Annotated in this window: 219 protein-coding genes, 1 tRNA gene, 3 rRNA genes and 1 riboswitch (2 of these 224 cut by a window edge); of the genes, 149 read left to right on the top strand and 74 right to left on the bottom strand. The window is 67.8% G+C overall.

Going from position 1 to position 226,836, the window contains the following annotated elements:
* Both OG474_RS05070 and OG474_RS05065 read left to right on the top strand, forming a co-directional pair.
* A protein-coding gene (locus OG474_RS05070; protein WP_405064543.1) for a pyrimidine reductase family protein crosses the window boundary here: on the top strand, positions 1–642 show its 3' portion. 84 nt of this gene lie to the left of the window's left edge; the window shows 642 of its 726 coding nt (coding positions 85–726); its start codon lies beyond the left edge, outside the window; the stop codon is at positions 640–642.
* Between the two features lies 1 nt (position 643).
* Positions 644–1,321 (top strand): hypothetical protein, encoded by a 678-nt coding sequence (locus tag OG474_RS05065; protein ID WP_405061016.1) that lies wholly within the window; start codon positions 644–646, stop codon positions 1,319–1,321.
* Here OG474_RS05065 and OG474_RS05060 read toward each other — a convergent pair.
* Complete coding sequence (locus OG474_RS05060) at positions 1,314–1,841, bottom strand: PadR family transcriptional regulator (protein WP_405061015.1); 528 nt, start codon at positions 1,839–1,841, stop codon at positions 1,314–1,316. The two genes, OG474_RS05065 and OG474_RS05060, sit on opposite strands and share 8 nt — an antisense overlap.
* An 81-nt stretch (positions 1,842–1,922) precedes the next feature.
* Between OG474_RS05060 and OG474_RS05055 the strand changes: the two genes are divergently transcribed.
* Positions 1,923–3,371, top strand: coding sequence for an FAD-dependent monooxygenase (locus OG474_RS05055; RefSeq protein WP_405061014.1), 1,449 nt, complete (start codon positions 1,923–1,925; stop codon positions 3,369–3,371).
* Here the strand turns inward: OG474_RS05055 and OG474_RS05050 are convergent.
* Together OG474_RS05050 and OG474_RS05045 are read right to left on the bottom strand one after the other, a co-directional pair.
* Positions 3,351–3,995 (bottom strand): hypothetical protein, encoded by a 645-nt coding sequence (locus tag OG474_RS05050; protein WP_405061013.1) that lies wholly within the window; start codon positions 3,993–3,995, stop codon positions 3,351–3,353. The two genes, OG474_RS05055 and OG474_RS05050, sit on opposite strands and share 21 nt — an antisense overlap.
* 9 nt (positions 3,996–4,004) lie before the next feature.
* Complete coding sequence (locus OG474_RS05045) at positions 4,005–5,015, bottom strand: ABC transporter substrate-binding protein (RefSeq protein WP_405061012.1); 1,011 nt, start codon at positions 5,013–5,015, stop codon at positions 4,005–4,007.
* Between the two features lie 56 nt (positions 5,016–5,071).
* Here OG474_RS05045 and OG474_RS05040 point away from each other — a divergent pair, with 56 nt between their 5' ends.
* From OG474_RS05040 to egtD, 10 genes are all read left to right on the top strand, one after another.
* On the top strand, positions 5,072–6,067 hold the full coding sequence (locus tag OG474_RS05040; RefSeq protein ID WP_405061011.1) for a FecCD family ABC transporter permease: 996 nt from the start codon (positions 5,072–5,074) through the stop codon (positions 6,065–6,067).
* Positions 6,064–7,092: a FecCD family ABC transporter permease gene (locus OG474_RS05035; protein WP_405061010.1), complete on the top strand. Its 1,029-nt coding sequence runs from the start codon at positions 6,064–6,066 to the stop codon at positions 7,090–7,092. Before OG474_RS05040 ends, OG474_RS05035 begins: the two co-directional genes overlap by 4 nt.
* A 1-nt stretch (position 7,093) precedes the next feature.
* Positions 7,094–7,870 carry an ABC transporter ATP-binding protein gene (locus OG474_RS05030; protein WP_405061009.1) on the top strand — a complete coding sequence of 259 codons (777 nt, stop codon included), beginning with the start codon at positions 7,094–7,096 and terminating at the stop codon, positions 7,868–7,870.
* Positions 7,867–8,526 (top strand): (2Fe-2S)-binding protein, encoded by a 660-nt coding sequence (locus tag OG474_RS05025; RefSeq protein ID WP_405061008.1) that lies wholly within the window; start codon positions 7,867–7,869, stop codon positions 8,524–8,526. Before OG474_RS05030 ends, OG474_RS05025 begins: the two co-directional genes overlap by 4 nt.
* A 73-nt stretch (positions 8,527–8,599) precedes the next feature.
* Entirely contained in the window at positions 8,600–11,242 is a 2,643-nt protein-coding gene (locus OG474_RS05020; protein ID WP_405061007.1) for a glycoside hydrolase domain-containing protein, read from the top strand.
* Positions 11,243–11,336: 94 nt separating this feature from the next.
* Positions 11,337–14,951, top strand: a complete 3,615-nt coding sequence (locus OG474_RS05015; protein ID WP_405061006.1) for a glycoside hydrolase domain-containing protein — start codon at positions 11,337–11,339, stop codon at positions 14,949–14,951.
* 159 nt (positions 14,952–15,110) lie between these two features.
* On the top strand, positions 15,111–16,337 hold the full coding sequence (locus OG474_RS05010; RefSeq protein WP_405061005.1) for a glutamate-cysteine ligase family protein: 1,227 nt from the start codon (positions 15,111–15,113) through the stop codon (positions 16,335–16,337).
* Positions 16,334–17,674, top strand: a complete 1,341-nt coding sequence (gene egtB / locus OG474_RS05005) for an ergothioneine biosynthesis protein EgtB (RefSeq protein ID WP_405061004.1) — start codon at positions 16,334–16,336, stop codon at positions 17,672–17,674. The genes OG474_RS05010 and egtB overlap by 4 nt, the downstream gene beginning before the upstream one ends.
* Complete coding sequence (egtC, locus tag OG474_RS05000) at positions 17,674–18,417, top strand: ergothioneine biosynthesis protein EgtC (protein WP_405061003.1); 744 nt, start codon at positions 17,674–17,676, stop codon at positions 18,415–18,417. Before egtB ends, egtC begins: the two co-directional genes overlap by 1 nt.
* Positions 18,414–19,394, top strand: a complete 981-nt coding sequence (gene egtD, locus OG474_RS04995) for an L-histidine N(alpha)-methyltransferase (protein WP_405061002.1) — start codon at positions 18,414–18,416, stop codon at positions 19,392–19,394. Before egtC ends, egtD begins: the two co-directional genes overlap by 4 nt.
* Here the strand turns inward: egtD and OG474_RS04990 are convergent.
* From OG474_RS04990 to OG474_RS04975, 4 genes are all read right to left on the bottom strand, one after another.
* Positions 19,391–20,425: a TRM11 family SAM-dependent methyltransferase gene (locus OG474_RS04990; RefSeq protein WP_405061001.1), complete on the bottom strand. Its 1,035-nt coding sequence runs from the start codon at positions 20,423–20,425 to the stop codon at positions 19,391–19,393. The two genes, egtD and OG474_RS04990, sit on opposite strands and share 4 nt — an antisense overlap.
* 700 nt (positions 20,426–21,125) lie before the next feature.
* Complete coding sequence (locus OG474_RS04985; RefSeq protein ID WP_405061000.1) at positions 21,126–22,421, bottom strand: ABC transporter substrate-binding protein; 1,296 nt, start codon at positions 22,419–22,421, stop codon at positions 21,126–21,128.
* A 10-nt stretch (positions 22,422–22,431) separates the two neighbouring features.
* A complete protein-coding gene (locus OG474_RS04980) occupies positions 22,432–23,313 on the bottom strand; it encodes a carbohydrate ABC transporter permease (protein ID WP_405060999.1) in 882 nt (293 codons plus the stop codon).
* Positions 23,294–24,229 carry a carbohydrate ABC transporter permease gene (locus OG474_RS04975; RefSeq protein ID WP_405060998.1) on the bottom strand — a complete coding sequence of 312 codons (936 nt, stop codon included), beginning with the start codon at positions 24,227–24,229 and terminating at the stop codon, positions 23,294–23,296. Before OG474_RS04975 ends, OG474_RS04980 begins: the two co-directional genes overlap by 20 nt.
* Before the next feature lie 125 nt (positions 24,230–24,354).
* Here OG474_RS04975 and OG474_RS04970 point away from each other — a divergent pair, with 125 nt between their 5' ends.
* A complete protein-coding gene (locus OG474_RS04970) occupies positions 24,355–25,356 on the top strand; it encodes a LacI family DNA-binding transcriptional regulator (protein ID WP_405060997.1) in 1,002 nt (333 codons plus the stop codon).
* A 29-nt stretch (positions 25,357–25,385) separates the two neighbouring features.
* Positions 25,386–26,099 carry an alpha/beta fold hydrolase gene (locus tag OG474_RS04965; RefSeq protein ID WP_405060996.1) on the top strand — a complete coding sequence of 238 codons (714 nt, stop codon included), beginning with the start codon at positions 25,386–25,388 and terminating at the stop codon, positions 26,097–26,099.
* 215 nt (positions 26,100–26,314) lie between these two features.
* Here the strand turns inward: OG474_RS04965 and OG474_RS04960 are convergent, their stop codons facing one another.
* The gene (locus tag OG474_RS04960) at positions 26,315–27,010 is read right to left on the bottom strand and encodes a CHAP domain-containing protein (RefSeq protein ID WP_405060995.1); all 696 of its coding nucleotides are present in this window, start codon (positions 27,008–27,010) and stop codon (positions 26,315–26,317) included.
* A gap of 123 nt (positions 27,011–27,133) precedes the next feature.
* Entirely contained in the window at positions 27,134–27,622 is a 489-nt protein-coding gene (locus OG474_RS04955; RefSeq protein ID WP_405060994.1) for a CHAP domain-containing protein, read from the bottom strand.
* Positions 27,623–27,826: 204 nt separating this feature from the next.
* On the opposite strand from OG474_RS04955, the gene OG474_RS04950 reads away from it, so the two are divergent.
* Positions 27,827–28,471, top strand: coding sequence for an NBR1-Ig-like domain-containing protein (locus tag OG474_RS04950; RefSeq protein ID WP_405060993.1), 645 nt, complete (start codon positions 27,827–27,829; stop codon positions 28,469–28,471).
* Positions 28,472–28,569: 98 nt separating this feature from the next.
* On the top strand, positions 28,570–30,438 hold the full coding sequence (locus OG474_RS04945) for an alpha/beta fold hydrolase (RefSeq protein WP_405060992.1): 1,869 nt from the start codon (positions 28,570–28,572) through the stop codon (positions 30,436–30,438).
* Positions 30,439–30,508: 70 nt separating this feature from the next.
* Here OG474_RS04945 and OG474_RS04940 read toward each other — a convergent pair whose 3' ends face one another.
* Together OG474_RS04940 and OG474_RS04935 are read right to left on the bottom strand one after the other, a co-directional pair.
* A complete protein-coding gene (locus tag OG474_RS04940) occupies positions 30,509–31,471 on the bottom strand; it encodes a hypothetical protein (RefSeq protein ID WP_405060991.1) in 963 nt (320 codons plus the stop codon).
* Between the two features lie 137 nt (positions 31,472–31,608).
* Positions 31,609–32,112, bottom strand: coding sequence for a GbsR/MarR family transcriptional regulator (locus OG474_RS04935; protein WP_405060990.1), 504 nt, complete (start codon positions 32,110–32,112; stop codon positions 31,609–31,611).
* Positions 32,113–32,186: 74 nt separating this feature from the next.
* On the opposite strand from OG474_RS04935, the gene OG474_RS04930 reads away from it, so the two are divergent.
* The 6 genes from OG474_RS04930 to OG474_RS04905 all read left to right on the top strand — a co-directional run bounded on the left by OG474_RS04930 (position 32,187) and on the right by OG474_RS04905 (position 37,782).
* On the top strand, positions 32,187–33,086 hold the full coding sequence (locus OG474_RS04930) for an ATP-binding cassette domain-containing protein (RefSeq protein ID WP_405060989.1): 900 nt from the start codon (positions 32,187–32,189) through the stop codon (positions 33,084–33,086).
* Entirely contained in the window at positions 33,083–34,681 is a 1,599-nt protein-coding gene (locus tag OG474_RS04925; protein WP_405060988.1) for an ABC transporter permease, read from the top strand. The genes OG474_RS04930 and OG474_RS04925 overlap by 4 nt, the downstream gene beginning before the upstream one ends.
* Before the next feature lie 87 nt (positions 34,682–34,768).
* Positions 34,769–35,152, top strand: a complete 384-nt coding sequence (locus tag OG474_RS04920; protein WP_405060987.1) for a TIGR03618 family F420-dependent PPOX class oxidoreductase — start codon at positions 34,769–34,771, stop codon at positions 35,150–35,152.
* Positions 35,142–36,332: a precorrin-6y C5,15-methyltransferase (decarboxylating) subunit CbiE gene (cbiE, locus tag OG474_RS04915; RefSeq protein ID WP_405060986.1), complete on the top strand. Its 1,191-nt coding sequence runs from the start codon at positions 35,142–35,144 to the stop codon at positions 36,330–36,332. The genes OG474_RS04920 and cbiE overlap by 11 nt, the downstream gene beginning before the upstream one ends.
* A complete protein-coding gene (gene cobM / locus OG474_RS04910; protein WP_405060985.1) occupies positions 36,329–37,069 on the top strand; it encodes a precorrin-4 C(11)-methyltransferase in 741 nt (246 codons plus the stop codon). Before cbiE ends, cobM begins: the two co-directional genes overlap by 4 nt.
* Positions 37,066–37,782: a cobalt-precorrin-6A reductase gene (locus OG474_RS04905; RefSeq protein WP_405060984.1), complete on the top strand. Its 717-nt coding sequence runs from the start codon at positions 37,066–37,068 to the stop codon at positions 37,780–37,782. The genes cobM and OG474_RS04905 overlap by 4 nt, the downstream gene beginning before the upstream one ends.
* On the opposite strand, the gene OG474_RS04900 is transcribed toward OG474_RS04905, so the two are convergent.
* Entirely contained in the window at positions 37,707–38,465 is a 759-nt protein-coding gene (locus tag OG474_RS04900; RefSeq protein ID WP_405060983.1) for a class I SAM-dependent methyltransferase, read from the bottom strand. The genes OG474_RS04905 and OG474_RS04900 overlap by 76 nt on opposite strands.
* Positions 38,466–38,544: 79 nt before the next feature.
* On the opposite strand from OG474_RS04900, the gene rpe reads away from it, so the two are divergent.
* From rpe to OG474_RS04885, 3 genes are all read left to right on the top strand, one after another.
* Positions 38,545–39,207: a ribulose-phosphate 3-epimerase gene (gene rpe, locus OG474_RS04895; RefSeq protein ID WP_405060982.1), complete on the top strand. Its 663-nt coding sequence runs from the start codon at positions 38,545–38,547 to the stop codon at positions 39,205–39,207.
* Entirely contained in the window at positions 39,204–39,995 is a 792-nt protein-coding gene (locus OG474_RS04890; RefSeq protein WP_405060981.1) for an HAD-IIA family hydrolase, read from the top strand. Before rpe ends, OG474_RS04890 begins: the two co-directional genes overlap by 4 nt.
* Before the next feature lie 70 nt (positions 39,996–40,065).
* Entirely contained in the window at positions 40,066–42,045 is a 1,980-nt protein-coding gene (locus tag OG474_RS04885) for a prolyl oligopeptidase family protein (RefSeq protein WP_405060980.1), read from the top strand.
* Here the strand turns inward: OG474_RS04885 and OG474_RS04880 are convergent.
* From OG474_RS04880 to OG474_RS04865, 4 genes are all read right to left on the bottom strand, one after another.
* Positions 42,018–42,746, bottom strand: coding sequence for a polysaccharide deacetylase family protein (locus OG474_RS04880; protein ID WP_405060979.1), 729 nt, complete (start codon positions 42,744–42,746; stop codon positions 42,018–42,020). The two genes, OG474_RS04885 and OG474_RS04880, sit on opposite strands and share 28 nt — an antisense overlap.
* Positions 42,747–42,962: 216 nt before the next feature.
* Positions 42,963–43,721, bottom strand: a complete 759-nt coding sequence (locus tag OG474_RS04875; protein WP_405060978.1) for an amino acid ABC transporter ATP-binding protein — start codon at positions 43,719–43,721, stop codon at positions 42,963–42,965.
* Positions 43,705–44,463 (bottom strand): amino acid ABC transporter permease, encoded by a 759-nt coding sequence (locus tag OG474_RS04870; protein ID WP_405060977.1) that lies wholly within the window; start codon positions 44,461–44,463, stop codon positions 43,705–43,707. Before OG474_RS04870 ends, OG474_RS04875 begins: the two co-directional genes overlap by 17 nt.
* Positions 44,463–45,317, bottom strand: coding sequence for an ABC transporter substrate-binding protein (locus OG474_RS04865; protein WP_405060976.1), 855 nt, complete (start codon positions 45,315–45,317; stop codon positions 44,463–44,465). The genes OG474_RS04870 and OG474_RS04865 overlap by 1 nt, the downstream gene beginning before the upstream one ends.
* A 202-nt stretch (positions 45,318–45,519) precedes the next feature.
* Here OG474_RS04865 and OG474_RS04860 point away from each other — a divergent pair, with 202 nt between their 5' ends.
* The 7 genes from OG474_RS04860 (at position 45,520) to ribH (ending at position 50,507) form a co-directional block, all read left to right on the top strand.
* A complete protein-coding gene (locus OG474_RS04860) occupies positions 45,520–45,825 on the top strand; it encodes a hypothetical protein (protein WP_405060975.1) in 306 nt (101 codons plus the stop codon).
* Positions 45,822–46,145 (top strand): type II toxin-antitoxin system PemK/MazF family toxin, encoded by a 324-nt coding sequence (locus tag OG474_RS04855; protein WP_405060974.1) that lies wholly within the window; start codon positions 45,822–45,824, stop codon positions 46,143–46,145. Before OG474_RS04860 ends, OG474_RS04855 begins: the two co-directional genes overlap by 4 nt.
* A 74-nt stretch (positions 46,146–46,219) precedes the next feature.
* Positions 46,220–46,354: riboswitch (FMN riboswitch) on the top strand.
* A 135-nt stretch (positions 46,355–46,489) separates the two neighbouring features.
* Positions 46,490–47,518 carry a bifunctional diaminohydroxyphosphoribosylaminopyrimidine deaminase/5-amino-6-(5-phosphoribosylamino)uracil reductase RibD gene (gene ribD, locus OG474_RS04850; RefSeq protein WP_405060973.1) on the top strand — a complete coding sequence of 343 codons (1,029 nt, stop codon included), beginning with the start codon at positions 46,490–46,492 and terminating at the stop codon, positions 47,516–47,518.
* Positions 47,519–48,127 carry a riboflavin synthase gene (locus OG474_RS04845; protein WP_405060972.1) on the top strand — a complete coding sequence of 203 codons (609 nt, stop codon included), beginning with the start codon at positions 47,519–47,521 and terminating at the stop codon, positions 48,125–48,127.
* Entirely contained in the window at positions 48,124–48,798 is a 675-nt protein-coding gene (pnuC, locus tag OG474_RS04840; protein ID WP_405060971.1) for a nicotinamide riboside transporter PnuC, read from the top strand. The genes OG474_RS04845 and pnuC overlap by 4 nt, the downstream gene beginning before the upstream one ends.
* The gene (locus OG474_RS04835) at positions 48,799–50,037 is read left to right on the top strand and encodes a bifunctional 3,4-dihydroxy-2-butanone-4-phosphate synthase/GTP cyclohydrolase II (RefSeq protein ID WP_405060970.1); all 1,239 of its coding nucleotides are present in this window, start codon (positions 48,799–48,801) and stop codon (positions 50,035–50,037) included. It abuts the gene before it with no gap.
* Complete coding sequence (gene ribH / locus OG474_RS04830; protein ID WP_405060969.1) at positions 50,037–50,507, top strand: 6,7-dimethyl-8-ribityllumazine synthase; 471 nt, start codon at positions 50,037–50,039, stop codon at positions 50,505–50,507. The genes OG474_RS04835 and ribH overlap by 1 nt, the downstream gene beginning before the upstream one ends.
* Positions 50,508–50,575: 68 nt before the next feature.
* Here the strand turns inward: ribH and OG474_RS04825 are convergent, their stop codons facing one another.
* Positions 50,576–50,893, bottom strand: coding sequence for a helix-turn-helix domain-containing protein (locus OG474_RS04825; RefSeq protein WP_405060968.1), 318 nt, complete (start codon positions 50,891–50,893; stop codon positions 50,576–50,578).
* A 58-nt stretch (positions 50,894–50,951) separates the two neighbouring features.
* Positions 50,952–51,317 carry a type II toxin-antitoxin system RelE/ParE family toxin gene (locus tag OG474_RS04820; RefSeq protein WP_405060967.1) on the bottom strand — a complete coding sequence of 122 codons (366 nt, stop codon included), beginning with the start codon at positions 51,315–51,317 and terminating at the stop codon, positions 50,952–50,954.
* A 122-nt stretch (positions 51,318–51,439) separates the two neighbouring features.
* Between OG474_RS04820 and OG474_RS04815 the strand changes: the two genes are divergently transcribed.
* Complete coding sequence (locus OG474_RS04815; RefSeq protein WP_405060966.1) at positions 51,440–51,760, top strand: helix-turn-helix domain-containing protein; 321 nt, start codon at positions 51,440–51,442, stop codon at positions 51,758–51,760.
* A 72-nt stretch (positions 51,761–51,832) separates the two neighbouring features.
* Here the strand turns inward: OG474_RS04815 and OG474_RS04810 are convergent, their stop codons facing one another.
* Complete coding sequence (locus OG474_RS04810; protein WP_405060965.1) at positions 51,833–52,795, bottom strand: hypothetical protein; 963 nt, start codon at positions 52,793–52,795, stop codon at positions 51,833–51,835.
* Positions 52,796–52,856: 61 nt separating this feature from the next.
* Between OG474_RS04810 and OG474_RS04805 the strand changes: the two genes are divergently transcribed.
* From OG474_RS04805 to OG474_RS04790, 4 genes are read left to right on the top strand one after another with little or no spacing between them, the layout of a single operon-like run.
* Positions 52,857–53,867, top strand: a complete 1,011-nt coding sequence (locus OG474_RS04805; protein WP_405060964.1) for a helix-turn-helix transcriptional regulator — start codon at positions 52,857–52,859, stop codon at positions 53,865–53,867.
* A gap of 12 nt (positions 53,868–53,879) precedes the next feature.
* Positions 53,880–54,143, top strand: coding sequence for a phosphoribosyl-ATP diphosphatase (locus OG474_RS04800; RefSeq protein WP_132167079.1), 264 nt, complete (start codon positions 53,880–53,882; stop codon positions 54,141–54,143).
* A gap of 57 nt (positions 54,144–54,200) precedes the next feature.
* Entirely contained in the window at positions 54,201–55,049 is an 849-nt protein-coding gene (hisG, locus tag OG474_RS04795) for an ATP phosphoribosyltransferase (protein ID WP_405060963.1), read from the top strand.
* A gap of 7 nt (positions 55,050–55,056) precedes the next feature.
* Positions 55,057–55,518: a PH domain-containing protein gene (locus OG474_RS04790; RefSeq protein ID WP_405060962.1), complete on the top strand. Its 462-nt coding sequence runs from the start codon at positions 55,057–55,059 to the stop codon at positions 55,516–55,518.
* On the opposite strand, the gene OG474_RS04785 is transcribed toward OG474_RS04790, so the two are convergent.
* The gene (locus OG474_RS04785; protein WP_405060961.1) at positions 55,493–56,380 is read right to left on the bottom strand and encodes an aldose 1-epimerase family protein; all 888 of its coding nucleotides are present in this window, start codon (positions 56,378–56,380) and stop codon (positions 55,493–55,495) included. The genes OG474_RS04790 and OG474_RS04785 overlap by 26 nt on opposite strands.
* Positions 56,381–56,557: 177 nt before the next feature.
* On the opposite strand from OG474_RS04785, the gene OG474_RS04780 reads away from it, so the two are divergent.
* The 4 genes from OG474_RS04780 to OG474_RS04765 are packed head-to-tail and all read left to right on the top strand — an operon-like array spanning position 56,558 to position 59,227.
* Complete coding sequence (locus OG474_RS04780; protein ID WP_405060960.1) at positions 56,558–56,911, top strand: YciI family protein; 354 nt, start codon at positions 56,558–56,560, stop codon at positions 56,909–56,911.
* The gene (locus OG474_RS04775) at positions 56,908–58,143 is read left to right on the top strand and encodes an RNA polymerase sigma factor (protein ID WP_405060959.1); all 1,236 of its coding nucleotides are present in this window, start codon (positions 56,908–56,910) and stop codon (positions 58,141–58,143) included. The genes OG474_RS04780 and OG474_RS04775 overlap by 4 nt, the downstream gene beginning before the upstream one ends.
* Complete coding sequence (locus OG474_RS04770) at positions 58,143–58,736, top strand: maleylpyruvate isomerase family mycothiol-dependent enzyme (protein ID WP_405060958.1); 594 nt, start codon at positions 58,143–58,145, stop codon at positions 58,734–58,736. Before OG474_RS04775 ends, OG474_RS04770 begins: the two co-directional genes overlap by 1 nt.
* Positions 58,737–58,780: 44 nt before the next feature.
* Entirely contained in the window at positions 58,781–59,227 is a 447-nt protein-coding gene (locus OG474_RS04765; protein ID WP_405060957.1) for an oxidoreductase, read from the top strand.
* On the opposite strand, the gene OG474_RS04760 is transcribed toward OG474_RS04765, so the two are convergent.
* Both OG474_RS04760 and OG474_RS04755 read right to left on the bottom strand, forming a co-directional pair.
* Positions 59,206–59,856 carry a uridine kinase gene (locus tag OG474_RS04760; protein WP_405060956.1) on the bottom strand — a complete coding sequence of 217 codons (651 nt, stop codon included), beginning with the start codon at positions 59,854–59,856 and terminating at the stop codon, positions 59,206–59,208. The genes OG474_RS04765 and OG474_RS04760 overlap by 22 nt on opposite strands.
* Complete coding sequence (locus OG474_RS04755) at positions 59,843–60,349, bottom strand: hypothetical protein (RefSeq protein ID WP_405060955.1); 507 nt, start codon at positions 60,347–60,349, stop codon at positions 59,843–59,845. The genes OG474_RS04760 and OG474_RS04755 overlap by 14 nt, the downstream gene beginning before the upstream one ends.
* Positions 60,350–60,437: 88 nt before the next feature.
* Between OG474_RS04755 and OG474_RS04750 the strand changes: the two genes are divergently transcribed.
* A complete protein-coding gene (locus OG474_RS04750; protein WP_405060954.1) occupies positions 60,438–60,941 on the top strand; it encodes an SseB family protein in 504 nt (167 codons plus the stop codon).
* Here the strand turns inward: OG474_RS04750 and OG474_RS04745 are convergent.
* From OG474_RS04745 to OG474_RS04735, 3 genes are read right to left on the bottom strand one after another with little or no spacing between them, the layout of a single operon-like run.
* The gene (locus tag OG474_RS04745; RefSeq protein ID WP_405060953.1) at positions 60,927–63,395 is read right to left on the bottom strand and encodes an FtsX-like permease family protein; all 2,469 of its coding nucleotides are present in this window, start codon (positions 63,393–63,395) and stop codon (positions 60,927–60,929) included. The genes OG474_RS04750 and OG474_RS04745 overlap by 15 nt on opposite strands.
* 20 nt (positions 63,396–63,415) lie before the next feature.
* On the bottom strand, positions 63,416–64,156 hold the full coding sequence (locus OG474_RS04740) for an ABC transporter ATP-binding protein (protein WP_405060952.1): 741 nt from the start codon (positions 64,154–64,156) through the stop codon (positions 63,416–63,418).
* Positions 64,153–64,578, bottom strand: coding sequence for a DUF1707 domain-containing protein (locus tag OG474_RS04735; RefSeq protein WP_405060951.1), 426 nt, complete (start codon positions 64,576–64,578; stop codon positions 64,153–64,155). Before OG474_RS04735 ends, OG474_RS04740 begins: the two co-directional genes overlap by 4 nt.
* 148 nt (positions 64,579–64,726) lie before the next feature.
* Here OG474_RS04735 and OG474_RS04730 point away from each other — a divergent pair, with 148 nt between their 5' ends.
* A complete protein-coding gene (locus OG474_RS04730) occupies positions 64,727–65,428 on the top strand; it encodes a TetR/AcrR family transcriptional regulator (RefSeq protein WP_405060950.1) in 702 nt (233 codons plus the stop codon).
* Between the two features lie 49 nt (positions 65,429–65,477).
* Here OG474_RS04730 and OG474_RS04725 read toward each other — a convergent pair whose 3' ends face one another.
* Together OG474_RS04725 and OG474_RS04720 are read right to left on the bottom strand one after the other, a co-directional pair.
* Positions 65,478–66,638 (bottom strand): glycosyl hydrolase, encoded by a 1,161-nt coding sequence (locus OG474_RS04725; protein WP_405060949.1) that lies wholly within the window; start codon positions 66,636–66,638, stop codon positions 65,478–65,480.
* A 40-nt stretch (positions 66,639–66,678) separates the two neighbouring features.
* Positions 66,679–67,695: a LacI family DNA-binding transcriptional regulator gene (locus tag OG474_RS04720; RefSeq protein WP_405060948.1), complete on the bottom strand. Its 1,017-nt coding sequence runs from the start codon at positions 67,693–67,695 to the stop codon at positions 66,679–66,681.
* 251 nt (positions 67,696–67,946) lie between these two features.
* Here OG474_RS04720 and OG474_RS04715 point away from each other — a divergent pair, with 251 nt between their 5' ends.
* The 3 genes from OG474_RS04715 (at position 67,947) to OG474_RS04705 (ending at position 71,169) form a co-directional block, all read left to right on the top strand.
* Complete coding sequence (locus OG474_RS04715) at positions 67,947–69,242, top strand: ABC transporter substrate-binding protein (protein WP_405060947.1); 1,296 nt, start codon at positions 67,947–67,949, stop codon at positions 69,240–69,242.
* 24 nt (positions 69,243–69,266) lie between these two features.
* Positions 69,267–70,145 (top strand): carbohydrate ABC transporter permease, encoded by an 879-nt coding sequence (locus tag OG474_RS04710; protein WP_405060946.1) that lies wholly within the window; start codon positions 69,267–69,269, stop codon positions 70,143–70,145.
* 112 nt (positions 70,146–70,257) lie between these two features.
* Positions 70,258–71,169, top strand: a complete 912-nt coding sequence (locus tag OG474_RS04705) for a carbohydrate ABC transporter permease (RefSeq protein ID WP_405060945.1) — start codon at positions 70,258–70,260, stop codon at positions 71,167–71,169.
* A gap of 342 nt (positions 71,170–71,511) precedes the next feature.
* Here OG474_RS04705 and OG474_RS04700 read toward each other — a convergent pair whose 3' ends face one another.
* Positions 71,512–72,384, bottom strand: a complete 873-nt coding sequence (locus OG474_RS04700) for a LysR family transcriptional regulator (RefSeq protein ID WP_405060944.1) — start codon at positions 72,382–72,384, stop codon at positions 71,512–71,514.
* A gap of 76 nt (positions 72,385–72,460) precedes the next feature.
* On the opposite strand from OG474_RS04700, the gene gabT reads away from it, so the two are divergent.
* From gabT to OG474_RS04670, 6 genes are all read left to right on the top strand, one after another.
* Positions 72,461–73,783 (top strand): 4-aminobutyrate--2-oxoglutarate transaminase, encoded by a 1,323-nt coding sequence (gabT, locus tag OG474_RS04695; RefSeq protein ID WP_405060943.1) that lies wholly within the window; start codon positions 72,461–72,463, stop codon positions 73,781–73,783.
* Positions 73,780–75,153 (top strand): NAD-dependent succinate-semialdehyde dehydrogenase, encoded by a 1,374-nt coding sequence (locus OG474_RS04690; protein ID WP_405060942.1) that lies wholly within the window; start codon positions 73,780–73,782, stop codon positions 75,151–75,153. The genes gabT and OG474_RS04690 overlap by 4 nt, the downstream gene beginning before the upstream one ends.
* Positions 75,154–75,504: 351 nt before the next feature.
* Positions 75,505–78,087: a class III lanthionine synthetase LanKC gene (gene lanKC / locus OG474_RS04685; RefSeq protein ID WP_405060941.1), complete on the top strand. Its 2,583-nt coding sequence runs from the start codon at positions 75,505–75,507 to the stop codon at positions 78,085–78,087.
* Positions 78,077–78,631, top strand: coding sequence for a flavoprotein (locus tag OG474_RS04680; RefSeq protein WP_405060940.1), 555 nt, complete (start codon positions 78,077–78,079; stop codon positions 78,629–78,631). The genes lanKC and OG474_RS04680 overlap by 11 nt, the downstream gene beginning before the upstream one ends.
* Positions 78,628–79,860, top strand: a complete 1,233-nt coding sequence (locus tag OG474_RS04675) for an MFS transporter (protein ID WP_405060939.1) — start codon at positions 78,628–78,630, stop codon at positions 79,858–79,860. Before OG474_RS04680 ends, OG474_RS04675 begins: the two co-directional genes overlap by 4 nt.
* An 11-nt stretch (positions 79,861–79,871) precedes the next feature.
* Positions 79,872–81,077, top strand: coding sequence for a JmjC domain-containing protein (locus OG474_RS04670; protein WP_405060938.1), 1,206 nt, complete (start codon positions 79,872–79,874; stop codon positions 81,075–81,077).
* Between the two features lie 36 nt (positions 81,078–81,113).
* Here OG474_RS04670 and OG474_RS04665 read toward each other — a convergent pair whose 3' ends face one another.
* Positions 81,114–81,479 carry a DUF1844 domain-containing protein gene (locus OG474_RS04665; protein ID WP_405060937.1) on the bottom strand — a complete coding sequence of 122 codons (366 nt, stop codon included), beginning with the start codon at positions 81,477–81,479 and terminating at the stop codon, positions 81,114–81,116.
* A gap of 292 nt (positions 81,480–81,771) precedes the next feature.
* On the opposite strand from OG474_RS04665, the gene infC reads away from it, so the two are divergent.
* The 4 genes from infC to OG474_RS04645 all read left to right on the top strand — a co-directional run bounded on the left by infC (position 81,772) and on the right by OG474_RS04645 (position 84,096).
* Complete coding sequence (gene infC, locus OG474_RS04660; protein ID WP_405060936.1) at positions 81,772–82,494, top strand: translation initiation factor IF-3; 723 nt, start codon at positions 81,772–81,774, stop codon at positions 82,492–82,494.
* A gap of 84 nt (positions 82,495–82,578) precedes the next feature.
* On the top strand, positions 82,579–82,773 hold the full coding sequence (gene rpmI / locus OG474_RS04655; protein WP_132169842.1) for a 50S ribosomal protein L35: 195 nt from the start codon (positions 82,579–82,581) through the stop codon (positions 82,771–82,773).
* A 94-nt stretch (positions 82,774–82,867) separates the two neighbouring features.
* On the top strand, positions 82,868–83,254 hold the full coding sequence (gene rplT / locus OG474_RS04650) for a 50S ribosomal protein L20 (protein WP_405060935.1): 387 nt from the start codon (positions 82,868–82,870) through the stop codon (positions 83,252–83,254).
* 29 nt (positions 83,255–83,283) lie between these two features.
* Positions 83,284–84,096, top strand: coding sequence for a TrmH family RNA methyltransferase (locus OG474_RS04645; protein WP_405060934.1), 813 nt, complete (start codon positions 83,284–83,286; stop codon positions 84,094–84,096).
* A gap of 45 nt (positions 84,097–84,141) precedes the next feature.
* Here the strand turns inward: OG474_RS04645 and OG474_RS04640 are convergent, their stop codons facing one another.
* Entirely contained in the window at positions 84,142–84,513 is a 372-nt protein-coding gene (locus OG474_RS04640; protein WP_405060933.1) for a hypothetical protein, read from the bottom strand.
* 98 nt (positions 84,514–84,611) lie between these two features.
* On the bottom strand, positions 84,612–85,316 hold the full coding sequence (locus tag OG474_RS04635) for a TetR/AcrR family transcriptional regulator (protein WP_405060932.1): 705 nt from the start codon (positions 85,314–85,316) through the stop codon (positions 84,612–84,614).
* A gap of 57 nt (positions 85,317–85,373) precedes the next feature.
* On the opposite strand from OG474_RS04635, the gene OG474_RS04630 reads away from it, so the two are divergent.
* A complete protein-coding gene (locus OG474_RS04630; RefSeq protein ID WP_405060931.1) occupies positions 85,374–86,927 on the top strand; it encodes an MFS transporter in 1,554 nt (517 codons plus the stop codon).
* Here OG474_RS04630 and OG474_RS04625 read toward each other — a convergent pair.
* The gene (locus OG474_RS04625) at positions 86,844–88,361 is read right to left on the bottom strand and encodes an alpha/beta hydrolase (protein WP_405060930.1); all 1,518 of its coding nucleotides are present in this window, start codon (positions 88,359–88,361) and stop codon (positions 86,844–86,846) included. The genes OG474_RS04630 and OG474_RS04625 overlap by 84 nt on opposite strands.
* Positions 88,362–88,505: 144 nt before the next feature.
* On the opposite strand from OG474_RS04625, the gene pheS reads away from it, so the two are divergent.
* Genes pheS through OG474_RS04600 form a run of 5 tightly spaced genes read left to right on the top strand, consistent with a single transcriptional unit; the run spans position 88,506 to position 96,785 of the window.
* Positions 88,506–89,615 carry a phenylalanine--tRNA ligase subunit alpha gene (pheS, locus tag OG474_RS04620; RefSeq protein WP_405060929.1) on the top strand — a complete coding sequence of 370 codons (1,110 nt, stop codon included), beginning with the start codon at positions 88,506–88,508 and terminating at the stop codon, positions 89,613–89,615.
* Positions 89,615–92,200: a phenylalanine--tRNA ligase subunit beta gene (locus OG474_RS04615; protein ID WP_405060928.1), complete on the top strand. Its 2,586-nt coding sequence runs from the start codon at positions 89,615–89,617 to the stop codon at positions 92,198–92,200. The genes pheS and OG474_RS04615 overlap by 1 nt, the downstream gene beginning before the upstream one ends.
* A gap of 54 nt (positions 92,201–92,254) precedes the next feature.
* Positions 92,255–93,802 carry a gamma-glutamyltransferase gene (locus tag OG474_RS04610; protein WP_405060927.1) on the top strand — a complete coding sequence of 516 codons (1,548 nt, stop codon included), beginning with the start codon at positions 92,255–92,257 and terminating at the stop codon, positions 93,800–93,802.
* A gap of 59 nt (positions 93,803–93,861) precedes the next feature.
* On the top strand, positions 93,862–94,830 hold the full coding sequence (locus OG474_RS04605; RefSeq protein ID WP_405060926.1) for a glycosyltransferase family 2 protein: 969 nt from the start codon (positions 93,862–93,864) through the stop codon (positions 94,828–94,830).
* A complete protein-coding gene (locus OG474_RS04600; protein WP_405060925.1) occupies positions 94,827–96,785 on the top strand; it encodes a hypothetical protein in 1,959 nt (652 codons plus the stop codon). The genes OG474_RS04605 and OG474_RS04600 overlap by 4 nt, the downstream gene beginning before the upstream one ends.
* Before the next feature lie 16 nt (positions 96,786–96,801).
* Here the strand turns inward: OG474_RS04600 and OG474_RS04595 are convergent, their stop codons facing one another.
* Positions 96,802–97,158 carry a nuclear transport factor 2 family protein gene (locus tag OG474_RS04595; RefSeq protein WP_405060924.1) on the bottom strand — a complete coding sequence of 119 codons (357 nt, stop codon included), beginning with the start codon at positions 97,156–97,158 and terminating at the stop codon, positions 96,802–96,804.
* Positions 97,159–97,267: 109 nt separating this feature from the next.
* Between OG474_RS04595 and OG474_RS04590 the strand changes: the two genes are divergently transcribed.
* Entirely contained in the window at positions 97,268–98,311 is a 1,044-nt protein-coding gene (locus OG474_RS04590) for a LuxR family transcriptional regulator (protein ID WP_405060923.1), read from the top strand.
* Between the two features lie 169 nt (positions 98,312–98,480).
* Positions 98,481–104,264 carry an Ig-like domain-containing protein gene (locus OG474_RS04585; protein WP_405060922.1) on the top strand — a complete coding sequence of 1,928 codons (5,784 nt, stop codon included), beginning with the start codon at positions 98,481–98,483 and terminating at the stop codon, positions 104,262–104,264.
* Between the two features lie 684 nt (positions 104,265–104,948).
* Here the strand turns inward: OG474_RS04585 and OG474_RS04580 are convergent.
* The 4 genes from OG474_RS04580 to OG474_RS04565 all read right to left on the bottom strand — a co-directional run bounded on the left by OG474_RS04580 (position 104,949) and on the right by OG474_RS04565 (position 107,029).
* The gene (locus tag OG474_RS04580) at positions 104,949–105,467 is read right to left on the bottom strand and encodes a GNAT family N-acetyltransferase (protein WP_405060921.1); all 519 of its coding nucleotides are present in this window, start codon (positions 105,465–105,467) and stop codon (positions 104,949–104,951) included.
* 28 nt (positions 105,468–105,495) lie between these two features.
* Positions 105,496–106,386, bottom strand: coding sequence for an RNA polymerase sigma-70 factor (locus OG474_RS04575; protein WP_405060920.1), 891 nt, complete (start codon positions 106,384–106,386; stop codon positions 105,496–105,498).
* Positions 106,387–106,457: 71 nt separating this feature from the next.
* Complete coding sequence (locus OG474_RS04570) at positions 106,458–106,736, bottom strand: hypothetical protein (RefSeq protein ID WP_405060919.1); 279 nt, start codon at positions 106,734–106,736, stop codon at positions 106,458–106,460.
* Positions 106,736–107,029, bottom strand: coding sequence for a hypothetical protein (locus OG474_RS04565; RefSeq protein ID WP_405060918.1), 294 nt, complete (start codon positions 107,027–107,029; stop codon positions 106,736–106,738). Before OG474_RS04565 ends, OG474_RS04570 begins: the two co-directional genes overlap by 1 nt.
* 105 nt (positions 107,030–107,134) lie before the next feature.
* On the opposite strand from OG474_RS04565, the gene argC reads away from it, so the two are divergent.
* The 10 genes from argC to OG474_RS04515 all read left to right on the top strand — a co-directional run bounded on the left by argC (position 107,135) and on the right by OG474_RS04515 (position 116,290).
* Positions 107,135–108,169 (top strand): N-acetyl-gamma-glutamyl-phosphate reductase, encoded by a 1,035-nt coding sequence (argC, locus tag OG474_RS04560; protein WP_405060917.1) that lies wholly within the window; start codon positions 107,135–107,137, stop codon positions 108,167–108,169.
* Positions 108,166–109,368, top strand: coding sequence for a bifunctional glutamate N-acetyltransferase/amino-acid acetyltransferase ArgJ (argJ, locus tag OG474_RS04555; RefSeq protein ID WP_405060916.1), 1,203 nt, complete (start codon positions 108,166–108,168; stop codon positions 109,366–109,368). The genes argC and argJ overlap by 4 nt, the downstream gene beginning before the upstream one ends.
* On the top strand, positions 109,365–110,246 hold the full coding sequence (gene argB / locus OG474_RS04550) for an acetylglutamate kinase (RefSeq protein ID WP_405060915.1): 882 nt from the start codon (positions 109,365–109,367) through the stop codon (positions 110,244–110,246). The genes argJ and argB overlap by 4 nt, the downstream gene beginning before the upstream one ends.
* On the top strand, positions 110,243–111,445 hold the full coding sequence (locus OG474_RS04545; RefSeq protein WP_405060914.1) for an acetylornithine transaminase: 1,203 nt from the start codon (positions 110,243–110,245) through the stop codon (positions 111,443–111,445). Before argB ends, OG474_RS04545 begins: the two co-directional genes overlap by 4 nt.
* The gene (gene argF / locus OG474_RS04540) at positions 111,442–112,377 is read left to right on the top strand and encodes an ornithine carbamoyltransferase (protein ID WP_405060913.1); all 936 of its coding nucleotides are present in this window, start codon (positions 111,442–111,444) and stop codon (positions 112,375–112,377) included. The genes OG474_RS04545 and argF overlap by 4 nt, the downstream gene beginning before the upstream one ends.
* Positions 112,374–112,913, top strand: coding sequence for an arginine repressor (locus tag OG474_RS04535; RefSeq protein ID WP_405060912.1), 540 nt, complete (start codon positions 112,374–112,376; stop codon positions 112,911–112,913). The genes argF and OG474_RS04535 overlap by 4 nt, the downstream gene beginning before the upstream one ends.
* A 69-nt stretch (positions 112,914–112,982) precedes the next feature.
* Positions 112,983–113,522 (top strand): RNA polymerase sigma factor, encoded by a 540-nt coding sequence (locus tag OG474_RS04530; RefSeq protein WP_405060911.1) that lies wholly within the window; start codon positions 112,983–112,985, stop codon positions 113,520–113,522.
* Positions 113,519–114,229 (top strand): hypothetical protein, encoded by a 711-nt coding sequence (locus tag OG474_RS04525; RefSeq protein ID WP_405060910.1) that lies wholly within the window; start codon positions 113,519–113,521, stop codon positions 114,227–114,229. Before OG474_RS04530 ends, OG474_RS04525 begins: the two co-directional genes overlap by 4 nt.
* A gap of 16 nt (positions 114,230–114,245) precedes the next feature.
* Positions 114,246–115,661 (top strand): argininosuccinate lyase, encoded by a 1,416-nt coding sequence (gene argH, locus OG474_RS04520; RefSeq protein ID WP_405060909.1) that lies wholly within the window; start codon positions 114,246–114,248, stop codon positions 115,659–115,661.
* 23 nt (positions 115,662–115,684) lie between these two features.
* A complete protein-coding gene (locus OG474_RS04515) occupies positions 115,685–116,290 on the top strand; it encodes a DNA-3-methyladenine glycosylase (protein WP_405060908.1) in 606 nt (201 codons plus the stop codon).
* Here the strand turns inward: OG474_RS04515 and OG474_RS04510 are convergent.
* Complete coding sequence (locus tag OG474_RS04510; RefSeq protein WP_405060906.1) at positions 116,287–117,246, bottom strand: LLM class flavin-dependent oxidoreductase; 960 nt, start codon at positions 117,244–117,246, stop codon at positions 116,287–116,289. The two genes, OG474_RS04515 and OG474_RS04510, sit on opposite strands and share 4 nt — an antisense overlap.
* A gap of 99 nt (positions 117,247–117,345) precedes the next feature.
* On the opposite strand from OG474_RS04510, the gene OG474_RS04505 reads away from it, so the two are divergent.
* The 11 genes from OG474_RS04505 to OG474_RS04455 all read left to right on the top strand — a co-directional run bounded on the left by OG474_RS04505 (position 117,346) and on the right by OG474_RS04455 (position 134,186).
* The gene (locus tag OG474_RS04505; RefSeq protein WP_405060905.1) at positions 117,346–118,383 is read left to right on the top strand and encodes an App1 family protein; all 1,038 of its coding nucleotides are present in this window, start codon (positions 117,346–117,348) and stop codon (positions 118,381–118,383) included.
* A 58-nt stretch (positions 118,384–118,441) separates the two neighbouring features.
* On the top strand, positions 118,442–119,773 hold the full coding sequence (gene tyrS / locus OG474_RS04500) for a tyrosine--tRNA ligase (RefSeq protein ID WP_405060904.1): 1,332 nt from the start codon (positions 118,442–118,444) through the stop codon (positions 119,771–119,773).
* Positions 119,774–120,321: 548 nt separating this feature from the next.
* Positions 120,322–121,839, top strand: a 16S ribosomal RNA gene (locus OG474_RS04495).
* A 501-nt stretch (positions 121,840–122,340) separates the two neighbouring features.
* Positions 122,341–125,466, top strand: a 23S ribosomal RNA gene (locus OG474_RS04490).
* A gap of 163 nt (positions 125,467–125,629) precedes the next feature.
* A 5S ribosomal RNA gene (rrf, locus tag OG474_RS04485) occupies positions 125,630–125,747 on the top strand.
* Together the 16S, 23S and 5S rRNA genes form the textbook arrangement of a ribosomal RNA operon.
* Positions 125,748–125,934: 187 nt before the next feature.
* Positions 125,935–128,268 (top strand): hypothetical protein, encoded by a 2,334-nt coding sequence (locus OG474_RS04480; protein ID WP_405060903.1) that lies wholly within the window; start codon positions 125,935–125,937, stop codon positions 128,266–128,268.
* 972 nt (positions 128,269–129,240) lie between these two features.
* The gene (locus OG474_RS04475) at positions 129,241–130,077 is read left to right on the top strand and encodes a CHAD domain-containing protein (RefSeq protein WP_405060902.1); all 837 of its coding nucleotides are present in this window, start codon (positions 129,241–129,243) and stop codon (positions 130,075–130,077) included.
* Positions 130,078–130,125: 48 nt separating this feature from the next.
* Entirely contained in the window at positions 130,126–130,830 is a 705-nt protein-coding gene (locus OG474_RS04470; protein ID WP_405060901.1) for a GntR family transcriptional regulator, read from the top strand.
* The gene (locus tag OG474_RS04465; RefSeq protein WP_405060900.1) at positions 130,827–131,843 is read left to right on the top strand and encodes an ADP-ribosylglycohydrolase family protein; all 1,017 of its coding nucleotides are present in this window, start codon (positions 130,827–130,829) and stop codon (positions 131,841–131,843) included. The genes OG474_RS04470 and OG474_RS04465 overlap by 4 nt, the downstream gene beginning before the upstream one ends.
* Positions 131,824–133,296 (top strand): purine-cytosine permease family protein, encoded by a 1,473-nt coding sequence (locus OG474_RS04460; protein ID WP_405060899.1) that lies wholly within the window; start codon positions 131,824–131,826, stop codon positions 133,294–133,296. Before OG474_RS04465 ends, OG474_RS04460 begins: the two co-directional genes overlap by 20 nt.
* Entirely contained in the window at positions 133,293–134,186 is an 894-nt protein-coding gene (locus OG474_RS04455) for a PfkB family carbohydrate kinase (protein ID WP_405060898.1), read from the top strand. The genes OG474_RS04460 and OG474_RS04455 overlap by 4 nt, the downstream gene beginning before the upstream one ends.
* Here OG474_RS04455 and OG474_RS04450 read toward each other — a convergent pair.
* Positions 134,173–135,333, bottom strand: coding sequence for a DUF1015 domain-containing protein (locus tag OG474_RS04450; RefSeq protein WP_405060897.1), 1,161 nt, complete (start codon positions 135,331–135,333; stop codon positions 134,173–134,175). The genes OG474_RS04455 and OG474_RS04450 overlap by 14 nt on opposite strands.
* A gap of 24 nt (positions 135,334–135,357) precedes the next feature.
* Here OG474_RS04450 and OG474_RS04445 point away from each other — a divergent pair, with 24 nt between their 5' ends.
* From OG474_RS04445 to recN, 6 genes are all read left to right on the top strand, one after another.
* Positions 135,358–136,467 (top strand): HAD-IIA family hydrolase, encoded by a 1,110-nt coding sequence (locus OG474_RS04445; RefSeq protein WP_405060896.1) that lies wholly within the window; start codon positions 135,358–135,360, stop codon positions 136,465–136,467.
* 85 nt (positions 136,468–136,552) lie between these two features.
* Positions 136,553–137,071, top strand: a complete 519-nt coding sequence (locus OG474_RS04440; protein ID WP_405060895.1) for a polyhydroxyalkanoate synthesis protein PhaF — start codon at positions 136,553–136,555, stop codon at positions 137,069–137,071.
* Position 137,072: 1 nt separating this feature from the next.
* On the top strand, positions 137,073–137,501 hold the full coding sequence (locus OG474_RS04435; protein WP_405060894.1) for a hypothetical protein: 429 nt from the start codon (positions 137,073–137,075) through the stop codon (positions 137,499–137,501).
* Positions 137,502–138,317, top strand: a complete 816-nt coding sequence (locus OG474_RS04430; protein WP_405060893.1) for a TlyA family RNA methyltransferase — start codon at positions 137,502–137,504, stop codon at positions 138,315–138,317.
* A 42-nt stretch (positions 138,318–138,359) separates the two neighbouring features.
* The gene (locus OG474_RS04425) at positions 138,360–139,289 is read left to right on the top strand and encodes an NAD kinase (RefSeq protein WP_405060892.1); all 930 of its coding nucleotides are present in this window, start codon (positions 138,360–138,362) and stop codon (positions 139,287–139,289) included.
* Positions 139,289–141,013, top strand: a complete 1,725-nt coding sequence (gene recN / locus OG474_RS04420) for a DNA repair protein RecN (RefSeq protein ID WP_405060891.1) — start codon at positions 139,289–139,291, stop codon at positions 141,011–141,013. Before OG474_RS04425 ends, recN begins: the two co-directional genes overlap by 1 nt.
* Here the strand turns inward: recN and OG474_RS04415 are convergent.
* The gene (locus OG474_RS04415) at positions 141,010–141,402 is read right to left on the bottom strand and encodes a hypothetical protein (RefSeq protein WP_405060890.1); all 393 of its coding nucleotides are present in this window, start codon (positions 141,400–141,402) and stop codon (positions 141,010–141,012) included. The two genes, recN and OG474_RS04415, sit on opposite strands and share 4 nt — an antisense overlap.
* The gene (locus OG474_RS04410; protein ID WP_405060889.1) at positions 141,399–141,875 is read right to left on the bottom strand and encodes a MarR family winged helix-turn-helix transcriptional regulator; all 477 of its coding nucleotides are present in this window, start codon (positions 141,873–141,875) and stop codon (positions 141,399–141,401) included. Before OG474_RS04410 ends, OG474_RS04415 begins: the two co-directional genes overlap by 4 nt.
* A 102-nt stretch (positions 141,876–141,977) precedes the next feature.
* Between OG474_RS04410 and steA the strand changes: the two genes are divergently transcribed.
* The 7 genes from steA to OG474_RS04375 are packed head-to-tail and all read left to right on the top strand — an operon-like array spanning position 141,978 to position 149,894.
* Positions 141,978–143,159 (top strand): putative cytokinetic ring protein SteA, encoded by a 1,182-nt coding sequence (gene steA, locus OG474_RS04405; RefSeq protein ID WP_405060888.1) that lies wholly within the window; start codon positions 141,978–141,980, stop codon positions 143,157–143,159.
* A complete protein-coding gene (locus tag OG474_RS04400; protein ID WP_405060887.1) occupies positions 143,156–144,103 on the top strand; it encodes a copper transporter in 948 nt (315 codons plus the stop codon). The genes steA and OG474_RS04400 overlap by 4 nt, the downstream gene beginning before the upstream one ends.
* 1 nt (position 144,104) lies before the next feature.
* Positions 144,105–144,917 carry a hypothetical protein gene (locus OG474_RS04395; protein ID WP_405060886.1) on the top strand — a complete coding sequence of 271 codons (813 nt, stop codon included), beginning with the start codon at positions 144,105–144,107 and terminating at the stop codon, positions 144,915–144,917.
* Positions 144,914–146,479: a murein biosynthesis integral membrane protein MurJ gene (gene murJ / locus OG474_RS04390; protein WP_405060885.1), complete on the top strand. Its 1,566-nt coding sequence runs from the start codon at positions 144,914–144,916 to the stop codon at positions 146,477–146,479. The genes OG474_RS04395 and murJ overlap by 4 nt, the downstream gene beginning before the upstream one ends.
* On the top strand, positions 146,476–147,501 hold the full coding sequence (locus OG474_RS04385; RefSeq protein ID WP_405060884.1) for a glycosyltransferase family 4 protein: 1,026 nt from the start codon (positions 146,476–146,478) through the stop codon (positions 147,499–147,501). The genes murJ and OG474_RS04385 overlap by 4 nt, the downstream gene beginning before the upstream one ends.
* A 21-nt stretch (positions 147,502–147,522) precedes the next feature.
* Positions 147,523–149,247, top strand: coding sequence for a CTP synthase (locus OG474_RS04380; protein WP_405060883.1), 1,725 nt, complete (start codon positions 147,523–147,525; stop codon positions 149,245–149,247).
* The gene (locus OG474_RS04375; RefSeq protein ID WP_405060882.1) at positions 149,247–149,894 is read left to right on the top strand and encodes an NUDIX domain-containing protein; all 648 of its coding nucleotides are present in this window, start codon (positions 149,247–149,249) and stop codon (positions 149,892–149,894) included. Before OG474_RS04380 ends, OG474_RS04375 begins: the two co-directional genes overlap by 1 nt.
* A gap of 199 nt (positions 149,895–150,093) precedes the next feature.
* Here OG474_RS04375 and OG474_RS04370 read toward each other — a convergent pair whose 3' ends face one another.
* A complete protein-coding gene (locus OG474_RS04370) occupies positions 150,094–150,444 on the bottom strand; it encodes a VOC family protein (RefSeq protein WP_405060881.1) in 351 nt (116 codons plus the stop codon).
* 131 nt (positions 150,445–150,575) lie between these two features.
* Between OG474_RS04370 and OG474_RS04365 the strand changes: the two genes are divergently transcribed.
* Positions 150,576–150,803 (top strand): hypothetical protein, encoded by a 228-nt coding sequence (locus tag OG474_RS04365; protein WP_405060880.1) that lies wholly within the window; start codon positions 150,576–150,578, stop codon positions 150,801–150,803.
* A 163-nt stretch (positions 150,804–150,966) separates the two neighbouring features.
* Here OG474_RS04365 and OG474_RS04360 read toward each other — a convergent pair whose 3' ends face one another.
* Genes OG474_RS04360 through OG474_RS04345 form a run of 4 tightly spaced genes read right to left on the bottom strand, consistent with a single transcriptional unit; the run spans position 150,967 to position 153,121 of the window.
* Entirely contained in the window at positions 150,967–151,503 is a 537-nt protein-coding gene (locus tag OG474_RS04360) for a flavoprotein (RefSeq protein ID WP_405060879.1), read from the bottom strand.
* A gap of 15 nt (positions 151,504–151,518) precedes the next feature.
* Positions 151,519–152,361, bottom strand: a complete 843-nt coding sequence (locus OG474_RS04355) for a helix-turn-helix domain-containing protein (protein WP_405060878.1) — start codon at positions 152,359–152,361, stop codon at positions 151,519–151,521.
* Complete coding sequence (locus tag OG474_RS04350; protein WP_405060877.1) at positions 152,358–152,927, bottom strand: DUF6879 family protein; 570 nt, start codon at positions 152,925–152,927, stop codon at positions 152,358–152,360. Before OG474_RS04350 ends, OG474_RS04355 begins: the two co-directional genes overlap by 4 nt.
* The gene (locus tag OG474_RS04345) at positions 152,927–153,121 is read right to left on the bottom strand and encodes a hypothetical protein (RefSeq protein ID WP_405060876.1); all 195 of its coding nucleotides are present in this window, start codon (positions 153,119–153,121) and stop codon (positions 152,927–152,929) included. The genes OG474_RS04350 and OG474_RS04345 overlap by 1 nt, the downstream gene beginning before the upstream one ends.
* A gap of 132 nt (positions 153,122–153,253) precedes the next feature.
* Here OG474_RS04345 and OG474_RS04340 point away from each other — a divergent pair, with 132 nt between their 5' ends.
* The 3 genes from OG474_RS04340 to OG474_RS04330 all read left to right on the top strand — a co-directional run bounded on the left by OG474_RS04340 (position 153,254) and on the right by OG474_RS04330 (position 157,882).
* Positions 153,254–153,589, top strand: coding sequence for a hypothetical protein (locus OG474_RS04340; RefSeq protein ID WP_405060875.1), 336 nt, complete (start codon positions 153,254–153,256; stop codon positions 153,587–153,589).
* 199 nt (positions 153,590–153,788) lie between these two features.
* The gene (locus OG474_RS04335) at positions 153,789–157,163 is read left to right on the top strand and encodes a GH92 family glycosyl hydrolase (RefSeq protein ID WP_405060874.1); all 3,375 of its coding nucleotides are present in this window, start codon (positions 153,789–153,791) and stop codon (positions 157,161–157,163) included.
* Positions 157,163–157,882 (top strand): peptidylprolyl isomerase, encoded by a 720-nt coding sequence (locus tag OG474_RS04330; protein WP_405060873.1) that lies wholly within the window; start codon positions 157,163–157,165, stop codon positions 157,880–157,882. Before OG474_RS04335 ends, OG474_RS04330 begins: the two co-directional genes overlap by 1 nt.
* Here the strand turns inward: OG474_RS04330 and OG474_RS04325 are convergent.
* A complete protein-coding gene (locus OG474_RS04325; RefSeq protein ID WP_405060872.1) occupies positions 157,865–158,473 on the bottom strand; it encodes a hypothetical protein in 609 nt (202 codons plus the stop codon). The two genes, OG474_RS04330 and OG474_RS04325, sit on opposite strands and share 18 nt — an antisense overlap.
* A gap of 78 nt (positions 158,474–158,551) precedes the next feature.
* Between OG474_RS04325 and OG474_RS04320 the strand changes: the two genes are divergently transcribed.
* Positions 158,552–159,295, top strand: a complete 744-nt coding sequence (locus OG474_RS04320) for an Imm49 family immunity protein (RefSeq protein ID WP_405060871.1) — start codon at positions 158,552–158,554, stop codon at positions 159,293–159,295.
* Positions 159,282–159,713 (top strand): cupin domain-containing protein, encoded by a 432-nt coding sequence (locus OG474_RS04315; protein WP_405060870.1) that lies wholly within the window; start codon positions 159,282–159,284, stop codon positions 159,711–159,713. The genes OG474_RS04320 and OG474_RS04315 overlap by 14 nt, the downstream gene beginning before the upstream one ends.
* Before the next feature lie 20 nt (positions 159,714–159,733).
* On the opposite strand, the gene OG474_RS04310 is transcribed toward OG474_RS04315, so the two are convergent.
* On the bottom strand, positions 159,734–160,564 hold the full coding sequence (locus tag OG474_RS04310; RefSeq protein WP_405060869.1) for an LLM class F420-dependent oxidoreductase: 831 nt from the start codon (positions 160,562–160,564) through the stop codon (positions 159,734–159,736).
* 102 nt (positions 160,565–160,666) lie between these two features.
* Positions 160,667–161,410 carry a phosphotransferase gene (locus tag OG474_RS04305; protein WP_405060868.1) on the bottom strand — a complete coding sequence of 248 codons (744 nt, stop codon included), beginning with the start codon at positions 161,408–161,410 and terminating at the stop codon, positions 160,667–160,669.
* 162 nt (positions 161,411–161,572) lie between these two features.
* Between OG474_RS04305 and ald the strand changes: the two genes are divergently transcribed.
* From ald to OG474_RS04265, 8 genes are all read left to right on the top strand, one after another.
* Complete coding sequence (gene ald, locus OG474_RS04300; RefSeq protein ID WP_405060867.1) at positions 161,573–162,688, top strand: alanine dehydrogenase; 1,116 nt, start codon at positions 161,573–161,575, stop codon at positions 162,686–162,688.
* A complete protein-coding gene (gene xerD / locus OG474_RS04295) occupies positions 162,685–163,617 on the top strand; it encodes a site-specific tyrosine recombinase XerD (RefSeq protein WP_405064542.1) in 933 nt (310 codons plus the stop codon). Before ald ends, xerD begins: the two co-directional genes overlap by 4 nt.
* 10 nt (positions 163,618–163,627) lie before the next feature.
* Positions 163,628–164,863: a low temperature requirement protein A gene (locus tag OG474_RS04290; RefSeq protein WP_405060866.1), complete on the top strand. Its 1,236-nt coding sequence runs from the start codon at positions 163,628–163,630 to the stop codon at positions 164,861–164,863.
* A 335-nt stretch (positions 164,864–165,198) separates the two neighbouring features.
* Positions 165,199–166,107 (top strand): ParA family protein, encoded by a 909-nt coding sequence (locus OG474_RS04285; protein WP_405064541.1) that lies wholly within the window; start codon positions 165,199–165,201, stop codon positions 166,105–166,107.
* Positions 166,092–166,457, top strand: a complete 366-nt coding sequence (locus tag OG474_RS04280; protein WP_132407981.1) for a hypothetical protein — start codon at positions 166,092–166,094, stop codon at positions 166,455–166,457. The genes OG474_RS04285 and OG474_RS04280 overlap by 16 nt, the downstream gene beginning before the upstream one ends.
* 2 nt (positions 166,458–166,459) lie before the next feature.
* Entirely contained in the window at positions 166,460–167,443 is a 984-nt protein-coding gene (locus OG474_RS04275; RefSeq protein WP_405060865.1) for a segregation and condensation protein A, read from the top strand.
* Positions 167,440–169,158, top strand: a complete 1,719-nt coding sequence (scpB, locus tag OG474_RS04270; protein ID WP_405060864.1) for an SMC-Scp complex subunit ScpB — start codon at positions 167,440–167,442, stop codon at positions 169,156–169,158. The genes OG474_RS04275 and scpB overlap by 4 nt, the downstream gene beginning before the upstream one ends.
* Positions 169,151–169,885, top strand: a complete 735-nt coding sequence (locus OG474_RS04265) for a pseudouridine synthase (protein ID WP_405064540.1) — start codon at positions 169,151–169,153, stop codon at positions 169,883–169,885. Before scpB ends, OG474_RS04265 begins: the two co-directional genes overlap by 8 nt.
* Positions 169,886–169,942: 57 nt before the next feature.
* Here OG474_RS04265 and OG474_RS04260 read toward each other — a convergent pair whose 3' ends face one another.
* Positions 169,943–170,287, bottom strand: a complete 345-nt coding sequence (locus tag OG474_RS04260; protein ID WP_405060863.1) for a glycosyltransferase — start codon at positions 170,285–170,287, stop codon at positions 169,943–169,945.
* Between the two features lie 136 nt (positions 170,288–170,423).
* Between OG474_RS04260 and pafA the strand changes: the two genes are divergently transcribed.
* The 4 genes from pafA to OG474_RS04240 all read left to right on the top strand — a co-directional run bounded on the left by pafA (position 170,424) and on the right by OG474_RS04240 (position 175,584).
* Entirely contained in the window at positions 170,424–171,785 is a 1,362-nt protein-coding gene (gene pafA / locus OG474_RS04255) for a Pup--protein ligase (RefSeq protein ID WP_405060862.1), read from the top strand.
* Between the two features lie 68 nt (positions 171,786–171,853).
* A complete protein-coding gene (locus OG474_RS04250; protein ID WP_405060861.1) occupies positions 171,854–173,128 on the top strand; it encodes a GNAT family N-acetyltransferase in 1,275 nt (424 codons plus the stop codon).
* Positions 173,129–173,192: 64 nt separating this feature from the next.
* Positions 173,193–174,467 (top strand): GNAT family N-acetyltransferase, encoded by a 1,275-nt coding sequence (locus tag OG474_RS04245; protein ID WP_405060860.1) that lies wholly within the window; start codon positions 173,193–173,195, stop codon positions 174,465–174,467.
* A gap of 142 nt (positions 174,468–174,609) precedes the next feature.
* Complete coding sequence (locus OG474_RS04240; protein ID WP_405060859.1) at positions 174,610–175,584, top strand: FKBP-type peptidyl-prolyl cis-trans isomerase; 975 nt, start codon at positions 174,610–174,612, stop codon at positions 175,582–175,584.
* A gap of 33 nt (positions 175,585–175,617) precedes the next feature.
* Here OG474_RS04240 and OG474_RS04235 read toward each other — a convergent pair whose 3' ends face one another.
* Complete coding sequence (locus tag OG474_RS04235; protein ID WP_405060858.1) at positions 175,618–176,025, bottom strand: hypothetical protein; 408 nt, start codon at positions 176,023–176,025, stop codon at positions 175,618–175,620.
* A 134-nt stretch (positions 176,026–176,159) separates the two neighbouring features.
* On the bottom strand, positions 176,160–177,203 hold the full coding sequence (locus OG474_RS04230; RefSeq protein WP_405060857.1) for a DUF3866 family protein: 1,044 nt from the start codon (positions 177,201–177,203) through the stop codon (positions 176,160–176,162).
* A 118-nt stretch (positions 177,204–177,321) separates the two neighbouring features.
* On the opposite strand from OG474_RS04230, the gene OG474_RS04225 reads away from it, so the two are divergent.
* Together OG474_RS04225 and OG474_RS04220 are read left to right on the top strand one after the other, a co-directional pair.
* Positions 177,322–178,278 (top strand): helix-turn-helix transcriptional regulator, encoded by a 957-nt coding sequence (locus OG474_RS04225; protein ID WP_405060856.1) that lies wholly within the window; start codon positions 177,322–177,324, stop codon positions 178,276–178,278.
* A complete protein-coding gene (locus tag OG474_RS04220) occupies positions 178,271–179,242 on the top strand; it encodes a helix-turn-helix transcriptional regulator (RefSeq protein WP_405060855.1) in 972 nt (323 codons plus the stop codon). The genes OG474_RS04225 and OG474_RS04220 overlap by 8 nt, the downstream gene beginning before the upstream one ends.
* Here OG474_RS04220 and OG474_RS04215 read toward each other — a convergent pair.
* Complete coding sequence (locus OG474_RS04215) at positions 179,239–180,429, bottom strand: winged helix DNA-binding domain-containing protein (RefSeq protein WP_405060854.1); 1,191 nt, start codon at positions 180,427–180,429, stop codon at positions 179,239–179,241. The genes OG474_RS04220 and OG474_RS04215 overlap by 4 nt on opposite strands.
* Before the next feature lie 118 nt (positions 180,430–180,547).
* Here OG474_RS04215 and OG474_RS04210 point away from each other — a divergent pair, with 118 nt between their 5' ends.
* From OG474_RS04210 to OG474_RS04180, 7 genes are all read left to right on the top strand, one after another.
* Positions 180,548–180,712, top strand: coding sequence for a hypothetical protein (locus tag OG474_RS04210; RefSeq protein ID WP_405060853.1), 165 nt, complete (start codon positions 180,548–180,550; stop codon positions 180,710–180,712).
* Between the two features lie 60 nt (positions 180,713–180,772).
* Positions 180,773–181,072: a twin-arginine translocase TatA/TatE family subunit gene (locus OG474_RS04205; protein WP_405060852.1), complete on the top strand. Its 300-nt coding sequence runs from the start codon at positions 180,773–180,775 to the stop codon at positions 181,070–181,072.
* A 22-nt stretch (positions 181,073–181,094) separates the two neighbouring features.
* Positions 181,095–181,919, top strand: a complete 825-nt coding sequence (gene tatC, locus OG474_RS04200; protein WP_405060851.1) for a twin-arginine translocase subunit TatC — start codon at positions 181,095–181,097, stop codon at positions 181,917–181,919.
* On the top strand, positions 181,919–182,791 hold the full coding sequence (locus tag OG474_RS04195) for a diacylglycerol/lipid kinase family protein (protein ID WP_405060850.1): 873 nt from the start codon (positions 181,919–181,921) through the stop codon (positions 182,789–182,791). Before tatC ends, OG474_RS04195 begins: the two co-directional genes overlap by 1 nt.
* A 139-nt stretch (positions 182,792–182,930) precedes the next feature.
* Positions 182,931–183,758 (top strand): chitosanase, encoded by an 828-nt coding sequence (locus OG474_RS04190; protein ID WP_405060849.1) that lies wholly within the window; start codon positions 182,931–182,933, stop codon positions 183,756–183,758.
* A gap of 270 nt (positions 183,759–184,028) precedes the next feature.
* Positions 184,029–184,901 (top strand): alpha/beta hydrolase, encoded by an 873-nt coding sequence (locus OG474_RS04185; RefSeq protein WP_405060848.1) that lies wholly within the window; start codon positions 184,029–184,031, stop codon positions 184,899–184,901.
* 118 nt (positions 184,902–185,019) lie between these two features.
* A complete protein-coding gene (locus OG474_RS04180; RefSeq protein WP_405060847.1) occupies positions 185,020–187,881 on the top strand; it encodes a DEAD/DEAH box helicase in 2,862 nt (953 codons plus the stop codon).
* Here OG474_RS04180 and OG474_RS04175 read toward each other — a convergent pair.
* Positions 187,878–189,914, bottom strand: a complete 2,037-nt coding sequence (locus tag OG474_RS04175; RefSeq protein WP_405060846.1) for an alpha-amylase family glycosyl hydrolase — start codon at positions 189,912–189,914, stop codon at positions 187,878–187,880. The genes OG474_RS04180 and OG474_RS04175 overlap by 4 nt on opposite strands.
* Positions 189,915–189,985: 71 nt before the next feature.
* On the opposite strand from OG474_RS04175, the gene OG474_RS04170 reads away from it, so the two are divergent.
* Positions 189,986–191,227, top strand: coding sequence for a serine hydrolase domain-containing protein (locus OG474_RS04170; protein WP_405060845.1), 1,242 nt, complete (start codon positions 189,986–189,988; stop codon positions 191,225–191,227).
* On the opposite strand, the gene OG474_RS04165 is transcribed toward OG474_RS04170, so the two are convergent.
* Entirely contained in the window at positions 191,224–191,688 is a 465-nt protein-coding gene (locus tag OG474_RS04165) for a MarR family winged helix-turn-helix transcriptional regulator (RefSeq protein WP_405060844.1), read from the bottom strand. The two genes, OG474_RS04170 and OG474_RS04165, sit on opposite strands and share 4 nt — an antisense overlap.
* A gap of 63 nt (positions 191,689–191,751) precedes the next feature.
* Here OG474_RS04165 and OG474_RS04160 point away from each other — a divergent pair, with 63 nt between their 5' ends.
* Positions 191,752–192,123, top strand: a complete 372-nt coding sequence (locus OG474_RS04160; RefSeq protein ID WP_405060843.1) for a cupin domain-containing protein — start codon at positions 191,752–191,754, stop codon at positions 192,121–192,123.
* A gap of 4 nt (positions 192,124–192,127) precedes the next feature.
* Here the strand turns inward: OG474_RS04160 and OG474_RS04155 are convergent, their stop codons facing one another.
* Positions 192,128–192,640 carry a TetR/AcrR family transcriptional regulator gene (locus OG474_RS04155; RefSeq protein ID WP_405060842.1) on the bottom strand — a complete coding sequence of 171 codons (513 nt, stop codon included), beginning with the start codon at positions 192,638–192,640 and terminating at the stop codon, positions 192,128–192,130.
* Positions 192,641–192,725: 85 nt separating this feature from the next.
* On the opposite strand from OG474_RS04155, the gene OG474_RS04150 reads away from it, so the two are divergent.
* From OG474_RS04150 to OG474_RS04135, 4 genes are all read left to right on the top strand, one after another.
* On the top strand, positions 192,726–193,121 hold the full coding sequence (locus tag OG474_RS04150; protein ID WP_405060841.1) for a nuclear transport factor 2 family protein: 396 nt from the start codon (positions 192,726–192,728) through the stop codon (positions 193,119–193,121).
* Positions 193,122–193,155: 34 nt separating this feature from the next.
* Positions 193,156–193,626: a GyrI-like domain-containing protein gene (locus OG474_RS04145; RefSeq protein WP_405060840.1), complete on the top strand. Its 471-nt coding sequence runs from the start codon at positions 193,156–193,158 to the stop codon at positions 193,624–193,626.
* A complete protein-coding gene (locus OG474_RS04140; RefSeq protein ID WP_405060839.1) occupies positions 193,626–194,681 on the top strand; it encodes a DUF5937 family protein in 1,056 nt (351 codons plus the stop codon). The genes OG474_RS04145 and OG474_RS04140 overlap by 1 nt, the downstream gene beginning before the upstream one ends.
* Before the next feature lie 213 nt (positions 194,682–194,894).
* Positions 194,895–195,434, top strand: coding sequence for a GrpB family protein (locus OG474_RS04135; RefSeq protein ID WP_405060838.1), 540 nt, complete (start codon positions 194,895–194,897; stop codon positions 195,432–195,434).
* On the opposite strand, the gene OG474_RS04130 is transcribed toward OG474_RS04135, so the two are convergent.
* The 3 genes from OG474_RS04130 to OG474_RS04120 are packed head-to-tail and all read right to left on the bottom strand — an operon-like array spanning position 195,431 to position 196,559.
* Positions 195,431–195,787, bottom strand: coding sequence for a VOC family protein (locus tag OG474_RS04130; RefSeq protein ID WP_405060837.1), 357 nt, complete (start codon positions 195,785–195,787; stop codon positions 195,431–195,433). The two genes, OG474_RS04135 and OG474_RS04130, sit on opposite strands and share 4 nt — an antisense overlap.
* 2 nt (positions 195,788–195,789) lie before the next feature.
* Positions 195,790–196,227 (bottom strand): SRPBCC family protein, encoded by a 438-nt coding sequence (locus OG474_RS04125; protein ID WP_405060836.1) that lies wholly within the window; start codon positions 196,225–196,227, stop codon positions 195,790–195,792.
* Positions 196,228–196,229: 2 nt separating this feature from the next.
* Positions 196,230–196,559, bottom strand: a complete 330-nt coding sequence (locus OG474_RS04120) for an ArsR/SmtB family transcription factor (protein WP_405060835.1) — start codon at positions 196,557–196,559, stop codon at positions 196,230–196,232.
* Between the two features lie 65 nt (positions 196,560–196,624).
* On the opposite strand from OG474_RS04120, the gene OG474_RS04115 reads away from it, so the two are divergent.
* From OG474_RS04115 to OG474_RS04105, 3 genes are all read left to right on the top strand, one after another.
* A complete protein-coding gene (locus OG474_RS04115; protein WP_405060834.1) occupies positions 196,625–197,014 on the top strand; it encodes a DUF6153 family protein in 390 nt (129 codons plus the stop codon).
* Positions 197,015–197,065: 51 nt separating this feature from the next.
* Positions 197,066–197,626: a DUF305 domain-containing protein gene (locus OG474_RS04110; protein WP_405060833.1), complete on the top strand. Its 561-nt coding sequence runs from the start codon at positions 197,066–197,068 to the stop codon at positions 197,624–197,626.
* A gap of 182 nt (positions 197,627–197,808) precedes the next feature.
* Positions 197,809–198,453 carry an alpha/beta fold hydrolase gene (locus tag OG474_RS04105; protein ID WP_405060832.1) on the top strand — a complete coding sequence of 215 codons (645 nt, stop codon included), beginning with the start codon at positions 197,809–197,811 and terminating at the stop codon, positions 198,451–198,453.
* Between the two features lie 574 nt (positions 198,454–199,027).
* On the opposite strand, the gene OG474_RS04100 is transcribed toward OG474_RS04105, so the two are convergent.
* The 6 genes from OG474_RS04100 to OG474_RS04075 all read right to left on the bottom strand — a co-directional run bounded on the left by OG474_RS04100 (position 199,028) and on the right by OG474_RS04075 (position 205,201).
* Complete coding sequence (locus OG474_RS04100; protein ID WP_405060831.1) at positions 199,028–200,077, bottom strand: FAD-dependent oxidoreductase; 1,050 nt, start codon at positions 200,075–200,077, stop codon at positions 199,028–199,030.
* Between the two features lie 59 nt (positions 200,078–200,136).
* Positions 200,137–200,730: a hypothetical protein gene (locus tag OG474_RS04095; RefSeq protein WP_405060830.1), complete on the bottom strand. Its 594-nt coding sequence runs from the start codon at positions 200,728–200,730 to the stop codon at positions 200,137–200,139.
* 78 nt (positions 200,731–200,808) lie between these two features.
* Positions 200,809–202,305 (bottom strand): precorrin-2 C(20)-methyltransferase, encoded by a 1,497-nt coding sequence (locus tag OG474_RS04090; RefSeq protein ID WP_405060829.1) that lies wholly within the window; start codon positions 202,303–202,305, stop codon positions 200,809–200,811.
* A complete protein-coding gene (locus OG474_RS04085) occupies positions 202,302–202,937 on the bottom strand; it encodes a precorrin-8X methylmutase (protein ID WP_405060828.1) in 636 nt (211 codons plus the stop codon). The genes OG474_RS04090 and OG474_RS04085 overlap by 4 nt, the downstream gene beginning before the upstream one ends.
* Positions 202,931–203,995: a precorrin-3B synthase gene (locus tag OG474_RS04080; RefSeq protein WP_405060827.1), complete on the bottom strand. Its 1,065-nt coding sequence runs from the start codon at positions 203,993–203,995 to the stop codon at positions 202,931–202,933. Before OG474_RS04080 ends, OG474_RS04085 begins: the two co-directional genes overlap by 7 nt.
* 42 nt (positions 203,996–204,037) lie before the next feature.
* Positions 204,038–205,201 (bottom strand): MFS transporter, encoded by a 1,164-nt coding sequence (locus tag OG474_RS04075; protein WP_405060826.1) that lies wholly within the window; start codon positions 205,199–205,201, stop codon positions 204,038–204,040.
* A 126-nt stretch (positions 205,202–205,327) separates the two neighbouring features.
* Between OG474_RS04075 and OG474_RS04070 the strand changes: the two genes are divergently transcribed.
* Complete coding sequence (locus OG474_RS04070) at positions 205,328–205,831, top strand: DinB family protein (RefSeq protein ID WP_405060825.1); 504 nt, start codon at positions 205,328–205,330, stop codon at positions 205,829–205,831.
* A gap of 50 nt (positions 205,832–205,881) precedes the next feature.
* Positions 205,882–206,352: a MarR family winged helix-turn-helix transcriptional regulator gene (locus tag OG474_RS04065; RefSeq protein ID WP_405060824.1), complete on the top strand. Its 471-nt coding sequence runs from the start codon at positions 205,882–205,884 to the stop codon at positions 206,350–206,352.
* 10 nt (positions 206,353–206,362) lie between these two features.
* Here OG474_RS04065 and OG474_RS04060 read toward each other — a convergent pair whose 3' ends face one another.
* Positions 206,363–207,025 (bottom strand): hypothetical protein, encoded by a 663-nt coding sequence (locus tag OG474_RS04060; protein ID WP_405060823.1) that lies wholly within the window; start codon positions 207,023–207,025, stop codon positions 206,363–206,365.
* Positions 207,026–207,165: 140 nt separating this feature from the next.
* On the opposite strand from OG474_RS04060, the gene cobF reads away from it, so the two are divergent.
* Both cobF and OG474_RS04050 read left to right on the top strand, forming a co-directional pair.
* Positions 207,166–207,918, top strand: a complete 753-nt coding sequence (gene cobF, locus OG474_RS04055; protein WP_405060822.1) for a precorrin-6A synthase (deacetylating) — start codon at positions 207,166–207,168, stop codon at positions 207,916–207,918.
* 70 nt (positions 207,919–207,988) lie between these two features.
* Positions 207,989–209,539 carry a carboxylesterase/lipase family protein gene (locus tag OG474_RS04050; protein ID WP_405060821.1) on the top strand — a complete coding sequence of 517 codons (1,551 nt, stop codon included), beginning with the start codon at positions 207,989–207,991 and terminating at the stop codon, positions 209,537–209,539.
* Here OG474_RS04050 and OG474_RS04045 read toward each other — a convergent pair.
* Both OG474_RS04045 and OG474_RS04040 read right to left on the bottom strand, forming a co-directional pair.
* A complete protein-coding gene (locus OG474_RS04045) occupies positions 209,532–210,146 on the bottom strand; it encodes a TMEM175 family protein (protein WP_405060820.1) in 615 nt (204 codons plus the stop codon). The two genes, OG474_RS04050 and OG474_RS04045, sit on opposite strands and share 8 nt — an antisense overlap.
* Before the next feature lie 55 nt (positions 210,147–210,201).
* On the bottom strand, positions 210,202–210,750 hold the full coding sequence (locus OG474_RS04040) for a helix-turn-helix domain-containing protein (RefSeq protein ID WP_405060819.1): 549 nt from the start codon (positions 210,748–210,750) through the stop codon (positions 210,202–210,204).
* Positions 210,751–210,824: 74 nt separating this feature from the next.
* Between OG474_RS04040 and OG474_RS04035 the strand changes: the two genes are divergently transcribed.
* Positions 210,825–212,408 carry a serine hydrolase domain-containing protein gene (locus tag OG474_RS04035; RefSeq protein ID WP_405060818.1) on the top strand — a complete coding sequence of 528 codons (1,584 nt, stop codon included), beginning with the start codon at positions 210,825–210,827 and terminating at the stop codon, positions 212,406–212,408.
* Here the strand turns inward: OG474_RS04035 and OG474_RS04030 are convergent.
* From OG474_RS04030 to OG474_RS04020, 3 genes are read right to left on the bottom strand one after another with little or no spacing between them, the layout of a single operon-like run.
* Positions 212,371–212,958 (bottom strand): maleylpyruvate isomerase family mycothiol-dependent enzyme, encoded by a 588-nt coding sequence (locus tag OG474_RS04030; RefSeq protein ID WP_405060817.1) that lies wholly within the window; start codon positions 212,956–212,958, stop codon positions 212,371–212,373. The two genes, OG474_RS04035 and OG474_RS04030, sit on opposite strands and share 38 nt — an antisense overlap.
* Before the next feature lie 18 nt (positions 212,959–212,976).
* Positions 212,977–214,164, bottom strand: a complete 1,188-nt coding sequence (locus tag OG474_RS04025; RefSeq protein WP_405060816.1) for an RNA polymerase sigma factor — start codon at positions 214,162–214,164, stop codon at positions 212,977–212,979.
* The gene (locus OG474_RS04020; protein WP_405060815.1) at positions 214,161–214,478 is read right to left on the bottom strand and encodes a YciI family protein; all 318 of its coding nucleotides are present in this window, start codon (positions 214,476–214,478) and stop codon (positions 214,161–214,163) included. The genes OG474_RS04025 and OG474_RS04020 overlap by 4 nt, the downstream gene beginning before the upstream one ends.
* Positions 214,479–214,561: 83 nt before the next feature.
* Here OG474_RS04020 and zwf point away from each other — a divergent pair, with 83 nt between their 5' ends.
* Entirely contained in the window at positions 214,562–216,058 is a 1,497-nt protein-coding gene (gene zwf, locus OG474_RS04015) for a glucose-6-phosphate dehydrogenase (RefSeq protein ID WP_405060813.1), read from the top strand.
* Positions 216,059–216,061: 3 nt separating this feature from the next.
* On the opposite strand, the gene OG474_RS04010 is transcribed toward zwf, so the two are convergent.
* On the bottom strand, positions 216,062–216,796 hold the full coding sequence (locus tag OG474_RS04010; RefSeq protein WP_405060812.1) for an MBL fold metallo-hydrolase: 735 nt from the start codon (positions 216,794–216,796) through the stop codon (positions 216,062–216,064).
* Positions 216,797–216,881: 85 nt separating this feature from the next.
* Here OG474_RS04010 and ligA point away from each other — a divergent pair, with 85 nt between their 5' ends.
* Positions 216,882–218,873, top strand: a complete 1,992-nt coding sequence (gene ligA / locus OG474_RS04005) for an NAD-dependent DNA ligase LigA (protein WP_405060811.1) — start codon at positions 216,882–216,884, stop codon at positions 218,871–218,873.
* A 3-nt stretch (positions 218,874–218,876) separates the two neighbouring features.
* Here the strand turns inward: ligA and OG474_RS04000 are convergent, their stop codons facing one another.
* Together OG474_RS04000 and OG474_RS03995 are read right to left on the bottom strand one after the other, a co-directional pair.
* Positions 218,877–219,059: a hypothetical protein gene (locus OG474_RS04000; protein WP_405060810.1), complete on the bottom strand. Its 183-nt coding sequence runs from the start codon at positions 219,057–219,059 to the stop codon at positions 218,877–218,879.
* A 1,226-nt stretch (positions 219,060–220,285) separates the two neighbouring features.
* Positions 220,286–220,357, bottom strand: a tRNA-Arg gene (locus tag OG474_RS03995).
* Positions 220,358–220,435: 78 nt separating this feature from the next.
* Between OG474_RS03995 and OG474_RS03990 the strand changes: the two genes are divergently transcribed.
* From OG474_RS03990 to thrC, 7 genes are all read left to right on the top strand, one after another.
* Positions 220,436–221,269 carry a hypothetical protein gene (locus OG474_RS03990; protein WP_405060809.1) on the top strand — a complete coding sequence of 278 codons (834 nt, stop codon included), beginning with the start codon at positions 220,436–220,438 and terminating at the stop codon, positions 221,267–221,269.
* Between the two features lie 383 nt (positions 221,270–221,652).
* Positions 221,653–221,841 carry a PspC domain-containing protein gene (locus tag OG474_RS03985; RefSeq protein WP_405060808.1) on the top strand — a complete coding sequence of 63 codons (189 nt, stop codon included), beginning with the start codon at positions 221,653–221,655 and terminating at the stop codon, positions 221,839–221,841.
* A gap of 11 nt (positions 221,842–221,852) precedes the next feature.
* Positions 221,853–222,377 carry a hypothetical protein gene (locus OG474_RS03980; protein ID WP_405060807.1) on the top strand — a complete coding sequence of 175 codons (525 nt, stop codon included), beginning with the start codon at positions 221,853–221,855 and terminating at the stop codon, positions 222,375–222,377.
* A gap of 62 nt (positions 222,378–222,439) precedes the next feature.
* Complete coding sequence (gene argS, locus OG474_RS03975) at positions 222,440–224,098, top strand: arginine--tRNA ligase (protein WP_405060806.1); 1,659 nt, start codon at positions 222,440–222,442, stop codon at positions 224,096–224,098.
* Entirely contained in the window at positions 224,095–225,501 is a 1,407-nt protein-coding gene (lysA, locus tag OG474_RS03970; RefSeq protein ID WP_405060805.1) for a diaminopimelate decarboxylase, read from the top strand. Before argS ends, lysA begins: the two co-directional genes overlap by 4 nt.
* A complete protein-coding gene (locus tag OG474_RS03965) occupies positions 225,498–226,790 on the top strand; it encodes a homoserine dehydrogenase (RefSeq protein ID WP_405060804.1) in 1,293 nt (430 codons plus the stop codon). The genes lysA and OG474_RS03965 overlap by 4 nt, the downstream gene beginning before the upstream one ends.
* A gap of 2 nt (positions 226,791–226,792) precedes the next feature.
* A protein-coding gene (gene thrC, locus OG474_RS03960) for a threonine synthase (RefSeq protein WP_405060803.1) crosses the window boundary here: on the top strand, positions 226,793–226,836 show its start. It continues 1,021 nt past the right edge of the window; the window shows 44 of its 1,065 coding nt (coding positions 1–44); its start codon is at positions 226,793–226,795; its stop codon lies beyond the right edge, outside the window.

Raw genomic sequence — 226,836 nt, 5'->3', positions numbered from 1 at the left:
AACTTCGTCAGCAGCCTGGATGGCGCGGTCGAGATCGACGGCCAGTCCAAGGCGTTGTCGAGTGACTCCGACAGTCGCGTCTTCAGCATGGTCCGTCGGCTGGCCGACATCGTCCTGGTCGGCGCCGGAACCATCCGCGACGAGGGCTACACCCCGCTGCGGCTGTCGAAGGCCAGCCGCGAATGGCGGACGGCGAACGGCCTGGCCGAGAACCCGACTCTGGCGGTCGTCTCGTCGCGGCTCGAGCTGAGCCCGGTGAACCCCATCTTCCGATCAGCCGAACGCCCGATCGTCATCACCCATGAAGCCTCCCCGCCGGACCGCCGCGAAGCGCTCGCCGAGGTCGCCGACCTGTTGGTGCTCGGTGATGCCGAGGTCGATCTGCCCGCGCTTGTCCAGGAGTTCGCCGATCGCGGTAAGCCGCAGATCCTCAGCGAAGGCGGCCCGCACCTGCTGGGCAGCCTCGCTGCCGCCGACCTGGTCGACGAATTCTGCCTGGCCCTGGCGCCCCTCCTGGCCGGCCCCGGCTCCGGCCGCGTCACCGCCGGCCCGCCCACCACGCTGACCCGCCGGCTGAAACTCGCCACTACTGTCGTCGCCTCCGACGACTACCTCTTCTTCCGCTACCTCCGGGAGTCCTGACGTGCCCGTGGTTTTTGCCGCCGTCTGCCCGCACCCGCCCCTGCTCGTTCCCGAGGTAGCCACCGGTGCTGCCGCTGACCTGGACACCCTCCGCGCCGCCTGTCTAACCGCGGTGGATCAGCTGGCGACCGCCGACCAGGTGGTCGTCGTGGGTTCCGGGGTTGAACGAACCTACGAGGGTTCAGTTGGTGGTGGGTTCGGCGCGTACGGCGCTGCGTCGGTTCGGTTCGGCGATGGGCCTGCGGTGCTGCCGCTGTCGCTGGCGATCGGTGGCTGGCTGCTCGAGCAGTCCAAGGCTGCCGGCGTACCGCGGAGCTATCGGGCGATCGACCCGGCGACGCCGCCTGCGGCCTGCGTGGACCTTGGTCGATCCATTGCTCAGGGCAACGATCGGGTCGGGTTGCTGGTGCTGGGCGACGGCGCTCCTCGGCGCAGTGAGCACTCGCCGGTGCATCTGCATCCGCGCGCGGAGATCTTCGACAGCACGGTGGCGCGAGCCCTCGCGGCGGCGGATGCCGACGTACTGGCTGCGCTCGATCCGGATCTGGCGGCTGAGCTCCAGGCGGCCGGGCGTGCGCCCTGGCAGGTGCTCGCGGGCGCGCTCGGTGGCCTGCAAGGCCAGCTGCTGTACGACGCTGCGCCGTACGGTGTCGGCTACTTCGTGGCGTCGTTCACTTGATGACGTCGTCGTCGAGTTGGGCGAGGCCCCACTCGGTCCAGTCGAGCAGTGCGGGCAGGGTCCGGCGGCCGCGCTCCGCGGCGAGGCGGCCGAAGGAGAGCGGGTTGTCATGCCACTCCGGCCCCGCCAGGGCGACCTGCGCTTCGATGCCGGCAAGTCGTCGGCGCGCCTGATCGGCGTACTGCTGCAGGAACACGCGCGCCTCGGCCGGCTCGAGTGATCCGACCATGAACAACCGCAGGGCGGCCGCGCTGCGGATGAGCTCGTCCTCCGGCTCCAGGATCCAGCGCCGCAGCTCGACCCGGCCGGTCTCGGTGATGCCGTAGGTCTTCCGGCCGCGGGAGGCCTCGCCGACGACCTCGATCAGGCCGGCCTCGGTCATCTTTCGTAGCTCCGGATAGATGTGGCTGTGCGAGGCGTGCCAGGCGAACTGGCTCAGCTGCTCGAACGCCTTGGTCAGCTCGTAGCCCGTGGCGGGTTCCTGGTCCAGCAGCCCGAGCAGTCCGTGACGCAACGACATGAACGGACCGTACCATGACATATGTACTGACTGACCTGTACAGCTTGACACTAATCCACCGTACGACGCACTGTGGATCCCATGGTGGATGTGCTGGTAGTGGGAGCAGGGCCGACCGGATTGACGCTCGCCCTGCAGCTGAGTCGCTGGGGTCTGGCGGTGCGGGTGGTCGACCAGGCGGACGGTCCGCAGCAGGGCGGCCGCGGGTTCGGGATCAAGCCGCGGACGCTGGAGGTGTTCGACGCCCTCGGGCTGGCCGATCAGTTCCTCGCCGCCGACGGAACCGCGCACCGGACGAAGGTGTATCTCGGTCAGGCCCTGCTGACAGACTTCACGACCAAGCAGGACGCACCGGCTCCGGCTCGGCCGTTCCCGAACTACGTGGCGCTGCCACAGTGGCGGACTGTGGAGATCCTCCGGGCCGGTCTGGCCGCGCAGGGCGTCGAGGTGGAGTACGGCGTGACGCTGGCGAGCTTCACCGATCACGGGTCGTCGGTCAGCGTGGAGTTCGCGGACGGCTCGCGCGCCAGTACGGCGTACCTGGTCGGCTGTGACGGTGGCCGCAGCACGGTCCGCAAGCAGCTCGGGATCGGCTTCGCGGGTAGCAGCGACACCGCGCGAGCCATGCTGGCAGACGTCGATGTGACCGGGCTCGCCGACCACGCCGTCCACCTGTGGGCTTCTGACCAGCAGATGCTCGTGCTCCGGCCGTATCGGGAGGGCGAGCCCTGGCAGGCGGTCGCCTCGCTGGGAGATGAAGCTGAGCCGTCGCTGGAGTGGTTGCAGCAGACGGTGGTCGAGCGGACCGGCATCCAGGATCTCCGGGTGAGCAATCTGCGCTGGACCTCGGTCTGGCGCTACAGCCTGCGGATAGCCGACCGGTACCGCGTCGGACGAGTGTTTCTCGCAGGCGATGCCGCGCACGTCCACAGCCCGTTCGGTGCGTTCGGCATGAACACGGGTGTGCAGGACGCGAACAATCTGGCCTGGAAGCTCGCACTGGTACTGCAAGGGGCCGGTGAGGAGCTGCTGGACACGTACGAAGCCGAGCGCCTGCCAGTGGGCCGGCAGGTCCTCGAAGAGAGCGACCGTCGGTTCTCGTCAGCCACTGCGCCGCCGCGGATCCTGCAGCCCTTCCTGCGCTTCCTGGTCAAGCCGTTCCTGGTCCGGCTGAACAGGCGCGGTCGCACGGACCATCCGTCGTACCCGACATCTCCACTGACTGTTCCGGGTGCAGGTGGCAGTGCGCCGGATGGAGTCGGTCTGACCGCGGCTGGGGAGAAGGTGCGGCTGTTCGAGCTGTTCCGGCACCCCGGATTCACCGTGCTGGCGTTCGGGGTCGACGTACCGGTGCTGCCCGGTCCAGTGCGCGGGTTCGTCGTCGGACGGGATCTGATCGATGTCGACGGCAACATCCGCCGCAGCTACCCGAAGCGTGCCTATGCGCTGATCCGGCCGGACGGCTACCTCGCGTCGCTCACCGATGACGCCGCTGAGCTCGAGTCCTACCTACGCCGCTGGAGCAAGTGACTCGACCGGTACGTCCGGCCAGCGCTCTGCGGTGGCGGCGAGATCGTCTCGGCCCGCTGCGCGCAGCTGCTCGACCAGCTCGCCCCGAGCAGCCTGTACGACGCCCGCTGCGGCCTCGGCCGTGTCATGCGGACCCGACCAGTTGCAGACCGCATCCCCGGCGTACCAGCCCGAGCTTGTACGCCGCACATGCGCCGCTGCGAGTCGACCAGCGGGAAGTGTGGTGGTCGCGAGCTCGATGACCGCCTCAACCGCGACAACCGGCGCAGTGAGGTCAAGCAGCGGCCGGAGCTCGACCGCATCCGTCAGCACGAACTCATAGCCGGCCGGAGCGCGTTCCGCGAGCCAGGACAGGGCTTCGGCGGCTGTCTGCTGGAGAAGCGCCGGGTCAGCGAGCGTGTGCACACCGCACTGCCGGGTGTGGGTCGGGCGCAGCTCGTTCTGCCACAACCGGACCTGCAGTTCGTCGCGACCGGACAACCGCCGGCCCAGAATGCGCGCCAGTCCGACGACGTCGAAATTCAGCTCGTCAGGAGTGCGCTTCCGTCCCGGCTCGAGTGGCATGCCCGGCAGTGTCCCCCGAGTGGTCCACGGCCCGACATGCCACCGAGTCAGAACAGTCACCCTACGACCCTAAGGCTTGGCGGGTGCATCCACACCAAAGGTCTTGGCGAGGTCGGTGAGGATGGACCAGGCGCCCTGCAGGCCGACCGCGGTCATCCAGGTCAGGTCCGGGACCTCGTGCACCTTCGGGGCGAGCGGCTTCCAGAGCGGGTTGGCCTTGAACTCGGCGGCGGTCTTCGCGCCCAGGCCCTTGTCGTCGGAGTAGGTGGTGACGAAGATCGCGTCCGCGTCGGCGTCCTTGATCCGCTCCGGGCCGATCTCGAGCGCGAACCCGTCGACGTCCTGCGACTTCGGCCGGGCGATGCCGGCGTCCTTCAGTACGATGCCGGAGTAGGTCGCCTTCTGGTACAGCCGGGTCGGGCCGTCGAGGAAGCGGACCACCGAGACGGTCGGGTTCTTCGCCTTCGCGTTGATCGCGGCGCCGACGGTCTTGGCCGCGGCCTCGTACGACGCGATCTCCTTGTCGGCCAGGGACTCCTCGCCGAGCGCCTTGCCCTCGAGCCGGATGTTGTCCTTCCAGGTCGGCCCGGTGGTCTCCGACATGATCGTCGGCGCGATCTTGGAGAGCTGGTCGTAGAGCTTCTCGTGCCGGACCTTGGCGGTGATGATCAGGTCCGGGTCGAGGTCCGCGATCTTCTCCAGGTTCGGCTCGGCGAGCGTGCCGACGGCCTGGGCGTCCTTGCCGAGCGTGTCGCGGTCGGTGCCGAGGTAGTCCGGCAGCTTGTCCTTGATGCTGCGGTAGTCGGTGTAGCCGACGACCGGGGTGTCCAGGATCAGCGTCGCGTCGACGAAGCTCGCGTCCAGGGCGACGACCCGCTTCGGCTTGGCCGGGATCTCGGTCTTGCCCATGGCGTGCTCGACGGTCCGCGGGAAGCCGGCGCCGGTCGAACCCGAGGCCTCCGGAGCCTTCCCGTCGTCCGACGAGCCGCAGCCGGCCAGGGCCAGCGCCGCGACAGCGAACAGGGCGGTGATGCGACGCAGGCCGGGGCGGTGGGGCGGGGAAGGTATCGGCGCAAGCACGGGTTACTCCAGGTAGGGTGTCTGACGACCTCTGACTAGTAAGGCAACCCTAACCTATGTCGCCCTCGGCTCGGCGCGCCGCATCCCTTGTGGTGCTGGCGGTCGTCCTCGTGCTGGTCTTCGTGGCCAGCCTGGCTTTCGGCTCCCGCTGGCTCGGTCCAGGCGCGCTGTGGCACGCGATGACGGCCAACAACGGCTCCGACGCCGACGTGATCGTCCGTAGCCTGCGGGCGCCGCGGACGATCGTTGCCATCCTCATCGGTCTGTGCCTTGGCGTCGCCGGGGCGCTGATGCAAGGCCACACTCGCAATGCGCTCGCGGAGCCGGGCATCTTCGGGGTGAGCTCCGGCGCTGCGTTTGCAGTAGTCCTGGGGTTACAGACCGGAGTGGTCGAGTCGGTCGGGTCCACCGTGTGGGTGGCGCTTGCGGGCGCGCTGGTTGCGACGTACGGCGTTCAGCGGCTCGCGTCGCGGGGGAGTGGTGCGACTCCGGTCGGGCTGGCGCTGACGGGTGCTGCGGTCGCCGCGATGCTCGGTGCGATGACGTCGGCGATCGTGTTGCTGGACAGCAACACCCTGGACGGATACCGCTTCTGGGCGGTCGGATCGGTGGCAGGGCGCGGCCTGGACGTTGCTGGTCAGGTGCTGCCGTTCGCGGTGATCGGTCTGGCGCTAGCCGCGTTCAACGCGCGTGACCTCGACCTGCTCGCTCTGGGCGACGATGTAGCTGCAGGACTCGGGCTGTCGATCCCCAGAGCTCGTCTGATCGGGCTGGGCGCGATCGGCTTGCTCACTGCGGCCGGAGTGGCCGCGTGTGGCCCGATCGGCTTCCTGGGCTTGCTATCCGGTCACGTTGCTCGGCAGATCTTCGGCTCTCGCAACACCTGGTTGATTCCAGGCGCCGGGCTGGTCGGTGCGAGCGCCATGGTGCTCGCAGACCTGGTCGGCCGGCTGATCGGCGGTGCGGGCGAGGTGCAGGCCGGTGTGGTGCTCGGCATCGTCGGTGCGCCCCTGTTCGTGCTGGTGGTACGTCGCCGGGCGGTGGTGCTGTGAAATCGCGCACTGTCGTGCTGAGCCTGCTCTTCGCGGTGCTGGCCATTGTCGTTGCCCTGCTGTCGTTAAGCATCGGTACGTCGAAGGTGCCGGTCGCCGACGTGATCGACGTACTGCTCGGTGGTGGGCGCCGTGGGCAACGGCTGATCGTGCTGGAGCTGCGGTTGCCGCGCGTCGCCACCGGACTGCTCGTCGGGATCGCGTTCGCGGTCTCTGGTGCACTACTGCAAACCCTGTCCCGCAACGCGTTGGCCAGTCCGGACATCGTCGGGGTGAACTCGGGTGCGTCGGCCGGGGCGGTCGCAGTGATCGTGCTGGCCGGCTCCGGCGGCGGCAACATCTCGGGCTTCGCGGGCAAGGTGGGGATCCCACTGGCTGCCATCCTCGGCGGACTACTCGCGACACTGATCGTGGGTGCGTTGTCGGTCCAGCGCGGTCAGGTCGACGGTGGGCGGGTAGTGCTGATCGGTGTCGGTATTGCGGCCGCAGCGAACTCGCTGGTCGCTTGGATGCTGGTGATCGGCGATGTGAACGACGCGGGCCGGGCTGCGGCCTGGCTGGCCGGTTCACTCAACGCACGCGCCTGGAGTGACGCCATCCCGGTGCTGATCGCGGTGGTGGCGCTGTTGCCGGTAGCAATCATGTTCAACCGGGACCTGTCCGCCATGGTGCTCGGCGACGATGTCGCCTCCTCGCTGGGCGTGCGCGTAGCCCGCATTCGCCTGCTCCTGCTGATCGTGGCGACGGTACTGGCCGCTATGGCGACTGCCGGCGCCGGTCCGATCGCTTTCGTTGCTCTGGTCGCTCCGCAGGTCGCACTGCGGCTGACCCGGATGGAGCGCCCGCCGCTGGTGACGTCAGCCCTGCTGGGCGCAGTGTTCGTCGTACTGGCTGATCTGATTGCGCGCAACGGCCTGGGCTGGCTCCACTTCGGTCCCTACGAGTTGCCCGTCGGCGTGATCACCGCCGCGGCCGGAGCGCCGTACCTGCTTCACTTGATCGGTCGCCAGCAGAAGGGGCGTTGATATGCACGTCGAGAACCTCACTCTGGCGTACGGCGCGGATGCGCCGGTGGTGTCCGGATTGACGCTGGAAGTGCCGGCTGGGCGGTTGACAGCGATCGTCGGGCCGAATGGCTCTGGCAAGTCGACGCTGTTGCGCGGGATGAGCAGACTGCTGCCCCCGCAGAGTGGTCAGGTGTTGCTGGACGGGGAGGACATCCACAAGCTGCCTGCTCGCGAGCTGGCGCGCAAACTCGGCGTACTGCCGCAGGGGCCGGTCACTCCGGAGGGCATCACTGCGGCTGAGCTTGTTTCGCGTGGTCGGCATCCGCACCGCGGTCTGTTCGGGCGGCTGACGTCCGAGGACGACGCAGCGATTGACCAGGCGCTGGCTGCGGTGGAGCTGACCGAACTGCGGGACCGTCCGGTCGATCAGCTGTCCGGCGGGCAGCGGCAGCGGGTCTGGATCGCCATGGTGCTGGCCCAGGGGACTGCGCACCTGCTGCTGGACGAGCCCACGACGTACCTCGATCTCGCGCACGCAGTGGACGTGATGAACGTGGTCCACGCCGCTGCGCATCTCTCCGGCCGCACAGTGGTGGTCGTGCTGCACGATCTGACGCTGGCAGCCCAGTACGCCGACCACCTGGTGGTGATGGGCGCCGGTGCGATCGCCGCCGAGGGACGTCCGGCCGCCGTACTGACCGAGGCGCTTCTGGACGAGGTGTTCGGGCTTCAGGCCACGGTGGTGGAGGTCGGTGGCGCACCTGTGGTGGTGCCGGATCGTAGGCTTGCTGGGTGACCCCCTCCGTTCGCTCCCTCGTGGACACCCTGGCCGACTCGGTCGACTGGTTGTCCGTGCGGACTGCGGACGCCGTACCGGGTCCGGAATGGATCTCCTGCGAACAGGTCATCGCTGAGCAGCAGGCCGGTGGTGATCCGACTCTCGGCTGGCGTAGCCGGGTGGCGGCCGACTATGCGCGTGAGCACGCCATTGATCCACCGGTCCAGGTCGCCGCGATGTTTACGCTGATGTGGTACGTCCAGGTGCCCGCGCTGGTGGCCGGAGTGCTCGGTGCAGCCGTCGGCGTCACGCCGGAGGTTTCACCTGCGGCATTGGCGTTTCGGGTACACCCGAAAGCGCATTACCCGGTCGAGGTCGCGCTGCTGTCCGACCGCGTCGTACCGGTTGAGACCACTGCTGTGCAGCTCAAGGACCACGCCAAGGCGTTCCTGGACTCGTTCCGGCCCGGTGTGAAGATCAGCTCCTTGCAACGGTTCGGAGCGGTCGACGACGAGGTGCGGTCCGCCCTTCGCCTGCCAGCACAGGCGCCGTACGCCGATGAAGCGGCTGCGGCCTTCGGAGTTTCGCTGGAGCAGAAGCTGCGGACGTCGTGCTGCTACTTCTACGTGTTGCCGAACGTCAACGCCTGCACGACTTGTCCCAGATTCCGCTGAATGGTCTATACCAACAGCATCTGATGCATTGCCGGGTCGCTGACTGGCCTTGAGGCTGTCTGGCATGCGGTGGATGCGAGTAGTGACAGCAGGCGCGCTCCTGGTGACAGCGGTCGCCCCGGTGCCGATGGCACAGGCACGGCAGGCAGCTGGTGCGAGACCGGGTATGTGGACCGAGACGGCGTACAACTCGGTCTTCAAGGACAGCGGGCGATCACCCGAGGCCCGTGACTACATCCAGCTCGACACAGCCAAGAACGACTACGAGAGTGCGCAGATCGTGCTGCGCGGCCCGGCTGCCTTCACGGTGAAGTCGGTCGACTTCACCCCGCTCGTCGGCGCCTCCGACGTGATCCCGGCCGCCGAGATCACGTACAACCCGGTCGGTTACGAGTACCTGAACAAGAATTCGATCTTCGACACCTACGGCAGCCATCAGCCCGTCTACCCGGTGACCCGGACCGCCCCGGGCGACTTCCCGGACCGGTTGCTGAACGAGAAGACGATCGCCGTACCGGCCGACCAGACCCAGTCGATCTGGGTCCGCGTGCACGTACCGGCCAAGGCGAAGGGCGGGCGCTACCTCGGCCTGGCGACCGTGCGGACCAGCAACGGCGACCTCCGGGTGCCGATCACGCTGGACGCGCGCAACGTCGTGATCCCGCCGGCCGAGCAGAGCGAATTCACCCAGACGATGTGGACGAACTTCCTCGGGCTGACCTCCTGGGACCCGCAGGCCGGTGACACGGTCAAGCTGTTCTACGGCTACGACCGGTACTCGCCGGACTGGTGGCAGCTGATCGACAACTGGGCCGACATGATGAAGCAGAACCGGCAGAACAACCTGCAACTGCCGTTGATCAACCTGCTGACCGACGGCGGCAGCAGTGTCGATGCGGCCGGCAACTACACGTTCAACTTCAGCAGGTTCGACCAGGTCGTCCAGCGCTTCCTGGACAAGGGCGTGGTGAACCGGCTCGAGGGCTTCACCGGTGCCGGGGAGCAGACCAAGGAGCGGAACCCGGACTGGCCGAACTGGTTGATCGAGGTCACTCCGAAGGAGACCGGTTCACAGATCCCCGACTACCTGCCGTGGGACTCCGCGCAGGCGCAGACCTGGTACTCGCAGTTCTACCCGGCTCTGAAGGCACACCTGGACGCCAAGGGCTGGACCCCGATGTACTGGATGCACGTCGGTGACGAGGCCAACGGCGCGGCCGCCGAGAAGGCCTGGCTGGGGATCAGCGACCAGCTCCGCAAGTACTTCCCCGGTGTGAAACTCGGTGACACCTCAGCGGGCGGCTCCGGACCGTTCGTCGCCCAGCGGTCCGACATCGTGATCCCGAACACGTACTTCTACACGTACGACAACGCGACCTACGACAACGAGCGGCGCAAGAATCACAAGGAGCTGTGGTTCTACAACTGCAACATCCCGGTCGGGAACCATCTGAACAGGTTCGTCGACCAGCCGGAGTGGAGTCAGCGGCAGACGATGTGGTTCGCCTATGGCAAGGGTGCGACCGGCTATCTGCACTGGGCCTACGGGAACTGGCAATACGCGATGAACGATCAGGAGGTCAAGGGCGACGGGTACATCGTCCGCCCCGACAAGGCACACCACACGATCGAGTCCTCGCCACGGTACGAGTCGCTCCGGGACGGGCTGGAGGACTGGGAGGTGCTCAACCTGCTGGGGAAGACCAACCCCGGTCTGGCGCACGACCTGGCCACCAGTGTGGTCCAGCAGAGCGACATGTACTCACCTGACGTGGACTACATGCAGCGGATCCGGCGGATCGCGCTGGATGCGGCCGCCGGCCGTCCGGTGACAGCCAAGGACCTCGCCCGGGCCAAGACCGCCACCGCGTCCAGCGGTGACGCGAGGAAGGCAGTGGACGGCAAGAGGTCCACCGCCTGGCAGCCGGCGTCCGGCACCGGTACGAACTGGACCCAGGTTGATCTGGGCCAGCAGGCGCAGGTCGACGCGGTTCGGCTGCACTGGGGCAGCACGTGGGCAAGTAAGTACCGGGTGCTGGTTTCCTTCGACGGGACGAAGTGGGCCGAGGCCGGTGCCCGCACCGACGTTCCGGCGAGTCAGGACGACCTGGCCAAGCCCGGTGGGGACGATCTGATCGGTATCAACGCGAAGGCCCGGTACATCCGGATCGAGGCCACCGCGTCCAGTGGCGGGGCGACGCCGTACGAGCTGACGGATCTCGAAGTGTCCGGCACCCCGCTGGCGCGGCAGAACATCGCCGCTGGGAAGGACTACGAGCGGACCGATCCGTGGGGCCGGTTCCCCGACGCGGCCAAGACCGAGGCGACCGACGGTGTGATCGGTGACAACTGGGGTGACGGCAAGAGCTTCGGCTACGAGCTCCCGGCCGTCGGCAGCAGCGTGCATCCGGTCGTGAACCTCGACCTCGGGCGCCCGCAGAAGGTCGGCACCGTCCGGGTGCACGCCTACGAGGACTATCCGGACTACCGGCCGGACCAGATCACCGTCTACACCAGCACCGACAACGTCAACTTCACCGAACGCGGACGCCTCGGCACCGTGAACGGCGCGTCCAATGTCTGGTACGACGTAGGCTTCGCGCCGGCGACCGCCCGGTGGGTGAAGGTCGTGTTCGACAAGACCATGCAGAACGGCAACCAGAGCGCGCTGTTCATCGACGAGATCGAGGCGTACGGCGCCAGGGCAGGCGGATGACGTGATTTCAGCCTCTGCCGAATGGTCTATACCAACAGCGTCCAAAGGATTGCCGCGCCGCCGGCCGGCCCTGAGGCTGTCTGGCATGCGGTGGATGCGAACAGTGATAGCAGGCGTACTCCTGGTGACAGCGGCAGCCCCGGCGCCGGTGGCACAGGCACGGGAGGCGGCCGGTGTGCTTCCGGGGATGTGGACCGAGACGGCGTACAACTCGATCTTCAAAGACAGTGTCCGGTCGCCCGAGGGCGCCGACTCCATCAAGCTGGACACGGCCAGGAACGACTACGAAGGCGCCCAGATCGTCCTGCGCGGCCCACAGGCGTTCACCGTCAACAGCCTTGCGTTCACCGATCTGGCCGGGCCGGCCGGCCAGATCCCCGCGAGCGAGATCACCTACAACCCGGTCGGCTACCAGTACCTGGAGGCGAACTCGAACTTCGCCGGGCAACCGATCTATCCCGAGTTGCGCCACGGGGCGGGCGACTACCCGGACCGGTTGCTCAATGATCCGGGCATCGCCGTACCGGCCAACCAGACGCAGTCGATCTGGGTCCGGGTGCATGTTCCGGGCGCGGCCGCGGGTGGCGTCTACAGCGGTCGCGCGACGGTGCGGACGACGGCCGGTGACCTGAGTGTGCCGATCTCGGTGAACGTGCGCGACGTGCTGATTCCGCAGGCGGACCAGAGCGAGTTCACCAACGTGATGTGGACGAACTTCCTCGGTCTCACGTCGTACGACATGCAGAAGGGTGACACGGTCAAGCTGTTCTACGGGCACGACCGGTACTCGCCGAAGTGGTGGGAGCTGATCGACAACTGGGCCGACACGATGAAGAAGTACCGGCAGAACGACCTGCAGCTGCCGTTGATCAACCTGCTGACCGACGGCGGCAGTTCGGTCGATGCCCAGGGCAAGTACACGTTCAACTTCAGCCGGTTCGACCAGGTTGTCCAGCGGTTCATGGACAAGGGTGTGGTGAAGCGGATCGAGGGATTCACCGGCGCCGGGCACCAGGGCCGGAAGGGGCTGCCGCGTTACCCCGAGTGGCTGATCGAGGTCACTCCGAAGCAGACCGGTTCCCAGAAGCCTGACTACCTCTTCTACAACGACCCTGAGGCAGCCAGTTGGTACGCCCAGTTCTATCCGGCGCTGAAGGCCCACTTGGACTCCAAGGGCTGGACCGACAAGTACTGGATGCACGTGGGTGACGAACCGGACCGGGATCTCGGCGGCGACGCCTGGTTCAAGATCATCGCCAAGCTTCGCCAGTACTTCCCTGGCGTCAAGGTGGCGGACCCGGCGGTGAACGCCACGGCCGCGGAGGTGGTGCAGAACTCCGACTTCGCGATCCCGAACCTGCACACCTACACGGACAACCCCGCACCCTTCGACGCGGAGCTTGCCAAGGGCAAGGAGTTGTGGTTCTACAACTGCAACATCCCGGTCGGCAACCACCTGAACCGGATGATCGATCAGCCGCAGTGGAGCCAGCGGCAGACGATGTGGCTGGCCTACGGCCGCGGTGCCACGGGCTACCTGCATTGGGCTTATGGCAACTGGCAGTACACCATGAACGCGGAGAACGGGATACGAGGCCAGGACGTGAAGGGCGACGGTTACATCGTCCGCCCGGACGTCGCGCGCAACACCTTGGAGAGCACACCTCGCTACGAGTCGTTGCGCGACGGGATGGAGGACTGGGAAGTCCTCAACAAGCTGGGCAAGACCGATCCCGGCCTGGCGAAGGACCTCGCGACCAGTGTGGTCGAGCGTAGCGACAGGTACTCCCCGGACGTCACCTTCATGCAGCAGGTTCGGGCGATGGCGCTGGATGCCGCGGCGGGTAAGCCGATCGTGGCCAAGGACCTCGCGAACCTGAAGAAGGCGACGGCGTCCAGTGGCGACGCGACCAAGGCCGTGGACGGCAACAGCTCGACCAGCTGGCAGCCGACGGCCGGTAGCGGTACGAACTGGGCCCAGGTCGACCTCGGCCGGCAGGCCCAGATCAGCGGCGTGCACCTGCGCTGGGGCTCGACGTACGCGAACAAGTACCGCGTGCTCACCTCCTTCAACGGCACGAACTGGGCGGAGGCGGCCAACGTCACCGGTAACGGCGGGGACGACTTCTCGGGCCTGAACGCCAAGGCGAGATACGTCCGCGTCGAGGCGACCAGCTCCAGCGGCGGCGCGACGCCGTACCAGCTGCTCGATCTCGAAGTCGCGGGTGACCTGTTGCTGCAGCAGAACCTTGCGGGCGGCAAGTCGTACGTCGGTGCCACCGCACCGTCGGGCGCCTACCCCGACAGCGGGCGGGAAGCGACCGATGGTGTGCTGGGCGACGAGTTCGGTGACGGACGGACGTTCGGCTACACAGTGGGGAACGGGAAGTACATCGCACCCGTCGTGCCCATCGATCTCGGTTACCCGCAGTCCGTCGGCACCGTCCGGCTCCACGCCTACCAGGAGTACCCGGACTATCGGCCGGACATGATCACTGTCGCCACCAGCATGGACGGCGTGAACTACACCGACCGTGGTCTGCTGAGCTTCGTCAACGGTGCTTCACGCATCTGGTACGACGTGGGCTTCGCGCCGGTGACGGCACGGTTCGTCCGGGTCACCTTCGGCAAGACCGGTACGGCCAAGGGCACTGTCGAGTTCGTGGACGACATCGAGGTCTACGGAGCAGGCCCGGGCGGAGCAGACGTGGTACCGGGCGCTACGGCGTACCGGTGGAACGAAGCAGGCGGCGCAGGGCATCAGGTGATCTTCGGGCCCTCCACTACCGGCACGATGTCGAGGTGGGACTGGTCCGGTGCGGCCGGGCTCAAGACCGCCGACTGGGGTGGCGGTCCGATCGCCGGGAAGACCAGCGGGTACGCCTGGTACAACCAGCAGCACGCAGTGGCCCGCAGTACGACGGGGAAGCTGCTGCACTGGTGGTGGATCGAGGGGGAGACCGCACCACACACCGCGGACTGGGGCGGTGACGCTGCGGGCGACCCGACCGCGGTGGTGTGGGCCGGGCAGCAGCATATTTTCGCTCGGTCGTCCTCCGGTGACCTCACGCATTGGTGGTGGGACCCGGCGGACAGCGAGCTCCGTATCGACAAGTGGGGTGGTGCTCCGGGGCCGATCGTCGGCACACCGTCGACGTACGTGTGGGGCAACCAGCTGCATGTGGTCGCCAGAGGCGCGAACAACCACCTGTACCACTGGTGGTGGGTGACGGGTGAGTTCGAGCCGCACTTCGCCGACTGGGGTGGTGAGGCCTATTCCGACCCGACGTCGTTCGTCTGGAACGGACAGCAGCACGTGTACACCCAGGCGGCTGACGGTCAGCTGTTCCACTGGTTCTGGGACGCGGGTAGCGGTCTGAACCTGGTCAAGTGGGGCGGTGCGCCGGGCAAGTTCGTGGGGGCGCCGTCCTCGTTCAAGACTGCGACCCAGCAGCACGTGGTGGCGCGCGGTCCGAACAACACCCTCTACCACTGGTGGTGGGACCAGGGCCTGGGCGTCGTGCAGTGGGAAGACCGCGGCGGTGAGGTGTACTCCGACCCGGTCGGCTTCGCCTACGAGAACCAGCACCAGTACTTCGCCCAGAGCAAGACGAACACCCTGGCGCACTGGTGGTGGGTCCCCGGTGACCCGAACAACGGCTGGCATTACAACGACTGGGGCGGGAGCGTGAAGTACCCGACGTCGTGATCGCTGATTGAAGCGCTTCCACCAGGAAGTTCTTGTCTGCAACGAAAATTGTCGATGGCGTCTAGCAGGATGTGGGCATGTCTCACATCCCGCAGGCGTCATCGACGAGTAATCAGATCTTGGTTGTTCAGGTCCGGAACGAGAGCTACGGTCGCTGACGTGACCTCGTCCGGCGGTTCTCCGGCGACGACCCCGATCGGCTCCCGGGCCGAGGCTGAGGGCTATGTCGCGATGGTCTGTTTCAAGCACGGCCCTCCGCAGCTGCACGGCGTCGAGCTGGAGTGGACCGTGCACCACGCGGATGATCCGCGCCGGCCGCTCGACGCCGGTCGGTTGCGCAAGGCGTTGGGCGTGCATGCGCCCCCCACCCTGGTTCCCGGCAGCCCACAGCTGCCGTTGGGCCGGGGTGCTCTGGTCACGGTGGAGCCGGGTGGTCAGGTGGAGGTTTCCGGCCCCGCTTCCGCGTCGATCCAGCAGCTGGTCGACGACACCGCCGCCGATGCGGCCGAGCTGGCCGCGCTGTTGGAGTCCGAGGGTCTCGTCCTCGGCGAGCACGGCCTGGACGCGTTCCGCAGTCCGCGCCGCATTCTCACCGTCCCGCGCTACGCGGCGATGGCGCAGGCCTTCGAGCGGATCGGGCCGCACGGCCCACGGATGATGTGCAGTACGGCGGGACTGCAGGTCTGCCTGGATGCGGGCGAAGCGGACCAGACCGCACTGCGCTGGCGTGCACTGCACGACCTGGGGCCGGCGCTCATTGCTCTGTTTGCTAACTCGCGCCGACGGGCCGGTGCGGACACCGGGTGGGCGTCCGCGCGGACGGAGGCGACGTTCGGGACCTGTGCGCCGTTCACCGAGCCACCGCCGCTGGATGCGGACCCGGCCGAGGTGTGGGCCCGGACTGCGATGGAGGCGCCCGTGCTGTGCCTGCGACGTGGCGACAGCTGGGACGCACCGGACGGACTGACCTTCGGCGACTGGGCGGATGGCCGGTTGCCTGGCGACAGGCCGACGTACGACGACTTGGAGTATCACCTGTCCACGCTGTTCCCGCCGGTGCGGCCGCGTGGCTACCTGGAGGTTCGCTACCTCGATACCCAGCCAGGGGACGGGTGGATCGCCCCGACTCTGCTGATCAGTGCGCTGATGTCCGATCCGGAGCGGCTGGACCAGGTGCTGGCCGCGGCTGAGCCTGCCGCCGGGCGCTGGTTGCAGGCGGCCCGCGACGGGCTCGACGACAAGCCGGTCGCGAAGGCGGCGACGGCGGTTGTTGACCTGGGCATCGAGCTGCTGGACCGGACCGGCGTCACCCCCGAGCTCTGTGCTGCGGGCGCAACCCGGCTGCAGCGCATCGTCGACGACACCCACGGAAGGCGAGCGTCATGAGTGAGCACCAACTCTCGGATCTGACCGATGAGGGGCTTCGGACCTTCGTGGCCGAGCAGCTGGACAGATCCCGGCGCCGGACCGCGCACCTGGCCGATGCGGTCGACCTCGACGACCTGATCAAGCAGCACTCGAAGCTGATGTCGCCGCTGATCTGGGACTACGCGCACATCGGCAACCAGGAAGAGCTGTGGCTGGTGCGCGACGTGGGCGGCCGCGAGCCGCTGCGGCAGGACATCGACGAGCTGTACGACGCGTTCATGCACCCGCGCGCGGATCGGCCGACGCTACCGTTGCTCGGGCCGGTGGAGACGCGCGCCTATGTCGAAGAGGTCCGGGACAAGGTGCTCGACGTGCTCGACCACGTGAAGTTCGACGGCGGCCGGGAGCTGGTCGACAACGGGTTCGCGTTCGGGATGATCGTGCAGCACGAGCAGCAGCACGACGAGACGATGCTGGCGACGCATCAGCTGCGCCGCGGCGTGCCGGTGCTGGATGCGCCGGCGCCGCCAGCTGGTCGCCGGTTGGCGGCTCCGGAGGTGCTGGTGCCCGGTGGAGTCTTCGAGATGGGTACGTCGGTTGAGCCGTGGGCGCTGGACAACGAGCGGCCGGCGCATGCGGTCCGGGTCGCGCCGTATGTGATCGACACCGCGCCGGTGAGCAATGCGGACTACCTGCGGTTCGTGACCGGTGGTGGGTATCAGGATCCGCAGTGGTGGTCCGAGGCAGGTTGGGCGCATGTCCAGAAGGGTTCGCTGACCGGGCCGCGGTCCTGGGAGGTCGTGGACGGGGAGTATCGGCAGCTGCGGTTCGGGAAGAGCGAGCTGCTGCCGCTGGACGAGCCGGTGATGCATGTCTGCTTCTACGAGGCCGAGGCCTATGCGAAGTGGGCCGGCAAGCGGCTGCCGACCGAGGAGGAGTGGGAGTTCGCAGCCCGCTTCGACCCGGCGACCGGGCGGACGCGGCGCTTCCCGTGGGGCGACGAGAGCCCCGGCTCGCAGCACGCGAACCTCGGCCAGCGCCACCTCGGCCCGGCGCCGATCGGTGCCTATCCGGCCGGCGCGTCCCCGCTCGGCGTCGAGCAGCTGATCGGCGATCTCTGGGAGTGGACCTCCAGCGACCTCACGCCGTACCCGGGCTTCCGTGCCTTCCCGTACGACGAGTACTCGCTGGTCTTCTTCGGGCCGGACTACAAGATCCTGCGGGGTGGTTCGTTCGCCACCGACGAGGTGGTCGCCCGCACCACCTTCCGCAACTGGGACTACCCGATCCGCCGGCAGATCTTCGCCGGCTTCCGCTGCGCCCGCGACCCGCGTCCCGAGGAGCTGCGCCCCTGATGTGCCGCCACCTCGCCTACCTAGGCCCACCCCTCACCCTCGCCGCCCTAGTCCTGGACCCCGAGCACTCCCTCTACGAACAGTCCTGGGCCCCGAACGACATGCGCGGCGGCGGCACCGTCAACGCCGACGGCTTCGGCCTCGGCTGGTACACCGACGACCGAGCTGCCCGCTATCGGCGGAATGTGCCGATCTGGACTGATGACAACCTGGGGGACCTGGCCGCCGGAATCACGTCCGGGGCGGTGATTGCCGCCGTACGGAACGGGACGGATCGGATGCCGCATGACGAGGCCGCGGTGGCGCCGTTCCGCAACGGGAAGTGGTTGTTCAGTCATAACGGCAGGATTCCGGGCTGGCCGGGGGCGACGGCGAAGCTTGCCGAGGAGCTGCCGGTGGCTGACCTGTTGACGCTCGGCGCACCGGTTGATTCCGCGTTGTTGTTCGCACTGATCGTGCATCGGCTCAACGACGGACAGGATGCGGCCGAAGCGGTCGCGTCCGTTGTGCACGAGGTGGAAGAGGCAGCGCCAGGTTCGCGGCTGAACGTGCTGCTGACCGACGGCGAGCAGCTGATCGCCACCACGTGGACGCATTCGCTCTGGGTGCGACGGACCTCCGACTCGACCACCGTCGGTTCGGAACCGTTCGGCGCCGGACACTGGGACGAGGTCCCCGACCGCTCTCTGCTCGTGGCTACCGCTACCACCGTGAGCATCACCCCGATGGAAGGACCGCAGTGACCCAGATCGACGTACACCTCACGCCGGACTATGCCGCTCGAACCCTCCGCGAGGACGTCCGCGCCGGACTCACCGCCGACGCGAAGTCGTTGCCGCCGAAATGGTTCTACGACGCGCGCGGCAGCGAACTGTTCGAGGAGATCACCCGCCTGCCCGAGTACTACCCGACCCGCGCCGAGCGCGAGATCCTGCAGGCGCGCAGCGGCGAGATCGCGGCCCTGACCAAGGCCCACACGCTCGTCGAGCTCGGGTCCGGCTCGTCGGAGAAGACCCGGCTGCTGCTCGACGGCCTAATACCCGACGGCCGGCGCGATCACGGCACGCTGACGACGTTCGTCCCGCTCGACGTCTCCGAGTCCGCGCTGCGCGAAGCGTCGGACGCGATCAACGCCGACTACCCGACCATCGACGTACACGGTGTCGTCGGCGACTTCACCGCGCACCTCGACAAGCTGCCCGGCGACTCGCCCCGCCTGGTCGCCTTCCTCGGCGGCACGATCGGGAACCTGCTCCCGGCCGACCGCGCCGCCTTCTACCGCTCGATCCGCGACGTCCTCGAGCCGGGCGAGTGGCTGCTCCTCGGCACCGACCTGGTCAAGGACCCGGCCACCCTGGTCGCGGCGTACGACGACGCGCAGGGCGTGACCGCGGAGTTCAACCGCAACGTCCTGCGGGTGATCAACCGGCAGCTCGGCGCGGACTTCGACGTCGACGCGTTCGAGCACGTCGCCCGCTGGGACGCCGAGAACGAGTGGATCGAGATGCGGCTCCGCGCGACCAGCGCGCAACGGGTCCTGATCCCCGAGGTCCACCTCGAGATCGACTTCGCCGAAGGCGAAGAGCTGCACACCGAGATCTCCGCCAAGTTCCGCCCCGAGGGCGTCGCCGCCGAGCTCGCGACCGGCGGCTTCACCCAAGCCGGCTGGTGGACCGACAGTGAAGCCCGCTTCGCACTCTCCCTCTGGCAAGCCGCCTAGGGCTTACGCGCGACCAGGATGTCCCGCACGATCGCCTGATCCACCCGATGCACAAAGTCCTGGTACGGCGGCTCGTCCAGCGGCTCCAGGCCCGCCGCGGCAAGAATCTCCGCGGCGGCCGGGCGGCGGGCGACGTTCGTGTTCCAAGCGATACCCAGCGCGCCACCGGAGCGCAGCAGCCCGGCCCAGACCGGAGCGGCCGCCTTGAGCAGGTCGATCGGGCTGCGGTGCAGTCCGCTCTCGGCCGTCCGGCTGCCGTGCTGCACGCCGTAGGGCGCGTCCGTGACGACGAGGTCGAAGCTCCCGGGACGATAGAACTCCAGCGCCTTGGTGGTGTCGGCGTTCACGTACGACAGGTTGAACTTCTCGCCCGCCTTCCAGTCCTCTTTCGTAAGCCCGAAGGAGGCCTGGAAGCGGTGCGCCACGACCTGGTGCTCACGGCGGACCCGGACCACCTCGGCGTCGTGTTTGAGCCGCTTGCGCTTGAGCCAGGTCTGCAGGAACGTCGCATACGCGTCGAAGTCCTTGCGGTCCACGTCGACCCCGGCGGCGTCGAAGCCGTACATCAGCGCCTGGTTCAGCGTCGTCCCCCGCCCGCAGAGCGGATCGATGACGCTGAACTTGCGCTTCAGCAGCTGATCACCGAAGGCCGACGACAGCATGGTCACGTTCAGCAGGAGCTTGGTGAACAGCTCATTGGTCTTGCCCTGGTACTTCTGGATCGTGATCAGGTCGCTGTCGAGCTTGTCCAGCGCGTTGAGCTCGACCGGCTCGAGAAGCTTCCCGTCCACTCGGAACAGCGCGTAGACCGACGCCATGTTCGACAGCTTCGCGGCGTCGTCGGACGGCAGTTCGCCGGCCTCGAACGTCACGTACGGAACCCCGCCGATCCGGGTCTCGCCGATGTCGGACACGTCCGCCGTGAGCGTCGTCTGCCCGAACAACCGCAGCTCGGCCATCGTCAGTGCGGTGGACGACTCGGCGTACACCCGATTGGTCGACGGCAGAATCAGTAGTGCGTAGCGAGCCATCTCTCCTGCAGTTCCCGAGATTCCAGTGAGCACCACAGTCTATGGCGGCCACCTCGGCTCCCTGCAGCGCCCCAGGCCGGCCAGACGCTTCCGCGCGAATCCAGCACGGCCTTGAGCACCGGTCAGTCACCTATCCGGCCGGAAAATGGTTGATAGGCGCTCAAAGCCGACCGACTGGGAAGCCTTGAGCACGGGTCAACCGTTTCGGCGGGTGCCGCGTGGATGGTGGGTGCTCAAGGTGCTGACGAGGTCTGGTAGCTGACCCGTTCGCGGTGGTCAGTGGCCGGCAGGCGCCACAAAGTGATGGCCGGAGACAGGAACTAGTGGGCGGAGACAGCGCACACCATGTCCCAAGCCACCACTTCATGTCTCCGGCCCGAACTCCCGGCCACAGCGGCCCGCGCCCCAACGGATTTCACCCGCCCACCTGTGCTGCCCGACCGGGCCGGTCAGCCGGCAATCCCCGTCGTCCACACCCGAACCATCCGACCGCCGCCTGCCGCCATGCACCCAAACATCCCAAGAAAACGCACACCACGCCGCGATCCTCGCCCGCGACCGAACCGCCGCTACCAACCACCCACCCGGCCCCAAAACTGTCACCCATGTCCTGAGACATCAACTGTTACCGATGTCCTGAGACATGACACGCGGACCACGTGCTCTGATCGTTCGGACGCTAGCGTGGCTACCGGCTATGTCAGCCGCCGGACTTGATCAGACCGTTGATCTTCTCGACATAGGCCGGGAGGTTGCCGATCGGCTTCTTGCCGCTCAGGATCGGCTGGTACTCGGCCGTGGTCAGGTCACCGACCTGCTGGGCCCACTGCGTGGTGAAGCGGACTCCGGCCGTCTTCTCCGCGCCGAGGTCGGCCTTGACCGTGTCGACGACCGTGCTCTGCTCGGCCTTGGTCAGCGCGTCGAAGTAGCTCGCCTGGGCCGGCGTGTAGGCCGGGGGAGCGACCGGCGAGGCCGGCAGCACGGCGTCCCACACCTTCGTGTTCAGGTACTCGAGCACCTTGAAGGTGGCGTCCTGGTTCTTCGTGTACTGCGGCGTGCAGATACCGACCGAGTCGTACAGCGTGGCCGGCGTCGTCACCTGCGGGAACGGTGCGAACCCGTACTTCACCTTCGGCTTGTCCACCTGGAAGCCGGCCGCGAGCCACTGCCCGCCGAGCATCATGGGCACCTTGCCGGCCGCGAACAGCGACTGGGCGTTCGAGGCGTCGTACCCGGGAGGTGCGACCGAGCCGTTCTTGACCGCGTCGGTCAGCTTCTGCACACCCTCGGTGTACTTCGCGTCCGCCTCGGCCTTGGTCGGGTGGTTCACGTCGTCGGTGAACGGCGCGCCACCGGCCGAGAGCGCGTACACGCTCATCGTGAACGGTCCGTCCGGTCCGGTGAGCTGATCGGCGACCAGCCCGTACTTCGCTCCGCTCTTGCCGGTGAGTTTGACGGCGGCGGCGTACATCTCGTCCCAGGTCCAGCCGGCCTTCGGGATTGTCAGCCCGGCCGCTGTGAACGCATCGGCGTTGTACCAGATGCCGTAGGCGTTCATGAGCGACGGGAGACCACCCATCTGGCCGTCCGCGGTGGTCCAGTTGGTGATCGACGACGGGACGAACTTGTCCGCCCCGAATTCGGAGCCACCCTTGAGCTTCGAAGTCCAGTCCACCAACAGGCCCTGCTGGGTGTACTGCTGCTCGGTGTCGTTCCCGCACCAGAACAGGTCCGGCAGCTTCTTCGCCTGGGTCAGCGACGACAGCTTGTCGCCGTACTGGCCGCTCGGGGTGTCGAGCAGCTCGACCTTGATGTTGTCGTCCTTGAACTCGGTCAGGGCCTTCTTGATCGCGGCGTTGGTCTGGGTCGACTCCCAGGTCATCACGGTCACGGTGACCGGGCCGTCACTCGCGCCGGAGTCCGAACCGCTACAGGCGGTTGCCGTCAGCAACCCGGCGCAGGCCAGCGCCGCGACGCCGATGAGCTTGGTCTTCACAGAGGTGCCCTCATTTCTGGGTGGTGCTGCCGAGCGAGCCGAGGCCCTGGATGAAATAGCGCTGCGCGACGAAGAAGAGGATCAGCGGCGGCAGCATGTAGAGCAGGTTGGTGGCCATGTAGTAGCTCCAGTCCGGCGTCTTGCCGGCGAACGGCGAGATGAACGCCGCCATCCCGACCGACAACGGCCACTTGCCCGAGGAGTAGAGGTAGACCAGCGGGTTCAGGTAGTCGTTCCAGGACGCCTGGAAGGCGAGGATCGCCATCGTGATCCAGGCCGGCCGGGTCAGCGGCAGCATCACCTGGGTGAAGATCCGCAGGTGCCCGGCGCCGTCGATCTTGGCCGCCTCGTCGATCGAGTACGGGATGGCCAGGAAGTACTGGCGGGCGAGGAAGATGAACAGCGGGTTCCCGCCGAGGAAGGCCGGGACGATCAGCGGCAGCCAGGTGTCGTACCAGCCGATGCTCTTGTACAGCTGGAAGAGCGGGATCAGCCCGACCACGCCGGGCAGCAGCATGCTGCCGACGAACAGGTAGAACCAGACCTTCCGGCCGGGGAACCGCAGCCGGGCCAGCGCATAGCCGGTCATCATCGCGGTCATCACGCCGCCGAGCACGCTGAGCGCGGTGATCACGGTCGAGTTCAGCAGCAGCCGCGGGAAATGGATCGCGTTCGGCCCGTCGATGAAGTTCCGCCAGGTCCACTCGCGCGGCAGCAACCGCGGTGGGATCTCGAAGACCGCCGACCCGCTCTTCAGGCCGATGGTGATCATCCAGAGCAGCGGCACGATCATCACCGCGGCCACGAACAACGCCGTCACGTACCACGCCGTCGTACCGATGAGACGACGCGGCGGCCGTGTCTTCGGGCGCTCAGTCGGGAGTGTTGTCACTGTAGGTCCAAAGGGAGGTGAACTTCGCGGCCAGGGCGATCACGGCGATGATGACGATGAACAGCACCCAGACCTGCGCCGACGCGTAGCCGAGCTGCGGGATCCGTCCGAGGTTGGGGAAGCCGTTGTTATAGATCGACAGCATCAGCACGTTGGTGCTGAAGCCCGGACCGCCGTTGGTCAGGATCTTGGGCTGGTTGAACGTCTGCAGCGCCGCGGTGGTCTGCAGGATCACCTGCAGCAGGATGATCGGGCTGATCGTCGGCACCGTGATCCGGAAGAACGCCGACCACGGACCGGCGCCGTCCACCTTGGCCGCCTCGTAGAGCTCGGCCGGGACGGCCTGCAGCGCGGCCAGGAAGATGATCATCGTGCCGCCGACGCCCCACAACATCATCAGTACGACGGAGGGCATCGCCATCGTCGGGCTCTGCAGCCACAGGCTGGTCGGCAGGCCGAGGCGGTCCAGGACCGTGTTGAGCAGGCCGACCTGGGGGTTCAGGATGAACTTCCAGAGCGTGATGGTGGCGACCGCGGGCAGGACGACGGGCAGATAGGCGAGCGTCCGGACGAACCGGACACCCCGGAAACGCTGGTTGCAGAACATCGCCAGCGCGAGTCCGAGGATCAGTGAGAGCGGCACGTACAGGACCACCAGGTACCCGGTCGCGCGCAGGGCCGGCCAGAAGGCCGGGTCGGTCGTGAAGAGCCGGCGGAAGTTGCCGAGGCCCACGAAGACCGGATCGGACAGCCCGTTGTACTTCGTCAGAGCCAGATAGAACGAGCGGATCAGCGGGTATCCGACGAACACGGTGAACCCGATGATCGCCGGTGCGATGAACAGGTACGCCGCCAATGTGTCGGAGCCGGCGCCACGGCTCGAGCCGCCCCGGGCGCGACGGCGGGATTCTTTCATCCGGCCTCCTGGACGGAAACGTTTCCAAGTTCTACTGTGGAGTGACGATGCCGTGTCGGGAAAAGGAAGTCAACCCTGTGTCCGAAACGTTTCCCACCAACTCCGGGTCCGCTCGGCAGCCCACGATGATCGATGTGGCCCGGCGGGCCGGGGTGGGGCTCGGCACTGTCTCCCGGGTGGTGAACGGCGGGCACGGTGTCCGGGACGAGACCGCCGAGCGGGTCCGGACCGCGATCGACGCGCTCGGATTCCAGCGCAACGAGGTGGCTCGCGCGCTGCGTCCGGGGAAGAAGTCGTCCAGCCTCGCGCTGGTGCTCGGCGACCTGACGAACCCGTTCTACGCGACCATCGCCAAGGCCTCGCTCGAGGTGGCCGGGCAGTCCGGCTTCGCCGTCGTACTGGGCAGTGTCGACGAGGATCCGGAGGGTGAGAAGCGGGCGATCCAGGAGCTGGTGAGCCGCCAGGTCGCCGGGCTGATGATCGTGCCGGACCAGGGCGACCACGCGTTCCTGGCGAGCGCGGGCGTGCCGGTGGTGTTCGTGGACCGGCCCGCGACCGGGATCGACGCCGACATCGTGATGGTCGACAACGAGGGCGGCGGGCGGCTCGCGACCGAGCACCTGCTGTCCCAGGGACACGAGCGGGTCGCGATCCTGCTGGCGCCGTCGTACTACACGACCGGCCGGCGACTCCGTGGCTACCGGCGGGCGCACCGAGCCGCCGGCATCGAGGTCGACGAGTCGCTCGTGGTGCAGCTGCCCGAGGGTAACGCGGAGTCCGCGGAGAAGGCGACGCGCGAGTTGATGCTGCGCCCCGACCCGCCGACCGCGATCTTCGCGTCCACCAACTTCCTCACCGAAGGCGTGCTGCGCGCGCTCGGTGAGCTCCGCCGCGAGCCTGCCGTCGTCGGCTTCGACGACTTCCGCCTCGCCGACATGCTGCCGACCCCGGTCACGGTCGTCGCCTCCGACATCGCCGAGCTCGGCCGCAGCGCCGCCCGGCTGTTGCTGGACCGCGCCGCCGGGACCGACCGCCGTCCGCCGCAGCGCATCGTCCTGCCGTGCGCGCTGATCCAGCGCGGATCAGGGGAGCGCCCGCCGTCTGCTGCGAAGAGAAAGGGACGCTGACCGGACCCTGCGCTGGTTACTGTCGGGGCGTGTACTACGAATCCATCGGCACCGGTCGCCCGATCGTCTTCCTCCCCGGTTGGGGCGGCAACAACGGCGAGACCCAGGCCGCTCACGAACCAGTCTTCGCCGATCGCCCCGGTTGGCGCCGCATCTACGTAGACCCGCCCGGCACCAACAACCGCCCCGGCGATCCGTTCATCACCGATCAGGACGGAATGCTCGACGCCATCGCGGACACCATCACAGAGGTGCTGGGAAGTGATCAGTACGCCGTCGCAGGCACCTCAGCAGGTGGTTTGCATGCGCGCGGCCTGATCAAGCGCGACCCGGACCGGGTGCTCGGCCTGATGCTCCGCGTCCCGGCCGTCGTCGTGGACCGCACTCTCCGCACCCTGCCGACCGATCAATATCTGCAGCGGACGCCTGCCTGGCAGACCAAGCAGGACAACTACTACGACGCGGCTGAGCAGACGGCTGATCTCGAGTTCCTCGGACGCATTCAGGCCGATCCGCGGACCTACGGGTTGCACGAGGAGCCGACTCTGCGGTTCGAGCGACCGACTCTGATCGTGACCGGTCGGCAGGACACGATGACCGGGTACGCCGATGCGTGGGGTCTGCTCGACGATTACCCGACCGCGACGTACGCCGTACTGGATCAGGAAGACCACGACCTACCAGTACGGCGACCAGCGCTCTACCACGCACTGGTCGCCGACTGGCTCGATCGGATGGAGTAACGCCTTGCAGGCGCGCGGGGCGGTGCGCGCATCCAAGGGGTCTGTCAGGCCCTAGTGGCGCGTCGCATCTAAAACTTGGCACTGGCGGCGCCCAGGCGGGCACCTCGCTGCGTTGGAGGAAAGGGCACGATGGAAAAACATCGAGCCCTTCCCTCCGCCTTGCGATGCACCCACCTGGACACCGCCAGCACTCAAGTTTTAGATGCGACACACCACTAGAAGTTGGGCCAGGCCCAGCCGAGGTAGCTGTTGAAGTAGGGGAGCTTCGCCAGGCCGATCTTGCCGTTCACGCTGGTGGCCCAGAAGTAGCCGTCGCCGCGGGCGACGCCGACGTGTCCGTACGGCGCTGCGAGGTCCCAGAAGATCAGAGCGCCCTTCGGTGGGTTGAGGTCGCCGCGGTGTGCGACTCCACGGGCGACGGCGTCGTTCCAGTCCGCTTTGGCCGAGGCCCAGATGCCGGTCTTGCCGTACGAGTTCTCCGCCGCCATCTCGCAGTACCCCTGGAAGGCGGTCGAGCCGTTGCGAGCGGCGTACCAGGCGATGGCGTTGTCGGCGCGCGGGTTGCTCGTGCAGAGCGGTGCGACCAGGCCGGTGCTGCCGGTGTTGACGTAGGAGTCGGAGATGAAGCCCTTGCCGGGGATGTGGTCCCAGACCAGGCTGCGGCCGAACTTGCCGGTCACAGGCTCGCCGTAGATCTGGCAGTCGATCTCGACCGCGCCGTTGGGCTGGGTGCCGACGGAGCCGAAGTTGGTGGCGTTGCCGGATCGGATCGTCACGCCGGAGCCGCTGTCGGTGACGACAGTGCCAGTGGCTGCGTGGGCGGGCAGTACTGCGACGCCGGTGATGGCGGCGCCGCCGAGGAGGGCGGTGGTCGTGATGCGGGAGACGGTACGGATTAGGGCGGTCCGCATGAGGGTGTTCCCTTCTGGAAGAGTGCTTCACTCGCAGGGAATCAAAGGGTGGCGCTGTTGTCGCAGTGGGCAACGGGTCGCCCGGCTCCCCGAGCGACCCGTCCGCGGCTCAGAAGTTCGGCCCTAGAAGTTCGGCTGGGCCCAGCCCAGGTAGTTCGCGAAGTAGGGCAGTCGGGCCTTGCCGATCCGCCCGTTCACGCTGGTGGCCCAGAAGTTGCCGTCACCGGTCGCCAGGCCGACGTGGCCGTAGCTACTGATGTTCCAGAAGACCAGTGCGCCCTTCGGCGGGTTCAGGTCACCGCGGTGTGCGGCACCCCGCCGTACGGCGTCGTTCCAGTTGGCGATGGCCGACGCGTAGATGCCGGTCCGGCCGTAGGAGTTCTCGACGGCCTTCTCGCAGTAGCCCTGGTAGGCCGTCGAGCCGTTGCGGGACGAGAACCAGGCGATGGCGTTGTCGGCTCGCGCCTGCGGTGTGGCGGCAGTGTCGACCGCTGCCGTGGTCGGTGCGGGCGCCGGCGCGGCGTGGGCCGGCAGGCCGATGCCGAGCAGCATGGCGCCGCCGAGGAGGGCCGTGGCGGTCGTGGTAGCGGCGCGAACGAGGAAAGATCTCATGATGATGGCCTTTCGCTGCGATGGGAGGGGCGAAGTGGCTGGCGAATTCGCTGCTACCCGAAGAGAATCAGGGCGTGACCGTGTTGTCGCAGTAGGCAACCGTAAAATGAAAACCATCATCTTATGATGTAAGTAGGTTTTTAACCTCTAGGGCAGGGTGGCGTCGTGAGGCCAGCGCAGGCTCGCTTTGTGATCGGGTGCCGGATGCGAGAGCTCCGGGAGGCCGCCGGTGTGCCGCTGACCCGTGCCGCCGGGATGTCCGGCTGGGACAAGGGGCATCTGTCCCGGGTGGAGCGCGGACACACCAAACCGAGCCGTGAGTTGATCGAGTGGTACGACGCCTCGTTCGGCGCGGGGCAGGCTCTGGTCAACCAGCTGATGGAGCTGGACGCCGCCGTACGGGCCGGCCGGGACATGTCGCAGCGGGACATCCGGCGGCACGTCCAGCCGGTGTCACTCGGTGGGTCCGTGCCGGCTGACCACCATCCGGAGGACCGGGCCGAGCTGGTGGGGGAGACGGTGCCGGACGGGACCCAGGTGCGCCGGGAGGAGTCGTTCGAGAAGACCTGGCAGATCCGCAACAGCGGTGAGCGGCCATGGCTCGACCGGTGGCTCACCCGGCAGGGTGCTCCGGGCACTCCGGGCTGGCTGCGGTCTCCGGTGCGTGAGCGGGTTCCGGATGCCGGTCCGGGGGAGGTGGTCGTCGTGACGATGCAGTTGCAGGCCCCGTCCCAGGTCGGCGCGTCCACGGCGTACTTCAAAATTACTGATGATGCCGGGCGTTTGTACTACCCCGGTCTGGAGTCTCCGCCGATGTACTGCACGATCTTCACCGTGTACGACCTCTAGGGAATGCCCTTGTACTGGCATTAGTACCTGGTCATGGCACCTGCGTCCGGCATACGTTGCTCCTTTCCTGCAACGCCGCCCGGACCACAGGAGTCGTAGTGCGTAAACCGCAGAAGATCGCAATGGCCTTGGCAGTGGCGCTTTTCGTGCCACAGCTGGCCGTCAGCTCAGCCACGGCGGCTCGCCCGGCCAGGGGTCCAGTGGACCCGCCGGTGCCGTCCATCCCGCAGCGCTACCTGGACCAGCCGATCACCTGGTCGGTCTGCTCGTTCGATGCCGCGGTCAAGCGTTTGTACCCGCAGGCGCCGACCACCAACTGTGCCAAGGTGAACGTCCCGATGGACTGGGCGCACCCTGACGCGCATCCCGACGTACAGGTCGCTATTGCCTACAGCAAGGCCACCGGTAAGTCGAAGGGTCTGATGACCACGAACCCCGGTGGCCCTGGTGGTGCGGGCCTCAGTCTGTCGGCCGCACTGGCCGCAGAGAAGACCCAGCTGTTCACCGACTTCGACCAGCTCGGCTTCGACCCGCGGGGGTTCGGAGCGAGTACACCGTTGCAGTGCCTCACCACGAACGAGAAGCTGGCCGCGTTGCCGACGACTCCGGACTACAAGGAGCGCACGCGGCAGACGCACAAGGTCGAGGCGGCCGAGGCTGCGCTGTACGCCGAGGCGTGCTCCGCGACGGAGTTCGGCCAGTTCGTCAGCAGCCAGCAGACCGTGTACGACATGGACTTCCTGCGCGCGCTGTTCAAGGCCCGGCAGCTGAACTTCATCGGGTACAGCTACGGCACCTGGCTCGGTGGCTGGTACGCCGACACCTACCCGCAGCGCGTCGGCCGGTTCGTGATCGACTCGAACATGGACTGGACCCACACCCAGTGGGACAACGTGAACTTCGACCCGTTCTCCGGTCAGCGCCGCCGCGACACCCAGCTGTTCCCGTGGATCGCCCGGCACGCCGACCAGATCCAGGGGCTCGGATCAACCCCGCGCGCGGTCACCGCGTCGTACGACAAGATCCGCGCCAAGCTGGTGAAGCTGGTCAAGGCCGGTACGTCGACCGTGCGTGGTGACGATCTGGACGGCACCATCTACAGCGTCATCTACGGCAACGTCCGGTTCATCCGGGGCACTGTCGACATCCTCGTGTTCGACGAGTACACGAAGGACCCGTCGGCGTCCGGCCAGATCGAGCTGCGGCACGTGGACAAGGCGTGGGCCCGGATCGCGCCTGAGTTGCAGGCCTTCGACACCCTCGCCGCCATGCGCGCCCGGTACGGCGTGACTCCGGCCGCAACGTCCGCCGCGGCCGCCGCGGTCAGCACGGACTCGGCCCGCTCGATCCTGGCCGACGCTCGCGCGGCCGCTGTCAAGGCTCCCGCCAGCGACGCGGTGGTGAACCTCGGTGCCGTCGGCACCACGGTCCGCTGCAACGACACCGCCTGGAACAAGGACCCGCGCTTCTACACCGCCGAGGCCGACAAGATGGCCAAGAAGTACAACTTCTTCGGCTACATGAACGGCGTACCGATGTGCGCCTTCTGGAAGTACAAGCCGCAGGACCGCAAGCTGGACCTGACCGGCTCCCCGCGACTCCTGATCATCCAGGGCGAGCTCGACCCGGCGACGGCGTACGAGGGCTCCCTGCGCACCCACCAGGACACCGCCAAGGCCACCCGCTTCGTCGCCATCGACGACGAGGGCCAGCACGGCCAGTACGTAGGCTCCGCCTCCTCCTGCGCCGAAGCCATCGGCGACACCTTCGTCTTCACCGGCGAACTCCCCGCCCGCGACAAGGTCTGCGGCACCACCCCACTACCCGCCGAACTCTCCGTCTACCCCGTCAACGGCCCAGTGAACGGCAACGCCGTACACCTACCCCGCTCCAAGTCCGGCTCGCACCAGGTGAACCCCCTCCTCCAACAAGCCCTGGACACAATCGCCGCCGGCACCCTCCGATAACTGAAGGTCTCCGGCCACCACTGGTGGCCGGAGACATGATGTGGTCGCGTGAGACCTGTGGCAACAGGTCTCACGCGCTCGTTGCACGTCTCCGGCCGCTACCGAGGGCAGACCAGAGGCGGTTCGCAGTGCGGGTCGGCTCATCCAAATCAGACCAGCCGACCCGGGCGACCCCGAATCCGCGAGCGCGGATGCGGTCCTCGCGCCACTTCTCCGCGAGCACGGCATCGGGGCTGCCGCCGTACTTGTGCTCGCCGTCGAACTCGACGGCGAGTTCTTCGCCGACGAAGATGTCGACTCGAGCGACGACGATGCCGTTCTCGTCCAGGATCACCACCTGGAGCCTCGGCTTCGGCATGCCTGCGTTCACTATCAGCACGCGCAGGCGGGACTCGCCGACCGACTCGCTGAGACCATCGGCGAACCGCGCGGCAGCACGGGCGGCCGGCGAGCCGGCCCACTGCGGAAACCGATCTGCGGTCGCGATGAGGTCGTCGGCGGACACCAGGCGCTGGTGCAATGCTGCGTCGCCGAGGACGACGCCAACCTCGTACGACGACGCTGCCGCGGTCTCGGCCACCGCGCGCGCGACGGTCGTGGCGCGTACGCCGTCGATCACGACGGTCTCCTCGTCTTCAAGCGCCGATCGGTGAACGATGACGGTGTGCTCGGATCGTGTGCGCCTCGATGTCCGGGTGACATGCACTCTGGACAGGTCGAGTCCCCACAGCGGTAGCCCGTGCAGTACGGCGGCCGACTGATGGCTGACGACGACGTCCGGGCCGAGTCGCGCTGTCACCGCGCGGATCGCCAGCAGGTGTGTCCGCCGGGCCCGGTCCCAGGGCGTCTCGTCGGTCGGCCAATCCGCGGGCTCGACGTACACATCGCGCGACAGCCGCAGCCAGCGCTTTCGCCGAACGCGCAGCTGCAGCTCGCTCGGGCTGTACCCGGCCGTGAGTGCATCCTGCCGGGAGAACCAACCACCCCGTGCTGTGCATATTCTCCTGAGCATGTTGTTCATGACTCTGAACATGCCCGTCCTTGGTGCGCTGCCGCCGCCCTATTTGGCGGTCTGTGGATAACCCGGAGACAGGCAGTGAGGGCCGGAGACCTATTGCATCAGGTCTCCCGCAATCGTTTCCTGTCTCCGGCCATCAGTGGTGGCGCGGGTCAGGCGGTGTAGTCCGCGTCGATTTCGGCGTCCAGTTTGGCTTTGTGGGCTACCCAGCGTTCGCTGAGGCCTTTGACTTCGCCGCTGATGAAGTCGATGAAGGCCAGGGAGACGCGGATGCGGCGGTGGGCGGGGGTGCCTTCGCCGGCGGCATCGAGGACCTTGTGGAGGGAGGCGGACCAGCGGAGCAGGGACGCGTCCTCGGTCATCATGGTCTGGTACCAGGAGTCGTCCTGGACGACGTACACGTCGCGGCGGCTGCCGGGCTCGCGTTCGCGGGTGGCCAGGCGGAGCTGGAGCAGGTAGTTGACCGCGCCGGAGACGGCGGCGGGGCTGGCTTGGAGCTGCTCGGCGAGCTCGGCCGCGGTCAGCCGGCCGTCCTCGCTGGCCAGGATCGCGGAGAAGCATCGGCCGGCCATCCGCGGCCAGCCGGTGTCGGCCAGCAGGTTCCCGAACTGCTCGGCGTACCGGCGGACGGCCTCGTCATCGCGTTGTGCACTCACCGGCCCATCATCCCTTCCCGACGCTCTTGTTTGGAAGATTCACAAACTTCTGAATGAAGTGTACGTTATGAATCATGACAGCAGCCATCGTGGTCTCCGGACTACACAAGTCGTACGGCGCGACGCACGCCCTCGACGGTCTCGACCTCGAGGTCGCCACCGGCGAGGTGCACGGATTCCTGGGCCCGAACGGCGCCGGGAAGTCCACCACCATCCGGGTCCTGCTCGGACTGCTCCGCGGTGACGAGGGCGACGTGTCGCTGCTCGGCGGCGACCCGTGGCACGACGCGGCCCAGCTGCACCGCCGGCTGGCCTACGTCCCCGGTGACGTCAACCTCTGGCCGAACCTGACCGGCGGTGAAGTGATCGATCTGCTCGGCCGGCTCCGCGGCGGGCTGGATCCGAAGAAACGCGACGACCTGCTGCGCCGCTTCGACCTGGACCCGACCAAGAAGGGCCGTACGTACTCCAAGGGCAACCGTCAGAAGGTCGCACTGGTCGCGGCACTCGCCTCTGACGTCGAGCTGCTCATTCTGGATGAGCCGACGTCCGGACTGGACCCGCTGATGGAGGAGGTGTTCCGGCAGTGCATCGAGGAGGAGCGGCAGCGCGACCGTACCGTCCTGCTGTCCAGCCACATCCTCTCCGAGGTCGAGGCGCTGTGTGACCGGATCAGCATCATCCGGCGCGGCAAGGTGGTCGAGACCGGCACTCTGGCCGACCTGCGGCACCTGACCCGTACGTCGATCCAGGCGGAGCTGTCCGCTGCCCCGCAAGGACTGTCCGCGTTGCCTGGCGTGCATTCACTCGATGTCGAGGGCAACCGGGTCCACTGCGAGGTCGACACCGCCCAGCTCGACGCAGTGATGCGGGAGCTCGCCGCAAGCGGTATCAAGAGCCTGGTCGCGCAGCCGCCGACCCTGGAGGAGCTGTTCCTGCGTCACTACGAGGACGACTCGGCGGCCGTCTCATGAAGGACTTCGTAGGTACTGGGACCCTGGTCCGGCTCGCGCTGCGGCGTGACCGGGTGCTGATCCCGACCTGGATCGCGGTGTTCGTCGTGATGGCCGCAGGCTCGGCCCAGGCCACGATGGACCTCTACACCGATCTCCCATCCCGCGTAGAAGCCGCCCGGACGACGAACGCGTCCCCGGCCCTGGTGTCGCTCTACGGTCGCATTTTCGACGAGACCTCGCTCGGGGAGCTCTCGCTGTTCAAGCTGACCGCGTTCGGCGCCGTACTGGTCGGGCTGCTCGCGTCGATCCTCGTAGTCCGCCATACACGCGCAGAAGAGGAGTCCGGTCGTCTGGAGCTGCTCAGCGCCGGAGTCCTCGGCCGGTACGCCGCTCTGGCCGCGGCACTGCTCGTATCGATCGGAACCGTTGTGGTGCTGGGTTTGCTGACCGCACTGGCCCTCATCGGCCTCGGTCTGCCAGTGGCCGGCTCATTCGCCTTCGGACTCGTGTGGACATCGGCGGGGTTGTCCTTCGCGGGTATCGGCGCACTGGTCGCCCAGCTGACCGAAGGCGCCCGGACCGCCAACGGCTTCACCGCCATCGCCCTCGGCGTCTCCTACGTACTGCGCGCGATCGGTGACTCCTCGGCCGACGGCAAGTCCGAGTGGGTGTCCTGGCTGTCGCCCATCGGCTGGTCCCAGCAGATCCGCGCCTTCGCAGGCGACCGGTACGTCGTCGTACTCCTGCCACTGGTGTTGTTGGCCGCACTGGTCGCCGGAGCGCTGGCCCTCATCCGCCGGCGCGACGTCGGTGCCGGCCTCGTCCGCCCACGCCCAGGCCCGGCGGTCGCCGCACCGTCCCTACGCTCACCACTGGCCCTGGCCTGGCGACTGCACCGAGGCTCCTTGTACGGCTGGGGTTTCGCGTTCCTTCTCCTCGGCCTCCTGGTCGGCAACATCGCCAGCAACGTCGACGGCTTCGTCACCAGCGACAGTGCGCGCGAAATGGTGCAGAAGCTCGGCGGCGTCCAGGCGATCACCGACGCGTTCCTCTCCACTGAGATGGGCATGGTCGGGCTGCTGGCCTCGGCGTACGGCATCCAAGCCGCCCTCCGCCTGCGCTCCGAAGAGACAGCCCTCCGCGCCGAACCCCTCCTGGCCACCGGCGTCACCCGAACCCGCTGGCTGGCCAGCCACGTCCTCATGGCCCTCCTGGGCACCGGCGCCCTCATCATGATCGCCGGCCTCGGCTCCGGCCTCTCCAGCGGCGCCTCCCTGGGCAACGTAGGCCGCCAAGTCCCCCGCATGCTCGCCGCAGCCGCCGTCCAGCTCCCAGCCATCTGGCTGGTCACCGCCCTGGTAGTAGCCCTCTTCGGCCTGGCCCCCAAACTCATCACCGCCGCCTGGGCCCTCTACGGCCTCTTCCTCCTCCTAGGCCAGTTCGGCGCCCTCTTCAACCTCCCCCGCTCAGTCATCAACCTGAGCCCCTACGGCCACACCCCCCGCCTCCCCGGCGGCACCTTCACCACCCTCCCCGTCCTCTCCCTGACCGCCATAGCCGCAGCCCTCCTAGCCCTAGGCCTAACCGCCTTCCGCCACCGCGACATCGGCTGACACCGAACGGCGCTGGTCTGAGGGGTCCAGCGCCGCAAGGCCCGCCCGGTCACCGACTGGGCGGGCCTTGCTGTTTACGATCGGTGGGTGTTGTGGAGCGAGCGGTTGGTGGAGTTCTGGAGTGAGCGGCATCTGGGGGTGCTGAGCACTGTGCGGGGAGACGGGTCCGTGCATGTGACGCCGGTGGGGGTGACGGTGGATGCCGGGGCGGGCGTGGCTCGGGTGATCTGCTCGGGGTCTTCGTACAAGGCTCGACTGGTACGGCGGCTGGGGGAGGCTGCGGTGGCGGTTACGCAGGTGGATGGGCGGCGGTGGAGCACGCTGGAGGGGCGTGCGGTGGTGGTGGACGAGCCGGAGCAGGTGCGGGACGCGGAGCGGCGGTATGCGCGGCGGTACAAGGAACCGCGGGTGAATCCGCAGCGGGTCGTCATCGAGATCACTGTGACGAAGGTGCTCGGCAATGGTGGCTGAGGTTGTTGTCGTCGGCATCGGGGCCGATGGCTGGGCTGGACTCTCGCCTGCTGCTCAGGAGGCGATCGCCAAGGCTGATGTGCTGCTGGGGAGTACGCGGCAGCTCGGAATGGTTCCAGCCGGTACGGCGGAGCGCCGGGCCTGGCCGTCGCCGTTGTCGGAGGCGTTGCCGGGGTTGCTGGCCGAGTATCGGGGCCAGAAGGTGTGTGTGCTCGCCAGTGGGGATCCGACGTTCCACGGGATCGGTACGACGCTGACACGGTTGCTGGGGGCAAGCGCCGTACGGGTGATTCCGCATCCGTCGAGTGTTTCGCTGGCGTGTGCTCGGTTGGGGTGGGCGCAGGAGCAGGTGCAGGTGGTGAGCCTGGTGGGGCATCCGACTGAGCTGGTGCATCCGCAGGTGCAGCCGGGGCGCAGGCTGGTTGTGCTGAGCTGGGGCGCGCAGACTCCGGGTGAAGTGGCCGCTCTGCTGGTGGCCCGGGGCTACGGGGCGAGTGAGTTCACCGTGCTGGAGCAGTTGGGCGGACCGAGTGAGCGCGTGACCCGTACGACGGCCGCTGACTGGGCTGGTGCGGTTGACCCGCTCAACGTGATCGGAGTGCTGTGTGCAGACGGACCGGTGCTGTCGACGGCTCCAGGGCTGCCGGACTCGGCGTACGAGAGTGATGGCCAGCTGACGAAGCGTGAGGTGCGTGCGGTGACGCTGTCCCGGCTCGCACCGGTGCCGGGGCAGCTGCTGTGGGATGTGGGCGGGGGAGCGGGCAGCATCGCGATCGAGTGGGCGCGGCATCACCCGACCTGCCGTGCGATCGCGGTCGAGCGTGACGAGGAGCGGGTACGGCGCTTGGAGCGGAACGTCGCGGCGCTCGGGGGCAACGTGGCTGTGGTGCACGGAGCGGCCCCGGCGATGCTCGGTGAGCTCGAGCAACCGGATGCGGTGTTCGTGGGCGGTGGTGCGACCGCCCCCGGGATGATCGAGGCCTGCTGGGACGCAGTGCGGCCGGGTGGGCGACTGGTGGTCAACGGGGTGACTCTGGAGACAGAGGTGCTGATTGCGCGGTGGTACCAGGAGCTGGGTGGCGATCTGGTCCGGCTGGATGTGCAGAGGGCCTCGCCGGTCGGTGGGATGACTGGCTGGCGTCCTGCGATGCCGGTGACGATTTGGAGTGTGACGAAGTGACTGTGCACTTCATCGGAGCCGGACCGGGCGCTGCAGACCTGATCACGGTGCGCGGGCGGGACCTGATTGCCGCGGCACCGGTCTGCCTGTACGCCGGAGCGCTGGTACCGGTCGAGCTCCTAGAGCACTGCCCGGTCGGGGCGCACAAGGTAGACACCGCCAACCTCGACCTGGACCAGATCATCGCGGAGCTCGCGGCCGCGCACAGCAACGGACTCGACGTGGCGAGACTGCACTCCGGGGACCCCTCGGTGTTCAGCGCGATGGCTGAGCAGATGCGCCGGCTCGACGCGCTCAACATCCCGTACGACGTCACACCCGGCGTACCGGCGTACGCAGCGGCCGCAGCGACCCTCAACCGGGAGCTGACCGTGCCAGAGGTCGGTCAGACCGTCATCCTGACCCGGATCGGCGGCCGAGCATCGGCAATGCCGACAGGTGAAGACCTAGCGACGCTAGGCGCGAGCCAGGCAACGCTGGTGCTGCATCTGGCCGTGCAGCAGATCGACCGCGTGGTCGACGAGCTTCTGCCGAGCTACGGCGCGGACTGCCCGGTCGCAGTGGTGGCACGCGCGTCACGGGACGACGAGGAGGTGCTGCGGGGGACACTGGCCGATATCGCGCAGCAGGTGCAGGCGGCGGGCATTCGCCGTACGGCTGTCATCGTGGTCGGGAAGGTGCTGGCGGCAACCGAGTTCCGCGACAGCCATCTGTATTCGACGACGCGTGCGCGATGAAGGTCCTCCTGCTCGGCGGTACGGGCGAAGCCCGGGAGCTGGCGGCGCAGCTGACCGACATCGACGTGGTGTCGTCGCTGGCGGGCCGCACCAAGGACCTGCGGTTACCGGACGGTGCGGTCCGGGTCGGCGGCTTCGGCGGCGTGGCTGGTCTGACCGACTGGCTGCGCGACAACGCAGTCGATGCGGTGGTCGATGCGACCCACCCGTTCGCCGCAACGATGACCGAGCACGCGGTGGCAGCAGCCCGCGCGGCCGGCGTACCGCTGCTGGTTCTGCGTCGGCCTGGGTGGGGTGCAGGACCAGGAGACGACTGGCACTGGGTGAACAGCGCGGCGGATGCTGCCACTCTCCTCCCCACCTTAGGCCAGCGAGTGTTTCTCACCATCGGCCGCCAGGGCATCGATGCGTTCGCCGGCACCGGCCTCTGGACGCTGGCGCGCTGCGTCGACCCACCCGAGCCACCACCGACCTGGTGCACTCTGCTGCTCGACCGCGGCCCGTACGCCGTTGACGCCGAGCTCGCGCTCCTGCGTCAGCACGCCATCGACGTGGTCGTCACGAAGGACAGTGGTGGCCAGCAAACGCAGGCCAAGCTCACTGCTGCCCGTGAGCTTCACCTACCGGTAGTCCTCATTCAGCGCCCAGCTGCGCCCAACGGCGTACCGGTGGTGGAGACCGTGGCTGCCGCGGCCAGCTGGCTGCGGAAGTAGAGCAGCCCCGGGACGGTCTGCCAGACCGGGCGTTCGCCGACCGGCTCCTCCATCCGAAGGATGGGCAGTCCAGCCGCCGCGAACGTGTTCACGTACGTCGACAGCATCCGGTGGTAGGCGACCCGCGGCAGGATCTCCAACCGCGTGACGCTGTTGAAGGGACCCTCGTCGAAGTAGCGACCGACGATGCGTCGCGTCGAGCCGTCGACGTGGTCGATCAACTCGCCGTCGGCCGGTGTCTTGTAACAGGGATGCACGATCGACGCGACGAACCACCCGCCAGGCTTGAGGATCCGTGCGATCGCCCGCACCGTCGGCTCGAGCTCGGGGATGTCCATCAGGGCCATGTGGCACACGGCCGCGTCGAACGACGCGTCGGGGATTCGGCCGAGCGTCTGGGCGTCGTCGTGGAGGTACTCGATCCCGCGTGGTGTCTCCTGCTCGAAGCTGCGGGCGTGCGCCAGCAACGACTCCGAGGCGTCGATGCCGACGACCTCGGCGCCGAGGTCGGCCAGCCGGCGGGTGTCGCGACCCTGACCGCAGGCGACCGAGGCCACGCGCAGACCGTGCAGGTCGCCGACCAACGCGTCGAAGGTCGGATCGTTCAAGCCGGCGCCATCGGGGTCGGCGCCGCCGTTGTAGGCGTCTGCGAGCACTTCATAGGCACTGGTGAGGTTGACCATATTCGCTCAACGGCAGACCCGGGGCCGACGTTCCAGGTCTGCTACCGGCAGACGGTGGCGGTGGGGATAGATTGGCGCCATGGGGATTCAGATCGCGCCGAGCATTCTGGCCGCGGATTTCGCGCGGCTGGCCGACGAAGCGGCGGCCGTGTCGAACGCCGACTGGCTGCATATCGATGTGATGGACAACCACTTCGTGCCGAACCTGACGCTGGGGCTGCCGATCGTGGAGTCGCTCGCGAAGGCGACGGACACGCCGCTGGATCTGCACCTGATGATCGAGGACCCCGATCGGTGGGCACCCGGGTACGTCGAGGCCGGGGCGTCGAGTGTGACGTTCCACGCGGAGGCGTGCCGCGCGCCGATCCGGACGGCGCGGGAGATCCGGGCCAAGGGGGCGCGGGCGGCGATGGCGCTGAAGCCGGCGACGCCGATCGAGCCCTACGAGGACATGCTGTCCGAGCTGGACATGATCCTGATCATGACCGTGGAGCCCGGGTTCGGCGGGCAGAAGTTCCTCGACGTGTGCGTGCCGAAGATCCGCCGGACGAAGGAACTGCTGGTCAAGCACGGCCTGGACCTGTGGATCGAGATCGACGGCGGGGTGTCGGCCGAGACGATCGAGCGGTGCGCGGAGGCCGGCGCCGACGTGTTCGTGGCAGGCTCGGCGGTGTACGCCGCGGACGATCCGAACGCGATGGTCGAGAAGCTTCGTGGTCTCGCCGAAGGAGCAGCACGATGAGTGAGCACAAGCCGGTCGAGAGCTGGCTGACCGACATGGACGGCGTGCTGGTGCACGAGGAGCGCGCGATCCCGGGCGCGGCCGAGTTCATCGCGACCTTGCAGAAGTCGGGCAAGAAGTTCCTGGTGCTGACCAACAACTCCATCTTCACGCCGCGCGATCTCCGCGCCCGATTGCTTGCCGCGGGCATCGATATCCCCGAGGACGCGATCTGGACCAGCGCACTGGCCACGGCACAGTTCCTGGACGACCAGCGCCCCGGCGGTACGGCGTACGTGATCGGTGAGGCGGGTCTGACCACGGCCCTGCACGAGATCGGGTACGTGCTGACCGAGCGCGCGCCGGACTACGTCGTACTGGGGGAGACTCGCACGTATTCGTTCGAGGCGATCACCCGGGCGATCCGCCTGATCGCCGACGGTGCGCGGTTCCTGGCCACGAACCCAGATCCGACCGGCCCGTCGCAGGAGGGACCGCTCCCGGCGACCGGCTCGGTGGCGGCGCTCATCACCCGCGCGACCGGCGTCGCGCCGTACTTCGTCGGCAAGCCGAACCCGCTGATGATGCGCAGCGCCCTGAACCGGATCGAAGCGCACTCCGAGACGGCGGTGATGATCGGCGACCGGATGGACACCGACATCATCAGCGGCCTCGAGGCCGGCCTGCGCAGCGTGCTCGTCCTGTCCGGCTCGACCGGCGAACACGAGGTCGACCGCTTCCCGTACCGCCCGACCCGAATCGTCGAGTCCATCGCCGACGTCGTCCCGCTGATCGCGTCACTGAGCTGAGCTGACCCCGCCGTCTGCTGACAGGCGAATCGGCTCCGGTCGCGATGACGAGCGGCTACCGTCGGTCGCCATGAGGGATGTGCCGCACAGCCGGCGTGACGATGTCGTCGAGGTGCTGCACGGTCGGTCGATCGCAGACCCGTACCGGTGGCTCGAGGACGAACCCGGCGACTGGATCGACCAGCAGAACGCAGCCACCGAACGGTATCTCGCAGACCTTCCTGGACGCTCGTACTTCGCGGACCGGCTGCGCGACATCCTCGCCCGGCCGCGGACCGGCGTACCCGTCTTCAGCTCCGGCCGCTACGTCCTCGAGTACAACGACGGCAGCCGGCCGCAGAACGTCCTGTGCGTGGCGGTCGACCTCGACGCCGAACCGCAGGTCCTCGTCGAGTTCACCGATGACACGACCGCGATCGACAGCTTCAGCGTCAGCCCCGACGGCCGGTACGTCGCCTATGCCACGCGCTCCGAGGGCAATCCGCGACTCAGCTTCGGGGTCGCGGATCTCGACACCGGACTGCGGTTGGACGATCTCCTCGAGGACGGCAAGTACTGCCGGGCCACTTGGCTGCCGGACTCCCGCTCGTTCGTCTATGTCCATGCACCGGCGGACAGCGGCGCGATCGGTGGCCAGCTCAAGGTGCACCAGCTCGGTGACGTGCAGTCGCTCGACCGCGTGGTGCTCGATCTGCCGCCGGGCAGCGTGAGCGAGACCAGGGTGTCGGCCGGGTACCTGGCGGTCCAGCTGAACGAGGGGACCGACCAGCGGACCAGACTCTGGTTGTATGAGCTGCCAGACTTGACCGGTCCGATCAAGCTGATCGACGAGCCGGTGGCCGCGACCTGCTTGGTCCGGGTGGCCGGCGAGCGGTTGGTGCTCTGGACGGATCTCGAGGCGCCCCGCGGCCGAGTGGTGACCTGCACCGTCGACGATCCCACCTTCGTCGACCTCGTCCCCGAGACCGCCGACACCCTCACCGCGGTCCACCCTGCGGGCGATGGGCTTCTCACCGTCGTTCTGCGGGACGCACAACCGCACTTTCAGCTAGTCGGCCTCGACGGCAGGACAACACCCGTCGACCTCCAGGGTGGCGCGGTCGTGGGCATCGCCGCTCACGAAGCCGCCGACGAGATCATCATCGGCCTCTCCACGACCTCGACGCCGAACCAGCTGACCCTGCTCGACGCCGCGACCGCCCGGACGACCCTGCTCAAGGGTGGCGACACCCGACCCCATCGAGTACTCCGCCGGATCGAACCGGATCGCGGTGTGCCGTACTTCCTGATCAGCCGCGCCGACCTGGATCACCTGCGGCCGAGACCGACCATGCTCTACGGGTACGGCGGCTTCCGGTCACCGCAACTGGCCGACCACCGCCCGGGCCGGGAAGCGTGGCTGGAGGCGGGCGGCGTACTGGGCATCGCCAACCTTCGCGGCGGTGGGGAGTTCGGAGCCGATTGGCACGACGCCGGCAGGTTGAGCCGCAAGCAGAACACCTACGACGACTTCATCGCCGTCGCCGAGCATCTGCAGCAGACCGGCATCACCACGCGGGAGCAGTTGGTGATCAACGGGCACAGCGGCGGCGGCATGCTCGTCGGTGCCGTCCTCACCCAGCGGCCGGACCTGTTCGCCGCGGCGGTACCGACCGCCGGAGTGCTGGACATGCTGCGCTTCCATCTCTTCACGATCGGACGGGCCTGGGCCCCGGAGATCGGGCTGCCCGAGGACCCCGCACAGTTCGCCGATCTGCTCGCCTGGTCGCCACTGCACAACGTCAAGCCCGGTACGACGTACCCGGCGGTGCTGGTCATGACCAGCGACCACGACGAGGTCGTCGTACCACTGCACAGCTACAAGTTCGCCGCGGCGTTGCAACATGCGCAGGCCGGAGACGAGGCGATCCTGCTGCGGGTCGAGACCAAGACGGGTCATGGACCCGGGCGACCCGCTGGGGCGATCGCCGCCGAGTGGACCGACCTTCTGGCGTTCGCGGCCGACCGTACTGGCCTGACGACTCAGCAGGAGAGCGTGCGGAAGCCGTAGCCCTGGGCTTTGAGCTTCTCCAGGATGCTGGGGAGGGCGGCGATGGTCTGACTGCGGTTCCCGCCGCCGTCGTGCATGAGGATCACCGAGCCGCTCTTCACGGCACCGAGTACCCGCTTCTCGATCTCCGGCGTCCCGGGCTTGGACCAGTCGCGCGAGTCGATCGTCCACAGGACCAGGTCCTTGCCGAGTGCCTTCGCTCGCTGGCGGACGGTCGCGCTGACTCCGCCGTACGGCGGCCGCAGGCAGGTCGGGGTAATCCCAGCCGCTGATCGGATCGCCTGATCGGTGTCGCCGACCTGCTTCTGGAATCCGGCCGCGGTCTGGTGCCGCAGGTCGGCGTGCGCCCAGGTGTGGTTCTGGATGCTGTGCCCGGCCGAGTGGATCGCCTTGGTCAGCTCCGGGTGCTTCGCCACGTTCTTCCCGACCTCGAAGAACGTCGCCTTCACGTCGTACTTCGCCAGCACCTCGAGCACCTTCGGCGTGTACGCCGGATCCGGCCCGTCGTCGAAGGTCAGTACGACGTACTTCGTGGGCAGCGGCGTCGTCACCGGCGCAGCCGCGGCAGGCGGTTGCACCGGAGGTGGCTGCGCATGCGGGCGCGCGGCGGCCACCACGATCGTCCCGATCACCGCACTGACGGCGACGAGCATCGCCAGCCCGGTCAACCGCTGACCGGTCCGCGTCAGTCGTGTCTCCATGCGTCCCCCTGGGCGGGTGGGCCTCACTCCACCCGCTCACCCTCACCCGCCGGACCCCAGATCCCGGCCGCCACGCCGCTTCCCCGTCAATAACCCCGCATATCGGACGCGGACCGCCACCACTGACCAACCGCCTCAAATGCCCGTCGGCGGCCCGGTGCTGAGCGTGACGAGGGTGCCGGGCGCGGAATTGGTGAGTGGCGGAGGTCCGGGGTGTCAGAGGACCTGGGAGAGGAACTGCTGGAGGCGAGGGGACTCGGCGGCGGTGAAGATCTGGTCGGGGGCCCCGGACTCGACCACGACCCCGCGGTCCATGAACGCGACCTGGTCGGCGACCTCGCGGGCGAACCCCATCTCGTGGGTGACGACGACCATCGTCATACCGGACTGTGCGAGGTCGGCCATCAGACCGAGGACGCCCTTGACCAGCTCCGGGTCGAGGGCCGAGGTGGCCTCGTCGAAGAGCATGACCTCGGGCTTCATCGCCAGGGCCCGCGCGATCGCGACCCGCTGCTGCTGACCGCCGGACAGGTTGCCGGGCCGGGCGTCTGCCTTCTCCGACAGGCCGACGAGCTCCAGCTGCTCGAGCGCGGCGGCCCGGGCCTGCGGGGCGTCGAGCTTCTTGAGCTTGCGCAGGGGGAGCGTGATGTTCTCGACGACGGTCTTGTGCGGGAACAGGTTGAAGTGCTGGAAGACCATCCCGATCCGGCGCCGCAGTACGTCGGGGCTCCCGGCCAGGACCGACTCCCCGCCGAGCAGCACGTCGCCGGCCGCCGGCTCGAGCAGCCGGTTGATCGTCCGCAGCAGCGTGGACTTCCCGGACCCGGACGGCCCGATCACGCACGCCGTCCGCCCGGCCGGGACGGCGAGGTCGACACCGCGCAGCACCTTGTTGGTGCCGAACGCGAGCTCGACCCCACGGACCTCGAGGCTCGCTGCCACATCAACGACAGGCGTCTCAACGGTGGCCGGCATATGCCGCCTCCTCCAGTACGTCGGGTGCCGCGTCGGCCGGTCGGCCTTCGCGCAACCGCTTGTCGAAGTAGTTCACCAGGTGCGTCAGGGGGATCGTGATGATCAGGTAGAAGATTCCGGCCAGCAGCAACGGCGACAGGTTGCCGTCGGTGGCCGCCGAGTCCTGCCCGATCCGGAACAGCTCGCGCTGACTGGCGAGCAGGCCGAGGAAGTACACCAGGCTGGACTCCTTCACCAGCGCGATGAACTGGTTGACCAGCGCGGGCAGCACCCGCCGTACACCCTGGGGGATGACGACCAGCCGCATCCCGTTGGTGTAGCTGAAGCCGAGCGCACGTGCGGCCTCCAGCTGCCCCTTCTCCACGCTCTGGATCCCGGAGCGGAAGATCTCACCGATGTACGCCGACGCGATCAGCGACAGCGCGAGAATCCCCAGCGGGTACGGGTTCGGGCCCCACCAGTGCCGGGTGATCGGGGACAGGCCCTGGCCGATCAGCAGGATGGTCAGGATCGCCGGCAGGCCGCGGAAGATGTCGGTGTAGATCTTGGCCGGCCAGCGCAGCCAGCGCTTCTTCGACAGGGCGAGGACCGCCACGATCATGCCGAGCACAGTGCCCAGCACGACCGAGGCGGCCGCCAGGATCAGGGTGTTGACCAGTCCCACCTTGAGCATCTCGGGCAGGACCGCCTTCATCGACTCCCAGTCGAGGAAGGTGTCGTTCAGAGTGGACCAGACGTCCATCAGACTTTGGGGGCCGTGAACTTGACCGTGCCGCTACCCGGCTTGAACGACGCCGGTACGGCGCGGCCCGGGTAGTACTGCTCGACCAGCTTGGTCCAGGTGCCGTCGGCGATGACCTCGTCGAGGGCCTTGTTCACAGCCTCACGCAGCTTGTCGTTGCTCTTGGCCACCGCGTACGCCGTCGGCGCGGAGCTCAGCTCCTTCGCGGCCAGGATCACCACGCCACCGCCCTGCTCCTTCGCCATCTTCTCGCCGATCTCGGCCGGCGAGATCCACGCGTCCGCCGTACCGGCCTTGAGCTGGCCGACGGCGGCGTTGTAGTTCGGCACCCGGACCGGGTCGAGGTTCTTGCTCGTCGCGTAGTCGTCCTGGACGGTGCCCTGGACCACCACGACGCGCTTCCCGGCGAGCTGGTCGAACTTGGTGATACCGGAGGTCTTGGTGGTGTTCAGGCCCAGGTAGCCGAAGTCGTAGCCATTGCTGAAGGCAACCGTCTTCTTGCGGGCCTCGGTGATCGTGATCGACGAGCTGCCGAGGTCGTACTGGCCGCTGTTCACCTGTGACAGCAGCGCGGAGAAGTCGGTCCCGACGAACTCCGGCTTCAGGTTCAGCTTCGCCGCGACCGCGGTGATCAGGTCGTTGTCGAACCCGGTGAACTTGCCGTCCTTGACGTACACGTTCGGCGGCGCGTCGGTGAGCGTCCCGATCCGCAGCGTGCCGGCCTTGAGCAGGCCGAGGTCCGGGCCGCTCGCGGCCGGGTCGTCATCGCTGCCGCAGGCAACCATCGCCAGGGCCAGCGCGGTCACGACTCCGGCAGCGGCGATCCGGCGGAAAGGAGCGCTGAAGGCGCGCACGGGTGTCTCCTCAATACGTTCAACTGGTACGCAGGGCGAACCACCCCGCCGCTGAGAAGCCAACACCACCACCCAGCCCCCCATTCCCCATCGACACCCACTGAGACGCCGCCGCAATGTCCACCAGATCCGTGGTATATCGGGGCGGTGATGCATCCACTGCGGCTTGAATAGCTGCAGATCATGCTGCAGAATGTGCTGCATGGAAACAGTCGATCGATCGCCGGTCACGCGAAAGTCGCTGCCTTTGTCCGAGCGGGACCTGCGTGATCTCGCTGTGCTGCGTGGCTCTGAGGCTCACCGCGCCGCGCTGGCGAAGCTCACCCAGGTGCAGGTCAGTGAAACGACGAGTGAGGCGGTTCTTTTGCAGACTGTTCTGGAAGCCGGCCTGAAGGTGGTCGCGGACCTGGTGGAGGCCGAGGGGTATGCACGGATTGCCCTCGAGGTCGTGCCGGAGGACCGGCAGGCCGAGGCTCGGCGTCGGCGGCCGTCGTGGGCTGACGAGTGAGCTGGCCCCTCCTCCGCGGTCAGGTGGTTCGGGCAGATCTCGGTCTCGGCGAGGCGAAGCTGTTCGTCGTCGTGTCGAACAATCGCCGCAATCAGCATCTGCAGCAGGTGTTGGCGGTGCGCCTGACGACGACGGCCAAGCCGCGGATCCCCAGCATCGTCGAGCTGGTTCACCCGGAGGCCTTCGTCGGCCGGGCGGTGTGTGACGACATCGTGGAGATCTATGCGAACGAGGTCGTCGGCGCTGCCGGCGCCCTGTCGCCTGCCGCGATGCGAGCGATCAATTCGGGGCTGTCCGCAGCCTTGGGAATGTTCGACTGACTCCGATCAGCATGTGACCTGCGTCCTGGCCCGGGTTGTCGTTCAGTGCATACTGGAGTCACGAGTGAACCCACTCGCGTGCTCCGGGGTCGGTGAAATTCCGAGCCGGCGGTGATAGTCCGCGACCCGGTCGTTGCAGTTCGGCGGCCGGTTGACCTGGTGGAATTCCGGGACCGACGGTGAAAGTCCGGATGGGAGGCAGCACGCGATCGGCGGGAGAGCTCCGACGTTCGCGATGACGTTGCCTGGGCCTCGGCCTGCGTGACGGGGGAGCGGGCGCCTGGAGGTTCTTGCGTCGGTCGTCAACGGCCCCGGTGTGCGTCCGTGACGACGAGGGACCGTAAGTGACGAACGCATCGCCGATCGACGTCGCCTGGATGCGGCGCGCGATCGAGCTGGCCGCCCGCGGCATCGGCAGCACCCACCCGAATCCGGTGGTGGGCTGTGTGATCACCGCGGCCGACGGCAACCCGGCCGGTGAAGGGTTCCACGCCAAGGCCGGTGGACCGCATGCCGAGGTCGAGGCGTTGCGGATGGCGGGACGACGAGCACGCGGCGGTACGGCGTACGTGACGCTGGAGCCGTGTAACCACACCGGCCGGACCGGGCCGTGTGCCGATGCGCTGATCGAGGCCGGCGTCGCCCGCGTGGTGTACGCCGTACCGGATCCGAACCGGCAGGCCTCCGGCGGCGGCGAGAAGCTGCGCAACAAGAACATCCAGGTCGAGCAGGGCCTGCTGCAGGATGAGGCCGAGGCCGGCAACCACATCTGGCTGCACAGCGTGCGGACCGGGCGGCCGTTCGTGACCTGGAAGTTCGCGGCCACGCTGGACGGTCGCTCGGCCGCCCCGGATCGCAGCAGCAAGTGGATCACCGGGCCGGCCGCGCGCGCCGACGTACACCGTCAGCGGGCCGAGTGTGACGCGATCGCGGTCGGGACGCAGACCGTGCTCTCCGACGATCCCGAGCTCACGGTCCGGGACACCGATGATGTTCCCGCGCCGCGGCAGCCGCTGCGCGTCGTGGTCGGCGACCGGGAGATCCCGGTCACCGCGAAGGTTCGCAACGACCGGGCGCAGACGTTGCTGCTGCCCACTCACGACCCCGCCGAGGTGCTGCGGCAGCTGGACGATCACCAGATCCGGCACCTCTGGCTCGAAGGCGGCCCGACGCTGGCCGCCGCGTTCCTGCGCGCCGGTCTGGTCGACCAGATCGTCGCGTACGTCGCCCCGGCCCTCCTCGGCTCCGGGTTCGCCGCGATCGGCGACCTCGGTGCGGAATCGATCGACCACCTGCGGCGGTTCACCCTGACAGACGTGACGCGTCTCGGCGACGACGTCCGGCTGACGCTGTCCCCTCTGGGAGGAAAGTAGATGTTCACCGGAATCATCGAGGAACTCGGCACCGTCGAGGCGCTCGACCTGCTCGACGGCGACGCGGCGCGGCTCACCATCCGCGGCCCCAAGGTGACCGAGGACGCCGGCCACGGCGACTCGATCTCGGTCAACGGCTGCTGTCTGACAGTGGTCGAGTACGGCGACGGCCTGTTCACCGCCGACGTGATGCGCGAGACGCTCAAGCGGACCAGCCTCGGCGGGATCGAGAAGGGCTCCAAGGTCAACCTGGAGCGCGCGGTCACCGCCCACGCCCGGCTCGGCGGCCACATCGTGCAGGGCCACGTGGACGGCGTCGGCACGATTGCGAGCCGGACCCCGTCCGAGCACTGGGAGGACGTCCGGATCGCTGCTGGTCCGGAGATCCTCAAGTACATCGCGGAGAAGGGCTCCATCGCGGTCGACGGGGTCTCGCTGACCGTCACCGACGTGGACGACGCGACCGGGACGTTCGGGATCAGCCTGATCCCGACGACGCTCGAGCTGACCGTCCTCGGGACCAACAAGGTCGGCGACACCGTGAATCTTGAAGTAGACGTGATCGCCAAGTACGTCGAGCGCCTACTGGTTGCTGGAGGCACCAAGTGAACGCTGTTGACTGGTTGCTGCACGCGCAGGTGACGATCGCCGGTTCGCCGGTGCTGGTCCGGGAGATCGTCGGGAACGTGTTCGGGCTGGCGAGCGCCCTGTTCGGGATGCGCCGCCTGGTCTCGGCCTGGCCGGTAGGCATCATCGGCAACATCCTGCTGTTCACGGTCTTCGTGGGCGGCATCTTCGACACGCCGCAGGACAAGGACCTCTGGGGTCAGGCCGGGCGGCAGGTCTTCTTCTTCATCCTCAGCGTCTACGGGTGGTACCAGTGGTATCAGACCCGCCACCGCGGGTCTGCGAAGGCGGTGACCCCGCGCTGGGCGACCGGCCGGGAGCGGCTCGAGCTGCTGGGGATCGGCGTGGTGCTCTACGCGATCGGCTTCTTCGTACTGCGCGCGCTCGGTTCCTGGGGTCCGCAGTGGGACGCGTGGATCCTGACCGGGTCGATCCTGGCGACGTACGGGATGGCGCGCGGGTTCGTCGAGTTCTGGCTGATCTGGATCGCGGTCGACGTGGTTGGCGTACCGCTGCTGGTGCAGGCGAAGTTCTATCCGTCGGCCGCGATGTACGTGATCTACGGCCTGTTCTGCGTGATCGGGTTCGCGTCGTGGTGGAAGATTCAGAATCGGGAGCGGGTCACTCCGCCGGAAGCTGTGGTGGTGGGTTAGATGGGTGACGTGCTGAAGCTCGACACGATCGAGCATGCGATCGACGAGATCCGGGCCGGGCGCCCGGTCGTCGTGGTCGACGACGAGGACCGGGAGAACGAGGGCGACCTGATCTTCGCCGCGTCGAAGGCGACGCCGGAGCTGCTCGCGTTCCTGATCCGGTACAGCTCGGGTGTCGTGTGTGTGCCGATGGAAGGAGCTGAGCTCGACCGGCTCGGCATTCCGCTGATGACCCCGCACAACCGGGAGCGGATGCGGACGGCGTACACGATCTCTGTCGATGCGCGGGACGGGATCACGACGGGTATCTCGGCGGCGGACCGGGCGCGGACCATCAAGGTGCTGGCGGATTCGGCGTCGGAGTCGTACGACCTCGTGCAGCCGGGCCACATCTTCCCGCTGCGGGCGCGCGAAGGCGGCGTACTGGCTCGGCCGGGTCACACCGAGGCCTCCGTTGATCTGGCGCGGCTTGCCGGGCTGAACACGGCGGCGGTGATCTCCGAGCTGGTGAACGACGACGGGACGATGAAGCGCGGGCAGGATCTGCGGACGTTCGCGGACGAGCACGGGCTCGTGCTGGTCTCGATCGACGACCTGATCCGGTACCGGCGCCGCACCGAGACGCAGATCGAGCGCGTCGCGACCACGACCCTGCCGACCCGGTACGGCGATTTTGTTGCCCACGGCTACCGAAACACGGTGGACGGGTCGGAGCAGCTCGCGTTGGTTCGTGGCGATCTGAAGGACGGGCCGGCGCTGGTCCGGCTGCACTCCGAATGCCTGACGGGTGACGTGTTCGGATCGCTGCGGTGCGACTGCGGTCCGCAGCTCGATGAGGCGATGCGGCAGGTCGCGGCGGAGGGTGGTGTGGTGGTCTACCTGCGCGGTCACGAGGGTCGCGGGATCGGGCTGCTGCACAAGCTCCAGGCGTACGAACTGCAGGACGCCGGGCGGGACACCATCGAGGCGAACCTCGACCTCGGACTGCCTGCCGATGCTCGTGATTACGCTGCTGGCGCCCAGATTCTGGCGGACCTCGGCGTGACCGAGGTGCGGCTGCTGACGAACAACCCGGACAAGGTCTCCGGCGTTCAGGGCTACGGCATCGACGTGGTCGAGCGCCGCGGCATCTCGATCGACCCCACCGAACACAACCTGCGCTACCTGCGCACCAAGCGCGACCGCATGGGCCACCACCTCCCGGGCAGCCTCTCAACTGACGAGCAAGGAGCCGGCTGATGTCGGGTAGTGGAGCACCAACCCTGGAAGCCCCCCGAGCCGAAGGCGCCCGCGTCGCCATCGTCGCCGCGCAATGGCACCCGAAGGTCACCGACTCCCTCGTCGCCGGAGCTCTCCGCGCGCTGGACGACTCCGGAGTCACCGACTACAAGGTCATCCGCGTCCCCGGCTCCTTCGAGCTCCCCGTCGCCGCACTCCACGCCGCCAAGGCCGGGTACGACGCCGTGATCGCGCTCGGCGTAGTCATCCGCGGCGACACCCCGCACTTCGAATACGTCTGCCAAGCCACCACCGACGGCCTCATGCATGTAGGCGTCACCACCGGAGTCCCCATCGGCTTCGGCGTCCTCACCTGCGACAACGACCCCCAAGCCCTCGACCGAGCGGGCCTCCCCGACAGCCGAGAAGACAAAGGCTACGAAGCCACCCAAGCCGCCCTGTCGACCCTGGTGGCGGTGCGGGCGCTGTAGACCGCAAGCGCGCGCTTCTGCGCCCGCGCGGCCAGGCAATGGGCTGCCCCGAACGAGCGGCCCATTGCTCAGCCGAGAACCAGGCGCTCGTCGCCGAAGTTCGCGATGATCTCGATCTGGCCACCAAGCGCCTCGACATACTTCTGGATCGTGCTCAGCTCGGATCGGCTGAGTTCCCCGCGCTCGATCGACGACACTGCCGCCTGGCTGATGTGCATCGAGTCGGCCAGTTGGACTTGTGTGAGGCCCTGGTGCAGCCGGACTTCCTTGAGCCGGTACGCGCGCTGCTCGGCGCGAGCCTTCGCGCGATGCTGCGCAACGCGTGCCTCGGCCTCCGGGGTGGTAATCCGTTCCGACCGTGTGCTCTCCCATGAGCGGTGTGTCATCTTCTGTCTCCTTTGCCAGGTGTGAGAGTCCCTGCAGAGTGCGTTGTCGTGCCTCCAGTCAATCCGGGTCATCGGCCCAGTCAGGGTTGCGTTCGAGGTGTGCCAACCAGTCGTCGAACAGGTCGTCCGCGACTGGGATGTTCTCCTCGTACCACTCTGTCCAGCGGTTCTCCTTGCTGCCGCCGATCAGCAGCACCGCATGGGTCTGAGGGTCGAATGCGAACAATATGCGGAGCTTGCCGCTCCGCAGCTCCTTCATGTTGGAGTGACGCGAGCCGGTGATCGTGTCCGCCACTGGGCGCGAGGTAGCCGGCCCTTGTTCGGCCAGTAGGTCGATCCGGCCGGCAATCGCTTCGAAGTCCTTGTCCGGCAACGAATTCAGCCACTTCTGACAGTGGTCGAGGACATAGATCGCGTACTCCACGCACCCGAGAATACAAGATGAGCGTTGTAGAAGACAAGACTTGTATTGGTCAGTTGCCGAGACTTTAGAATTTTCTAAAGTAACTCTTGGCGAGAGGTGACGTGCCGGAAGGAGCTGGGGCGATGAGCGGCTACCGGAAGTGGCGAGACACCGATCACCTCGACCGCGCTGTCGAGACGGCCGGTGGGCCGGAGGCATTCGACCGTGAGGTGGGGCGGATGCGTGACGAGGCGCGGGGCTGGAAGCTCGCCGAGTTGCGGAAGCGTCGTCGGCTGACCCAGGCCGAAGTTGCGCGTCGGATGGGTATCTCTGTTTCCCGGGTCTCCCAGATCGAGAAGGGCGACGTGTCCACGCGGGAGGTCCTCGACCGCTATGTCGGTGCGCTCGGAGGGACACTCCACCTGGTTGCCGACTTCGGCGACGGGCAGTTGAAGGTCGGCTAGCGAACGACGACGCGCAGCCGGTTCAGGGCGGCTGCCGGCTGCGCGGTGGATCACGATGAGCTTCTTGGATCCTCACCCGATGCGGGTGTGTTCCATGTACCAGTTGGGGATCCAGGTCTTACCGCCGTCTTCGGAGAACTCCTGTTGCCAGGTGGCTTTGTCGGTGCCGGGGGTCCAGGTGAAGCGGACGTCGACCGGGCGGCCTTCCCAGGTGTCCGGGCCCTCGAAGATGCCGACCCCGTCGTCGCCGAAGGAGCCGATGACCGGGGTTTCGAGCTGGCCGCGGAGGCTGTTGATCCAGTGGATCGACCAGGTTTTCGTGGCGGGGTCGAAGATCCGGAAGGTGGCACCGCGGAAGCCCTCGGTCGGGTACCAGCCCTCGTCGAAGCTGATGGCACCGTCGAAGTAGGTCGTCACCCGCATCTCTGACTCGACCTCGTACCACTCGTGCGGATCGCCGAGCATCGGGCGCCGGCGGTGGTTGGTCGTCTGCCAGTCGCCGACGAGGAAGTCGAAATCGCCGGTCACCTTCGGTACGTCGAGGGCCGGTGCGGGCGTCGTTCGGCGGGTGAAGTCCATCGTCCAGTTGAGTTCCCAGGTCTCCCCGCCGTCGGCGGAGTAGGCCTGTTCCCAGTGGGCGGTCCGGTCGGTGATGTCGCGCCACTCGTAGCTGCACAGGATCGGCTGCCCCTCGTGCTCGTCCTCGCCGACCAGCCGGCAGCTCGAGCCGTCCTCGGACCAGCGTCCGCGCACCGGTGGGAACAGGCGCATCTCCGTGCTGTTGATCCACCAGATCTGCCACTCCCGCTCGACCGGGTCGAACAGCCGGACCGACATGCCGTAGGAGCCGGTGGTCGGGAAACGCGTTTCGTCGATGCAGATCGAGCCGTCGAAGTACGTGTGAGCGGTGGTGGTGCCGTCGAACTCGTTCCATTCGTCGCACCCGGCGAAGATCTTGTTCAGCCTGCGGTGCCGTACGTCGAAGTCGCCGGAGAAGAAGTCGAAGTCGCCGGTCGCCTTGGTCCATGTCGTCATACCGACAGCCTCGCGGTGAAACCTGACAAGGCGTGGCAGTGTTTACGGCTACTCTCCAAAGATGCGTTCGAGCCGGCTCTTGTCGATCCTGCTGTTGCTGCAGACCCGCAGGCAGCTGACCGCGCGCGAGCTCGCCGAGGAGCTCGAGGTGTCGCTGCGGACCATCTACCGCGACGTCGAGGCCCTCGCCGCTGCTGGAGTCCCCGTGTACGCCGACCAGGGCCGGGCCGGCGGATACCGCCTCGTCGAGGGCTACCGCACTCGCCTGACCGGTCTGACCGAGCAGGAGGCCGCTGCGCTGTTCCTGGTCGGCATGCCGGGCCCAGCGGCCGCACTGGGCTTGACTGCCCAGACAAACGCCGCAGAGCTCAAGCTGCTCGCCGCACTGGCGCCGGACCAGCGTGACCGCGCCGGACGGCTGAAGAACCGCTTTCACCTCGACATGCCCGCCTGGTACGCCGACGCCGAGAGCTCGCCGCACCTGTCCGCCGTGGCTGACGCCGTACTGCACGATCGCCGCATCAAAGTCCGCTACCGCCGCTGGGAAGCCCCCCGCGAGGTCGACCGGTTGCTGGAACCGTACGGTCTCGTCCTCAAGAGCGGGAGCTGGTACGTGATAGCCGCCACCGAAACCGGCATGCGCACGTACCGCGTCTCCAACATCCTCGAACTCACCCCGACCGACGAGCAGTTCACCCGGACCGGCGACTTCGACCTGCCCCAGTTCTGGCAGGACCACCTCCAGTACTTCGACCAGTCCCGGTTCACCGACCAGGCCGTCGTACGGGTCTCGGCCAGTCTGGCCAGACGCATGTACGACGTCTCCTTCCCGCAGCTCGTGGCCGCGGTCGCCCAGACGCCCCCGGAGCCAGACGGCACCGTCGTCGTCACCCTGCCGATCGAGTCGATCCCCAACGCGGCCGCCGCCCTCTGCCGCTTCGGAGCCGGTCTGGAAGTCCTCCAGCCCCCAGAACTCCGCACCGAGCTCGCAGCCCTCGGCCGGACTCTGACCACCCTCTACGAAAGTCCGTCCAGCGGACCTGGGGGGTCGGAGGCGGACGGTGCCCCGTAGGCTGGGGCCGCGATGAAGAGTTTCGAGGAGCTGTTCGCCGAGCTGGGCGACAAGGCACGCACGCGTCCGGAGGGATCCGGGACGGTGGCGGAGCTGGATGCCGGCGTGCACACGATCGGCAAGAAGCTGGTCGAGGAGGCCGCCGAGTCCTGGATGGCCGCCGAGCACGAGGGCAAGGAGCGGGCCGCCGAAGAGCTGTCCCAGCTGCTGTACCACGCGCAGGTCATGATGATCGCGCTCGATCTGAAGCTCGAAGACGTCTACCGACATCTGTAGGGGTTCCCCACAACCTGACAGACCCACCGGTTCAGTTTCGACAGATTGGGCAGTGCCATGCTGCGCGTCGCAGTACCGAACAAGGGCTCCCTGAGCGAGTCCGCGATCGAGATCCTCACCGAGGCCGGCTACAAACAGCGCCGGTCCACCAAAGAACTCAGCCTGACCGACGTCGCGAACGAGGTGGAGTTCTACTACCTCCGCCCGCGCGACATCGCCGTGTACGTCGGCGAGGGCACCCTGGATGTCGGCATCTCCGGGCGTGACCTGGTGCTCGACTCACACGCCGACGCCGACGTGATCATGGGGCTCGGCTTCGGCTCCTCCACCTTCCGGTTCGCCGCGCCGCCCGGGGTCGCGACCTCGGTGAAGGACCTGTCCGGCAAACGGATCGCCACCTCGTACGCCGGTGTCCTGGCCGATCACCTGGCCGAGAACGGTGTCGAGGCCAGCGTGGTCCGCCTCGACGGCGCGGTCGAGTCGGCCATCGCCCTGGGCGTCGCGGACGTGATCGCCGACGTCGTCGAGACCGGTACGACGCTCCGCCAGGCAGGGCTCGAGGTGTTCGGCGAGCCGATCCTGCAGTCCGAGGCGGTCGTGATCAAGCGGCACGGTGTGGACACCCCACCGCCCGGCCTGCACCAGCTGGCCCGGCGACTCGAAGGCGTCCTGATCGCGCGCAACTACGTGATGATGGACTACGACATCCCGGCCGACCAGATCGACGCGGCCACCGAGGTCGCGGCCGGTCTGGAGTCGCCGACGGTCTCCCCGCTGCACCGCGCGGGCTGGGTCGCCGTCCGGGTGATGGTCCAGCGGGCCGAGGCGCAGCGGATCATGGATCAGCTCTGGGAGGTGGGAGCCCGTGCCATCCTCACCACGGACATTCACGCCTGCCGGATCTGAGGTCTCGATGAGCGAGCGCCTGTTCACGTTCCATCCGCGGAGCGTGGCGATCATGGCCTCGGTCATGGGGTTCTCGCTGATCGCCCTGTTCGGGGTGATCTGGAGCCAGTTCGACGACTTCACGAAGCAGACGTTCAGCTGGTTCCAGCGGCTGACGCTGCTGGCGTTCTTCGGCGCCATCCTGTTGCTGCTGTTCCGGATGGCCACGGTCCGGGTCTCGGCGTACGCCGACGGGCTCCGGATCCGCAACGTCTTCAAGTCGTACATGCTGCCCTGGGCGGAGGTGACCGCGCTGCGGTTCACCTCAGGTGATGCCTGGCTCCAGCTGTTCGATGCCGAAGGCAACCGGATCGGCGTGCTCGCGATCCAGGCGTCTGAGGGTCGGCGGGCGAGCACGGCCGCGAAGGAGCTGGCGGCCATCGCCCGGGCGCACGGCGCTGGACCTAGCCAGCGGATACCTGAAAGCTAGTCTCGTGTGACTGACCGGGCTCCAGGACCACCAGGTCCTGCCCGGTCACGAACGCGTCCGGCGGACACGTCATCGGTTCGACGGCCAACGCCGTACGGCCGATGGCGCTCCCGGTGTAGAGCTGCATCCAAGGCGTGTCGCCGATGAGGGTCGCCCGCGCCCCGGAGCCCGGATCCGACAGGCTGACCGACCAGCCGCCGCCGAGCCCGGTGAACGCGTTGTCGATGTCGAGCTCGCCGAGCACCCGCCCGGTCGAGAAGTCGTACGGCGATCCGTCCACCGGCGCCAGCCCGATCGGTGACAGTCGGTCCGGCGACACCTCCAACCACTCCGAGGCACGGAACTCCAGCACGCACTCATCGATCGGCCGGCCCACGCTCAGATACGGATGCGCCCCATACCCGTACGGCGCTGCCGTGGTGCCGACGTTCACCGCCGTCGCGGTCACAGTCAGCTGCTCATCGAGGCGGTACTGCAGCCGCAGCTCGAGCTGATGCGGGTATCCAGGCTGGCCGTGCAGCAGGTGACCGGCCGCCAGGTACGACGGGTCGGAGCCGTCGTCGAGGCGGTTCCAGTTTGCCCAGCGCGTGAGGCCGTGGATCGCGTTCCGCCGGGCCGGTTCGGTCAGATACAGCTGCTGGTCGACCCCGCCGAAGCTGTACTTCCCGTCGGTGATCCGGTTCGGCCACGGGAACAGGTGCTGACCGATCCCCGCATGCGCCGGCCGGTCCGCGGGAAACCCGAGCAGGACCTCGCGACCGACGTACGTGAGTCCGCGCAGCCCACCGCCCACGCTCACCACGGTCCCGGCGTACCCGCCGCCGCTAATCGTCCACTGATCGCCCGAAGGCAGCACGCTCATGCCCCCATCCTCACAAATCCCGTCGGCAACGACACGTAGATGTCCAGCCGCTGGCACCCCGCCAGGCGTGCCGACGGCTGACGAACACCACATCTCCATGTTCTTACCGACGGCCTGTCCATTTGGCGGGGACCCGTTCGTGGTGATGCTGTAGACACGCCAACAGGAGGTAACACCGTGAAGTATTTGCTGCTGATCAATGCCGGCGAACTCGACGTGTCCGGGGGAGCGGTCGGGTGCGAGCCGGAGGACTGGATGCGGTTCGACAAGGAGATCACCGACTCCGGAGTGGTCGTGGCGTCGGAGTCGCTGGCGGACCTGGTCACCCAGACCCGGGTGCAGGTGGACAACGACGGCAAGCGGACCGTGACGGACGGGCCGTTCGCCGAGACCCGCGAGGTGCTCGGCGGGTTCTACGTGATCGATGTGCCGGACCTGGACATCGCGCTCGACTGGGCCGCCAAGTGCCCGGGGTCGCGGGCCGGCGGCTCGGTCGTCGTCCGCCCGGTGGCTGAGTTCCCGGGGGCATGACGATGGACCAGGTCGAGGCGGTCTTCCGGGAGGAGCGCGGCCGGTTGCTGGCCGCGCTGGCCCGGCGGTTCGGCGACCTCGACCTGGCCGAGGAGGTCACGGCCGAGGCGATCGAGACCGCGCTCGTGCGGTGGCCGATCGACGGCGTACCGGCGAACCCGGGCGGCTGGTTGATGACGACCGCCCGGCGCAAGGCGGTCGACCGGCTCCGCCGGGATCAGGTGTACGCCGCCAAACTCGCGATCCTGCAGGTGGATGCGGACCGGGCCGAAGCGCCGCGGCCCGGGGGCGAGTTCCCGGACGATCGGCTGGAGCTGTTCTTCACCTGCGCCCACCCGGCGCTGGCCCCGGAGGACCGCGGGGCGCTCACTCTGCGCTGCCTGGCCGGACTCAGTACGCCGGAAGTCGCGCGAGCGTTCCTCGTCCCGGCCGCGACGATGGCGAAACGAATCGTCCGCGCGAAGGCGAAGATCCGTGACGCCCGCATCCCCTTCCGGGTTCCTTCACAAGAAGAGCTGCCGGAGCGGTTGCCCGGCGTACTGCAGGTGATCTACTCCGTCTTCACCGAGGGATACTCGGCCAGCTCCGGCCCGTATCTGCAGCGCCTCGACCTCGCCGAGGAAGCGATCCGGCTGGCACGCATCCTGCACGGACTGCTGCCGGCCGAGCGCGAAGTCGCCGGACTGCTCGCGCTGATGCTGCTCGTGCACGCCCGCCGCGACGCCCGCACCGGCCCCGACGGCGAGCTGATCCTTCTCGAAGACCAGGACCGCACCCGCTGGGACCGCGACCAGATCACCGAGGGCCGCGCCCTGGTCGTGCGATCCCTCACCGGTGGACCCGCCGGCCCGTACGCCGTGCAGGCCGCGATCGCCGCCGTCCACGACGAGGCCCGCACCTTCGCGAGCACCGACTGGCCGCAGATCGTCGCCCTGTACGACGTCCTGTCCGTCCTGGACGCATCGCCGGTGATCGCCCTCAACCGCGCCGCCGCGATCGCCTTCCGCGACGGCCCCGACGCCGCCCTCACCCTGCTCGACTCCCTGGCGGACGAACCCCGCCTCCGCGATTACCACCCCTACGCGCTGGCGCGAGCCGACCTTCTGCACCGCCTGAACCGGCGCCCCGAAGCCGCGGAAGCCTACGGGCGGGCCCTCGAGCTGGCCGGCTCCGACCCTGAACGCACCCACATCCGCGCTCGCCTCACAGCGCTCACTCTTGAGGACATCTGATGGACTACTACCCCTGGATCGAAGCCGAACGCCTCGACCTCGCCGACTTCCTCGACACGCTCACCGAGCCCGACTGGGCAGTCACCTCGCTCTGCCCCGCCTGGACCGTCCACCAGGTCGTCGCGCACCTCACGCTCTCCACGCGGACCACGCTGCCCGACGTACTGCGGGGTGCGATTCGGGCCCGCGGCGACTGGGAGCGGATGGAGGCCGACGCGGCGACCGAGCGGGCGGCCCGCTTCACCCCGGCCGAGCTGATCGCGCAGTTCCGTGAGACTGCCGGTTCGACGCGGCGCTCGCCTGGCGCGAAGCCGCTCGACACCCTCAACGACGCGCTCGTCCACGGTCAAGACATCGCGGTCCCGCTGGGCCGCGAGCGCACAATGCCCCTCGACCTGGCCGAAGCCGCCCTCGGCCACGTCCTCAAGAGCCCGTTCTACGGCGCTCGCAAACGCTTCCGTGGCACCCGCTTGATCGCGACCGACGCCGACTGGTCGGCCGGTCAAGGGGCCAAGGAGCTGCGCGGCCCGCTCCAGGACCTGCTCCTGGTCGCCACAGGCCGCGAGGCGCGCGCCGGTCACATCGTCGGGTAGCCCGACGGCTTGTCACGGTCTGGGCCGAGTGTCAGCCTGGCGCCATGGACAGCTTGTACGACGCCGCCGGCGGAATGGACGGAATGGTTCGGCTCGCGCATGCGTGGCACGAGCGGGTGCTGGCGGATGAGCTGGTGAGCCACGCGTTCAGTCATGGGTTTCATCCGGACCACACCCAGCGGCTGGCGGCGTACTGGGCCGAGGCGCTCGGTGGACCCGCTTGGGCCGATGGGGGCGAGACCACCGTCGTCTGGATGCACAGCGGGAACGGCGAGCACCTTGAGATGGATCGGCGGGCCATCGAGTGTTTCGACGAAGCGCTGAACGACGTCGGACTGCCCACACCCTTGAAGTCGGTGCTGCACGACTACTTCGCCTGGGCGACGTCCGTGTCGATGGCTCGGTACCACGGCGCGAAAGACCAGGTACCGAAGGGAATGAGCATCCCCAGGTGGTCGTGGGACGGGCTTCAGGAGGCCGCTGAGTCGTGAGGTAGGGCTACTGCTTTGGCGACCAGCTCGAGGGCCGGGTCGTGGGGGACGGCCGGGTTGCCGTCGACGACCACCTGGGCCCGGTCGCGAGTGTTCTGGTCGGCGAAGTGGTCGCGCTCCCAGCGCATCCACTCGAGCCAGTGGTCGCGCAGCGCCTCGCCGTCGCGTTCGATGCCGCGGTCGAGGCGGACCTCGTTGGTGGTCTCGATCCACAGGCGCAGCGACTGCCAGCCGTCGGCCTCGCGGTCGCCGGAGGTGACGCCTTCGACGATCAGGAGGTCGACCGTGACCGGCACGACGTGCAGTTCGGCGTAGGCGCCGGTGTGCCAGTCGTAGCGGCGGTAGCGGCCCTCACGGCCGTCGGCCATCCGCTGCAGGACGTGGTCGCGCAGTAGCGCGAATCCACGCTCGGCACCGGCCCAGCCGTCGTACAGGTCGTCCATGTGGATGACGAACGTGTTCAGGCCACGGGCCTTGGCGCGGGCCTCGAAGCGGTCGGCGAGGGTGGACTTGCCGGAACCGGCCGGGCCGTCGATGGAGATCAGCCGGGTCCGGCCCAGCCGCGGGGGCGCGGCCTGGACGTGGTCGAGCAGGGAGTCCAGGGTCAGGGGGTTCTCAGTTGATTCCATGGCGCTTCAGGATGTCCTCGATCTCGTCGAACTCCGACGAATCCTGCTGACCACCCTTGGCCTTGCTCTTGGCCTTGGGGCTGGCAGCTTTGGCAGGGGCGGCCGACGCGGGGGCCGGCCCGGTGCTGGTCAGTTCACCGGCGGGCTTCGCGGCCTTCGGGGTCTTCGCGGGCTTCGGCTCCTTCGGGCTGCGGGACCGCGCGACGCCGGCGACGACGTACAGGACCACCGAGACGCCGAAGAGCGCGACTCCGGCCCACACGGTCGGCGAGAAGATCAGGTGGGTGACCCAGCTCACCGCCGACCGCACGACGTCCCACACCAGCTCGAGCAGGCCGGTCAGGTAGAGCGAGACCGGCAGCAGCGACCAGGCCACTCCGCGCACACCGGCCGCGGCACCGCGGCGCCGCCAGGCGGCCCAGGAACCGATCAGGCCGAGCAGCGTGAGGCCCACGCAGAACGGCAGCAGCGTCAAATCGTTGAAGTCAGGCACATACCCAGGCTCGCACAGTCAGGCCGCGATCCAAGGGGGGAACAGCCCTGACGCCACCCTGAAACCGCACTCCGGGGACAATGGGCCGGTGCAACCAGGAGAGCGGCGTTTGGCATTCACCGGCTTCGACGACGACGCCGGTACGGCGGACGCGGCGCTGGCGGCGGCGCTGGCGGCCGGGGACCACGGGGCGATGCTCGCCGCGCTGACCCGGGCGCGGTTGCTGGTGCCGGTGGTCGCGATGCTCGGCGAGGTCGAGTACGACGAGAAGGGCCTCGCGCACGACAAGACCTCGGACATGGCGGTCGCGCTGCTGCAGGGCCAGGACGGCCGGAACGCGCTGCTGGCCTTCACCGGGACCGAGTCGCTGGCCCGCTGGAGCGCCGAGGCCCGGCCGATGCCCGCTCAGACCCAGTTGGTGGCCACCGCCGCCGTACAGGAGGGGGCGGCCGCGATCGTCCTGGACATCGCGGGCCCGGCCGCCGGGGTGATCGAGGAGGACGACGTCCGCCGACTGGCCGCCGGCCTCCAGGTGGTTCGCCTGGAAGACGGCGGCTACGGCTGGATCGAGCCTGCCTCAGCCGACGGCTGAGCCGAGGGCGTCCATCGGCTTGGCGCGCATCGCGATCCGGCCGGTGATGGCGGTGGTGGGCAGGACCAGGAGCAGGACGACGCCCACCCAGGCGAGCAGGATCCACGCGGGGCCGGACGGGATCGGCCAGCCGCGGCTCGCGACCGCGATCGGGAGTACGGTGAACGCGGCCGCGATCAGCCCGATCACCAGCCCGAGTCCTGCGATCACCAGGCTCTCGAGGGCGAGCATGCGAGAGACCTGCTTCCGAGTCGCTCCGGTCAGCCGTTGCAGGCCGAACTCCCGGCGTCGGTCGAGCACCGCGACCGCGATCGTGTTCACCGAGGCGATGGCCGTGTAGGCGACCGCGATCCCGGCCAGCAGATAGGCGATGTAGGCATCGACCCCGAGCCCGGCGTCGTACCCCTCGCCGAGCAACTCCCGGCCGCCGGCCGACATTCCCGGCCACTGCGAAAGGTTGATCGCCTTCTTGTCCGAGGTCTTGATCAGCAGCAGGCTCGGCAACCCGGTTGTGGTGTGTTCGGCCAGCAACTTCGACGGCAGCAGCAGCGGCTCGTAGCCGGACGGGCCTTCGGCCAGCGCGACCACCTTCACCTTGACCAGCGCGTTGTCGCCCAGCCGCACGCCGAGCTCCGAACCCACATCGACCTTCAGCTTCTTCGCCGTACCGGGCGGCAGCGCGATCGTCGACCCCTGCAGGTCAGCCAGCGAGCCCTTGGTGACTTTCCCCTTGTAGACAGGGCCGTTCACGCCGAGCAGCGGCCAGGCGTCGCTGGTATGCGAGCTGTCGTACGGCGCCTCGATCCAGCCTTTGCTCCGGACCAGCTCGGACACCGCTGTGACACCTGGCTGCGAGCGAACGTTCTCGGTCAGTCCGGCCGGGATACCACCGGTGGTGCTGGTGACGACGACGTCCGCGGCCAGATCGCCGGTCGCCGCCTCGATGGCCGCCTTCTGCTGGGTCGTCTGGGCGTAGATGTTGCCCAGAGCAATCGTCGTGGCGATCGTGATCGGGATCAGGATCGCGGCGAACTGCACCGCCCGGACCCGCAGGTTGATCACCGCGAGCACACCGCTCGTGCCACGCTTCTCGACCAGCGCCGTCAGCCGCGGGACCAGCGCCCGCTGGATCACCAGCGGAGCCAGGATCGCGACGGCGATCGAACCGGTCAGCCCGGCCGGTCCACCGATCGCGGCTGCGTTGGTCGGACTCATGAACAGCGTGGAGACCGCGATCGACACCGTCACGCCGGCGAAGACCAGACCGATCAGGATCCGCACCCGGCCCAGAGCGACCGGCGGTACGGCAGCCTCCGCGAGCGCCTGGATCGGACGGATCTGGGCAGCCCGGCCGGCGGCGATACCGACGGTCACCCGCAGTACGGCGAAGGTCAGCAGCACGGCGCCCGCGAAGGGCAGCGGCCCCTGGTCGAACCGCAGTTGTGCCGGGACGATCCCGCCACTCACCAACAGGCCGAAGATCCAGTCCCCGGCGACGCGTCCGCACAGCAGCCCGATCACCAGCCCGAGAAGCCCGACCACCATCGTCTCGGCGATCACCATCTTCGCCACCTGCCGCGGCGTCGCTCCGCTCGCTCGGAGCAGCGCGAGCTCCCGCCGCCGCTGCCGGACCGACAACCCGATCGTCGCCGACACGACCAGCGCCATCACCACAGCCACCATCCCACCGAAGACGCCGGACATGATGATCAACGGCAGACTCGTCGCGATCCCGCGGTACTCCGCGACCCCACGCTCATCACCGGTGAATGCCTTCGCTCCGACGGGAAGTTCGAGCCTCTTGGCCAGGTCCTTCGCCGAGACCCCGGCCGCGGGGAACACGCCGATGGAGTCCGGCGCCGGAGCGAGCCGCTCAGCCTCCGAGTCCGCAAAGAACACCGCCGGTACGTCGACAGTCCGCTGAGCCGAGGCGATTCCAGCCACTGTGAACGGCTGGGGCACCCCGCGAACAGTCACCGTGATCTGGTCGCCAGGCTTGGCGGATCCGGCGAGCCGCGCATCGAGCACGACCTGTCCGGTCTGGGGCGCCTGTCCCGCGGTCAGCGCGTACGGCGTGAGCGGGGCGGAGGCCCAGCCATGCCCGATCAGCACCTCGCCGCCCGCGGCGGGCGTCACCACGGCCGGGAACGACCGGTCGGCGATCACCTTCGCGACTCCCGCCGTACCGGCGAGCTTGGCAACCAAGTCCGCGTCGACGCGGTGGCGCTCGGCGAAGGCAGCCGAACCTGAGCCGTTCGGCGGGTGATAGGCGGGGTCGCCGCTGATGACGACGGGAGCTGCGGCCAGGCGCTGAGGTGGGGCGTTCAGGCGGAGGCCGGTCTCGAGGAGGCCGCCGGCGGCAGCGAGCAGGGCGCTGCCGAGCAGGACGGCGACGAAGATCGCCAGGAAGGCCGCGGTGCGGTGGCGCAGGGTGGTGAGCGCGAGGCGAAACATGATTCGGGTCTCCGGTGGGCTCAGGTCGTTGCCGAGGAGAGGCTGAGGTGAGCCAGTTCGGCGGCAACGGATTCGGCGGTGGGGTGGTCGGACTCGGACACGAGGTGGCCGTCGACCAGGAAGACGACGCGGTCGGCATAGGAGGCGGCGACCGGGTCGTGGGTGACCATGACAATGGTCTGGCCCAGTGCTCGCGACTGGTCCCGCAGCAGCGCCAGGACCTCCAGTGCGGTCACGGTGTCCAGCGCACCGGTCGGTTCGTCGGCGAAGGTGATCGCTGCCCGGCCAGCCAGCGCACGAGCGATCGCCACTCGTTGCTGCTGACCGCCGGACAGTTCACTGGGCCGGTGCCCGACACGCTCGGCCAGGCCGACCCGTGCGATCACCGAGCTGACCCACGCCTCATCCGGTGCCTTTCCGGCCAGCGTCAGCGGCAGTACGACGTTCTGCCGCACAGTCAGCGCAGGCATCAAGTTGAACGACTGGAAGACGAAGGCGACGTGTTCACGCCGCAGCTCGGTCAGTGCGGTCTCGTCGAGCCCAGCCAGCGACTGCCCGGCCAGGTGAACCGAACCGGACGACGGTGAGTCCAGACCGGCCGCACAGTGCAGCAGCGTGCTCTTACCGGACCCGGACGGCCCCATCACCGCAGTGAAGGAGCCCTCCGCGAATCCGTGGGTGACACCGCCCAGCGCGGTCACCGCGCCGGGACCGGTGCCATAGACCTTCCGGACGTCCGTGAGCTGGACCGGGGCGCTCACACGCCCACCTGTACGTCGGTCTTCCGGTGGTAGGACTCGTGCGTCCACCAGAGGATTGCGACCACCATGCCCAGCCCGAGGTCGGACCAGAGCCACCACGGCCCGTCGAAGTGTCCGAAGACGGCCAGAGCGACCCAGACGATGAACTGCACGACACAGGCGACCAGCCACACCCCGGTGAACGCCCGCAGCGCGACAGTCAGCGCCCGCGGCGGAGTCGCGTTGGGGAGATCGGCCAGGACCTGCCGCAGGTCACCACGGTTCTGGGCGTACAGCAGCAGCGCCTGCCGGTCGCTGGCAGCCGGCGGGGTCAGCGCGCCACGCCGTACGGCGCTGTCCAGTTTGGCGACTGCGGAGCGGCGGTCGGCCTCGGTCAGAGCGACCTGGTCGGGCAGCAACAGCGGATCGAGAACAGTGTTCATGAGAGGCACCCACGCTTTCGAGGAGTTGAGGTGAACTGTGAAATAGCGTAGGGGTTGAACAGTTTCATGCCCCAGGGGGCAGGACCGCCTTTCGGAGGTGGTGATAGCCCCCCTCTGCCCAGGGGTGGAAGTGCGCGAAGATGGGGGAATGAGCGCAGAGCTGCCACCCGGACTGGCGCTGGCCTGGGGAGTCCAGCCCGTGCAGCGGCGTGGGCCGAAGCCGGGGCTGTCGGTCGAGCAGATCGTGGCGACCGGCATCGAGTTCGGCGACACGGCCGGGTTCGAGGCGATCTCGCTGCAGAAGATCGCGGCCCAGCTCGGCGTCACCACGAACGCGATGTACCGCTACGTGCGCTCCAAGGACGAGCTGATCGTGCTGGTCCACGACAAGGCGCTCGGGTCGCCGCCGGAGCTACCCGCCGGCTGGCGTGCGGCAGCGACCGCGTGGGTGCACGCGCTGGTCGACCGGTACGCCGAGCGCCCGTGGCTGCTCGACGTACCGATCCGTGGCGCGCCCATCACGCCGAACGTGATGCGCTGGGCCGAGGTGATGCTGCAGGCCTTCGCCGAGACCCCGTTGAGCCAGCACGACGCACTCGGCTGCCTGCTGCTGCTCGACGGGTTCGCCCGCAACTACGCGAACCTCGCTCGCCAGCTCGGCGCGAACGACGACGTACCGGTCCAAGCCGAACAGGTCGGCGCCTTCCTCGTCCCGCGCCTCATCGAAAACAACTACCCGATGCTGGTCGCCCTCTACACCAACGCCGAATACAACGACGGCCTCGACGACGACCTCGAATTCGGCCTCACCCGCACCCTGGACGGCATCCAAGCTCTGACTGATCGCTAACGTCCGACGATCCGGAGACCACGCTCTCCGGTCCTTCGGACGTTACGAATCAGGGGAGGGCGATGCGGACGGGGCCTTGGGTGCGGGCGGCTACCCACTGGAGGTGGAAGTCGCTGCCGGGGGCAACTTCCGGTCGGCGCTCCGGCGACGTGCGGAGGTTGACCGGCGCGGTGAGGGTGGCGACGGCAGGAGACTCCGGTACGCCGTTCGCCCGCACCGACTCGATCACGTCGGCCAGTGCCTGCGCGGCCGGCTTGCGTTCGTGGTCGACGGTGAACAGGCCCAGGTCGTACTCGCGGTCCGGGAAGTCCAGCAGCCGCCGGTCGATGTCGTGCGACGACCACCACGTCACGCCGTACAAGGCCGGGTTCGGCAGCACGTGCTCGACCGTCCGCCGGGTGAACTCGGCCTGCAGGTCGACCGGGATGTCCGGTCCGGGCACGCCGACCTCCTGCAGCCATACGGGCCGGGACGGATCCAGCGACGTCGCAGCCGCCAGCTCGACCAGATAGTCGGCGTGGCTGAGCGTCGCCGGACCCATCGGCCCATCCACTCGTGAGACCCCGTTGAACACCCAGGAGTGGACCGTACTCAGGTCGCCGAGATCCACCGCGTCCGTCGGCCGGAACGGATGGTCGGCCTTGTACCAGGCATCGTCGAACACCGAATGCAGCGCCAGTACGTCGGGCGCGGCCTTCCGCACGGTGTCCAGCAGCTCCGTGGCCCAGGCGGTCGACGCCCCGAAGGTGGTCGGGCTGTCCGGCCAGAGGTTGTTGACCTCGTTCCCGAGGGTGATCGCGAACAGGTTCGGCTTCTCGGCGACCGCGCGCGCCACCGTGTCGACGTACGCGGTCAGTCCGTCGCGGACCGTGGAGTCCTCGAACAGGCTGCTCTTGTGCCAGGTGAGCACCCACGAGGGCAGGAAGTCGAAGCTGGACAGGTGGCCCTGGATCAGGTCGACCGCGACCGACAGCCCGTGTTCGGCGGCGGCATCGATCGTGTCCAGCAGATCCTCGATCGCCTTGGAGCGGAGGATGGCCCGGTTCGGCTGGATCCACGGCCAGACCGGGAAGACCCGGACGTGGTCCAGGCCCAGTCCGGCCAGATCCGCGAAGTCCCGCCGTACGGCGTCGCCGTCGTAGTCGAGCCAGCTGTAGAACCAGCCGCTCGAAGGAACGTAGTTCGCGCCGAAGCGGGGATCCGAGGCCATGCCGACGATGCTAAATCGGTTTAGGGACCAGGAGCAAACATCAGGCGGGGGGTGCGGTGGACTCGCGGACGGTGAGGACGGGGTCGGCGGTGCGGCGGTTGACGACCGCGGTGGGGTCGGCGATGACTTCGAGGAGGACCTCGGCGGCCTGGCGGCCGAAGTCGAAGGTGTCACGGGACATCGCTGTCAGCGCCGGGTGCATGAGCTGGGTGAGGATCGAGTCGTCGAAGGCCACGATCGACAGGTCGCCGGGGACCGAGACGCCCATCTCCATCGCCACGCCGAGCCCGGCCACGGCCATCACGTCGCTGTCGTAGACGATCGCGGTCGGGCGATCCGCCTGCGCCAGCAGCCGGCGGGTGGTCGCGGCGCCCTCGGCGTCGCTGAAGTCGGTGGTCAGGGACGGCGCGTCCAGCAGGCCGAGTCGCGGTGCGGCGTCACGTACGGCGCGGATCCGGCGCTGCGTGTGCTGGAAGACCGGCGTACCGGCGACGTGTGCGATCCGGCGGTGACCGAGCGCGGCCAGATACTCCACGATCGTCAGCATGGCGTCCCGGTCGTCCGCCCAGACGGAGGCGAGCTGGCCCTTGCCGCCGCGGCCGCCGATCACCACCGCGGGTAGCTCGAGCGCCTTCAGCGCGTCGATTCGCGGGTCGCGCACGGTCAGGTCGACCAGGATCACCCCGTCGACGCGGTGCTCGGAGGCCCAGCGCTTGTACACCTCGACCTCGGCCTCGGTGTCCTCGACGATCAGCAACTGCAACGAGATCGACTCCGCCGACAGCCCCGACTGCACGCCGGACAGCAGATGCGCGAAGAACGGCTCGACCCCGAGCGTGCGGGCCGGCCGGGCGATCACCATGCCCACCGAGTCCACCCGGGACGCCCCCAGCGCCCGCGCGGCGCTGTGCGGCCGCCACGCCATCTGCTCCGCGATCCGCAGAATCCGCTCCCGCGTCGCCTCACTGACCCCGGGTCGCCCGTTCAGCGCAAACGAGACAGCACCCTTGGACACACCCGCGCGCTGTGCGATGTCGGCAATCGTCGGTCTGGCCACGGTACCTCCCTTATGTGTCGCGTTGGTCCTGATGCTCGACGCTGACGGCGCCCAGGCACGCACCTCGCGGCGTTGGAGCACGACGCACGGAGAACACCACTCCGAGCGCCGCACTCCGCCTTGCGATGCACGCACCTGGACACCGCCAGCATTCGAGCCTCAGCACCAACGCGACACCTACCCTTGACAGCGGATTCTACGATGTGAATAGTTCGGGAGCTATACCGGTTTATCAAACCCTGGAGAATCCCATGCGTAGACGCCGTTCGGCGTTGGTGGCCCTGCTGGCCGCCTCGGCTCTCACTCTGGCCGGCTGCGGCCTCGGCTCGTCCGACGAATCCGGCAGCGGCGGCGCCAAGCCGACCGTCGGCGCGGATGCCCAGGTGACCGGTGCGGTCTCGCTGCAGACCTGGGCCCTGAAGCCGAAGTTCACCACGTACGTCGAAGGCGTGATCAAGGCCTTCGAGGCGAAGTACCCGGGCACCAAGGTGACCTGGCTGGACCAGCCTGGTGACGGTTACGACAAGAAGGTGCTCAGCCAGGCCTCGGCCGGCGACCTGCCCGACGTGGTCAACCTGCCGCCGGACTTCGCGCTGCCGCTGGCCAAGCAGAACCTGCTGCTCGACGTCGCCGCGGCCGACCCGAAGATCAAGGACGAGTACGTCGAGGGCGGCGTCCAGGCGTACCAGTACCAGGGCCTGAACGGCACGTTCGGCTACCCGTGGTACCTGAACACCGACATCGACTACTGGAACTCGGACAAGTTCGCCGCGGCCGGTCTGGACGCGAAGAACCCGCCGAAGACCTTCGACGAGCTGCTCGCGGCCGCCAAGGTCATGCACGACAAGACCGGTGGCAAGGAATACCTGATGAGCCGGCTGCCCGGCATCGGTGACCTGACCAACGCGGGCGTGAAGATCCTGTCCGACGACGGCAAGAAGTTCACCTTCAACACCCCCGAGGCCGCCGCGCTGCTGGACAAGTACCGCGAGGCCTACAAGGCCGGCTACCTGCCGCGCGACATCCTGACCCAGGAGTACCTGGGCAACTCCAAGCTCTTCACCCAGTCCAAGGTCGCCTGGACCACCGGTGGCGGCAACGCGATCGCTGACTTCACCAAGGACAACCCGTCGCTGAAGGGCAAGGTCGTCCCGTCGCCCGCGCTGGACACCCCGCCGCTGTACGTGCAGGGGCTGTCGGTCTCGGCCAAGACCAAGAACCAGGCGGCCGCGATCGCGCTGGCCCGCTTCGTCACCAACGCCGAGAACCAGGCCGCGTTCGCGAAGATCGTGAACATCTTCCCGTCCACCAAGGCCTCGGCCTCGGACCCGTACTTCTCGAAGAGCGACGGTACGCCGGAGTCCGACGCGAAGGTGCTCGCGTTCGAGTCGCTGGCCAAGGCGAAGTCGCTGACGCCGGCGATCATCAGCGGTGCGACGAACGACTTCATCGGCCAGCAGATCTCGCTCGCGATCTCCGGCAAGATCACCTCGCAGGCAGCCCTGGACGCGGCCGTCAACAAGGCCAACCAGCTCCTGACACAGTAGGACTCTGCTCAACTTAAGGACGTAATGCGCTACCAACGTTGGTTCACTCCGTGGGTGCTGGTGATTCCGGCACTCACGTGGTTGCTCGTGTTCAACCTGTGGCCGTCGATCAACACGGTGATCCTGTCGTTCACCAACGCCAAGCCACTGGGCGGCGGCACGTACGTCGGGCTGAAGAACTTCGAGACCCTGCTGCACGACGAGCAGTTGCGGTGGGCGCTGCTGAACAGCGTCATCTACATGGTGGTCTGCCTGCCGTTCCTGACCATCTTCCCGCTGCTGCTCGCCGTACTGGTGGAGAAGAAGCTGCCCGGGATCACCTTCTTCCGGACCGCGTTCTACACCCCGGTGGTCGCGTCGGCCGTCGTGGTGGCGCTGATCTGGCAGTGGATCCTGGACGACCGCGGTCTGGTCAACGGTCTGGCCGAGAAGCTCGGTGTGATCTCCGGACCGCTGCCGTTCCTGTCCGACCAGTGGTTGCTGCTGCTGAGTGCGATCAGCCTGACGATCTGGAAGGGGCTGGGGTACTACATGATCATCTACCTGGCCGCCCTCGGGAACGTCGGCCGTGAACTGCACGAGGCGGCGGCGGTCGACGGCGCCAGCCCGATCCGGCGCTTCATCCACATCACGATCCCGGGTGTCCGCGGCACCATGATCCTGATCTCGATCCTGATCTCGGTGTCGGCGCTGCGGGTCTTCTCCGAGCTGTTCATCCTCAGTGGTGGCAAGGGCGGTCCCGGCGGCCGCGACAACTCGGTCGTGATGCTGATCCAGCAGTACAGCCAGGGCTTCGAGGGCAACCTCGGCTACGCCTCGGCCCTGTCGATCGTGCTGTTCTTCGTCACCGTCGTACCGATGCTCGTCCTGGCCCGTCTCAACCGCCGAGGAGCCGAGGCATGACTCTATTGAATGCCACGCTCCGCGCGGCAGGTCCTGAGGCCTGGTTCCCTTCCTTCCCTCGTCACTCCAGTCGCTGCGCTCCCTCCGCTCCTCAGTCCAGTAAGGGGGCCTCATGACCACCGTCACCGATCCCGCGCGGCCGATCGCGCTGCCGGACCAGCCGAAGAAGCGCGGCAGGAGCGGGACGTTCGGGTTCAACACCGTGTCACCGCGCGAGAAGGTGGTCCGGTACATCCTGCTCGCGTTCGTGCTGCTGATCACGATCGGGCCGTTCCTCTGGCAGCTGTCGACGTCGCTGAAGGGTTCCGGGGAGGACATCTACACCCGGATCCCGCGGCTGCTTCCGTCGCAGCCGACGTTCGACCACTACAAGGCGGTCGCCGACACGATCCCGGTCTGGGACTACGCCCGGAACTCGCTGGTGGTCGCCGTACTGGTTGTCGGCGGCAACATCATCGGCGCGTCCCTGGCCGGCTTCGCGATCTCGCGGCTGCAGTTCAAGGGCCGCAAGCTGGTGCTCGGGCTGTTCCTGGCCACGCTGGTCCTGCCGGGCGAGGTCACGATCATTTCGCAGTACGTGACGGTCCGGGAGTTCGGGCTGGCGAACACCCTCTTCGGGGTCGCGCTGCCAGGCATGATCGGGGCGCTCAACGTGCTGCTGATGTACAACGCGTTCCGCTCACTGCCGATCGAGGTCGACCAGGCCGCGATCGTGGACGGCGCGAACGCGTGGCAGCGGTTCGTGTTCATCGGTCTGCCGTCGGTGCGCGGCACCATCAGCGTGGTCGCGATCTTCGCGTTCATCGGCGCCTGGGACGACTTCCTCTGGCCGCTGATCGTGCTCACCGATCCGGACAAGTACACGCTGACCGTCGGTCTGCAGTACCTGTCCGGGACGTTCAGCAACAACCCACGGCTGATCGCGGCCGGCACGATGATCGCGTTCATCCCGATTGTGATCGTGTTCGCCGTCTGTCAGCGGTTCTTCTTCAAGGGTGTCGAGGAAGGCGCCGTCAAGGGCTAGCCTCGCCCATGGTGAAACGGGCCGAACAGGCGGCACAGACGCGGTCGAAGCTGATCGCGACCGCACGCCGCCTGTTCGGTGCGCAGGGCGCCGCCCACCCTCGCCATCGCGCGACGAAGTCTCCGCCCCGGCCCTGACGCGACGCGTCCTGGTCCGCGGCGATCATCCGCTCCGCGTCACGCGGCGCAGCACACCGCCCTCACCTTCGCGACCCCGCCTCGCCTCGCCGTGCTGCTCTCCCGGAACTCGCGGTTCCGTGGCACGCCGCCCCCTGGCACCGGATCGCCGCCTTGAGCACCGATCAGCCATTTCCGCTGGTATCAGGGCGTGCGGCGGTGCCGGCTAGGGGTAGCGGGTGGTGACGAACTGGCTGAGGCGGGTCGCGATGTCGGCGAGGTCGGTTCGGGCGGGGTGGCGGGAGTCCCAGGCGCTGATCAGGCGGACGGAGAGGTCACCGTCGTCGGTGCGGATCGGGAGCGGGTGCAGGTCGAACTGAGGGTCGTCGGAGACGACGGCTACGCCTCGGCCGGCTGCGGCTAGTGCTTGGGCGACTGTGCCGTCGGCGGCTTCCACGGCGGCGCCGTACGAGAGTCCGTCCCGTCGTAGTGCGGCCTCGAGGGAGATTCGGGAGGTGAAGGACGGCGGCGGCAGGATCAGCGGCACGTCGGCCAACTCCGTCAGCTGGATGCGTTTGCGGCGAGCCCAGGGGTGGTTGCTCGGGACGCAGGCCCAGACCGGCAGGACAGCGAGCGTCTTTGTCTCGTACGGCGCTCTGGCCGGCGTACTGGTCATTGCCAGGTCTGCACCGCGTCCCAGCACCTCGGCTGCGGTCTGACCGTCGGCTTGGAAGACCTCAGGGGTCGGATCATCAGCGTCCAGGGTGGCGATGAACGGGGCGATCACATCCCGCAGGGTGGTCAGGGGAGCGCCGATGGTGATCCGGTCCAGGCGGCCCTGCGCCTGGTAGGTCGCGGCGACCCGGAGGGCGTCGGCCCGCTCCAGGACCTCCTGGGCGAGCGGCAGCAGGGCCTGGCCGGCCCGGGTGGGGGTCAGGCGGCCGCCGGTGCGGTGGAAGAGCTCGACGCCGAGCTCCTGCTCGAGCTGGCGGAGCTGCCGGGACAGACCGGGCTGAGTGATGTGCAAACGATCGGCTGCAGCGGTGACAGTCCCGGCGTCGACCGTCTGGACGAAGTACTGCAGGGTTCGCAGCTCCATTTCCATGCCTCCCAAGCATGCAGATCGTGCGAAACAAGTATTGGACAGCATAGATCGCCGACCGAAGACTGGGAGGATGACGATCGAACAGCGACGCATTCTGAAGACAGCGATTCCAGGACCGGTCTCGGCCGGGCTGATGGCCCGCAAGCAGGGTGCGGTCGCGGCGGGGGTCGGCACGACGCTGCCGGTGTTCGCGGTCGCCGCGGACGGCGGGGTCGTGGTCGATGCCGACGGCAACCAGTTGATCGATCTCGGGTCCGGGATCGCGGTCACCACCGTCGGCGCCCGGGCGCCGCGCGTGGTCGAGGCGGTCAAAGCGCAGGTGGACGCGTTCACCCATACCTGCTTCATGATCACGCCGTACGAGGGCTATGTCGCCGTGGCTGAAGCGTTGAATCGGTTGACGCCAGGTGACCACGAGAAGCGGACCGCGCTGTTCAACTCCGGGGCCGAAGCGGTCGAGAACGCGGTCAAGATCGCGCGTGCCTACACCGGCCGCCAGGCTGTCGTCGTCTTCGACCACGCCTACCACGGCCGGACCAACCTGACCCTGGCGATGACGGCGAAGAACCAGCCGTACAAGCGCGGCTTCGGCCCGTTCGCGGCGGAGGTCTACCGCGCGCCGGTTTCCTACCCGTACCGCGATGGCGGCCTCGACGGCGCCACTGCTGCGGCCCGCGCGCTCGACGTGATCGAGAAGCAGGTCGGCGGGACCGAGGTCGCGGCCGTGGTGATCGAGCCGATCCAGGGCGAGGGCGGCTTCGTCGAGCCGGCGCCCGGATTCCTGCCGGCCCTGGCCGAGTGGTGTCGAGCGAACGGCGCGGTCTTTGTGGCCGACGAGGTACAGAGCGGGTTCGCCCGGACCGGTGACATGTTCGCCAGCAACCACGAGGGCGTCGTACCGGATCTGGTGGCGACCGCGAAGGGGATCGCGGGCGGTCTGCCGCTGTCGGCGGTGACCGGCCGGGCCGAGATCATGGACGCGCCGCAGGTCGGCGGGCTGGGCGGCACGTACGGCGGGAATCCGCTGGCGTGTGCGGCCGCGCTGGCAGCGATCGAGACGATCGAGGCCGACGGACTGGTGGCGCGGGCCCGACAGATCGAGGAGTTGATCAAGCCGCGCCTGCTGCTGGCCCAGAAGGAGGACGACCGGATCGGTGACGTCCGCGGCCGGGGCGCGATGATCGCGGTCGAACTGGTGCAGTCGGGGACCTCCGAGCCCGCGCCGGAGCTGGCCAAGGCGGTGGCAACTGCTTGCCATCAGCAAGGAATCGTCGTGCTGACCTGTGGCACCTACGGCAATGTCCTGCGCTTCCTGCCGCCGCTGACGATCAGCGACGACCTGCTGGTCGAGGCCCTGGAGATCGTCGTCGCGGCGCTGCGGGAGATCTCGTGATCACGGTACTGAATCCGGCCGACCTCAGCGTTGTCGGCGAGGTTCCGGACGGCACGGTCGCCGACGCTGTGGCGGCAGTCGATGCGGCCGCGAAAGCCTTCCCTGGTTGGGCTCGCACGGCACCGCGCGCCCGGTCCGAGGTCCTGCACCGGACCTTCGAGCTGATGCTGCGCGACCGCGCGAAGCTGGCCGAGTTGATCAGCTTGGAGAACGGCAAGTCCCAGGCCGACGCATTGGCCGAGGTGGGCTACGCGGCGGAGTTCTTCCGTTGGTACGCCGAGGAGGCGGTTCGTCCGGGTGGTGACTACGGCTCGGCCCCGGCCGGCGGCGTCCGGACGATTGTCACGGCCAAACCGATCGGGGTCGCGGCCCTCGTGACGCCGTGGAACTTCCCGGCCGCGATGGCCACTCGGAAGATCGCCCCGGCGCTGGCCGCAGGCTGTACGGCGGTGCTGAAGCCCGCGGCCGAGACCCCGTTGACCGCGCTCGCGATCGCCGAGCTGCTGACGGAGGCCGGCGTACCGGCTGGGGTTCTCAATGTGGTGCCGACTACCGACGCGGCTGGAGTGGTGTCCGCGTGGTTGGCCGACCAGCGGGTGCGGGTGATCTCGTTCACCGGTTCGACCGCGGTGGGGAAGACGCTGCTGCGGCAGGCGGCCGACCGGGTGGTCGTGACCGCGATGGAGCTCGGCGGGAACGCGCCGTTCGTGGTGACCGAGGACGCCGACCTCGAGCAGGCGGTCGCGGGCGCGATGATCGCGAAGTTCCGCAACGGAGGCCAGGCCTGTACGGCGGCCAACCGGTTCTACGTGCACGAGGCGGTGGCCGACCGGTTCACCGAACTGTTCGGTCGCGAAGTGGAGAAGCTTGCCGTTGGCCCCTATTCGCAGGGGGCCCAGATCGGGCCATTGATTTCGGACGCCGCGGTTCAGCGGGTGACCTCGGTGGTCGAGTCGGCCGTCGCGGCCGGTGCTCGCGTCACCCACCAGGCCGCCGTACCGGCTGCTGCTGGTCACTTCTACCCGCCTTCCGTGCTGCGCGACGTACCGGATGACTCGACGTTGTTCACCGAGGAGATCTTCGGCCCGGTCGCGTCGATCGCCACCTGGTCGGACGATGCCGAACTCATTGCCCGGGTCAACGATTCCGAGTACGGACTGGCCGGCTACGTGTACGCCGGTGAGCTGGGCCGCGCGATCCGGATCAGCGAAGCGCTCGACGTCGGCATGGTCGGCGTGAACCGCGGCTTGGTCTCCGACCCCGCCGCTCCCTTCGGTGGCGTCAAACAAAGCGGCCTCGGTCGCGAAGGCGCCCGCGACGGCCTCCGCGAGTACCAGGAAACCCAGTACCTGAGCATCAACTGGCCGTAAATGGGGAGCACCTACCCATATTCCGGGGGCGGGGGGTGGGTGCGTAGGGGGGTCGGGAATCTGGGTGGTGGGGACCCATGTGGGGATCTGTGAGAAGCGGTTGACTTCTGGCTATCGGGAAGGCCAACCGGCCGACCGCCCCAAGGAACCGGGAACGGTTCCTGACCGAAGGAGAAAATCATGGCTGAGGTTCTCGACCTGCAGATCCTGTCCGAGGAGAACACCACCAGCCCGGTGCTCCACACCGACGGCTCGGGCGTCAGCTACAACTGCTGATCTTCGCGACCCAGGGGGCCTGTGCCGAAATGGCCCAGGCCCCCCTTCGTCTGTCCTGAGAGGGGTGCAGTGCCGATGATCGACTCGTTCCGGGCCTACACGATCAGTGACCCGCAGTACTACGACCGCGTGGAGCGGTCCTCCGAGCCGGGCGCGTTCCTGGAGCTTCTGCGCGAGCGGGTCGGCGACAAGGCCGCCGTCCTCGATGGCGTCGGTATCTGGGCCCGCTGCCTGGACCGGCCGCTCACCGAGCTGCCGGAGTACGGCTGGAAGCTGCACCTCGCGGCGCGGCCGGATGACCTGGCCACGCTGATGCACGCGGTGATCGACGAGTACCTGGTCGACCCGTTCAGCTTCAAGGTCATCCGCTCTCCGGAGCTCGGACTGGCCCAGCTGGCGCGCTGGTGGTCGCGTGGCGGTGCCGGCAAGGCGGTGACCGTCTACCCTCTGTCCGAGGAGCACGCCCGCGAGCTGGCCGACCGCCTGAGCAAGCGGACCAGTGACCTGCACGGTGCGCACGTTCTGACCGACCGCCGGTACCCGGGCAGTGACGTGGTGCAGTACCGCTACGGCACCTTCCGCAAGCCCCCGGGCGTCGACGACGACGGCTATCCGATCTCCGTGATCACCGGTCCGGACGGCAAGCCGTGGAACGACGCTCGCACGCCCACATTCACCCTGCCGTCCTGGGTAGCGGACCACCCCTTCGCCGTACCGGCTGAGGCGGACGCTCCGACGGCTGACGCGACCGGTCTGCTCAAGCGATACCAGATCAAGTCTGTACTGCGGCATTCGCCGGCCGGCGGCGTCTATCTGGCGACTGGTCCGGACGGGGCCGAGTACGTGCTGAAAGAGGCGCGTCCGCACACGGCCTTTGCCCCGGATGGCTCGGATGCGCCGGAGCGGTTGTGGCGGGAGTACGACTACCTCAAGAAGCTCGACGGCACCGGCATTGCGCCAGATGGCGTGGAGGTGGTGACAGTCTGGGAGCACACCTTCCTGGTGCAGTCCAAGGTGCCCGGAATCACCATGCAGGTCTGGCTTTCTCGCAATCACCCGTTTGCCACGGGGAAACCGGACCCGTCGTACCCGGCGCGGGCGCAGGCGATTCTGGAGCAGATCCGGACCGCACTGACGACCTGCCTGGAGCACGGCATCGTCTACTCCGACACGTCGCTCACGAACATCATGATCGACGATGACGACACCGTGCGGCTGGTCGACTTCGAAGCCTGCCGCCCGGTCGGATCGGACCCCGCGCAGTACCCACGCACCAGTGGTTTCGCCCCCGAGCCCGGTACGGCGGCTTGGGGGAGTGACGCTGCCTACATCGCATACGGCGTCGATGCGATCGAAGCTGCCACGGTCATGCCCCGCAACGCTCTGCTCGCCTTCCGCCCTGAGGTGTTCAGCCGAGCGCTCGCGGTCACTGCCCGCCAGCTGGACCTCCCCCTCAACGGCCTGCAGGAACGCCTCGCCCTCCCCATAGCGTCCGAAAACACGCCGACCACGCCCTCCGGTTCTTCGGACGTTAGCGTTTTGGCGGACGTGGTGCGGGGGTTGCGGAACGCGGCTACGCCGGAGCGGCGGGACAGGTTGTTCCCGGGGCACCCGGAGCAGTTCCAGAGCAACACACTCTCGCTCGCGTACGGCGCGGCCGGGGTGCTGCGAGCGCTGCACCTGCTGGACGGTTCAGTGGATGCAGCGTGCACGGACTGGCTGCTGGCGCGGTTGGATGAGAACCGTCCGCTACCGATGGGCCTGTACGTCGGTCGTGCGGGCATCGGTCTCGCACTGCTGGAACTGGGGTTGGACGATCGCGGTCTGCTCGCCGGAGCGACTAGTGAGGCGCTGAGTGGTGACAAGCGCGGCGGTCTGGCGACTGGGCTGGCCGGTGTCGGCGTTGCGCAGCTGTACGCGCACCGGCTCACCGGAGAGCAGAGTCACCTCGACCACGCTCAGGCGATCGCAGACCGGTTGATCGACCGAGCCTCCGACGACGGGACTGGTCTGTGGTGGCAGCAGGCGGATCCGCATCCGCTCGGACTGCTGCACGGTTCCTCTGGCGTCGCGACGTACCTGACTGAGTTGGGAATCGCGCAGGGGGACTCGTTCCTGGTGAAGATGGGTCGCCGCGCACTGGGTTTCGACCTGGCGCAGGGCAGGCCGCGATTCAACGGGGGCATCGGATTCGGTGCGTACACCGGCAGCTCGCCGTTTGAGCCGTACGTCGTGCGCGGCGGCTCCGGTGTGGGTCTCGCCGTCGCTCACCACCTGCGGCTGACCGGGGACGAGACGCTGGTCGATCCGCTCTGGTCGATCGTGCGGGGTGTCGGGATGCCGTTCACGGTGAACCCGGGGTACTTCGCTGGGATGAGTGGGCTGATCGAGTTCCTGCTCGAGGCCAAGGCGGCGTTGCCGGACGATGCGGCCGCTCTCGACGAGACGATCGGCCGACTGGTCGACCAAATCACCGCACTGCGCTGTGAGGACGCGTCGGGGACCGGCTTCCCGGGTGACGGGTTGATGCGGCAGAGCTGCGACGTCGCCTCCGGCAGCGCTGGTGTCGCGATGACCCTGCACCGGTTGCAGAACGGTGGCGAGACGCTCGACGTACGGTTCGGGCGGCCGGCGGGAGTGTTGAGCCATGTCAGGTGATCGGTTGGCCGTTGTGTGCACCGGTGCGAGTGCCGCGCTCGATCTGCCCGCGCACTTGGCGCACTGGCGACGTGAGGTGGGCGGACCGCTGTCGGTGATGCTCACCCACTCCGCACTGACGTTCGTGCAGCCGTCGGCGGTCGCGTTGATCGCCGATGAGGTGATCGAACCGCACGGACCTGTGGTGAACCCGGTCGCGTTCGCCAACCGGGCCAGGCTTTTCGTGGTCGCACCGTGCTCTGCGAACTTCCTGGTCTCGGCCGCGCTCGGACTGGCGTCGTCGCCCGCACTGACCGCGATGCTGGCCACTCCGGCACCGCGGATCGTGTTCCCGCACATGAACCCGCGGATGTGGCAGGCGCGCACCACGCAGCAGGCAGTCCGCGCACTACGCGAGCAGGACGTCGTCGTGGTGTCGCCGGAAGACACCGAAGTATTGACGCTGTGGAGTGGCGAATTCGAGCCCAGTAAGGCGATGCCGGCCCCGGTACGAACCGCTGCGGTGATCGCTGCGCAGTGGCGGAACTTGGTAGCAGCAGCATGAGTAGCCGGACCGAGTTGCTGCGCGACAACCGGGACTTCAGTCGGTTCTGGTGGGGACAGGCGCTGACTGCGCTGGGCGCTCGCGTCAGTGACGTGTGCATTCCGCTGCTGGTGCTCGACCTGACCGGTTCGGCTCTGTGGGCCGGTGCGTTGCTGACGGTCCGGCTGATCGTGTTGAACGTCGCTCGGCTGCCAGCCGGTGCGCTGGCGGACCGATGGGATCGGCGCCGAGTGATGATCCTTGTCGACCTGATCCGTGCAGTGCTGTGGGCGGTGCTCGCAGTGGTGGTGTTTGCCGGCGCCGGGTCAGTGTGGCCGCTGGTGATCGTCGGAGTGGTCGACGGACTGGTCAGCTCGATCTACAACCCGTCCCTGGCTGCGGCGCTGCGGCATCTGGTTCGCCCGGACGACATCACCAAAGCGGTGTCACTCAACGAGTCCCGCTCGTACGCCGCCAGCTTGCTCGGACCTGCGGTCGGTGGTGGCCTGTACGCCATCGCGCATTGGATCCCGTTCGCGATCAACGCGGTCACGTTCATGCTGTGCACCTACCTGGTGTTCCGGATCTCTGCCGGCCTCGGTGGTCGGAACGCATCGCAGGAGCGGCTCACCACGGACATGTGGTCGGGACTGCGGTACGTGTTCACGCAGCCCTTCCTGCGCACGCTGACGATCTGGTCCGCAGTGCTGAACTTCGCTACGGCCGCGGCGTTCTTCGGGATGGTTCCGATGCTGGTCAGCCTGAAGACACCGGCCGAGGTGATCGGTGCGATGTCGGCGGTCGTCGCTGCGGGCGCACTGCTCGGATCACTCGTCGCACCGAAGCTGGTGGCGACCGGACCGTTCCGAGCCGTGGTGGCTGGCGGTCTGGTGGTTGCCGGCGTCGTCACCGCGGTCGCCGTCGTACCGTCGATGCCTGTCGTGGTGGCCGCGCTCGCACTGCTCGGAGCGACCGCACCGGTGCTGATCATCGCGATGACTGCGCAGGTCTACGACGTCATCGACGACTCGATGATGGCGCGGGCCCAGAGCACCATGACTCTGGTCGGCTCGCTGTTCTACCCGGTCAGCACGATCGCCATGGGCTGGCTCCTGCAGTACCACGGGCCAGGCCCGGCGTACGGCGTCATGGCCGCACTGCTGGCCGGTGCCGTCCTGTTCACTCTGGCCCGGCCGGTCCGGGCCCAACTGTCGCCGGAACCGGTGGCATCCCGTTCGCTCGTGGTGTGAGGAGACCTGCCATGCGTACCGAAGCTCTTTCCAGCCTGATTCCCGATGCTGCCGACTTCCTGGACCAGCCGCCGACCGAGGCGGTCGCCTGGCGCGGTTCCTCGTCGCTCGACTTCGGTCTGGCCGCAGTGGGTGAGCTGATCGACCACGGCTCGCTCCAACGCCAGATGGTCAGCATGGTCAAGGACGGTCAGCGGGTCGCACCCGCGGCGTACACGTGGGCGGGTCAGCCGATTCAGCCCGGGTTCGCCGAGGTCGTGCGGACGACGAAGGTGTCGGCGTACATCGGCGCTGGTGCGACCACTGTGCTGGAATCACTGCACCGCACGTGGAAGCCGATCGGTGATCTGTGCCGTCGGCTCAGCCACGAGACCGGACTGCCGATCAGCGCGAACGCCTACCTCACTCCGTCCGGCAGCCAGGGCTTCGCGCACCACTACGACACCCACTCGGTGCTGATCGTCCAGACGGCCGGCAGCAAGACCTGGCAGCTGCACGCGCCGGTCTACAACGACCCGCTGGAGCACCAGCCCTGGGACGGCTCCAAGGTCACCGACACCGAGTGGGACCGCCTCCGCACCGGTACGCCGTACCTCGAGGTGACGCTCGAGCCCGGAGACAGTCTGTGGATTCCGCGCGGCTGGATCCACAACGGGTTCGCCACCGACGACCACTCGCTACATGTCAGCTTCTCGTTCCCCACGCTGACGCCGTACTGGCTGGCCGGCGAGCTGATCCGGGCACTCGGCTCGGAGCGTGCCTTCCGCGCCGAGCTGCCATGGGGCTTCGGTCGCTCCGCCGACCTGCGCGCCGAAGCGCTGGCCGCCACGACCAAGCTGCTGGCCGAGCACTTCAGCACCCTGTCCGAGCAGCCGGCCGACAACTCCGAGCTGGCGGACAACTACCGCCGCTTCTCCCTGGAGTCGTCACGGCACCCGATGGACAACTTCCTGCCCGCGCCGACCCTGGACACGCAGGTCCGCACGGTCGCCGAATCGGCCGCCGGCGTCGACTGGACGCCCACCGGCCGGCTCCGAGTCCACCTCGGCGACTCCATAGTCGAGTTCGAGGACGCCCCCGCCCGAGTAGTCGCCGAGCTCCTCTCCGCCGACTCCTCAAACCCCTGGACGGGCCGCACCCTCGAACTCCCCGAGGCCGGTGCGCTGGAGCTGGTCAGTCTCCTCCTCCGCACCGGCCTCGCCACCCGGCATCTGTGACGCCGACCCAGATCAGCCCACCAAATGGGAGCGGGTCTAGCGGGCAGCGGCCGGGTAGACGGCGCCGGTGTACTTCTCGCCGGGGCCTTGGCCGGGCTCGTCGGGGATGGACGAGGCTTCCTTGAAGGCGAGCTGCAGGGAGCGGAGGCCGTCGCGCAGCGGGGCGGCGTGGTGGTGACCGAGGGAGGGGGCGGCGGCGTCGAGCAGTCCGGCGAGAGCGTCGATCAGGGAGCGGGCCTCGTCCAGGTCCTTGTGATCGGGGAGGTCCTCGGCCAGGCCGAGGTTGACGGCGGCCGCGCTCAGCAGGTGCAGTGCGGCGGTCGAGATGATCTCCACGCTGGGGACCTCCGCGATGTCGCGGGAGGGGGTCGCAAGCGGCGGAGTGGAGATGTCGTCGGTCATGGTGTTACTGTTACACAGCGACCGATCCGGTCCGGCGGTGCCCCATGGGTGGAATGCTCACGGAGCTCCGGTGGTTGGATCCAAGCGGAGGGCCACCTCCCACCCAGCCGATGAGCAGTCGGCGGGTCCCGGTCACGCCGAGACTCCGGTCCCGGCGATCGTACGGCGTACCAGCGGTAGTTGTGGTTGGTGAGTTGTTGATCAGGGACAGCGTTTGTGGGATTTGGGCCTTCGTGTGTTAGTCGCACGGAGGCCTTCGTCGTTTCTTGAGGAGACCTCGAGCGGCGAAGAGGTGGTACCGAATCAGAACAACCCAGGAGGACCCATCACCATTGAACTGCGCGTCAACGAGCGCATCCGCGTTCCCGAGGTGCGGCTGGTCGGACCGAACGGTGAGCAGGTAGGCATCGTCCGGATCGAAGACGCACTGCGGTTGGCACAGGAAGCCGATCTCGACCTGGTCGAGGTTGCGGCCACGGCACGCCCGCCGGTCTGCAAGCTGATGGATTTCGGCAAGTACAAGTACGAGACCGCGCAGAAGGCGCGCGAGTCCCGCCGGAACCAGACCAACACCGTCATCAAAGAGATGAAGCTGCGGCCGAAGATCGACCCGCACGACTACGAGACCAAGAAGGGTCACGTCGTCCGCTTCCTCCGTGCCGGTGACAAGGTGAAGATCACCATCATGTTCCGTGGTCGCGAGCAGTCGCGCCCGGAGCTCGGCTTCCGGCTCCTGCAGCGGCTGGCCGAGGACGTCAGCGAGCTCGGCTTCGTGGAGTCGAACGCCCGCCAGGACGGCCGGAACATGATCATGGTTCTCGGACCGCACAAGAAGAAGTCCGAGGCGCGCGTGGACGTGGACGCCGAGAAGGCCAAGAAGGTCGCCGAGCGTGAGGCCGAGGTCGAGGCCGAGCGGATCGAGCGCGCCGAGCAGGTGGCGGCGCACGAGGCCGAGATCGCCGCCGGCGCCACGAAGAAGCCGAAGGGTCCGGCAGACAACCTCGACCCGGAGTGACGGACCGCTCCGGCCGCGGTAGCAGCCGGAGCACCACACACCGAGTTCGAGTCAACGAAAGAACAATTCAGGAGTTCATTAGCCATGCCGAAGATGAAGACCCACTCGGGGATGAAGAAGCGCGTCCGCGTCACGGGCTCGGGCAAGCTGCGCCGCGAGCAGACCGGTGTCCGCCACCTCGCCGAGGCGAAGTCCTCGAAGCGCAAGCGCCGGCTGAGCGGCACGGTCGAGGTCGCGCCGTCGTTCGCCAAGAAGGCCAAGAAGCTTCTCGGCATCTGAGGCTCCCGCCTCGCGGGGCCTCGTGGCCCTTCCCCCGAACATCCCGTCGTACCGGCCCGGCCGGTCGCGGCGCAGAACCAAGGAGTAACACCTCATGGCACGCGTGAAGCGGGCAGTCAACGCCCACAAGAAGCGCCGGGTCGTACTCGAGCAGGCCAGCGGTTACCGCGGCCAGCGCTCGCGGCTGTACCGCAAGGCCAAGGAGCAGGTCACCCACTCGCTCGTCTACGCCTACCGTGACCGCAAGGCGCGCAAGGGCGACTTCCGCAAGCTGTGGATCCAGCGCATCAACGCCGCGGTCCGCGCCGAGGACCTGACGTACAACCGCTTCATCCAGGGTCTGCACCTGGCCGAGATCGAGGTGGACCGCAAGATCCTCGCCGACCTCGCCGTCAACGACCCGGCCGCGTTCTCCGCGATCGTGCAGCTGGCCAAGGCCGCGCTGCCGGCCGACGTCAACGCGCCGGCCGCCTCGGCCTGAGTACTACCGGTTTCCTGAACAGCGATCGAGTGGCGAGCCCTGGTCTGCTGACCGCGCAATCCGTGCGGATCAAGCAGGCCCGGCGGCTCGCCACTCGTGCGTTCCGCCGCAAGACCGGCCGGTTCCTGGCCGAAGGCCCCCAGGCCGTCCGCGAAGCCCTCGAGCATCGCGAGCTCGTCGTCGAGGTGTACGCCGAACCTTCCGTGGCCACGCGGCATCGCGATCTGCGCGACCTGGCCGCCGCAGCCGACGTACCGTGGTTCGACGTCGACCGGGCCGGCGTCGAGGCGCTCAGCGAGACGGTCACCTCACAAGGTGTCGTCGCGGTCTGCGCACTCGTCGACGTGTCACTGGAGGCTGCGGTCTCCGGTACGGCGCGCCTGGTGGCAGCGGGCTTCCAGGTAAGGGATCCCGGCAACGTCGGGACCCTGATCCGGACGGCGGACGCGGCCGGCGCGGACGCCGTCGTACTGTCCACGGAGTCGGTGGACCCGCACAATCCGAAGGCCGTCCGGGCCAGCGTCGGCAGCATCTTCCACCTGCCGATCACCGTCGACGCCGACCTCGCCGCGGCCGCCACCGCCTGGCGCGCCCAGGGCCTCCAGGTCCTGGCCGCCGACGGCTACGGCACCACCGACCTCGACACCTGCATCGACGACGGCACCCTCGCCAAACCCACGGTCTGGCTCTTCGGCAACGAGGCCCACGGCCTGCCCGACGGCTTCGACGCCTTCGTCGACCACTCCGTCAAGGTCCCCATCTACGGCCGCGCCGAGTCCCTCAACCTCGCGACCGCCGCCGCCATCTGCCTCTACGCCTCCGCCCGCGCCCAACGCCACTGAGCCGAGTGTCCGGCGCCGGCAACTACCGGCGCCGGACTCCGCGGATCAGGCGATCAGGGTGCAGGTGTTGCCGACATCGCTCCACTGGCCGCCGTTGTTCTTCCAGGCGATGCCCTGGATGCAGCTGCCGCGGGGGAGCACGCGATTGAAGTTCACCCGATGGGTCTGGATCGGGTTGGTATCCGCCCCATTGACACCGGCCGTCTGGAAGTGGCCGGCGAACGCGCCGCAGATGTTGCGTGACTCGGCCCAGTACACGTACTTGCTGCCGTCGCCCTGCGTCACATACTCCACGAATACCGAGATGCAGCGGTTGCTGCTCGCGTTGCTCGCCCAGGCCTGGGTCGCGGCGATCCCGGATCCGGTGATGCCCAGTACGAGTGCCGCGGCGACGGTTCCCCAGCGCTTGATGCTCATGTTCGCTCCTTCGTCTCGGGTAGGTCCGGACAGGATCACGAACACTGCGGGTCACCGACGGTGGCTTTCTGTCGTCGCTGAAGGGCTTGACGGATCGGCTACTCCGGGTGAGGGAGGCGGGATGCGATGCCTTCGAGGACGAGTTCCAGGCCGTACGTGAAGGAGTCGTAGAACATCGAGTCGATGTCGCCGGTGGTACGGCGGCGGGCGGATTCGCGCATGATCGGGTCGCCGATGCTTTCGGTGCGTTCGAGGACCTCGCCGGCGAGCTGGTCGACGGACTGACCGCCACGGCGGGCCATCTCGCGGGTGGCGACCTCGCCGCCGGTGCTGCCGAGAACGAAGGACATCAGGGTGCCGAGGGCGAAGTCGGCGTTCCGGCCGGTGATGCCGGCGGCGGCGATCAGGGCCAGGCCGCGGGTGCCCATGGCCATCGCGTTCGGGCCCATGCTCGGGCGGGTGTACATCACCTCGGGCAGCCAGGGGTGACGCGTGATCGTCGAGCGCATGCTGTGCGCGAACAGCAGCAGACCGCTACGCCATCCGGCCAGCTCCGGCTCCGGGATGTCGATCTCGCCCCAGGCCTCGTCGATGAGCAGGTCGATCAGGTCGTCCTTGGTCGGGACGTGCCAGTAGAGGCTGGTCGCGCCGGACCCGAGCTTGGCGGCGAGCTTGCGCATGCTCAGCCCGGTCAGGCCGTCGGCGTCCAGGGCTTCCATCGCCGCCCGGACGATCTGCTCCCGGGTGAGCGTCTCGCGTGCCGGGGTGGCCTTGGGCTGCCGGGTCCAGATCGATTCGTTCACGACAGTCATCCTAACAACCCACTGGAACACCGTACGAGTCTGTCGTACAGTGTGCGAGTGACTAGTACACCGTTCGAGTCTTCCGCTGTGTCTCCTGCTGAGGGGACCGGGCACCCACGCCGCTGGTGGATCCTGCTGATCCTCTGTCTGAGCCTGATGGTGCTCGTCGTCGACAACACCGTGCTCAACCTGGCCATCCCGTCGCTGATGCGCGATCTGGGCGCCACTCCGGCCGACATCCAATGGGTGATCGACGCCTACATCCTGGCCTTCGCGGGCCTCCTGCTGACCGCGGGCAGCCTGTCCGACCGCTTCGGCCGGCGAAAGATGCTGCTGATCGGCCTGGTCCTGTTCGGGGCTGCGTCGCTGCTGGCCACGCTGGCCGAGACGCCGTGGCAGCTGATCCTGTGCCGCGGGCTGATGGGCGTCGGCGGTTCGCTGCTGATGCCGAGCACGCTCTCCCTGCTCTTCACCGTCTTCCCGCCGGAAGAGCAGCGCAAGGCGATGGCCGGCTGGTCGATGGTCGCGATGGTCGGCGTGATCGCCGGCCCGACCGTGGGCGGCGTGCTGCTGAACCACTTCTGGTGGGGTTCGATCTTCCTGCTGAACGTCCCGATCGCCGTGGTCGCGATCATCGGCGCGATCGCCCTGATCCCGGAATCCCGCGGCCCGGCGCGGAACGTCGACCCGCTCGGCGCCGTACTGACCGTGATCGGGATGGCATCGGTCGTCTGGGCGATCATCGCCATTCCCACCAACGGGTTCGGCTCGGCCGAGGTGCTCGTCGGCCTGGCCGTCGGTGTGGCCGCGCTGACGGCGTTCGCGCTGTGGGAGAAGCGCAGTGCGCACCCGATGGTTCCGCTCGAGCTCTTCAAGGACCGTCGCTTCAGCGGCACCAGCTTCTCGATCGTGCTGCTCTCGTTCACCGCGGGCGGTCTGATGCTCGCACTGACGCAGTATCTGCAGTTCGTGCTCGGCTACAGCCCGCTGAAGGCCGGTCTGGCACTGATCCCGTACGCCGTCGCCGCGACCGTGTTCAACGTCCTCGGAGCGACGTTGGGTAAGAAGCTGGCCGACCGCACCCTGATCGCCATTGGCCTGGCGGTCATCGCCGGCGCGTTCGCGATCCTGTCCCAGATCTCCGGCGATTCCGGCTACGGACTGCTGATCGCCGGTCTGATGGTGATGGGGATCGGCGGGGGCCTGGCCGGCCCAGCGGCGTACACGTTGTTGATGCAGGCGGTCCCGGCCGAGCACCGTGGCGTCGGTTCCGCGATGAACGACACCGTTCAGCAGACCGGCGGCGCGCTGTCGGTCGCCGTACTGGGCAGTGTGCTGGCCGCTGCGTACTCGGCCAACCTCCCAGATGCGGTTCCCGAGGCGGCCCGCGATTCGATCGCGGGCACGCTCGCTCTGGGCTCCGACTTCGCCGCTGCGGCGCGAGAGGCGTTCACCGAAGCGATGACCATCGCCATGACCGTCGGACTGGTCGGTGCACTCGCCGGTGCGGTCGTTGCGCTGGTGGTGCTACCTGGCCGCTCGAAGACTGGTCCGGGGAGCGACTCCGGCGTCGACACTGCAGCGAGTGTCAGCGGGGAGGTCAGCGCCTAGCAGGAAGTTGCTGGTGGCGTCGTTCGAGCAACTGGACGGCGTCAACAGCCAACTACCGTGCCCGCCGGCGTCGACAGTGATCATCTTGGTCCGGTCCCAGCCGAGCGCTCGCCGCATGGCCAGTGCGCCCTGGTACGGCGTCGCCGGGTCCCGCAGGTTCTGCAGCAGCAGGATGTTCTCGGGACCGTGGTTGGCCAACGGCACCCGCGTGACCGGCTTGTTGGGCCAGAACGAACACGGGAAGATGTTGGCCGGCATGCCCCCGGTCAGCGGGTAGAGCTTCATCGAGCGCTTCACATCCGCCTGGTAGTACGCCGGAGACTTCGGCCAGGTCGATTCGCCACACATGATCGAGATCAGCACCGCGTTGAACGACTGGTAGAGCGAGATCTCGTCGGCAGCCGCTGCGCGCTTCTGGGTCGTGACACCGTTCTTGATCGCCTTGTAGAGCTCAGCCAGCGCGGGGAACCGCTTGCTGTCGTAGCCGTAGAGGCCAGGCCCACGGGTCCGCTCGCGCAGTGTGTTGCCGTTCATCGGCCCCTCCGGCGTCTCAGCCGGTTGGGCGTCCAGCTTCTTGAGCAGTCCGAGGTACGTCGCCCGTACGGCGGCCGGTGTCGCGCCCAGCCCGTACGTCGTGTTCCGGGCGGCCGCCCACTTGCCGAAGTCCGCGAACCGCACCTCGGTGGACTTCTCCCAGGCCAGCTGCGTCCCGCGCCAGAGGATGTTCGGGTCCACCACGCTGTCCAGGACGAAGCGGTCGGTGTGCTGCGGGAACAGCGTGGAGTAGACCGCCCCGAGATAGGTTCCGGCCGACGCCCCGTAGTACGAGATCTTCTGCTCGCCGAGAGCGACCCGGATGCGGTCCATGTCCCGGGCTGTGTTCTCCGTGGTGATGTGTGGGATCACCTTGCCGCTGTACTTCTCACACTGCGCCGCGATCTCCCGACTGATCCGGATGTCGGCCGAGATGTCGCCGTTCGGCTCGGGGTACATGACGGCGACGTCGTCGGTCTGCTCGCCCTCCAGGCCGCAGGTGATCGGTGAGCTCAGCTGGACACCCCGCGGGTCGAACCCGATCAGGTCGTAGCCGGCCAGCAGCGCCGCCTGGTTGTTCGCCTGAGCGTCATGCTCGATGTCCAGTGGGGCGTCGAGCCCCCAGACTCCCGGTCCGCCGAAGTTCAGCAGCAGTGCGCCACGACGCTTGGCGGGGTCGGTCGCCTTCAGCCGGGAGACGGCGATCTGCAGGGTGCCGGCGTCCGGATGCTTGTAGTCCAGCGGCACGGTCACCATCGTGCACTGCAGCCGCTCGGGCGGTTCGGGCATGGTTTCGGTCGCCGGGCAGGCGCTCCAGTCAGGCGTGGCCGCGGTCGCCGGTACCAGCGATCCAGCGGTCAGGGTGAGGGCGATCGCCGTACTGATCAACAGGGTCCGCATGCGGGCAGTAAACCGGCCGGAGCGCGCTGTCACCGTGGCTGGCCGGAAGCTGTCACCGTGTCCACTGTGGACGGCCGATTCACGCTCTGGGGGTCCGGGTTCCTAGACTGCTGTCCGCAGAAAGTTCCGAACCGAGAGCGAGCCATGTCCGGTCCCAACACGCAGTACGACCCGGTCGAAGTGACGCCGTTGCACGCCGAGGCGCTGGAGCGGAGCCGCGACGAGGCGCTGAAGGCGTTTACCGAGGCGGCCGATCTGGCTGCCCTGCAGGAGGCCAAGGCGGCGCATCTGGGCGAGAAGTCGCCGATCGCGCTGGCGAACCGGGAGATCGGGGCGCTGCCGCCGCAGGGACGCAAGGAGGCCGGGCAGCGGATCGGTTCCGCGCGCAAGGCGATCACCGAGGCGTTCGCCGCCCGGCTCGCGGTGCTCGAGGCGGAGCACGAGGAGCGGATGCTGGCCACCGAGCGGGTCGACGTGACGCTGCCGTGGCACACGCCGGAGCTCGGCGCGCGGCACCCGCTGTCGCTGATCTCCGAGCAGGTCGCCGATGTCTTCACCGCGCTCGGCTGGGACGTCGCCGAGGGTCCGGAGATCGAGGCCGAGTGGCTGAACTTCGACGCGCTGAACTTCCAGCCCGACCACCCGGCGCGGCAGATGCAGGACACCTTCTTCGTCGAGCCGGTCGGCTCCGGCAAGGTGCTGCGCACGCACACCTCGCCGGTCCAGGCGCGCTCGATGCTGACCCGCAAGCCGCCGATCTACGTGATCTGCCCGGGCCGGGTGTTCCGCACCGACGAGCTGGACGCGACCCACACGCCGGTCTTCTACCAGGTCGAGGGCCTGGTCGTGGACAAGGGCATCACGCTCGCGCACCTCAAGGGCACGCTCGACCACTTCGTCGTGTCGATGTTCGGCGAGGGCCTGGAGGCCCGCCTGCGGCCGAACTTCTTCCCGTTCACCGAGCCGTCGGCCGAGATCGACCTGAAGTGCTTCGTCTGCCGCGGCGCGTCCGTCGGCAACCCGGACCGCCCCTGCCGCACCTGTGGCAGCGAGGGCTGGATCGAGTGGGGCGGCTGCGGCGTGGTCAACCCGCGCGTCCTGCGGGCCTGCGGCATCGACACCGAGGTGTACTCCGGTTTCGCCTTCGGGATGGGGCTGGAGCGCGGGCTGATGTTCCGCAACGGTGTCGAGGACATGCGGGACATGGTCGAGGGTGACGTGCGGTTCAGCCGCCAGTTCGGGATGGAGATCTGATGCGGGTCCCACTGTCGTGGCTTCGCGAGTACGTCGAGCTGCCGGCCGGGGTCACCGGTCGTGACCTCGGTGAGCAGCTGGTCCGGGCCGGGCTCGAGGTGGAGACCGTCGAGCAGTCCGACCTGACCGGGCCGCTGGTGCTCGGCAAGGTGCTGACGTACGAGAACGAGCCGCAGAAGAACGGCAAGACCATCCGCTGGTGCTCGCTCGACATCGGCAAGGACGAGCCGCAGTGGGTCGTCTGCGGCGCGCACAACTTCGAGGTCGGCGACCTGGTCGTGGTCGTGCTCCCGGGCGCGGTGCTGCCGGGCGGCTTCGCGATCTCCGCGCGCAAGACCTACGGACACGTGTCGAACGGCATGATCTGCTCCAGCACCGAGCTCGGTCTGGGCGACGACGGTACCGACGGCATCGTCGTACTGGAGCCGGGTGAAGGCACGCCTGGTGATGACGCGATCGAGCTGCTGTCGCTCAGCGACGACGTGCTCGACATCGCCGTCACACCGGACCGCGGCTACTGCCTGTCCATCCGTGGCGTCGCCCGCGAGGCAGCCACGGCGTACGGGCTTCCCCTGAAGGACCCGGCTGCTTTGACACTGACCGGCTCGGGCGCGGGCGGTTACCCGGTGCGCGTCGACGACGCCGAGGCCTGTACGACGTTCGTGACCCGGACCGTGACCGGGATCGACGCGAAGGCGCTGTCCCCGCGGTGGCTGCAGAAGCGGCTGCTCGCGTCCGGGATGCGGCCGATCTCGATCGGTGTCGACGTGACGAACTACGTGATGCTCGAGCTCGGTCAGCCGATCCACGGCTACGACAAGAACCGGCTGAGCGGCGAGATCGTCGTACGGCGTGCGACCTCCGGCGAGAAGCTGGTGACGCTCGACGACCAGACCCGTGAGCTGGACGCCGAGGACCTGCTGATCACCGACGACTCCGGCCCGATCGGTATCGCCGGCGTGATGGGTGGTGCCTCCACCGAGATCTCCGACGCGACCACCGACGTGGTGATCGAGGCCGCGCACTTCGACCCGATCGTGATCGCGCGCGCGTCCCGCCGGCACAAGCTGTCGTCCGAGGCGTCGCGGCGGTTCGAGCGCGAGGTCGACCCGCAGCTGCCGCGGTATGCCGCTCAGCGCGTGGCCGACCTGCTGGCCGAGCTCGCCGGCGGCACGATCCTCGCCGACGAGACCGTCGTCGACACCCACCCGCTGCCGGCCCCGGTCGTCATCCGTGGCGATCACTCGGCCCGGGTCTCGGGGGCTCCGATCGCCGTCGAGGACGCGATGGCGTTCCTGCGCGCCGTCGGCTGTGAGGTCGAGGCAGCCGCGGACGGTGCGGTGCCCGCACCGCTCGCGGTCGGGATCCACGAGCCGGCGCTCGACTTCCCGCTCGCGGGCGAGGACGCGGAGAACGCCAGCTGCCTGCGGTACAACGGCGACAACCTGTTCGCGGTGACGCCGCCGTCCTGGCGTCCGGACCTGCGGGACCCCAACGACTTCGCCGAGGAAGCGATTCGGCTGTTCGGGTTCGACAACGTGCCGTCGGTGCTGCCGCCGGCGCCGGGTGGGCAGGGGCTGACGGTGTCGCAGCGGCGCCGCCGCCGGGTCTCGACCGCGCTGGTCGGCGCCGGCCTGACCGAGGTCGTGTCGTACCCGTTCACCGGTGCTGCCGACTTCGACGCGATGGGCCTGCCGGCCGACGACGTCCGCCGGGCGACGGTCAAGCTGGTCAACCCGCTCTCCGACGAAGAGCCGTCGATGCAGACGACTCTGCTCGCGACCCTGCTGCGGGTGGCCGAGCGCAACACCGGCCGCGGTCAGACCGACCTGGCGATCTTCCAGACCGGCCTGGTCTTCAAGCCCAAGGCCGACGTGAAGGCCGCGCCGCTGTTGTCGGTCGAGGGCCGGCCGAGCGACGCCGACATCCAGTCCCTGTACGACGCCTTGCCCGAGCAGCCGCTGCACATCGGTGTGGTGCTGACCGGTGCGCTGACCCCGACCGGTTGGTGGGGCAAGGGCCGTCCGGCCGGCTGGGCCGACGCGGTCCAGATCGCACGCCTGATCGCGTCCGCGGTCGGCGTCGAGCTCGTCGTGAAGAACGTCGAGCTCGCGCCCTGGCACCCGGGTCGCTGCGCGGAGTTCTCGGTCGACGGCAAGGTGGTCGGTCACGCGGGCGAGCTGCACCCGAAGGTCTGCCAGGCGTTCGGGCTGCCGACCCGGTCGAGCGCAGTCGAGCTCGACTTGGACGCGCTGATCGCGGCCGCTCCGGAGACCGTTGCCGCAGCGCCGTTCTCGTCGTACCCGGTGGCCAAGGAGGACGTGGCGCTGATCGTCGCGGCCGACATCGCCGCGACCGACGTGCAGGCGGCGCTGACCGAGGGGGCGGGGGAGCTGCTGGAGTCCGTGCGGCTCTTCGACCTGTACACCGGTGAGCAGATCGGCGAAGGCAAGAAGTCGCTCGCCTTCGCACTCCGCTTCCGCGCCGCGGACCGGACGCTGAAGGACACCGAGGTGGCGGAAGCCCGCCAAGCCGCTGTCCAGGTAGCGGTCGAACGCTTCGGCGCCGTCCAGCGAGTCGGCTGACGGCATGACCACCTCCACGGGGATGGGTGGCGCTCGCGCACGGGAGGCGGCACTGTGAGCGGCTCTCATCCTCGCGTCGCGGTTGCCGCGCCGAACGCGGCGGCCGCGGAGGCGGGCGTTCGCGTTGCTGCCGAGGGCGGCAACGCGGTCGACGCGGCGATCGCAGCCACGCTCGTCACGATGGTGAACGAGATCGGCGTCGTCTCACCGGCCTCCGGCGGTTTCGTGACCCTGCAGGTCGCGGGGTCGGAGGCGGTCACGATCGACGGCTGGGTGGAGATGCCCGGCCGTGGTCTGCCGCCGGAGTCGTTCGGTCGCGGTGTCTGGGACATCACCACCGACTACGGCGGCGGTACGACGACCACCGTGGGACACGGGTCGGTCGCGACACCCGGTGGTCTGAAGGCGCTCGATCTGGCGCACAAGCGTTCCGGCAAGGCGCCCTGGCGTGAGGTCGTCCAACCCGCGATCGAGGTCGCTCGCGACGGGTTCGCGCTCAGCCGCACGTCCGGCTACTACCTCGGCTTCACGCACGAGATCATCTTCGGCTGGCATCAGCCGAGTCACCGGGTCGTGCACGACGAAGACGGCACGGTCATCAAGGCCGGCAGCACGGTGATCATCCCGGAGCTGGCCGAGGCGCTGCAGCTGATCGCTCGCGACGGTGCCGAGACGCTCTACACGGGTGAGCTCGCGCAGTTGCTGATCAACGACATGGCCGAGAACGAAGGCATCCTCAACGCCGAGGACCTGGCCGCGTACGAGGCGATCGTCCGCCCGGCGCTGATGGTCCGGCAGAACGGGTGGCGGCTGGCCACCAACCCGCCGCCGGCCGTCGGGGGAGTCGCGGTCGCCGCGATGCTCGCCCTGCTGGACGGCGTCCCGGCCAACGGCAGCTGGAATCCGACCGAGCTGGAGCGGTTGGTCGACGTGCAGCATGCGGTTCTTGGACGGCGGCTGGCGGAGCTGGATGCGGAAGATATTCGGCAGTTGGAAGGGCAGAAGCTGCTCGACCTCGCGTCGGCGGGCGATCTGCGCGCGCTGACCTCGCCGAGTACGGCGACAGTGTCCGTGGTGGACGACGAGGGTGACGCGTGCGCGATCACGGTCTCGTCCGGTTATGGCTCCGGCGTGCTGACGCCGGGCACCGGCATCTGGCTGAACAACGCGCTTGGTGAGCAGGAGCTGCTGCACGGCGGCCCGCACAGCCTGGAGCCGGGCACTCGCCTGACCTCGAACATGGCGCCGAGCGTGGCGCGTCGGGACAGCGATGGTGCCGTGCTGGCGATCAGCTCGCCGGGTTCGGACCGGATTCCGACCGCGTTGGCCCAGGTCTACGCGCTGTACACGCATGGGGGGCTGCCGCTGGCGGAGGCTGTCGAGCACCCGCGGCTGCACGTCCGGGTCCGCGATGATGTCATCGTCGACTACGAGGACGACCTGCCCTTGGCCGGTACGACGAACCTTCCGGCTCGGCCGATGCCGCCGCACTCGATGTACTTCGGTGGTGTCGCGGCCGCGTTCTGGGACCCGGCCGAAGGGCTCATCGCAGTCGGCGACCCACGTCGTACCGGTGCGGTCGCTATCTCGCCACAGTCCTAATACCTTCCCCACCCCACCGCCCCGGTCTAACAGACACCGCTTCCGTTCGTTACACAGATGTGGACATCGACCCCGAGCTCACCGTCGTGGTGCCGATGTACGACGAAGAAGACGTGCTGCCGATGTTCTTCGCGCGGATGCATCCGCTGCTGGACGGGCTCGGCCTGCCGTACGAGCTGCTGGTCGTCGACGACGGCAGCCGGGACAACACGGCCGCGCTGCTGATGGAGGCGGCCAAGGACTGGCCGCAGCTCCGCATCATCCGGTTGCTGCGCAACAGCGGTCACCAGGCTGCGCAGTCCGCCGGCTTCCGCAGTGCGCGCGGTCAGTACGTGGTCACCATCGACGCCGACCTGCAGGATCCGCCGGAGACGATCGCCGAGTTTCTGCACGTGCTGCGCGAGCGCGATCTCGACGTCGTGTACGGCGTTCGCGCGGACCGCTCGAGTGATTCGTGGCCGAAGCGGACGACCGCGCGGCTGTACTACCGACTCATGTGCCGACTGGTCGGGAAGCAGATCCCGTTCGACGCGGGTGACTTCCGGATGGTGTCCCGCCGGGTGGTGGATGCGGTGAACGCGCTGCCCGAGGACGGCCGGGTGTTTCGGCTGGTGATCCCGTGGCTCGGCTTCCCGAGCGCGGAGGTGACCTACGTCCGCGCGCAGCGAGCTGCCGGGTCGACGAAGTACAACCTGACCAAGATGACGCGGCTGGCGTTCGACAGCGTCACCGCGTTCTCGGCCGCGCCGCTGCGGCTGGCGACCTGGCTCGGGCTGCTCGGTGGCCTAATGTCGGCGCTGTTCGTGGTCGGTGCGCTGGTGATCAAGCTGACCGGCCGTGGCGTTCCCGGCTGGACGTCGACCGTGCTTGCGATCAGTGTGATCGGCGCGATCCAGCTGCTCTGCCTGGGGTTGCTCGGTGAGTATGTGGCGCGGCTGTTCCAGTCGAGCCAGCGCCGGCCGCAGTTCCTGGTCGGCTACGACAGTCTCGAAGACCAGAAGCGAGCCTCGCCGGTAACCACCCGGTGAGGCGGGCGCTGCCCTGGCTCCTCCCACTTCTGGTCGCCGTCGTCGGTCTGCACTCCCTAGACGTCCTCCGGTACGCCGCTTACTTCACGCTGGCGATCGCTCTGCCCGGAACGCTGTTGCTGCGGGCTGTCTGGCGCAGCGTCGGCAGCTGGGCTGAGGACCTCGGCCTCGGTGCGATCGTCGGAGCCGCTTGGATGCTGGCGGGGTGGGCGCTGTTCACCGCGGTCGGTTGGCAGCGCTGGCTGATCGTCTGGCCGCTGTTGACGCTCGCGGTCTTCGCTCTGCCGCGGCTGCGCTCGCACTGGCGCATCGCTCAGCCAGAGCCGCTGCCGGTGCGCTGGGCTTGGGGGCTCGCGATTGCTTCAGCTTTGATGCTCGCAGCCACCATCCGCGGAGTCATGGCGTACCACGTGATGCCACCGGACGGGACGTCGTACTACCAGGACCTGCTGTACCACCTGTCGATGGTGAGTGAGCTGACGCGCGCTGTGCCGCCGGAGCTGCCGCAGGTCGCGGGGGAGCGGCTGGAGTACCACTGGTTCGCGAACGCCGACATGGCGGCGGCTGTCGACGTCACTCGGCTCAGCCCGATCCTGGTGCTGTTTCGGCTGTGGGTGCTGCCCTGGCTCGTGGTTGCGTTGCTGGTGTGCGCCACGCTCGCTCGGACAGTCAGTCGGACGTGGTGGACCGGAGTGCTCGCGGCTGCCGCTCTGACCGCGCCACAGCTCTACCTGCTCGTGGACACCAGCATCAATCTGAATCCGCCGGTGAGCTTCCTCAGTCCGTCACAGACCTTCGGTTTGATTGTCTGTGCTGCGGTTGGGGTCTTGTTGATCGAGCTGCTCTTCCGCAACGGGCCAGCCCGTTTGTGGGTGCTCGTTGTCGCGTTGGCCGTGCTAGGCGGCGGTTCGAAGCCGACAGTGCTGCCGGTACTGGTCGGTGCGGTCGGGCTGGCCGCCCTCTACAAGTTCAAGTTGCGCACCGTCGTTGCTGGCTTCGTACTGGTCGTTGTCGGAGTGCTCACTCTTCTCACCGTTGCCGGAAGCACCAGCGGCTCGCACATCCAGTTTCTGGCAATTTTGAAGACCAGCCCCGGCTATTCGACCCTCACCGGCGACCAGACACCCGCTGGCATCGGTGGACTGGTTGTTCCGTCGCTGGTCCACGGCGCTGTCCTCGGCACGGTGTTGATGCTCCTGAGCGTCTTGCTTATCGAAGCCGCGTCGCTGGCCGGCTTCCTCGTCGTACGGCGTGATCCGGTCGCGTGGTTCCTGGTCGGGGCGATGGTGGTCGGCTGGCTCGGCTACCTCTTCATCGACCACCCAGGGGTGAGCGAGTCGTACTTCCTCTACACGGCCACTCCCTTCAGCCTCGCTGCCGCCGGCTGGGTAGCTACGAACGCCCGGCGCCGCTGGTTGATCGTCGTACTGGTCCTGCTGTTCGTCTCACCGGTCAAGAGCTTCCTCGAGAACGCGATCACGGGCGACACCGAGGCCGGGCCGGTCTACCGGTCCGCACAGCAGTGGGTCTATCCCGATGAGCAGGCGAGCGCGGCCTGGCTCGCGGAGAACAGTGCGCCGACCGATGTGGTTGCCACCAACACCTGGTGCCGCCCGGTGGATGCGCCAGGCTGCGACGCGCGGGGGTACCTCGTCAGCGGACTGGCCGGACGCCGGACGCTGATCGAAGGCTGGGCCTACACCAACGAGTCGATGGCCGAGGTCACCGGCCGCCGGTACACCGAGCAGCCGTCCCCCTGGCCCGACCGCGTCGCACTGGTCACCCAGACCTTCGCCAACCCGACCCCGGCCCTATTGAATCGCCTCCACGACGAGTACGGCGTCCGCTGGCTGTACGCCGACGCCCGCGCCGGAACCGTCTCCCCGAATCTCGCCGCCCTGGTGCCATTGCGACACAGCAACGGCAACGTCAAAATCTACGACCTCGGGAACTGACAACGAGCGGACCGACTCAGGGCACCCAGACCGGGCCCGAGTCCACGAAGACCCGATAGTCGATGATCAGGTCACCGTCATCGACCTCCCAGATGGTCACTGCCGGGACGGTGACCTCCTTGCCGTCGAGCCGGGTGTAGGTGACCTCGAGCTCGATGATGGTGACCGGACCGACTGCCCAATCGCGCACCGGAACGTGCCGGAACCCCTGCACCATCGCACCGAACGCCGCGCTGCCGGCCACGATCGCGTCCGGCCCGATCAAAGGCTCGGCGTTACCCATGACGAACCTGGCGTCCGGGGCGAACAGCGCCGCCAACCCGTCCAGATCCTGCGTGTCGACCAATCGGAACACTTCTTGTACATCAGGCATGTCGAACCCCCGTGGTAGTTGTCGCAACGACGCTAGCGATCGGGCACCAGGTCGCCAATCCCACGTTGTGGGGGTTCTGGGAGTTCCGGTCCCGTGTGACCATCGAGAGATGAGCCATGCCACGCGGGTCCGTGCGTACGACCGGGTGGCGCTGCTGGGTGAGGCGAGGCTGCCGTTGGCAGACCTGTTCTCCGAAACCGCGCGTCTCCTGGACCGCGCCCTTCCGCGCGATGGCAGTTGCTGGCATGCGATGGATCCGGTGTCGTTGGTCGAGACGAGTCGCTATGACGAGAACCTCGGCGGGCCGGACCAATTGGTCGCCGAGGTGGCCTACCTGCCGGACGACTACAACACCTTTGTCGAACTCGCCCAGGGCAGGCGCCACAGCGGCATCCTCAGCGAACAGACCGGCGGCGATGTCCACCGCAGCCGACGCTATCGGGAGCTTCTGCAACCCTGGAACGTCGAGGGCGAGCTGCGGGCCGCGTTCGTCGTCGATGGGGTGTCGTGGGGTTGCTTCTCCTTGCTGCGCATCGGCTCGGGTGATTTCACCCCGGCGGAGCGGGACTTCGCCCATCACCTGTCCCCGCTGCTCGGACGGGCCTTCCGAGCAGCCGGCGTCCATGCTCGCCCGACCGCTCCGGGCGCCGAACTCTGGCCCGGTGTACTGGTTCTCGACGGCAACCGGAAGGTCGAGTCGTACACTCCGGCGACCCGGGACTGGCTGCGGGAGTTCGGGTTCGAGGGTCTACCGGATCGCGACCAACTGCCGTACGAGCTGCTGACGCTCGCCGAACGGGTCCGCATCACCGGCCAGGAAGCCAGTGCTCGCGTGCTGGGCGAATCGGACCGCTGGATCGAGATCCATGCCGCGCCGGCGACGCGCAGCGAACTCTGGGAGCAGCGGGTCGCGATCGTCGTCCAAGCGGCCTCGGTGCCTTCGATCGCGCCGCTGATCTCCGCGGCATACGGCTTGACCAAGCGCGAGCGAGAACTGACCGAACTGCTCCTTCGAGGTTGCGGCACCGCCGAGATCGCAGCTCAACTCTTCGTCTCGCCGCACACCGTTCAGAGCCACCTGAAATCGATCTTCACCAAAGTCGGCGTCCGCAGCCGCCGGGAACTCGTCGGACGCATCAACGCCCGCGTCTAGTGTCCGGAGCCTCGTTCGTGCGACACAGCGACGGCAAGTTCACCATCTACGACCTCGGACAGTGATTGCCCCGTAACATGGAGTTCGCGTAGGCCGTTACGTCTACGCAAGGCCCGCCCGCCCCGGTGCCGATGCATGCGGAGACGTGATTGCTCGGGAGGGCGGCACCATGCGGGCGACACGACCGGCGGCGTTGGTTCTGCTGACGGCGGTGGTGCTGTCGATGACGGGCGTGGAGACATTCGCCTATCAGGTGCCGGTCGAGCCGTTCAGCCAAGGTGAATCGGCGACTGCGACCATGCCGGGCTCCGGGCTGGGGCAGACGATCACCGTGACCGGTGCGACCGAGCTGCTCGACGAGACGACCGCAGGGGTCCGGGGGACCGGACCGACGACGTACAGTCCGCCGATCGCGCTGACCACTCCGGCGCAGGACCTGCTCGTCAACACTGGCGAGTGTGCGTCCGTCGGGAGCTGCGGCGAGCGCGGCACGGTGACGGTCGCGTTCAGTCGGCCCGTGCGCAATCCGGTGCTACATCTGGCTGGACTGGGCGGTGCAGTCACCGAGACCGTCAACGGGAAGCCATCTGCGCAGTCCGAGCTGCACTCCGTGCTGCGACTGACCACTCCGGGCCTCAGCCTGAGCAAAGCGGGACAGGGCAACAACCTGGCGGTCACCAGCGACACCATCACCGCCGCCAACCACGACACTGGCCCGAACTGCATCAACAACAAGACCGGTACCGGTCCGGACGCCGGTGCGACCGCGGCCTGCGGTTCGGTGCGAGTGAACGGTGTCGTGACCACCGTCCGCTTCAACGTCACGACGTACTTCACCAAGCACGCCAAGCTGCCCGCCTTCAACACCACGTCCTCCGGCGACGCGTTCTCCGTGCTGGCCTCGGCCGGCGAGGACTTCGGTGACGCACCGGCGACGTACGGCGCGGCCTGGTCGGTGCTGAGCGATGTGCGGCTCGGCAAGGACGCGACCGAGGACAACACCACTGTTGCCAACGCGACGACCGGTCCGACCGCACCCGATGCCGCTGACGACGGGGTGAGCTTCCAGCCGCTCCGGACCAACACCACGTCGTACGGCGTCGAGGCCAAACTCACCGGTGCTTCGAAGCCGGGCCGAGTGTGCGGATGGATCGACCTGGACCGCGATGGCGCGTTCCAGCCCGACGAGCAGGCGTGTGATGCCTTCGCTGCTGGGCAGACCTCGGTGAAGCTCAGCTGGCCCAAGTTCACCAAGCCGACCGCCGGAGCGACGTACGCGCGAGTCCGCATCGGGTACGACGACGCCGCAGCGAAGCCGACTGGTGCCTCGGATGCAGGTGAGGTCGAGGACTACCAGTTGCAGGTCACTCCGCCGCCCCCGCCGGTTCTGCACGACGACCTCGCCACGACTGCGTTCAACACCGGTGCGACGGTCAAGGTGCTCAGCAACGACCAGCCCGGTGACCCTGCCGCACCGCTCGAGCCGAACACGCTCTGCCTGCTCGACGGCGAAAAGTGCGGCGAACTGCTCAGTGTGGTCGGACAGGCCAAGTACGTCGCCAAGTCGGACGGCACTGTCGCTGTGGAGCCGGTGCCCGGTTTCTTCGGGGTCGGCAAGCCGGTCAGTTATCGGGTGGCCGACAGCAACGGAATCACCGCCACCGCCAAGCTCACGGTCACTGTCGCGCTGCCGGCAGCTCCGGTGGCGAACCCCGACACTGCAACGACACCGCAGAACGTCAGCGTCGCGTTCCGGCCGCTGAGCAACGACAAGCCGGCTCCCGGCGTGACGCTGGTACCGGGGTCGGTTGTCCTGCGCGATCCGGCCGACACAAAGTTCAAGAAGACCGTGGTGGTTCCGGGGGAGGGCCAGTACACCGCGAAACCGACCGGTGCGGTCGACTTCGTACCGGTCCGGCAATTCACCGGGGTCGGAACGTCCATCGGGTACCGCGTCACCGACACGACCGCTCAGACAGCCGAGTCCGCTCTCACGGTGACCGTGACCGCCGTACAGCCAGTGGCCAATGGGGACTCCGCGTCGACCGCCTTCGACACCGACGCCGTCGTACCGGTGCTGGACAACGACCTGCCTGGCTCACCGGATGCACCACTCGACCCCGCCACCCTGAAGCTGGTCGACCCGGTCAAGAACACGCTCGTCGACACCGTTGCGATTGCACACCAGGGCACGTACCTCGTGGCCGGCGGCAAGATCGCCTTCCAGCCGGTCCACGGTTTCCAAGGTGTCGGTACGGCGCTCACCTACCAGGTGCTCGACAAGAACGGGACTGCGGCGCGGGCCGTACTCACTGTCGCAGTGGACGCACCAGGGCCGCCGGTGGCGAACCCAGACACGATCACCAGCCTGCAAGGCAGTTCCGTGGTGGCTGCGGTTCTCGACAACGACAAGCCCGGACCGACCGGCGCCGTACTGCGGCCGGACACGCTCCGGCTGGTGCCGCCGACCCGTGCGGAGCCGGGGACCACGCTGGTCGTGCCTGGTCAGGGCAAGTACACCGCGCGGGCGGACGGCAAGGTGCTGTTCGAGCCGGTCCCAGCTTTCAGCGGTGCGGCAACGCCGGTCAGCTATCAGGTCGCCGATGCGAACGGTGCGATCGGGCAGGCGAAGCTGAGCATGCGCGTGACGAAGGTGCAGCCCGATGCGTCGGACGACACCGCGGCGACGCCGTACGACACGATCGCTACGGTCCGCGTGCTGTCGAACGACGCAGCCGGCGACCCGGCAGTCCCGCTGGTGCCGAGCAGTGTCCGAGTGCTTGACCCGAAGACACATGAGCCGAAGACCACAGTCGTCGTCGACGGCGAGGCGACGTACACGGTGACCCCGGACGGCGAGATCACAGTCGACCCGCTGCCGACGTACGTCGGAGTGACGGCAGGGCTCAGCTATCGCGTCGCGGACGTGAACGGTACGACGGCCAGCGCGAAGCTGACCGTGACCGTCGCGAAACCACCCGCACCGACTGCGAAGCCCGACACCGCGACCGGCAAGCAGAACGTCTCGTTCGACCTGGACCCGCTTGCGAACGACACCGCGGGTCGGGGCACCGGGCTCGATCCGCTCAGTCTCGCGGTGCTCGATCCGGCGGACGGGTCGATGAAGAAGCTGGTCAAGGTTCCGGGCCAGGCTGCCTACCAGGTGAATCCGGATGGCACGATCACCGTCGATCCGCTGCCGGGCTTCACCGGTACGGCGACTGCGCTGACCTACCGCGTGATGGACTGGTTCGACCAGGTCACGCGGTCGACGATCGCGGTCTCGGTCACGCCGATCACGCCGGTGGCGGTGGACGACACCGGGCGGACGCCGTTCGACAAGCCGGTCACAGTGCGGGTGCTGGCGAACGACAAGCCGGGCGATCCGACCGCGCCGCTGCTGCCGACGTCGCTGCTGCTCACCGACCCGGCCGATGGGTTGCTGAAGGCAACGGTCAGCATCCCGAACGAGGGCGTCTACACCGCTGCCGGGGGAGCGGTCAGCTTCGATCCGGGCGCGACGTTCCGCGGTCCGGGAACGCCGCTGGTCTACCAGGTCGGCGACAACAACGGCACGCTCACGACCGCCAAGCTGACGATCACGGTCGGCTTCCCGCCGGTCGCCGTCGCGGACCGCGCGTCGACTCTGCAGGACCTCACGGTCAGCGTGAACGTGCTGTCCAACGACAGCCCGGGCACCGATGCGAAGCTCGACCCGTCGACGGTCGAGCTGCTCGGGCCGGAGGCTCGCGCGGAGGGTCTGAACGACTACGCGAAGACGGTGACGGTCGCCAAGCAGGGCACGTACACCGTGCAGCCGACCGGGATGATCGTCTTCGATCCGGTGCCGACCTTCCACGGTCCGGCTTCCCCGATCACCTATCGCGTTGCGGACTCCAACGGCACCATCGGTACGTCGACGCTGACTATGACGGTCACCCCGATCTGGCCGACCGCTCTGGACGACTCGGCGATCACTCCGTTCAACCAGCCGACCACAGTCGACGTACTGGCCAATGACAAGCCGGGTGATCCGACTGCGCCGCTGGTGCCGTCTTCGGTGGTGCTGAAGACGGCGGACGGGTTCGGGAAGACGTTCACTCAGGCCGGTGAGGGTACGTACGCGGTCACCGCAGACGGGTCGATCACGTTCACGCCGGTCAAGGACTTCCAGGGAGTGACGACACCGGCGACGTACCGGGTCGCTGACGACAACGGGACCACAGCGGAGGGCCTGCTGGTCCTGACGGTCGGCAAGGGACCAGAGGCCGTGGCTGATGTGGCGTCGACCAAGCAGAACGTCACTCTGACGGTGGAGCCGCTCGACAACGACAGCCCCGGGACCGGTGCGGAGCTGGAGAAGAGCTCGGTCGAGGTGCACTCCGTGTCGACGCGGACCTGGGTCCGGACCGCGACGCTGCCCGGCCAGGGGGTCGTAACGGTTAACGAGAAGACCGGTCGGGTGGCAGTGGACCCCGTACCGGCATTCCGTGGCGTGCTGTCGATCGCCTACCGGGTCAAGGACTCCAGTGGCAATCGCGCGACCTCGACGATGGTCGTGACGGTGACACCGGTGACTCCGGTCGCTCAGGACGATGTGGTGACTACGCCGTACGACACTGTCCTGACAGTGCCGGTGCTGGCGAACGACAAGCCGGGTGATCCGTCGGCGCCGCTGGGTGCTGTGCAGCTCATCGATCCGGCGTCGGGTGATGCGCTGCCGGTGCTGGAGGTCGAGGGGCAGGGGCTGTTCACCGTGCAGCCGAAGGGTGGGGTTCGGTTCGCACCGGCCGCCGGCTTTGTCGGTACGACGGTTGCGGTCGGCTACCAGGTGACAGATGGCAACGGCACGATCGGTACGGCGACACTGACGATCTCGGTCCAGGCCCGTCCGGTCGCGAACCCGGACCACGCGCGCACCAAGCAGCATCTGGCAGTGGTGATCGATCCGCTGGCGAACGACGTACCGGGGCCGGGCGCGAAACTCGATCCGGACACCCTGCTGCTGGTCGGTCCGGACGCTGCGCTGGTCAAGCAGGTCACAGTGGCCGGGCAGGGCGAGTACGTCGTTGCCGACGGCAAGGTCACGTTCAGCCCGGAGGCGCGGTTCACCGGGAGCACGCGGCCGGTCGCGTACGAGGTGAAGGACAGCAACGAGAACCGGGCGCGCGCGACGCTGGGCGTGACGGTGACACCGGTGCTGCCGGTGGTTCGCGACGACAGTGCGCGGACGGCCTACGGTACGGCGGTCGGCATCGCCGTACTGAGCAACGACCAGCCCGGTGACGCGTCGGCGCCGCTGACCCCGGCGAGCGTCGTACTGCGTGATCCGGCCGACGGCAAGGACAAGAAGACGGTCACCGTGGCAGACGAGGGTGTCTTCGCGGTCGGTGCGGACGGACTCATCACGTTCACGCCGGTCAAGGACTTCATCGGCTCGACCCGATCACTCGCCTACCGCGTCACCGACGAGAACGGTACGACGGGAAGCGCCCTGCTCGACGTCACCGTGGACCCACCCCGCCCAGCCCAAGCCACCGCAGACAGCGCAACCGGCACCCCGGGCGGAACAGTCGCGGTCAACCCGTCACTCAACGACACCGCCGCCAGCCCGCAGGCACTCTGCCTCCGCGTAGACGCCGCCACCTGCAGCCGCAGCGCAACCACCTCCGCAGGCACCTGGACCGTCACCTCCGACGGCACCATCCGCCTCACCCCCGCCAAAGGCTTCACCGGCACCACCGAACTCACCTACGAACTCCCCGCCACCGGCACAGCCCCACCCGTAACCGCCCCTGTCCGCGTAACCATCGCCGCTACCCCCACCCTGCGGCCCGTCGCCTACACGCCCCTCCCCGAAACCGGCGGTCTGCCACCCCTCCTCCCAGCCCTAGCCACCCTCCTGACCCTCCTAGGCGCCACCCTCCTAGCCCTAACCCGCCCCCGCCGCTAGCCCAGCACCTCTGCGGGGATCTGCTGTCGCCAGGGGGCAGTAGATCCACGCAAAGCCGAGTTTCAGCACGCAGGCGGCCCGAGGGGTGGGTGCGGCGCCCTTACTGTCTGGAAACGAGGGGACCTCCCCTCAACTTGCTGGTTCTCCCCTCAATATTCGACCAGAGAAGGGCCCATTTGACCGGATATCCGGTCAAATGCCACAAGGCCAGCAGACCACCGGAACACAGCCCTTCACCACCGCGACGGGAAGCCGTCAAGCCTCCTCGTCGTCGGGAGCAAGCACAGCCCGTCAGCCACAAGCAACGGGCAACCGCGGTCACCGACCGCACCACCCCGCCCAGCCAAAGACCACCCCAGCCACCCGCTTCAGTCACACCGGCCGCAGCGGCGACCAGCCACCGCCTACCCCACCGGCCGGATCCGAGCGGCCGGATAGGACGAGCACCTTCGGGACGGCGGGGTTCCTGTCCAGACAAAGTGCCCAGCCACCCCCGTACCCCACCGCCCAGATCCCAGCGGCAGACCACATCCAGGGGGCGTGAACAACAACTGGTGGGCTCGAACAAGGAATTACCTGTTCACAGCCTCCACCGGGTATGCGCACCCTCGGGATGTGGGCGAGACAGCAGAGGCAGTGCGTGCCGGCGGCAACCGGTATCGGGGTAGCGCAGTAGATGCAGGACTACAGGTCGCGGACGAGCATTACTTCGTCTCGGTAGTCGGTGGGGGTGACGCGGATGGCGCGGGGGTGGCGGCCGACGGTGCGGTAGCCGAGGGGGTGGTAGAAGGTCTCCAGGCCCTGGCCGTCGCGGATGGTGAGTTGGAGCTGCTCGAGCCCCAGATCGGTGGCTGACCCGCGGAGGCCTTCCATCAGGATGCGGCCGGCGCCACTGCCCTGGTGTTTCGGGTGAACCATCACGCGCAGGACCGTGCGCCAGTGCGAGTGCAGAGTGCCGGCGCGGCTGACCAGCAGACCCATACCGACGTACCGCTCCCCGTCGTGCAGCACACCGAGCAGGTCGGACCCAGCCGCGACCCGGCCGAGTGCTTCGTCGAGGGTCTGCGCGACCTGCTCCACCGGAGCCGGTGCCGTGAAGCCGACCGCGCCACCTGCGTCGGTCGCCGCGACCCATGTGTCCAGCAGGTCGGCCCGCAACGCCGGATCGAGTGCTTCATCCGGTTCCACCACGACGTACTTCACGACACCTCCAAGTGCGACTAAGTTGCACCTACTCTAAGGCGTGCCGCGCCGGAACCGTGGTGAGCTTGTCGGGGTTCCGGATCAGGTAGAGCTCGGTGATCAGCTCCCCGGAGGTCTGCACGAAAGCGACCGTGTCCGCCTCGTCGCCGAAGTACACGACAAGCGCGACCTCGCCGTTCAGGGCAGCCGGCTGGAGCTCGAAGCCCGGGTTGGAGCTCATCACCCCGAACAGCCAGCGCGCGATCTTCTCGGGACCATGGATCGGCCTCAGCGCCGCGGACTTCTTCCCGCCGCCGTCGCTGATCAGCACCGCGTCCGGTGCGAGCAGCGCAACCACCTGAGCGAAATCGCCTGAGCCCGCCGCGGCCATGAACTGCATGGTGAGCTCGGTGTGCCGGGCCTTGTCGACCCGGTGCCGCGGCTGCCGGGCGTGGACGTGCTCACGGGCGCGGTGCGCGAGCTGCCGGACCGCAGCTTCGGAGCGTCCGAGCGTTTCGGCGATCTCGTCGTACGGCAGGTCGAAGACCTCACGCAGGACGAAGGTCGCGCGTTCGAGCGGTGAGAGCGTCTCCAGTACGACGAGCATCGCCATACTGACCGAGTCCGCCAGCTCAACCGCGGCCGCGGGGTCGGCGTCCGGCGCTTCGCAGCGCACGATCGGTTCGGGGAGCCATGGCCCGACGTACTGCTCGCGCCGCGCCTTCTGCTGGCGCAACCGGTTCAGTGCGAGCCGCGTCGTGATCCGGATCAGGTAGGCCCGAACGTCCCGCACCTCGTCGTGCGCCACCCCGGCCCACCGCAGCCACGCCTCCTGTACGACGTCTTCCGCGTCGCCGGCGCTCCCGACCACCCGGTACGCCGCCCCCAGCAGCACGGCCCGATGCTCATCGAACTCCCGCGCCAGCTGCTCGTCCGTCATGCCACCCACCTCTCGACACACCTATGTCCTACCACTCCGACACGGCAGCCCCGCCACTTGTGACATCGGAGTCACTGGATCTTCAAGACCCACACGATGACGGCAGCGACTGCTGCGGCGGTAGCGACATACGCCACGGTCCCGGCGACGGCCGGGCGCAGGTCGTAGCTGCGCTCGACGAATCGCACCAGGCCGAGCCCGATCACCGACGCCAACCCGATCACCGGTGAGAGGCCGATTCCGAGGATGATCATCGTCCCGCTGAGGTGGGGCGCCGCCATTGCGACCGCGACCGCCCCCACGGCGGTAGTGGCGAGCCAGCCGAGGTACCAGAGATAGCTGGTGCTCATCAGGAGAACCTCACCTGTACGGCGACCAGCGCGGCGGCCGCGACCAGCGCTCCGCCCGAGGCGAGGCTGCCGGTGAGTACGGGGTGCGGACCGCCGCCGTACTGGAACAGGGCGACCAGGCCGAGCCCGGCGAGCCAGCCCAGGATCAGGCTGGGGGCGAAGACGACCGCGGCGAACATGATCGGATTCGACGAGCCGCCCTTCGCTCCCGGCCGCTCGCCGACCCCGAGCGCGATCACCGCCAGGACGCCGAGCACAGTCCAGCCGAAGTAGGTCAGATAGGCGATCTTCATGCCTCTCAGCCTCGGGTCCGTGGCACCCTGGGTGCGTGAGTGCTTCTACCTGAAGTGCCTGAGTAGAGGTTGGATATTTTTCCACCTCATGGCATACTCATTCACATGAGCGCGAAGGTGGCGGTGGCCGGGGCCAGTGGTTACGCGGGAGGCGAGCTGCTTCGGCTGCTGAGTTCGCATCCTGGGGTCGAGATCGGCGCACTCACCGCCGGCGGGAACGCCGGGACGGCGCTCGGAGCGCATCACCCGCATCTCGTGCCGCTGGCCGGGCGCATCCTGGTCGAGACCACGGCGGAGCAACTCGCCGGTCACGACGTGGTGTTCCTGGCCCTTCCGCACGGACAGTCCGCCGGACTCGCCGAGCAGCTCGGCGAGGACGTCACCGTGATCGACTGCGGCGCGGACTTCCGGCTGACCGAGGCCGAGACGTGGGTGGAGTTCTACGGCGGTGAGCATGCAGGCTCGTGGCCGTACGGGCTCCCGGAGCTGCCCGGTCAGCGGGACAAGCTCCGCGGTTCGCACCGGGTCGCCGTGCCGGGTTGCTACCCGACTGTCTCCACCCTCGCGCTGCTGCCCGCCGTTCAGCGTGGCCTGGTCGACCCGACGCAGCTCGTCGTGGTCGCGGTCAGCGGGACGTCCGGAGCCGGCAAGGCACCGAAGGCGCACCTGCTCGGTGCCGAGGTGATGGGCTCCGCCTCCGCGTACGGCGTTGGTGGCGTGCACCGGCACACCCCCGAGATCGAGCAGAACCTCACGCCGTATGCCGCCGAGGGGCCGGTGAGTGTTTCCTTCACTCCCGTCCTGGTGCCGATGTCGCGTGGAATCCTCGCGACCTGCAGCGCACCGGTGGCCGAAGGCGCCGACCTGGCGACGCTGCGGCAGGCGTACGTGGACGCGTATGCCGACGAACCATTCATTCATCTCCTGCCCGAGGGACAGTGGCCGCAGACCCAGGCCACCCTCGGTGCGAACACCGTGCAGCTGCAGGTCACGATCGACCAGCGCATCGGCCGCGTCGTCGTGGTGGCCGCGATGGACAACCTCACCAAGGGCACCGCCGGCGCAGCCGTGCAGTGCATGAATCTGGCTCTCGGTCTCGACGAGACCGTGGCCCTTCCCCTCGTAGGAGTAGCACCGTGACCCTCGCAGTCACTCCCGCCACCCAAGTCGATCGGAGCGCCGGAGTGACCGCGCCGGCCGGCTTCCGCGCGGCCGGGGTGATCGCCGGGATCAAACCAGCAGGCAAACCCGACCTGACCCTCGTCGTCAACGACGGCCCACACGACGTCGCCGCCGGCGTCTTCACCACCAACAAGGTGAAGGCCGCACCGGTGCTGTGGTCGCAGCAGGTGCTCAGCGCCGGCAAGCTCAAAGCAGTAGTGCTCAACTCCGGCGGTGCGAACGCCTGCACTGGCCCGGAAGGTTTCCAGGACACGCACAAGACCGCAGAGAAGCTGGCTGAGGTTCTGAGCGTCGGTGCGGCCGAGATCGGCGTCTGCTCGACCGGTCTGATCGGTGAGCGGCTTCCGATGGAGAAGGTGCTCTCCGGCATCGATCAGGCAGTGGCTGCGCTGGCCCATGGCCCGGATGCCGGCCTCGACGCTGCCACGGCCGTCATGACCACCGACAACGTGCCGAAGCAGGCCGCGCTGACGCACCCGGGCGGCTGGAGCATCGGCGGGTTCGCCAAGGGCGCCGGGATGTGCGCGCCCAACATGGCCACCATGCTCAGCGTGATCACGACCGACGCCGTACTGGATCAGCCGCACCTCGACCACGCCCTGCGAAACGCGGTCGGCAAGACCTTCAACCGCCTCGACGTCGACGGCGGTACGTCGACCAACGACACCGTGCTGCTGTTGAGTTCGGGCGCCTCCGGGGTGACGGTCAGCCCGGATGAGTTCGAGGCCGCGTTGACCGCCCTGGCGGCAGACCTGGTGAAGCAGCTGCAGGCGGATGCCGAGGGCGTCACGAAGCACGTCAGCATCACCGTGCAGAACGCGGCGACCGAGGCCGAGGCGCTGGCCGCCGCGAAGATCGTGGCCGAGGACAACCTCTGCAAGACCGCCTTCTTCGCCTCCGACCCGAACTGGGGCCGGATCGCGATGGCCGTCGGCAACGCACCCACCGCGTTCGACCCGGCGCTGCTCGACATCACGCTGAACGGCGCCGCGATCTGCATCGCCGGCGGCAAGGGCGTCGACCGCTCCGAGGCCGACATCAGCGGCCTCGAGATCGACGTCGTGATCGACCTGCACGCAGGCCCCGCGTCCGCGACCGTCCTCACCACCGACCTCTCGCACGCGTACGTCGAAGAGAACTCGGCCTACTCCTCATGACGACGACTCATGCAGCCGCGGTCGAGAAGGCCGCCGTACTGACCGAAGCGTTGCCGTGGCTGAAGGAGTTCCACGGTAAGACGCTGGTGGTGAAGTACGGCGGGAACGCGATGGTCGACGACAAGCTCAAACAGGCGTTCGCCGAGGACATCGTCTTCCTCCGGTACGCCGGGGTCCGGGTCGTCGTCGTCCACGGCGGCGGGCCGCAGATCAGCGAGATGCTCGGCCGGCTCGGCATCGACAGCGAGTTCCGCGGCGGGCTGCGGGTCACCACGCCCGAGGCCATGGACGTCGTCGGCATGGTCCTGGTCGGTAAGGTCGGCCGTGAGCTCGTCGGGCTGCTGAACGCCCACGGCCCGTTCGCGGTCGGCATGTCCGGTGAGGACGCCGGACTGTTCACCGCCGAGCGGCGGGGCGCGATGATCGACGGCGAGTCGGTCGACATCGGCCTGGTCGGCGATGTCGTCAACGTCCGCCCGGAGGCCGTGATCGACCTGATCGACGCCGGCCGGATCCCGGTCGTCTCGACCATCGCACCGGACGAGGACGGCCAGGCCCACAACGTGAACGCCGACACCGCGGCCGCCGCGCTGGCTGCCGCCCTCGGGGCCGAGAAGCTCGTCGTACTGACCGATGTGGCCGGCCTCTACCGCAACTGGCCGGACAGCGAAGAGATCATCACGCAGATCGACACCGCCGAGCTGGCCGAGCTGCTGCCGTCGCTGTCGTCCGGCATGGTCCCGAAGATGGAGGCCTGTCTGCGCGCGGTCCAGGACGGGGTCTCCCGGGCCACCGTGATCGACGGGCGCGTCCCACACTCGCTACTGCTCGAGATCTTCACCGACGCCGGAAGTGGAACCCAGGTGATTCCCTCATGACAGAGTTGCTGACCGTCGATGGCACCCAGGCTGCCCTGACCGAGCGCTACACCGGTGCGCTGATGAACACCTTCGGTGCGCCGAAGCGGGTGCTGATCCGGGGCGAGGGCGCCTACCTGTGGGATGCCGACGGCAACAAATATCTCGACCTGCTCGGTGGTCTCGCGGTGAACTGCCTCGGCCACGCGCACCCGTTCGTGGTCTCCGCCGTCACCTCGCAGCTGGCGACCCTCGGCCACGTCTCGAACTTCTTCGCCTCCGCGCCGCAGATCGCGCTGGCCGAGAAGCTGCTCGGTCTCTTCGAGGCCCCGGGCAAGGTCTTCTTCACGAACTCCGGCACCGAGGCGAACGAAGCCGCGTTCAAGATCACCCGGCGGACCGGCCGGACCAAGATCGTCTCCACGGTCGGCGCCTTCCACGGCCGGACGATGGGCGCGCTCGCGGTGACCTGGAAGCCGGCGTACCGGGAGACCTTCGCGCCGCTGCCGGGTGACGTCACCTTCGTCCCGTACGGCGACGCCGAGGCGCTCGCGGCCGCGGTCGACGACGAGACGGCGGCTGTCGTGCTCGAGCCGATCCAGGGCGAGAACGGCGTCGTCGTACCGCCGGACGGTTATCTGCAGGCGGCGCGGCGGATCACCTCCGCGCACGGCGCGCTGCTGTGGCTCGACGAGATCCAGACCGGCGTCGGCCGGACCGGGACGTGGTTCGCGTACCAGACCGAGGGCATCACACCGGACATCGTGACGCTGGCCAAGGGGCTCGGCGCCGGGATCCCGATCGGTGCCTGTGTCGGGCTCGGCGCGGCCGCGGATCTGCTGCAGCCGGGGAACCACGGTACGACGTTCGGCGGCAACCCGGTCGCGGCGATCGCCGGGCTCGCGGTGCTGACCGTGATCGAGCGGGACGGCCTGCTCGCGCAGGTCAATGCCGTCGGCAATCATCTCGCGTCGTCGCTGATCGCGCTCGACCACCCGTTGATCGCGGGGGTCCGTGGTCGTGGGCTGCTGCTCGCGATCGAGCTGACCCAGCCGGTGTCGGACCAGGTCGCGGCGCTCGCGCTGGAGGCCGGGTTCGTGATCAACAACCCGATCCCGGACGCGCTGCGGCTCGCGCCGCCGTACATTCTCAGCAAGGCAGATGCCGACAGCTTCGTGGCCGCGTTGCCCGGCCTCCTCGACCAGGTGGTGATCCCATGACGGTCCGGCATTTTCTGCGGGACGACGACCTCAGCCCGGTCGAGCAGGACGAGGTCCTGACGCTGGCGCAGCAGCTCACCGCGGACCGCTACGGCCACCAGCCGCTGGCCGGGCCGAAGTCGGTCGCGGTGATCTTCGACAAGGCCTCCACCCGGACGCGGATCTCGTTCGCGGTCGGGATCGCCGAGCTCGGTGGCGCCTCGCTGATCATCGACGCGCAGTCCTCGCAGATGGGCCGTGGCGAGCCGATCGCCGACACCGCGCGAGTGCTGGACCGCCAGGTCGCAGCGATCGTGTGGCGGACTGCTGGGCAGACGCGCATCGAAGAGATGGCCGGAGCGTCACAGGTGCCGGTGGTCAACGCACTGACCGACGAGTTCCACCCCTGCCAGATCCTGGCCGACCTGCTCACCGTCCGGCAGCACAAGGGGCAGACAGCAGGGCTGAAGCTGGTGTACTTCGGGGACGGCGCCAACAACATGGCCCACTCGTATCTGCTCGGCGGTGCGACCGCCGGCATGCACGTGGTGATCGCCTCACCCACGGACTTCCAGCCCGACCCGGCCATCCTGGCCCGGGCCGTCGAGATCGCAGCCGAGACAGGTGGCTCGGCAGCGTGGACCGACGACCCGTGGACCGCAGTCGAAGCTGCGGACGTGATCGCCACCGACACCTGGGTGTCGATGGGGCAGGAGGCCGAAGCGTCCGATCGGGAAGCCCCGTTCGTGCCGTACGCGGTGACCGAACAGCTGGTCGCGAAGGCCAAGGACGACGCGATCGTGCTGCACTGCCTCCCGGCGTACCGGGGTAAAGAGATCGAGGCCGCGGTCCTCGACGGGCCACAATCGGTCGTATGGGACGAAGCAGAGAACCGGTTGCACGCGCAGAAGGCGCTGCTGTCGTGGCTGCTGGCGAGGAGCTTCGAAGCATGACCGAGCAGGTCGACCATCTCGTCAAGCACAGTAGTGGCGTTCCGACCACCAAGACCGCGCGGCAGCAGCGGATCGTCGACCTCCTCGGGCGGCAGCCGGTGCGGTCGCAGACCGAGCTGGCCGACCTGCTGTCGGCCTCCGGGCTGGTCGTCGGCCAGGCGACACTGTCCCGCGACCTGGTCGAGATCGGCGCGGTCAAGGTCCGGGATTCGTCCGGCCAGCAGGTGTACGCCGTACCGGGGGAGGGCGGCGACCGCACGCCGCGCGCCGGTGAGGCGGCCGCGTTCGAGGCCCGGCTGGCCCGGGTCGCGTCCGAGCTGCTGGTCTCGGCCGAGGGCAGCGCCAACCTGGTCATCCTGCGAACCCCGCCGGGAGCGGCTCAGTACCTCGCGTCGGCGATCGACCACGTGGGACTGGACGACGTTCTCGGCACCATCGCCGGCGACGACACCGTGATGCTCGTCAGCCGGAATCCGACCGGAGGAGACGCCCTGGCGGCCCGCCTCCTGTCCCTGGCCGCCCGCGAATCCAGATAGCTCAGCGAACGCTCCCGCCGGTTCGCGCCAAGTACGAGGCGACGGTAGACCGGCGGAGGGGGATACGGGATGGACGACTGGTTCGCGGCACAGGTGGAACGGCATGGACCGGATATCCATGCCTACCTGAGTCGCCGGACGGCCGACGGGGTCGCTGACGACCTGCTGGGTGACGTGTGGGTCGCCGCGTACGGCGGGCGCTCCGGATTCGACCCGGATCTCGGTGCGCCGCGGGCATGGCTGTTCGGCGTCGCTCGGCACGTGCTGCACGGCTACTACCGCAAGCACCGCCTCCGCAGCACCATGGCGCGCGCCATCGGTATCGACCGCCCAGTCGACGAAACAGCCGCGATAGACGCCCGCCTCGACGCAGCAGCCCTGGCACCCCAACTCCGCGAAGGCCTCCGCGCGTTGCCGCGCGCCGAACGTGACCTGCTCCTCCTGGTGGCCTGGGAGAACCTCAGCCCCACCGAAGCCGCTCAGGTCCTCGGCATCCCCGCCGGCACCGCCCGCTCCCGCCTCCACCGCGCCAGACAACGCATGGACGAACGCCTCTCCGGTTCGCCCCAAGTAGTGGACGAAACCACCCGACAGGAGGCCGACCGATGAACGACGACAACTGGACCACCCTGCAGTCCGCGGGCAAGGTCCCGCCGCCCTCACCCGAGGTGCTCGCCCACGCCACCCAGCGCGTTGAGGAAGCCGCGGCCCGCAGCAGCCGCCGGAACACTGTGCGCCAGCGCGTCCTGGTGCCGTTCCTCGCTGCCACCGCCACGGCTGCCGTGATCGGCGTGGTCGCACTCCAGCAGTCCGGTACTCCGACGGCGAACCCGGGCGTTAGCCCGACCACCACTGCGCCGACCACGCCCACGGCCACGCAGCCGACGCCTGCTCCCACCACCGGGAAGCCTCTCGGCCCTGGGGAGAACACCGCCAATTCCTGCGCGTACGCCTATGGCCCGGCCCAGCTGGCCAAGGCGGACATCGCCTTCGACGGCACCGTCGTCTCCGCCGTCCCCAACCCGTACCGAGAGCCGAACCCGCGCACCTGGACGGTCACCTTCACGGTGCACGAGTGGTTCCGTCCGTCCACCGGCGGCACGGAGACGAAGGCACTGCTCTGGGCGGGACCGGGCGGCCAAGTGCAGGTGAGCGAGCACGAGAGCTACGAGATCGGCGATCGGCTGCTGATCTCCGGCCGGACGGACACGGGAGTGACCGAGCCGTTGATCCCACCCCACGCCTGGGGCTGCGGGTTCAGCCGGACGTACGACGAGGCGACCGCTGCTACCTGGCGGAAGGTCCTGAGTAGATGACTGAGAGGATGGTTCGGTGAGTTCAGGTGAGAGTGCGGCCCTGTGGGGCGGACGGTTCGCGGGTGGGCCGGCCGATGCGTTGGCGGCGTTGAGCAAGTCGACCCATTTCGACTGGCGGCTGGCGCCGTACGACATCGCCGGCTCCAAGGCCCACGCCAAGGTGCTGCACCGAGCCGGTCTGCTGACCGACCCGGATCTGGACGCGATGCTCGCAGGGCTGGACAGCCTGCTGGCCGACGTCCTCAGCGGTGCGTTCCTGCCGGCCGAGAACGACGAGGACGTGCACACCGCGCTGGAGCGTGGCCTGCTGGATCGCCTCGGGGCTGAGTTGGGCGGTCGGCTGCGTGCCGGGCGTTCCCGCAACGACCAGGTGGCGACGCTGTTCAAGAGCTACCTGCGTGAGCACGGCCGCGTCATCGCCCGCCTGGTCCTGGACCAGGTGCACACGCTGGCCGACCAGGCCGAGAAGCACCTCGGTGTGGCGATGCCCGGTCGGACGCATCTGCAGCACGCCCAGCCGGTCCTGCTCTCGCACCATCTGCTCGCGCACGCCTGGCCGCTGGTCCGCGACCTGGATCGGCTCGCAGACTGGGACGCCCGCGTCGCCGCCGACTCGCCGTACGGGTCGGGTGCCCTGGCCGGCAGCTCGCTCGGGCTGGACCCGCAGTACGTCGCGACCGAGCTCGGCTTCACCAACTCCTCGGCGAACTCGATCGACGGTACGGCGTCCCGGGACTTCGTCGCGGAGTTCGCCTTCGTCACGGCCCAGATCGGGATCGACCTGTCCCGGCAGGCCGAGGAGGTGATCATCTGGGCGACGAAGGAGTTCGGTTTCGTCGAGCTGGACGACGCGTTCTCGACCGGGTCGAGCATCATGCCGCAGAAGAAGAACCCGGATATCGCCGAGCTCGCCCGCGGTAAGGCCGGTCGCCTGATCGGCAACCTGAGCGGTCTGCTCGCGACGCTGAAGGCGCAGCCGCTGGCCTACAACCGCGACCTGCAGGAGGACAAGGAGCCGGTCTTCGACTCCATCGACACCCTCGAGGTGCTGCTGCCCGCGTTCACCGGGATGATCCGGACGCTGCGCTTCAACACCGAGCGCTTGGAGGAGCTGGCCCCGCAGGGCTTCTCGCTCGCGACCGACATCGCCGAGTGGCTGGTCCGGCAGCAGGTCCCGTTCCGGGTCGCGCATGAGGTCGCAGGTGCGTGTGTCCAGGAGTGCGAGAAGCGCGGTATCGAGCTGTGGGACCTCACCGACGAGGACCTGGCGGCTATCTCCCCGTCACTCACACCGGATGTCCGCACGGTGCTGACCGTCGAAGGCTCGCTCGCCTCCCGCAACACTCGCGGAGGTACGTCGGTCGACCAGGTCACGCACCAACTGGCCGAACTGCACGCCCGCGCCGCCCAATACACCGCCCGCCTCGCTTAACTCCGCGATTTCACATGCTTCGCATGAGAGGCAGCCGCAAGCAGCTGGCGGGGCCCGTCCTCGACGTGGCCCCGCAACTGCTCGGCGCAGTCTTCCGCCACACCACAGCCGAAGGCACCGTCGCGGTCCGCATCACCGAGGTCGAGGCCTACGACGGCCCCAACGACCCCGGCTCCCACGCCTACCGCGGCGAAACCCCACGCAACGCGGTGATGTTCGGCCCAGCAGGTTTCCTCTACGTCTACTTCACCTACGGCATGCACTTCTGCATGAACGTAGTAACCGGCCCACCCGGCACCCCTTCAGCTGTCCTGCTCCGAGCAGGCGAGGTCATCGAGGGAGTGGAACTGGCACGCACCCGTCGAGGAGAGGTCAAGGATCGCGACCTCGCGCGGGGGCCGGCGCGGTTGTGTGTTGCTCTGGGCATCAACCGGGAGCAGAACGCAGTGGACCTGCTGGCGAAGGACTCCCCGGTCCGGCTGGTCGACGGACCCGGGTTTGACGGCACGGCCGCCACCGGCCCGCGCGTGGGTCTCCGCGAAGCGCCCGACTGGCCGTGGCGCTTCTGGATCCCCGACGACCCGACCGTCTCGCCGTACCGCCCGCACGTCCCCAAGCGGCGCGCCTAGCGGTTCGCCAGCTCCAGCACGAACTCCAGCTGCGGCAACCCGTGCTCAACCTCCGGATCCGGGAACAGCCCGATGTGGTGCACCCCAGCGGCCTCGAGCGTCTCAATGTGCGCGGCCGCGTCCTCAACGGTCCCGATCGCGCCGATCGCCGTCCACCACTCGTTCGGCATCCCGACCAGGCCGGCCACACCGGACTCGGCGTACAGCTTCTGCAGGTCGTCGTAGAACGGCAGCGCGGTCAGCCCCTTGTTCTTGCCGTCGAGCTGCCACCCCAGCCAGGGTGCAGTCCACTCGTACGCCGCCTTCCGGTCCTCGCGGATGCACATCGCAGCGAACGCGGCGATCACGAACCCGTCGGGTGATCCGGCCTGCGCCAGCGATTGACGCACGTACGGCGCGGTCGCGGGCTCGGCGAGCACCAGCCCGCCGGCCACCCGCCCGGCGAGCGCCATCGACTTCGGACCCTGCACGCCGAGCAGGATGGGCGGTGCGGTCGCCGGCGGTGCTTCGAGCTTCACGTCCTGCAGTTGCACGGTCTGGCCGTCGAACGTGACGCTCTCCCCGGCCAGCAACCGAGTGACCGCAGTTGTCACCTCGTCGAGCGCAGTGAGCGGCGACTTCGGCCGCACGCCCATCTGCCCCATCCACTCCTGCACACCGTGCCCGATGCCCGGCAGGAACCGTCCCGGCGCCAACGCATCCAGTGTCGCGAACTCCATCGCCGTCACCGCCGCCGTACGAGCCACTGCGGGCACGATGCCGAGCCCGACCGTCAGGCGCTCGGTCGACGCCAGCGCGGCGGCGACCAGCGACGGGCCGGAGGTGTAGAAGCAGTCCTCGATGATCCACAGGTCGTCGGCACCACCGGCCTCGAGCCTGCGGGCGACGTCGGTCACCAGGGCGGCGGGGAAGGTCCGCGGGAAGCACATCCCGACAGCAGCAGGGGTCTGAGTCATGCCACGACGGTAGAGGTCGGCACCGACAGTTCGGTAAAGGTCTGTCCAGGCGTCAGCTCGGGTGCGCGTAGCGGCCCTGGCTGCGGGTAGGTTTCGGTTATGGCCCGTCCGCACTATGCGTCCCGACTCGAGGACTGGTTCAACATCGGGGTGCAGGCGATTCTGCGGCGCCGGGGGTGGCGCGAGCGGATCATCCCGCAGGTCGGCTACGGCACCACGGAGTTCGTTCGGGTGCTGGCCCGCGTCGTACTGGGCCGGGACCCGCGCAGCCAGCCGCGGTTCGACGAGGACCACGTGGTGCGTGGCTGGCGGGTGTTCGTCACCGCGCCGGCAGTCAAGGTCGCAGTCAGCGTGACGGTCAACGGGCAGACGTTCGAAGCCATCACCGACCGGGGTGGCTTCGTCGACCTCACCGTGCCGGTGGTGCTGCCGCCGGGATGGCACGAGATCAATCTGGGCGTGCACGGCGAGCGGCAGGCCAGAGCGAGCATCTTCGTCCCGGATCCGGACGCGAAGTTCGGCCTGCTGAGCGATATCGACGACACCGTCATCCTGACGATGCTGCCGCGTCCGATGATCGCGGCCTGGAACACGTTCGTCCGTGAGGAGCAGGCGCGTCGCGTCGTTCCGGGGATGGCGGAGATGTACCAGGAGCTTCTGGCCGACCACCCGGGGGCGCCGATCTTCTACCTCTCCACCGGCGCCTGGAACACGGCACCGACCCTGACCCGCTTCCTCGCCCGGCACGGCTACCCGGTGGGACCGTTGCTGATGACGGACTGGGGACCGACCAACACTGGCTGGTTCCGCAGCGGTCAGGAACACAAGCGGACAGCGCTGCGCCGGCTGGCTCGCGAGTTCCCGAATGTCCGCTGGGTGCTGGTCGGCGACGACGGACAGCACGACCCCCAGCTGTACGGCGACTTCGCGCAGTCGCACCCGGATCACGTGCGGGCCATCGGCATCCGCCAGCTGACTCCTGCTGAGCAGGTGCTGTCCCACGGTCTGCCGGTGCCGAACCAGGACCCAGGCGCCCACGATCCGCACCGGCCGACGGCTGCAACGGTGCAGGGCCCGGACGGTCATGCGCTCCGGCCGCAGCTGCGCGACATCCTCGCGCGGCCTGAGCCCAGTTAGCCCCAGCTCCTCGTCGTACAGGACACTGGGTGTGTACCGACGTACTCGAGGAGAACAAGTGACGGACAGCGGGACTGCAAGTTCGGGGCGGCGGGGCGGGGAAGGTATCCAGCTGCGTACCCAGGTGCTGGATGACCTGGAGAGCCGCGGCCTGATCGCGCACTCCACCGATCCGGAGGCGCTTCGCAGCTCCATGGCGGAGGGTCCGATCACCTCGTATGTCGGCTTCGACCCCACAGCGCCCAGCCTGCACATGGGCAACCTGCTGCAGTTGCTGACGCTGCGCCGGCTCCAGCTGGCCGGTCACAACCCGATCGGTCTGGTCGGCGGTGCCACCGGACTGATCGGTGACCCGAAGGAGAGCTCCGAGCGGGTGCTGAACCCGAAGGACCTCGTGCACCAGTGGGTCGAGCGCGTCCGTAGCCAGGTGGAGAAGTTCATCGACTTCGACGAGTCGCTGCCGAACCCGGCCCGGATCGTGAACAACTACGACTGGACCAAAGACCTCAACACCCTCGACTTCCTCCGTGACGTCGGCAAGCACTTCCCGGTGAACCGCATGCTCGGCCGCGAGGTCGTGAAGGCGCGGCTGGAGCAGGGGATCAGCTACACCGAGTTCAGCTACGTCCTGCTGCAGTCGCTCGACTACCTGGAGCTGTACCGCCGGCACGGCTGCACATTGCAGACCGGCGGTAGTGACCAGTGGGGGAACCTCACCGCCGGCGTGGAGTTGATCCGGCGTTCCGACGCAGGCAAGGCGCACGCACTGGCCACCCCGCTGGTGACCAAGGCCGACGGCACCAAGTTCGGGAAGACGGAGTCCGGGTCGGTGTGGCTGGACCGTGAGCTGACTTCGCCGTACGCCTTCTACCAGTTCTGGTTCAACACCGACGACCGCGACGTGATGCAGCTGGTGCGGTACTACACGTTCCGTACGGCGGAGGAGATCGCGGAGCTCGAGCAGGCGACTGCAGAGCGGCCGCATGCGAGGGAAGCGCAGCGAGTGCTCGCAGAGGACGTCACAACGCTGGTGCACGGTGAGGGGGAGACCCGCGCTGTGCAGGAGGCGTCGAAGGCGCTCTTCGGCCAGGGGGAGCTTGCCGCGTTGGACGGCGACACCTTGCGAGCCGCGCTCCGCGAAGCACCGCACGTCGAACTGGGCGCCGGCGAACCGATGCCGACGTACGGCGATCTGTTGGTGAAGTCCGGTCTGGTCGCCAGCAAGTCGGCCGCGCGGCGCACGGTGGCCGAGGGCGGTGGGTACCTGAACAACGAGAAGGTGAAGGACGCCGAGTACGTGCCGGGCGCCGACGATCTGCTGCCTGGTGGCGTCCTCGTGCTGCGCCGTGGGAAGCGGTCGTTCGCAGGCGTGCTTCACTCGCACATCTAGGTTGCCGGAGGCAAATTACAGCCCTGTGATTCAGGGCACCGGAAACCGATTTGCATCCGGCGGGTGAACATCAGTATTGTTCTTCTTGTTGGGAGCGAGTGCAGGACGCGGAAGCGGCCGGACCTCCTAACCCCCCAAAGCTAGCGCAGCTGAAACGCGTCTACGGACTCGGGTCAGCAGCCTCCACGCGGGGCCTAGAGTCGGAAAAATCAAGTCTTGACTTGGTCGCTCCACTCGGGTAAAGTACTGCAGGTTGCCCCGGAAGCCTGGACTGCAAAGTTCAGCTGCGGTGTGCGTCCGATTCTTGAGAACTCAACAGCGTGCCGAAAGTCAATGCCGAGATTTAGCATTAACCCCGTGCATGGGCATCGGCGATTCTTTCACCCGGTCTATTCGGATGTGGGTGGGGGTTTTGTTTTGTCTGTGTTCGGATTCCTTTGAATGTAATTTATGGATTCAGTCAGTTTGATTGTCTCTGATGTTCAAAGGGTCAGTTCGAAGTTGTTGACTGTCCGGGAGCCTTCGGGTTTGCGGTTTGTCTATATTTTTCAACGGAGAGTTTGATCCTGGCTCAGGACGAACGCTGGCGGCGTGCTTAACACATGCAAGTCGAGCGGTAAGGCCCCTTCGGGGGTACACGAGCGGCGAACGGGTGAGTAACACGTGAGCAACCTACCCTCAACTTCGGGATAAGCCTCGGAAACGGGGTCTAATACCGGATATCATCTTCTGCTTCATGGCGGAGGGTTGAAAGTTCCGGCGGTTGGGGATGGGCTCGCGGCCTATCAGCTTGTTGGTGGGGTAATGGCCTACCAAGGCGTCGACGGGTAGCCGGCCTGAGAGGGCGACCGGCCACACTGGGACTGAGACACGGCCCAGACTCCTACGGGAGGCAGCAGTGGGGAATATTGCGCAATGGACGAAAGTCTGACGCAGCAACGCCGCGTGAGGGATGACGGCCTTCGGGTTGTAAACCTCTTTCAGCAGGGACGAAGCGAAAGTGACGGTACCTGCAGAAGAAGGACCGGCCAACTACGTGCCAGCAGCCGCGGTAATACGTAGGGTCCGAGCGTTGTCCGGAATTATTGGGCGTAAAGGGCTCGTAGGCGGTTCGTCACGTCGGGAGTGAAAACTCGGAGCTTAACTCCGAGCCTGCTTCCGATACGGGCAGACTAGAGGTAGGCAGGGGAGAGCGGAACTCCTGGTGTAGCGGTGGAATGCGCAGATATCAGGAAGAACACCGGTGGCGAAGGCGGCTCTCTGGGCCTTACCTGACGCTGAGGAGCGAAAGCGTGGGTAGCGAACAGGATTAGATACCCTGGTAGTCCACGCCGTAAACGTTGGGCGCTAGGTGTGGGGGACATTCCACGTCCTCCGTGCCGCAGCTAACGCATTAAGCGCCCCGCCTGGGGAGTACGGCCGCAAGGCTAAAACTCAAAGGAATTGACGGGGGCCCGCACAAGCGGCGGAGCATGCGGATTAATTCGATGCAACGCGAAGAACCTTACCTGGGTTTGACATATAGGGAAATCCTCCAGAGATGGGGGGTCCGTAAGGGTCCTATACAGGTGGTGCATGGCTGTCGTCAGCTCGTGTCGTGAGATGTTGGGTTAAGTCCCGCAACGAGCGCAACCCTCGTCCTATGTTGCCAGCACGTTATGGTGGGGACTCATAGGAGACTGCCGGGGTCAACTCGGAGGAAGGTGGGGATGACGTCAAGTCATCATGCCCCTTATGTCCAGGGCTTCACGCATGCTACAATGGCCGGTACAAAGGGCTGCGATACCGCAAGGTGGAGCGAATCCCAAAAAGCCGGTCTCAGTTCGGATTGGGGTCTGCAACTCGACCCCATGAAGTCGGAGTCGCTAGTAATCGCAGATCAGCAACGCTGCGGTGAATACGTTCCCGGGCCTTGTACACACCGCCCGTCACGTCATGAAAGTCGGCAACACCCGAAGCCGGTGGCCTAACCCTTGTGGAGGGAGCCGTCGAAGGTGGGGCTGGCGATTAGGACGAAGTCGTAACAAGGTAGCCGTACCGGAAGGTGCGGCTGGATCACCTCCTTTCTAAGGAGCATTCGGCGATCGAGCCCTCGAGGCGGTGCCTGTCTACTCGTCGTTTCCTGGACATCCGTTCCAGGGCGACGGTGCTTCGGAATGTGGAACATTGACCATTAGATGAGCAAGCAGAACCGAGTGAGTTAGTACTGCGAGCATCCACTTGTGGGTGTGAGCGTGGAACACGAACGACGTCGAGTGGATCATCGAGGCGCGCTGTTGGGTCCTGAGGAATCGGGCCTGACTGCCAGGGGAGTGATTCTCTGGTGGTTGGGACTTTTTCTTCTGGGTCACTTTCACACTGATCTTTGCGGATCGTGTGTGTCTGGTGGCTGGGGCCGGCTCTCATCAAACCGTTGGTGTGAGTGTGGATGTTCGGGTGTTTTGTTTCCCTGGAGATCGACGCTGACTCAGTAGGTGATGATAAGGGGCTGGTGTGCCTGGTCGTATTTTGAGAACTGTATAGTGGACGCGAGCATCTTTGTAGCGAATGTATTTTTTGTTGTTTTTTGACAAGCTACTAAGGGCAATCGGTGGATGTCTTGGCACCAAGAGCCGATGAAGGACGTTGGAGCCTGCGATAAGCCCCGGGGAGTTGGCAACCGAGCTGTGATCCGGGGGTGTCCGAATGGGGAAACCCAGCTGGCATTCTAAAGCCAGTTACCAGTGCCTGAACACATAGGGTTCTGGAGGGAACGCGGGGAAGTGAAACATCTCAGTACCCGCAGGAAGAGAAAACAATAGTGATTCCGTGAGTAGTGGCGAGCGAAAGCGGATGAGGCTAAACCATGTGCGTGTGATAACTGGCGTGTGTTGCGCATGTGGGGTTGTGGGAGCATTCAGGTCTTAACGCCATTGGACCGGGGAGTTATAAATCACTGTTGAAGTCGAATCTTCTGGAATGTTGAGCCGTAGTGGGTTATAGCCCTGTAGGCGTAAGACAGTGACTTCCGAGTGTTTTCCCAAGTAGCACGGGACTCTTGAAATCCCGTGTGAATCTGGCGGGACCACCCGCTAAGCCTAAATACTTCTTGGTGACCGATAGCGGACTAGTACCGTGAGGGAAAGATGAAAAGTACCCCGGGAGGGGAGTGAAATAGTACCTGAAACCGATTGCCTACAATCCGTCGGAGCATGTTCTTTGGAATGTGTGACGGCGTGCCTTTTGAAGAATGAGCCTGCGAGTTAGTGGTGTGTGGCGAGGTTAACCCGTGTGGGGTAGCCGTAGCGAAAGCGAGTCTGAATAGGGCGCTTTAGTCGCATGCTCTAGACCCGAAGCGGAGTGATCTATCCATGGGCAGGTTGAAGCGCGGGTAAGACCGCGTGGAGGACCGAACCCACCAGGGTTGAAAACCTGGGGGATGACCTGTGGATAGGGGTGAAAGGCCAATCAAACTCCGTGATAGCTGGTTCTCCCCGAAATGCATATAGGTGCAGCGTCGCGTGTTTCTTACCGGAGGTAGAGCACTGGATGGTCTAGGGGGCTTACCGGCTTACCGAAATCAGCCAAACTCCGAATGCCGGTAAGTGAGAGCGCGGCAGTGAGACTGCGGGGGATAAGCTCCGTAGTCGAGAGGGAAACAGCCCAGATCACCAGCTAAGGCCCCTAAGCGATTGCTAAGTGGAAAAGGATGTGGAGTTGCCCAGACAACCAGGAGGTTGGCTTAGAAGCAGCCACCCTTGAAAGAGTGCGTAATAGCTCACTGGTCAAGTGATTCCGCGCCGACAATGTAGCGGGGCTCAAGCAATCCGCCGAAGCTGTGGCATTTACACTATTACTCGGCCCAGACTTGATTTGGGTCCAGGTGTGTGGATGGGTAGGGGAGCGTCGTGCAGCGTGTGAAGCAGCCTAGTGATGGAGTTGTGGATGCTGCACGAGTGAGAATGCAGGCATGAGTAGCGAATGACGGGTGAGAAACCCGTCCGCCGGATGATCAAGGGTTCCAGGGTCAAGCTAATCTGCCCTGGGTAAGTCGGGACCTAAGGCGAGGCCGACAGGCGTAGTCGATGGACAACGGGTTGATATTCCCGTACCGGCATTAACACGACAAGACCGAACCCAGAAATGCTAAGAGCTCTGAGCTAGGCGGCCTTCGGGCCAAGTGGTGAGGATCTCGACCCGATTTGGTATTAGGTGCACTGAGGAGTGACGCAGGAGGGTAGTCCAACCGCGGCGATGGTAGGCGTAAGCTGATCCGCGGGCAAGGTGGTAGGGCGAGGCATAGGCAAATCCGTGTCTCACATAGCCTGAGAGCCGAGGCGGACCCGTTAAGGGGAAGTGGATGATCCCATGCTGCCGAGAAAAACTTCGTAGTGAGTGTTAGAGCCGCCCGTACCCCAAACCGACACAGGTGATCAGGTAGAGAATACCAAGGCGATCGAGTGAACCATGGTTAAGGAACTCGGCAAAATGCCCCCGTAACTTCGGGAGAAGGGGGGCCGGATGCGTTACATCCTTCTCGGGTGGAAGCGTTGATGGCCGCAGAGACCAGGCCCAAGCGACTGTTTACTAAAAACACAGGTCCGTGCGAAGAAGTAATTCGATGTATACGGACTGACGCCTGCCCGGTGCTGGAACGTTAAGGGGACAGGTTAGCTGGTTTAGGCCGGCGAAGCTTTGAACTTAAGCGCCAGTAAACGGCGGTGGTAACTATAACCATCCTAAGGTAGCGAAATTCCTTGTCGGGTAAGTTCCGACCTGCACGAATGGCGTAACGACTTGGGCGCTGTCTCAACCGTGGACTCGGCGAAATTGCATTACGAGTAAAGATGCTCGTTACGCGCAGCAGGACGGAAAGACCCCGGGACCTTTACTACAACTTGGTATTGGTGGTCGGTACAACTTGTGTAGGATAGGTGGGAGACTGTGAAGCTCGGACGCCAGTTCGGGTGGAGTCATCGTTGAAATACCACTCTGGTTGTTCTGGCTGTCTAACTTAGGTCCATTATCTGGATCAGGGACAGTGCCTGGTGGGTAGTTTGACTGGGGCGGTCGCCTCCTAAAAGGTAACGGAGGCGCTCAAAGGTTCCCTCAGCCTGGTTGGCAATCAGGTGTCGAGTGTAAGTGCACAAGGGAGCTTGACTGTGAGACAGACATGTCGAGCAGGGACGAAAGTCGGAACTAGTGATCCGGCGGTGGCATGTGGGAGCACCGTCGCTCAACGGATAAAAGGTACCCCGGGGATAACAGGCTGATCTTCCCCAAGAGTCCATATCGACGGGATGGTTTGGCACCTCGATGTCGGCTCGTCGCATCCTGGGGCTGGAGTAGGTCCCAAGGGTTGGGCTGTTCGCCCATTAAAGCGGCACGCGAGCTGGGTTTAGAACGTCGTGAGACAGTTCGGTCCCTATCCGCTGCGCGCGCAGGAGACTTGAGAAGGGCTGCCCCTAGTACGAGAGGACCGGGGTGGACGAACCTCTGGTGTGCCAGTTGTTCCGCCAGGAGCACGGCTGGTTGGCTACGTTCGGGAGTGATAACCGCTGAAAGCATCTAAGCGGGAAGCACGCTTCAAGATGAGGTCTCCCACCGGGTTAACCGGGTAAGGCCCCCAGTAGACCACTGGGTTGATAGGCCAGAAGTGGAAGCACCGTAAGGTGTGGAGCTGACTGGTACTAATAGGCCGAGGGCTTGTCACACACCAACCATTGGTTGGGCAACATGACTTGCTGTGCTACAGGTAACGATGTTCGCGTCCGCTGTACGGTTCCCAGAATATGAACAGGACCCCCAGCACCAACCCCCAGCCACCATGGTGAGGGTTGTGATTTGCAGGGTTGGTTGTTGATATTTTGATAGAGTTTCGGTGGTCATAGCGTAGGGGAAACACCCAGTCTCCATTCCGAACCTGGAAGTTAAGCCCTTCAGCGCCGATGGTACTGCGACCGGTAGGTCGTGGGAGAGTAGGACACCGCCGGACATTCACACTGTTAAGGGCCACCCCACTAGGGGTGGCCCTTAACATTTGTCTGGCTACTTTTTTCGCTGCACCGAACCTCCGAGCGATGCTCGCCAGGTGGGCGCCAGGCCTCTCGATGAGGGGCTCCGGGGCACGGGGCGGTAAGTTAGTGCGGTTACCCCGCACTTCAGCATCCTTAGGAGTCACTGTGGCTACGCCACCTCGCAATCCCCGATCCGGCTCGGGGGACCGTCGCGGTTCCTCCGGGGGCGGTGGCCGTCCCGACCGTAGCAGCGGGGGACGTCCCAATTCCGGTGGCGCCGGCTCCGGCGCCAAGCGGTCCGGTTCCGGTGGTGGTTCGAGCTTCGGCGGCCGTTCGGGTTCGAGCGGCGGTTCCGGTGGCGGCTCGGGGTACAGCGGCAACCGTTCCGGCTCGGGTTCAGGTGGCTCGGGCGGTTCGAGCAGCGGCTCCGGGTATGGCGGCAACCGGTCCGGTGGCGGTTCCGGTGGGAGTGGTCAGCGGAGCTCCGGTGGATATCGGGGCGCCTCGAGCCGTGGGGACACCCCGCGGACCGGCGCTCCGCGCAGTGCGCCGCGTAGTGGTGACCGGGACGAGCCGCGTACCGAGAACCGGCGTGGATTCGCCGGCTCCCGCGGTGACGACAAGGGTCGCCGCGATCCGTTCGGTGGTCAGCTGGCCGGCGGTCGTGAAGACCGCGGTGGCGACAACCGTGGTGGCGACAACCGCTCCGGCGGCTACCGCCGCGATGACCGTTCCGGCGGTGGCGACCGCGGTGGCTACAGCCGCGACGACCGCCCGGCCCGTCCTGCCAGTGGTGACCGCGGTGGCTATAACCGCGACGACCGCCCCAGTGGTGGCGGCTACAACAAGGACAGCCGCTCTACCGGCGGCGACCGCGGTGGTTACAACCGCGACGACCGTTCCGGCGGCGGCTACAACAAGGACAACCGCTCTACCGGTGGTGACCGGGGTGGTTATAACCGCGATGACCGCCCCAGTGGTGGCGGCTACAACAGGGACAACCGTTCCACCGGTGGTGACCGCGGTGGTTACAACCGCGATGACCGCTCGAGTGGTGGCGGCTACAACCGCGATGCCCGCTCTGGCGGCGAGCGTCCGGCGCGGGATGACCGCGGTGGGTACAACCGAGACACGCGTCCGGCTCGGGATGACCGCGGTGCGGGGCGTACTGAGCGTCCGGCGCGCGATGACCGGGGCGGCTACAACCGGGACGACCGGTCGGGTTCGGCTGGTGGGTTCCGTGGCGGCGAGCGGCCGGCGCGGGATGATCGCAGCGGATACAGCCGGGATGCGCGGCCCGCTCGGGACGACCGGGGTGCGGCGCGTAGTGAGCGTCCGGCTCGGGATGACCGATCGAGTGCGCCTGGTGGGTTCCGGCGGGATGAGCGTGGCGAAGGCCGGCGCGATCAGCGGGCTGCCGGGGGCGACCGCGGCGGCGTACGTGGCGGTGCTCGCAGTGCGGGGCCGGCGCGCGGTGAGCGCGGAGCCTTCAAGCGGGACGACCGGGATGCGCGCGGCGCGCGCGGCGGACGTGACGACCGGCGCGGTGGACCGCGGCGGGACGACGAGGAGAAGGTCGGTCCGCGTCGCGACGATCCGGTGATTCCCGAGGGGATCACCGGGGCGGAGCTCGATCGCGGTGTGAAGGCCGAGCTGCGGTCGTTGCCGCGCAGCCTCGCCGATCTGGTGGCACAGCACCTGGTGGCGTCCGGGCAGTTCCTGGACGACGACCCGGACCTGGCATACCTGCACGCCCGGACAGCTCGGCGGCTCGCTGCCCGGCTGGGCGGGGTTCGCGAGGCCGTCGCCATCACGGCGTACCTGGCCGAGCACTACGACGAGGCACTGACCGAGTTCCGCGCCGTACGGCGGATGACGGGCAACCACGAAGTGCTCGCGATGATGGCCGACTGCGAGCGTGCGCTCCGTCGGCCGGAGAAGGCGCTCGCACTGGCGCAGGACAAGCACGTTCGGGACCTGTCCGAGCCGACGCAGATGGAACTGTTGATCGTGACGGCCGGCGCCCGGCGGGACATGGGTCAGGTCGCGGCCGCGATCCAGGTGCTCGAGGTGCCGGAGCTGACCAAGCGCACCCGCGCGGAGTGGCTGCCGCGACTGCGTTACGCGTACGCCGACGCGCTCGCGGCCGCTGACCGCACCGAGGAGGCGCTGGTCTGGTTCCACCGCGCAGCCGGCGCTGACGCCGACGGCTCCACCGGCGCCGCTGAGCGTGCCGCCGAGCTCGAAGGCCTCGAGTTCACCGACCTGGACGAGGAAGTCGAGGATGAGGAGGAGTTCGACGAGCCCGCCAAGCCCGACGACACCGCCACCGTCCTAGAGGTCGACGAAGTCGACAACGAAGACAACTTCAGCAACGTCGACGAAGACGCCCAGGCCGACGAAGACAACGCCGACCAGGACGACCAGGGCGACGCCGAGCCGGACGAGGTCGTCGACGAGGTCGCGGCCGAGGACAAGCCGGAGAAGTCCGAGCAGTAGAACAAACGCGCACCGAAAGAGCCGCCGGGATCCCCCGGCGGCTCTTTTGCGTTCCCCGGCCGATGGATGACCGGGGCGCGCCCGCTCTGCGGAGTTCTACTGCTGCTGGATGACAGCAGGACTCCGTAGATCTCCCGCCCGGTCCCAAAACGCACCTTTGCGGTGATCTACTGCCGCTGGGTGACAGTAGATCCCCGCAAAACCACCTTTCCGCGCGCCGTGACGCGGCCGGCAGCGTACCCGGTGGCTGCCCGCCGCAGCGGCCAGCGCCAACAAGCAGAGTGGCCGGCCGCTCCCGTGGCTGAGGTGGCTGGCGAGGCCAGCGCCCAGGTACCCGCTGCCTGAACTTCCGGGCTTCGGTTGCCGTGCAGAAAACGAGGGGACCTCCTCGCAAATTGACCGTTCTCCCCTCAAAATATGAGCAGAGAACGGTCAATCTCAACGGATAACCAGCCAAATTCCGCAGGCAGCAGACAACCCGAACCACAGTGATCAACCACGGCGGCGAGTCAGCTGACAGGCCTCCCCATCGTCGGGAGCAACCACAGCCCGTCAGCCACAGACAACGGGAAACCGCGGTCACCGACCGAACCATCCCGCCCAGCCGAAGACCACCCCAGCCACCCGTCTCAGTCAAACCGGCCGCAGCGGCGACCAGCCACCGCCAACGCCACCGGCCGAATCCGAGCGCCCGGACCGGACGAGCGCATTCGGGAAGGCGGGGCTACTGACCAAGCAAGTGCCCAGCCACCAAATCGCAACAGGCACTGGGTGACAACAGATCTCCGTAAAGATAGTTCCGGGCTGCAGTTGCGGTCGGCATCCTGACTGGCCTGCTGCGGACATCTAGTGGGGATCTGGGACAGGTGGTCGGGCGGCTTAGGTCCCCAGTTGGTGTGTGCGGTTCCGGCCGACTGCTGGGGCGACTCGCGGGGTGGGGCTTGGGGGTGGGGCGGCCGGGAGAATGGGGGGATGGGTTTGAGGGTGTTGGCGGAGGATGCGGTTGGGGTGTTGGTGGGGGAGGCGGTGGCCAAGGGAGGGCGGCGGCTGCGGAGGGCGATGGTGATGGTGGGGGAGGGGGAGGAGGATGGGATTCACCAGGTGCGGGTTGCTTGTCGGCGGCTGCGGAGCGATCTGAAGCTCTTCAAGGGTTTGCTGGTTGCTGGTGAGCTGAGGACTGAGCTTTCGGCGTTGGCGAATGCTTGTGGCGAGGCGCGGGATCTGGAGGTGATCGCGGCGCTGGTCCGGGAGACGGCGAACAGTGAGGACGAACCGGCGCACGTCGAGCAGATTGTGCAGACGCTGACGGCTGGGTTGCAGGTCGCTTCGGCGCGGGCGGCTGAGGTGGTGGCGGGTGAGCGCACGGCCGCGTTGGTGCGGGCTTTGGAGACGATGGCGGCCTCCCCACAGTTGAAGCGGAAGGCAGCCGAGCCCTGTGGCGAGGTGCTGCCCGAGCTGCTGGACAGCGCCGTACAGAAGTTTGTTGGAGAGGCCGACAAGCTGCAGCCGTGGACGCAGGACGACGACTGGCATGAGGTGCGGTTGCTTGCGAAGCGGATGCGGTACGCCGCGAACACCTGCGCGACTGTGCTCGGGGCCGAGGCGAAGGCGACCGCCGTACAGGCTGCCAGGTATCAGGAGCTGCTCGGGCAGCATCAGGATCAGTGCGCGGCCGCAGAAGCGCTGACGGCCCTTGTGTCGGACGCTGAGCCGAAGCTGGCATTCACCCTCGGACGGCTGGTGGAACGGCACCGGGCGGCCCGCAAACCGCTGCGGGAAGAGTTTCTCGGTCTGTACCACCGCTCCTGAGCGAAGCGACTCTTGACTTCGTGACCTCCTGGTTGTACATGTATGTACATGTCTGAACAGGTAGGTCGTTCGAAGCGATCCCAGCTGGTCGCCGAGCTCACCACGGACATCCGCGCCGGTCGGCTGGCCCACGGTGAGCGGTTGCCGGGGGAGAATCAGCTCGCCACCCGCTACCAGGTCTCCCGCGGCACGGTGCGCAGTGCGCTGGCCGAGCTGCAGCGGCGTGAGCTGATCACGACCGAGTCCGGTGTCGGTTCGTTCGTGACGTTCGACGGGAAGCCGCTGGACCAGCAGGTCGGGTGGGCGCGTGCGCTGGCCGAAGGCGGTGCCGACGTCGGTACTGAGCTGCTGGGGATCGTGCGGGGCGGCGACCCGGCGGTAGAAGAGCGCTACGGACCGGTCGTGACGGTACGGCGATTGCGCCGCTCAGAGGGTCAGCCGGTGTCGATCGAGGTCTCCGCGCTACCAGCTGTTGGTGCGCTGGCGGACCTGCCCGCTGCGGGCCTGGTCGACGACTCGATCACCGCAACGCTCCGGTCTGCCGGGCGTGAAGGTACTGGCGGCGAGCAGTGGATCTCGGTCGAGCCGCTGGACGCCACTGACGCCGCACTGCTCGATCGGACGGCCGGTGAGCTGTTCCTGCGAGCAGTCCGGGTCACTCTGGACCGGGACGGCGCTCTGGTCGAGCATGTGGTGAGCCTGCTGGATCCGCAGCGGTTCCGGTTCCACCTGAGCTTCCCGGCGGCCCGATGAGCACCCGGGACCGGGCGCTGGGCGCTCTATACGGGCTGGCGATCGGTGACGCACTGGGGATGCCCACCCAGTCGATGTCCCGCGCCGACATCACCACCCGGTACGGCGTTGTCGACCGATTCCTGCCCGGTGCTCCGGACCAGCCCATCGCACCGAACATGCCGGCCGGCACGATCACCGACGACACCGAGCAGGCCCTGCTGCTGGCGGACCTGCTGGTGGCAGGACACGGCCGAGTGGATCCGCACAAGTTTGCCGAGGCGCTGCAGTCCTGGGAGCAGGACATGATCCGCCGTGGCTCCCTTGACCTGCTCGGTCCGTCGACGAAGCGTGCGCTGGATCGGCTCGCTGCTGGTGAGCCCGCTGAGCAGACCGGCCGGGACGGTACGACGAACGGCGGTGCAATGCGGGTAGCGCCAGTCGGCATCGCGTACGACGGCAGCGGCTTGCTGGACGCCGTACTCGAGTCCTGCCGGGTCACGCACAACACCGGCCTAGGTATTGCGGCCGCGGCCGCGGTGGCAGCAGCTGTCTCGGCTGGAGTGGATGGGGCTGACCTGTCCGCCGCAGTGGCTGCGGCTGAGGACGCTGCGTCTGCTGGCGGCCAGCTCGGTCACTGGGTCGCGGGCGGCAGCATCGCTGCCCGACTGCGCTGGGTCCGTGGCTGGGCTCAGGACCTTAAGCCCGACGACCTCGTGCCAGCCATTGACGCAGTCGTCGGTACGTCGGTCGCGGCCAACGAGTCCGTCATCGCAGCGTTCGCGCTGGTTGAGGTGCTCGGTACGGACGTCCGTGCTGCCCTCACCACGGCCGCCTCGCTCGGTGGCGACACTGACACGATCGCTGCGATCTGTGGCGCCGTCCTCGGCGCGCACCATGGCATGTCCGGACTGCCGAGCGATCTGCTCGACCAGGTCCGCCAGGTCAACCACCTCGACCTCGACGCCACCGTCGACGGTCTGCTCGCGTTACGCGCTACTGAAGGAGGCCAGCATGGCCACCGACACGTCTGACTCCGCCGTCTCTGTGAAAAGCGAGTCCACACTAGAGAATCGGGGCATCGAACCCGTACCCGTCGGGGAGCGGACCGGTCGGCCCGGCCAGCTGTTCTGGGTCTGGTTCGCGGCCAACATCTCCATCCTCGGTCTGCCCTTGGGGGCGACCCTGGTCGCGATGGGGATGACGGTCTGGCAGGCCGTCATCGCGGCGGTGGTCGGCGCGGTCGGCTCGTTCGCCATCGTCGGTGCGATCTCGATCGCCGGGCGTCGCGGTGGTGCGCCCGGTCTGACGCTCTCCCGTGCGACATTCGGTGCCCGCGGCAACATCGGTCCGACTCTCGTGTCGCTGCTGTCCAGGCTGGGCTGGGAGACCGTGAACACCACGACCGCGGCGTTCGCGCTCCTGTCGCTGGCGACGATCCTGTTCGGCACCAGTCCGGCGGCCAAGGATCACCCGGTACTCACGGTCGTCGCGATCGCGGTGTTCGAGCTGCTGACCGTACTGGTCGCCGGACTCGGTCACGCCTTCCTCGTTGCGGTGCAGCGCTGGGCGACCTGGGTGTTCGGCGCCCTCAACCTCGTGGTCGGTGCGTTCCTGGTGGCGACCATCGACTGGTCGGCTGTCGGTGCAGCCACGCCCGCACCGGTCGGCGTACTCGTGGCCGGGGTCGGTGTGATCGCAGCAGGCACCGGAATCGGCTGGGCGAACGCATCGGCCGACATGTCCCGCTACCAGGCCCCAGCAGTGCGCGCCGGTTCGCTGGTGCTGTCCGCTGCGGCCGGTGCTGGCATTCCGTTGGTGCTGCTGATTTCGCTGGGCAGCCTGCTCGCTGCGGGCGACCCCACGTTGGCCGATGCGGGTGACCCGGTCGCTGCTATCCGCGCCATGCTGCCCACCTGGATGGCTGTCCCGTACCTGGTCGCAGCGTTCGGTGGACTGCTGCTGTCCAACCACCTCTCCGTCTACTCAGCCGGACTCACCACACTGACCTTGGGCGTCCGCGTCCGGCGGGTGTACGCGGTAGTGGTCGACGTGACAGTCACCTTCGCCGGGGCCATCTACTTCCTGCTGATCGCTGACGGCTTCTACGGTCCGTTCATCGCCTTCATCAGCGCACTGGCCGTGCCGATCACCGCCTGGGTCGGAGTGTTCGCAGTCGACATGCTCCGCCGCCATCACTACGACCCGGAGGCGCTACTGAACACAGGTCGGACGAGCGCCTACTGGTACCGCGGTGGTGTCGCCTGGCGAGCGTTCGGGGCCTGGGCGTTGGCGATCGTCGTCGGCTACCTGTTCGCCACTCTCGGACCCGCAGCGGACCCATGGTTCACCGGACCGCTCGCTGGGACCTGGTTCGGCGAGAACGGACTGGCCTGGGTGATCACGTTCGTCGTCGGAGCCGGCCTGTACGCCGTACTCGGTGGTGCTCGTCCGGTGGACGGCGTACCGCTGGAGGTGGTCGAGTGACTGGGCGGCTCGTGCACACCGGGCAGGTGGTGATCGACCTGGTCATGCAGGTGCCCGCCTTGCCGCCGGTCGGCGGTGACGTGCTGGCGCTCTCCACAGTCGAGTACGTCGGCGGTGGCTTCAACGTGATGGCCGCCGCGGCGCGAGCCGGGGCGACGGTTGTCTACGCCGGTGGGCATGGCACCGGCGCACGTGGTGATCGCGTGCGCGCTGAGCTTGCTGCGGAGGGTGTGACGATCTCTCAGCCCGCCACAGCCTCGATAGACACTGGGGTCTGCGTAGTGCTGCTCGACAACACTGGTGAGCGCACGTTCGTCACCGGTAGCGGTGCTGAGACCGCAGTCGGCGATCCGTTGCCGGAGCTGGATGCATCCGACATCGGCTACGTGTCTGGCTACAGCCTGGTGGTCCCGGAGAAAGCCGAGCAGGTGCTGGCGATGCAGGGCGGCACACTGCTCGTTGATCCCGGTCCGCTGGTAGCCGACATCGCCCCCGACATCTGGGCCCGCACTCTCGCTCGCACCGCGGTGCTGAGCTGCAACGACCGCGAGGCTCAGCTACTGACTGGCCAGTCCGATCCACAAGCTGCGGCAAGCGCCCTGGCTGAGACGGTGCCTGCGGCAGCGGTCGTGGTGGTGCGGACTGGTGCGGGCGGTTGTGTCGTCGCTCAGAACGGCACAGTGCAGGTAGTGCCGAGCATCTCCGTGGAAGTTCTGGACACCAACGGTGCAGGTGACGCGCACTGCGGATGGTTTGCCGCCGAGCTGCTTCGCGGCACCGACGTACTGGAGGCAGCACGTCGTGCCAACATCGCTGCAGCTATCGCAGTCACCCGCAGCGGCCCGGCAACAGCTCCCACCCGTAGTGAGGTCGATGCTAAAGCACTCTGAACAGCAGGCCCACCCGAGGCTTGGGGCCGAACGAGGTCGCCTTCTGGGGCAGGATGACGCCCTGGATCGCTGAGCCGAGCACCTGGTCCAGATGGGGTGCCGTGAGCTCGATGGAGGCCTGATCGGGGCCGGCCATCGCCAGAGCGTCGGACCAGGTGTGGTGGAAGGTGATGTCCTCGGCCGGAGCACCCCATGCGGGGATGAGGTGCTCATGGAGGGACGACACGATCGGAACGGTCTGGCCGTTGGCCGGACGGACCGTCAGCCAGGTGGTGCCGTCTGTCACCGCCATGCGGTCCGGGATGTTCTCCAATCGGCCCGGTAGGACGTTCCAACCGGCCGGTGTGCGAGAGCGAATCATGTCGAGGGTCAGACCGGGCACCACTCGGTGGATGGGGTCGAGAGTCAGCGGGTGGCGGTTGTAGTCGACCAGCATCGCCAGACCGACCTCGGTGCTCGGACGGTCCGGTTCGCGGCGGCGGCGTTCGAGGTACGCCGCGTAGCGGTGGTGGCCGTCGGCGATCAGCGCCTCGTGTCTGCCGATCTCCGCCGCGATCACAGCGAGCGTTTCTGGGTCTTCGATGCGCCAGATGCGGTGTTCAGCGCCGTTCTCGGTCTCGGCCTCCACCCACGGCACTCCGGTCCGGGCCGCGTCCACCGCGTCGCTGGCCGCGCCACCGTCGCCGTACGCGAGCAGGATGGGCTCCAGGTCCGCATCGGTCGCTTCCATCAGTTCGAGCCGGTCGTCGACCCAGTGCGGCATCACGTTCTCGTGCGGAAGCACTACCTGCCGCAGCGGGTCCAACGCCAGCGCACCGACCAGACCGCACAGTACGGCGTCGCCCAGTCGCTGCTCGTAGACGTACAGAGCGGGCCGCGGGTCCTGGATGACCACACCGGCCTCTTGCCAGGTGGCGAGTCGACGAGCGGGCTCGTCGTACCGGCTCGGACCCAGGTTGGGGTCGCGTGGAAGGATGAGCCTCACCATGTTGTGCAGATCAGACGCAGTCAGCCGCCGGACCAGCGCGGGTTCCAGCACGTCGTACGGCGGCGATGTGACGGCCCCGAGGCCGCTCACCATCCCCGCGACGAACCGCCAGGCGCGCAGCGGGTCCAGTCGCAGCACGCTCCCCCTTGAATCCAGCATGTCTCGCATCGTAGGACGGTCCGCATGAGCACGCATGGCGAAGCGCCCGCGCCACTGTCCGAGTGTGATGAACCGCTCGCGAGCCGGTACGACGTCGCGCTGCTGGATCTGGACGGCGTCGTGTACGTCGGCCCGGACCCGGTCCCGGAGGCACCTGACCACCTGCGCAAGGCGGCCAAGGAAGGCATGCGGATCGGCTACATCACCAACAACGCCAGTCGGCCGGCACGGGTCGTGGCCGAGCACCTGGCGTCGTTCGGGCTGGATGTGATCGCTGACGACGTGGTGACCTCCGCCCAGGCCGCAGCGAAGCTCATCGCGAGTGAGTACCCCAAGGGCTCGCCGGTGCTCGTCATCGGTGGCGAGGGTCTGTACGCGGCGTTGGAGGAGTACGGGCTGACGCCGGTGCGCAGCAGCGACGCGCGCCCGGTGGCCGTCGTACAAGGCTTCCACCCGGATGTGAACTGGGTGATGCTCGCCGATGGCGCGCATGCGATCAACGAGGGCGCGAAGTGGTTCGCGACCAACCTTGACCTGACTATTCCGACCGCAGGGGGCATGGCGCCCGGCAACGGCACGCTGGTGCAGGCAGTCCGGGCCGCGGTCGAGGTGGACCCGGTCATCGCCGGCAAGCCGGCACCGCCGTTGCTGGAGACGAGCATTGAGCGGCTGAAGGCCAAGAAGCCGCTGATGATCGGTGACCGGCTGGACTCCGACATCGCCGGCGCACATGCGGTCGGAATCGCCAGCCTGTGGGTGGCAACCGGCGTACACGACGCACATGACCTGGCCCGGGCACCCAAGAACGAGCGGCCGACGTACATCGCACCTGATCTCGCAGCGCTCGCGCAGAAGCAGCCTGGTGTGACCGTCGACGGCAGCAAGCACACCTGCGTGGGCTGGACAGCCGAGGTTGTGAACGGCGCTGTGGCGATCAAGGGCGAGGGGGAGCCGTACGACGGCCTCCGCGCGATTCTGTCCGCGGTCTGGACCGCTACCGATGAGCCGAAAGCTCCTGCGAAGACTGCGAAGTCGGCGACCCGCAGTAGCCGCCGACCGTTGCCGAAGCCCGCACCGGCGCTCGGAACGATCGCCGTCGACGCCGCTCTGCATCGCATCGGCCTCGAGAAGTGAGGCCATCTCTAACTGGTAGGGCAGGCCTGGCAGGTAATGCCGGGCCGAGGCGCTACCGTTGCTGGAACGAAGCGAGGAGGCAGTCATGGTGATGGACGCACTGCGCGGCTACGTACAGCTGGCGAACGGCCTGGCCGAGGTCAGCAAGCAGAAGGCCGAGGCAGCGGCCAAGGCGCTGCTGCAGCAGACCGGTGCGGAGGCGCTGACGTCCGGGCTGACCACGAAGGTGGGCGACCTGGCCGACGAAATCGTTGCCACCAGCAAGAGCAACCGTCAGCTGTTGCAGGCGATCGTGACGAACGAGGTCGAGGGCGCAGTGGCGCGGCTCGGGTTCGTCCGCTCCGAGGAGGTCGCGGCGCTGACCCGTCGGGTGCAGCAGCTGGAGACCGAGCTCGCCGAGGCCCAGGCCGACGCGGCGGCGCCTGCTCCGGTGGCAGCACCGGTGCCGGTGAAGAAGGCTCCGGCCAAGAAGGCCCCGGCGAAGAAGGCCGTCGCGAAGAAGGCAGCTCCGGCCAAGAAGGCTGCCCCGGCCAAGAAGGCAGTCGCCGGAAAAAAGGCAGCAGTGAAGGCGCCGGCCAAGAAGACGGCAGCGAAGAAGGCCTGACGTGACCGAACACCCTGGCGAGCAGTTCCCCCCGGCCGTCGACCCCGACGTGGAACCGGACTACGCGCCGGAGCACGACGAGCAGACCCCTGCGCAACCGGACTACGACTCCGAGCCCGGCTCCCAGAACGACCAGTACGGCGAGTACGACGGCGAGGAGCAGCAGGAGCAGCAGCTGGATCCGGCCGAGGTGGAGTTCGGGCCGGAGTTCGCCCGCGATCCCGGTGCGCAGCACGAGCAGCCGTTCACCGCCGAGTCCGCGGAGCTGGAGGACGAGTCGGGGCACCCGCTGGTCGAAGAGGTCATGGGCCGGCTGCACGACCTGCGGGACAAGCCGGTCGGTGAGCACGCCGACGTGTATGCCGACCTGCACGAGCGCCTGCAGACCGCACTGGTCGAGGCGGACTCAGACCAAGGCGACAGCAGGTAAGTGGCCAAGGGAGTCAAGCGCACGCGGCTGGACGCGGAGCTGGTACGACGCAACCTGGCTCGATCGCGTGAGCAGGCGAGTGAGCTGATCGCGGCCGGCAAGGTGAAGGTGTCCGGCACTGTCGCGACCAAACCCGCGACCGGGGTCGGCACCGACGCACCGATCGTGGTGGACACGTCCGAGACCGACGACCCCGGCTATGCGAGCCGTGGTGCGCACAAGCTGATCGGTGCGCTGGAGGCGTTCCCCGAGGTCCAGGTGCAGGGCCGGGTCGCGCTCGACGCAGGTGCCTCCACGGGTGGGTTCACCGACGTACTGCTCCGCAACAAGGCGCAGCGGGTGTTCGCAGTCGATGTCGGCTACGGACAGCTGGTCTGGGCGCTGCAGACCGACGACCGGGTCACCGTGATGGACCGGACCAACGTCCGGACGCTCACGCTCGAGCAGATCGGTGGTGAACCGGTTGATCTCGTGGTCAGTGACCTGAGCTTCATCTCGCTCACGCTGGTGCTGCCCGCGCTGCTGCAGGTGGTGAAACCGGACGGCGAGCTGATGCTGATGGTGAAGCCGCAGTTCGAGGTGGGCAAGGAGCGGCTCGGCAAGGGCGGAGTGGTCCGGGAGCCCGAGTTGCGCGCGGATGCTGTCCGGCAGGTGGCCTTCAAGGCACAGCAGCTCGGCTGGGGCATCGCGGGAGTAGCGGCCAGTCCGCTGCCCGGACCGTCCGGAAATGTCGAGTACTTCCTGTGGATACGGCGTTCGGCGCCGCCGCTGGATGAGACGATGCTGCAGGACGCGATTGAGCGTGGACCGCAATGACCGGGGTTGGTGGGGCGGGGAAAGTATGAATGGAGCGTAGAAGTGGCTGAGCCGCGGCGGGTGCTGGTGGTGACGCACACCGGCCGGGACGAGGCGGTCGAGGTGGCGCGTGACGTGCACCGGCTGCTGACGGATGCCGGTCTGCTGGTCCGGCTGCTCGCCAACGAGGCCGACGACCTCAAGCTCGATCCGGTCGAGATCGCCGACAATCCGGCGAACGCGGCGCTCGATGTCGAGCTGATCATCGTGCTCGGCGGCGACGGATCGATCCTGCGCGCCACGGAGCTGGCCCGCCCGCACGGTACGCCGGTGCTCGGCGTCAATCTCGGCCATGTCGGGTTCCTGGCCGAGGCCGACGTCGACGACCTGGAGCGGATCGTCCAGGTCGTGGTGGACCGCAGCTACACGGTCGAGGAGCGGATGACGCTTGCCGTCGACGTCCGCCTCGACGGCGAGCTGATCTTCGACACCTGGGCACTGAACGAGGCAAGCATCGAGAAGGCCGCCCGCGAGAAGATGCTCGAGGTGCTGGTCGAGGTCGACAACCGCCCGCTGTCCCGCTGGGGCTGCGACGGTGTCGTGGTCGCGACGCCCACCGGCAGTACGGCGTACGCGTTCTCGGCGGGTGGACCGATCGTCTGGCCCGAGGTCGAGGCGATCGTGCTGGTCCCGGTCAGCGCCCACGCGCTGTTCTCGCGGCCGATCGTGGTGGCGCCGTCGTCCCGGCTGTCGATCGAGCTGGTGCGGACCTGGAACGGGCGTGGTGTGCTGTGGTGCGACGGCCGCCGGATGGTCGAGGTGCCGCCCGGCGCCGAGATCGTGGTCCGGCGCGGAGCCCGGCCGGTCCGGCTGGCCCGGGCGCACAAGGCGCCGTTCACCGACCGGCTGGTCGCCAAGTTCGATCTCCCGGTGCTCGGCTGGCGCGGTGCCGCCGAGCGCAAACGCAATCCCAACGGTCAACAGGAGACCTGATGCTTTCGGAAATCCGCATCACCGGCCTGGGTGTGATCGAGGACGCGACACTGGACCTCGACCCCGGGTTCACGGCCGTGACCGGCGAGACCGGTGCGGGTAAGACGATGGTCGTGACCGGCGTGAACATGCTGCTGGGCGGCCGCGCCGACAGTGGGCTGGTGCGGCACGGGGTGCGGCGGGCGCGGGTCGAGGGCCGGGCGACCAACGTGCCGAAGTCGATCGTGCAGCAGGCCGAGGACCGGGGCGGCGAGCTGGACGACGAGGAGCTGCTGATCGCGCGTGAGCTCTCGTCGGAGGGACGCTCGCGGGCGTTCCTCGGCGGGGCGTCGGTGCCGGTGTCGGTGCTGGCCGAGGTGTCGGGCGACCTGGTCGCGATCCATGGGCAGGCCGATCAGTGGCGGTTGCTGCAGCCGGCCCGGCAGCGCGAGACGCTGGACACCTTCGCCGGCAAGCCGGTTCTGGTGCCCCTGCAGGAGTACGCGTCGTCGTACAAGCGGCATCGTGAGATCGAGGCCGAGCTGACCGAGCTGACCACCAGGCAACGCGATCGGCTCGCCGAGGCGGACCGGTTGCGGTTCGGTCTGGAAGAGGTCGCCAAAGCAGAGCCGCTGCCCGGTGAGGACACCGAGCTGGCGACCGAGGAGGGGCGTCTCGCGTACGCCGACGGTCTGCGGACCGCTGCGACGAACGCGGCCGAGGCACTCGCCTCCGAGGACCTCGAGTCGACGCGGCCGAGCGACGTACTGGGTCTGCTGGCCCTGGCCAAGCAGCTACTGGACGGTGAACGCGAGCACGACGCCAAGCTGGCCGAGCTGGCGGACCGGGCCGGCGAGCTCGGGTATCTGGCCGCGGACCTGGCCGGCGAGCTCTCCTCGTACGCCGCGGACGTGGACACCGATCCAGCCCGGCTGTCCGTGGTGAGCGAGCGGCGGTCGCTGCTGACCACCCTGATCCGCAAGTACGGCGGTGAGCAGGGGACTGTGGACGAGGTGCTCGACTGGGCCAAGCGGTCCGCCGAGCGACTGGCCGAGCTGGATGGCAGTGACGAGCGCGTCGAGCTGCTGACCGCGGAGCTGGCCGAGCTGGACGCCACACTGGCCGAGCTGGGCAGGCAGGTCCGCGAGGCCCGACTCGAGGCGGCCGAGCGGCTCGGAGTGCTCGTGTCGGAGGAGCTGACCGGGCTGGCGATGCCGCACGCGACACTGTCGGTCGAGGTGCACGAGACGTCGGCCGGACCGTACGGGATCGACGAGATCGAGTTCTGTTTCGCGGCGAACCCGGGCAGCCCGGCCCGCCCGCTGCAGAAGTCGGCGTCCGGTGGTGAGCTCTCCCGCGTGATGCTGGCGCTCGAGGTGATCCTGTCCGACACGCACAAGGTGCCGACGCTGGTCTTCGACGAGATCGATGCCGGGATCGGTGGCCGCGCCGCGGTCGAGGTCGGCAAGCGGCTCGCCCGGCTGGCCGAGAAGGCCCAGGTGATCGTGGTGACCCACCTGCCGCAAGTGGCCGCGTTCGCGGACCGGCACGCCGTCGTACTGAAGAGTGACGACGGCTCGGTGACCACAAGCGGCCTGGTCGCGCTGGACGACGACGCCCGGCTGAAGGAACTGTCCCGGATGATGGCCGGCCTGGAGAACTCCGACGCCGCGCAGGCGCACGCCGAGGAGCTGCTCGCGCTGGCGGCCGAGCGGCACAACAAGCCCAAGAAAAAGAAGCGTTAAGTACGGCGGGCGCGCAGCACCAGCACGATCGTGGCGAGCTGGAGCAGCACGACCACTGGGATGACCGCGTGGAACATCGTGGAGGTCGACCACGACACCAGGCTGAACACGATCGACAGTGCCTGCGACACAACGGTCAATCGGGATGCCCAGCGGCGGGTGCCGTCGAGCTTCCACGCCAGCACGACGCACAGCACGGCCAGTAGGAGATGGAAGACCGTCGCGGACGTCAGTGCGACGCGCACCGAGGCGTCCACCTCGCTCGCCGGGAAGTCCGGGTGCTGCGTAGCGACCTCCGCCCGCAGTGAATCCGATCGCACCAGCATCACCGCCGGGATCGCCAGGTGGGTAAGGGCGATGAGCAGTAGTAGGAAACGCGGCACCTTCATGGTGTGCTCCGTCTTCTGGCCGAGCGATTCGGTGGTGGGGGATCAGTCCGCCGGTGGTGCTCGGCCCAGACCTCGTTGAGCCGGTCCACTCCGCGTAGTGCTTCAGCGACCTGGGCGTCGGTCCAGTCCGCCACGACCGACACGAAGGCCGCCGTACCGGCGTCTGTAGCTGCACTCAGCGCGCGGCGTCCGGCTTTCGTTGCGGTGACCAGGAAGGTCCGGGCGTCCGCCGGATCAGGAGTGATGCCGACCTCGCCCGCGTCTTCCAGCGCGGCAAGGTGCCGGCTGACCGCGGACGCGTTCAGAGCCAGCTCGGTGGCCAGTTCGCGCGGGCGGACCGGGCCGTGATCGGCCACCGTGGCAAGGATCCGGAGCCTGGTCAGGTCGAGTTTCCGGGCGATCCGGCGCTGCCCGGTCTCGATCAGATCCATCACCGCGAGGGCCAGCCGCTCCCGGTCATTTCGTTGCGACATGAAACGAAGTGTACGGCAAACGCTCGTTCCAAAGGATGAAACCGGGTACCGGCGGGGTCGTGAGCCGGAAGGGGGCCGACGACGTGGCAGGATGAGAGCGCGATGAAACTGCCCAGCCTGCGGAGAGCACGCCCGACTGAACTGCCCGGATCCACCGGTGTGGTCCGGCTCGATCGGCGTACCAAGAATCTCACCAAACGGCTGAAGCCGGGCGAGATCGCGGTCATCGACCATGTCGACCTGGACCGGGTCAGTGCCGAGGCCTTGGTGAACTGCAAGGTCTCCGCGGTGGTGAACGTCGCGGATTCGATCAGCGGCCGCTATCCGAACCTCGGCCCGGAGATCCTGGTCGCCGCCGGGATCCCGCTGGTGGACGGGATCGGCCGCGAGGTCTTCTCGGTCCTGCACGAGGGCGAGCACGTGCGGCTGCACGACGGCACGCTCTACCGCGGTGACGAGGTGATCGCGAAGGGTGTCGCACAGGACAGCCAGTCGGTCGCGGAGCTGATGGACGACGCCCGCGCCGGGCTCTCGACCCAGCTCGAGGCCTTCACCGCGAACACGTTGGACTACCTCCGTCGCGAGCGCGACCTGCTGCTCGACGGCATCGGCGTACCTGAGGTCCACACGCCGATGGACGGCAAGCACGTGCTGATCGTCGTGCGCGGCTACGACTACCGCGAGGATCTGGTCGCGCTGCGGCCCTACATCCGTGAGTACCGGCCGGTCCTGATCGGTGTCGACGGCGGCGCGGACGCGCTGGTGGAGAACGGCTACGCGCCGGACCTGATCGTCGGCGACATGGATTCGGTCAGTGACGCGACGCTCAAGAGCGGTGCCGAGGTGGTCGTGCACGCGTACCGGGACGGCCGCGCGCCGGGCTCGGAGCGGCTGGAGCGGCTCGGCGTGGACTCGATCGAGTTCCCGGCCACCGGGACCAGCGAGGACGTCGCGATGCTGCTGGCCGATTCCAAGGGTGCCTCGCTGATCGTCGCGGTCGGCACCCACAACTCGCTGGTGGAGTTCCTCGACAAGGGGCGCTCCGGAATGGCCAGCACCTTCATCACCCGCTTGCGTGTCGGCGCCAAGCTGGTGGACGCGAAGGGCGTCGGCCGGCTGTACCGCAGCCGGGTGTCGACGTTCCAGATCGTCTCGCTGGTCGCGGCCGGCCTGTTCGCCCTCGGGATGGCGATGGTCGCCATCGACGCCGACGAAGTGCTGTGGTCGATCCTGCGGGCGCGCTGGAACGACTTCGTCTACTGGATCCGGGAGCTGTTCACGTGATCGACTTTCGCTACCACATCGTCTCGATCGTGGCGATCTTCTTCGCCCTCGGCGCCGGGGTGGTGCTCGGCGCCGGCCCGCTGAAGGGCACCGGCAGCGACATCATCCAGAACCAGGCGAAGGTCGACCGGGACAACCTCGTCGCCGCCCGCGCCCAGATCATGCAGCTCGACGCGCTGAACAAGTACCACCAGGACTACGAAGCCAAGGTGACGGCCGGGCTGGCCGACGGCAAGCTGACCGACCGCAAGGTCGCGATCGTGCAGATGCCGAACGCCGACGGCGACCTGGTCAACTCGGTCAACGACGAGCTGCAGAAGGCCGGTGCCCAGGTGACCGTCCGGGTCGCGCTGAACGCCAAGCTGCTCGACCCCGGTCAGCGTCAGCTGGTCGAGCCGCTGATCACCCAGCTCGTCACCCCGGACGTCAACTTCGCGCAGGACTCCACGACGTACGAGCGGGCCGGGATGATTCTGGCCCGGGCGATCGCGGCCAAGGAGCCCAGCCGCACGGTCGATGCCGACGCGACCAAGATCATCAGCGGGCTGACCGGCTCGGGGCTGGTCTCGCTCAAGCCGTCGACGATCAAGGACCGGGCCACGCTGATCGTGGTGGTGGCCGGGAAGCCGGCGACGCCGCCGGCGGCCAACACGACGTTCACCGACGCGGTGGACCTGGTCGAGGGTCTCGACGAGGGCAGCGCCGGTGTGGTCGTGGCGGGGACGCCGGACACCGCGAAGGACGGCGGGCTCGTGAAGGCCTTGCGGAGTGACTCCGACGCCACCAAGATCGTTTCCTCGGTGGACGTGGCCGATCTGCCCGCCGGGCAGATGACCGTCGTCTTCGCGCTGGTCGAGCAGTTGACCGGCAAGGCGGGCCAGTACGGCGCCTTCGACGCGAAGGACGGCATCGCGCCGGCCGCCGTACAGGTGAAGGACAACTGACGTGGGATTTCTGAGCGCTGTCGTTGCAGCGGCTGCGACTGCCGCACTGGAGAAGGCCGCCGAGAAGCTGCCCAAGGAGAATCGGCAGCCGTTCGAGCGGACCAACCACCGGGGCGAGCCGGTGACGTTGCTGGAGGGACCGGTCGCAGTCCTCGGCGCACTCGCTGGTGTCGTCGCGGCGCCCTCCACTCCGGGCAAGGTGAAGGCGGCTGCGCTGCTGGCCGGTTCGGTGTCGGGTGCAGTCGGCGCGTACGACGACCTGCGCGGAACGACGCAGGCCAAGGGTTTCCGGGGTCACCTGTCCGCGTTGAAGCGCGGTGAGGTGACTAGCGGCGCAGTGAAGATCCTCGGCGTCGGTGCGGCCGGTCTGGCCGCTGCCGCGATCCTGCCGCGCAAGTCGACCGGTGTGAAGGCACTGGTCGGAGTGGTCGCCGACGGTGCACTGATCGCTGGTACGGCGAACCTGACCAATCTGCTCGACCTCCGCCCCGGCCGCGCGTTGAAGGCGGTTGCCGCCATCAACGCACCGCTGGCCGTGGTCAACGGCCCAGCTGGCGCAGTGGTCGGCGCAGCGGTGGCTTCGGCCCCCTCTGACCTGGGCGAGCGCTCCATGCTCGGTGACTGCGGAGCCAACGGGCTAGGAGCCATCACCGGCACCGCACTGGCCGCGTCGCTGCCGCGTCCTCTGAAGACCCTCGTCCTGGCCGCGGTGGTCGCGCTGAATCTGGCGAGTGAGAAGGTCAGCTTCACCAAGTTCATCGCGGAGACCCCGGCGCTCGACAAGATCGACCAGTGGGGCCGACGCCCCCGGTGAGATCGCGCCTTGCGCAGGCCGCCTTGCTGGTGGCCGGTGTCACCGTCCTTGCTCGGGTCGTGGGGTTCGGGCGGTGGCTCGTCTTCTCGAAGACTGTCGGTGCCGGGTGTTTGGCTGAGGCCTACACAACGGCCAACCAACTGCCGAACATCTTGTTCGAGATCGTGGCCGGTGGTGCGCTCGCCGGTGCGGTGATTCCGGTGCTGGCGGGCCCGGTGGCTCGTGGGGACCGGGGAGCGCAGGGGCGGATCGTCGGTGCGCTGTTGTCGTGGTCGTTCCTGCTGCTCGCACCGTTCGCGGTCTTGTCGTGGCTGCTGGCGTCGAGCTACACCGACGCGCTCCTCGATCCGGGTGCGGACTGTGCGGGATCGGGAGCAACAGCCACTCGGATGCTCGTCATCTTCGTCCCGCAGGTGTTCGGCTACGCGTTGGCTGTCATCGCCACTGCGGTTCTCCAGTCCCACAAGAGGTTCGGGGCCGGCGCGTGGGCGCCACTGGTCTCCAGCTTGGTGGTCGTCGGGACCTACTTTGTGTTCGCAGCCATGGCTCCGGATGCGGACGGTGCATCGCGTGGTGCGAATGACCTGCTCGCCTGGGGGACTACCGCAGGCGTGGCAGCACTTGCGCTCACTGTGCTCGTCCCGATGCTTCTGCTGCGCCTACCGATCAGACTGACGCTCCGACTCGACCCTGGCGTCGGACCGGTACTGCGGAAGCTCGCACTGGCCGGGCTGGCCGTGCTGATCGCTCAGCAGCTCACCTTCGTTGTCACGACGTACCTGGCCAATCACCGCGGCGTCGCGGGCAGTATCGCCGTCTATACCTGGGCCAACGCGGTCTACCTGCTCCCGTACGCCGTTCTCGCCGTACCGATCACGACTGCGGTGTTCCCGCGCCTGGCCGCGGCGTACGAGGCAGGGGAGCAGTTCGACCTGTACGCCGCCGCCTCGACCCGAGCGGTCATGCTGGCCGGGGGTGCTGGTGCCGCGTTGCTCGTCGGGACCGCCGTACCGGTCGCGCGGATCTTCGCGTACGACGACGGCGCCGTACGGGAGGCTCAGGCGACGTCACTCGGCAATGGGCTGATTGCGTTCGCTCCGGCGGCCATTGGGTTTGCTGTGCTCATGCATGTCGGTCGGGTGCTCTACGCACGGCACTCCGGTCGGCAGGTCGCGATCGTCACGTCAGCTGCCTGGGCGCTTGTTGCTGTATCGGCTGTCGTGCTGACGGCGCAGTGGGATGCAGTACCTGCGCTGGCGGCAGCCATGTCGATCGGCATGGTCCTCGGAGCTGTCACTCTGGTCGTGGTGCTGCGTCGGGATGCAGGCGGCGCCGTACTGGCGGGGCTGACCCGTGCCACCCTCGCTGCGGTCGTCGGCGCCGTACTGGCCGGTGCTGCGGGCTGGGTGGTCGCGTTGCCGGCCGGTGACGCCGGAGTGGGCAGTGCAGTCCTGTTCTCGGTGCTGTCCGGCCTGGCCGTCGTCATCGTGTACGCCGTGGTCGCCGTCGTACTGGATCGCGCGGACACCCGCGCGTTGCTCCGTCGAAAGGTTGTGGCATGAGGATCGGGCTGCTGCTCGCGGAGTCGCGTGGCGGGATCGGGCAGCACGTCGCTTCCTTGGTACCGCGGTTCTTGAGCGCTGGCCACGAGGTGGTCGTCTGCGCACCGCCCGGTACCGCAGAGCACTTCAACTTCGGCGCCGCGACTGTGGTCACGCAAGCACCAGCGCTCCGCGGCTCGGATGTGGTCCACGCGCACGGCTACCGCGCGGGGATGGCAGCGCTGCGGGACAGGTCCAAGCTGCGCCCGCTGGTCGTCACCTGGCACAACGCAGTGATCGCTCCGGGCCCCAAGGGCCTTGTCATGCGTCTGGGGCAGCGACTGGTCGCCAAGGGTGCGGACGTGACGCTGGGAGCCTCCAGCGACCTTGTAGAGCTCGCCAAGAGCCTCGGAGCGCGTGACGCGCGGCTGGCACCGGTCGCTGCGCCCACCATGACGCAGCCAACCGTTTCGGCGGCAGACATCAGGCAGGAGCTCGGTCTGACCGACCAGCCCCTCATCCTGACCGTCGGCCGGCTGGCTCCGCAGAAGGACTACCCGACGCTGCTGTCCGTGGCCGCCCGGGTGCACGAGTCCACTCCGGACGCGGTCTTCGTGGTGGTTGGCGACGGTCCGCTGCGGGACAACCTGCAGGCCCGGATCGACGCCGAGCAGCTGCCGGTGCGGTTGCTGGGACACCGCAGCGACGTGGCGAACCTGCTGGGCGCGGCCGACGTGTTCCTGCTCACCTCGCACTGGGAGGCGCGGGCGCTGGTCGTGCAGGAGGCGATGCAGGTCGGCGTACCGGTGGTGGCGACCGCGACCGGCGGCATCCCCGAGCTGGTCGAGGACTGCGCCGTACTGGCGTTTCCCGGGGACGCGGACGGGCTGGCCGACGGGGTCCGGGGGATTCTCGCCGAACCCGCTACCGCGAACGCTATGCGGACGCGTGGCCGTGAATTGGCCGCCAGATGGCCGGACGAGGACGGTGCGGCGAAGAATCTGCTCGACATCTACGCGGGTCTCGTCGCGACCACCCCTTGACAGCAGGTAGGCTGAAGGCCCGTGGACAGGGTTTCGAGCTCGCAGCAGACCAAGCACGTTTTCGTCACCGGTGGCGTGGCCTCCAGTCTCGGCAAGGGGCTGACGGCGTCAAGCCTCGGCAGTCTGCTGACGGCGCGCGGCATCCGGGTGACCATGCAGAAGCTGGATCCGTATCTCAACGTCGATCCAGGCACGATGAACCCCTTCCAGCACGGCGAGGTGTTCATCACCAACGACGGGGCCGAGACCGATCTCGACATCGGTCACTACGAGCGGTTCCTGGACCGGGATCTGTCCCAGGTCGCGAACGTGACGACCGGGCAGGTCTACTCCAGTGTGATCGCCAAGGAACGCCGCGGTGAGTACCTGGGCGACACCGTCCAGGTGATCCCGCACATCACCAACGAGATCAAGGAACGGATGCTCGCGATGGCGGGCCCCGACGTGGACGTCGTCCTGCACGAGATCGGCGGCACGGTCGGTGACATCGAGTCGCTGCCGTTCCTCGAGGCGGCGCGGCAGGTCCGGCACGACGTCGGCCGCGACAACGTGTTCTTCCTGCACATCTCGCTGGTGCCCTACATGGCTCCCGCCGGTGAGCTGAAGACCAAGCCGACCCAGCACTCGGTGGCCGCGCTGCGCTCGATCGGTATCCAGCCGGATGCGATCGTCTGCCGTGCCGACCGGCCGATCCCGGACGGCGTGAAGCGCAAGATCTCGCTGATGTGCGACGTCGACGTGGACGCCGTGGTGGCGGCCGCCGACGCGCCGAGCATCTACGACATCCCGAAGGTGCTGCACGCCGAGGGGCTCGACGCCTTCGTCGTACGGCGCCTCAACCTGCCGTTCCGTGATGTCGACTGGACGCGCTGGGACGAGCTGCTGAAGGTCGTGCACCACCCGAAGGACGAGGTCACGGTCGCGCTGGTCGGCAAGTACGTCGACCTCCCGGACGCGTACCTGTCGGTCGCCGAGGCGCTGCGGGCCGGCGGTTTCGGCAACGACGCCAAGGTCAACCTGCGCTGGATCGCCTCCGACGAGTGCGCCACCCCCGAGGGTGCCGCGAAGCTGCTCGGTGACGTGGATGCCATCTGCATCCCCGGTGGGTTCGGCGTCCGCGGGATCGAGGGCAAGATCGGCGCGATCCGGTTCGCCCGCGAGAACGGCGTACCGATCCTCGGGCTGTGTCTCGGCTTGCAGTGCATGGTGGTCGAGGTCGCCCGCGACCTGGCCGGGCTGACGGACGCGAACTCGACCGAGTTCGACCCGGACGCCGAGCAGCCGGTGATCGCGACCATGGAGGAGCAGAAGGACATCGTCGCCGGTGGCGGGGACCTGGGCGGCACGATGCGCCTCGGCCTCTACCCGGCGAACCTGGCCGAGGGCTCGATCGTCCGCGGCCTGTACGGCTCGGCCACCATCCAGGAGCGGCACCGGCACCGCTACGAGGTGAACAACGCCTACCGCGACAAGCTCGAGGCCGCCGGTCTCGTCTTCAGCGGTCTGTCGCCGGACCACGAGCTGGTCGAGTTCATCGAGCTGGACCGGGCCCAGCACCCGTACTTCGTCGCCACCCAGGCGCACCCGGAGCTGCGCTCGCGGCCGACCAAGCCGCACCCGCTGTTCGCCGGCCTGGTCGCGGCCGCTCTGGTCCGCCAGCGCGAGTCCCGCCTCCCGGTCGAGGAGCCGGCTGCTTCTTCGAAGAAGCCGGCCACCAAGGCCAAGGCCGAGACGGTCAAGGCCTGATGGACCACCCCGAACTGCGCTTCGGCGCCGGACTGGCCGACGTACCGGAGCACTGGCCGGTCTCGGCCTCGGAGACGGTGCACTCGACGGGCCGGGTCATCTCGGTCCGCCGGGACACCATCGCCCCCGCGGACGGCGACCCGTTCGTCCGCGACATCGTCGTACACCCGGGCGCGGTCGGCGTGGTCGCCCTCGACGAGCGGAACCGGATGCTGCTGGTCCGCCAGTACCGGCATCCGGTCGGCTACCGGCTCCTCGAGCCACCGGCCGGCCTCCTCGACGTCCAGGGCGAGCAGTACCGCCTCGGCGGCGAACGCGAGCTCTGGGAGGAGACCGGCACCAAGGCCGCCGACTGGCGCATCCTGGTCGACGCCTTCACCTCACCCGGCATGACCACCGAGGCCATCCGCATCTTCCTCGCCCGCGACCTCTCACCCGCAGACGAGGCCTACACCCGCCTCCACGAGGAAGCAGACATGGAAACCGTCTGGGCTCCCCTCGTCGAGGTAGTAGGCGCCGTCCTGGCCGGCCACCTCCAGAACCCCATCCTCGTCATGGGCTCCCTCGCCGCCTGGACCGCCCTCAACGGCCCCGGCTTCGAGTCCCTCCGCCCAGCCGACTCCCCCTGGCCCGCAAAAGACCTGTAGGTGCTGCCGGACCGCCGCCACTCACCAAGCCTGCGCGGCTCACGTACCTCACGCTCAGCACCCCCTGTGCGAGCCACCCGGCGGAAGGTTGGTGAGTGGCGCAGGTCCGTCCCCTGCGTGGCGCCGACATTCGCGTCCGGTTGTCGGTGGTCTGCTGCGCAATCCGCCGTACTAACCTGTCTCTCATCCCAGGCTGTGGTCAGAGGTTGTATGCCGGTGGGTGCCGGGGCTGGTAGAGGCCGAGTTCGCCGCCGCCCGGGAGGCGGATCGAGGTCAGGATGCCCCAGCGTTGGTCGTCGGTCGGGCGGACAAACTCGACGCCACGTGCGGTTAGTTCCGCGACTATCTGCTCGAGGTCGTCGCACATCAGGTAGAGCTCGTGTGACTCGGCCCCGCTGGTCGGGTGAACCGCGACCTCGGCCGGTGGCAGCTTGAAGATCAACCAGCCATGGCCGGCGTCGACGTGCGGATATCCGAGGACGTCCTTCAGGAACGCCCGATCGGCTTCGGCATCCTGGCTGTAGATGATGACGTGCGCGCCGTTGATCATCTACCGACAGTAGAGGCCGGGCAGGTGCTATCGCTCGCCGGCCAGAGGCCAGTACGCCGTCTGGATCGCTTCTGGACCTCCTCTTGTGACGCTCGACAGATCAACTGACCGTCATGAGGAGGACTCAATGCGTGCAGAGGTCATATGCCCTCGCGCCGCCGGGCTGCTGGCCTCCGCCGGCGCTCTCGCATTCTTCGCCGTACCTGGCGCCGCGGCCGCGTTCGACGCAGCCCGACGCTACCGCCGCCGAGTACGCCGCCACTGCCATCGAGTCCACGGTCCCGATCCCCGGTGCGCCCAGCGGCTCGACCTGGGGCACGGATGGCAAGCTCTGCTCAGCCACCGCCTACGAGTACTGAGCCCAGCCCTCGAAGGCGCCGCGGACCGCTCCCACTTGCCAAGTCTTTGCGGCTCTCATAGTTCACGCTCAGCAGCACCCGCGTGAGCCCCCGCAGGAAGGTTGGTGAGTGGCACAGTTCCGCCCTCACCACACCGATGACGTCTGGGCAACATCAACGACTCTCATTCCGGTGCAAGACAGTCGAACGCCCAGTGCCAACGGAACTCCCTGACGATGCGTCCACGGGTTCCGGACTCGACGGGGTTCAGTGACTCGGTCGAGCCGCTCTGCGGATCGACGATCTGCACACCTGCTTGGCGAAGCACCGCAACCGACGCCGTCCAGGCAGGATGATTGGTCAGCTCGGCACTGGCGTAGGGCACGGCAACTGTCGGTGTACGCGTGCCGACGGCCGCGCAGAGCGTGGTCAAGGGGTAGGAGCTTGCAATCCCGCCGGCCCAAGCATTGAGCGTGTGGAACGTTGCGGGGACCACAAGCACAGCATCCGCAGTCGGCGTGCGCCGCGGCTCATGAGGCTTGCGGTTGCCCACGACGATCGGCACATCTGATAGATCGAGCTCCGCCAGCCAGGGCATGGCCGCGTCGGTAGGGATGACGTACGGAGCCCAGCCCAGGTCGCGGGCGGTTTGTACGCCGTCCGCCAGCCGGGCGGCAAGCGGCGCTCCACAGGTCACCAGAAGCAGAGTGCGGTCACCCACGGAGACTCCTGTGGCTCATCGACTGAGCAGTTGGTAGTCGCTGCGGATCCGCAGCAGTTCTCGTCGTGCGTCATCGCCGGTGGATGAGGCTTGGCCGAGTCGATCGAAGAGTTCGTCGTACACGTTCACGTCGTCGCTTGTATCGAGGATCGCGGAGGCGACCTCCGTCCCGATGAGCACGGCCGCGGAATCGTAGATGTGGAAGGCGTGCGTGCAGAAGACCTCGACGGGTGTCGTCCAGGGGATCACGCCCAGATGCACGTTCGGGCGGCGTGACGCGGTGATGATGGCGTCGAGCTGATCAACCATCACCTGTGGATTGCCGGCCTGCCATCGCAGTGCGCCCTCGGTGAGAACGAGCCTGAACTGCTTCGTCTCGTTGTCCAGGGCGCCGCTCCGGCGCGAGCGGGCGTCGACGGCCGCGTCGCGCTCCTCATCGGCGAGTCCGGCACCGAAGACGAGCTGTGCATAGGAGTGCGTCTGCAGGAGCCCAGGCACCATCGCTGGTTGAAAGCTGCGCAGGAGCGTCGCCTTCGACTCCAGTTGACCAATGTGATGCTGGAGCCGGGCAGCGCCTCGAGTCATGACGACTCTCGACAGGCGGCTCGACGACTTCAACTCGGAAGCCAGTCCGACCAGGGCCTCGCGCTCGTTCGCTGGTACGCCGTAGACGTCGCACAGTGCGCGGACATCGTCGGGACTCGCGCGCAGCAGCCCGTTCTCGAGCTTGGAGATCTTCGACTGGCTGACGCCGGCGCGGTGGGCGGCTTCGAGACCGCCGAGACCGGCACGGCGCCGAAACTCACGGAGCACCGTGGCCAGATCAAGAGCACCCGAGGTGTCGTCCGCGCCAGTCATGCGGGGGAGGGCTTCTCCGATTCTTGTTGGTTGGCTCGCCAGTACTCGGGATGCCTGTTCCACCAGGCACCGAAGCTGGTACTTGCCGTGAGGGCCGCATCGCGGCTCCGACGATACGGTACGACGTCCTCGGCGAGGCTCGCGCCGACGTACACGCCCCGCTCGTCGTAGTGCATGCGCAGGACCGTTTCATCGTCCATGAGCCAGAAGTCCTCGAGCGGCTCGACCTCGGCCGGCAGTCTGTGCTCGGAGAGATCGAGGATGTGGATCTCTTCCCCGGCTGCGGCGTTCGGCAGGTACCCCCATTCGCATTCGTAGCGAAGGTAGTCGGTCAACGGCGTCCGCAAGACGTGTACGCGGTGTCTGAGCTTGCCGGCCTCCCGTTCGTGGCGGAGCTGCGTCAGCCACGGTCCTTTGCGGTCTGGATCTGGTTCGGGCTCACCGGCGAGGTAGCGCGCGACGTCGCCGCCGTCCGACCCGACGTGGTAGTAGTCGAGAGTCTCGAGGCGGAATGCGCTGTGCCGGAACCCCTCGAAGATTGTGTCAACCTGCTCCTCGGGCAACATCAACGGCGCTCCCACAGGCTTCGAGGAAAGCGGACAACGGTCTCACCCGGTCCGGCCTTCGCGAGTAGGTCCTGATCGTCCTCGACGATCGAGCCGACGACATACACCGAGTCAGGATCGGCGTCCGTCGTCCAGGCTGCCGGACAGGTCTTGTTGTCCGGGCAATCTCCTGCGATCCGTCGTAACTGAGACATCGAACGTTCTCCTTCGATCGAGGGGCGACGACGGTGAAAGGTTACTCCGATGCCATCAGATATGGAATATCAACTCCAGAACCTGCTTCCTGGAGGTTGATATTCCACTTTAAAACTGGAATATTCAGCGTCATGACCGACAGTCCCGTTCAGTTCACGCCAGCGGTCGGCTACCTGCGGCGGTACCCGTCGATGACCTGCGCGCAGTTCGATCAGGCAGCCGAGCAGCTCGCGGTCTTCGCCGGCCGGCGGGGCTTCGTCCTGCGTAAGGTCTTCGTCGAGCAACTCGCTACGGATCCGGTTGCGTTCGACGCACTCGTCAGGATGGTCAAGCGGAGGGAGATTCCCGCCGTCTTGGTGCTGACGCAAGCCCATCTGAGTGCGGTGGGAGGCGGCGAGACCAAGTCTCGGCGCCTCGAGCGCGAGACCGGCGCGCGGGCGCTGACCGCAAGCGGACCGTCCTCATGAGCCGGTGGGCGGGCGTACTGATCCCTGCGTCTGCGCTCGTCCGCCGAACCAATTGGTAGACGCGCTGCGAGCGCTCGGTGGTCAAACTCTGTTGAGTGCTTGACCTCGTACGGTGCGTGAGGGTATTCCTAGCTGACAACGATGTCACCTGTCGTGTGGATGCACCGCCCTGTTCCGACGTCTGAGGTGGGGAAACCCTATGCCGCGCACCGCCCTGCGCAGTTCTGCTGTGCTTGCCAGTTTGTTGTCTGTTGGTCTCGCGTTGAGCGTCACCGCTCAGGCGGCGCCGACGCCCGGACTGCCGTCGGGAGGGGCATGGCCGACGACGGCTCCGCCTGCTGATCCGATGGTGGCGGGGTTGCGTGGAGTGGAGGCTGTTGGAGCTAGCCGGATTGCCGGTACGTCGGCCGATCCGACTGAGCATGTGGATCCGTTGATCGGGACGTCGAACCTGGGGGATGTGTTTCCCGGGGCGGTGACGCCGTTCGGGATGTTTTCGTTCAGTCCGGAGACCAGCCGGGGGAATGCGTACCGGACGGCTGCGCCCGCGGGGTACCTGTACTCGGCCAACAAGATCCGCGGCTTCAGCTTGACGCACATGAGCGGCACCGGGTGTGCCGGTGGGTCGGGTGACATTCCGATCTTCCCGTACGTCGGTGACGTGACCAGCTCGCCGCAGAGCGACGCGAAGGACGAGGTCTACGCCAGCACGTTCGACCACGCCAACGAGGTGGCCAAAGCCGGCTACTACAAGGTCGGACTGGACTCCGGTGCGACTGCTGAGCTGAGTGCGACACCGCGCACCGGATCGGCCGCGTTCACGTTCCCGGCGGACAAGGCGAAGTCGCTGTTGTTCCGGACGTCGAACTCTGAGGTCGGCTCGAGCGATGCGCAGCTCACCATTGACCCGAAGACGCGCACTGTCTCCGGTGACGTGACCAGCGGCAACTTCTGCGGCTATCTGGCCAGCGTCGGTCGCCGTAGCTACTACAAGCTGCACTTCGTCGCCGAGTTCGACCAGCCCTTCAAGAACACCGGCACCTGGACCGACAGCACAGTCGCCCCTGGCAGCACCAGCTCCCACGGCGGTACGACGTACGGGACCGACGGGTGGATGCCGCCGAACAAGGGCTCCGGCGGGTACGTCGGGTTCGACAGCAGCACGGTGAACATGCGGATCGGCATCTCCTACGTGAGCAAGGCCAACGCACTGGCCAACCTGCGTGCTGAGAACCCACGTGGTACCTCGGTGACCGCCACTGCCGCAAAGGCCAAGCAGGACTGGCGAAAGCAGCTCAACCGGATCGAGATCGGCGGTGGGAGCACGGAGCAGCGCACTACTTTCTACACCGCGCTGTACCACGCACTGCTGCACCCGAACGTGTTCAGCGACGTCAACGGGCAGTACTGGGGTTTCGACCAGAAGGTGCATCGCGTTGCCCGCGGTCAGAAGGCGCAGTACGCGACGTTCTCCGGTTGGGATGTCTACCGGTCGCAGGTGCAGTTGCTGGCGTTGCTGGAGCCGGAGAAGGCAGGTGACATCGCACAGTCGCTGCTCAACCAGGCCGATCAGAACGATGGCATCTGGGACCGCTGGACCCACGCCTCAGGCAGTACGGCGGTCATGACCGGTGACCCGGCTGCTCCTGCAGTGGCTGGCATCTACGCGTTCGGTGGCACGAACTTCGACGTACGGAGTGCACTGAAGTCGCTAGTGAAGGCGGCGACGGTTCCGACCGAGAAGGACCTCAGCTCGGCTGGTAAGCCGGTCATGTCGATCGGACAGCGGCCGTCGCTCGACAAGTACCTCGCACTGCACTACATCCCGACCAAGTCCAACGCCTGGGGCGGTGCGGTCGAAACGCTCGAGGACGTGACTGCTGACTTCGCACTCGCGCAGCTGGCACAGCGGACCGGCGACAAGTCGACGTACAAGCAGTTCCTGAACAGGTCGCAGTACTGGCAGAACGTGTTCAACCCGGAGAACGGCGGCTACGTCCAGAACCGCGACGAGAACGGCGCCTGGCCGGGCTTCACGCCGTCGACGGGTGACGGGTTCGCTGAGGGCAGCAGTGCGCAGTACACGTGGATGGTTCCGCACAACCGCGCCGGACTGGTCGATGCGATCGGTGGAGTCGAGCAGACGAACCAGCGGCTGGATGCGTTCTTCAAGAACCCGGACGGCACCTGGGCGCTCACCCGTGCCGGTGAGCTGCACGCCGAGATGGACAACGAGCCGTCGATCAACACCCCGTGGATCTACAACTACATCGGCAAGCCGTACCAGACGCAGGAGACGCTGCGGCAGGCCATGACCCAGCTGTGGAACACCAGCACTGGTGGCATCCCGGGCAATGACGACCTGGGCGCCATGTCGTCCTGGTACGTGTGGACCGCGCTCGGGCTCTACCCCGACGTACCGAGCCGCTCCGAGCTCCAGGTGGCCGCACCGCTGTTCCCGCGCGCGGTCATCCACCGCGACGGCGGCCGCACGATCCGCATCAACGCTCCGGGTGCAGACGCGCCGTATGTGCAGTCCCTGAAGGTGAATGGACGTACGTCGACCAAGCCGTGGCTGCCGGAGAACTTCGTCCGGTACGGCGGCACTCTGGACTTCAAGCTCGGTACGACGGCCAACGTGGCGTGGGGCTCGAAGCCGTCCGACGCACCGCCGTCGTGGCGTACCGGTGAGATCCCGTTCCAGACGTCGACCGATCAGAGTCGCGTAGTGGTCGCACCGGGTACGACGAGTGCCCCGGTGGCGATCAAGGCGCACCGGTTGAGTGGTACGCCGCAGAACGTCACCTACATGGTCAAGACGCCGGCCGGTCTGACCGCCAGCCCGGCCACTGGTTCGTTCCGCGTGGAGAAAGACGGCAGTGCGCCGGTGGCAATCACCGCCGCGCCCGGTACGCCGGACGGCCGTTACCCGGTCACTGTGACCGTCAAGGCAGCGGATGGCACCGTGTTGCCGCAGGTGGGCTTCACAGTGGTGGTAGGACTGCCGAACTCGTTCTTCGTGCTGCGTGAGGGGACGGCGGCCTCTGATGACGCCGGTGACCACACTGAGGCCGACTATGACGGCGGGGGAGTGAGCTACTCCCGGCAGGCGCTGGCCGCAGCCGGTCTGGCCCCGGGCGGCGCCGGGACTGTGCAGGGACTGACGTTCACCTGGCCTGACGTGCCGGTTGGCGACCCTGACAACGTGCCTGCCGACGGGCAGTTGCTCAACCTGAACCTGCCGGCCGGTACGACGAAGCTGTCGTTCATCGGCAGCGCGGTGAACGGGAACCAGCAGACCACGGCCGTGCTGAACTTCAGCGACGGCACGACCCAGCCGGTCGACCTGTCCTTCAGCGACTGGACTCTGGGTGGCGGAGGCGACACCCTGCACTACGGCAACGTCATCGTCGCGACCACGCCGTACCGGAACGAGTCCGGTGGCGGACGTGACAACGTGACTACACACATCTTCGCGACAGCACCCGTGACCTTGACCAGCACGCCGGTCAGCATCACGCTTCCGAAGAACCGCGACCTGCGGATCTTCACTGTGGCAGTGGGAGGAAATTGATGAAGGTTTCGGCTGTGATCGCAGGTGCGACGCTGATGGTGGCCACGATGCTGGTCGCCACTCCGGCGCAGGCTGCACCACCGACCGGTACCAAGGGTCCGTGCGGCTATACGAAGACTCCGGACGAGCCGCCGGCCCGACCGGTCGCGCTGCCGCCGGACCCGAAGCGGACGCCCGACAAGGGCATCGTGAAGGTGGTCGTCGCGACGAACCAGGGCCCGATGCTGCTGTCCCTGGACCGCGCCAAGGCGCCGTGCACGGTGCAGAGCTTCCTGCACCTGGCCAAGAGCCGCTTCTACGACTTCACCACCTGTCACCGGCTGACGCTGTACTCGACGCTCAAGGTGCTGCAGTGCGGTGACCCGAGCGGTACCGGTGAGGGCGGTCCGGGCTACTCCTACAAGGACGAGCTGCCGACCGACCTGCCGAACTGGCCGACCGACCCCACGGGCGCGAGCAAGGTCTACGCCCGCGGAGTGCTGGCCATGGCGAACGCCGGACCGGACACGAACGGCAGCCAGTTCTTCCTGGTGTTCGCCGACTCGCGGCTGCGGCCCAACTACACGGTCTTCGGCACGGTGGACCGCACCGGCCTCAAGACCCTGGACAAGGTCGCCGCTGGTGGCACCGTGGTCAGCGCCGACAACCCGGACAACCTCGACGGTCCGCCCGTCCGCAAGACCGACATCCTGATCGCCCGCTCACTCGGTAGCTGGTAGGTCGACCGCCTCGCCGCCGTCCTCAGCCAGGGCGGCGGCGACCAGGCGCACGTGCTCCTGGTGCTGCTCGGACGGGACGTTCGGCAGCAGGTCGTCCCACAGCGCGAGCATCGCGCCGCGCAGTTGCATCTGCCCGAGCGGCCGCGCGAGGAACCACAGGTGGAAATGCTCGCTTCCGTCGCCCCACCGGCTGAAGTGCGTCCGCCCGACCGCGTCGATCCGGCCGATCGCTCCGGCCACTCGCTGGATCATCACTCCGAGCGTCGCGGTGAGCTCCGGCGGCAGGTTGTCGAGCCGGTAGTGCTCGCGGGGCTCGAGAACTGCGACGAACGGCAGCCCGTGGTTCTCGAACGCTTTCAGATGCCACTGGTCGTCGCGCCAGATCACGAACTTGTCCGGATCCGTGCAGGTGTAGCACGGCTTGCCGCCCGGCTCACCGGCGCGCAGCGGCTCCGGTAGCTCCGGATCGGCCAGTGGCACGACCTGTAGGTCGCCCTCGAACGGGAACAGCGAGTCGCCGATCAGCTCGTCGGCCGACATACGTTCGCCGTACGGGAGGTTGCGGTGGTACTGCGACGGAAGCTCGGTCATGCGCCGCAGTCTGCCTCGGTATGGCCGCAACAGGCCACCGCAATTCCGGGACCGGGATCTGGCGCTACCGTCGCGCGCATGGGGCTGGAGTGGAATCCGAGGCTGGGGGCAGCAGCGGCGGAGTGTGTGGCCGGGTTCCGGCCTGTGTTCGGTGAGTTCGTCGCGCGGGCCGGCAGTGGGGGACCGCTGCGGATCAAGGCCGCCGCTGAGAAGCTCCTGGACTACGTGAGCGCGCGGTCGATCACCGTCGATCGGCGTTTCGAGCAGCGGGAGACGTGGATCGCGCTGCGGACCGCGGCCGAGCTTGCGGTGCGCTATCTGGATGCGTGCTGGACGCCGGCCGGGGATGTGGTGGACTGCTGGGTCGAGTACCTCGGTGTGGGCTTCGGGATCGAGCAGCACAACGATGAGGAGCTGCGGCTGGAGGACTGGACGAAGGCCTTCGAGCTTGCGGTGATCCTGCGCGACAACGAGCTGATGCTCCGGCTGGTCGAGTTCACCGACAGCTTCCCGGTTGACGACCTGACTGCGGAGATCCGCGGTTACCTGGCGATCACCTCCGGCGAGCCGTTGGACGCCGATGCACCACCGCTGCTCCGGGCGATCGCCGAGCACGACGGGGAGCAGTTCGGCCAGGAGCTCGCTCAGATGCTGCGGCAGCGGCCGGTTGCCACTCCGGACACGTTGCGCGACCTCTTGCCGTGGTCCGCGCTCGCGATGTCGTCGTACGCGTTCAAGGCCGACCTCAGCATCGAATCCGGCGCCCTGCCCCGCCGGCTGGTCGAAGGCACTGGCTACCGTTCTGGGTATGGCGACCGATGACGTGAAACGACCCGAGCTCGCAGAGCTGCTGGATCTCGAGGCCCACCCCGAGGGTGGCTGGTACCGCGAGACCTGGCGGTCCGACGTGACCTTCCAGCCGGAGGGGTACGACGGCGAGCGCGCCAGTGCGACAGCCATCTACTTCCTGCTGGCTCCGGGGGAGGAGTCGGTGTGGCACAGGGTGCGGTCAGCGGAGATGTGGTTGTGGCACTCCGGTGGCCCGTTGACTCTTGAGTACGGCAAGAGCCCGGAGCAGGCGCAGGCGTTCACGCTGGGGGTGGATGTGGCGGCCGGACAGCAGCCGCAGGTGGTGATCCCGGCCGGCGCATGGCAAGCAGCCCGGCCGGCCGGGGATCAAGCAGTACTGGTGTCGTGCGTGGTGTCGCCCGGCTTCGACTTCGCAGACTTCACTATGTAGAACACTTCACCATGTAGCTCTTAGGTGAGAACGGTCGCGAGGGCTTCGTAACCAGGCAACAGGTCGATTCCCTCGCGACCAAGCTGCTGTACGGCGACATGGTCGGCGCCGGCCTCCAGATGTGCCTGGAGACCCTCGGCGACCTCGACTGCGGATCCGTGCAGGACCAGAGCGTCGATCAGCCGATCACTACCGCCGTCGGCGATGTCGTCGTCGGTGAACCCGAGGCGCTTCAGGTTCGTGACGTAGTTGCCCAGTGCGAGGTACGTCGCCAGGTAGTCGCGAGCTGTGGTGCGGGCGATGTCCACATCGGTCTCGAGCACGACCTTCTGCTCGGGTGCGAGGAGCACTCCGCCGCCCAGACTGCGACGTGCCTCCCGAGTGTGCTCAGGAGTGGTCAGATACGGCAGTGCGCCGGCGGTGCGGCTCCCGGACAGCTGCAGCACCTTCGGACCGAGTGCTGCCAGCGCACGCCGCTCGGCCGGTACCTTCGCGTCGTCCAGCTCGTCGAGATAGGACACGATCGTCTCGTACGGCGACTTGTACTCCGCGCTCTGCTCGCGGTGCCCGATGCCGACCCCGAGCAGGAAACGCCCCGGTGCGAACTCCTCGAGCCGGTGGTACGACGCACCGACCTCGGCCGCCGAAGACTTCCACATGTTCACCACGCTGGTGCCGACGGCAACAGAACTCGTTGCGGCCAGCAACACTTCCGCGTCGCGCAGACCGGCTCCCGGGGACGCGCCCAGCCACAGCGCGCCGTACCCGGCTTGCTCCAGCCCGGCTGCGAGCTCCGGACCCCAGTGCTGCGCACCGTGCCAGACCCCGAAGCGTCCCAGTTCGATCGCCACGTCGTACCCCTCTCGTCGTCCTACTGTCAGGCGCAACCCAGGGCGGCGGGCAGGACAAGCATCCCCGATGGGACGGCGGTCCCGTCAATGATGGTTGTCACGTCAAAGGAGCCTTGCGATCTCCGGAAGTCGTGCGAACAGATCCCGCACCCCCACGTCCGTGCGCTCCGGTTCACCGACCTTCGCGAGGTTCAGCATCCCGGGGTCACCGGCCGCTTGACCGAACCGCATCACCCGCGCGGACCGCTGCGCGCTGAGCGGCGCCTGCTCCAGAATCTGCAGCGGTGTGACGCCGCCGCCGTACGCGTCGGCCATCAGCCGCAGCCGAGCAGCCAGGTACGCCGGATCCAGCGGAACTACGAGCGGAGCCGTGTTCCACGCTGTGAAGCCGAGGTCGTCGAGCGGAACACCCGGACCGGCCAGGTCCCAGTCGATCACTCCACTGAATCCCGCAGGAGTGCCGATCCAGTTGTAGTACCCGTAGTCGTGCATGCAGATGATCTGGCCGGCCGCGAGCTCCGCCGTACCGGCTCGCCACACCACCTCACCGACCGGCCGGTACGACGCGACCACGCGGTGGTACTGCGCGAGCCAGCGCATCGCCTCGGCCAGCGCGTCGTCCGGGACCTCCTGGCCGTACGCCGTACCCGGAAGAAAATCGAGGACCTCGCGGCCCTGGTCGTCGAAGCCATGCACCCGCGGTAGGCCGGTCAGTTCGGTGCCGGCGAGGTGTTCCAGCAGGGCGTGCACAGCCGGAGTCCACGGTCCGGTGGCGCGGCGGACGGTGTCGCCGACGCGGACCGCACCGCCCACGTTGCCGCCCGGAAGAAGCTCCTCGCTGTCCATTCGGGCACCCTACTTGTGAGTTACCTGTCCATCAGACCAACCCGTCCGGTGGTATGGCCTTGGCAGGCATACACTCGGCAGCGACCTGGCATCATCCGCTCACCGCCGGGCCGCGGTCACAACGATGTGCGCCGTCCTCCTGGAAGGAAAGAAGGGCAAGCAGTGAAGGTCGGAGTTCCGAAGGAAGTCAAGAACCACGAGTACCGGGTGGCCATCACGCCGTCCGGTGTGCACGAGTTCGTGCGCCACGGGCACGAGGTTCTGATCGAGCAGAACGCGGGCAGCGGATCGCTGATCCCCGACGAGGAGTTCGTCACGGCCGGGGCGCGGATCGTGCCCACCGCGGACGAGGTGTGGGGCGAAGCGGACCTGGTTCTGAAGGTCAAGGAGCCGGTCGCCGAGGAGTACCACCGGATGCGCAAGGGCCAGGTGCTGTTCACGTACCTGCACCTCGCTGCCAGCCAGGAGTGCACCGACGCCCTGCTGACCGCCGGTGTCACCGGCATCGCCTACGAGACGGTCCAGCTGCCGGACGGCTCGCTGCCGCTGCTGGCCCCGATGAGCGAGGTCGCCGGCCGGCTCGCGCCGCAGTCCGGTGCCTACCACCTGATGCGCAGCGGTGGTGGGCGTGGTGTGCTGCTCGGCGGTGTCTCCGGCACGCACCCGGCCCGCGTGGTCATCCTGGGAGCCGGAGTCTCCGGTATGAACGCGGCCGCGATCGCGCTCGGGATGCAGGCGCAGGTCCAGCTGTTCGACCGCAACATCGCACGGCTCCGCCAGGCCGACCAGATCTACCAGGGTCACCTGCTGACGATCGCCTCCAACGCCTACGAGATCGAGCGTGCGGCCCTGGAGGCCGACCTCGTCATCGGCGCGGTGCTGGTGCCCGGTGCGAAGGCGCCGAAGCTGATCAGCAACGAACTGGTCAGCAAGATGAAGCCGGGCAGCGTGCTCGTCGACATCGCGATCGACCAGGGCGGCTGCTTCGAGGACTCGCGTCCGACCACCCACGCGGACCCGGTCTACCAGGTGCACAACTCGCTGTTCTACTGCGTCGCCAATATGCCTGGCGCCGTGCCGAACACGTCGACGTACGCGCTCACCAACGTGACGCTGCCGTACGCGATCGAGCTGGCCAACCTGGGTTGGCGCGAGGCGCTGAAGCAGGACCACAGCCTGGCGCTCGGCCTGAACACCTACGACGGCCGCATCACCTACGGCCCGGTCGCCGACGCACACGACCTGGACCAGCTCAAGCTGGACGAGGTCCTGGTCTGAGCATCAGCCGGGCGGTTGGTGCTTACCTCGACCATTTGACGGTCGAACGCGGCCTGGCCGCGAACACCCTGGCGTCGTACCGGCGTGATCTGCGCCGGTACGACGGCTACCTCGCCTCGACCGGGATCTCTGAGCTCGGTCGAGTCACCGAGGCTGTGGTGAGTGATTTCCTGATGCGGTTGCGTGAGGGCGATGAGGACCATCAACCGCTCACCGCCTCCAGTGCCGGCCGCACAGTCGTCGCAGTGCGCGGTTTCCACAAGTTCTGTCTGCGCGAAGGTCTGGCCGCGGTGGACCCAGCTGCTGCGGTCAAGCCGCCGGCTCCGCCACAGCGGTTGCCGAAGGCGCTGTCCGTTGACGAGGTGACGCGCATCCTCGCTGCCGCGGCCGGTGCGGAGGCAGAGCCCGCCGTCCTGGCGACGAGGGATGCTGCGCTGCTCGAGTTCCTCTATGGGACCGGTGCGCGCATCTCCGAAGCAGTCGGTCTGGATGTGGACGACATCGACATGGAGGTCGGCGCAGTGCTGCTACGCGGCAAGGGCAGCAAGGAGCGGGTCGTTCCGGTCGGCACCTACGCGCTCCAGGCGATCTCGGCGTACCAGGTCCGCGGCCGGCCCGATCTGGTCGCCCGGGGCCGCGGTACGCACGCACTGTTCCTCAATGCGCGAGGCGGTCGGCTCTCACGGCAGAGTGCTTGGACAGTACTGCGGCGTGCGGCGGAACGCGCTGGGATCGCCAAGGAGATCTCCCCGCACACGCTGCGGCACTCGTTCGCGACACACCTGCTGGACGGCGGCGCCGACGTACGGGTGGTGCAGGAGCTGCTCGGCCACGCATCAGTCACCACGACACAGGTCTACACACTCGTCACCGTCGACAAACTGCGCGAGGTCTACGCAACGTCACATCCGCGGGCGCTGTCGTCATAGGCTGCGGTCCGTGGCAGACAAGACCGAAGAGCGGCATGCGAGCTGGCTCGAGCTCTTCTTCGACCTGACAGTGGTCGCAGCGGCGGCGCAGATCTCGCATCGGCTGCACGGCGCGCAGAGTGTTGGGCAGATCGCAGCGTGTGCGGCGATGTACTACGCCATCTGGAGTGTCTGGACCACTACCAGCGTCTACGCGAACGTGGCCGGCGAGAAGACCCGGCGGCGCGCCGTACTGCGGACCATGCTCGGGATCGCGATCATGGCGGCCGCTGTACCAGGGGTGTTTCCGGAGCTCGGTGAGCACCACGGACCGGACAGCCGGACCAAGGTGTTCGTGGTCGCATTCATCCTGTGCCGGGCGGTCGCGTCGCGGTCGGCTGCCCGCGATGGTCAGGTGGTCGCGTTCTGGCCGGCCACGCAGAGTATCGCCGCGACACCGTGGCTCGTGTCGCTGCTCGTGCCCGAGCCCTGGAACTACGCGCTGTGGGGCCTCGCGATCGCCATCGACCTGCTCTTCTCGATGTTCGGCGCGCGCAGCCCACGCTGGGTCGAGCAGGAGACCGCCCGGGCCCGGGCACGGCAGGAGCGGGACAACGAGCGGCAGGCCAGTCGGCTCTCGGAGCTGATCCGCCGCGGCGTGGCACCGGAGCAGCTCCCGAACCCGAAGCCGACGCTGGTGTCGGTCGCGCAGGTCGAGCAGGGGCACCTGAACGAGCGGCTCGGGCTGTTCGTGATCATCGTGCTCGGTGAGGCGCTGGCGCAGGTGGTGGCCGCCAACACCGACTTGGAGTGGACCAGGGGAGTCGTTGTGGCCTCCTTGGCCGGATTCTTCATCCTGGTGCAGCTGTGGCAGCTCACGACGCTCTACGGGTTCACACCGGCTCCGGTGAACGCGAAACCGCTGGAGCCGTGGCAGGCGCTGCCTGCACACCTCGGAGTGACCGCGGCGATGGTGTCGATCGCTACTGGGCTGGGAGCGCTGGTACCGGAGGCCACCGAGCACGTGCACGCGCAGGACCGCTGGTACCTGTTCGGCGGGATCCTGATGTACCTGCTGACCAGTGTGTTCGCCGGGATCGCCGGGAAGTCGCCGCTGAAGTGGTTCCTCGCCTGGGTGCTCCCGTGCGTGCTGGTGGCGGTTGCTGGTGGCGTGTTCGGAGGACATGTGCCCGGCTGGCTGCTCGCCCTGGCCGCGTACGCCGTACTGGCCTGGTTCGCGTCGTACAACCAGCTCGTGAAAAGGTAGGGCCGGTGCACGGCGGATCGGAACGGTGTGCGATGATCTGCTCACGGTCGGTCACCTTCACGGGGTGATCGGTCTGCTGTGGAATGCCAACCGGAAACCGCTCGACCCGGGTGCGGAGTGGCCGCTTGAGAGTGCTTGAATGCACGCTTACAGTCGCAGGCGTCGCCCGTATCGGTTGAAAGGTTTGGCGAGTCATGAACGAGTCGATCCCGGGCACCGAGCAGCACGCCTTCGAGCAGTACGGCAACGGCACGAACCCTGAGCCGGCGTCGCCTGCCGAAGAACCGACCGCGCCGCCCCAGCGCACCCTGACCCCACCCGAGAACTATGCGGCGATGCCGAGGCCGACGGCCAAGCTCACCGCGGAGGACCTTGCACCTGTGAGCGATCCCAGCGGCCCGCGCAAGATCGGGCCGACCGGCCGTCCGATGCCGGACCTGCCGGTTCCCCTGCCGCCGACCAAGACCGGTCCGGCGCAGGTGATCGCGATGTGCAACCAGAAGGGTGGCGTGGGTAAGACCACGACCACGATCAACCTCGGCGCCGCGATCGCCGAGACCGGCCGCAAGGTGCTGCTGATCGACTTCGATCCGCAGGGCTCGGCCTCGATCGGGCTCGGCGTGCAGCCGCACGACCTGGAGCTGTCGGTCTACAACCTGCTGATGCAGCGCGACATCACCCCCGCCGAGGTCATCCAGCACACCCGGGTCGAGAACCTCGACCTGCTGCCGGCCAACATCGACCTGTCCGCGGCCGAGGTCCAGCTGGTCCAGGAGGTCGCCCGGGAGTACACGCTGCAGCGCGTCCTCGAGCCGATCATCCCGAACTACGACGTCATCCTGATCGACTGCGCACCGTCGCTCGGTCTGCTGACGGTGAACGCGCTGACCGCGTCGAACGGCATCGTCGTCCCGCTGGAGTGCGAGTTCTTCGCGCTCCGTGGCCTGGCCATGCTGACCGACACGATCGGCAAGGTGCAGGACCGGCTGAACCCGAAGCTGGAGATCGTCGGCATCCTCGGCACCATGTTCGACGGGCGCACCACGCACGCGCGTGAGGTGCTCGACCGCGTCGTCCAGGCCTTCGACGAGCGGGTCTTCCACACTGTCATCCGGCGCACCGTGAAGTTCCCCGAGACCACGGTCGTCGGCGAACCGATCACGACGTACGCGCCCTCGTCCCAAGCGGCCACGCAGTACCGCGACCTTGCCAAGGAGGTGCTCGCGCGTTGTCCCGCCGGGTGAGCCTGCCAGGTGCCAGTGAACTCTTCGGGGGTGCGGCACCGCAGCAGACCAGACCCGAGAAGCGCACCACCACTGACGGGCCGGCGTCGAGCTCCGTACGTTCGCGTACGGCGGTCGCCGACGACCGGAAGTCCAGTGGACGAATCCGTCACGACACGAAGATCACCGTGTACGTGACGGAGGAAGAGCTGCTCGGATTGGAACAGGTGCGGCTGGCGCTGCGAGCCGAACACGGCCTCAGCGCGGACCGCGGCCGGATCGTCCGCGAGGCGATCGACGTCCTGCTGGCCGACTTCGTCGACCACGGACCGGACTCGGTGCTGGTACGGCGGCTCAAGGCCTCGGAGTGACTGTGGCCGACTCCCTGCCCTTGGACATGGCCGGCGACGACGCCGTGCCGGTTGTTGCCGAGAGCAAGAGTTTCGAGGTTCACCTGGTGAACTTCGACGGGCCGTTCGACCTGCTGCTGCAGCTGATCAGCAAGCACAAGCTGGACATCACCGAGATCGCCCTCTCGGTGATCACCGACGACTTCATCGCGCACATCAAGGCGCTCGGGTCGGAGTGGGACCTCGATCAGACGTCCGAGTTCCTGCTGATCGCGGCGACTCTGCTGGATCTCAAGGCCGCTCGGCTGCTGCCGAAGGGCGAGGTCGAGGACAACGAGGACCTTGAGCTGCTCGAGGCTCGTGATCTGTTGTTCGCGCGGTTGCTGCAGTATCGCGCCTTCAAGCAGATCGCCGCGTTGGTGCAGGACCGGATGGCGACGCAGGCGAAGAGCTTCCCGCGGGCGGTCGGTCTCGAACCCCGCCTCGCCGAGCTGCTGCCCGAGGTGCTGCTCGGGATCGACCCGAACGGGTTGATGCTGCTCGCGCAGAAGGCGCTGGCCCGCAAGGACATCATCCCCGAAGGCGTGTCGCTGGCTCACCTGCACGCGCCTGCGGTCACGGTTCGCGAGCAGGCGCTCGTCATTGTCGACCGGCTGCGTCGCCAGCGGACGACCACGTTCCGGATGCTGGTCTCGGATTCGCCGGACACGGTGACGACGGTCTGCCGGTTTCTGGCGCTGCTGGAGCTGTTCCGGTCTGCCGATGTGTCGTTCGACCAGGTCACTCCGCTCGGTGAGCTGACGATCCGCTGGACCGGGCCGGACGACGGCGAGGTCGCGGTCAGTGACGAGTTCGACGAAGAAGATCTTCCGCCTTCCGAGGACGGCGAAGCTCCCGTGGTCACCGACGAGGACTCGTTCCTCGAGCCCGGCGACTCCCTCACCGAAGACACCACCCCTGAGGCTCCCGCCCAGCCCGAACCACCCCACGAGACGGTGCCCCAGTGACCGAACACCCAACCCCCTCCACAGAGTCCCCGGAGGCCGTAGCGCCCCCGTCCGACGCCGGCGACCTCGACCCGAACTCCGAGGTCGACACCTCCTCGGCCGTCGACGCCGGAGCCGAGGAGACGGACCCCGGTACGGCGGACGCCTCCGCCCCGGACGAAGACGTGGAGCTGGAGACCGGTACGGCGGATGGCGCTGCTCTGGACGAGCACGCTGACCCGGAGTCCGGTACGGCGGATGATGCCGCTCTGGACGAGGGCGTGGAGCTGGAGTCCGGTACGGCGGGTGACGCTGCTCTGGGCGAAGACGTGGAGCCCGGGGACGGCGTACCGGCGGATGCCGACGTGCGAGCCGACGGGGACGGCGTACCGGCGGATGGCGACGTGCGAGCCGACGGGGACGGCGTACCGGCGGATGGCGACGTACCGGCCGACGGGGACGGCGTACCGGGGGATGAGGATCATTTGCCGCCGGGGCAGACCGAGGTGCCGGTCGGCGAAGAGGTGGTGATCGATGACGACACCATGCGGCGGGCGCTCGAGGCGATTCTGATGGTGACCGACGAGCCGTTGCCGGTGCTGACGTTGGCTCGGGCGGTGGGGCGGCCGACGGGTGATGTGGCTGCTGCCATGACTGAGCTGTCCGCTGAGTACACCGAGCAGAAGCGTGGGTTCGACCTGCGGGAGATCGGTGGTGGGTGGCGGTACTACACGCGCCCGGAGGCTGCCGCGTTCGTTGAGCGGTTCGTGCTCGACGGACAGCAGGCGCGGCTGACGCAGGCGGCGCTGGAGACGCTCTCGGTGGTTGCGTACAAGCAACCGGTCAGCCGGGCTCGCGTCTCCGCCATCCGCGGCGTGAACGTGGACGGCGTCATGCGTACGCTCATCGCCCGCGGTCTCGTCGAGGAGGCCGGCGCAGACACCGACTCGCAGGCGACGCTCTACCGCACCACGTCGTACTTCCTGGAGCGGATGGGCATGCAGTCCCTCGACGACCTCCCGGAGCTCGCGCCGTACCTCCCCGACATGGACGACATCGAGGACGAACTGGCCGCCCAGTCCCTCCCCCCAGCCACCGAAGAACCAGCCACCGAAGAACCAGCACCCGAAGGCACGCCCCCCGCCGAGCCCGACGACCACGCCCCCCTCGAAAACGACCTAGCCCCACCCGCCGTCACCCCCGACAGCTCGGACGACGACGACTCGGACGACGACGACTCGGACGACGACGAGCCGGCCCCAGTCGCCCCGACCCCCGAGGACGACGACGAGGGCGACGAGTCGGAGTACGGCGCCACGGCGTACGACGAAGCCGGCTCCGGCGAGTCCGCCTCCGTGGACCGCACCCCGGATCCCGAGGCTGCAGAGACCGACGACCAGGCCACCGCAGGCTCCGACGACGACGACGACGAAGACGACTCCGAGGACGACGAGTCCGAGTACGGCGCGACCGCGTTCGAGGAAGCTGGCTCGGGCGACACGGCCGTGGTGGACGGCACCTCGGATTCCGAGGCTGCAGAGACCGCCGCCGACCAGGTCACCGCAGGCTCCGAGGACGACTTCGCGGCTCCGACCTCCGAGGAGGACGGCTCGGTGCCTGTGGGTTCCGGGGATGCGGCTAGTCGGTGGTATCCGTATGACCAGACTGCCGAGGAGATCGACTCCGCGGCCGAAGTACCGAACGGTGATGGAGAGTTGCGTGAGCGAGGTGAGTGAGGACGAGGGTATTCGGCTGCAGAAGGCGTTGGCGCAGGCCGGGGTCGCGAGTCGGCGGAATGCCGAGATCATGATCGAGCAGGGGCGCGTCGAGGTCGACGGCGCTGTCGTCAGGGAGTTCGGGACGCGGGTGGACCCGGCGGTCTCGGTCATCCGGGTGGACGGTGAGCGGATCCCGCCGACCAGTGCGCACGCCTACCTCGTGCTGAACAAGCCCCGCGGCGTCGTGACAACGATGGCCGATCCAGAGGGCCGCGAGTGCATCGCCGACTACGTGCAGGACCGCCCGGAGCGCCTGTTCCACATCGGCCGCCTCGACACCGACACCGAGGGCCTGCTGCTGCTCACCAATCACGGTGAGTTCGCACACCGGCTCGCGCACCCGTCGTACGAGGTCTCCAAGACCTACGTCGCCGAGGTCGAAGGCAACGTGAAGCTCGGCACCCTCCGCCGGCTGCTCGACGGTGTCACCCTGGAAGACGGCCCCGCGCAGGCCGACACCGTCAAGGAGATCTCCAGCATCCGCGGCCGGACCCTGGTCCAGATCACCCTGCACGAGGGCCGGAACCGGATCGTCCGCCGCATGTTCGACGCGATCGGTCACCCGGTCAAGCGCCTCACCCGCACCGCCATCGGCCCGGTCCGCCGCGGCAACCTGCACACCGGCGAACTCCGCGAACTGGACTCCAAGGAGCTAGGCCAGCTCCTCGACATCGTCGGCCTCTGAGACCGCGTCTCGGGGGTGCGCACTCCCCGTGGGGGCCTTGAACAAGTTATGCCCTGTTCAAGCCCCCCATTTCCTGTTCACACCCACGGGTCGTGTCAGCTGTTCGATGGCGTCGGCGGCCAAAGTGCGCGTGTCGTGGCGGCCGTAGTCGACAGCTAGTTGGGTTGCTCGGTGGCCCTTCAGCTGGGCGCGCTCCGGGAACTCCTCGTCGAGCGGGAGCTCGGCCCGGTCCAGTTCCGGAGCCATGGCAACGAACTCCGCGCCGGTCGCCCGGACAGTGTCAGCGAAGCGCAGTCCGGTGTACCAGCGCACGTCGTGGCCACGTGCGACCAGCTCGCGCGCGATCGGCCGCAGGGGGCCGACATGTCCGGCCAGCGGGTAAGTAGCAATCAGGATGGACACCATGTTCGGCGGTACGACGGGAGTCCGCCGAACGGTTCTGAACAGACCATGCGGGAGACCACAAAGGGATAACGCCGGGGTACGGCGCGCCTGAGACAGCGCACGGTTGTCGGAGGCGGGACGTAGTGTGGTGGATGTGAACCGGCGAATCTTCGGACTGGAGAACGAGTACGGCGTCACGTGTACCTTTCGCGGTCAGCGCCGACTGACCCCCGACGAGGTGGCGCGGTACCTGTTTCGGCGGGTTGTGTCCTGGGGGCGGAGCAGTAACGTCTTCCTCCGCAACGGGGCACGCCTCTATCTCGACGTGGGCTCCCACCCGGAGTACGCGACCGGCGAGTGCGATTCGGTCACCGACCTGATCGCGCACGACAAGGCAGGGGAGCGGATCCTCGAAGGTCTGCTCGTCGACGCCCAGAAGCGGCTGCACGACGAGGGCATCTTCGGCGACGTCTACCTGTTCAAGAACAACACCGACTCGGCCGGCAACAGCTACGGCTGCCACGAGAACTACTGCGTCAGCCGGCACGGCGACTTCGCCAAGCTGGCCGACGTGCTGATCCCGTTCCTGGTCACCCGGCAGCTGATCTGCGGGGCCGGCAAGGTGCTGCAGACGCCGCGCGGTGCGGTCTACAGCGTGAGCCAGCGGGCCGAGCACATCTGGGAAGGTGTCTCGAGCGCGACCACGCGGTCACGGCCGATCATCAACACCCGTGACGAGCCGCATGCGGACGCCGAGCGGTTCCGCCGGTTGCACGTGATCGTCGGCGACTCGAACATGTCCGAGACCACGATGCTGCTCAAGGTGGCCAGCACCGATCTGGTCCTGCGGATGATCGAGGCCGGCGTCGTGATGCGCGACCTGACCCTGGACAACCCGATCCGGGCGATCCGCGAGATCAGCCACGACATGACCGGTCGCCGCGAGGTCCGGCTGGCGAACGGTCGCGAGGCCAGCGCCCTCGACATCCAGGGTGAGTATCTGAGCAAGGCGCGCGACTTCGTCGACCGCCGCGAGCTCGGCACGCCGACCGTGGAGCGCGCGCTCAACCTGTGGGAGCGCACGCTCAAGGCGATCGATTCCGGTGACCTTTCGGGCATCGAGCGCGAGATCGACTGGGTGATCAAGTATCGGTTGATCGAGCGCTACCGCCAGCAGAACAACCTCGGCCTGGCCAGCCCGCGGGTCGCCCAGCTCGACCTGGCGTACCACGACATCCACCGGCCGCGAGGGCTCTACTACCTGCTCGAGCGCAAGGGCGCGGTCACCCGCGTCGTCGACGACCTCCGGGTCTTCGAGGCCAAGTCGGTGCCGCCGCAGACCACGCGCGCCCGGCTGCGCGGTGAGTTCATCAAGCGGGCCCAGGAGCGCCGCCGTGACTTCACCGTCGACTGGGTGCACCTGAAGCTGAACGACCAGGCCCAGCGCACGGTGCTGTGCAAGGACCCGTTCAAGTCCCACGACGAGCGCGTAGAGAAGCTCATCGCCAGTATGTGAACGACGCAGCATGTAGGTGACGTCTAAATGAAGTGACCCGGCCGATCTGGATCGCCTAGAAAGACCGCATGACGATCGAGATCCGGCCGATCACTCGCGCCGAGGCCACGGACTATCTGCGGGTCATGCCGTGGGCGAACGGCTTCCCGCAGGAGGAGCCCGAGCCCTCGGCCTGGTACGCCGGTCGCGCGGCCAACCCGCCGCAACACAAGGCGACGCCCGAGCAGCTGGACCGGTACGCCGATGAGCTGCTGACCGAGTGGTTCCGTCCGCAGGCCGCCTTCGTGGACGGCCGGATCGCCGGTGGTTCCGCGATCGTGTCGGTCGAGATCACCCTTCCCGGTGGCCGGCAGGTCCCGATGGGCGGAGTCACCTCGACGGGCGTGCTCCCGACGTACCGGCGGCGTGGACTGCTCCGGAAGATCATGGCCGCGATGCTGGACGACTGCCGGGAACGCGGTGAGTTCCTGGCCGGGCTGAGTGCCAGCGAGGCGACGATCTACGGCCGCTACGGGTTCGCTCCCGCGACCTTCCAGCACCGGTGGGAGGTTCGGCGTACCGACGTCGCATTCCGGACTCCCTTCACCGACCCCGGACAGTTGGAGTTGGTCGACGGTGCTGAGGCGGCGGTCGTGTGGCCGGTTCTGCACGAGCAGATCCGGGCGGTGCGCGTCGGTGAGGTCAGTCCGCTGCCAGGGAAGTGGAGTGGTCTTACCGACGCCACACTGCCTGCAGATGGCACCGGTCCGGCGCACCACCTGATTCACCGCAGCGCTGCGGGCGAGGTGGACGGCGCAGCGATCTTCCGGCTGCCATGGTCGCCGGACCCCGACTATGCGGGCGAGCTGCAGGTTGAGGCCTTCGAAGCGCTCAACCACGATGCCTACCGAGCGCTCTGGGGACTACTGCTCGATTTTGACCTCACCAAGCGAGTGGTCGCGGCACGGCGACCGGTGGACGAGCCGCTGCGTTGGATGCTGACGAACCCGCGAGCGCTCAAGCTTGCCCGAACGCGTGACAACCTCTGGCTGAACATCCTCGACGTACAACGTGCACTCGAGGCCCGTACCTACGCAGCAACCGATGTGCTCGTTCTGGAGGTCGCCGGTGTCAGTTGGCGTCTGGAGGCCGCACCGGACGGAGCAGCCTGTACGGCGGCGCCCGGGGCGGCCGCCGATATCAGCCTGACCGTCAACGAACTGGGATCGCTGTACCTCGGTGGAGTCCGGGCTACTGAGTTCCGTGACGCCGGACGGCTTGTAGAGCACACGGTTGGTGCGGTGTCCCGGCTTGACGCACTGTTGCGACCGGACCGTGCCCCACACAACGCAGTGGGCTTCTGACGAATAGGTAGCCCGAAGGGGCAGATCGAGTGGCAGGCCGGTCTCGGGCACCTATAAAGGTGAGATGACGATCGAGATCCGGCCGATCACTCAGGACGAGGCCGTGGAGTACATGCGGCTGACGCCGTGGGTGAGTGGCTTCCCGCAGGAAGAGCCGGAGCCGGTCGCCTGGTACACCGGTCGGGCTGCCTACCCGTCGCTGCGGCAGCCCACAGCTGATCAGTTGGAGCAGCACTGTGCTGGGCTACTGACCGATTGGTTCCGTCCGCAGGCCGCGTTCGTGGACGGCAAGCTCGCCGGTGGCTCTGCGATCGTGTCGATCGAGTTGACGCTGCCCGGCGGTCGGCGGGTCCCGATGGGCGGAGTCACCTGGACGGCGGTGCTCCCGACGTACCGGCGGCGCGGACTGCTGCGGCAGATGATGGGCGCGATGCTGGACGACTGCCGCGAGCGTGGTGAGTTCCTGGCCGGCCTCAGCGCGAGTGAGGGCACGATCTACGGCCGCTACGGGTTCGGTCCGGCGACCTTCCAGCACCGGTGGGAGGTTCGGCGTACCGACGCTGCGTTCCGTACGCCGTTCACCGACCCCGGCAGGCTGGACCTGGTGGACGGTGCCACCGCTGCGGAGATTTGGCCGGTTCTGCACGAGCAGGTGCGGGCAGAGCGCGTCGGAGAGATCAGTCCGCTGCCTGGCAGGTGGAGCGGCTTCGCTGCGGGCGGACTACCGGCCGACGGCTCCGGACCGGCGCATCACCTGGTGCACCGCGACGCAGCTGGTGAGGTAGACGGTGCCGCGATCTTCCGGTTGCCGTGGGCGCCCGACGCAGCCGATGCCGGCGTACTGGCGGTTGGAGCCTTCGAGGCGCGCACCGTCGACGCGTATCGCGCACTGTGGGGTCTACTGCTCGATTTCGACCTCACCAAGCGCGTAGTCGCGGCACGGCGACCGGTGGACGAGCCACTGCGTTGGATGCTGGCGAATCCGCGGGCACTCCGGCTTGCCCGAACGCGTGACAACCTCTGGCTGAACATCCTCGACGTACAACGAGCTCTGGAAGCACGCACCTACGCAGCGACCGACGTAATGGTCCTGGAGGTCGACGGTGTGAGCTGGCGTCTGGAGGCCGCACCGGACGGAGCAGCCTGTACGGCGGCGCCCGGGGCGGCCGCGGACGTCAGTCTGACCGTTAACGAACTGGGATCGCTGTATCTGGGCGGAGTCCGGGCCACTGAGTTCCGCGACGCCGGACGGCTTGTAGAGCACACCGTTGGTGCGGTGTCCCGGCTTGACGCACTGTTGCGACCGGACCGCGCTCCGCACAACGCCATGGCCTTCTGAACGGCGTCACCGTACGTGGTGTGACCCAATGGTGACGCAGGTGGCCGCTGGCGAGGTTGCGTGTGCAGGCTAGGGTGGTCCGCGTTGTTGCCCGTCGATCGAATGGCGCAGACCGCGCCGGGATGTTTCGAGGTGCTGGTTCGTGCGCAAGTTGCTGAGTCTGGTCGTAGTCGTGGCCCTGGGATCCACGGTGGTGGCCTGCGGTTCCGAGAAGAAGAGCGAGTTCGGAGCCGGTGGGGTCAAGGTGGCGTCGGACTTCGGAGCGAAGCCGACCATCACGCACCGCGACGGTGAGCCGGACAAGGCTCTGGTGACCGAGGTCCTCAAGGAGGGCGACGGTCCCGAGGTGAAGAAGGGTGAGCTGCTCACCGCGAACTACCTCGGCCAGATCTGGCGCGACGGCAAGGTCTTCGACAACTCCTACGACCGCGGCGCGCCGTCGTCGTTCCCGATCGGTATCGGCGGCGTCATCGGCGGTTGGGACGAGGGTCTGGTCGGCAAGAAGATCGGCAGCCGCGTCATGCTCTCCATCCCGGCCGACAAGGGCTACGGTCCGCAGGGCGGCAACGAGAAGGCCGGTATCACCAAGGAAGACACGCTGATCTTCGTCGTCGACCTGGTCGGCGCGGCGGCCAACGACACCAAGCTCGACGCCGAGCCGGCGACCTCTGCGAACAGTCCGATCAAGGTGACCGGTGAGCTGAACGCCGAGCCCAAGGTCACCGTCCCGGCCGGCACCAAGCCGCCGGCGAAGCCGGGCAAGCCGATCGTCGTCGCGCTCGGCAAGGGCAAGCCGATCGAGAAGGGCAGCCAGCTGATCGGCCGCTACGTCGTCTTCGACTACACCGGCAAGAAGCAGGCCAGCACCTGGGACGGCCAGCCCGCCAGCCAGACCGCACCGGCTCAGCCGGGTGCGCCGACCGACCAGCTTCAGGTCGGCCCCGGCCCGGACGGCCAGGCCGGAGCCCTCGACGGTCTCGCCGGAGTTCCGGTCGGTAGCCGGGTGCTCGTTGAGCTCCCCGCGACCAAGGACGCCAAGGGCAAGGCCGTCAACGCCTTCGCCGTGATCGACGTCCTGAACTCCTTCCCGGCCCCGAAGCAGCCGGCCGGCCAGTAGCTCACTCCGAAGGCCGCTTGACCACAGCCGTGGTCAAGCGGCCTTTGCGTTGTGCCGGAACCATCGGTTGGTTTCGGGCTGGAAGGTGAGCAGGAGCGCGGTGAGTACGGCGGTGACGTGCACGCTGCGCAGTACGGCGGTCAGCAGGAACTGCGGAGTCAGGTCGAGACTGCCGAGGTCGTGGTCGAGTAGCCAACCGATCGGGCCGACGACGAGGGATGCGATGCCGACGGTGCCGAGCAGGCCGGCCAGGAGGTAGCGGGACCAGTTGACGCCGTAGCGGAAGTAGCGGTCGATGACGACGAACAGGCCGCCGTAGATGAGGGTGCGGATGGCGATCTGGGCCGCGATACCCGCCATAGGGGCGTTGTCACCGACCGCGCCGACGACTCCGACCACTGATTCCGCGACGCCGGTTCCGACGGCGAGTAGCCACAGCATGGTGGCCCACCGCGCGGTCAGCGGTGCTTGGGAGGAGCTAGAACTGTCATGCTCCCAGCGTGACCCAGTACGGCATCGCGCTCAGGAGTACTGCGACCACACTCTCGGTGGTGGTACCTCTACTTCGGCCTCTGTTATTTCGGTACGTCGACTAGCCGCGCCGCATGACGGCCCGCAGCGGCCGCGGCCTCGAAGTACGCGCGGTCCTCGTCGAGCGAGCGGCCCATGGTGGACAGCTTCACCGGAGCCGCCTGCATCGCGTCATACAGACCGTCCACACCAACCCGTACGACGCGGTGCCGCGCCTTGAGCGGTTCGGCCGCGTCACGGACCGCATCGCCGAAGTCACCGGCCAGGTCCGGTACGACGACATCCGCCGACTGCAGTGCGACCCGGCCGTACGCCGTGAGGCTGTGGTGCGAGATCCCGCGGTGGCGTGGTCGCGGATCGGCCTCGGAGATGCGCAGCGACGCGACAGCCCGGCCACCGAGCGTCTCGACCGCATTGACCGCCTCACCGGACTGCACGCCGCTGAATCCCCAGCGAGTGCCAGTACCCAGATTGCCCGGCCCCTGAGTCAGTACGACGAGCTCCGCCGCCAGCACGTGCACTGCGGTCAACAGCCCGGTGTGGACCGTCACGGCCTCCCGATCACCCCCGTACGCCTGGCCGACCGTCACTGTCCCGAACAACCAGCTGCTCTCGCGCAGCGCCGCCACAGTCCGGGAGAAGGCGAGCGGCAATGCCCCGCCATCAGTCATCACGTAGACGACCCGAGTGTTCGGCCGAGCCTCATAGACCCCAGCCAGTACGGCGGGTAGCGCGGAGTGCAGGTCAGCCACGACCACCGGCGTACCGAAGAGGTCGTCGGCGTCGCGCAGTGCGTCGTGGTCCGGTGACTCCTGGTCGTCCGCGCCCATCACCATCGTCTGCAACGGTGTGTACCGCGCCTTCACCAGATGTCCGCCCTCTGGCGGGTCCTCCGGCAGACGGTCGGGCAGCGCCACCACCAGCGCGTAGCCGCCGGTCCCGAGGCCCTTGTCGAGCGCTCCGACGTTCAGCAGCACGCGGTCACCCACGACCGGCGTACCGACGAGCTCTGGGTAGGCGAGTGCACGCACCGGCTGCTCACCGACCTGGACGGTCAGCTCGACCGCTCCGGCCCAGCTCCGACCCACCTGCGACACCAAACCATCACGCCACCGAATCACATCAGGACCCTAGGGCATGGCCCGTCCGAACACCTGTTCGGTGCGGGAGGAGGGTTTTGGCCGGAGGAGGCCGTAAGGTGGTCGGGTGTCGGCGCGGAAGAGTGAGCGACTGCTCAACGTGGTCATCTGCCTCCTGGTCGCGCGCACCTACGTGACGAAAGAGCGTATCCGCGAGGTCGTCGAGGGGTACGCGGGCCAGACCGACGATGCCTTCGAGAAGATGTTCGAGCGCGACAAGGACGAGCTGCGCGACCTCGGCATCCCGATCGAGATGGGCACCATCGACAAGTTCTTCTCCGATGATGTCGGCTACCGGATCCGCCGGGACGTCTTCGAGCTGCCGGAAGTGCACCTGGAGCCGGACGAGGCCGCCGTGCTGGGCGTCGCCGCTCGCGTCTGGCAGCACGCCGGGCTGTCCGAGGCCACGACGTCGGCAGTGCTCAAGCTGAAGGCGGCCGGCATTCAGACCGACCAGTCCGCGCTGAGCGCTATCGAGCCGCATGTCGGTGCGTCGGAGCCTGCCTTCGACACAGTCTGGTCGGCAGTGGTCAGCCGGACCGCGGTGCGCTTCCAGTTCCTGCGCAGCGGCGCTACTGAGCCCATGACGCGGACGCTGGAGCCGTGGGGCATAGTGTCCTGGCACGGCCGCTGGTACGTCGTTGGCCGCGACCGTGATCGCGAGGCGACCCGCATGTTCCGGCTGTCCCGTGTCGGCGCCGATGTGAAGACAGTCGGCGAGGCGGGTGCATTCACCGTCCCCGAGGGCACAGACCTGCGTTCCCTGGTCTCGGAGCTGGCTCCGCCGCGTCCGACCTCGGAAGCGAAGGTCCGGGCGCGCACCGGCTCCTGCGTCAGCCTGCGCCGCCGCGCCAACGCCATCGAGCCGTACGAGGAGGGCTGGGACCTGCTCCACGTCCCGTACGCCGACTCTGCCGTGCTGGCCGAGGAGATCGCGTCGTACGGGCCGGATGCGGTGGTCGAAGGCCCCGGTGACGTGCTGGACGGTGTGCTGTGGAGACTCCGGACGGTGGCCGGTGTCTAACGCGCGTGACCAGGTGCAGCGGCTGCTCGCACTGGTGCCGTACCTGCGGGAGAACGACGGAGCCCGCGTCGACGACGTCGCGAAGGAGTTCGGCGTCCGGCCGAAGCAGATCCTCGCGGACCTGAAGGTGCTGTGGTTCTGCGGTCTGCCCGGCGCTCAGATGGGCGATCTGATCGAGATCGACATCGAGTCCGCCGAGGGCGAAGGCGTCATCCACATCAACAACGCCGACTACCTGGCCCGGCCGCTGCGACTGGCTGCTGATGAAGCGCTCGCGCTGCTGACCGCGCTGCGGACGCTGCGCGAGGTGACCGCCGGTCACGACCGGGACGCGGTCGACCGGGCGATCGCCAAGCTGGAGCAGGCAGCTGGCGAGGCTGCCGCGGCCCACGAGGGTTCTGCGGCTCATGTGCACGTTGAGCCGACCAGACCGGAGATCGCTGAGACGGTCAACCGAGCACTCGCTGGCAAACGGCGCCTGCACCTGACGTACGACGTACCGTCGCGGGACGAGACCACTGAGCGGGACGTGGACCCGATGCGGCTGGTTGTCTCCGATGGGCGCAGCTACCTGGAGGCGTGGTGCCGGCTGGCCGAGGACGTCCGGCTGTTCCGGCTGGATCGGATCGCTGCGGTCAAGCTGCTCGATCTGCCGAGCGAGCCGCCACCGGACGCGACTCCGCGCGACCTGTCGAACGGCATGTTCCAGCCGTCCGAGCGTGACCTGCTGGCCACCATCCAGCTCGCGCCCCCGGCCCGCTGGGTCGCGGAGTACTACCCGAATGAGTCGGTCGAGGAGGGGCCCGAGGGCTCGCTCGTCGTCAAGCTCCGGGTCGCAGACATCTCCTGGCTGCAGCGTCTGGTCCTCCGCCTCGGCGGTGCGGCCACCGTGCTCGATCCGCCCGACCTGAGCAGCCAGATCGCCGACACAGCCCGCGAGGCGCTGTCGGCGTACGACTTCTAGCCCTGGCTGAGCTGTCGCTCCAGCGGGACCCGGAAGCGCGGCGTCACGCGGACACCGGCCAGCCAAGTGGTCCAGCGCGCAGCCTCTGCCTCGACCGCGGTCTGAGTCTCGCGACCGACGTCCTCAAGGAGCTGGAAGCGCACCTCACCGGACTCCGGCTGGCCCCAGCCACCGATGATCCGGCCGTCTGCCCAGACCGTCGGGCCGATGTTGCCGGTGTTGTCGAAGAGCTTGGCCTTGTGCGCGCCTAGATACCAGCTGCGGTCCTTCCAGCCCATCGGCGTCGGGTCGAGCGCAGGCAGGAAGGCCACCCACGGCTCGACCGGCACCTCCGGCTCCTCGTCACCAGGCAGCACATATCCGACCTGACCATCCAGATCGACCGCCACTGCCTCGACCGCGGCCAGTGCCTTCTTCGTCTGACCGCCTGTCCAGCCGGCCCACCACTGCAGGTCAGCAGCGGTCCCTGGCCCGAACGACGCCAGCCAGGCTCGGGCCAGCGTCACCCGCGCCTCCTCAGCCACCGGCTTCGCACCCGGACCGCCGGCCAGCCAGCCCTCTGCAGGAGACCACTGGTGCTGACTGCTCAGCCAGGTCCCGAGCGGGCGGCCGCGGACGATCCGGCCCTCGACAGCCAGCTGGAACAACACCCGGCTGGTCACGTACGGCGCGGCCGCATACGCCTTGCCTTCTGCCATGTTGAGCCGCGTCCGCAGCCGGGGCTCATCCGCTGACAGCTCCTGAGCGGTGGCCGAGCCGCGGAGCGCCAGTGCGGTCGCAGTGGACTCCTCGACCGCCTGCAACCACGTCCCGCACGACTCGGCGTCGTCGGCCACTCCGGCCTCGGTCAGGTGTTTGACCAGCAGCTTGCGCTGTTTGACCGCGATGTCGTCCGCGCAGGCGGCCTGGACGACCGGCCCGAATGCGGTCGGCACGACGAACACTGTGCGTCGCATCCCGAGCATCCGGATCAGCGATCGCTCGTCGTACAGGGCACGCTCTGTAGCGGCGACGTCACTGCCTGGTACGCGAGCGGCCACGGACAGGTGCACGGTGGCCGGGTCCGTGGCGTGCAGGGCGACCATGGCTGCTGCCGCCGCAGCCGCGTCCTCCGCCTGGCTCGACGCTGCCAGCCGGTGTCGGCGCCCGATCCGCGCCCGCCGCTCCTCGACCCCGATCTGCTGCATTCCGCCCCTTCGCCGCCTCGCCGGACACCTGGTTTTACCATCACGTTCCGACACCGTTGCCGCTCGGGACGCCCCGCCGGGCGTGGATGGGGACAAGGAACCGGCTAGGCTCCCTGGTATGTACTGGCTCATGCTCTTCCTCGCGGTGGTGGCGGTGTGGCTTCTGGTCCTCGCTCTGCTCGCGAAGAAGCTGTGGGGCAAGTCCAAGGCGCTGCTGCGAGAGTTGGGCGCCGCCCAGTCCAAGCTGGACGCTGCGATGTCGGAGGACCGGGTCCGGGCGTAGTATCCGACTCGAATCTCCGGCGCGAGCCACGAGTAGAAGTTCTGTGAAAGGGAGACCGACATGTACCCGCTCATCAACATGCCCTCGGGCGCAGAGTGGCTGGTCGTCCTCGCGATCGTCGTCCTGCTCTTCGGATCGACCAAGCTGCCCGCGCTGGTCCGCCAGCTGGGCAAGTCGAAGAAGATCTGGGAGGAAGAGGTCGGCCCCCGCAAGAAGGACGCGGAGCTGAGCGAGCAGGCGAGCACGCCGCCGGCCCAGGCTCCCGTGCAGCAGGCGGCCCCGCAGGCGCAGGCTCAGCCGACCCAGGCCAACGGCCAGGTGCCCGGCGACGGCCAGCCGCCGACGCAGACCGCCAACTGAGCCCGAGAAGTACGTCTTGTCGATGGTGAGGTTCGGGCGGCGCAAGGACAAGAAGGAGCGCCACCCGAAGGACGAAGAGGGTCGGATGACCCTGCGCGAGCACATCACCGAGCTGCGCAACCGGCTCGCCATCGCGGTGCTCGCGATCGTGGTGATGTCGGTCCTCGGCTACATCTTCTACGACCACGCGCTGGCGTTCCTGAAGAAGCCCTTCGACGAGGGCGTCGCCGACCTCATCGCCAGCAACAACGGTGGTAAGCGGCCCGAGCTCACCTTCAACTCGGTGACCTCGCCGTTCACCTTCCAGATCAAGATCTCGCTGGTGTTCGGCCTGATCCTGTCCAGCCCGGTCTGGCTGTACCAGCTGTGGGCGTTCATCGCGCCCGGGCTGCACCGCAGCGAGAAGAAATGGGCGTACCTGTTCGCGGCGATCGCCACCCCGCTGTTCGCGGCCGGCATCTGGGTCGCCTACTGGACGCTGCCCAAGGGCATCGAGATCCTGATCGGCTTCACCCCGAGCTTCGCGCAGAACCTGATCACCCTGCCGGAGTATCTGGACTTCGTGCTGCGCACGATGCTGGTGTTCGGGATCGCGTTCCTGCTGCCACTGGTCGTGGTGCTGCTGAACATCCTGGGCATCGTCCCGGCGTCCGCTCTGGCGAAGTTCCGGCCGTACATCATCCTGGCGATCTTCATCTTCGGCGCGGTCGCGACCCCGTCCGGTGACCCGTTCTCGCTGATGTTCCTCGCCATCCCGATGTGCCTGTTGTTCTTCGGCGCCGAGATCGTCGCCCGGCTGAACGACCGCCGGCGGCGACGCAAGAACGACGAACTGCTGGAAGCCTGATGTCCCGCAAGATCGCGCTGGTGGTGAACCCCACCAGCGGACGCGGCCTGGGTGCTCGGGTGGCTCCGGTCGTCCAGGCGCGGCTGCAGTCGGCCGGGCTGACCGTCGACACCTACGAGACCACCTGCGCCGAGGACGTCGGCCGGATCTCCGCCGAGGTGATCGAATCCGGTGCGGACGCGGTCACCCTGATCGGCGGCGACGGCACGATCCACCTCGGTGCCCAGGTGCTGGCCAGGTCCGGGATGCCGTTCGGCGTGATCCCGGCCGGGACCGGCAACGACTTCGCCCGCGGCCTCGGCGTACCGCTGAACGACCCGGCTGCGGCGGCCGACCTGATCGTGGCCGGCACCACCCGCACGATCGATCTCGCGGTGGCACACGGTGAGTTCATCACCACGGTCGTCTGCGGCGGCTTCGACTCGCTGGTGAACCGGCGTGCCAACGCGATGTCGTGGCCCAAGGGCAACGCGCGCTACACGGTCGCCACCCTCGCCGAGCTGCGCACCTTCTCCCCACTCCAGTACGTCGTCACGATCGACGAGCAGGTGATCGAGGGGCCGGCGATGCTGGTCGCGGTCGGCACCGGCCCGACGTACGGCGGGGGACTGCAGATCTGCTCCGGGGCGGACATCGCCGACGGGCTGCTCGACATCACGATCATCGACCCGGTCTCCCGGCTGACGCTGCTGCAGATGTTCCCCAAGCTCGCCAAGGGTACGCATCTCGGGCATCCGGCGGTGCGCACGTTCCGTGGGCGCTCGGTGCGGATCGAATCACCCGGCATCACCGCGTACGGCGACGGCGAGCCGCTCGGCCCGCTGCCCCTGGACATCGGCATCGAGCCCGGCGCGCTGACCGTCTTCGCCTGACGATCCGTCCTCGCCCGACGATTCTGAGCCTGAACCAAAAACATTTGTTCCTGAAGTGTTCTCAGTTGTGGCGTTCATCTGATAGTAAAGCTTCCTATCAGTTGCAGTCCTTCGGACGCCCCACGGAGGTACACATATCATGCAGAACCGTCCCACCCGCAGGAGTGCGCTCCTGCTCGGTCTCGGCCTCGCCGCCGTCCCGGCTGCCGCAGCTCTCGGCACCCGTTTCGCCCCGAACGCCGGCGCCGCCGTCCAGGCCGTCAACCTCGACGATCCCGCGAAGAAGGAGATCGCGATGAAGATCGTCTGCAGCGCGGAGAACTCCTCGCTGAACTGGAAGAACTACTACAAGTACATCGAGGACATCGACGACGGCCGCGGCTACACCGCGGGCATCATCGGGTTCTGCTCGGGCACGCACGACATGCTCGAGCTGGTCGAGCTCTACACGAACCGCAAGTCCGGCAACGTCCTGGCCAAGTACCTGCCGGCGCTGCGCCGGGTGGACGGCAGCGACTCGCACTCCGGGCTCGACCCGAACTACACCAAGGACTGGGCGACGGCCGCCAAGGACACCGTCTTCCAGCAGTGCCAGAACGACGAGCGGGACCGGGTCTACTTCAACCCGGCCGTCTCCCGCGGCAAGTCCGACGGCGTCCGCGCCCTCGGTCAGTTCGCCTACTACGACGCCATCGTCATGCACGGTGACGGCGACGACGGCACCAGCTTCGGCGGTATCCGCAAGCGTGCGCTGGGCAAGGCCAAGCCGCCGGCTCAGGGTGGCAACGAGACCACCTGGCTGAACGCCTTCCTGGACGCCCGTGTCTGGGCGATGAAGCAGGAAGAGGCGCACAGCGACACCAGCCGCGTGGACACCGCGCAGCGCGTCTGGCTCCGCAACGGCAACCTCGACCTCAACACTCCGCTCGACTGGAAGGTCTACGGCGACAGCTACCACATCGGCTGACCGCCCTCAGCAACATGGCCGGGCCCCACACCACCTGGTGGGGCCCGACTGTGTTTTCCGGACCTTAGAGGGCGTCTGGGAACCCCACACCTACTGCGCTGCACTCGGCACGGCACCTCGCCGCACTGGTGCAAAGGCAACGATGGAAAAACATCGATGCCTCCGCCCCAGCGCACCGAGCCACCGCACCGAGCACATGCTCGCTACGGCGCGGAGTTCCCAGACGCCCTCTTAGAGACGTTCTGAAGGGTCCTATGGTCAGATGGCCGCATGAGTCGTGAAGATCGGGCAATGGCCCGTGGGTTGCTGGAGCGGGGCAAAGTCGGCCAGCCGGCAGAGGAGCTGCGGGCGGACTTCAACGGGCGTTTCGAAGCGCTGCCGCTGGGGGACGACGTCACCCTCACGCCGTGCACGCTCGCGGGAGTGCCCGGCCTGGATGTGGATGTAGACGGCGCTACGGGCGACGGCGTGATTCTGTACCTGCACGGTGGCGCGTATGCCGTCGGGACCGCACGGACCGGTGCGAATCTGGCCGCACCGCTGGCCCGGCGGGTCGGCGTACCGGCGGTGTCGCTGGAGTATCGGCTGGCACCGGAGCACCCCTTCCCAGCCGCAGTGGATGACGCGCTAGCGGCGTACCGGGAACTGGTGGCGAGCGGACAGAACGTCGTACTGGCTGGGGATTCGGCTGGCGGCGGGCTCGCGCTGGCGACTCTGCTGGCCGCTCGGCGCGCAGGGGTGCAGCTGCCAGCCGGAGTGGTGCTGTTCTCGCCGTGGACCGACCTGACGCTGAGTGGCGCCAGCATGGATGCCGAGAACGATCCGCTGTTCACCAGGGCGCACCTGGCCGAGCCGGCTGCGCAGTACCTCGGTGATGCGGACCCGCGAGACGAGCTGGCCAGTCCGTTGCTGGCGGACCTGACCGGTCTGCCGCCGCTGCTGGTGCAGGTCGGGAGCGCCGAGATCCTGCTGGACGATTCGCTGCGGCTCGTGGCCCGGGCTGCTGCGGCAGAGGTCGATGTGAGCCTGGATGTCGTTGCCGGCGCACCGCATGTCTTCCAGTACTTCGCCGGAATGCTGCCCGAGGCCGACGAGGCACTGGATCACGCCGCGGCCTTCCTGAAGGCCCGCCTGGCGGGGTAACTGCGTGGGTTTTTGGGGGTGGGCTCGAATAGTCTGTAGCCATGGGTGAGCGGAGCGAGGCCATAATTAAACAGAGTGAGCCTTGCTCATGGGCGCCCGCAGCGAAGCGAGGACGATCATGAGCACCCCGTCCGAGAAGTACGCAACCTTTCGCTCGGACCAGGAGCACCCTGCGGTCAAGGAGTTCCGCGGGCTGTACGACTTCGCCCTGGACGAGTTCCAGTTGCGCGCCTGCGCGGCGCTGGAGGACGGTCACCAGGTGCTGGTGGCCGCGCCGACCGGCTCCGGCAAGACGCTGGTCGGCGAGTTCGCGGTGCACCTGGCGCTGCAGCGCGGGCAGAAGTGCTTCTACACGACACCGATCAAGGCCCTGAGCAACCAGAAGTACGCCGATCTCGTCAGCCGGTACGGCGCTGACCAGGTCGGGCTGCTCACCGGCGACAACTCGATCAACTCCGAGGCCCCGATCGTCGTCATGACGACCGAGGTCCTGCGAAACATGCTGTACGCCGGCTCGCGCACCCTGCTCGGCCTGTCGTATGTCGTGATGGACGAGGTGCACTACCTGGCGGACCGGGCGCGGGGCGCGGTCTGGGAGGAAGTGATCATCCACCTGCCGGATTCGGTGGCAGTGGTGTCGCTGTCGGCCACGGTCAGCAACGCCGAGGAGTTCGGCGACTGGCTGGCCACGGTCCGCGGGAACACGGTCGTCGTGCTGGAGGAGAAGCGGCCGGTGCCGCTGTTCCAGCACGTGATGGTCGGCAAGCGGCTGCACGACCTGTTCGCCGGGGAGACCCCGACGGCGAGCGGCGGTGCGCAGGCGCAGTTCGGTCCGTCGGCCGGTCGCCCGCCGGTCCGCTCGGGGAATCCGGCCAAGGCGGCGGCGCAGAGCTCCGCCCCCGACCTGCGCGACATGGTGAACCCGCAGCTGGTCAAGATCGCCCGCGACGACAACCGGGTCTTCCGCGACGACTCGCGCAAACCGCGCCGCCGTCGCGACCTGCCGAAGGGACGCCCGACGCGGTCGCACTTCACGCCGTTCCGGTCGGATGTGGTGGAGGAGCTGGACGCGGGCGCGCTGCTGCCGGCGATCTTCTTCATCTTCTCGCGGAAGGGCTGCGAGGACGCGATGCTGCAGTGCCTGCGCTCCGGCCTGCGGCTGACCAAGCCGACGGAGCGCGACGAGATCAAGCGGGTGCTGGCCGAGCGGACCGTCGACCTGCCGGACGAAGACCTCGGCGTGCTGGGGTACCACGACTTCGCCGAGGCGCTCAGCCGCGGCATCGCGGCGCACCACGCGGGCATGCTGGCCGCGTTCAAGGAGGTCGTCGAGGAGCTGTTCGCGCGCGGCCTGATCAAGGTCGTGTTCGCGACCGAGACGCTTGCCCTGGGCATCAACATGCCCGCGCGCACCGTCGTACTGGAGAAGTTGTCCAAGTGGAACGGTGAGGCGCACGTCGACATCACCCCGGGGGAGTACACCCAGCTCACCGGGCGCGCCGGGCGGCGCGGGATCGACGTCGAGGGGCACGCGGTCGTGCTCTGGCAGCCCGGGTTCGACCCGCGGGCGGTGGCCGGGCTGGCCTCTACCCGGACGTATCCGCTGCGCTCGTCGTTCTCCCCGTCGTACAACATGGCCGTCAACCTGGTCCGCCAGGTCGGGCGGACACGGGCCCGCGACATGCTCGAGCTGTCGTTCGCGCAGTTCCAGTCCGACCAGGCCGTGGTCGGGCTCGCGCGACAGGTGCAGCGCAACACCGAGGCGCTCGAGGGGTACAAGGAGTCGATCGACTGCCACCTCGGCGATTTCCTCGAGTACGCCGCGCTGCGCCGCCGGATCGGCGACCGGGAATCCTCGGGGTCGAAGGCGCGCAAGCAGGACCGCCGGGTCGAGGCGCAGGAGTCGGTCGAGAAGCTGCGGATGGGCGACGTGATCCGGATCCCGGCCGGCCGGAGCGCCGGCTGGGCGTTGGTGCTGGACGGCGGGATGCGCTCGGAGCGCGAGGGGCCGCGGCCGACCGTGCTGACGCTGGACCGGCAGGTGCGGAAGCTGTCGATGATCGACTTCCCGGCCCCGGTCGAGGCGATCAGCACGCTGCGGATCCCGAAGAAGTTCAACGCCCGCAACCCCCAGCAGCGGCGCGAGCTCGCGCAGGTGCTGCGGGTCCGGACGGACATGCTCGGCGAGGAGGGCCCGCCGTCGCGGACCCGCGGCCGCGATGTCATCAGCCACGCGGACGACCCGGAGCTGCAGGAGATGCGGGCGGAGCTGCGCGCGCACCCGTGCCACGGCTGCTCGGACCGCGAGGACCACGCCCGCTGGGCGGAGCGGTACTTCCGGCTCGACCGGGAGAACCGGGACGTCCAGCGCAAGATCGAGCAGCGGACGAACACGATCGCCCGCCAGTTCGACCGGGTCTGCCAGGTGCTGGACGCGCTGCACTATCTCGAGGGCGACAAGACCACCGAGGCCGGCGACCGGCTGGCGCGGATCTACACCGAGCTCGACCTGGTCGCGGCCGAATGCCTGCGGCAGGGCGTGTTCGACGACCTCACGGTGCCCGAGCTGGCGGCTGCGCTGGCCGCGCTCGTCTACGAGTCGCGCTCGAAGGACGAGCCGACCTCACCGCGGTTGCCGCGCGGCGACGTACGCGATGCCCTGGAGAAGATGGGCAAGATCTGGCGCGAGCTGTCGGCCCTCGAGCGCGACATGCGCGTCGACTTCCTGCGCTCGATGGACCTCGGTTTCTGCTGGCCGGCCTTCCGCTGGTCCTCCGGTGCCTCGCTGGCCGAGGTCCTCTACGAGTCCGACCTGGCGGCCGGCGACTTCGTCCGCTGGACCAAGCAGCTGATCGACCTCACCGAGCAGATCGCGGACGCAGCAGGCGACAACTCCGCACTGCGCCACACAGCCCGCCAGGTCATCGAACAGATCCGCCGCGGCGTCATCGCCTACGCCACGGTCGTGGACGAGGCCTAGAGGGTCGCCGAGCCGATCCGGCCCTGGCGATCCTTGACCACCACCCGGAACTCGGTGGCCTTGGCCTTGGTGTAGATGCGGTACGGCGCTGCGTCGTCCGTGCCGAGGATTTGCCAGTGGCCGTCTATGCGCGCTGCGAAGGTGGCCTGGGCGTAGGGCTGGTTGGGGACGGCGGCCACTAGCTCGGTGCGGCCGTCGGTGGTGGGGGTGCCGAGTTTCAGCGTTGGGCGGGGAGCGGTTGCTGCGGGTGGCAGCGGCTTGCTGCTGCGGTAGACGGCGGCGCTCAACGGCGGCACGGTCACGCGGATGGTTCCTTGCGCGGTGGTGGCCGGTCCTTGTGGTCGGATGCGGTCGTAGCGTCCGGACGCACCCACCGGTACGTCGACGGTCTTCGCGACTGTGGATGCATTCGCGGCGACGACGTACTCGCGGCCTGTTGTGCGGTCGATGCGGCTGAAGGCGACCACATCACCGTCGGCCAACCGCATCACCTGGTTGCCGCGTTTCCAGACCGGGTCGCTCGCGGTGAAGGCCGACAGGTCCGCCAACTGCTTGTACAGCGGGTGATTCGGGTCGAAGTTGTCGTCACCCGGGGTCCGGTCCGTCCCGACCTGGTCCTGGTTGACGAAGTCCGGCACCTTCGACGGGAACATGTCCTGCCGCGCCTCCGCGTCGCCCGCGACACCGGCGAACCCTTGCTCGTCGCCGTAGTACACGACCGGATTCCCGCGCCACAGGTAGAGCAGTTCGTTCCCGAGCTTCACCCGTGCGAGCCACTCCTGCTCGGTCATCCCGGGCCGATCCTGCTTCAGCATCGTGGAGAGCCGGCCCATGTCGTGGTTGCCCACGAACGTGGTCAGCGAGTACGCGTTCGAGTCGGCATCGGTGTAGAGATCATCCGCGTCCGCAACCCCGGCGAGCCCCGCCGCACCCTTCCCGGCGAGGAACGATCGCGCCGCACCCTGGAACGGGAAATCCAGTACGGCGGGCATCTTCGCATCCGTCGTGTAGTGCGAGGTGAGGAGCGGGTCGCCGCTGTAGACCTCACCGAACACGAAGAAGTCTTTCTTGCCCTTGGCAACGGCATGCCGCTGGATCGCCGGTGCGAACGCCTGCCAGAACTCGTCGTTCACATGCTTGGTGGTGTCGACGCGATACCCGTCGATGTTCATCGTGTCGATCCAGGACGAGTAGATCTGCTCCATCCCGGCGACCACGCGCGGGTGCTCCGTCATCAGGTCGTCCAGTCCGAAGAAGTCGCCGTACTCGAGCTGCTCGCCTTCGAACACGGCCGCCTCACCGCGGTTGTGGTACAGCGTCGGATCGTTCAGCCAGTCCGGCTTCTTCAGCGTCGGGTCGTTCACGATCGGCTTGTAGGGGAAGGACGTTTCGGCCGAGAGTTGCGGGAAGTCCGGCCGGCCTGCGACCGCCTTGATATCGAAGGGTTTGCCAGCGGCGTCCTGGTACGGCGTCTCCGCCAGCGTCTGGTACGGATGCGCACCGTCGAACGTGATCACGTCGGCGGTGTACCCCGCGGTGATGTCGAAGAAGACCTTGATCCCGCGCGCGTGCGCCTGGCCGACGAACGTCCGCATCTGCGCCGCCGTACCGAAGTGTGGATCGAAGGCGGTGAAGTCGGTGATCGCATACCCGTGGTACGCCGCGAAGGCGCCGCCCGCGCCGAAGTCGACGACCCAGCGGTTGCGGAACGGCGGATTCACCCAGACCGCCTTGACGCCGAGCCCGGCCAAGTAGTCGACCTTGCCGGTCAAGCCGGTCAGATCGCCGCCGTGGAAGAACTGCTTGTCCGTCGGGTCGTAGCCGTTGACGAGCCGATCACCCGGTACGCCGCCGCGGTCGTTGCCCGGATCGCCGTTCGCGAACCGGTCGATCATCACCATGTAGAACGGCACCCCGGACAGTCCGGTCCGCACCGAATCGCGGGCCAGGCCGGCGTCCGGCGTACCGGCTTGGGCGGGCTGCACGCCGGTGAGTAGAGCGAGGGCGAGGACCGCGGCTGCTGTCTTCTTCACCCTTGCCACGCTAATGGACCGACGGGTTTATAGGGTTCGATGGCATCCGCCTGCCATTGAAGGAGTTGTTCGTGGAACTGTCCCGCCGGAACCTGGGAAAGCTCGCCGTCGCTACCGGAGCCGCCGCCGGGATCGGGGTCGCGGTGGGCGCCGCGGCCGATGCTGCGACCTGGAAGGTGACGGGGACCGCCGTACCGGCGCTGGCCGGGTTCGACAACCAGATGAAGACGTTCATGCAGGCTCGTGGGGTGACCGGTGGGCAGTTGGCCGTCACGTACAAGGGCCGTCTGGTGCTGGCGCGTGGCTACAGCGGTAGTGCGCTGGACGTGCAGCCGACGTCGCTGTTCCGGATCGCCAGTCTGTCGAAGTCGTTCACAGCCGCTGCCATCCTGAAGCTCGAGCAGGACGGCAAGCTGGCCCTGTCCTCGAAGGTCGTCGACCTGCTCGGCATCACCGCACCTGTCGATCCGCGCTGGTCGAACATCACCATGTGGCGGCTGCTGCAGCATCTGGGCGGCTGGAATCGCGATGTCTCCGGTGACCCGAACTTCAAGGACGCGGCGATCGCACAGGCCCTCGGCGTCCCGATGGAGCTGCAGCACGCGGATGTCATCAAGTACATGACCGGGCAGAAGCTGGACGTCGCTCCGGGCACCAAGTACGCCTACTCGAACTTCGGCTACCTGTTGGCCGGCCGGGTGATCGAGAAGCTGTCCGGGCTGAGCTACGAGGCCTATGTGCAGCAGAAGCTGCTTGCACCGTTGAAGATCAAGCGCATGGCGCTCGGCTGGAGCATTGCCAAGCACACTGGCGAGACGTCGTACGAATCGCAGTTCACCGGGCGGACTGTGCTCGACAACTCCGGTGCGACGGTCGCATCGCCGTACGGGTCGTTCAGTATGCGCATCCAGGACGCCAACGGCGGCTGGATCGCCAGTGCGCCGGATCTGGTCCGCTGGGCGAAGATGTTCGACGCACCGGGCGCAGTGCTGAACAGTACGTCGCTGGGGCGCGTCTGGGCCAAGCCGGAGACCGGCATCGATCCCACTGGCTGGTACTACGGCCTCGGGTGGCAGGTGCGTCCGGTCACGACAGGTGGCACCGGCCGCAACACGTGGCACACCGGCAGCATGCCTGGCACGTCCACCCTGCTGGTCCGCACGTACCACGGCATGAGCTGGGCAGTGCTGTTCAACCGGCGCGACGACCCGTCCGGCAAGTCGTACGGCGACATCGACGCAGCCATGTGGACCGCGGCCGGTGGGGTCACCTCGTGGCCGACGCACGACCTGTTCCCGCAGTACTTCAACTAGAACATCAGAGCGCGGAAATGCGGCGTACTGATCTCGGCCTCACCCGCCATGGCCGTCAGTACGTCGCGGAACCCGTCGAGGGCCTCATCGCCGAACCGGGTGCGTAGCCGGCGCTCGTAGGCCTGGTGGTACTTCCGGGCAGCCTTGAGGGCCGACTGGCCGCGGTCGGTCAGGTGCAGCAACCGGACTCTGGCGTCGGACGGGTCGGGGCGGCGTTCGACGTACCCGCGACGCTCCATGTCGTCGGCGAGCTGGCTGGCGCCCTGCTTGGTGATCTCCAGCCGCTCCGCCATCCGGCTGATCGTCGCCGGTCCGTCGCCGAGTGTGCGCAGGACGAAGCCGTCCGACCTGCCTTGGTCGGTGAAGCCCTGCTCCGCCGTCGCCGCGCGCAGGCCGCGCACGAACTCCTGGTCGGCCAGCAGTAGGAGGACGCCGAAATCTAGCTTGCCCGGAACCGTCATATCCCTCATGATAGTCAAGTCAGCTTGGTCAAGCTGACTTGACTAAATTTCGGAGGGGACACCATGCGAGTCATTCGCGCGGCCGAGGCGCCGCGATTCCAGTTGCCGGGCATCGAGTTCACCGTGCTGGCGGCGCCCAGCCTGGGCTCGGCCGGTCTGTGCACGTGGCGGCTCACCGTCGATCCCGGCGTCCGTGGCGACGCGCCGCACACCCTAGACCGCGATGAGATCTTCACGGTGCTGAGCGGCACCGTCCAGGTCACACCGGACGGGGACAAGCTCGAGGCCGGCGATGCGGTGATCGTGGCGGCGGGGGAGCCCATCAGCCTGACCAACCTGGGCTCGGGTCCCGCCGAGCTGCAGGTGGCGATCACCGCCGGCTTCACCGGCACCATGGCTGACGGCACTACCGTCCAGCCCCCGTGGGCTCAGTAGTTCACTATCTGAGGCCGCGGAGGATCACGGCGAGCGTGCGTTGACGAAGGTCCGCCGTCCAGGACGCCTGCTGGGCGGCGTACGTCGCTGCGGTGAGCAGTGCCATCACCTCGTCCACCTGTACGGCGGGGCGCGCCTCGCCGGCCGTTTTCGCCCGCTCGAGCAGGCGGGTGACGCTGTCGGTGAGACCGCGCAGTGCGTCGCCGATGTCCAGGCTCGGCTCGCCCAGTGCCGTCACGACCATCCTGGTCCGGACGGCTTCGTCGACGACCGCGCCGAAGAACTCGGCCAGGGTCGATTGGTCGGCGAGGGTCACCAGTCGCTCCAGCGACTCCTTCATGATCGCGACCAGGAGGTCGTTCTTGGTCGGGAAGTGCCGGAAGACGGTCCCGATCGCCACTCCGGCCTGCTGTGCCACCTGCTCGGTGGTCGCCTTCAGGCCGTGTTCGGCGAAGGCTTCGGAGGCGGCGGCCAGGATCGCGGCCCGGTTCCGTGCCGCGTCGGCCCGCAGTGCCATTCGGCCTCCGTCTTCGATTGAAAGATGAGTGGAGACTCACTATAGTCGGATCAACCTGAGTCGCCACTCATCTTTGGGGGTTGTGATGTCTGAGCTGCGGACGATGATCGAGAGTCTCGGGAAGGGCTGGACCGGTGATCCGGGAGCGATGGACGACCTGCTGGCCGAGGATGTGGTGGTCGAGTCGCCCTTCGCGGCCGGCGGTCCGGCGCGCTGGGACGGGCGCGAGGCGTGGCTCGCGTATGCGGTGCCGGCGCGGGCGGGGTTTCCGGTGCGGCTCGATCAGTTCACGGTCCTGACCATGCACGAGACGACCGACCCCGAGGTGGCCGTCGTCGAGTACGAGCTGGCAGGCCCGCATCCGGCGACCGGCGAACGTGCCGCGGCGCGATTCGTCGGCGTACTGCGGGTTCGGGACGGGCGCATCGCGGGCTGGCGGGAGTATCAGAACACGCATGCCATCCTGCAGGCGTTAGGTTGAGGCTGATCACGTTGCCGAGTGAGAGGTCTGTGTGATGCCGGAGATTGTCGAGCTGGCCGAGCGCCCGTACGTCGCGCTGCGGGGCACCGTGCAGATGGACGGGATCAGTGCGTTCGCGGACCGGCTGCACGAGGTGATCGGCTGGCTCGTGGCGCGGGAGATCGCGCCGAACGACGCACCGTTCTTCCGGTACGAGGTGGTCGACATGGAGGCCGGGCTCGTGATGGAGATCGGCTTCCCGGTCGACGATCTGCATGCCGGTGAGGGTGAGATCGTCACTGGGGTGCTCCCGGCCGGGCGGTACGCCACTGTGTCGCACCATGGTCACCCGGACGGCCTGATGGACGCCACGAGCGACCTGCTGAAGTGGGGCGAGGCTGAGGGTGTCGAGTGGGACGCCTACGGTGACAAGTGGGTGTCTCGGTTGGAGATCTACCTGTCCGACCCGCGTGAGGTGCCGGACATGGCGGACTGGGACACCGAGCTGCAGTTCAAGCTCAAGTAGTGCCCACTGTCCTTGCGGGCGTCGGGCGACTCGCTCCGGAACGCATCCGGCATGTCGCCTCACCCCTGATCGAGCTCGGCTGCGCACTGCACGTGCTGGCCGAGCCCCGGCATCACAGTCGCGTGGAGTGGGCGGCCGACGTACCGCTGTCTTCTGAGCTGCGCTCTGAGCTCTTGCAGTGGACGTGGACTGTGCGAGCGGTGCGCGCGCGCTTCTTTGCCACGTCTACGTCGACCGGAGTGCCGTCGTGGGCGGACGAGCTGGCCGCGTTGCGTGCGCGTCCGCCAGAGTCGCTGGCCGCTGAGCTGGTGCGGCCGTTGCGCGGTCGTCCGCTGAACAGTCGCGAGGTTGACATCGACGCCGTACGGCACTGGTCTCGCAGTCGCGGTCCTGCGGTCGCTACGCTCGTGGAAGCCTTGCTGGACTCACCTGCGGAGCCGGTACGACGGTTCCTCGACCTGCTGGATGCTTGCTGGTCCACGTGGTTCCACGAGGTGTGGGAGTCGTCGCGTGATGCGTTGGCCGCGCGTGGACGCCAGGACCGCGACCTCGCGGTGCGCGACGGCGTACTGACGATGCTGCAGTCGTTGGACAGCTCAGTCAGCATCCGGGATGAGGACAGTGCGGTCGTGCAGAAGGTGCAGAACAAACGCATCGACCTGTCCGACCGCTCGCTCCTGCTCATCCCCAGCAACCACATCGCCCCACACCTCTTCCTCGGCGAGATCCCCGGCGAGCCCCTCACCGTCATCTACCCAGCCACCGGCCGCGGTCCCGCCGTACCGACGGCTCAGCAAGTCAAAGCCCGCCTCGATGCCCTAGCCGCCCCCGACCGCCTGCAGGTCTGCCGAGCCGTAGCCAGCGAACCCCGCACCGCCGGCGAAATCGCCGCCCTCTGGAACCTCCACCCCACCCAGGTAACCCGCCACCTCAAAGCCCTCACCAGAGCCGACCTGGTAACCGCCGAACGCCAAGGCCGCTTCGTCACCTACCACCTCAACGAAGCCACCCTCCAATCCCTAGGCCCCCACCTCCTAACCCTCATCCTCAGATAGCCCGCCCGAGTACGGGTCGCGTCCGGCGCGGGCAACCTGATCGCACTAGCGACAGGAGGTAGTCGCGGGATCGGGGTCGCCCGTGCTGCACTCAGGCGTGCTGTGCAGCGGGTGCGCGGAACACCTCCTGTCGTTCATGCTGATCGCGGGCTGCCTCTCGGTGCGCGGTGGTTCAGTGCGCGTATCCTCAGCTCCTGAAGGGATGTGAGTTAGATGCTGATCCACATCACGCCTTACGACGATGTCTGGCCGGGGGAGTTCGCCGAGTTGGGCGCGCGGCTGCGGGCAGCGCTCGGTGATGTTGCCCTGCGCATCGATCACATCGGCTCCACGGCGGTACCCGGGCTGGCGGCCAAGCCGGTGATCGACGTACAGATCTCAGTGGCGGCGCTGGAGCCGGTGACGCCGTTCCGGGAGCCCTTGGAGGGCTTGGGTTTCGTGTATCAGGCTGACAACACGGAGCGGACCAAGCGGTACTTCCGCGAGCCTCCGGGCACTCGCCGCACACACATTCACGTGCGCAAGCTGGGCAGCTTCTCACAGCAGATTCCGCTGCTGTTTCGGGACTACCTCCGCACGCACCCCGACGCCGCACTCGAATACGCGACGCTGAAGCGCGAGCTAGCGGACAAACTTGCCGGCGACCGTGCCGCGTACACCGACGCGAAGAGCCCCTGGATTTGGGACGCCATTCGGCAGGCCGACGAGTGGGCGCAGGAGACCGGCTGGGAGGCTCCGCCGGGGGATGCCTAGTAGTTCACTCGGAAGTTGCCGACGAGGTTGAGTTGGTTGTTGTCGGGGTCGGTGATCGGACAGAGTCGGACGCCCTTGTTGGCTTCGATGATCTCGCCGGTCTCGACACCTAGTTCGCGGACCTCGCGGACGCCTTCGTCGAGATCTGACACGGCGAGGTTGAGGAAACTGTGGCCGGCGTGTTCGGGGGCCTCGGTGACCTGTACCCAGCCGTTGCCGGTGACCTGCCATTCGACCAGGTTCGGCATCGGGTTGTTGTCGGGTTCGCGGCCGAAAAGCTTGGTGTACCAGGAAGTGCTCGCCTTGATGTCGCTCACTGCGACGACTGCCAGGACGTGCTCGACGTGCGCCATGGTCAGATCTCCTTGAACTCGTTGGTGAGGGTGTCGAGTTGTTGGGCGACGCCTTGCTCGCGCCATTCGGGCTGCTCCTGGCCGGGGAGGTACATGCCGTGTTCGGTCACCACCAGCAGGGTCTCGTTGCCGTCGGCCTGGAACTCGACGCTGGTGACGGAGGTGGTCGACAGTACGTCGCCGGTGCGCATCGTGGACGTGGTGAGGATGTGCTCGTTCGGCACGATGTCGACGTACTGCGCTTCGAAGGTCAGCGGCCGGCCCTCACCGTCGAATCCTTTGACTGTCTCGAGGCCGCCGACAACGAAGTCCTGCGAGTGCTCGGCGCCTTGAGCCATCCAGCGTTTGCGTGCCTCGGGATTCGCCCAGGCCTCGAAGACCCGCGCGACCGGGGCCGGGTAGCGGCGTTCGAGGGTGTAGGTCGAGTGCGTTACGCCCATGATCAGTTTCCCTTCAGATAGTCGTCGAGCAGATCGAGACGCCGTTCCCATTCCGTGCGTTGCCCGGACAGCCAGTGCTCCGCGTCCCGCAGGGTCTGCGGTTCGATCCGGCAGCTGCGCACGCGACCGACCTTCTCGGTGACGATCACGCCGGCGTCCTCCAGCACCTTGAGGTGCTGCATCACCGCGGGCAGCGACATCGCGAGCGGCTCAGCCAGCTCCTTCACCGGCGCCGGTCCGCGGACCAGCCGTTCGACGATCGCCCGCCGGGACGGGTCGGCGAGCGCGTGGAACACGCGACCGACCGCGTCGAACCCGGAATGGTTAAGCATGTTCTTTACTATTGGCCCCGACCTCAAGAAAGTCAAGTAGTTGCTTAACCATTTAGGCTGTGGGGATGACGAACTGGCATGCACTGGTACGGCGAGGGCCCGCGCGGCTCCTGGTCGCCGTACTGCTGCTGGCCGGTGTCTTCGCCATGCATGCCCTGACTGGCAATCACAATCCCGCCATGGCTGACCAGATGCCGGCGGCGCACTCGATGGTGGTCAGTGACCTGCCCATCGCGGAGCCCACCGACGACGGGCATCTGCATGCGATGGGCGAGGTGTGTCTAGCAGTGCTAGCGGCGCTGCTGCTCGCGCTGGTGGTGACGCTGGTACGACGGAGCTTCGCACCGGCGCACCCGATATCACCCGCGGGTGCCGTGGTGCGTGTGGTTGTCGCGGAGCCGTCACCGCCGTGGCGGGAGCCGAGTCTGTCGAAACTCTGCGTGCTGAGGACCTAGGCCGAGCTCTGTCTCCAGGCCAATCCACAGCTACGACAAAGGACTCAACTCATGCGACACCGTCTATGGATTACCCCTGCCCTGATTCTGCTCGGCGTACTGACCGCCTGCAGTAATGACCAGGCTGCGCCGGCTGCTGACTTCAACGACGCCGATGTCACCTTCGCGACCCAGATGATCCCGCACCACCAGCAGGCCGTGCAGATGGCGAGCATGGCCGGCTACAGCGCCACCAGCGCCGAAGTGAAGAAGCTGGCTACCGCCATCAAGGCTGCCCAGGATCCCGAGATCAAGACCCTCTCCACCTGGCTCGTCACCTGGGGTAAACCAGTCCCCACACCAGTCCACGGTGAACACGGCGCCCACGAGATGCCCGGCATGATGACCGAAGACGACATGTCCAACCTCGGCAACGCCAAAGGCGCACAGTTCGACCGCCAGTGGACCCAACTCATGATCGAGCACCACCAAGGCGCCTTAGTCATGGCCAAGACCGAACAGTCCACCGGCAAGAATCCCGAAGCAGTAGCCCTGGCCGGCAAGATCCAATCCGATCAGTCCCGCGAAATCACCACTCTCCAACGCCTGCTGACCCAACTCCCGACCGCCTGATCCAGTGTCCGGCCAATATACCCCCTATGGGTATATTGGCCGGATGGAGACCGACAGCTATCTCGACCGTGACGGCGCAACCATCGCCTACCAGTTCACCGGCGACGGCTCGCCACTTGCCTACGCCCACGGCGTACCGCTGAGTCGCGCAGCAGTACGCCGCCTGGGCCTTCTCGACCTCGATGCCCTCGCCGTCGGCCGGCGCCTGCTCACGTACGACGCGCGGCCACGGCGAATCCACCGGCCGCCCGGTCGCCGACGACTACACCTTCGGCAACTTCACGAGCGACCTGCTCGCACTCCTCGATACCCTCGAGCTCGACGAGCCGATCGACTTCACCGGCTCGTCGCTAGGTGCGGACACCGCACTCCGCGCCGCGATCGCAGCACCACAACGCTTCCGGCGGCTCGTCGTGATGATCCCGCCGGCCGCCTGGGCCGACGCGGCACCGGCCCAAAGCCTGTACGCCGGGATCGCGGCCACCATCGAGTCGGACGGACCGGACGCGTGGCGGCGGCAATGGGCAACCTCCGACCCACTGCCCATCTTCGCGGACCACCCCCGCTTCGACCTCACCCCAGCCATCCCCGACGAGCTCCTGGCCGCAGTCTTCGCAGGCATCAGCCGCTCCAACCTCCCACCCGAGAACGAGATCGCCACCATCACCCACCCGGTCCTCATCCTCGCCTGGGACACCGACCCCCTCCACCCCACCTCAACCGCCCAGCACCTCCACCACCTACTACCCAACTCCGAACTCCACATCTCCACCACCGCCACCGACGTACAAACCTGGACCCACCGAATCACCACCTTCCTCACCTGACCCGGAGGCCGGTCGGTCAGCCCTCCGGTGGACCGGCTCCTGAGCCATGCAACGGCCGTGGGGTGTTTGCCCTGCGGTGACTTACAGTCCCGGAGGTTGCCCACCGCTGTAGGGGGTTGCCCCTTGGTACGTCGAGTGGGCAACCCCTCAGGTCGGTGGGCATCCCTTGGGGTGGGGGGTTGCCTTTCGGAAGGTGGGGGTTGCCTGCCGGTGTGGGGGGTTGCCCCTTGGTAGGTCGAGTGGGCAACCCCTCAGGTCCGTGGGCAACCCCTCAGCCACGCACCCGGCCGGCCACCCGACACTGTGAATCGGCCGCTGCGGCGGGTGCCCGGGACCGACGAACCGGCTGCAGACCAGCGAACCTCAGCCATCCCGCCGTACCGACAGCGCCCAGCGACGGTTCAAGGTCGGCGTCGACTCTTTGTGTGGATCTGCTGTCCCTCAGAGGCAGTAGATCCACGCTGATCGACAAGTCCCGCAGGTGGCGAATGATTCACGCGGCGTCTCGCCAGAGGTCGTGGGCGGCCAGCCAGGGGGTCCGGCAATGCGCGAACTGTGGGTCGGGCCGCGAGGGTTATGCGTTGGGCTTGAGGAGGTTTCGGAGGGCTCGGGCTGCGGTGAAGCCGGCTCGGTTGGCGCCTATGGTGCTGGCGGAGGGGCCGTAGCCGACGAGGTGGATGTGGGGGTCGAGGGTGGCTTGGGTGCCTTCCATGCGGATGCCGCCGGAGGGCTCGCGGAGGTGGAGGGGGGAGAGGTGGGCCAGGTCGGCGCGGAAGCCGGTGGCCCAGAGGATGGTGTCGATGTGTTGGTGGTGGCCGTCGGGCCAGGTGGGGCCGTCGGGGGTGAGGCGGTCGAACATGGGGAGGCGGGTGTAGACGCCGCGGTCCCAGGCGGGTTGTTCCTGGGGACGTAGGTGCAGTCCGGTGACGCTGACGACGCTGCGCGGTGGGAGGCCGGCGCGGACGCGTTCTTCGACCTTGGCGACGACTTGGCGGCCCAGCTCGGGGCCGAACTCCTCACCGGTGCGCCACTCCGGCGGGCGGCGGGTCACCCAGGTGGTGGTGGCGACTTCGGAGATCTCTGCGAGCAGCTGTACGGCGGAGGCTCCACCACCGACCACAAGCACCTGCTGACCGGCCAGCTCCGCCGCACCGCGGTATTCGGCAGTATGCAGCTGGCGGCCCTGGAAGGTCTCAATCCCCGCATACCAAGGGATGAACGGCCGATTCCACGTGCCGGTTGCGTTCACCAGAGCCGCAGTCCGGTACGTCGACTGGTCCGTCCGCACCTCGAACCCACCATCGATCCGCTCCACGCTGTCCACCAGCACCGGCCGCACCACCGGCAACCCGAAGCGCTTCTCGTACGACGCGAAGTACGACGGCACGAACTCGTTCGCCCGCTCACCGCCAGCACTCGCAGGCACCGGCGCACCGGGCAGGTTGGCGATCCCATGGACGTCGCGCATGGTCAGCGAGTCCCATCGGTGCTGCCACGCACCGCCCGGCTCCGGATTCCGGTCCAGTACGACGACCTCGTCGTACGGCGTGAATCCCAGCCGCACGAGGTGGTAGGCAGCCGACAACCCCGCCTGACCCGCACCGATCACCACAACCTGAAGCACACCACCCACAACGCGGACCCGGCGGCACATCTTCCCGCCGCCGGGTCCGCGTCGTGCTGTCAGTCCGCTTCGATGAGGCGGTCGATCTTTTCGTGGTAGCGCTGGCCGGCCTTGCCGCCGATGAGTGCGGCGAGCAGGGTCACGACGATCACGGCTACTGCGCCGATCACTCCGCCGGTGGCGAGCGCTCCGTCGGACAGGGCGATGTCAGGACGCTGTACGTCGCTCAGCCAGTCGTACTGGCTGTTCAGCAGGGCTCCGGCGCCGGCGGCGAGGACGGTCACGAGCACCGTCACCATCCAGACCCCGAACCCGTTGCGGGCGCCGTCGAAGCGTGCCAGCCGACCGGCGACGTACCCGCCGCTGTAGAAGGCCACTGCGATCACCACGATCGCCATGACCGAGGCAGTCAGGCCTGCGGCCGCGGGTGCGGCTTCGGCGTCGGTGCGGCTGTAGTCCAGGATCTCGGCGGTCAGCAAGGCCACCGCGGAGACCGCGGCGGACAGCAGGACCGACATGGCGATCGCAACCAGCCAGCCGAAGAAGGCTGCGCCGAACTTGAATCCCCGATAGACCAGCAGTGCCGCATCGGCGGCGGGTGCGCGATCCGGTGCGACCAGGGGTCGGTCCGGGGCGGTCGTCACGTTGCTCATCGTCCGTTCTCCTCACAGTGAGCTTGCCTGCGACCAGTACCCCTCTGATCGCAGGCTGACACCGGTCCGGCGACGGATTTAACCGGGATAGCGACGTGGCGTGAACACCAGCGGTCCGGCCGGCCGATCGACAGTCCGGGTTTGGGACGAGCCGATGAGCAGCAGACACCGCATGTCGACAGTCTCGGGGTCCAGCTCACCCAACGTAGTGACGGTGACGGTTTCGGCCGCACCACCGACGTCACGACCCACAACAACCGGAGTGTCGGCGGACCGGTGTTCCAGCAGCAGGTCGCGCGTCGCACCGACCTGCCAAGTGCGGGTCTTCGAAGCTGGGTTGTAGATAGCGATCGCGAGATCTGCCGCCGCAGCAGCAGACAGCCGCTGGGCGATCACCTCCCACGGCTTGAGCCGGTCAGACAGCGACAGCACGCAGAAGTCGTGTCCCAGCGGCGCACCGACCCGGCTGGCCACGGCCTGCGCCGCAGTCATCCCAGGCAACACCTGTACGGCGATGTCCGCGTACTCCGGTTCCGACGCGACCTCGGTGACCGCACTGGCCATGGCGAACACACCCGGGTCACCGGACGACACCACAACCACCGCAGATCCCTTACGAGCAAGGTCCAGCGCGAAGGCAGCCCGCTCCGACTCCACCTTGTTGTCCGAGCCATGCTTGCGTTGCCGCGCGCGGTCCGGCAGTCGATCGACGTACGGGCCGTAGCCGATCAGGTCGTCCGCTCCGGCGATTACCGCCCGCACCTCAGGTGTCATCCACTCCGGTCCAGCAGGCCCCAGCCCGACGACTGTCACCGAGCCTTCGCGCGCAGTCCGCACTGCAGGTGCACTGAAGCTGTTGTTGATCGGGCTGGGTAACAGTGCGAGCGAGAAGTACGGAACCGCGTCCGGATCGACCTCTGACAGCGGTGCGATGCGCTGCTCCGAGGTGGTGGCGCGTTCGACGTACCAGGCCTCGTCAGCACGCCCGGCCAGCTCAAAAGCCTCGCGGACGTTGCCAAAAGTGCGTCCCAGCTTCATCACTGCGGCAGCGTCCGTGTTCCGCAACCGCTCCGCGAGCACATCCGGCGGCAGCGTCCCCGGCAGCACAGTCAGCACCTCGTCGCGCTCACACAACGGCCGCCCGAGTACGGCGGCCGCGGCGCTCACCGACGTCACCCCAGGAACCACCTCACACGGGTACCGGTCGGCCAACCGCTTGTGCATGTGCATGTAGGACCCGTAGAACAACGGATCCCCTTCAGCCAGTACGACGACGTCCCGGCCCGCGTCGAGATGCGCAGCGAGCCGTTCGGCGCACTCGGCGTAGAACTCGTCCATGGCGCCCTGATAGCCACCGGGATGATCAGTGGTCTCGGTGGTGAGCGGATAGACCAGGTGTTCCTCGATCTGCCCGTCACGCAGGTACGGCGCGGCCACCGAGCGCGCGATGCTTCGCCCGTGCCGCGCGCTGTGGAACGCGATCACGTCCGCCGCACCGATCAAGCGGGCAGCCTTGACCGTGACGAGCTCAGGGTCACCCGGCCCCAGTCCTACGCCCCACAGCTGTCCGGTCACTCTTCTTCGCTCGCAATCGCGTTGATGGCCGCAGCGGTGATCGCACTGCCGCCACGGCGGCCCCGCACCACCAGATACTCCAGACCAAGCGTGTTTGCTGCCAGAGCCTCTTTGGACTCGGCGGCACCGATGAATCCCACCGGAATCCCGAGTACGGCGGCCGGCCGCGGACCGCCCGCTGCGATCACCTCGAGCAGTCGGAACAAGGTGGTCGGCGCGTTCCCGACCGCAACGACCGCACCGGCCAGGTGCTCGGCCCACAGGTCCACGGCGGCCGCGCTGCGCGTCGTCTGCAATGCAGCGGCCAGCTCAGGGACACCCGGCGAGCTCAGCGTGCAGATCACCTCGTTGTCGGCAGGCAGCCGCCGCCGAGTGATACCGGCAGCGACCATCTGCGCGTCACATAGGATCGGTGCGCCGTTCTGAAGCGCGGTGCGCGCGTTCTTGACCACGTTCGGCGACCAGGCCAGGTCAGCGACCAGATCGGTCATGCCGCAGGCGTGAATCATCCGGACCGCGACCTGGGCCACGTCGGCCGGCAAGTGGTCGAGCGCGGCCTCGGACCGGATCGTCGCGAACGACCGCCGGTAGATCTCCGCGCCGTCCCGCACGTACTCGAACCCGCTCACCACGTCTCCTTCAACTCGCCGTCGACCAAGTACCCGTTGCCAACGGCAAGTATGTCGACAAAGACACCTGCCGGTTTTCCGCACCGGCGTTCACACCCGGACCAGTGCACCCGCCGTCCGTCCCGCGCCAGCTGTGGCACGACCCGTCGGGCATCACCGCGAACATCCGCCAAGGACTTCGCACATCCAGGGCGACCCGCACACGCTGTCACACCGCTCCACACCGAGTCGGGTGTTGTGACCAACCCGACTGCCTCCAGTGGCGCACTGGCCACAGCAGGGAGCACCACCGATCGCCAGGGCGTCACCCGCACCCACTCTGCGACCTCTGTAAGCACTACGGCCTGCTCCTGCGTCAGACTGCCGAGCGGAACGGTGGCGACCAGCGCAGACCCATGCTCGCCGGCCTCAGTAGGCGCACCCGCCACGGGTAGCTCACCGGTCGCTTCCAGGCCGAGCCGCTCCAAGATGCGCCTGGAGCCGTCAATGACCTCAGCGATCCGCCACTCCGCGCCATCCCGCACCTCCAGGAACGCACCCGCGGCCGCGATCATCACCTCGACCACCTCACCCCAGCTGAGGCGGACACCGTGCGTACCAAGGCTCAGCAGGGCCTCACGGGAGTCAACCGCCTGGACCAGCACATCGGCCCCGGAGGCGACCAGATCACCGCGCCCATCATCCAGTGCGAACAGGAACCGTCCCGGCAGGTCAGCCAACCCGGGATGCGCACACAGAGCTCGGTCCAACGCAGCAGCCAGCGGCAGTACGTCGTACCGGCCATCCAAACCGGACAGCGGGGAGACGAGGATGTTGCGGACGCGCTCGTGAGTGAGTGAGGGGAGCAGTCCGGCTCGGTAGAGCCGATCAGACAGCTCCTGGGGCCCATCCGGTCGCAGCGCACGGATCTGCAGATTCCCCCGAGAGGTGAGCTCGAGCCGCCCGTCACCGAGATCCAACGACGCCGACCGCAGTACGTCGAGCTGGGTAACGCTCAGCAACCCACCAGGCACGCGGATCCGAGCCAGACCGCCGTCAGCCGCCTGGTGCACTGCCAGCACACCCGGGCACCTGTCCGTAGAAGTCCTCACCACACCGCGATGCTACGTCCCAGCCACTTGTGTCCTGGACCACGTCACAACTCCCACGGTCAGAGCGACGCAGATACCACCCGCGACCATCGCGGTGGACACCGACAGGGCATCCACCATCAGGCCGCCCAGCAACGCGCCCATGGACAGCACTGCCTGGAACGACGAGGTGAACAGGACAGTCGCCGCTTCTCGGGACTGCGGAGCTGCAGCGGCGAACATGCTCATGGTGCAGACCGGTACGCCGCCGTATCCCAGTCCCCACACCACCAGCAGCGCGACCGCAGCCGGTGTCGTCTGTCCGGCCAAGGGGAGGAGCAGCATCGCGGTAGCCATCAGACCTGCGCAGGTGGCGAAGGTCAGTCGCGGGTGCCGAGCGACCGCCGTTCCCGCGACCAGGTTCCCGACCAGTCCCGCACCGCCGTACACGAGAAGCAGCAAGCCGATCAGCTCGGGCGGTACGAAGGGCCGCAGGAACGGAGTCAGATAGGTGTACGCGGCGAAGTGACCGATGACGACCAGACAGGTAGCAAGCAGCGCTCGGTTGCTGCTCCGGAGGGCACTACGCAGGACGGACAGCCGGGTGACCTCTAGCGGCGGTAGCGGAGGCACCGTCGCGAAGAGGGCGACCAGCACGAGCAACGACAGCCCGCCGAGGGCTGCGAACGACGCGCGCCACCCGAGCAGCTCACCGAGCAGAGTGCCGCCCGGTACGCCGAGCACCGTCCCGAGCGGGACTGCGGAGAAGATCACCGCCGTCGCTCGGGCTGTCCACCGCGCAGGGACGAGTCGCCCGGCGAGTCCAGCGCCGATCGACCAGAAGCCGCCGATGGTGAGGCCCACGAGGAAGCGAGCCAGCAGTTCGAGCTCGTACGAGGGTGCTGCGGCAGCCAGGAAGCCGGCCACGGCCAGCACCCCCATCAGTGCGCACAACATCAGCCGACGGTCGAGCCGCGCGGTGGTCACGGTGATCACCGGGGCGGCGATCGCCGCGACCAGCCCGGGCATGGTCATCAGCAGTCCCGTCCGTCCCGGCGACAGGCCGAAGTCGGCGCCGATCGGGGTGAGTAGACCAACCGGCAGGATCTCAGTGGTGACGATGGTGAAGATGCCCAGGGTCACCGCGGCCACACCGAGCCGATGCGTCGTCGGCGTACGTGTCAGTTCGATGGTCATGCCGTCCAGCCAACCGGCCGCCGGCCGCCAGCACCGGCGGGTTTGCGACAGCGCGGTCGGCGTGACGGTGGACGTCGTTTTTCCGCTGGCGCAGTGATTGTCGGTGCCGGCTGGCAGGGTTGGTGCATGGCACTCAGAGATCGGCCCTGGCCCGCTGACGACCTGACCTTGCAGGAGTCCGTGATCGGGTATTTCCAGTTCGTCCACTCCACTGTGGTGAACAAACTGGACGGGCTCACCGAGGAGCAGGCGCGGGCGACCCCGCTCCCGACGTCACCGGTGATGAATCCGCTCGGCCTGGTCAAACACCTGACCGCGGTCCAGCGGCAGCACCTGCAGCGCACCATCGGCGGTCAGGACCTGCCCTCGCTCTGGCGGTCCGATGACCACGACTACGAGTTCCGGATCGGTCCGGACGAGACGGTCGCGGGGGTCATCGCGGCGTACGACGCGGAGTGGGAGCTGTCGCAGCAGACGCTCGCGAAGGTCGACTGGTCGGCGTTCGTGGAGGGGTATCACGGCCCGATCCGGATCGAGCGGTTCGTGGCCGACGTCCTGCAGGAGTCCGCGCGCCACCTCGGCCACCTGGACATCCTGCGGGAGCTGATCGACGGCGCGAAGGGCGAGTGATCCGCAGCGGGATCATCTGCCAAGAGATCATCCCGAGCTAGAGTCGAAAGATGGCTCGCACCGTCCCCGATCTCACCGGCTATCTGAACCGCGCCGGTCATGTGCTCGAGACACAGCTCCATGCGGCGCTGTCCGAGCTCGGTCTGACGACGCGGATGCAAGGCGTGCTGGCGCATGCGCTGGAGGGCGAGCGGACGCAGATCCAGCTCGCCGAGCTGGCCTACCTGGACAAGACCACGATGGTGGCCACGGTCGACGCCCTAGAGAAGGCCGGCTACGCCGAGCGCAAGGCGTCGGCCACCGACCGTCGGGCCCGGATCGTCGCAGTCACCGAAGCCGGCGCCAAGATCGCGCAGGAAGGCCAGGCGATCGTCGACCGCGTGCACCGCGAGACCCTGGCAGTGCTGGCCGCAGACCGCCGTACGCCGTTCCTCGAGTCCCTGCAGGCCTTGGTCGACGGCCCGCTGGCCATTCCGGCCGTCGCACAGCCCGTCCGCCGCGGAAGGCAGCGGACGAGCTGACGCAGGCTGGTCAGCCGTTGCTGCGACCCGGCGCGCAGACCACGAAGCCGTAGGCCTGGGTGGTGTCACCGAAGCCGCCGTTCGCCTTGACGTAGCGCGCTCCGAAGTACCAGCTGCGTCCGTCGTAGCTCGGCTCGGACTGGAAATAGTCGAGTCCCCGGCCCGAGTTGGTCTGACCGCCGAAGCCGCCGTTCACGGCCACCTGGCCGCTGGGGCAGTCGGCTCGCCACTCCGCCGATTCGCCGTCCTGGATGTCCTTCCGAACGGTGATGGGCGGGTTGACGACGAAGCCGGCCGCGTCACCCTTCGGCCCCTGCGGTCCTGCCGGACCCGCCGGTCCGGGGACACCCTGGGCTCCAGCTGCACCCTGCGGTCCGGCCGCTCCGGCCGCTCCGGCAGGTCCGGCAGGTCCGGCCGGGCCGAGGTCGCCCTTCGGGCCCTGCTGGTTCCACGAGGTCGGCGTCTCGTAGAAGCGGCATGCGCCGCCCTTGGCCGGGTCGATGATCCGGACGTCGCCGAAGCTCCGGTCGACGCATGCGCTGATCGTGACCGGCGCCGGCTCGGACGCCGAGGCGACCAGCACGCTGCTGCCACCGAGCGCCACCGCTGCCCCCAGTGCCGCGGCTACTGCCCGCGACTTCCCCACTCGTTGTGCTCTGCTCTTCAGGTCCATGGGTCGATTGTGGAAAACAGGTGCTCCCGGCAACAGTCGCGCGCAGGCCGTCGCCAGGGCCACGCCCCGTTCGCGATTGGGCAATGCTGCACCCGGCGTCAGGCGACGGTCACGCGGCGTGGATGGCTTAGTCTGCCCGCATGCAGATCGTGGTCATCGGTATCGGGGCAGGCGATCCGGAGCAGCTCACGCTGCAGGCCGTGGCAGCGCTGAACCGGGTCGACGTGTTCTTCGTGCTGGACAAGGGCGACGTCAAGCAGGAGCTCGTCGACCTGCGCACCGAGATTCTGCAGCGGCATGCGACCACCAAGGAGTACCAGGTCGTCGTCGGCCGCGACCCCGAGCGGGACCGGTCCACTGCGGCGTACGTCGAGGCTGTGGACGACTGGCGACGCCGCCGGGCCGATGTGTGCGCGGAGCTGATCGCAGCGAACCTCGGTGCGGATCAGGTGGGCGCATTCCTGGTCTGGGGCGACCCGTCCCTCTACGACAGCACCCTGGCGATCCTCGACGACATCCAGGACCGCGGTGCGCTGTCCTTCGAGATCGAGGTGATCCCGGGCATCAGCAGTGTCTCCACACTGGCCGCGCGGCACCGCGTTCCGCTCAACCAGGTGGGGCGTCCGGTGCAGATCACCACAGGTCGGCGGCTGGCCAAGGAGTGGCCGGAGGGCGTGGACGACGTGGTGGTGATGCTCGACGCGCACACCGCCTTCACTGCGCACCTCGACCAGGACGCGACCATCTACTGGGGCGCCTACCTCGGTACGCCGGACGAGCTGCTGATCGCGGGTCCGGTCCGAGAGGTCGCAGCGGAGATCGAGAAGGTGCGCGCCGAGGCCCGGGAGCGCAAGGGCTGGATCATGGACACCTACCTGCTGCGCCGCCCCTAGACCAAAGGTGGTGGTGCCCTGGTCGTCCGGCCGAAGCGACAGGCGCGCGCTCCATTGGACGCTGCAACACATGACGAAGAAACTCTTGGCACTGCTGGCCCTGGTCCCACTGGTCATGCCCAGTACGGCGGCGGCCGCGTCCGACGTCGTACGGACAGACGCAGGACTCGTTCAGAGTAAGACAGTCGGAGAGGCTCGCGTCTTCGACGGCATCCCGTACGCCGCACCACCGGTCGGCGCACTCCGGTGGAAAGCACCCCAGCCGGTGCAGCCGTGGGACGGGGTCCGCGAGTCGAAGCTCGGGAACCCCTGCCCGCAGCAGGCGAACTCCGAAGTACCGAAGGGCTCCTCCGCCGAGGACTGCCTCTATCTGAACGTCACCACCCCGGCAAAGCCGTCCACGAAGCCGCGAGCCGTCATGGTGTGGATTCCTGGTGGCGGGTTCTTCGAGGGCGCAGGCAACAGCTATGAGGCCTCGAAGCTCGCCGCCCGCGGTGATGTGGTCGTGGTGACGGTCAACTATCGGCTGGGCATCTACGGCTTCTTCGGCTATCCCGGTCTGCCCGGCTCTGGCACGTTCGGGCTGCAGGACCAGCAGGCGGCCCTGCGCTGGGTGCAGCGCAACGCACGGACCTTCGGTGGCGACCCGCGCAACGTGACCATCGCCGGCGAGTCTGCCGGCGGCATGAGTGTGTGCGCTGAGCTCACGTCCCCCACCTCGGCAGGTCTGTTCAGCAAGGCGATCATGCAGAGCGGCTCCTGTGCCTTCAACTGGGCCGACAACAGCCAGTACCCCAAGCAGACCGCGGATTCGCCGTGGCACCCGGTCCGTGACGTCGAGGCGAACGGCAAGGACTGGGCGGAAGACAAGAAGCCCGATCTGCAGTGCAAGCCCGGTCAGTCCACCATCGACTGCCTCCGCGGCATCGACTCGGACGAGCTGCTGGCGGACACCTTCCAATTCACCCAGCTCGGGTACGGCGGGAGCGCCGTACTGCCGCTGAGCCCGGCCAAGGCGTTGCAGGCCGGTCTGTTCCACCGGGTGCCGATCATCTCCGGTAACAACCATGACGAAGCCGCTGCTTGGCTGTCCGCATTCGGAGAGATCAAGGACTACCCGAAGCTCGTGACCGACATGGTCGGCGCGAAGCAGGCAGCCAAGGTGCTGCGGGAGTACCCGCTGAGCCGCTACGAGTCACCAGCTGCCGCGTGGACCGCTGTGACCACCGACCGGATCTGGTCGTGCACACAGGTTGCCAGTGATCAGCAGGCTGCCCGCAAGGTCCCGGTGTACGCCTATGAGTTCGCCGACAAGCACTCGCCGCTCGCCCAGCCCGGTCTGGGCGCCGCACACGCTGCCGAACTGGTGTACCTGTTCCGGCCGGGCGGCATCGACTTCCCGCTGACGGCGACACAGCAGCAGTTGTCGAACCAGATGATCGACTACTGGACAGCGTTCGTCCGCACCGGCAACCCGAACGGGCAGGACCGCCCGCACTGGTCGCCGACCGGTCGGCAAGAGGTCAAGGGACTCTCACTGGCGCCGACGGACCAGTCCGGCATCCACCCGGTCAACCTCAGCACCGAACACCACTGCGCCTTCTGGGCCGGCCTCAGCTAGCGCGGTTGCGCAGCAGGTCCGTCCCGCGCATCACGAGCGGTGAGAGAAGCAGGAGCAGCAGGGCGTAGAAACGGACGCCCGGAACGAACGCCGCCAGGATGAAGGCGAGCGCCGTCAGCCCGGTCAGCACGAAGGAGTTCTTGAGCTCCCGGCTGCTGACCGGGTCGTCCGGGTTCTCGATCTCGGCGTGTCCCTTGATCATCCAGGTGAGTGCCGTCTGGCTCGCGCTGAGGGCGAGGATCGTTCCGCTGTAGAAGCCGGCGGTGAACTGCGAGCTCTCGAAGCTACCGACGATCTCGGTCGGGAACGGCAGGACCACGATGAACAGCAGCCAGAGCAGGTTGAGCCGCATCATGCCGTTCGTGTAGGCGCGCACATGCTCGAAGACCTGGTGATGCCCCAGCCAGAAGTTCCCGATCACCACGAAGGTCAGCAGGAACGAGTAGATCTCCGGCTTGTGGTCGGTGATCACCTCGAGCGCGGTGTGGTGCTCGGTCTTGTACTCGGCGACCACCTCGACCAGCGGCAGGATCAGCAGCGTCAGTGCGATCGCCACGACGGCATCCGTGAACAGGATCAAGCGGTCCGGGTTCCTAGTCTTACTCACGGCGACACAGTACTAATGCCTTCCCCGCCCCACCGCCCCGGTCAACCATTCAGCCTCAGTCGTCCGGCAGGGAGACCGTCGACAAGGTGATGCGGTCCTTGCCGGGCGCGGCGCGGAGGTAGGGCTCGACCAGGGCCTGCAACCCCCGGCGGAGGGTGTCCAGGTCGTCGGTGTCGACGTAGAGCGACACCTGGTTGTAGCCGAACTGCTCGCGCCGGCTGTCGAGATGTCCGCGCTCCACGATCCGGTCGTAGTCGGCAGTGAGCTGGGTGAGCATCAGCAGGAGGGCGCGCCGGTGCTGGTCCGGCGTCATCGCGCGGGCCTCGTCCTCCTCGATGTGAGCGACATCGGTGGACTGGTCGAGTGTCAGTGTGCGCTCGACGGCGCCGCGGACCCGCCGCTCCCGGACGACCGTCAGCACACCGCCGTCGATCAGCGCCGCGACGTGCCGGTAGAGCGTGGTCGCCGGGACGTCGGGCAGGTCCTGCCGCAGGTCGGTGGTGGTCACCTCCCGGCCCAGCACCCGCTGGATGATGCGCCAGCGGATCGGGTGCAGCAGGAGGTCGGCCAGCGGGGTGGCCGGCGACCCTGAGGGTTCAGTCATGGTTTGCCCCTATTGATTCCAAGTATGGAAATAATACTCTTAGTGGAACCAATCGCCTTCGACAGGAGACTGCCGTGTCGCTCCACCAGCAGCCCGATAGCCCGAAAAGCGCAGGTCTCTCGCGACGCACTGTGCTCGCCGCCGCAGCCGTCGCCGTACCCGTCAGCGCTCTGTCCGCCACCGGCGCCACCGCCGCTCCGGCTCCCATTGCCACCAAACCAGCCGGTACGACGCCCGCCGCGGTCGGACGGCTGTTCGACAAGGTCGAGTCCGGGATGGCGAAGTACGCGATCCCTGGTGTCGGTCTGGGTGTCTGGTACCGCGGCCGCGAGTACGTGCGCGGCTTCGGCGTCACGAACGTCGACAACCCGACACCGGTGACCGCGGACACCGTCTTCCGCATCGGCTCCACCACGAAGACCTTCACCGCCACTGTGATCATGCAGCTGGTTGAACGTGGGCTCGTGCACCTGGACCGCCCGGTCCGCACGTACCTGCCCGATTTCGCCACCGCCGACCCCACAGTCGGCCCACGCGTCACAGTCCGGCAGTTGCTGAACCACTCCGCCGGCTGGCGGGGTGACACCTTCGTCGACACCGGCGACGGCGACGATGCACTCGCCCGGTACGTCGCCGCGCTGGCGCAGGCGCCGCAGCTGACCCCGCTGGGCAAGGTGTTCTCGTACAACAACGCAGCCATCGGTGTGGCTGGGCGGATCGTCGAGGCGGTCACCGGCAAGCCGTATGAGACCGCTGCTCGGCAGATGCTGATCGACCCGCTCGGACTGGCGCACAGCCGGTTCTTCCGCAGTGAGCTGGGTGGCTTCAGCGTCGCTGCGTCCCACAACATCGTCAACGGGAAGCCGGTCGTCGAGCCGTCCTTCGAGGCGATGCCACGCAGCCTGCACTCGTTCGGCGGGCTGATCTCCAGTGCGCAGGACCAGTTGCGCTATGCGCGCTTCCAGCTCGGCCACCACGGGTATCCGCGGCTCCTGCGGGACCGGACCCGTGTGGCCATGCAGTCCAACCCTGGGCCGGGCGGCACGCTGTTCGTCGAGCTGGACGGTGTCGGTGTCGGCTGGATGATCCGTCCGACCGCAGAGGGCGTGAAGGTGATCCAGCACGGCGGTGACTGGAGCGGTCAGCACTCCGGCTTCCTGATGGTGCCGAAGCGCGACTTCGCCCTCACGGTGCTCACGAACTCGGAGAGCGGTCCGGGTCTGACAGCAGAGCTGTTCGCCGACGACTGGGCGCTGGCTGAGCTGGCCGGCGTCCACAACCTGCCCGCGGTAGTGCGTCCGCTGCCGCCGAAGCAGTTGGCGTCGTACGAGGGCAGTTACGTCGCCAGCCAGGTCGGCCTCGACGGAGTGGAGAGCTCGTTCGGCATCGACCTGACGGCCGACAATGGACAGCTGCTCGGTTCGGCCGAGGGCCAGCCCGCGCTCCGCTTCGGCTTCTACAAGCGCGACTACGTGCTGTCGCTCGGCCTGGACGGCACACCCGACTCCACCCGCGCCAACTTCATCCCGGGGCCCGACGGCAGACCCGCCTTCCTCCGGTACGGCGGCCGCCTGTTCCGCCGGCAGACAGGTGCAGCTCGCACCACGGCGGGCCGTCAGGTCAAGAGCCTCGCCGAACTGACGACTCCCGCCCGCTGACCAGCCCGACGAAGTCCTGAGCGGTGCCGGTGACGACCTCACCGGCACCGTAGGACCAGTCCAGGTCGGTTGCGCGCAGTTCGATGCCGGACAGATCCACGCCGAAGTACTTCAGGTGCTTGGGCCCCAGGCCGTCCAGAACCACGCGCAACCGATCCAGCGGCACCCGGCGATCGATGCCCAGCGCAACGGTCATGTCGAGCCCGTGAATCACGTCATGTGACAACGCACCCTCGTAGCCACCGCCCGGCGGCTGCCACGGGTGGTGGATGTTGTCGCGCAGGCAGCTGAGCAGCTCCGCATTGCTCAGCGCCGCAGTGTCCGCACGTGCTGCGCGCTCGGAGAAGCGGTTGAAGCCACCCGACTTCGCGATCCCGAACAGCACGCGGGGCATCGAGTACCGGTACGCCATGGTGATGTGGGCAACGACCTCGCGCACCCGCCAGCCGGTACACAGACTCGGCTGGTCCCACTCCTCGGCGGTCAGTCCGCTCAGGACCTCGACCAGATCGGTCCGTTCCGCCGCAACGAGCTCTCGAATCTCCGTCATACCCCACCGACGGACAGCTCAGCGCCGTACAGACACTTCGGCCAATCTTTTCTGCAGGTACTCCCGGTCGGCGTTCGTCGCGGCCAGCTCAACCGCCTCCTTGTAGGCGGCAACTGCTTCGGTACGGCGATCCAGCCGGCGAAGGAAGTCCGCCCGGGCTGCCGGTAGCAGGTGGTAGCCGACCAGCGATCCAGCGGCCAGTTGCTCGACCAGTGCGAGCCCGACCGCCGGTCCGTCGGCCATACCGATGGCTACGGCGCGGTTGAGCGCGACGACCGGGGTCTGGGGGAGCTGTCCGTAGAGCCCGGCGATCTGCGGCCAGTCCGTGTCGGCTGCGGTCCGGGCGATCGCATGGCACGCGGCAATCGCGGCCTGCACCTGGTATGGCCCCGGAGTGCGCCGCTGGAGGGTCAGGTCCAGCAGCTCCTCGGCCTCCGTGATCAGCTCGCCGTCCCAACGCGTACGGTCCTGCTCGTCGAGCGTCACGAGGACACCGTCGGGGGAGAGGCGCGTCTGGCGGCGAGAGTCGTGAAAGAGCATCAGTGCGAGCAGTCCAGCGGCCTCTGGTTCCTCCGGCATCAGCTGGACGAGCAGTCTGGCAAGCCGAATGCCCTCCTGGCTCAGAGTGCTCCGGGCGACATCGGAGTACCCCTCGTTGAAGAGCAGATAGAGCACCGCCAGTACGGCGGGAGTCCGCTCGGGGAGCAGATGCGCCGGCGGAACGCGGTACGGGATCCCGGCGTGCTGGATCTTCTGCTTGGCCCTGGTGAGCCGCTTCGACATGGTCGTCTCGCCGACCAGGAACGCTCGCGCGATCTCCGCCGTACTGAGTCCGGCCAGCGTCCGTAACGTCAACGCGACCCGCGCCTCCATCGCCAACGCCGGGTGGCAACAGGTGAACATCAACCGCAGTCGGTCGTCCGGTACGTCGTACGTCTCGGAAGGCTCGTATGTCATCGCAGCGACCTCCTGAAGCTTGGTAGCCCCGACTGCCTCGCGCCGGAGCCAGTCGATCGCCCGGTTGCGCGCAGTGGTCGTCAGCCAAGCACCGGGCTTGTCTGGTACGCCGTCGCGCGGCCAGCGCTCGAGTGCCGCAGCGCACGCCTCTTGGGCGCACTCCTCGGCCAGCTCCCAGTCCCCGGTCATCCGGATCAGCGTGGCGACCACCTGGCCCCACTCCGCCCGGAAGACCTCGGCATAGGTCACAACACCGGACGGATCTCGATCGTCCCGTAGCCGGCGGCCGGGTGCTTGGCAGCGATCTCGATAGCCTCGTCCAGGTCGGCGCAGTCGATCAGCACGAAGCCGCCGATCTGCTCCTTGGTCTCCGCGAACGGACCGTCGGTCAGCAACAGCTCGTTGTCGCGGACCCGCACCGTGGTGGCCTCGGACGGCGGCCGCAGCCCAGCACCTCCCGCCACGACGCCCCTGGCCTCCATCTCCTCCGACCAGCCGCCACAGCCGTCGTTGGCATGCGCCTCGGCGTCCTCGCCACCGGCGATCATCAGCAGGTACTTCACAGTCGTCCTCCGAGTTCTCCGTGCCTCTAACAGTTCACCGACGAATGCCCTGATCGGAAACAGACACGACCTACACTGCGTCTATGCCTGACCGTACCCAGACCATCGCGTACCCGGCACCCGGATCGCGGCCGTCACGACGGGACGAGGAGCCGCTGGCACCGCACGTCATCGTGCTGTTCGGCGCCACCGGTGACCTGGCCAAACGCAAGCTGCTCCCCGGTCTGGCGTATCTGCAGCAGTCCAAGTTCGCCCCCGACGTACGGATCATCGGGTCGGCCACCGAGGACCTGACCGTGGACGAGTTCCGGGAGCGCGCCCGCCAGGCGGTGGAGACGTACGGGACCCACAAGATGAGCGACGCGGAGTGGGCGCAGTTCGCGGGCCGCCTCGACTACGTGCCGGTGTCGGCCGGTCCGGGCCCGCTGGCCGAGGCGGTGCACAAGGCCGAGGACCTGCTGGGTCCGGACGCCCGCCGCCTGCACTACCTGTCGGTGCCGCCGAAGGCTGCCCAGGCGGTCATCGCGATGCTCCGCGACGCCGGACTGGTCGACCGGGCCCGAGTGGTGATGGAGAAGCCGTTCGGCGACGACCTGGCCAGCGCCATCAAGCTCAACGACTTCGTCCACGAGACCTTCGACGAGTCGCAGGTCTTCCGGATCGACCACTTCCTGGGCAAGGAAGCGGCGCTGAACATCCTCGCCTTCCGGTTCGCCAACGGCCTGTTCGAGCCGATCTGGAACCGCAACCACATCGACCACGTGCAGATCGACATCCCCGAGGAGCTCGGCCTCGACCAGCGCGCCACGTTCTACGAGCCGACCGGCGCGTTCAAGGACATGGTCGTCACGCACCTGATGCAGGTGATGTCGTTCGTCGCGATGGAGCCGCCGACCGCCCTGGAGCCGCGGGCGATCTCGGAGGAGAAGAACAAGGTCTTCCGGTCGATGCTGCCGATCCAGGCGACCGACGTGGTCCGCGGTCAGTACTCCGGGTACCGCAACGAAGAGGGCGTGGCGCCGGACTCCGACACCGAGACGTTCATCGCGCTGAAGGTTGAGATCGACAACTGGCGTTGGGCCGGCGTGCCGTTCTTCCTGCGCACCGGCAAGCGGATGGCGCAGGGCCAGCGGATCATCTCGATCGCCTTCAAGGAAGCGCCGAAGACGATGTTCCCGACCGGGTTCGGGGCGGAGGGGCCGGACCACCTGACCTTCGACCTGGCTGACTCCTCCCGGGTCTCCCTGTCGTTCTACGGCAAGCGCCCCGGGCCGGGGATGCGGCTGGAGAAGCTGTCGATGCAGTTCTCGACGCAGGAGACCAAGAGCGCAGGCGACGTACTGGAGGCCTACGAGCGGCTGATCCTGGACGCCATGCGCGGCGACCACACGCTCTTCACCACGGCCGAGGGCATCGAGTCGCTCTGGGAGCGGTCGGCGCACCTGCTGGAGGACCCGCCGCCGGTCAAGACGTACCAGCCCGGCACCTGGGGCCCGAACGCCATTCACCAGCTGATCGCACCGCGTGCCTGGCGGTTGCCGTTCGAGCGCGAGTGGCGCGACCACACGCCCAAGCCCTAAGCACTACCCCTGTACGGCGGCCACTGCCTCGCGGATCGGACCGCGGTGCAGTCCGCCGTGGCCGGGCAGCACGAGGTCCGCGTCCAGATCCACCAGAGGCTTCAGTGCGGCGAGTAGATCCATCGGATCCCCGTGCTGGAACAGTGGTGGGATCAGCTGCGGGCCAGTGGCTGACACGATCTTGTGCCCGGTGACCAGGGCGTCTCCAGTGATCACCACGCCCGCAGCCGGGACGTAGTACGCAGAATGGCCCGCAGTGTGACCGTGAGTCGGCACTGGCACCGGCTGGCCGGGCAGGTCGAGAGTGCCGTCGCCTGGGAACGCCTGAACGTGCGGAGCCGCCACGTCCTGCAGAGCGCCGTTCCGGATGATGCCAACCGCCCACGGCAGTACGCCGGGTCGCCACAGGTTGCTGATCAGCTTGGCCGGTGCGAGCTGGTCCAGGTAGTCCCGGTGGGCATGGCTCACTTCGGCCGGATCGGCGTACGTCGGAATGCCGTAGCGACTGTGAAACGGGTTCACCGCACCCATGTGGTCGACGTGCGCATGTGTCAGCAGCACGGCTCGCACGTCCTGGGGCTGGTGCCCGATCGCCCGGATCGAGGCCTCGACCGCGTCGATGTCGCCGGGGTACCCGCCGTCGATCAGCGTCAGACCGGAGCCGTCGCGGAGCAGTACCCAGTTCACTGCCGAGCCCTGGACGAAGAAAACGTCCTTGGCGACCTCTTCGTACTTCACCGATTCTCCCGTCGCTGCTGGGTCGCATCCGCAACCCCAGCCAATTGTCCGGCATTGTCCCCAGGGCCCGGTAACGTCCGGTCTCGTGAACGTCGAAGAACGCATTCAGGAGCTGGCCGGCCGGATCGTCGAGCTGCGCGACGCGTACTACCAGGGATCCCCGGTGGTCGCGGACGCGGAGTACGACGCGGTCGAGGACGAGCTGCGCGGCCTGATCGCCGAGCACCCGGAGCTGACCCCGGAGCCGAACCCGCTGGACCAGGTGGGCGCGCCGACCGTGCTGCACGCCCCGATCCGGCACTCGCGCCCGATGCTGTCGCTGGAGAAGGCGACCAAGCCCGAGCAGGTCGAGGCGTTCTTCAGCAGGTTCCCCGGACAGCCGGTCGTGGTGATGCCGAAGCTGGACGGGCTGTCGCTGGCGCTGGTCTACGAGGACGGCCGGTTCGCCCGGGCGATCACCCGGGGCGACGGCACCACCGGTGACGATGTGACCCCGTTGGTGCGAGCCCTGACCGACGGCGTACCGCATCAGCTCGACGCACCGGGTCGCGTGGAGGTGCGGGGCGAGGCGGTCATGCTGCGGTCGACGTTCGCGGCGTACAACCAAGCCCATCCGGACAAGCCGCTGATCAACCCGCGCAACGCCGCGGCCGGCACGCTGCGGGCGAAGGACCCGGCCACGGTGTCCGAGCGGCGGCTGCAGTTCCTCGCGTTCGACCTGCAGACCGATGCGGACAGCGCGGAGACCGATCTGGAGCGCGGGCTCAAGACACTCGGGTTCACTGCCGCCGACATGCGGCACTGCGACGATGCGGCCGCGGCGCAGGAGGTGATCACCGGGATCGAGCAGCAGCGCAACGAGCTCGACTACGACCTCGACGGCGCCGTACTGCGGCTTGCCGATCGGGACGCGTTCGCCGCGGCCGGGACGCGGTCGAGCTCGCCGCGTGGTGCGCTGGCGTTCAAGTTCGCGGCCGAAGAGAAGACCACGATCCTGCTTGAGGTCAAGTGGGACGTCGGCAAGACCGGCAAGATCGCCCCGGTCGCCTGGCTCGAGCCGGTCTTCGTCGGCGGTACGACGGTCACCCGCGCCACGCTGGCCAACCAGGAGGTGATCAAGGCCCGCGGCATCAAGATCGGTGACACGGTCCTGGTCCGACGAGCCGGTGACGTGATCCCGTTCGTGGCCGGCGTGCTCGACGAGTCCCGCCGTACCGGTGCTGAGGTCGACATCGTGCCGCCGACGCACTGCCCGTCGTGTGAGCAGCCGCTGACCGAGCAGGGCAACAGCCGTGAGCTGTTCTGCACCAACGTCTCCTGCCCGGCCCAGACCGTGCGCCGCCTGATCCACTGGGCGTCCCGTGCGGCCGCCGACATCGACGCCATCGGCGGCGTCTGGATCGAGCGCCTGGCCGAGGCCGGCATCCTCGAGAACCCCTCGGACTTCTACGGCCTCACCAAGGAACGCCTGCTCGAGTTCGACCGGGTCGGCGAGGTCTCCGCCACCCGCATGATCGACTCCATCGAAACCAGCAAGCAGGTCGGCCTCCGCCGGGCCCTGATCGGCCTGGCCATCCCGATGGCCTCCGAAGGCACTGCGGCGCGGTTGTGCCGAGCCGGCTTCCCGTCGCTGGAAGCCGTCATCGAAGCAGGCGAAGAAGGCCTGGTCGCCGTCGACGACATCGGCGCCAAGGTCGCCGCCTCCCTCATCGCCCACCTGAGCCGCCTGCAACCCGAGCTGGAACGCCTCCGCGCCGCCGGCGTCTCCCTCGACGTCCGCGACGAGGACCTCCCGCCAGTAGTAGCGGCCGGCGCACCCCTGGCCGGCAAAACCGTCGTGGTCACCGGCTCCATCTCCGACCCGCGGACCGGCGAGAAGGTCGCCCGCCCAGCCTTCCAACGCATGTGCGAGCGCGCCGGAGCCACCATCGCCTCCTCGGTCTCCGCCAGCACCGACTACCTGATCACCGGCGCCGACGTAGGCGCCGCCAAGATCACCAAAGCCGAAAAACTGGAGGTCGAGGTCGTCGACCAGTCCGAGATCTGGAACCAACTCCTCGACGCCGGAGTCGCCTGACGATCAGCCAGGCAGCTTCGCCGTGACGAAGGGCTGCAGCTTGGCCTGCAGGTCCTTCTCGTAGGGGTCGGCCGTCACCTCGGTGCCGGTCGCTCCGGCGTACACCGTTCTGAGGTCCGCACAGCTGGAACTCACGGCCTTCAGCGTGAAGGTCCCCAGTTGCTTCCCCGTTCGCGCTTCGTACACGCGGTAGTCGTACTTCGCGCTCTGCTGCGAAACCGTGTACTCCGTGCCACCCCCGAACGGCGTGTACTTGCAGGTTCCGATGACCCCTTCCGCACCGACGGCGTACCGATAACCTTTGCGGAGTCCTTCTGCCGCCGGGTGCCTGTTGCGGGATCGCGGCAGGTGATCGGTCGCGGGGGTTGGGGTCTTTGGCTGGCCAGGAACTCCGCCTTCCCGGATGTGCTCGTCCCATCCCGCCGCTCGGATTCGGCCGGTGGGGTGGTCGGTGGCTGGTCGCCGCTGCGGCCGGATTGACTGAGACGGGTGGCTGGGGTGGTCTTCGGCTGAGGGGGATGGTGCGGGTCGGTGACCGCGGTTGCGGTTGCTTGAGCTTCCGGGCTGTGGTTGCTCCCGATGATCACGAGGCCTGTCAGCTGATTCGCCGCCGTGGTTGGCCACTGCGGTTCGGGTCGCCTGCCTCGCCTGCCTGGCCTGCGGAAATTTGGCTGGATATCCGTTCAAGTTGGCCCTTCTCTGCTCAAAGTTTGAGGGGAGAACCAGCAACTTGCGGGGAGATCCCCTCGTTTCCGCGACCGCAACCCAAGCCCGGAAGCTCAAGCAGCCGAAACTGTGGTCACCGGCCTCGCCATCCCCCTCAGCCAGAGACCACGCCCGCCTAGCGCTTCAGTAAATCGGCCGCTGCGGCGACCAACCAGCGGCTACGTGTCCGGCCTGTCCGGTGCGGCGCGAATCGGGGGCGCCAACCCGCTCTGCGGGGACCTACTGCCTCTCAGAGACAGCAGATCCCCGCAAACACCCGCCAACCGGCCACAACCGGAGCAACCGCACGTAATGTCCGAAGATCCGGAGACCAGACCCTCCGAATCGTCGGACGTTACGGGTCAGACAGGAGCCAGTGCCGCCCGGAGCGTCGGCGGCGTGCGGCCCGACTGCCGGTAGCAGACGCGGCGACCAACAGAAAGGCGCCCCCGGAGGTAGGTGGCATTGGTTGCCCACCAACAGTCCATCGGCACAAGCAACCCGAGCCGACCCACAAGCAAACCCGAGCCAATCCGCCAACCTCAGCCAGGCTCCGGAGGGCCGGGCGCAACCTCAGCCAGGCACAGCGGGGGGTCCGGGGGGCGCAGCCCCTCCGGGGTGGGGTCTGGGGGCCCCGCCCCCAGAAAACACGGCGGGCGATCCAAGTTGGCGCACTCCGCCAACATGAACCGCCCAGATCGATCGCGCGCCCCCGGCAGGATTCGAACCTGCGCACCCGCCTCCGGAGGGCGGTGCTCTATCCCCTGAGCTACGGGGGCTCAGGAACGAGGTGAACATTAGCAGCATGTTCATGCCATCTCCGAATTGGGGGATGTGCGGTGGGGTAGAACTCGGCCATGCGCAAACTGGGGATCGCTCTGGTGGTCATGCTTGTCGCCGTGATGTGGCCGGCACAGGCTCATGCTGTGGACGGTTGGCGGTTGGTGGGGTCGGACAACGCCCGTCCGCTCGACGAGGGTCAGGGGCTTGCCACGGTGACTCGTGGCGGCACGACGCAGTACCGGTATACGGGGAACACGACCATCCCGTTGGACCTGTTGCTGGCCGGCTGGAATCACGTGGGTGACCCGGGTGCGGCACAGGGCTGGTACGTCGAGCCGTACCAGCGGGACGACCGCGGCGGGAAGTTGTTCCGGGTGCAGTCGCCGTCGGGTGTCTGGTCGAACTACAAGCACGCGCTCGAGTCGTGGGAGGCGACGAACAACAGTTGGTCGGCGGTGTCGCCGGACACACAGTGGATGGTGAATGGTGAGTGGGGCACGATGGATCGCCTGCTCGTCTTCCCGATGCCGGGTGTGGGTGCGACGAACCCGGCCAAGAACCTGCCGCTGGCTTCGCGAATCAACCTGGACCACCAGGTGCGCGACGTACAGGGCTGTGACTTCGTGACGGCTACTCAACTGCTCTGTGCGTCCGACGACCCGGCCGGGACGTTGTTCGGTACGACGAAGCCGCTGCTGCAGGTGGATCTGTCCGGACCGGTCGGCTCGGCCGATGTGACTGGGCATGTGACGTCGCTCGGGCAGCTGCCGCTCAAGAGCGGTTGCACGGGCAACTTCGAGGTCGAGGGCATCGACTACTTCGAGCAGGACGGGACCCTGCGGGTGATCGTGCTGTCCCCGAGCCTGTGCATCACCACCGACAGCAAGACCTACCGCTTCCAGCGCTAGGTGGTTCGGACCGCCAGCACCCAGTAACTGCGCGCGGCCGGTGTGATTCACGCTCAGCACGTGCTGCGTGAGCGGTCGGCAGACGACTTACTGGGTGATGCAGATCCGCCCCGGCCTTGAGCACGGTTCAACCATTTCCTGCCCGAGAATGTGGTCGATGGGTGCTCAAGGTGGTCGCGGTTGGCGGCCTTGGGCACGGTTCAACCGTTTCGGTGGTCGCGGAATGGTTGGTGGGTGCACAAAGGGCGGGGTGGGTGCTTGGCCGGGGCGGCGGTTGGGGGTGACCCTGACGGGACCCTGGAAGAGCGGTGTTGCGGGATCGGAGTGGGGGCGGGTGGCGTCATAGTGGTTGTAAGCCCCACCACGAAAGGACGTCGGTTCTCATGGCTAGCTCTCTGGTTCGCCCGTCGCACGGTCGCTGGATCGGCGGTGTTTGCGCCGGACTGGCCCGCAGGTTCGGCATGTCCGCCAACACGATGCGCTTGATCTTCGTGATCAGTTGCCTGCTGCCCGGTCCGCAGATCCTCATCTACATCGCCCTCTGGATCATGGTGCCGGCAGAGAAGTACTAATCTGACTCACCATGAGAGCAGGTGTGAAGACGGCCGCTCTGCTCCTGGTGAGTCTCCTGTTGAGCAGTGCCGCGGCCGGTTGCGGGGTAGGCCCTGCCAAGCCGGCCGCGGCCGAGCTCCGCACCACCGCCCCACCCTGGGACGCGCCGCGGGACGCGGTCTCCTACATCGACAAGGCCGGTTTCGAGCGACTTCCCCTCGACTTCTCCGGCCCGGCGCCGTACACGCTCCGTCTGAAGGTCACCCTGGACGGCAACCCCGTCCAGGTCCCGGCCGGGATCGGCGTCGACCGCGTCCGCGCCGAACAGGCCGCCGTACACACTCACAACACCGACGGCCTCATCTACGTGGAGGCCAAAACCACCGGCGAGAAGCCGACGCTGGCCCAGTTCTTCACCCTCTGGGGCCTCAAGTACGACGAAAAATGCCTCGCCGACGCCTGCCGTGACCTGAAGATCACCGTCGACGGTCAGCCGGCGCCGTGGGACGTCCCGTTCAGCGGTGGGGCGAAGATCACAGTGAGTGCCGAGCGCTGACCCTGTACCGGGCTGTGGATGGTGGTTCCAGGGAACGGACGGTTCGCCATTAGGCTGGGGCGGTGACTCCGGAACAGCTCGCTGAGAAGATCCTGCAGGCCCTGGCCGCGCTCGCCGCCGACGGCACCATCGTCGTCGAGGGTGGGCTGCCCGCCGAGCTGAAGGTCGAGCGACCCAAGAACCCCGAGCACGGGGACTATGCGACGAACGTCGCGATGCAGCTGGGCAAGCGCGCGGGGATGAATCCGCGGGCCTTCGCGGAGCTGCTGGCCACGAGGCTGCAGGACGACGAGGCGATCACCGAGGTGTCGATCGCCGGGCCGGGCTTCCTGAATCTGCGGGTCGCGGCCGATGCCCAGGGCAAGATCGCGCAGTCGATCGTGGACGCGGGCCCGGCGTACGGGTCGAGCGACACCCTGCACGGCCTCGCGGTGAACCTGGAGTTCATCTCGGCGAACCCGACCGGTCCGCTGCACCTGGGGCACACCCGGTGGGCGGCGGTGGGTGACGCGCTGGCGCGGGTGCTGATCGCGGCCGGGGCGAAGGTGACGCGCGAGTTCTACGTGAACGACCGCGGCAACCAGATGGACAAGTTCGGCGCGAGCCTGATGGCGGCGGCGCACGGCGAGCCGATCCCCGAGGACGGCTACCACGGTGAGTACATCGGTGAGCTGGCCCAGCGGATCGTCACCGAGGTGCCCGCGATCCTGGAGCTGCCCGTCGAGGAGCAGTCCGTCGCGTTCCGCGAGGCGGGGTACGAGCGGCAGCTCAAGGAGCAGCAGGACCAGCTGGACCACTTCCGGACCAAGTTCGACGTGTGGATGTCGGAGCGCAGCCTGCACGAGCAGGACGGTGTCGGCCACGCGATCGAGAAACTCCGCGAGCAGGGCCACCTCTTCGAGGCCGATGACGCGCTCTGGATGCGGACGACGGACTTCACCGACGACAAGGACCGGGTCCTGATCCGGACCAACGGTGAGCCGACCTACTTCGCCTCGGACGCCGCGTACTACGTGAACAAGCGCGACCGTGGTTTCGAGGTCTGCATCTACCTGCTCGGCGCCGACCACCACGGTTACGTGAACCGCCTGAAGGCGATCGCGGCCTGCGCCGGCGACGACCCCGAGCACAACATCGAGATCCTGATCGGCCAGCTGGTGAAGATCCTCAAGAACGGCGAGGAGATGAAGCTGTCGAAGCGGGCGGGCACGATCGTCACGCTCGCCGAGCTGGTCGAGGAGAGTGGCGTCGACCCGCTGCGCTACACGCTCTGCCGCTACCCGGTCGACTCGCCGCTGACGCTGGACATCGAGGAGATGACCAAGCAGGTCAGCGAGAACCCGGTTTACTACGTGCAGTACGCGCACGCCCGGCTGGCCTCAATCCTGCGCAACGCCGACGAGCTGGGTATCAAGCTGGACGAGTTCGAGCCCGGTCTGCTCAGCCACGAGCGCGAGGGCGACCTGCTGCGCGCGCTGGCCGAGTTCCCGCGGATCGTCGCGACGTCGGCCGAGCTGCGGGAGCCGCACCGGGTCGCGCGCTACCTCGAGGACACCGCCTCGGCGTTCCACAAGTTCTACGACAGCTGCCGGGTGCTGCCCCGCGGCGACGAGGAGGTGGAGCCGGTGCACAAGGCTCGCCTGACCCTGGTGTCCGCGACCCGGACAGTGCTCGCCAACGGGCTCGACCTGCTCGGTGTCTCCGCGCCGGAGCGGATGTGAGGGCCCACGAGGCGGGCGCGCTGCACGCCCAGGCCGGTCACCGCGCGCCGCCCTGGCTCAGCGCTCCGCGTGATGTCAACGACCTGGTCCCGCAGCTCTGGTCCGGTACGGCGAAGAAGACGGCCGAGGGCGCACTGGTCGTCGGAGGGGTCGAGGTCCGCGAGCTCATCGCCGAGCACGGCAGCCCGGCGTACGTGCTGGACGAGGACGACTTCCGCAATCGCGCCCGCGCGTTCAAGAGCGCGTTCAAGGATTTCGACGTCTACTACGCAGGCAAGGCCTTCCTCAGTACGACGATTGTCCGCTGGGTGATGGAGGAAGGGCTCAACCTCGACGTGTGTAGCGGCGGAGAGCTCGCCGTCGCGCTCAAGGCCGGAGCGGATCCGAAGCGGCTGGGTTTCCACGGCAACAACAAGTCCGAGGCCGAGCTGGCCCGCGCGCTGGACGCAGGGGTCGGCCGGATCATCGCCGACTCGCTGTACGAGATCGACCGGCTGATCGCGCTGTCGCGGGAGCGCGGCATCGTCGCGCCGGTGATGGTCCGGGTGACCGCGGGCGTCGAGGCGCACACGCACGAGTACATCGCGACCGCGCACGAGGACCAGAAGTTCGGCTTCTCGATCACCTCCGGCGCGGCGTACGAAGCCGTTGCCCGGGTCAACGAAGCGCCCGAGCTGGAGCTGCTCGGCCTGCACTCGCACATCGGCTCGCAGATCTTCGACTCGTCCGGGTTCGAGGTGGCCGCGAAGCGCGTGATCGCCTTGCACGCAAGGGTTTCCGAGGAGCTCGGCGTCGACATGCCGGAGCTCGACCTCGGTGGTGGTTTCGGTATCGCCTACACCACCCAGGACGACCCGTCCGATCCCGCGCAGCTGGCGACCGAGATGGGCAAGATCGTCGAGCACGAATGCCGTGCCTCCGGCGTCGACGTCCCCAAGGTCTCGATCGAGCCCGGCCGCGCGATCGTCGGCCCGGCGATGTGCACGGTCTACTCGGTCGGCACGGTCAAGGAAGTTGCCCTCGACAACGGCGCGGCCCGCACCTACGTGTCGGTCGACGGCGGCATGAGCGACAACATCCGCGCCGCCCTGTACGACGCGGACTACTCCTGCACGCTGGCCAATCGGTACTCGGACGCCCCGCCGACCCTGGCCCGCGTCGTCGGCAAGCACTGCGAGTCCGGTGACATCGTCGTGAAGGACGAGTTCCTCCCGGGCGACGTCGGCCCTGGCGACCTGGTCGCCGTGCCGGGGACAGGCGCGTACTGCCGGTCGATGGCGAGCAACTACAACCACGTACCGCGGCCACCGGTGATCGCGGTCAAGGACGGTCAGACGAGAGTCGTCGTACGCCGGGAGACCGAGGACGACCTGTTCCTGCTGGACATGGGAGTCGAAGGATGAGCCAGAAACCACTGAAGGTGGGTCTGCTCGGTTGTGGTGTGGTCGGTACCGAGGTGGTGCGGATCCTGACCGAGCGGGCGGACGATCTCGCGGCTCGCGTCGGTGCCCCGCTGGAGATCGCGGGCATCGCCGTACGGCGGGCCGGGCGCGAGCGTGACATCGCCGTCGACCCGTCCCTGATCACGACCGACGCGCAGGCGCTGGTGTCGAGCGGCGACCTGGATCTGGTGATCGAGGTGATCGGCGGCCTCGAGCCGGCCCGCACCCTGATCCTGACCGCCCTGGAGAACGGCGCCTCGGTCGTCACGGCGAACAAGGCGCTGCTGGCCGAGGACGGCCCGACGCTCTTCGCCGCGGCCGAGAAGTACGAGCGCGACCTGTACTTCGAGGCCGCCGTGGCCGGTGCGATCCCGATCCTGCGGCCGCTGCGCGAGTCGCTGGCCGGTGACGACGTGACCCGGGTGATGGGCATCGTCAACGGCACCACGAACTTCATCCTGGACAAGATGGAGTCCACCGGGGCCGGGTTCGACGAGGCGCTCGAGGAGGCCCAGGCCCTCGGGTATGCCGAGGCCGACCCGACCGCCGACATCGAGGGCTTCGACGCGGCCGCGAAGGCGGCCCTGCTGGCGAGTTTGGCCTTCCACACCAGGGTTTCGATCGCCGACGTGCACCGCGAGGGCATCACCGAGGTGACCGCGACCGACATCGCCTCGGCCCGTGAGATGGGCTGTGTGGTGAAGTCGCTGGCGATCTGCGAGCTGGACGAGGCGACCGATTCGGTCAGCGCCCGGGTCTACCCGGCGATGATTCCGCTCACCCACCCGTTGGCCAGTGTTCGCGATGCGTACAACGCCGTTTTCGTGGAATCGAAAGCGGCCGGCGAGCTGATGTTCTATGGTCGTGGTGCCGGCGGCGCCCCGACGGCCAGCGCTGTCCTCGGGGATCTCGTGTCCGCCGCGCGCAACCGGCTCAAGGGTGTGCCGGGGGTCGGCGAGTCGTCGTACACCCAGCGGGCCGTCCGCCCGGTGGGCGAGGCGGTGACCCGCTACCACGTGTCCCTGGACGTGGCCGACAAGGCCGGTGTCCTCGCGGCAGTGGCCCAGGCCTTCGCGGAGCACGGTGTGTCGATCCAGACCGTCCGCCAGGAAGGCCGGGGCAGTGACGCCGAGCTGGTGGTCGTCACGCACCGCGCGACCGACGCCGCGTTGTCCGCGACCGTGGAGGCCCTGCGCGACATGGACATCGTTCGTGAAGTCAGCAGTGTGATGCGGGTGGAAGGCGACTAACAATGGTTCACCAGTGGCGTGGCGTGATCGAGGAATACCGCGACCG

This window comes from Kribbella sp. NBC_01505 (genome assembly GCF_045040285.1).
Taxonomy (GTDB): Bacteria; Actinomycetota; Actinomycetes; order Propionibacteriales; family Kribbellaceae; genus Kribbella.
The sequence above is the reverse complement of the archived record's forward strand: the minus strand, read 5'-3'. Positions and strand labels throughout refer to the sequence as shown.

What these genes read in the sequence shown, in the direction of transcription:
- OG474_RS05060 (WP_405061015.1), bottom strand. Translation starts at nt 1,841, where the DNA reads ATGTCGTTGCGTCACGGACTGCTCGGGCTGCTGGACCAGGAACCCGCC.
- OG474_RS05055 (WP_405061014.1), top strand. Translation starts at nt 1,923, where the DNA reads ATGGTGGATGTGCTGGTAGTGGGAGCAGGGCCGACCGGATTGACGCTC.
- OG474_RS05040 (WP_405061011.1), top strand. Translation starts at nt 5,072, where the DNA reads ATGTCGCCCTCGGCTCGGCGCGCCGCATCCCTTGTGGTGCTGGCGGTC.
- OG474_RS05030 (WP_405061009.1), top strand. Translation starts at nt 7,094, where the DNA reads ATGCACGTCGAGAACCTCACTCTGGCGTACGGCGCGGATGCGCCGGTG.
- OG474_RS05020 (WP_405061007.1), top strand. Translation starts at nt 8,600, where the DNA reads ATGCGAGTAGTGACAGCAGGCGCGCTCCTGGTGACAGCGGTCGCCCCG.
- OG474_RS05015 (WP_405061006.1), top strand. Translation starts at nt 11,337, where the DNA reads ATGCGAACAGTGATAGCAGGCGTACTCCTGGTGACAGCGGCAGCCCCG.
- egtB (WP_405061004.1), top strand. Translation starts at nt 16,334, where the DNA reads ATGAGTGAGCACCAACTCTCGGATCTGACCGATGAGGGGCTTCGGACC.
- egtC (WP_405061003.1), top strand. Translation starts at nt 17,674, where the DNA reads ATGTGCCGCCACCTCGCCTACCTAGGCCCACCCCTCACCCTCGCCGCC.
- OG474_RS04990 (WP_405061001.1), bottom strand. Translation starts at nt 20,425, where the DNA reads ATGGCTCGCTACGCACTACTGATTCTGCCGTCGACCAATCGGGTGTAC.
- OG474_RS04975 (WP_405060998.1), bottom strand. Translation starts at nt 24,229, where the DNA reads ATGAAAGAATCCCGCCGTCGCGCCCGGGGCGGCTCGAGCCGTGGCGCC.
- OG474_RS04970 (WP_405060997.1), top strand. Translation starts at nt 24,355, where the DNA reads ATGATCGATGTGGCCCGGCGGGCCGGGGTGGGGCTCGGCACTGTCTCC.
- OG474_RS04960 (WP_405060995.1), bottom strand. Translation starts at nt 27,010, where the DNA reads ATGCGGACCGCCCTAATCCGTACCGTCTCCCGCATCACGACCACCGCC.
- OG474_RS04955 (WP_405060994.1), bottom strand. Translation starts at nt 27,622, where the DNA reads ATGAGATCTTTCCTCGTTCGCGCCGCTACCACGACCGCCACGGCCCTC.
- OG474_RS04950 (WP_405060993.1), top strand. Translation starts at nt 27,827, where the DNA reads ATGCGAGAGCTCCGGGAGGCCGCCGGTGTGCCGCTGACCCGTGCCGCC.
- OG474_RS04940 (WP_405060991.1), bottom strand. Translation starts at nt 31,471, where the DNA reads ATGTTCAGAGTCATGAACAACATGCTCAGGAGAATATGCACAGCACGG.
- OG474_RS04930 (WP_405060989.1), top strand. Translation starts at nt 32,187, where the DNA reads ATGACAGCAGCCATCGTGGTCTCCGGACTACACAAGTCGTACGGCGCG.
- OG474_RS04925 (WP_405060988.1), top strand. Translation starts at nt 33,083, where the DNA reads ATGAAGGACTTCGTAGGTACTGGGACCCTGGTCCGGCTCGCGCTGCGG.
- cbiE (WP_405060986.1), top strand. Translation starts at nt 35,142, where the DNA reads ATGGTGGCTGAGGTTGTTGTCGTCGGCATCGGGGCCGATGGCTGGGCT.
- OG474_RS04905 (WP_405060984.1), top strand. Translation starts at nt 37,066, where the DNA reads ATGAAGGTCCTCCTGCTCGGCGGTACGGGCGAAGCCCGGGAGCTGGCG.
- OG474_RS04900 (WP_405060983.1), bottom strand. Translation starts at nt 38,465, where the DNA reads ATGGTCAACCTCACCAGTGCCTATGAAGTGCTCGCAGACGCCTACAAC.
- rpe (WP_405060982.1), top strand. Translation starts at nt 38,545, where the DNA reads ATGGGGATTCAGATCGCGCCGAGCATTCTGGCCGCGGATTTCGCGCGG.
- OG474_RS04890 (WP_405060981.1), top strand. Translation starts at nt 39,204, where the DNA reads ATGAGTGAGCACAAGCCGGTCGAGAGCTGGCTGACCGACATGGACGGC.
- OG474_RS04885 (WP_405060980.1), top strand. Translation starts at nt 40,066, where the DNA reads ATGAGGGATGTGCCGCACAGCCGGCGTGACGATGTCGTCGAGGTGCTG.
- OG474_RS04880 (WP_405060979.1), bottom strand. Translation starts at nt 42,746, where the DNA reads ATGGAGACACGACTGACGCGGACCGGTCAGCGGTTGACCGGGCTGGCG.
- OG474_RS04875 (WP_405060978.1), bottom strand. Translation starts at nt 43,721, where the DNA reads ATGCCGGCCACCGTTGAGACGCCTGTCGTTGATGTGGCAGCGAGCCTC.
- OG474_RS04870 (WP_405060977.1), bottom strand. Translation starts at nt 44,463, where the DNA reads ATGGACGTCTGGTCCACTCTGAACGACACCTTCCTCGACTGGGAGTCG.
- OG474_RS04860 (WP_405060975.1), top strand. Translation starts at nt 45,520, where the DNA reads ATGGAAACAGTCGATCGATCGCCGGTCACGCGAAAGTCGCTGCCTTTG.
- OG474_RS04845 (WP_405060972.1), top strand. Translation starts at nt 47,519, where the DNA reads ATGTTCACCGGAATCATCGAGGAACTCGGCACCGTCGAGGCGCTCGAC.
- OG474_RS04835 (WP_405060970.1), top strand. Translation starts at nt 48,799, where the DNA reads ATGGGTGACGTGCTGAAGCTCGACACGATCGAGCATGCGATCGACGAG.
- ribH (WP_405060969.1), top strand. Translation starts at nt 50,037, where the DNA reads ATGTCGGGTAGTGGAGCACCAACCCTGGAAGCCCCCCGAGCCGAAGGC.
- OG474_RS04825 (WP_405060968.1), bottom strand. Translation starts at nt 50,893, where the DNA reads ATGACACACCGCTCATGGGAGAGCACACGGTCGGAACGGATTACCACC.
- OG474_RS04815 (WP_405060966.1), top strand. Translation starts at nt 51,440, where the DNA reads ATGAGCGGCTACCGGAAGTGGCGAGACACCGATCACCTCGACCGCGCT.
- OG474_RS04810 (WP_405060965.1), bottom strand. Translation starts at nt 52,795, where the DNA reads ATGACGACATGGACCAAGGCGACCGGCGACTTCGACTTCTTCTCCGGC.
- OG474_RS04805 (WP_405060964.1), top strand. Translation starts at nt 52,857, where the DNA reads ATGCGTTCGAGCCGGCTCTTGTCGATCCTGCTGTTGCTGCAGACCCGC.
- OG474_RS04800 (WP_132167079.1), top strand. Translation starts at nt 53,880, where the DNA reads ATGAAGAGTTTCGAGGAGCTGTTCGCCGAGCTGGGCGACAAGGCACGC.
- hisG (WP_405060963.1), top strand. Translation starts at nt 54,201, where the DNA reads ATGCTGCGCGTCGCAGTACCGAACAAGGGCTCCCTGAGCGAGTCCGCG.
- OG474_RS04790 (WP_405060962.1), top strand. Translation starts at nt 55,057, where the DNA reads ATGAGCGAGCGCCTGTTCACGTTCCATCCGCGGAGCGTGGCGATCATG.
- OG474_RS04785 (WP_405060961.1), bottom strand. Translation starts at nt 56,380, where the DNA reads ATGAGCGTGCTGCCTTCGGGCGATCAGTGGACGATTAGCGGCGGCGGG.
- OG474_RS04775 (WP_405060959.1), top strand. Translation starts at nt 56,908, where the DNA reads ATGACGATGGACCAGGTCGAGGCGGTCTTCCGGGAGGAGCGCGGCCGG.
- OG474_RS04770 (WP_405060958.1), top strand. Translation starts at nt 58,143, where the DNA reads ATGGACTACTACCCCTGGATCGAAGCCGAACGCCTCGACCTCGCCGAC.
- OG474_RS04765 (WP_405060957.1), top strand. Translation starts at nt 58,781, where the DNA reads ATGGACAGCTTGTACGACGCCGCCGGCGGAATGGACGGAATGGTTCGG.
- OG474_RS04760 (WP_405060956.1), bottom strand. Translation starts at nt 59,856, where the DNA reads ATGGAATCAACTGAGAACCCCCTGACCCTGGACTCCCTGCTCGACCAC.
- OG474_RS04745 (WP_405060953.1), bottom strand. Translation starts at nt 63,395, where the DNA reads ATGTTTCGCCTCGCGCTCACCACCCTGCGCCACCGCACCGCGGCCTTC.
- OG474_RS04735 (WP_405060951.1), bottom strand. Translation starts at nt 64,578, where the DNA reads ATGAACACTGTTCTCGATCCGCTGTTGCTGCCCGACCAGGTCGCTCTG.
- OG474_RS04730 (WP_405060950.1), top strand. Translation starts at nt 64,727, where the DNA reads ATGAGCGCAGAGCTGCCACCCGGACTGGCGCTGGCCTGGGGAGTCCAG.
- OG474_RS04725 (WP_405060949.1), bottom strand. Translation starts at nt 66,638, where the DNA reads ATGGCCTCGGATCCCCGCTTCGGCGCGAACTACGTTCCTTCGAGCGGC.
- OG474_RS04715 (WP_405060947.1), top strand. Translation starts at nt 67,947, where the DNA reads ATGCGTAGACGCCGTTCGGCGTTGGTGGCCCTGCTGGCCGCCTCGGCT.
- OG474_RS04710 (WP_405060946.1), top strand. Translation starts at nt 69,267, where the DNA reads ATGCGCTACCAACGTTGGTTCACTCCGTGGGTGCTGGTGATTCCGGCA.
- OG474_RS04705 (WP_405060945.1), top strand. Translation starts at nt 70,258, where the DNA reads ATGACCACCGTCACCGATCCCGCGCGGCCGATCGCGCTGCCGGACCAG.
- OG474_RS04700 (WP_405060944.1), bottom strand. Translation starts at nt 72,384, where the DNA reads ATGGAGCTGCGAACCCTGCAGTACTTCGTCCAGACGGTCGACGCCGGG.
- gabT (WP_405060943.1), top strand. Translation starts at nt 72,461, where the DNA reads ATGACGATCGAACAGCGACGCATTCTGAAGACAGCGATTCCAGGACCG.
- lanKC (WP_405060941.1), top strand. Translation starts at nt 75,505, where the DNA reads ATGATCGACTCGTTCCGGGCCTACACGATCAGTGACCCGCAGTACTAC.
- OG474_RS04680 (WP_405060940.1), top strand. Translation starts at nt 78,077, where the DNA reads ATGTCAGGTGATCGGTTGGCCGTTGTGTGCACCGGTGCGAGTGCCGCG.
- OG474_RS04675 (WP_405060939.1), top strand. Translation starts at nt 78,628, where the DNA reads ATGAGTAGCCGGACCGAGTTGCTGCGCGACAACCGGGACTTCAGTCGG.
- OG474_RS04670 (WP_405060938.1), top strand. Translation starts at nt 79,872, where the DNA reads ATGCGTACCGAAGCTCTTTCCAGCCTGATTCCCGATGCTGCCGACTTC.
- OG474_RS04665 (WP_405060937.1), bottom strand. Translation starts at nt 81,479, where the DNA reads ATGACCGACGACATCTCCACTCCGCCGCTTGCGACCCCCTCCCGCGAC.
- rpmI (WP_132169842.1), top strand. Translation starts at nt 82,579, where the DNA reads ATGCCGAAGATGAAGACCCACTCGGGGATGAAGAAGCGCGTCCGCGTC.
- rplT (WP_405060935.1), top strand. Translation starts at nt 82,868, where the DNA reads ATGGCACGCGTGAAGCGGGCAGTCAACGCCCACAAGAAGCGCCGGGTC.
- OG474_RS04640 (WP_405060933.1), bottom strand. Translation starts at nt 84,513, where the DNA reads ATGAGCATCAAGCGCTGGGGAACCGTCGCCGCGGCACTCGTACTGGGC.
- OG474_RS04625 (WP_405060930.1), bottom strand. Translation starts at nt 88,361, where the DNA reads ATGCGGACCCTGTTGATCAGTACGGCGATCGCCCTCACCCTGACCGCT.
- pheS (WP_405060929.1), top strand. Translation starts at nt 88,506, where the DNA reads ATGTCCGGTCCCAACACGCAGTACGACCCGGTCGAAGTGACGCCGTTG.
- OG474_RS04615 (WP_405060928.1), top strand. Translation starts at nt 89,615, where the DNA reads ATGCGGGTCCCACTGTCGTGGCTTCGCGAGTACGTCGAGCTGCCGGCC.
- OG474_RS04595 (WP_405060924.1), bottom strand. Translation starts at nt 97,158, where the DNA reads ATGCCTGATGTACAAGAAGTGTTCCGATTGGTCGACACGCAGGATCTG.
- OG474_RS04590 (WP_405060923.1), top strand. Translation starts at nt 97,268, where the DNA reads ATGAGCCATGCCACGCGGGTCCGTGCGTACGACCGGGTGGCGCTGCTG.
- OG474_RS04585 (WP_405060922.1), top strand. Translation starts at nt 98,481, where the DNA reads ATGCGGGCGACACGACCGGCGGCGTTGGTTCTGCTGACGGCGGTGGTG.
- OG474_RS04575 (WP_405060920.1), bottom strand. Translation starts at nt 106,386, where the DNA reads ATGACGGACGAGCAGCTGGCGCGGGAGTTCGATGAGCATCGGGCCGTG.
- OG474_RS04570 (WP_405060919.1), bottom strand. Translation starts at nt 106,736, where the DNA reads ATGAGCACCAGCTATCTCTGGTACCTCGGCTGGCTCGCCACTACCGCC.
- OG474_RS04565 (WP_405060918.1), bottom strand. Translation starts at nt 107,029, where the DNA reads ATGAAGATCGCCTATCTGACCTACTTCGGCTGGACTGTGCTCGGCGTC.
- argC (WP_405060917.1), top strand. Translation starts at nt 107,135, where the DNA reads ATGAGCGCGAAGGTGGCGGTGGCCGGGGCCAGTGGTTACGCGGGAGGC.
- argB (WP_405060915.1), top strand. Translation starts at nt 109,365, where the DNA reads ATGACGACGACTCATGCAGCCGCGGTCGAGAAGGCCGCCGTACTGACC.
- OG474_RS04545 (WP_405060914.1), top strand. Translation starts at nt 110,243, where the DNA reads ATGACAGAGTTGCTGACCGTCGATGGCACCCAGGCTGCCCTGACCGAG.
- argF (WP_405060913.1), top strand. Translation starts at nt 111,442, where the DNA reads ATGACGGTCCGGCATTTTCTGCGGGACGACGACCTCAGCCCGGTCGAG.
- OG474_RS04535 (WP_405060912.1), top strand. Translation starts at nt 112,374, where the DNA reads ATGACCGAGCAGGTCGACCATCTCGTCAAGCACAGTAGTGGCGTTCCG.
- OG474_RS04530 (WP_405060911.1), top strand. Translation starts at nt 112,983, where the DNA reads ATGGACGACTGGTTCGCGGCACAGGTGGAACGGCATGGACCGGATATC.
- OG474_RS04525 (WP_405060910.1), top strand. Translation starts at nt 113,519, where the DNA reads ATGAACGACGACAACTGGACCACCCTGCAGTCCGCGGGCAAGGTCCCG.
- OG474_RS04515 (WP_405060908.1), top strand. Translation starts at nt 115,685, where the DNA reads ATGAGAGGCAGCCGCAAGCAGCTGGCGGGGCCCGTCCTCGACGTGGCC.
- OG474_RS04510 (WP_405060906.1), bottom strand. Translation starts at nt 117,246, where the DNA reads ATGACTCAGACCCCTGCTGCTGTCGGGATGTGCTTCCCGCGGACCTTC.
- OG474_RS04505 (WP_405060905.1), top strand. Translation starts at nt 117,346, where the DNA reads ATGGCCCGTCCGCACTATGCGTCCCGACTCGAGGACTGGTTCAACATC.
- OG474_RS04475 (WP_405060902.1), top strand. Translation starts at nt 129,241, where the DNA reads ATGGGTTTGAGGGTGTTGGCGGAGGATGCGGTTGGGGTGTTGGTGGGG.
- OG474_RS04470 (WP_405060901.1), top strand. Translation starts at nt 130,126, where the DNA reads ATGTCTGAACAGGTAGGTCGTTCGAAGCGATCCCAGCTGGTCGCCGAG.
- OG474_RS04465 (WP_405060900.1), top strand. Translation starts at nt 130,827, where the DNA reads ATGAGCACCCGGGACCGGGCGCTGGGCGCTCTATACGGGCTGGCGATC.
- OG474_RS04460 (WP_405060899.1), top strand. Translation starts at nt 131,824, where the DNA reads ATGGCCACCGACACGTCTGACTCCGCCGTCTCTGTGAAAAGCGAGTCC.
- OG474_RS04450 (WP_405060897.1), bottom strand. Translation starts at nt 135,333, where the DNA reads ATGCTGGATTCAAGGGGGAGCGTGCTGCGACTGGACCCGCTGCGCGCC.
- OG474_RS04445 (WP_405060896.1), top strand. Translation starts at nt 135,358, where the DNA reads ATGAGCACGCATGGCGAAGCGCCCGCGCCACTGTCCGAGTGTGATGAA.
- OG474_RS04440 (WP_405060895.1), top strand. Translation starts at nt 136,553, where the DNA reads ATGGTGATGGACGCACTGCGCGGCTACGTACAGCTGGCGAACGGCCTG.
- recN (WP_405060891.1), top strand. Translation starts at nt 139,289, where the DNA reads ATGCTTTCGGAAATCCGCATCACCGGCCTGGGTGTGATCGAGGACGCG.
- OG474_RS04415 (WP_405060890.1), bottom strand. Translation starts at nt 141,402, where the DNA reads ATGAAGGTGCCGCGTTTCCTACTACTGCTCATCGCCCTTACCCACCTG.
- OG474_RS04410 (WP_405060889.1), bottom strand. Translation starts at nt 141,875, where the DNA reads ATGTCGCAACGAAATGACCGGGAGCGGCTGGCCCTCGCGGTGATGGAT.
- steA (WP_405060888.1), top strand. Translation starts at nt 141,978, where the DNA reads ATGAAACTGCCCAGCCTGCGGAGAGCACGCCCGACTGAACTGCCCGGA.
- OG474_RS04385 (WP_405060884.1), top strand. Translation starts at nt 146,476, where the DNA reads ATGAGGATCGGGCTGCTGCTCGCGGAGTCGCGTGGCGGGATCGGGCAG.
- OG474_RS04375 (WP_405060882.1), top strand. Translation starts at nt 149,247, where the DNA reads ATGGACCACCCCGAACTGCGCTTCGGCGCCGGACTGGCCGACGTACCG.
- OG474_RS04370 (WP_405060881.1), bottom strand. Translation starts at nt 150,444, where the DNA reads ATGATCAACGGCGCGCACGTCATCATCTACAGCCAGGATGCCGAAGCC.
- OG474_RS04355 (WP_405060878.1), bottom strand. Translation starts at nt 152,361, where the DNA reads ATGACTGGCGCGGACGACACCTCGGGTGCTCTTGATCTGGCCACGGTG.
- OG474_RS04350 (WP_405060877.1), bottom strand. Translation starts at nt 152,927, where the DNA reads ATGTTGCCCGAGGAGCAGGTTGACACAATCTTCGAGGGGTTCCGGCAC.
- OG474_RS04345 (WP_405060876.1), bottom strand. Translation starts at nt 153,121, where the DNA reads ATGTCTCAGTTACGACGGATCGCAGGAGATTGCCCGGACAACAAGACC.
- OG474_RS04340 (WP_405060875.1), top strand. Translation starts at nt 153,254, where the DNA reads ATGACCGACAGTCCCGTTCAGTTCACGCCAGCGGTCGGCTACCTGCGG.
- OG474_RS04335 (WP_405060874.1), top strand. Translation starts at nt 153,789, where the DNA reads ATGCCGCGCACCGCCCTGCGCAGTTCTGCTGTGCTTGCCAGTTTGTTG.
- OG474_RS04330 (WP_405060873.1), top strand. Translation starts at nt 157,163, where the DNA reads ATGAAGGTTTCGGCTGTGATCGCAGGTGCGACGCTGATGGTGGCCACG.
- OG474_RS04325 (WP_405060872.1), bottom strand. Translation starts at nt 158,473, where the DNA reads ATGACCGAGCTTCCGTCGCAGTACCACCGCAACCTCCCGTACGGCGAA.
- OG474_RS04320 (WP_405060871.1), top strand. Translation starts at nt 158,552, where the DNA reads ATGGGGCTGGAGTGGAATCCGAGGCTGGGGGCAGCAGCGGCGGAGTGT.
- OG474_RS04315 (WP_405060870.1), top strand. Translation starts at nt 159,282, where the DNA reads ATGGCGACCGATGACGTGAAACGACCCGAGCTCGCAGAGCTGCTGGAT.
- OG474_RS04305 (WP_405060868.1), bottom strand. Translation starts at nt 161,410, where the DNA reads ATGGACAGCGAGGAGCTTCTTCCGGGCGGCAACGTGGGCGGTGCGGTC.
- OG474_RS04285 (WP_405064541.1), top strand. Translation starts at nt 165,199, where the DNA reads ATGCCGAGGCCGACGGCCAAGCTCACCGCGGAGGACCTTGCACCTGTG.
- OG474_RS04250 (WP_405060861.1), top strand. Translation starts at nt 171,854, where the DNA reads ATGACGATCGAGATCCGGCCGATCACTCGCGCCGAGGCCACGGACTAT.
- OG474_RS04245 (WP_405060860.1), top strand. Translation starts at nt 173,193, where the DNA reads ATGACGATCGAGATCCGGCCGATCACTCAGGACGAGGCCGTGGAGTAC.
- OG474_RS04235 (WP_405060858.1), bottom strand. Translation starts at nt 176,025, where the DNA reads ATGCTGTGGCTACTCGCCGTCGGAACCGGCGTCGCGGAATCAGTGGTC.
- OG474_RS04215 (WP_405060854.1), bottom strand. Translation starts at nt 180,429, where the DNA reads ATGCAGCAGATCGGGGTCGAGGAGCGGCGGGCGCGGATCGGGCGCCGA.
- OG474_RS04210 (WP_405060853.1), top strand. Translation starts at nt 180,548, where the DNA reads ATGTACTGGCTCATGCTCTTCCTCGCGGTGGTGGCGGTGTGGCTTCTG.
- OG474_RS04205 (WP_405060852.1), top strand. Translation starts at nt 180,773, where the DNA reads ATGTACCCGCTCATCAACATGCCCTCGGGCGCAGAGTGGCTGGTCGTC.
- tatC (WP_405060851.1), top strand. Translation starts at nt 181,095, where the DNA reads ATGGTGAGGTTCGGGCGGCGCAAGGACAAGAAGGAGCGCCACCCGAAG.
- OG474_RS04195 (WP_405060850.1), top strand. Translation starts at nt 181,919, where the DNA reads ATGTCCCGCAAGATCGCGCTGGTGGTGAACCCCACCAGCGGACGCGGC.
- OG474_RS04190 (WP_405060849.1), top strand. Translation starts at nt 182,931, where the DNA reads ATGCAGAACCGTCCCACCCGCAGGAGTGCGCTCCTGCTCGGTCTCGGC.
- OG474_RS04185 (WP_405060848.1), top strand. Translation starts at nt 184,029, where the DNA reads ATGAGTCGTGAAGATCGGGCAATGGCCCGTGGGTTGCTGGAGCGGGGC.
- OG474_RS04180 (WP_405060847.1), top strand. Translation starts at nt 185,020, where the DNA reads ATGAGCACCCCGTCCGAGAAGTACGCAACCTTTCGCTCGGACCAGGAG.
- OG474_RS04165 (WP_405060844.1), bottom strand. Translation starts at nt 191,688, where the DNA reads ATGACGGTTCCGGGCAAGCTAGATTTCGGCGTCCTCCTACTGCTGGCC.
- OG474_RS04160 (WP_405060843.1), top strand. Translation starts at nt 191,752, where the DNA reads ATGCGAGTCATTCGCGCGGCCGAGGCGCCGCGATTCCAGTTGCCGGGC.
- OG474_RS04155 (WP_405060842.1), bottom strand. Translation starts at nt 192,640, where the DNA reads ATGGCACTGCGGGCCGACGCGGCACGGAACCGGGCCGCGATCCTGGCC.
- OG474_RS04150 (WP_405060841.1), top strand. Translation starts at nt 192,726, where the DNA reads ATGTCTGAGCTGCGGACGATGATCGAGAGTCTCGGGAAGGGCTGGACC.
- OG474_RS04145 (WP_405060840.1), top strand. Translation starts at nt 193,156, where the DNA reads ATGCCGGAGATTGTCGAGCTGGCCGAGCGCCCGTACGTCGCGCTGCGG.
- OG474_RS04135 (WP_405060838.1), top strand. Translation starts at nt 194,895, where the DNA reads ATGCTGATCCACATCACGCCTTACGACGATGTCTGGCCGGGGGAGTTC.
- OG474_RS04130 (WP_405060837.1), bottom strand. Translation starts at nt 195,787, where the DNA reads ATGGCGCACGTCGAGCACGTCCTGGCAGTCGTCGCAGTGAGCGACATC.
- OG474_RS04125 (WP_405060836.1), bottom strand. Translation starts at nt 196,227, where the DNA reads ATGGGCGTAACGCACTCGACCTACACCCTCGAACGCCGCTACCCGGCC.
- OG474_RS04120 (WP_405060835.1), bottom strand. Translation starts at nt 196,559, where the DNA reads ATGCTTAACCATTCCGGGTTCGACGCGGTCGGTCGCGTGTTCCACGCG.
- OG474_RS04115 (WP_405060834.1), top strand. Translation starts at nt 196,625, where the DNA reads ATGACGAACTGGCATGCACTGGTACGGCGAGGGCCCGCGCGGCTCCTG.
- OG474_RS04110 (WP_405060833.1), top strand. Translation starts at nt 197,066, where the DNA reads ATGCGACACCGTCTATGGATTACCCCTGCCCTGATTCTGCTCGGCGTA.
- OG474_RS04105 (WP_405060832.1), top strand. Translation starts at nt 197,809, where the DNA reads ATGCCCTCGCCGTCGGCCGGCGCCTGCTCACGTACGACGCGCGGCCAC.
- OG474_RS04095 (WP_405060830.1), bottom strand. Translation starts at nt 200,730, where the DNA reads ATGAGCAACGTGACGACCGCCCCGGACCGACCCCTGGTCGCACCGGAT.
- OG474_RS04075 (WP_405060826.1), bottom strand. Translation starts at nt 205,201, where the DNA reads ATGACCATCGAACTGACACGTACGCCGACGACGCATCGGCTCGGTGTG.
- OG474_RS04070 (WP_405060825.1), top strand. Translation starts at nt 205,328, where the DNA reads ATGGCACTCAGAGATCGGCCCTGGCCCGCTGACGACCTGACCTTGCAG.
- OG474_RS04065 (WP_405060824.1), top strand. Translation starts at nt 205,882, where the DNA reads ATGGCTCGCACCGTCCCCGATCTCACCGGCTATCTGAACCGCGCCGGT.
- OG474_RS04060 (WP_405060823.1), bottom strand. Translation starts at nt 207,025, where the DNA reads ATGGACCTGAAGAGCAGAGCACAACGAGTGGGGAAGTCGCGGGCAGTA.
- cobF (WP_405060822.1), top strand. Translation starts at nt 207,166, where the DNA reads ATGCAGATCGTGGTCATCGGTATCGGGGCAGGCGATCCGGAGCAGCTC.
- OG474_RS04050 (WP_405060821.1), top strand. Translation starts at nt 207,989, where the DNA reads ATGACGAAGAAACTCTTGGCACTGCTGGCCCTGGTCCCACTGGTCATG.
- OG474_RS04040 (WP_405060819.1), bottom strand. Translation starts at nt 210,750, where the DNA reads ATGACTGAACCCTCAGGGTCGCCGGCCACCCCGCTGGCCGACCTCCTG.
- OG474_RS04030 (WP_405060817.1), bottom strand. Translation starts at nt 212,958, where the DNA reads ATGACGGAGATTCGAGAGCTCGTTGCGGCGGAACGGACCGATCTGGTC.
- zwf (WP_405060813.1), top strand. Translation starts at nt 214,562, where the DNA reads ATGCCTGACCGTACCCAGACCATCGCGTACCCGGCACCCGGATCGCGG.
- OG474_RS03990 (WP_405060809.1), top strand. Translation starts at nt 220,436, where the DNA reads ATGCGCAAACTGGGGATCGCTCTGGTGGTCATGCTTGTCGCCGTGATG.
- OG474_RS03985 (WP_405060808.1), top strand. Translation starts at nt 221,653, where the DNA reads ATGGCTAGCTCTCTGGTTCGCCCGTCGCACGGTCGCTGGATCGGCGGT.
- OG474_RS03980 (WP_405060807.1), top strand. Translation starts at nt 221,853, where the DNA reads ATGAGAGCAGGTGTGAAGACGGCCGCTCTGCTCCTGGTGAGTCTCCTG.
- OG474_RS03965 (WP_405060804.1), top strand. Translation starts at nt 225,498, where the DNA reads ATGAGCCAGAAACCACTGAAGGTGGGTCTGCTCGGTTGTGGTGTGGTC.